The sequence below is a fragment of the Dactylosporangium siamense genome (assembly GCF_016862795.1).
In the GTDB taxonomy this organism is placed as follows: domain Bacteria; phylum Actinomycetota; class Actinomycetes; order Mycobacteriales; family Micromonosporaceae; genus Dactylosporangium; species Dactylosporangium siamense.
Map to the genome: position 1 here is coordinate 1 of NZ_BONQ01000125.1, position 203,400 is coordinate 203,400.

Consider the following 203,400-nt stretch of genomic DNA (forward strand, 5'->3'; position numbering starts at 1 on the left):
GTCGTCACGGTGTTCGACTGATGCGGCTCGCCAACGTCGCCGGCCGGCTCGTCAGCCAGGAGGGCGCGGACCTCGTCGACGTCGCGACCGCCAGCGACGGCCGCTTCGGCCCCGACCCGCACTCCGCCCTGGACCGCTGGGACGAGTTCACGGCCTGGTCCTTCTCGCGTCCGGCGGCCGGTGCGATGCTGCCCGCTCCGGTTGATGCCGGGCCGCCCGTGCCCCGGCCGTCGCAGGTATTCGGCATCGGGCTCAACTACGCCGACCACGCCGGCGAGTCCGGCATGGCGCTGCCGTCCCAGCCGATGGTGTTCCCGAAGTTCAGCTCCTGCATCACCGGGCCCGGCGCCGTTGCTCTGCCGTCGGACACCGTCGACTGGGAGGTCGAGCTGGTCGTCGTGATCGGCCGGACCGCCCGGCACGTGGACTCCGCCGACGCCTGGGCCCACGTCGCCGGCCTGACCGTCGGCCAGGACCTCAGCGACCGGGCCCTGCAGTTCGCCGGCGGCGCCTCATCGCAGTTCGGCCTGGGCAAGTCACTGCCCGGCTTCGGCCCGATCGGCCCCTGGCTGGTGACCCCCGACGAGCTGACCGACCCCTCCAACCTCGAGATCAGCTGCCAGCTCAACGGTGCGCGGATGCAGCACTCGCACACCAAGCACCTCATCTTCACCGTGCCGGCGCTCATCGCGTTCCTGTCCTCGCACCTGCCGCTGCACCCCGGTGACCTCATCTTCACCGGCACCCCCGCCGGCGTCGGACACGGCCGCGACCCGGCTGTCTACCTGCGCCCCGGCGACGAGCTCGTCAGCACGATCGAGGGCCTCGGCTCGCTGACCACCCGGATTGGAAGCGCTTCATGAGCACCGACTGTGTGCCCTGCGGGATGGAGTCCGCCGAGGACGCCGCGGTGGTCTTCCGCGACGACCTGTGGGCCTGCGAGGTGATCCCCGGCTTCGACGTCCCCGGCTGGTACGTCCTGCGCGTCCGCCGGCACGCCCTGCGCCTCGGCGGGCTGAGCGAGCAGGAACTGGCCACCTACGGCCGACGCGCCCGCGACGTCGTCGACGCGGTCAGCGAGGTGACCGGCGCGCCCGCCACCTACCTGCTCACCTTCGGCGAGGCGAACCCGCACTTCCACACGCTGATCGCCGCCCGCGGTGACGACGTGCCGCCGGAGCGCCGGCTCGGCGCCATCATGCAGCAGCGCACCGACCGGCTCGACCGCACCGCGGCGCTGGCACTCGTGCCGGCGGTGGCGCAGGCCTACACCCGGCTCGCGGCCCGTCCGGCGGCACCGGTCGGTGCCTGACCTCGCAGTACGTCTCAGGTGGATGGCGGCAGCGCCGCCATCCACTCGAGGCAGGCGAGCTCGCGCTCGGCGAGATGCTCGTTGACCGCGAGCTTGAGCTCGGCGGGGGAGCCGGTGCGGGCGGCGTCGATCAGCAGCCGGTGCGCGATCTCGCGGCGACGCCGCTCCTCCGGGCCGATCTGGTAGGTCTCGTAGACGACCCGGGTGTAGCGGTCGCAGGCGTGCCACAGCTGCTCCAGCAGCCGCAGGTCCCACTCGGTCAGCGCGGGCCGCAGCAACGTCAGGTGGAACCGCTTGTGGATCTCCCAGGACTCGTCGGCGTCGACGTCGGCCTGGGTGAACTCCTTGAGCAGCCGCTCGGCCTCGTCCAGGTCGGCGGGGGTGAGGTCCAGGCAGGCCCGGGCGGCGAGGTCGCACTCGATGAGCTTGCGGAGCCGGTAGATCGAGCGCAGCTCGTCGCGGTCGAGCGGGTTGACGAACGCGCTGCGCCCCGGGCGCAGGGTGATGAGCCCCTGGGTCTCGAGGCGGCGCAGCGCCTCACGCACCGGGATGTGGCTGACGCCCAGCTGCACGCTGAGGTCGGCGATCGAGAAGCTCGACCCGGCCTTGAGGGTGCCGTTGAGCACGCCGCGCCTGATCTCGGCGGTCACCCGGTCCACGGCGGAGTTCGGACCGGCCACGGACCGCAGTCCGGCCCTTGCTGACTTCTCGAGCGACGCCTCTGACACCACGAATATACGGTAACGCATCGCCCCCTGTTTCGGTGTGTGGCCCGCATCGCCCTGTCTGCCAGGGCTGTGGCGACGAGCGGCGATGTGAGAAGTTGGTGTCTTGCATCTATCATATATTCCTCATACCGTGAGGCCATGACCAGCATCCTCCACACCCCGGCGGTGCCCGTGACGGATCAGGCTGAGCCCGACGCACTGCAGCCCGACGCGCTGCAGCAGGTCCAGGACAGGGTGCTGTGGCTGTCGACGGCCATGGTCCACCACGCCAACCGGGTGCGGCCCAACCCGAGCGGCCTCAAGGTCGGCGGCCACCAGGCGTCCTGCGCCTCGATGGTGTCGATCATGACCTCGCTGTGGTTCGAGCAGCTACGGTCCGGGGACCGGGTGTCGGTCAAGCCGCACGCCTCGCCGGTGCTGCATGCCGTCAACTACCTGCTCGGCGAGCTGGACGAGTCGTACCTGCCGCGGTTGCGGGAGTTCGGCGGGCTCCAGTCGTACCCGAGCCGCGCCAAGGACCCGGACCCGGTCGATTACTCCACCGGATCGGTCGGCATCGGCGCGACCGCACCGATCTGGGGCGCGATCGCCCGCCGGTTCGTCGAGGCGAAGATCGGCGGCGCGGGCCGCGGCCGGCAGTACTCCCTCGTCGGCGACGCCGAACTGGACGAGGGCGCCGTCTGGGAGGCGGTCCTCGACGCGTCCGTCGCTGAGCTCGGCGAGGTCGTCTGGATCGTCGACCTCAACCGGCAGTCGCTGGACCGGGTGGTGCCCCACATCGCCGCCGGCCGGATCGAGCAGATGTTCGCCGCGGCCGGCTGGCAGGTCATCACGGTGAAGTTCGGCCGGCTCCTCGAGTCGCTGTTCGCCCGGCCCGGCGGCGAGCACCTGCGGGCCCGGATCCTCGCCATGCCCAACCCGGAGTACCAGCGCCTGCTGCGCTGCCGCCCCGACGAGCTGCGGCTGCGCCTACCCGGTGACGGCGACGGTGCCGGAGCGGTCGCCGAGCTCATCGCCGCCCTCGACGACGACACCCTCACCCGCGCCATCCGCAACCTCGGCGGGCACGACCTCGACACGCTGCGCGCCGCCTACGCACAGATCGACGACACGCGCCCGACCGTCATCATCGCGTACACCATCAAAGGCTATGGACTGCCCACACAGGGACATCCACAGAACCACTCCTCGCTGCTGACCGTCGAGCAGTTCGGGTCGCTCGCCGCCGGCCTGGGCATGGACGCCGACCGGCCCTGGGCGCGGTTCGCCGACGACTCCGGCCCGGGCCGGCTGTGCCGCGCGACGGCGGACCGGTTGCGGCGCGCACCCCAGGCGACCGTCGCACCGCCCGCGGTCCCGGCCGACATCGGCCGTACCCCGTCCGGCACCTCCACGACCCAGGCCGCGCTCGGCCGGGCGCTGCTCGACCTGACCAGAGAGGCGCCGGAGGCGGCCCGCCGGGTCGTCACCGTCAGCCCCGACGTCAGCTCCAGCACCAACCTCGCCGGCTGGCTCAACAAGATCGGCGTGTGGTCGCCGACGGAGCGGCACGACTGGTTCGCCGACGACGCCGAGACCACGATGCACTGGCGCGAGCGCCCGACGGGCCAGCACATGGAGCTCGGCATCGCGGAGGTCAACCTGGTCGGGCTCATCGGCGAGCTCGGCGCCACCTGGAGCCGCTGGGGCCAGCCGCTGTTCCCGATCGGCGTGCTCTACGACCCGTTCGTCGAGCGGGCGCTCGAGCCGTGGTCCTACGGCATCTACGCCGGCGGTCAGTCCATTCTGGTCGGCACGCCGTCCGGGGTGAGCCTCGCCGCCGAGGGCGGCGCCCACCAGTCGATCAAGACCCCGTCGATCGGCCTGGAGCAGCCCGGCTGCGTCAGTTTCGAGCCGGCGTTCGCGATCGAGGTCGAGTGGACCCTGTTCGACGCCATCTCGCGGCTCGGCCGTCCCGACGGCAGCTCGTCGTACCTGCGGCTGTCGACCCGCCCGGTCAACCAGGCCCTCGCCGCCGTCCCCACCGACCCGGCCGCCCGGGAGCGGCGCCGCCGGCAGGTGCTGGCGGGGGCGTACACGCTGCGCGCCGCCTCGGGTGACGTCCCGGCGGTCACGCTCGTCGGGATGGGCGCCATGATCACCGAGACGCTCGCCGCCGCGGACCGGCTCGCCGAGGCGGGCGTCGACGCCGAGGTGGTCTGCGTGACCAGCCCCGGCCGGCTGTTCGAGGCGGTCCAGGCGCGGCGCGGGCTGGCCGACGGGCCGTCGTGGATCCTGGACCAGGTCTTCCCCGCGCACCGGGCCGCGCCGATGGTGACGCTGCTCGACGGCCACCCGCACACCCTGGCGTTCCTCGCCACGATCAACCGGGTGCGGTCGCTGTCGCTCGGGGTGTCCCGGTTCGGGCAGGCCGGCGGGCTCGAGGACGTCTACCGCTACCACGGCATCGACGCCGACGCGGTCGTCCGCGCCGCACTTGACCTGGTGAGCTGACCCGGTCGCGGCCTCTGAAGCACAGACGCAGGTCAGTGGCGGTGCTGGTCGCGGAACCGGCCCGGGCTGACGCCGACCTCGCGGCGGAAGAAGCGGCAGAAGTACGCGGGGTCGGCGAACCCGACGGCGTGCGCGACCTGTGCCACGCTCAGCCCGGTGCCCGCGAGGAGCCGCCGCGCCTCCAGGGCCTGGGCGCGGCGGATCAGCCGGCCCGGTGGCTCGCCGGTGGAGGCCTTGACCGCCTCGGTCAGGTGGCTGGTGGAGACGCCGAGCCGGGCCGCGTACGCCCGCACGGTCGGCGCGATACCGGTTTCGAAGGTCAGCAGCCGGCCGAACCGCTCGGCAACACCCGCCTCCAGCGGGGAAGGCGCCGAACGGGCCGGATCTGCCGAGGACGCCGAGGACACCGAGGGCGCCAGGCGCGCCGGGGGCAACAGCCGCAGCATCCGCACGACCAGCACGTGCAGCAGCGCCGCCAGGACCGTGTCGAACCCGGCGGGCCGTTCCGTGTACTCGTGCGCCATGACCGCGAGCAGCGCCGCCAGCTCGGCCGCGTCGCCGGCCCGGGGCCGCGGCCCCGCCGACCCGGCGAGCGCCGCCAGGGCGCGCCGGTCCCCGGGATGCTGCAGCAGCGCGTCGTCGGTGAAGACGACCACCCACCCGTCCAGCCCGCGCACGTCCTGCCAGTGGTGCACCTGCCCGGGCGCGACGGCGAACAGCTGCGGCGGCCGCAGCCGGTGCGCGTGCAGATCGACGACGTGCGCGCCGCTGCCGCTGGTCACGTAGACGATTTCGTGGAAGCTGTGCCGGTGCGGGAACCCGGCCCGCGCCATCGGCCCGAACCAGTCGAACGAGCCGATCGCGAACGGCAGCGGCGCCGGGTCCGGCACGTCCAGCTCGTGCCTCGGCAGCACCGTCCCCACCCTTCTGTAAACAATCCTCAAAGTAACGCTGCCATGCACGACGGTCAATGCTCGCGCAGCCCCGTGAACACCTCGTCGAGGAACGCGGTCCGCGCGGCGGGCGGCCCCCACGAGTCCTCGACCCGGCACAGCATCAGCACCCGCGCCGCGACCCCGGCCCGGGCATAGGCGACGAGCTTGTGGTGGCCGTCCAGGATCACGCCGACCAGGAACCGCTCGGCGTGTTCGCAGCGCACGTAGCGGTCCTCGACCCACGCGCTGACCACCGCGGTGGGCCGCCGGCCGGCGGTGATCGCTTCGGCGTGCGCGGCCACGGTGCGGCCGTCGTGCCCGTCCAACGCCTGGCTCGGCAGGAGCACCGCATAGGTGGGACCGGCGCCGGGCACGACGGTGCGCAGCTGGAGGTGTTCGGTGCCGGGCCAGTCCAGCCCCTCGCCGTCTTCGTCGCCGTCGTCGGTGTCACCGGTGCGCAGGTCGTAGCGGCGCGAGCACCACGACTCCGCCGGGTCGGTGACGTGCTGCAGATCCAGGTCGGCCAGGACCACCAGGTAGTGCCCGGAGCGCAACCCCGTCAGCAGCGGCGCGACGGCGTCGAGCACGGCACCGTCCAGCGTCCCGACGTCGGCGAGGCGGTCCCGGACCCGCTGCGACAGCGCCGCCGCCGGCCGCGGCGGCCAGCCGATGAGCTGCAGGCTCGTCTCGCAGGTGCCGCAGTCGGAGCCGACGCCGTACAGCCGCTCGCCGGCGACCAGGACCGACTTGCTCCAGCGTGGCCAGGACGAGGCGGGCGGCGGCGGGTCGTAGTCGATGCCGATGACGCCCCGCCCGTCCAAGACGACGAGCCGGGCCCGGTCGCCACCGAGCAGCTCGACGTCCTCGACGCGGGGACGGGCCGCGACGCCGGGGTCCCAGGCCGCCCACACCCGCCGCACCGCGTCCGGCCAGGCATCCCGGTCCAGCGGCAGCACCGGGTCGTGGCCGGTCAGCCGGACCAGGGCGTGGTGCAGCCCGAACAGCAAGTCCGCCGGCGCGTCCACCACCCGCTCCCGCAGCGGCGGGACCGCCGCCGGGTCGGCGCGCAACTCCAGGGCGACGACGAGCGCATCGTGCGCCAGGCCGGACAGCCGCGGCAGCCGGTCCGCCACGAACGCGGCGAGGTCGTGCTCCGGCAACTGCGGCGTCGTCGATGTCACCGGCGCAGTCAAGCACGCGACCACGGGCGGAGTCGCGCGGTTTCACAGCGGCCCGCGAAACACCCAGTTCGCGAAACACCCAGTGCGCGAAACACCCAGTGCGCGAAACACCCAGTGCGCGAAACACCCAGCCCGCGAACGCGCGACCGGCGAAACGCGCGACCGCGGGCGGGCGGGGGAGAGCGGTTGCGCGGCGGCCGCCGGTACCGTGGAGATCATGACGGCACCGGTCGCGACCGTGTTGGTGGTGTTCGGCCGGGGCGTCACGACGATCGGCGAGCGGTTCGTGCTCACCTCGGCCAGCGCCGCGAGGGTCGACGCCGCAATCGATTACGTGCACACGCACCGGGAGGCGTTCGCCGCCGCGCCCGCGCCGCTGGTCGTGTTCACCGGCGGCTGGGCCGAGGCGTCGCGCGGGGAGCCGCGGCCGCCGGAAGGGTGCTGCGAGGGTGACCTGATGCTGGCCCGGGCGCGGGCGGCCGGGCTGGCGGCACACGCGGAGCTGAAGCTGGAGTGCCGCTCGCGGAGCACGCTGGAGAACCTGCTGCACACCGCCGGGGACGGGCTGCTCGCCGGGCACGCGTTCGAGCCGCGGCACCCGCTCGGGCTGGTCTCGCACGCGTGGCACCTGCCGCGGATCCGCTTCCTCGCCCGCAAGGTGCTGCGGCTGCGCGGCGCGGCGCTGCTCGACGTGCCCGCCGCCGGGGGCGAGTCGGCATCCCACCGGGAGCGGGTCGTGCACCTCGCGTCCCGGCTGTGGTTCCTCGGCGTCACCGATCCGGCCCGGCTGCTGCGCCGCGAGCGGGCGATGGTCGCGTCATTGCGACGGCGCGCGACTGGGTAACACCTCACGCAACCGTTTTCGAGTGAGGGGTCTCAATGCTGTTCCTGCTGCCGGTGTACGAACCGGGCCTCGGCCTCCTCACCACCGTCACCTCGTTGCGTGACGCCCAACCGGGCACCGGCGTCGTGGTGGTCGACGACGGCAGCGGCCCCGCGTCCGCGCAGGTCCTGCGCGACGCCGAGGATCTCGGCTGCACCGTGCTGCGGCACGGCACGAACCGCGGCAAGGGCGCCGCGCTGAAGACCGGGTTCCGGCATGCCGCCGCCGCGCACCCGGGCCACGCCGTCGTCTGCGCGGACCCCGACGGCCAGCACCGCGTCGCGGACATCCTCCGCGTCGCCGACCACGTCGCCGTCAGCGGCACGATGGTGCTTGGCGTGCGCCGGTTCGAGGGCCGGGTCCCGCTGCGCAGCCGGTTCGGCAACACCGTCACCCGGCTGCTGTTCCGCGCCGCGACCGGCCGCCCCGTCCAGGACACGCAGACCGGCCTGCGCGGCTATCCCGCGGAGCTGCTCGGCTGGCTGTGCGAGGTGCCCGGCGAACGCTTCGAATACGAGATGAACGTCCTGCTGCACGCCGCCCGCGCCGACCGGCCCATCGCCGAGACGGTCATCGCCACCACGTACATCGGCGACAACGGCACATCGCACTTCGGCTCGGTCGCCGACTCGGCCCGCGTCTACCGTCCGCTGCTGCGCTTCGCCCTGTCCCCGTCCACCCGGTCCCGCCGGTGACCAGCCAGGCAGTGCCCGGTGGCGGTCGGGAACATCACGGAGCCGGGGTGCGCGTAGCCGTCCGATTACACGATGAGGGATCATGAGCTGATGGAACCGACCGCTGGCCGCCGGGCCACCCGTGTGGCAACACCCCCGAACTCCGACGTGAGCGGGGGCGACACGGCCGTGCGATGGGTGCCGATCACGGAGCTCACCGAGCTCGCGCGGGCCCTGCTGGGCGAGCGGCCGAGCGGCCGCGACGTCGTCCCCGCCCAGGTCGCCGAGCGGATCAGCCGCCTCGCCGCGCAGTGGGCGGCGAACGGCTTCACCGCCGCCACCGTCCGTCCGTGGGTCGACCTGCCGCCGGCCGCCGCCAAGGCCCTCGCCGCGGCCGGCGCGACCCCGGAGGCCCTGGACCGGCACGTCGTCACCGTGGCCGGCACCACCACGACCCTGTGGCGCGCGGTCTCCTCCGGCGGGATGACCGGTGAGGAGGCCGCCGCCGCGTTCAAGCCGGCCACCACGCCGCCGGCGAGCGACGGACCGGACCGCGACGGGGACTCCAAAGGCACGCCGAGCCAGTCGCGCGGCGCGTCCCGTAACGCCTTCAGCGCGTCGGCGCCCGAGTCGCCGGGTGCCTACAAGGCCGCGGCCCGCCCCGCCACGGAGACGTTCAAGGCACCGCCGGAAGCCGAGCAGGAGAGCGAAAAGGAGGAGGCCGCCGCCACCCGGGCGAAGATCGCGCCGGCGGTGTTCTCGCACCCGGCCGCGGAGACCGTCGCGGACACCGACGACCGCCGGCGCCGCTCCGCCCCGCCGCAGACCCCGTTCAGCACGAGCTGACCGAGGTCCACGGCGAAGGCCGAGTCACGGCGAAGGCCGAGTCACGGCGAAGGCCGAGTCACGGCGAAGGCCGAGGTCAGCCGGTGTACGCGGCGAAGATCCGGCTGAACTCGTAGGGCTGCTGCGGGATGTTCGTGCACAGGTAGAGCGCCCCGGTGCAGGCGTTGCGGTCGCGGGTGGTCTCCCAGAACGACAGCATGCCGAGGTGGTTGGCCTGCGCGAACGCGACCATCTGGCGGGCGTCGGCCTGGTCGTAGGTGCCGCCGTCGTCGTTCTTGCCCAGCATCGGCGTCACCCCGACCATCCGCCACACCTGTGCGTCGGTCTTCGCCGGGTACAGGGTCTTGAGCTGCGCGAACGTCGACTGCGCGGCCTGCACGGCGAAGTTGCCGTAGTCGCCGCTGCTGCGCTGGTAGTCCATCGCCATGACGTTGACGAGGTCGAGGTTCACCCCGGCGTCGCGGGCCGAGCGGACCACCGCGACGCCGTCGGCGGTGAGGCCCTCGGGCAGGACCGGCAGCGTCAGGGAGATCTTCAGGTTCGGCCGGGCCGCCTGCAGCAGCGCGAGGGCCTGCGACCGGCGGGCCACCGTGGTCGGGTCGGCGACCGCCGCGCCCTCGATGTCCAGGTCGATGTAGTTGAGCTGGTACGCGTCGACGACGGCCTGGTACTCGGCCTTCACCAGGGCCGGGGTCGAGCAGGCCTGCGCCAGTTCGATGCCGCTCGCCCCGCCGAAGGAGATCTTGACGTCGCCGCCCCGGGCGCGGATCGCGTCGATCTGGTCCTTCGCCCAGGCGGCCCGCGGGTCGTACGCGTTGAACCACGACGCCTTGCACCCGGCGCTGTTGACGAACGCGAGGGTGAAGTTCTTCAGGTTGCCGGCGGTGGCCATGTCGACCAGCGACGGGGTCGGCCACGCGCCCATGTCCACGTACGGTGCGACGGGCAACGGGGTACCACCGCCGCCACCGCCGCCGGCCGTGGTGCTGACGCTGACCGAGTTGCTGGCCGCGGAGGTGTTGCCGGCCGCGTCGCGGGCCTTGACCGTGAACGTGTAGGCGGTCGACGCCGAGAGTCCGCCGACGGTGCCGGTCGTGCCGGTGACGGTGGTGGCGAGCGTGCCGCCGCGGTAGATGTCGTAGGCGGTGACGCCCACGTTGTCGGTGGCGGCGTTCCAGGCGAGGCTGACGCTGCTGGAGGTGGCACCGGTGCCGCGCAGGCTCGCCGGGGCGGTCGGCGCCTGGGTGTCGATCACCCCGGCGCAGCTCGCGCCGTTGAGCTTGCAGTTGGCGGGTTTGCCGGACCCGGAGACCAGGAAGCCGAAGCTGGTCGAGGCGCCCGGCGCGAGGGTGCCGTTGTACGTGCGGTTCGTCGCCGTGACGTGCGCGCCGGACTGGGCCATGAGCGCGTCCCAGTAGCTGCCGAGGGTCGTGCCGGACGGCAGGTCGAACTCGACCTTCCACGCCGTGACGGTCGACGCGGAACCGTTGGCGATCGTGTACTTCGCCTGGTAGCCGGAGCCCCAGTCGGAGTCGTAGGTGAGGGTCGCGGTCAGCGAGCCGGCCGCGGCGGCGGGGGTGGTGATCGCGGCCGTGCCGCCGGCGACCAGGAGTGTCGCGGCGGCGGCCAGGACCAGCCGGAGTCGTAGCGCCATCAATGCCTCCAGGACGAGGTATATTGAGGCACAACGATAAAGAAACTTAACTGAAAGTCAATGGGTGGGACAGGCGACACACGTCCGGGCGGACGGCCTGATCTCGAGGCGCTCCGCCGGGATCTGCCGGCCGCACCGCTCGCACCGGCCGAACGTGCCCGCCTCGACCCGCTCGAGGGCGGCGTCCAGCTCCGCGAGGCGCCGCCGGGCACCGTCCAGCAGCGCCGCGACCTGGGCACGCTCGAACGCGATCGTCGCGCCCTCCGGATCGTGCTCGTCGTCGGCGTTGGACGACCGGGACGCCTCGATGACACCGTCCAGGTCGCGGTGCAGGGCGGCGATCTGCCTCATGGCGTCCTCGCGGGCGAGCCGCAGCGCCTCATGCGGTTGACCGGGCATGTGCCCATCCTGCCCCGCGGGGCCCGTCCACGGGAGGACGATGGGGGCTGGGGTAGGCACACCCGATCGGCAAGGAGGCCCATCATGTTCACTTCGTCGGCGCACCTGGCCCTGCCCGCCGCGGCTGACCTGCCGGGCCTGCTCGCCGGGCAGCAGCAGCGCATCGAGTGGCAGTTCCAGCGGACCCTCGCCGCGGCGGGGGAGGACCGGCACGCCGCGTTCGGCGAGCTCGCCTGGCTGATCGCGGTGCACGAGAGCCTCGAGGAGGAGATCGTCCACCCGATCACCCGGCACCTGGAGCCGGCCGAGCACCTCGCCGAGCAGTTGCTGGACGAGGAACGCCGCATCAGCGACGCCTTGGAGGACGCCGCCCGGGTCGACGCCGCCGCCGGCCTCGGTGGCACCGACGGGCTGATCGTGCTGCACGGCATGCTCACCGCCCACATCCGGCGCGAGGCGCGCGAGGAGTTCCCCCGGCTGCGCGCCGCCGTCGCCGCCGGTGAGCTGCAGGACCTCGGCGACGTGGCCCGCGCCGCGCAGGCCCGGGTCACCGCCGAGAGCCCCGCGCGGCCAGGGGTGCCGGACGCCGCGCTGGTGATCCGCGATGTGCTGCGGCCGACGTCGCACGAGGTGAGTCTCTGACGAACCTCAGGTCTCGGTGGTGCGCAGGGCGCCGCGCTGCTGCTCGCGGATCCCGGCCAGCACGACCGCGAGCAGCGCCGCCGCGACCAGGCCGGCCGACGCCGCGGGCGGCCAGCCGACCGGCGTCCCGGCGGCCAGGACGAACGGCACCGCCGCGAGCGGCCACGGCCACGCGGCCCGCAGGCGGCGGGCGGTGCCGGCGATGACCGCGGCGGTGCCGAGCAGGAACAGGGCCGCGCCGGCCGGCAGCATCCACCGCCCGAGCGTCGAGACGCCACCATCCGGGTGCAGGATCAGTTGCTCGATGCCGACCGCGCCGGCGGCCAGGCCCAGTGTCAGGGGCAGGTGCGCGTAGACGTAGCCGTCGGCCGCGCCGCCCTCCTGGGTCTCGTCGGCGTCCACCAGTTCCTGCTTGCCGGCGGCGCCGCCGAGGTCGAAGTAGTTCCACCACAGCGCCGCGACCGCGACGAAACACACCCCCGCGACGAGCGCCGACGACGTCGTCCAGTGCGTGTCGTGGACGCCGAGGACGACCGAGGCGACCGACTCGCCGAGCACGAGGATCACGAACAGGCCGAAACGTTCCGGCAGGTGCTCGAGGTGCAGTGGCACGTTGTCGCCGAACCGGGTCGCGGCGACCGGGGCGAACGCCTCCAGGAGGATGCCGCACCCCCACAGCAGGAACTTCCAGTCGCCCGGCACCGCCAGCGCCGCCAGCCAGCACGCCGCGCCCGCCGCGGTGCCGATCAGGTAGATACCGATCGTGGCCCGGGCGTCCCGGACGTGACGGTACGCGCGGGCGTACAACGCGAACAGCACGACCCTGGTCGCCAGGTAGCACAGCGTGAACGCGGTCGCGGTGCCGCGGGTCGCCTCCGGGGCGCTTGCGGCCATGCCGAGCACGGCCGCGGTCGAGGCCAGCTTGCCCAGGCGGTACAGCACGTCGTTCGTGTCGAAACGGTTCGCGTAGAGGGTTGTCGTGACCCAGGACCACCAGGCGACCGTGAACAGCCCGGCGAACACGGCGACGCCCTCGGCCGTCAGGTCCTTCGTCAGGGTCGCCGCGAGCTCGGCGATGACCAGGACATAGGCGAGGTCGAAGAACAGCTCCAGCCGGGTCGCCGTGCGGTCGACGTCGGTCAGCAGCCGGGGCGGCCGGATCAGGGGTGCGGGGCGCTGCTCGGCGTCGGGCATCCACCGCGGTTACCCAACCGGGTCACCCGCCACGCCTCAGGGTCGGGGGCCGCCCAGGACCGCCGCGACGCCGGTCATCTCGAACACCTCGGCGACCTGGCCGCGGGCGCCCTGCACGCGCAGGGTCCGGCCGAGCCTGTCGGCGGTGTGCTTGCAGCCGACCAGGGCGCCGATGCAGCTGGAGTCGATGAAATCGACCGCGGACAGATCGATGACGACGCCCGTGACCGCCGGGCCGTCCAGCAGCGGCTCGACGTGCTCGACCAGCGATGACCGGGCCGACAGGTCGAGGTCGCCCGCGACGTCGAGGCGCACGGAGCCGTCCGGTCGCAGGTCGCCGGTGGTGTATGACGCCGTCATGCCGCCTCCTTCGCGACCGGGTCCCGATCTTGCCCGCGCCGATGGTACCGCCCGCCCTGGTCCCGCCACGGTTGGCCGTCGCGTGGTGTGGGTACAGTGTCGACCGGGGGCGACATGGCTGGACACGACCGATGCGCAGGGGCGCGGTGACTGATGACACGCGACCGCTTACGCTCGGTGTCCAGGGACTTCTCCGGTGACGGTCTCCGCCGCGTCCGGGACCTCGTCGACCAGGCCGCCCGGGTGGCCGGTGTCTCCGCCACCAATGCCCACAACCTCGTGATCGCCGTCAGTGAACTGGCCGCCAACGCCGTGCGCCACGGCGGCGGCAGCGGCCGGATCGTCATCGAGCAGACCGGCGACGGGGTCCGCATCGAGGTCAGCGACCACGGCCCCGGCCTGCCCGAGCACCTGTCGCAGGAGCTGCCGGCACCCGACGCGGTCAGCGGCCGCGGCCTGTGGATGGCCCGCAACCTGTGCCGCGACCTGCACATCTCCAGCACCGCCCGCGGGGTCACGGTCCGGCTGTTCATGCCCCGCGCGGAGTCGGCGGCCTGACCGGATCGTCGGTGTGCTCATCGAGGAACCGCAGGTAGTCCGCGAGCCGGCCGGCCGCGGTCAGCATCGCCCGCCCGCGCGCCGCGAGGCCCTGCCGCCAGTCCCGCAACGACGCGTCCAGCGGCGCCGGACCGGCCGTGGCGCGCACATGGCCGACGACCTCCGCGATGTGGCCCAGCAGGTAGCCGCCGCGCCTGAGCAGCTGCGCCAGCTGGGCGTCCCGCACGTCGTCGGTGGTGTACAGGCGGTGGTGGCTGGCCCGGTCGCGCCGCGGCGTGAGGATCCCGGCCCGCTCCCAGGTCCGCAGCGTCGCGGGCGTCACGCCGAGCCGGTGCGCGACATCACCGACGAGCAGCGGCCGGTCGGCCCGGACCGCGACCGCGACCGCGGGCAGCGGCGCCGGCGTCGCCAGGGTCGTCACGGCCACCTCGACGGCGTCGAGGGTCTCCCGGTCGCGCTGCAGCTGGGCATGGCTGCGGTCCACGGCGCGCAGCACGGTGTCCACGTCACCGGCGTTGGCGGCGCGCATGACGTCGCCGGCGGTCGCATACCCGTGCGCCGGGATCAACGCCACGTAGGCCCGCAACGCGTGGGCGTGCACGGCCGTGTAGGTGCGGTAGCCGCTCGGGGTGCGCCCGGCCGCGGGGATGCAACCGTCGCGTTCGTAGTTGCGGACCGCCTGCGCGGACAGGCCGTGCTCCCGGGCGAGGTCCACCGGCCGGTATCGCACCTGCGTTTGAGGGTTCATCGCCGCCTTCCGCGCTCGACCGCGGTCCGACATTCAACAGGTGATTCAACGATACGGTAGAGGTCATGACTCCCGCACCGGTCGCCGAGGTCCGCACCCTGATCGCCGCGTCGCCGGACCTGCTCGCCTTCGGCGAACCAACCCACGGCGAGCCCGCGTTTCCGCAGCTGCGCAACGCGTTGCTCCAGGCCCTGGTCGAAGACGGCTTCCGATCCGTGGCGATCGAGTCCGACCGGGTCGCCGCCCTCGACGTCGACGCCTACGTCCAAGGCGGCGACGGGACCCTCGACGCGGTGCTGGCCACCGGGTTCAGCCACGGCCTCGGGCAGCTGGACGCCAACCGCGACCTCGTCGCCTGGCTGCGCGGGCACAACGCCGGCCGCCCGCCCGGCGACCGGGTGGCGTTCCACGGCTTCGACGCGCCGCTGGAGATGACCACCGCGCCCAGCCCCGGGCCGTACCTGCGGCACCTGCACGACTACCTGACCGCGCGGCTCGGGCCGGACGGGTTCCGGCACGGCCGCACCGACCTCGGGGCACTGCTCGGCGACGACAGGCGCTGGAGCGACGTCGCCGCGCTCATGGACGCCACGAAGTCCGTCGGCGGCGGGGCGGCGGCCATGGCCCTCCGGGCCGTCGCCGACGACCTGGTCACCACGCTGTACGCCGAGGCGCCGCGCCTGGTCGCAACGTCCTCACCGCAGGCGTGGCGCCGGGCGGAGGTGCACGGCAGCACGGCGCTCGGGCTGCTGCGGTACCACGCCGTCGCAGCCGACCCGATCACCCCGCAGGAGCGCACGTCGCGGCTGCTCGGCATCCGCGACGCGCTGATGGCCCGCAACCTGCTCGACATCCGCACCGGCGAGCGGCACCGCGGCCCGACGCTGGTCTTCGCCCACAACCGGCACCTGCAACGCCACCCGAGCACCTGGCGGCTGGCGGGGATGGATCTGACCTGGTCCAGCGCCGGTGCCGTCGTCGCGACCCTGCTCGGCGAGCGGTACCTGTACATCGCCGGCAGCCTCGGCTCCAGCGCCGCCCTCGGCCTGGCGGCGCCCGACGCCGGCACCTTCGAACACGCCCTCGGCCCGGGCCTGACGGACGCCGCCGTGCTGACTGCCGAACCCGACCCGGGTGCGGTCCTCGTGGACGCCGTCACGCTGGCCGCGGTCACGCACGGGCGGCGCGAGCGGACCGACGTCACCGCCGAGCAGGGGTACTTCCCGCTCGACGCGGCGACCGTCGCCGGCTGCGATGCCGTGCTGCACGTCCCCACCGCCGCGCCGCAGGGACCCGACCCGGCGGCGCTCGCCGAACGGATCCTGGCGCTGCCCGGCACCGAACTGCTCCTCGCGACCGAGGAGTCGGGCGCGCCCGAGACGAGCTGGGGCGACCGGTTCTTCTACGTCGGCCCGGACCGGCGGCTGCCGTTCGCCACGATCGTCGGGCGGGACACCCCGGGCTGGGACGAGGCGTCGCGGCTGGACCGGCCCGGCGTCTTCCGCGTCAATGTCCACGCGGGACGCGAGGAGTTCCAGCGGCTGCTGGGGTACCCGCCCGCGGAGCTTGAGGAGCGGCGGCCGGCCGTCGACTTCGCCCGCCTCGACGTGATCCTGCCGCACCCGTCCTACGGCCGGCAGGGCTGGGTGTGCGTGCTCAACCCCGGTCCGCGTAGCGTCGCCGACCTCGATGGACTGATCGTGACGGCGCACCACCGGGCGGTGCTGCGTCGATCCGGTTGATCCCGTCGCGGCAGGGGTACCGGGGAGGCTCCGACCACCGACAGAGGAGTTCAGCGATGGCGCTCAACGACGACGACATCACCACCACCCCACCCGGCCCCGGCCCCGAAGGACCCGCCGACGGCGGTGCCGTGCCGGCCGCGCACGACGGCGGCGCCGACGGCGGCGCGATGACCGACGAGGGCACCGCCGACGGCGGCGCGAACATCGAGGCCGAGGACGGCGGTGCCGACGGCGGCGCGGACGGTGACCCCACGGAGGGCCCCAACGACGGCGGCGCGAACGCCCGGGCCACCGACGGCGGTGCGGACGGCGGCGCGAGCGAATGACCGCCGGCAGCGGCGGCGCGCGGACCGCGCTGCGCCGGTGCGTCCCGATCCCCGCCGACGACTTCGCCGAGCGGCACTGGGACCGCGCGCCGCTGCTGTCGCGCCGCGTCGACGACTACACCGACCTGCTCGACCTCGACGACGTCGACGAGCTGCTGAGCCGCCGCGGGCTGCGCACACCGTTCGTGCGGATGGCCCAGCGGGGCAAGGTGATCGCCGCGGCGCGGTACACCGGCGGCGGCGGGCCGGGCGCGGAGATCGGCGACCAGGTCCACGACGAGCGGGTCTTCGAACTGCTCAACGGCGGCGCGACACTGGTGCTGCAGGGACTGCACCGGCTCTGGCCGCCGCTGATCGACCTGGCCGGCGGGCTGGGCCGGGAGCTGGCCGTGCCGGTGCAGATCAACGCGTACCTGACCCCACCCGGAAACCAGGGGTTCGCCACGCACTACGACACCCACGCGGTCTTCGTGCTGCAGGTCGCCGGCACCAAACGGTGGCGGGTGCACCCGCCGGTGGTCATCGACCCGGTCGAGCGGCAGCCGTGGGGCGGCCGCGCCGACGAGGTCGCCGCCGTCGCCGCGGACCCGCCGGTGCTGGACGCCGTGCTCGGACCCGGCGACGCGCTGTACCTGCCGCGCGGCTGGCTGCACGCCGCCTCGGCGCTCGACGACTGGTCGCTGCACCTGACGCTGGGACTGCGCGCGCCGACCCGGCTCAGCGTCGTCGAGGCGCTGCTGGACCTCGCCGCCGACGAGCCAGCACTGCGGGCCGGGCTGCCGATGGGCACCGAGCTGGGCGACGACGGGTCGTCGATCGCCCCGGTGCTCGCCGACACCGTCAAGGCACTGCACTCGTGGCTCGACACGCTCTCACCGGACACCGTCGCCGCGCACTGGTCCCGCTCCACCGCGTCAGCCGCACGGCCGGCGCCGATGCGGCCCGTGGCGCAGGCGGCGGCCCTGGCGCGGCTGTCCGTGGACGACCGGGTCCGGTTGCGGCCGGGACTCCGGGCCCGGATCGTCACCACCGAGCGGGTCGCGATCGAGGTGCCGGACCGGACCGTCACGATGCCGGCGGTGTGCGCGGCGGCGGTGCGCGAGCTGCTCGACGGCCGGGTGCACCGGGTCGGCGACCTGCCTGGCCTGGACGACGCCGACCGCCTGGTGCTGGTCCGGCGCCTGATCAGCGAGACGATCCTGACCCTGGACGCATAAAGGGCCGGCGCCCAAGGGCGCCGGCCTTTCGCGATGCTTCAGCTCTTGAAGACGTCCTTGATCTTCTCGCCGGCCTGCTTGAGGCTGCCGGACGCCTGGTCGACCTTGCCCTCGGCCTCGAGCTGCTCGTCGTCGGTGGCCTTGCCGACGCCTTCCTTGACCTTGCCCTTGGCCTCTTCCGCCTGGTTGTCGATCTTGTCGCTCAGTCCCATCGCGAACCCACTTCCCTACGGCCGCCGGCCGCGGCCACGCTTTCGGGGTGCCCCGTGGCGACCCGGTGAAACTGGTTCGTTCGCCTCAGGCGTCCCGGTCCGCAACCGATCTGCACTGTGGGGAGTTCTGCGAGGCTCGGGGTGATCGGTGATGACGGGTTGGCTCGCGAACCGGGCGGTCCGCACGAAGGTGCTGCTCGTCGTGGCGATCCTCGGTGTCGTCGCCCTCGCCGGCAGCGGCGTCGCGACCATGCGCCTGCACGAGCTCAGGACCGAGGCCGAGGCGCTGTACGTCCGGGGACTCCTGCCGGTCGCCGAGCTCAGCGAGGTGCGCGACGACGTCGCCGCGGTGCGGGTCGCCGTGCTGCACCACGCACTCACCCGCGACGCCGCGCAGCAAGACGCGCACGAGCAGGAGGTCGTGGCCGCGTCCGCCAAGTTCGCCGCGAACCTGGCCGCGTACCGCGCGGCCAGCGGCGTGCCGGCCCTCGCCGACGAACTCGGCGCCGTGTTCGGCCGGTACCGCACCGCGGTCGACACCCAGCTGCTGCCCGCCAGCCGGACCGGGAACCTCGGCGAGGTCGAACGGATCAGCGACGACGTCACCGGCCCCCTCGCCACGCAGGCGGCGGACCTGGTGCGGCGCATCGGCGCGGCGGACCAGACGGCGGCGGAGCACCGCCGGGACCGGGTGCGTGCCGCGTACACCGACGCGCTGCGCTGGACGTGGAGCCTGCTGGGCGCCGGGCTCGCCCTGGCCGTGCTGTTCGCGCTGCTCGTCGCCGCCCAGCTGGTCCGGGCCGTGTCCCGGGTCGCGCACGTCGTGGCCGGGATCGCCGTCGGCGACCTGACCCGCGTCGCGGACGTGCCCGGCCGCGACGAGCTCGGCACGATGGCGACCGCGCTGAACACCGCGACCGGCCGGCTGCGCGACTCGATGCACGCCGTCGGCGCCAGCAGCACCGCACTCGCCGGCGCGGCGCAGGAGCTGTCCACGGTGAGCAACCAGATCGCCGCGAGCGCCGAGCAGGGCAGCGCCCAGGCCACCGTCGTGTCCCGGTCCGCGGAGGAGGTCTCCAGCAACGTGCAGACCGTCGCCGCCGGCACCGAGCAGATGGGCGCCGCCATCGCCGAGATCGCCCGCAGCGCCGCCGACGCCGCCCGCGTCGCCGGCGGTGGCGTCCTGACCGCCCAGTCGGCGTCGGAGACGATCCGCAAGCTCGGCCGGTCCAGCGGCGAGATCACCACCGTCCTGAAGGCCATCACCGCCATCGCCGAGCAGACCAACCTCCTCGCCCTCAACGCGACCATCGAGGCCGCCCGGGCCGGCGACGCGGGCAAGGGCTTCGCCGTCGTCGCCGGCGAGGTGAAGGACCTGGCGCAGGAGACCGCGAAGGCGACCGGCGACATCTCCGCCCGCATCGAGGCGATCCAGCAGGACGCGGCCGCGGCCGTCGCGGCGGTCACCGAGATCGCCGCCGTCATCGACGAGACCAACCAGTACGCCACCACCATCGCCGCCGCCGTCGAGGAGCAGAGCGCCACCACCAACGAGATGACCCGCAACGTCGCCGGGGCCGCGTCCGGCGCCAACGAGATCGCCAGCAACATCAGCGGCGTCGCGCAGTCCAGCCAGGTCACCAACGACGGCGTCGCACGGGCCCGCACCTCCGCCGACGACCTGGCCCGCATGTCGGCCGACCTGCAGCGGATCGTCTCCCACTTTCAACTGGTCTAGCGTTGCTGTCCGAACGGGGCCGCGCCGTTCGTCACCATGGTGAGATCCCGACCAGCGGAGGACGCGAAGCCATGAAGTACATGATGTTCGTCTGCACCGACACGTCGCCTGATACGGATGAAGCACCCGAACCGGACATCGACGCGTGGGTGGCGGAGAACGACCAGGCCGGGCGGCGGCTGACCGGCAACGAGCTGGCGCCGACGGCGTCGGCGACGACCGTCCGGGTCCGCAACGGTGAGCTGCTGGTCTCCGACGGCCCGTTCGCCGAGACCAAAGAGGTGATTGTCGGGTTCGACCTCCTCGAGTGCGCCGACCTGGACGAGGCGATCGAGGTCGCCCGGGCGCACCCGATGGCCAGATGGGGGCGCCTGGAGCTGCGCCCGTTCGCCGCACCGCAGTGACCGCGGCTGCCGTCGCGGCCGCGGCTGCCGCCGCGGAGGCGTACCCGAGGATCGTCGCGACCCTGATCCGGGTCACCGGCGACTGGAACCTGGCCGAGGACAGCGCCCAGGACGCCCTCGCCGCGGCGCTGGAGCGGTGGCCGCGCGACGGCGTGCCCGACAACCCGGGCGGGTGGCTGATGACGGTCGCCCGCAACCGGGCCGTCGACGTGCTGCGCCGGTCCCAGGTCGAACAGCGCAAGCTGCGCGACCTCGCGGTGCTGGCGTTGACCGCACCGGAGCCGGCGGCGCCCGGCGCGTTCGTCGACGACCGGCTGCGGCTGATCTTCACGTGCTGCCACCCGGCGCTGCCGCTCGAGGCGCGGGTCGCGTTGACGCTGCGGACCATCTGCGCGGTGCCGACCGCCGACATCGCCAGGGCGTTCCTTGTCACCGAGTCGGCGATGAGCCGCCGGCTCAGCAGGGCCAAGACGAAGATCGCGACGGCCGGGATCCCGTACCGGGTGCCGGCCGGCCGGGCGCTCACCGAACGCCTCCCCGGCGTCCTCGCGGTGCTGTACCTGCTGTTCACCCAGGGGTACAACGCCGACGGCGAGCCCGCGTTCGCGGACGAGGCGATCCGGCTCGTCCGCCTGGTCGAGCGGCTCCTGCCCGGCCAGCCGGAGGTGCCGGCACTGCTGGCGCTGTTCCTGTTCCAGCACTCCCGTCGCGACGCCCGCCGCGACGCCGCCGGCGACCTGCTCACCCTCGACCGGCAGGACCGGTCCCGCTGGGACCACGCCGCCATCGCCGAGGGCACCGCGATCCTGTCCCGGGTCGCGGCGGACGGCGTCTACGGGTTGCAGGCGCACATCGCGGCGTGCCACGCCACCGCCGCGTCGGCGCAGGACACCGACTGGCTCCGGATCGCCGGCTGCTACGACCGGCTCGCCGCCGCGCAGCCATCACCGGTGATCGCGTTGAACCGGGCCGTCGCGCACGGCTACGCGCACGGGCCGCGGGCGGGCCTGGCGCTGCTCGCCGCGGCCCGCGCCGACGGCGCCCTCGACGGCTACCCGCACGCCGTCGCCGTCGAGGCCGATCTGACCGCCCGGCTCGGTTGGCAGGACCGCGCCGCCGAACTGTTCCGGCAGGCCGCCGCGGCCGCGTTCAGCGACGAGGAGCGCCGCGCCCTGCTCGCCCGGGCGGAACTCAGTACCTGTACCGATGCCCCGCCACCCCACCCGGGGGCACGCTCAGCGACGTGAACACCGTCCTGCGCGCGGCGTGGCTGTTCGACGGCACCGCCGACACCCTGATGCCCGACCCCACCGTGATCCTCGACGGCGGCACGATCACCGCCGTCGGCACCGCGCTGCCCGTCCCCGCCGGCGCGACCGTCGTCGACCTGGGCGCCGCGACCCTGCTGCCCGGCCTGGTCGACACCCACGTCCACCTGGCGTTCGACGCGTCTGCCGACCCGGTCGGCAACCTCGCGGCCCGCGACGACGCCGAGGCCCTCACCGCGATGACCGCCGCCGCCCGGCACGCCGCCAGGGGCGGGGTGACCACGGTCCGGGACCTCGGCGACCGCGGCTACGGCTCCCTCCTGGTGCGTGCCGCCGCGGCCGCCGATCCGACGCTGCCGACCGTCGTGGCGGCCGGACCGCCGATCACGTCTCCCGGCGGGCACTGCCACTACCTCGGCGGCGCGTCCCACGGCGTCGACGGGGTCCGCGCCGCCGTCCGGGAACGCGCCGACCGCGGCGTCGACGTCATCAAGATCATGGCGAGCGGCGGGAACCTCACGCCGGGCAGCCTCCCGGAGGTGTCCCAGTTCGGCCCCGACGAGCTGCGCGCCGCCGTCACCGAGGCGCACCGCCTCGGCCTGCCGGTGACCGCGCACGCCCACGGCACCCAGGCCGTCGCCGACGCCCTCGCGGCCGGCGTGGACGGCCTCGAACACGTCTCGTTCATGTCCGCCGACGGCGTCGACCCGATCCCGGACGCGGTGCTCGCCGCCATCGTCGGGCAGCGGGTCGCGATCGGCATGACCGTGGGCTTCGTGCCGGTGCCCGGGTTCGCCCCACCGCCGGCGGTGCTGTCCAGGCTGCCGCTCATGATCGCGGGGCTGGGCCGCATGCATGCCGCCGGGGCGGTGATGACCGCGGGCACCGACGCCGGCATCGGGCCGGTCAAGCCCCACGACGTGCTGCGCTCCGCGGTCGCCCAGCTCGCCCAGATCGGCATGACCCCGGCGGCCGCGCTGCGGGCGGCGACGTCCGTGGCCGCGACCACCTGCGGGCTCGGGCGCCGCAAGGGGCGCCTCGTCCCCGGCTACGACGCCGACGTCCTCGCCGTCGACGGCGACCCGCTGCGGGATCCGGGCGCGCTGCACCGCATCCGCGCCGTCTACGTCCGCGGGGTCGCGCTCGACGGCGCCGCGCTCAGTCGCTGAGCAGGCCGTGCTCGCGGGCGTAGATCGCCGCCTGGGTGCGGTCCCGCAGGCCGAGCCGGCCCAGCACCCGCGACACGTGGTTCTTCACCGTGCCCTCGCTGACGAAGAGGACCCGGCCGATCTCACGGTTGGTCGCTCCCTTCGCGACCAACCGCAGGATCTCCACCTCCCGGGCGGTCAGCACCCCCTGGTCGGCCGGCGGCGCGGCGAGCCGGGCGGCCACCCCGGCGGCGAGGGGCGCCACCCCGGCGTGGGTGAGGCGGACCGCGGCGGCGAGGTCGGCCGCGCCGAGGTCCTTCAGCAGGTAACCGGTCGCACCGGCCCGTAGCGCCCGCGTCACGTAGTCGTCGTCGTCGAACGTCGTCAGCATCACCACCCGGCACCCGGGCAGCCGCCGGCACAGCTCCCGGGTCGCCTCGACGCCGTCCATGCCGGGCATGCGGACGTCCATCAGCACCACGTCCGGCGCGGACTCCAGGGCCTTCGCGACGGCCTCGGCGCCGTCCGCGGCGGTGCCGACGACCTCGATCCCCGGCTGGAGGCCCAGCAGCGACGCGATGCCGTCGCGGACCAGCTGCTGGTCGTCGACGACGAGGACCCGGACGGCCGTCATGCGGTCGGCACCGTGACGGTGAGGGTGACCCCGTGCTGCGCGGCCACCACCACGTCGCCGCCCACCGCGGCCACCCGCTCGCGCATCCCCCGCAGCCCGAACCCGTCGGCGGCGCCGGCGGCGAACCCGCGCCCGTCGTCGGCGACGACCAGCCGCGCCGCGGCGCCACCGAACGTGGCCCGCACCGTGACCCGGCGGGCACCGGCATGGCGGCGGGCGTTCGTCACGCCCTCCTGCGCCGCCCGGAACAGCGCCACCCGCGCCGCGACCGGCAGGCCGTGCTCGTCACCGGACACCTCCACGTCCACCGCGCAGACCCCGGCGCCACCGGCCGAGGCGAGCTCGGCGAGCGCGTCCGACAGCGAGAACGGCGCGGCGAGGGCCCGCACCGCGCCGCGCACGTCGACGAGCGCGCGGGCCGCGGACTCCCGGGCGTCGCGCACCGCCTGCTCCGCCGCGGCCGGGTCGAGGTCCCGGAACGCCGTCGCCTTCTCCAGCTGGATGCTGACCGCGGTCAGGTGGTGCCCGAGACTGTCGTGGATGTCCCGGGCCACCCTGCCCCGCTCCGCCGCCGCGGACAGCTCGGCGACCTCCGCGAGCGCCAGCCGCAGCCGGGCCCGCGAGTCCGACTCACCGACCGCGGCCGCCGCCATCGCGACCGCCAGCACCATGCCGACGCCCAGCATCAGCACATCTGATACACGTTCGCCGCTGCGGTACCAGTGAGCGTCGGCAACCGTCGCCCAACCGACCGGCAGCGCCACCCCGGCCACCGCGAGGGTGACCGCGACCCGCCTGCCGTAGGCGAAGTACGCGGTGAACGGCACCAGCAGGAACAGCAGGTTCGACAGCCCCGACCCGTCCAGCGCCGCGACCGCCACGAACAGCGCCGTCCGCACGGCCAGGAAGCACCACGGCGGCGCGGTGACCCGCCGCTCCACCGGCTCCAGCGCGGCGAGCACCCCGATCGCGGCGACGAGCCCGGCCGCCTGGGCCGGGCTCCCGCTCTGGCCGCGGGTCAGGTCGTGCAGGCCCGCGATGAGGACGGCGCCGTACATCACGCACGGCAGCCACGACACCGGACGCGGCGGACCCATGCCCACCAGGTTACGCAGCGACCGGCACCGCACGGCGGGCCGGCAGCACCGCCAGCGACAGCCACCCGATCGACACCGCCGCCACGACGTGCACGACGCTGGTGGCCGGGGTGTCCGGCAGCGGCGCGAGGAGCGCGAGCAGCGTCAGCGCCACGCCGTAACCGACCGCCGGCAGCTTCGGGAAGCCGCCGGAGCGCACCATCGACACGCTGAACAGGACCGTCCCGGCGACGAACACCAGTGCGCTGATCGACACCGCCGACCCGGTCGGCCCCGCCAGCAGCGAGTCCACAGTGGACTTGTCGAGATAGAACACGACCAGGTTCAGGGCGAACGCGACCCCGGTGAACAGGCCGAGGCCGATCAGGTTGACCGCGTAGGCGACCGCCCCGAACCGGCCGGCGGTGGCCCGGTGGTGCAGGTAGAGGGCGGTGACCGCCGGCGCCGAGAACGCGATCCCCAGCCCCAGGACGAAACTCGTCGCCGACGTCTCGCCGGTGAACGCCTCGACCGCTCCCGGCACCCCGATCGACAGCCCGAGCAGGACGCCGCTGACGGCGCCGAACCGTTGAAACCACGTGAGATCCATGCCAGGACCGTATTTTCGTGGCCGCCGCCGCGGCAGTGCCGCCCGGCCAGACCCCGGCGCCGGTCGTCATGTGCCGGTGGCGCGCCGCGACGCGGTGGATCGGTGAGGACCCACCGCGTCGTGGTGGTGGCGATCAGTGGCAGGAGCCGGTGCCGCTGTCGCTGTAGGACTGGCCGGCGACCGGCACGAACTGCCAGTCGTAGGTGTTGGCGTGCAGGGTGAACTTCAGGACGCCGTAGGCGGAGCTGTTGCGGGCTTCGCTGTTGGGCTGGATGGTGCCGAACGCGTAGTGGCTGGCGCCGCCCATGCCGGCGACCCAGGTGCGCAGGCCGCGGGCGGTGTCGAGGCCGCCGTTGGGGTTCATCGGGGCGAAGCGTTCGTAGACGTGGTTGTGGCCCCAGAGCACGACGTCGGCGTTGTAGTCGTAGAGCGCCTGGTAGAGCGGGCGGGTCGACGTCGACGGTGCGTGGTTGGAGCTGGAGGTGAACAGGGGGTGGTGCCAGTAGGCGAGCGTGCACGGTTTCGTGCTCGCCGCCAGGTCGGTGCGCAGCCACTGCTCCTGGGTGGAGCCGGCGGACATGCTGATGTTCGAGTTGAGCGAGACGATGTGCCAGTTGCCGAGGTCGAAGGAGTAGTACCCGCGACCCGACGGACCGGCGACGGAGCCGAAGTAGCTGTAGTACGCGGACGCGCCCGACGTGACGTAGTCGTGGTTGCCGGGGCTGGGCCGGGTGCGGGACTTGAACCGGCCCCAGGTCGGCTCGTAGTAGGAGTTGAACTCGCTGGCGGTGCCGCTGTCGTAGACGTTGTCGCCGAGCGTGTAGACGGTGCCGGGGATGTTGTCGATCAGTGCCGCGGTGGCGCTGTCGCCGGAGCCGGAGTTGGCGATGTCGCCCGCGCCGACGAAGACGGGGTCGCCCGACGGCGGGGTGGTGGTGCCGGTGGTGAGCACGAGCTGCGGTGCGTCGGCGCCGCTCTCCCGCGAGTCGTAGTAGGCGCCGTCGGTGTTGGTCGAGCTGCCGCCGATGCTGAACGTGCCGTTGCCGGTCACGAGTGCCTTGACGTCGATCTCGTACCAGCCGTCGCGGCTGACGGCGCCGAGGGTGCCCAGGGTGGCGCCGTCGATCGCGGGCTGGTTGGCCCACGTCGTGCCCGTCTCGGACCATGACGTGTTGCTCATGGCCTTGAACGTGCCGCCGTTGACGCTGCCGTCGTTGCCGCTGATGGCGCGCAGCCGCAGCTTGGCGGCGGTGACCGTGCCGCTGACGCCGGACACCGTGAACCGCAGGAACAGGCGGCGCACGGGTGAGTTGTCCACGACGATCTGCGTGGCGGTGCCGTAGTTGGTGGAGGTGGCGTCGCTCTGGACGTAGGTGTCGGCGACCGGCGTGAACGTTTGCGTGGCGGCCGCCGCCGGCGCGGCGGAGGCCACGACGACGGTGGCGGTGGCGGCGACCAGCACCGCGACCGTCGCCATCGTCACCGGGGGGCGGGTGAGACGGATGCCCATCCAGAAACCCTTCTCTGGGCGTGTGCAGAAGCGCAAGGAACATAGGGACGCCGTTGGACCGGGCCGGGACCGTGAGGTAAACATATAGCGAAATACTTCGATGTAAAGTGCTGTTCATGATCTGCACGCCGGACCGCATTGTGCGGTAGGTTGCCGGCCGAATTCGCACCGGCGGAGGATGGCGGACCGTCACTGCAGAAGGGAATGCGCCGGGTGTACCTGTCGACCGTGTCGAAGCCGATGGACGAGGCGCCCGCCGCGGGTCCGCGCCGCAGAAGGCTGGCCCTGGTCAGCGGCAACGTCGTCGCGCTGGGCACCGTCAGCCTCATCACCGACGTGTCCGCCGAGATGGTTACCGCGGTCCTGCCCCTGTATCTCGTGCTCGGCCTGCACGTCAGCCCGCTCGCGTACGGCGTCATCGACGGCGTCTACACCGGCGCGACCGCACTGCTGCGCCTCGTCGGCGGGTTCGTCGCCGACCGGATCCGCTCCCGCAAGCTGGTCGCCGGGCTCGGATACACGCTGTCCGCCGTCGCCAAACTCGGGCTGCTGCTGGCCGGTCGGTCGATGACCGCGATCGGCGCCGTCATCGCCGTCGACCGGCTCGGCAAGGGCGTGCGGACCGCGCCCCGCGACGCGCTCATCACCGCCTCGAGCCCACCGGAGGCACTCGGCCGGGCGTTCGGGGTGCACCGCACGATGGACGGCATCGGCGCGTTCCTCGGGCCGCTCGCCGCGCTCGCCGTCCTCGCCGCGGCGGGGGAGTCCTACGACGCCGTGTTCGTCACCAGCTTCTGCGTCGCCGCGCTCGCCGTGGTGGTGCTCGTCCTGTTCGTGCGCGAACGACCGGACGGCGGCACAACCGAAGCGCCGAAGGTCAGCGGCACAACCGAAGCGCCGAAGGTCGGCGGCAAGCCCCAAGCGCCGAAGGTCACCGTCGGTGAGGCGGCCGGGCTGCTGCGCGCCGCACCGGTCCGGCGGCTCGTCGCGGCCGCCTGCCTGCTCGGCCTCGCCACGATCGGCGACGGTTTCGTGTACCTCATGCTCCAGCGCCGCGAAGACCTGAGCCTCGTGTGGTTCCCGCTGCTGGCCGTCGGCACCAGCCTCGCGTACCTGCTGCTCGCCACGCCGATGGGCCTGCTCGCGGACCGGATCGGACGGCTGCCGGTGGTCCTCGGCGGCTATGCCGCGCTGGGCGTGACCTACGCGCTGCTGTTCGGCCCGGTCGGCGGCTGGCCGCTGCTCGTCGTCACGCTCGCGCTGCACGGGCTGTTCTACGCCGCCACGGACGGGGTGCTCGTCGCGCTGGCCGGGCCGGTGCTGCCGGTCCGGCTGCGCACGACCGGGATCGCGCTGATCCAGACGGGGCAGGCACTCGCGTACCTCGTCTCGTCCGTCCTCTTCGGACTCGCGTGGCAGGCGTGGGGCCCGCAGGCGGCCAGCCGGGTCGCGGCACTGGGAGTCGCGCTCGTCGTCGTGGCAACGCTGCTGCTGTTGAGGAAGAAGCGCTGATGGCCCTGTCGAATCGTGGTCGGCTGCTGGTGCTCGCCGCCGCCGTCGTCCTGCTCGCCGGCGTCGCCGCCGGATACACCGCGCTCGCCGCGGACCGCACCGCGCCGCCGCTGCCGGCGGCGGGCACGCCGGGCGAGGTGACCCTGACGCCGGGGCCGCGGCTGCTGACGATCACCGACCGGCACCTGGCATCCGTCTCCGCCGCCGACCCCGCCGGCCCGCGGATGGTGTCCACGGTGGAGTGCCTGCGGGTGTACGCCGCCGCCGGCACCGGGATCTGCCTGCGGCCCGCGACCGCGTGGAGCTACGAGGTCGCCGTGCTCGACGCGGACCTGCGACCCCACCAGGTCATCGCCGTCCCCGGCCTGCCCAACCGCGCGCGGGTGTCACCGTCGGGGCGGTTCGTCGCATGGACCGTGTTCGTGGGCGGCGACTCGTACACCAGCAGCGGCTTCTCCACCCGCACCGGCATCCTCGACACCCGCACGGGAACCACCGTGAACACCCTTGAGGAGTTCACGGTCATCCGCGACGGCGCGCCCTACCGCAACGTCGACGTCAACTTCTGGGGCGTCACCTTCGCCGCCGACGACAACCGGTTCTACGCGACGATGTCGACCGGTGGGCGCCGGTACCTGGTCCGCGGCGACCTCGCGGCCCGGACCGTGGAGACCCTGCGGGACAACGTCGAGTGCCCGTCGCTGTCGCCGGACGGCACCCGGATCGCGTTCAAGCAGGCGATCGACGCGGACCCGATGAAGGGGTGGCGGCTGTCGGTGCTCGACCTCGCCACCATGCGGGTGACCCAGACCGCGGAGCGGGCGAGCGTCGATGACCAGGCGGCCTGGCTGGACGGCGCGACCCTGGCGTACACGCTGCGGCAGGACGACGGCCGGCCCGACGTGTGGTCGGTCCCGGCGGACGGCTCGGGCGCGCCACGGCTGCTGATCCCGGGCGCGGAGTCTCCCGCGGCGCTCACGTCAGGCTGACACCCATGTCGTGAACTGGACCGACAGCGGCGCGGCCCGTTGTCGTCACGCACAGTGTGTCGGGTCAGCACATCGGGCTCGACCGGCAGGGAGAACGAGATGGTAGGCAGGAAACTTCTGGCCGCGGCCGGCGTGGCCGTCGTCATGGCGGCGACGCTGGTCTTCGCGGCGGCGGCACCGGCCTCGGCGGCCGTCGGCTACAACAAGCTGTTCCAGAACCAGTACAGCCGCAAGTGCCTCGAGATCAGCTACGGCTCGCTGGCGGACTTCGCGCCGGCCGGCCAGTACGACTGCTACGGCGGGCCGATCGAGCAGTGGAACTACAACACCAGCACCGGCATCATCCAGAACGTGAACAGCGGCAAGTGCCTGGAGGTCGCGTATTCCAGCACGGCGAACTTCGCGGCGGTCGGGCAGTACTGGTGCCACGGTGGCCGGAACCAGCAGTGGGACATGAACCCGACCTACGGCTTCATCGCCAACCGCAACAGCGGCAAGTGCCTCGAGATCCTCAACTACAGCACCGAGAACTTCGGCCGGGCCGTGCAGTACGACTGCTACGGCGGCGCCAACCAGAAGTGGTGGTGGTCCTGACCCCGGCCGGCACATCGGGACGGTGACCCGTCCGCCGGGCTTTCGACAGGCCGGCGGGCGGGCTGCCGCCCCGCTTCGCTACGGTCGCGGGGTGAGAATGCGCGCGGCCGTGGCAGCCCTGGTGCTCGTCGGCGTCACGGCGGTCGCCGCCCCCGCGCCCGCCCACGCCGAGACCGTCCGTGAGCAGCAGTGGTGGCTCGGCGCGCTGAGCGTCGCCAAGGCCCAGCAGGTCGCCAAGGGCGACGGCGTCGTCGTCGCGGTCATCGACACCGGCGTCGACAGCACCCAGCCCGACCTGTCCGGCGCCCTGCTCGCCGGCACCGGCACCAACGGCGTCACGAGCCAGAAGGGCTGGGACGACCCCGACGGCCACGGCACCCAGATGGCGTCGGTCCTCGCCGGCCGCGGCAGCGCCGTGCTCGGCATCGCCCCGAAGGCCAGGATCCTCCCGATCGCCATCCCGATCGGCAACCGCGAGCTCAAGAACCCCGAAGGCACCCTCGCCGAGCCGATCCGATATGCCGCCGACCACGGCGCGAAGATCATCAACCTGTCGTTCACCCTCACCGACGACGAGCTGAAGCAGCCGGAGATCGACGCCATCGCGTACGCGCGAGGCAAGGGCGCGCTCCTCGTCGCCGCCGGCGGCAACCGGCCCCAGGGCGATGACCACGTCCCGCTACCGGCCCGCTACCCGGGTGTCGTCACCGTCGCCGGCACCACCCGCGCCGGCGGGCTGTGGGACGGCTCCATCGCCGACCCGACGGTCGACATCGCCGCCCCCGCGCAGGACATCATCGGGGCCGCCCCGAAGGCCCGCTACCCCTCCGGTTTCGCGGTTGGCAGCGGCACGAGCGGCGCCGCCGCCATCGTCTCCGGGGCCCTCGCCCTGATCTGGTCGAAGTATCCGGCACTGGACGCGGCGAACGTCCTCAACCGCCTCTTCGCAACCGCCCGTGACAAGGGCACCGCGGGCCGCGACGACGCCTTCGGGCACGGGCTGATCGACCCGTACGCGGCGCTCACCGCGACGGTCCCGCCGGTAACGGCCGACCCGCTCGGCCCGATCGCCGCCGCCGGCGCGTCCCCGTCCACGTCCCCGCCGACGGCGGCGGCGCCACCACCGGGCAGCACGCCGGGCCTGAGCTCCCGGACCATCCGTGCCGCGGCCGTCGGCGGTGGCTCACTCCTGCTGGCACTGCTCCTGGTCTTCGGCGTCGCCCGCCCCCTGCTGAAGTCCTCCCGGCGCCGCCGCTGACGATCGGCCGTTGTCGGGGCAGGCGTTGCAGCCAGCCCCTTTCAGGGCAGGACGCGCAGCGCGAGGGTGCAGGTGTCGTCGTCCGGGCTGGCGAAGTGCAGCAGGCCGCGCAACCGGGTCAGCGGCTCCGGGCCGGGGTCGGCGGAGACGTCGGCGAGGGTCTGCTTCACCCGGCCCAGCATCACCTCGGTGCTCGCCGAGCGGCGCTCCACCAGCCCGTCGGTGTAGAACAGGACCAGGTCGTCGTCCCGCAGGCACGAGGCGAGGACCGGATAGGCGGCGTCGGCGGCGGCGCCGAGGAGCAGGCCGGTGGGCCGCTCCAGCTCGCTGACCGCGCCGGCCCGGGCCAGCAGCGGCGGCATGTGCCCGGCCCGCGCCCACGACAGCGTCCTCGCGCCCGGGTCGTAGACGCCGATCGCGGCGGTGCCGGTGATGCCCAGCTGCAGGCACAGCAGGTTCATGTGGGCGAGCAGCGTGCCCGGGTCGCGGATGCCGATGGACAGCCACGCCACCAGGGAGAACCGCAGGTGCGCCATGCCGTTCGCGGCATCCAGGCCGTGCCCGGCGACGTCGCCGACCGCGAGCGCGACCCGGCCGTCGGGCAGGGTCTGCGCGTGATACCAGTCCCCGCCGACCTGCACGGCGCGCTCCGCGGGCAGGTAACTGACCACCGCCTGCAGCCCGGCGAGGGGGAACGGCTCGTGCGGCACCGGCTGGATCAGGTTCTGCAGCTGCGCGGCGAGGCGGTGCTCGGCGAGCGCCGTCATCTCGCGGGTGCGCAGCTGGTCGCTGAGCCGCTCGATCGCCGTGCGGGTGTCCTCCCGGGCCGTGACGTCCTGCACGACGGCGTAGATCTTCAGCGGGCTGCCGTCGGCGTCGCGGGCGACGTCGGAGAGGATCCGCAGGTACTTCACCGTCCCGCCGGCCCGGAACCGCACGGTCACGTCGGACGCGGCGCCGCTGTCGAGGGTCTGCCAGGCGGTCTCGCTGACCCCCCGGTCGTCGGCGAGGAGCGCCGCGGCCTGCTCCGAGCGGGACATCGCACCGAGCGCCGGGTCCCGCTCGAAGATCCGGAACATCCCGGGTGACCACTCGCTGCGGCCGGTGACCAGGTCGTATTCCGCCCAGCCGAGACTGCCGAGCAGCTCGGTGCGCTCCAGCCGGCGGCGGGCCTCGTCGACGCGCTGCCACCACACCAGCAGCCCGCCGAGGACGGGGTGCACGCTGATCTCGAACAGGGAGTCGGCCACGACCCCGGCCCGCTGTTCGGCGTAGCGGAAGTCGGACAGCTCGGCGGCCACGCCGTCGGTGACGGCCCGCAGGTAGAGCTGCCAGAGCGGGCCGCCGACCAGGCTCGGATACAGCTCGCTGAACCGTTCGCCGATCCGGCCGGCGCCGCGGCCGTAGATGTCGTTGTCGCGGCCGCTCACCGCCGCGACGAGGAAGTCGGCGACGCGGCCGTCCTCGCCGGTCAGCGGCAGCAGCCAGGTGCACCCGGACGGCACCGCCGACAGCAACGCGCGGACCACCGCCGTGACGGTGTCACCGTCACTGTCCGCAGCGGCCGGCGCGGTCCCGCGCCGCGCACCGTCGTGTGCCATCTGTCGAAGCTTAGTGCCGAAGCGACCGCGCGGCCGCTTTCGACATTCACCCTGCTTTCCCGCCTTCCGCGGCCGGTGACGGCGTTACGGTGCTTGTGTCCCCGCGTTGTCCAGGACCGCTGAGGAATGCCACATGACGCAGCCCATCGGGTATCGCGACCTCGTCGCCGACCATCTGCGCCGCTCCGGCCGCCCGACCGGGGTCGCCGAGGTGATCCCCGGCGTCGGTGACCGGCTGGCCTACAACCCGTGCGTCGTGCGGCAGGGCGGCCGGACCCTGCTCGCGGTGCGGGTCGAGTCGCCGGACAGCTACTGGCGCGACCAGTCGTCGTGGGACCCGGAGATCCGCTTCTACGAGCGCACGCCCGGCGGCTGGCGTCCCGCGCCGGGCACACCGGTGTTCACCGCCGCCGAGGACCCGTTCGCGGCCTGGGTGCTGGGCCGCGACGGCTCGCCGGTGCTGGTGTTCGGGGTGGTGTCGCTGGACTTCCGGCAGGACCCGCCGATGGTCGTCACCCGCTTCCACGCCGCGCCCGACGTCGAGCGGCTCGACCCGGCCGGTGCGTTCCTCGAGGTGCCGCAGATGAAGGACATCCGGCTGCTGCAACGCCGCGACGGCCTCGCGGTCTGCGGCCGCCCGCAGGGTGGCACGGCCGGCCGCGGCCGGGTGAGCCTGATCATGGCCGAGGATTACACCGAGCTGTCGCCGGAGCTGATCGCGAAGGCCCACGTCTTCCACGACCAGGTCGCCGAGGACACCAAGCTCGGCGTCAACGAGCTCTACGACCTCGGCGACCGCATCGGCGTCCTCGGTCACGTCGCGGTCGGCGAGGAGGGCGGCCCGCAGGAATACGCGGGCGCCTGGTGGACCATCGACCCCGCCGCCAGCACGGCCACCGCGCCGCGGGTCATCGCGATGCGGTCGGACTTCCCGCCGGCCCCGCCGAAACGCCCGGACCTGACCGACGTCGTCTTCCCCGGCTCCCTCGAGGTCCTCGACGGTGGCCTCACCCGCGTCTACTGCGGCCTGAGCGACGCGACCATCGGCTCCATCGTCCTGCCCTCCCCCTTCTGACCGCTCTGCCGTCACCCCCTGCGGCGTCGGTACAGTCGTGCTGGCGCGAAGGAGGTGCTGGGACGGTGGTGTGGCGGAGCCGGGTGCACCTGCTGAGCACCCGCGTGTATGGACCCAAGCGGCGCTACGAGCCGCAATGGACCGGTGGCATCCGGCTCGCGATCGGCGCGCTACCGACGCCCGAGACCCTCGCCGCGCTCCCGGGCGCCGGCGTCACGCACATCGTCAACTGCCGGGCGACCCACCAGACCGTGCTGTCGCAGGACCTGACGGCCGAGCGGGCGCTGCTCGGCCCGGCCAACGTGGTGCACGCCCCGATGTGGGACGTCCACCTGCCGCAGCCGCCGCGGCGGTGGTCCCGGGCGGCCCTGTTCGCCGCCGGCGTCATCGACCGCGACCCGGGCGCCGGTGTCCTCGTGCACTGCCAGCACGGGCGGCACCGCTCCGCCATGGTCGCCTACGCGGTCCTGCGGCTGCTCGGTCACGCACCCGCCGACGCCGCGTCGCTCATCCGGGACCATCACCCCGGAGCGCGGCCGCTGCCCACCTACACCCGCAGCGTCGAGGACTGGATCGCCGCCGGCGCGCGCCCGCACGGCCCACTGCGCACCGGCTGAATCCCCGCTGCGGCGGCTACCGCTGAGCGCGGTTGCGCACCTCGATGACGGCGCCGGTGTCCGGGTCGACGCGGAAGCTGCGACCCGGTGGCAGCGGCCGGTCGAGGGCGCGGACCCGCAGGTGGGTGCCGTCCGGCGTGAGCTCCCGGGCGGTGGTGAGGGCGTAGTCGTCGGGGTCGGTGTCGTCGTCGCCGGCCTCACCGGCCCGCGAGGTCGTCACGCTGAAGACGATGAGCCCGGTGATGGCGTCGAAGACGATCCGGTGCGCCTCCAGCACGATCCGGTCGTAGCGGGGCAGCACCATGCCGGTCTGGAACACCAGCCCGGTGACGGCGGCCCAGCCCTGCTCCACGAACACGCGGAAGCTCACGGCACGGCAGTCGTCCGACTCGCCACGGGCGTAGACCGTGTGGTCCCAGACCCCGGTGCCACCGTCGCGGAACCCGACCGAGGCGTGCGCGCCGGCCCGCAGGTTCGCGGGGGCCGAGGGCACCCGGGGGAAGGGGTAGGGCGGCGGCTGGTGGTTGGACAGGTTCGCCACGGCGAGGACCTGGCAGCGCGGGACGCGCACGATGTGCTCGGCGATCACGTACACCTGGCACGCCGGTGTGACCGAATAGTCCAGGATGTTGTCGGCGCTGACGTCCGCGCTGGCGATGAGGTCCACGCCGCCAACGTAGGCAGTGACACACGCCGATCACACGCCCGCTGCCGGAAATCGGACTCCGCGGCGGGCGTGACAGGATGGACGGCACCAGCCGATGATCGAGAGGGAGCACCGTGGCCGCACGTGTCGTCAGTCCCACCGGGCGAGGGTTCCTGCTGCTGGACGCGCACCCGACCGGCTGCTTCCGGAGCGTCGCCGACATGGTGGCGCAGATCCCGCCCCCGGCCCGGCTGCCGGAGCACCGGCCGGTGGCGCTGGTGATCGGCTCCAGCGCCGGCTACGGCCTGGCCGCCACCCTGGCCGGCCTGCGGCGGCACGGCATCCACGGGGTCGGCGTCGCGTTCGAGCGGCCGCCGGGGCGGCGCACCGGGACCGCCGGCTGGTATCGCACGATCGCCACCGACGCGGTCGCCGCGGAGGCCGGCAGCGACTTCACGTTCGTCAACGCCGACGCGTTCGCCGACACCACCAAGGCCGAGGTGCTGGACCTGATCGAGAAGCGCTTCGGTCAGCTCGATTTCCTGGTGTACAGCGTCGCGGCGCCGCGCCGGACCGACCCGCGGACCGGCACCACGTACCAGTCGGTCATCAAGCCCATCGGCGCCGCGCACACGACCCGGACCCTGGAGTTCGACGGCGACGGCACCCCGATCCTGCGGGACGTGACCGCCCAGCCCGCCGACGAGGCGGAGGCGGCCGACACGGTGCAGGTGATGGGCGGCGAGGACTGGTCCCGCTGGGTCGCCGACCTGCAGGAGCGCAACCTGCTGCGGACCGGGTTCCGCACCGTCGCGCTGTCCTACATCGGGTCGAGCCTGACGTCGGCGATCTACCGCGACGGCACGATCGGCGCCGCGAAGGTGCACCTGGAGCGGACCGCCCGCGAGCTCGACGAGCGGCTCGCCGCCGTCGACGGCCGCGCGCTGACGTCGGTCAACGGCGCGGCCGTCACGCAGGCGTCGACCGCGATCCCGGGCATCGCGCTCTACGTGAGCCTGCTGCACGCCACGCTCGGCGACGCGCTGCAGTCGCCGGTCGAGCAGTCGGTGCGACTGTGGGACCAGCTGACCGGCGCGGTCCCGTTCGACCTCGACGAGCAGGGCCGGCTGCGGCTGGACCGGTGGGAGCTGGACCCGGCCGTGCAGGCCGCGGTGGCGGAGCGCTGGCGCGCGATCACCCCGGAGACGATCGCCGAGGTCGCCGACGTCGACTGGTTCCGCGCGCAGTTCCGCGGCCTGTACGGCTTCGACGTCCCCGGCGTCGACTACGCCGAACCGGTCGACCCGGACCTGGAGTGGCCCGCGCCGCGCTGAAGCGGCGCGTTCCGATCACCCCGAGCACGACCACGGCGGCCGCACCCGTCAGCACCGCGAACCTCGGCCGGCCCGCGGCGCGTTCCAGCACCGCGGGTCCTGGCCGCACCGCGCTACAGCACCGCGGGCCTTTGCCGGCCCGCGTCGCGGTAGAGCACGTAACCGCAGGCCAGGCCGAGGACGAGCTCCACCACCCCGCCGAGCACCAGGCCGCCGGCGGGGGTGCCGTCCAGCGCGACGGACAGCCCCCGGGCGAGGGCGTAGGCCAGGTAGAACACGGCACCGGACAGCGCCGCCGCGAACGCCAGCCGGGCGACGAACGCCCCCACGAGCAGCAGCACGCCGACCGCGAGGACCGCACCGCCGGCCGCCCGGGTCTCGCTGAGCAGGTTCGCGTCGGCGCCGATGCTGATGCCGTACTGGCGGTGGAACGCCACCGGCGCGAACAGGCTGGCCGCACCGACGGCGACGGCGACGAGCCCCGCCACGGACAGCAGGATCCGCCGGATCACCGCCAGGCTCCCGCGGCCGCCGCGGCGCGGCAGTAGTCGGCGAAGTCGCGCGGCTGGCGGCCGAGCGCGTCACGGACCCCGGTGCCCAGGTTGGAGTTGCGGCCGTCGAACACCTCAGCGCACAGGTCCGCGAACAGGTCGGCCTGCGGGTGCCCGGCCAGGGCGGCCCGGAGCTCCTCGACGGTGACCGGCACGTAGCTCACCGGCCGGCCGGACGCGGCCGCGAGCTCCTCGGCCGCCTCGGCGAAGGTCAGCAGGCGCGGGCCGGTGACGTCGTACAGGCGGCCGGCGTGCCGCTCGTCGAGCAGCGCCGCGACGGCGATGTCGGCGATGTCCTCGATGTCGACGAACGGCTCGGCGACGGTCCCGGCGGCGAGGACGACGGCGCCGTCGAGGACGCCCTGGCGTAGCTCGCCCTCGCCGAAGTTCTGCGCGAACCAGGCCGAGCGGATCAGGGTGTAGCCGAGCCCGGACTCCCGCACGATGTCCTCGCAGCTCTCGGCGTGGTGCTCGCCGCGGCCCGACAGCAGCACCAGCCGCTGGACGCCGGCCGCCGAGGCGGCCTTGGTGAACGCCTCGATGGCCGCGGGCGCCTCGGGCGCGGCGAGGTCGGAGTGGTAGGTGACGTAGGCGGCCCCGACGCCGTCCAGGACGGCCGGCCAGGTCTCCGGCCGTTCCCAGTCGAACGGCGGGTCGGTGCGGCGGGAGGCGCCGCGGACGGGGTGGCCGAGGTCGGTGAGGCGGCGAACGATCCGCCGGCCGGTCTTGCCGGTCGAGCCGGTGACGAGTGTGGTCATGTGGTCCAGCCTCACCGGTACCAGCGAGATTCTGAATCATCAGAGCACCTGAAGTCTTTGCAGATCGTCCAATATGGTGGACGATGATGTGGTGACGACGATCCTTCCGCCGGCCGCGGACCCGCTCGGTGAGGCACTGCACCTGCTGCGCCTCACCGGCACCCTCTACTGCCGCTCGGAGCTGACCGCGCCGTGGGCGATCGACGTGCCGGCCCTGGATGGGCTGATGGCGCTGCTGGTCGTGACGGCCGGCGAGGCCGTCCTGGAGGTCGCCGGCGAGCCGCCGCGGACGCTGCGCCCGCGCGGTCTCACGCTGATCCCGCACGGCACCCCGCACCGCGTCCACAGTGGACCGGGCCACCCGGGGGCCACGCCGCTGTTCGACATCCCCGTCGAGCGGGTCAGCGAGCGATACGAGCTGCTGCGCCACGGCGGCGGGGGCGCGCTGACCCGGGTCACCTACTGCGTGCTGCGCTGCGACCACGTCCCGGCCCGGCGGCTGGTCGCGCAGCTGCCACCGGTCCTGCACGTCGACGCGTGGGACGACGACGGCGGCTGGCTGCACAGCACCCTGCAGCTCATCGCCGGCGAGGCGACCGCGCTGCGGCCCGGCGGCGAGACGGTGCTGACCCGCCTCGCCGACGTGCTGGTCGTGCAGGCGATCCGGGGCTGGCTGGACACCGCGCCCGAGGCCCACCAGGGCTGGCTGGCGGCGCTGCGTGACGAGCATGTCGGCCGCGCCCTCACCGCGATGCACCGCGCACCGGAGGCGCCGTGGAGCGTGGAGTCCCTGGCCCGGGAGGCGGCGATGTCGCGCTCGGCGTTCTCGGCCCGGTTCACCGCGCTGCTCGGCGAGCCGGTGATGCAGTACGTGACGCAGTGGCGCATGCAGCTGGCGCACACCCACCTGCAGCAGTCGCCGGAGCCGCTGTCGCAGGTGGCGCACCGCTTCGGGTATGCCTCGGAGGCCGCGTTCTCCCGGGCGTTCAGCCGCACGTTCGGCGTCGCGCCCGGAGCGGTCCGCGCGGTCCGCGCCGGCCTGGTCGACTGAGACCCTTAGGTGTTTGCCTCCATACAAATGTAGGCTCGGGCCTCGGACTGGCGCCAGGGTGGAAACTCCCGCAGGATACGGCGTGCGGGAGACGTCGATGCTCGGGAGGCAGCCGGACGTGCAGGAGCAGCGGGTGCTCGGTGGTCGCTACCGGCTGGAAGACCAGCTCGGCAGCGGTGGGATGGCCGTGGTGTGGTCGGCGACGGACGAGGTGCTGGGGCGCCTGGTCGCGGTCAAGATGCTGGCCGGACAGCACGCCGCCAAGCCCGAGTCCCTGCGCCGCATCCGCGCCGAGGCCAGGACCGCCGCGACCCTTTCGCACCCGAACGTCGCCCAGGTGCACGACTACGGCGAGGCCGAGGAGGACGGTCGGACGGTCCCCTACGTGGTGATGGAGCTGGTCCGCGGGCAGAACCTCGAGCAGCGCATCGCCGCCGGGCCGGTCGAGCCGCGGGTCGCGTTCCGGATCTGTGCCGAGGTGGCCGCCGCCCTGACCGCCGCGCACGCCGCCGGCCTGGTCCACCGTGACATCAAACCCGCCAACGTGATCGTGACCGAGAGCGGCGCCAAGGTGGTCGACTTCGGCATCGCCGCGTCCGCCGCCCCGAGCGGCGACGGTGACCTGCCGTCGGAGGTGCTGGGCACCCCGTCCTACCTGGCGCCGGAGCGGCTCACCGACGACGCCGTCGCGCCGGCCTCGGACGTGTACGCGCTGGGCATGCTGCTGTACAAGCTGCTCACCCGTCAGCTGCCGTGGCAGGTCGACAACACGGTGCAGCTGCTCGTCGCGCACGTGTACACGGAGCCGCAGCCGCTGCCGCCGCTGCCCGGCGTGCCCGACGAGGTCATCGACCTGTGCCACCGCTGCCTGCGCAAGGACCCGGCGCTGCGGCCGGACGCGCCCGAGGTGGCGGCGGTCCTCGCCGCGGCGGCCGGCCTGCGGGTCGTCGCCGACGAGCGGGCGCACGCGGCGGCCGCCCCGGCCACGGACGGCGAGCCGTCGGCCGTGCTCATCCCGCCGCCGGGCATCCGTGCCACCGCCTCGACCGGCACCAGGCCGGCCCGCCGCCGGGCCGTGGTGGTGACGTCCGCCACCGTGGCCACCCTGGTCACCGCCGGCCTGGTCGCGGCCGCGTTCAGCACCGGTCCGCCCGCGCAGCAGCGCACCGCCACCGCCGCCGCGTCGTCGTCGCCGACCGGGACGGGTGCGCCGAGTGCCGCCGCGCCGTCCGCCACGACCGCGGTCGTTCCCTCCGCCGGCACCGGTCCGACCACGGCCGGTGGCGGGCCCGCTACCGGGGGCTCGACCGGCGGAGCCACCCGGCCCGCCCCGCAGCCGACCGGCGGCAACCCGGCGCCGACCACCGCGCCGCCGACGCCGTCCGACCCGCCCTCACCCCAGCAGCGGACCCTGTCGTCGATGGGCGGCAGCGTCCTGGCCACCTGCACCACCGGCGACCTGGCGCAGCTGCTCTCGTGGGAGCCGGCGGAGACGTATCAGGTCCAACGGGTCGACGCCGGGCCGGCCAACCCGGCGAGGATCCTGTTCAAGAGCGCCGAACACACCGTGCGGATGCAGGTTACCTGCAAGCTCGGCGTGCCGTCGGCGGTCGTCGGGACGATCTGAGCCCGCGGGCCGGTCGAACAAACCCGGTGTGGCCGCGTGGCAGGGTGTGGCTATCCTCGCCGGGGCGGCACGGAGCCGCCCAACGGGGAGGAACACATGAAGTCCAGCAGGAGTGTCCTGCTCACCCTGGTGCTGTCCGGCGCGCTCGCCGTCACCGGGGCCTGTGGCAGCAAGACCGACAGCGGCGCCGCCGCGCCGGCGGCCAACGGATCGACCAGCGCGGCGGCGTCACCGTCGGCCGACCCGCGCGCCGACCTGGCCACGGCGTTCGCCAAGTTCAACGGCGTGACCACGACCTATTCGGTGACCACCGACTCGGGCGTCGCGGCCAACGTCAAGATGACCGGCTCCAGCGACCCGGCGAAGAAGGCCAACAGCGGCTCGCTGACCATCAGCGCGCAGGGGCAGCAGATCACGACCGATGTCATCATCGTCGGCACCGACGTGTACCTGAAGATGAACCTGCCGATTCCGGGTGTCGACCCGAAGAAGTGGATGTACGTCGACGGCAGCAAGACGTCGCTGAGCAAGCTGGGCCTCGGCAACCCTGACGACCCGGCCAACGTCAAGGGCTTCGCCGACGCGATCGTGACGATCGAGCGGACCGGCGCCGGCACGTTCAAGGGCACGATCGACATGACCAAGCGCAACCTCCCGGCGTCCAGCGCGGCCCTGATCCAGCAGCTGGGCAACGCGGCGCAGTCGGTGCCCTTCGAGGCGACCGTCGGCGCGGACGGCTACGTCACCTCGCTGATCGTCAAGACGCCCGCGGCCGGCCAGATCCCGGCGACGACGGCGACGACGACGTTCAGTGACTTCGGCAAGCCGGTCACGATCAACAAGCCCGCCGCCGCCGAGGTGCAGCCGGCACCGCCGGCGCTGCTCGCCCAGTTCGCCTGATCCACGCGCAGGGGCCGCACCGCGACGGCGGTGGCGGCCCCTGTCTTCAGGCCACGAGCAGCCGGAGACCGAGGTCCGCCGCGTCGAGTTCGGCGAGATCGGCGTTGCGCTCGGCCCACACGCCGGAGGACAGGTCCGCGTGGAGCTTCCGCACCGCGCGCTGCTCGGCCTGCGGGCCGACCCTGGTCCACACCGACACCGCGCGGCGCACGTGTTCGTCCAGGTACGCCTCGGGGCGGCGCCAGTACGCCTCGAAGAAGCCGTCGGCGCAGTCCCACGGGACGGGCAGCGGCTCGGCCCGTCCGCCGATCGCCCGGGTCAGGTCGTCCAGTGCGGGTCCGCCGACCACCAGGCCGGCGAACTCGGGCAGGTAGTCGCGGTTGAGCCAGAACCGCTGGTGCGAGGCGGCGTCGTAGGTGAACACCACCACGCGGCGGGCCACCCGCCGCAGCTCCCGCAACCCGGCGATCGGGTCCGGCCAGTGGTGCACGGTGCTGACGGCCATCGCGGCGTCGAAGGACTGATCCTCGAACGGCAGGCTGTCCGCGGATGCGGCCACGCACGGCGCCGCACCGGCGGGGCGCAGCGCCCGCATGACCGCCGACGGTTCCACCGCGGTGACGTCCCGGTCGGGGGGTTCGTAGGAGCCGGTGCCGGCCCCGACGTTGAGCACCGTCCGAGCGTCGCCCAGCGCGGCCCAGATGCGCGCGGCGATCCGCGGCTCGGTGCGCCGCGTCGCCGGGTAGGCGGATCCGATGGTGTCGTACAGTCGCGCGCCGAACACCCGCAGTTGCTCCTCCGGTGTCGTCCTGATGCCCATCGCTCGTGCCTCCAGTTCCCTGTCGATGGCCGTCACCATGGCCGCGGCGCGATCGCGCTGGTCCACCAGCAGGCCGCGCAGGCGGCGCAGGTGCGCGACCGCGTCGGTGGTGGGGTCGTCGACCAGGTCCGCTATCTCGCGCAGCCCGAAGCCCAGCCGCCGGTAGGCGAGCACCTCCCGCAGCCGCTCCACGTCGTCCGCCGAGTACGCCCGGTATCCGGCCGGGGTCCGCGTGGACGGCTGCAGGAGGCCGATCTCGTCGTAGTGATGCAGGGTGCGGACGGTGACGCCGGCCAGCTCGGCCACATGTCCCACGGTCAGGTGCTCCTCCACGCCCCCGACTATGTGGCATGACGCCGCGTGAGGGACAAGTCCCGCGTCACCGGTTTGAACGCCGGTCAGAGGTGCAGGCGCAGCCGGACCGTGGTCCCGTCCGGGCCGCTGACCGAGGCGACGTGGTCGCAGACCCGCTCCACGATCGCCAGCCCCCGCCCGCGCACCGCGTCCGCCGGCGGCATCTGCCGCTGGAACGTCCGCGGCGGTCCCTGGTCGACGACGTCGCACACGATGTGCCCGGCGTCCGTCCACACCCGGACCCGGCCGCCGCCGGTGGTGTGCTGCACCGTGTTGGTCGCCAGCTCGTTGACCGCCAGCATCAGCATCTCGGTCCGGGCCTCCGACATGCCCAGCGCCAGCGCGTGCCGGCGCACGAACGCCCGGACCGCGCCCAGGTCCTCGGCCTCGCCGTAGGACAGCGTGTCGGAGGTGCCGGAAGTGTCTGCCTCGAACAGTGCCATCGAGCTCACCCCACCCCTCACGTCACCCGAGCGTGGTCCCGGCCACCATCATGGCACCCGGGACCGGCCGGGACGGGTCATGCATCACCCGCTCAGGGGCCCCCGGGGTCCGGGATGTCGCGATCGCCCCGCGCCGCCCCTATCGAGCACGCCCTCTGGTTTACTGCGACATCGTGGAACACGTGCTGGAACCCGACGACCGGACGCTGCACGGCTACTTCTCGCCCGACTACCCGCCGGTGCTGACCGTGCGGCCCGGCGACAGCGTGACCTTCCGGACCCTCGACTGCTGGTGGTCGGCCGGCCCCTACGCCGGTGAGCACCCGCCCGACCGGCCACGCGTGCCGCAGCACCGCCCGGGGTACGGCCACGCGCTGGTCGGCCCGATCGAGGTGCTCGGGGCGAAGGCCGGCCAGACGCTCGAGGTCCGCGTCGACGCGGTCGTCCCGGAGACCTGGGGGACCACGGTCGCGGGTGGCTGGCCGAGCGGCCCGAACCGGCGGTACCACCTGGAGACCGAGGGCGTCGTGCACGCCTGGACGCTCGACCCGGCCGCGATGACCGGCCGCAACCAGCACGGCCACGCGGTGCCGCTGCGCCCGTTCCTGGGCGTGATGGGCATGCCGCCGGCCGAACCCGGCGAGCACTCGACGATCCCGCCGCGCGTGCACGGCGGCAACATCGACTGCAAGGAACTGGTCGCCGGGACCACCCTGCTGCTGCCGATCCCCGTCGACGGCGCGCTGTTCTCCGCCGGCGACGGGCACGCGGCCCAGGGCGACGGTGAGGTCAGCGGCACCGCGATCGAGTGCCCGATGGACCGGGTGACGCTGACGTTCGGGGTGCGCGACGACTTCCCGGTGCCGGGGCCCGTCGTCCGCACCGCCGACGCCTGGCTGGCGCTGGGCCTCGGCGACACCCTCGACGACGCCACCTACGCCGCGCTGGAGTCGATGTTCGCCCTCCTGGCGCGCCTGCACGGGGTGACCCGGGCGGACGCCGTCGCGCTGTCCAGCGTCGCGGTCGACCTGCGGGTCACGCAGATCGTCAACCAGGTCGTCGGCGTCCACGCCGTCCTGCGCGACGACGCCGTCAGCTTCGCTTCGCGCGACCCGGGCTGAGACAGTGGCCACCCGCGGCGGCCATCCGCGGCGGGTGAGACGGGGCCGTGGTGGCGCGGTGAGCCTTGGAGTCGGCATGCCGGCTGTAGGGCTCGAGAGGAGACGCGCACATGGCACGCGCTGTAGGAATCGACCTCGGGACGACCAACTCCGTGATCGCCGCGTTCGAGGGTGGGCGGCCGACCGTCCTGCCCAACGCGGAGGGCAGTAGAACCACGCCGTCCGTGGTGGCGTACACCGACGGCGGCGAACGGCTCGTCGGGCAGCTCGCCCGCAGGCAGGCGGTGCTCAACCCCAAGGGCACGATCACCTCCGCGAAACGCTTCATCGGCCGCAGGTTCGACGAGGTCGGCGAGGAGACCCGCGGCGTCACCTACGACGTGGTCGCGGGGCCCGACGGCATGGTGCGCTTCGACGTGCGGGACAAGCTGCTGTCGCCGGAGGAGGTGTCCGCGCAGATCCTGCGCAAGCTCGCCGACGACGCGGCGAAGCACCTGGGGGAGAAGGTGACCGAGGCGGTCGTCACGGTCCCGGCGTACTTCAACGACGCGCAGCGCCAGGCGACCAAGGACGCGGGCAAGATCGCCGGCCTCGAGGTGCTGCGGATCATCAACGAGCCGACGGCGGCGGCCCTCGCCTACGGGCTGGACAAGAAGGGCCACGAGACGGTCCTCGTGTTCGACCTCGGCGGCGGCACGTTCGACGTGAGCATCCTCGACGTCGGCGACGGGGTGGTCGAGGTCCGGGCCACGTCCGGCGACACGCACCTCGGCGGCGACAACTTCGACCACCGGCTCGTGGAGCACATCGCCGGGCAGTTCCAGCAGGAGACCGGCATCGATGTGCGCACCGACCCGCAGGCGCTGCAGCGGCTCACGGAGGCCGCCGAACGCGCCAAGATCGAGCTGTCGTCGGTGACGCAGACGCAGGTGAACCTCCCGTTCATCACCGCCGACGCGACCGGGCCCAAGCACCTCACGACGACACTGACCCGCGCGACGTTCGAGGAGCTGACCCACGACCTGCTGGAGCGGACGATGGGTCCGGTCAAGCAGGCGATGCAGGACGCGAAGGTCACCGCCGGCGACCTCGACGAGGTGATCCTGGTCGGCGGGGCGACCCGCATGCCGGCCGTGCAGGCCCTCGTGCGCCGCCTCACCGGCGGCAAGGAACCGAACATGACCGTCAACCCCGACGAGGTCGTCGCGCTCGGCGCGGCCATCCAGGCCGGCGTGCTCAAGGGCGACGTGCAGGACGTCGTCCTGCTCGACGTGACGCCGCTGTCGCTGGGCGTGGAGACCCTCGGCGGGCTGATGACGAAGGTCATCGACCGCAACACGACGATCCCGACCCGCCGGGCCGAGGTGTTCTCCACCGCCGAGGACAACCAGCCCGCCGTCGACGTCGTCGCGCTGCAGGGCGAGCGGGAACGCGCCGCGGACAACCGGGTCCTGGGCCGCATGCGGCTGGAGAACATCCGCCCCGCCCCGCGCGGCACCCCGCAGGTCGAGGTGACCTTCGACGTCGACGCCAACGGCATCCTCAACGTGTCGGCGAAGGACAAGGACACCGGCGCGCAGCAGCAGATCACCATCACCGAGAGCGGCACCCTGGACACCGCCGAGGTCGAGCGGATGGTCCGCGAGGCGCAGGAGCACCGGGCCGAGGACCAGCAGATCCGCCAGCGGGTCGACGCCAGCAACGAGCTCGACGGCTCCGCGTATCAGCTGGAACGCGGCCTGCAGGAGCGCGGCGACGTGCCGGAGCACGAGCGGGCCCGGGCCACGATGCTCGTGGAGGAGGCCCGGCAGGCGGTGCGGGAGCAGGCGCCGACGCCGCGGCTGCGCCAGCTGACGGAGGACCTGCGGCAGGCGGCGCTGGCGCTCGGCAGCGGCGGCGGAAACCGGGAAGCCCCGCAGGACGCCGACGACGTCATCGACGCCGACTTCAACACGGGGTGACGCCGTGGCCGAGGTCAACGAGGACGTCGCGGAGCTCACCGAGCGCTGGCAGCGGGCCGCCGCCGACGTCGAGAACACCCGCAAGTGGGCCGAACGCCAGTCGGCGCGGCAGCGGCAGGAGGAGCGGCTCGCCGTGTCCGCCGCGTGGCTGCCGGTGCTGGACAACCTCGACCTGGCGCTCCAGCACGGCGACGCCGACCCGAGCACCATCCTGGAGGGCGTGGCAGGTGTGCGGGACCAGGCGCTGAGCATCCTCGCCCGGCTCGGCTTCGAGCCGGTCGGCGAGGTCGGCGAACCGTTCGACCCGGTGCGGCACGAGGCGGCCGAGGTCGTCCGCGACAGCGACGCGCCACCGGGCACGGTCGTGCGGGTGCTGCGTCCAGGGTTCGGCGACGGGGAGCGGCTGCTGCGGCCGGCGGTCGTCGCGGTGAGCGCGCCGGCCGATCTGGCGGTGCACCCGGAAGCGGGTCGGGACGGTGGCTGAGAACCGCGACCCGTACCAGGTGCTCGGCGTGGCCAGGGACGCGAAACCGGAGGAGATCCAGCGCGCGTACCGGACCCTGGCCCGCCGGCAGCACCCGGACATCAACAAGGAACCCGGCGCGGAGGAACGCTTCAAGGAGATCAACGAGGCCTACCACGTGCTGTCCGATCCCGAGCGCCGGGCCAAGTTTGACCGGGCGGCCCGGGTCAGGCAGGGCGCGGGCTTTCCGAGCGGAGGATTTCAGGGCGGAGGAGGATTTCAGGGCGGCGGGTTTCAGGGTGTCGACGTGGACCTGGAGGACCTGCTCGGCAGCATGTTCGGCGGCGGCGGCCGGCACGGTCCGGGTGGCGCCGGTCCGGTTCCCGGCGCCGACACCCAGGCCACGATCACGATCGGCGTCGAGGATGCGTTCCGGGGCGGCCGCCGGCAGGTCACCCTCCCGGGCCCGGACGGCAGCCCCCGCCACTACGACGTGAACGTGCCGGCCGGGGTCGTCGACGGGCAGCGGATCCGCCTCGCCGGGCAGGGCAACCCCGGTGTCGCCGGCGGCCCGTCCGGCGACCTGTACCTGGTCGTCCGCCTCGCGCCGCACCCGCGGTTCCGGGTCGAGGGCCGCGACGTCGTGCTCGACCTGCCGGTGGCGGCCTGGGAGGCGGCCCTCGGTGGGCCGGTGCCCCTCGACACGCCCGGCGGGCGGGTCCGCGTCGACGTGCCGCCGGGGACGTCGTCCGGGCGCCGGCTCCGGCTGCGCGGGCGGGGCCTGCCCAACCCGCGCGGCCGTCCCGGCGACCTGTACGCCGAGGTCAAGATCATGGTCCCGCCGAAGCTGACCGAGCCCGAGCGCCGGCTGTTCGAGGAGCTCGGCGAGGCGTCCCGGTTCAACCCGCGGGAGGCCTGAGCGCGGCGCTGTGGGCGGCGCCGCCGCCGATCGCGTACGTTGCTGCTGTGATTGGCACAGGTGGGTCCCCGCAGCGGTGGAGCACGCAGCGCTGGTTCGCGTCGGTCCTGATCGCGATGGTGGTCCTGGTCCTGGCCGGCGCGGCCGTCGGCGCGGCGATCCTGGCGCACACCGCGGCGGTGTCCAACCGGCTCAGCGACCGGATCTCCCCGGCCCGCACCGCCGTGGTGGAGCTGACCGCCGCCCTCGTCGACCAGGAGACCGGCGTGCGGGGTTACCTGCTCAGCGGCGACGAGCGGTTCCTGGAGCCCTACGCGCGGGGCGTCGCCGGCGAGCGGACGCTGCTGGGCCGCATGCGGCAGCTGCTCATCGGCGAGCAGGTCGCCCTCGCCGACCTGGACCGGGTCGAGGCGCAGGCCCGCGACTGGCGGACCACGGTGGCGGATCCGTCGATCGAGGCCCGCCGGCGCGGTGGTGACTCCTCGACCACGGTCGACGCCGTGCTGGCCGGCAAGACCGCGTTCGACGCCGTCCGCGACCGGATCGGCACCCTCGACGGGCACCTCGCCGGCGTCCGGGAGCAGGCCCGCAGGGACCTCGACGGGGCCCGCCGGCTGCGCGACAGCGTGTTCCTCGGCATGGTCGGGTTCCTGCTGCTGTTCATCACCGCCATCGCGGTGCTGCTGCGCCTGGTGGTGCTGGAGCCGCTCGACCGGCTGAGCACCGGGGTGCGCCGGGTCGCGGGCGGGGACTTCGACCACCGCCTCGCCGTGCGGGGCCCCGCCGACCTGGCCCGGCTGACCGGCGACGTGGAGACGATGCGGCAGCGGATCGTGGACGCGTTCATCGCCAGCGAGCAGGCCCGGGCGAAGCTGGAGCAGCAGCAGCTGGAGCTGCACCGCTCCAACGCCGACCTGGAGCAGTTCGCCTACGTCGCCTCGCACGACCTGCAGGAGCCGCTGCGCAAGGTCGCCTCGTTCTGCCAGATGCTGCAGCGCCGCTACAGCGACCAGCTCGACGACAAGGCCCGGCAGTACATCGCGTTCGCGGTCGACGGCGCCACCCGCATGCAGCGGCTCATCACCGACCTGCTGACGTTCTCGCGGATCGGCCGGGTGTACGACGACAGCCGCTCCGTCGATCTCGACGAGGTGGTCGGGCAGGCCGAGGCGAACCTCGGCGGCGCGATCACCGAGCGGCGGGCCCGCGTCGAACGCCCACCGCTGCCGACCGTGCCCGGCGACGTGACCCTGCTGACGATGCTGTGGCAGAACCTGATCAGCAACGCGATCAAGTTCCGCCACCCGGAGCGCGACCCGGTGGTGCGGGTCACGGTCGCCGAGGCGGGCGCCCGGTGGCAGTTCAGCGTCGAGGACAACGGCATCGGCATCGACCCCAGGTTCGCCGACAAGATCTTCGTCATCTTCCAGCGGCTGCACTCCCGCGAGACCTACTCCGGCACCGGGATCGGCCTGGCCGTCTGCAAGAAGGTGGTCGAGTTCCACGGCGGCGAGATCCGCCTCGACGACACCTACTCCGACGGCGCCCGGTTCATCTTCACCCTGCCCCGCGAGGTGACCACCCCTGAGCTCGCGACCGCTTCCGCGGACCTCGCTTCCGCGGACCTTGCTTCCGCGGGCGCTTCCGCGGACCTCGCGCCCGCGACCGCGGACGGGCAGCCGGCGCTCGGTTCGCGCTGACCGCCCGTCCGGTGGGCAGGTGGATCAGGGGACGCGGACCCCGGTCCCCAGGGTCCAGCGCTGGTTGGCGCCGCCGTTGCAGGTCCACAGTTCGAGGCCGGATCCGTTGGGATTCGTCGTGCCCGTGACGTCGAGACAGATCCCGGACTGGACGCCGGTGATCGTGCCGTTGGCGTTGACGTTCCACTGCTGGTTGGCGCCACCGTTGCAGTCGTAGAGCTCGACGTGCGTGCCGGCGGCCGTACCGTTGTCGTGCGCGTCGAAGCACTTGTTCAGGACCTTGAGGGTCCGGGCCGACGTGCTGTAGGTGATCCGCTGGTTCTCGCCGCCGTTGCAGTCCCACACCACGAGCTGCGTCGCGTTGACGGTCGTGCCGCCGGGCGAATCGGCGCAGCGGCTCGAGCTGGCGCTGATGAGCTGGCCACCGAGCTGGGTGCTGCCGGCCGCCGGCGTGACCTTGAACAGTGCCGACTCGTGGGTGCTCAGGCTGCGCGTGACCGAGTTGGACAGCGTCTCGGACGAGCGGCCCCACAGGTTGCGGACCGTGGCGGCGCCGGTGAAGCCGAGGTCGGCGAAGTTGGCGGTGATCGTGGCGGTGTTGTCGCCGAGGTTGAACATGGCGACCGTGTAGCTGCCGTCCGGGTTCTTCGTCGAACGCCAGACCTGCTGCTGGGTGGCCTGGGAGACCGGGGTGGCCGGCCGGCCGCCGTCCCGGTCGACCGCCAGGACCTCGTCGTTCTTCAGCATGTTGAGGTCACCGGCGTCGAACTTGGTCATGTCCACACCGAGCAGCAGCGGCGCCTTGGAGATCGCCCACAGGGTGAGCTGGCTCTGCCGCTCCTGCGGCGTGAGCCCGGTGGCCGTACCGTTGCCGACCTCGAGGGAATCGGGGTCGTTCCAGCCACCCGGACCGGCGTACGGTGCCCACTTCGGCAGGTCGACCCAGCGCGAACGGATCATCCCCCAGTGGGTCAGCGTCGAGCAGTAGCACTCGATGTCGCCGCTGATCCGCCAGCTGTTGGCCTGCTGCTTCCAGGTGTTGACGTTGTTGAAGTCCAGCGTGTTGGACAGGCCGTAGTGAATGGTCCGGCCGGTCTGCCGCAGCGCGGTCGCCCAGTGGACGACGTCGTCCTGGTCGCTGGTGTGCACGCCGTCGATCTTGATGTAGTCGACGCCGTACGAGGCGAAGAGGTTGGCCCACGAGTTCAGGAACGCCTGCGCCGCAGTGGGATTCTTGGCGTAGTCGATGAAGTACATGACGTTGCCGAAGCCGCCGTAGTTCGTCTCGTACCGGCTGGTGTCGGACACGATGTCGCGGGCGTGGAACGACGTGCCCTCGATCGGGGTGTTCTGGTTGTACGCCGCCACCGGGATGCCGGGGGTCACGTACATGCCGAACTTCTCGCCGAGGCCGTGGATGTAGTCACCGAGGGCCTTCATGCCACTCGGGAACTTCGTGGTGTCGACCGCCCACCGCCCGTACTGGTCCACGGTGGTCCCGGGGTTGCGGATGTAGTAGTCGTCCAGATTGACGTACTGGAATCCCTTCGCCACCAGGCCGGCGTCGGACATGCCCTTCGCCTGGGCCTTCACTTTGGCCTCGGTCGGGCTGCGCATCAGGAAGCTCCAACTGCTCCACCCGGCCGGCGGCGTCCGGGACGCGCCGTTGTCGGATGCCAGCGCCGGCGGCGGCGCCACGACGTTCGAGATGACCAGCGACGATGCCAACACCATCGTCGCGACGAGCGCTCGTCTGTACATAACTCTCCTCGAGAAGAACGATCAACGAACCGTCCTGGCGGACCTCGCGGTTGTTACATATTGAGCGACGATGTTGGATCGGGTGTCAATGCGTACGTTTATGAAACTCTGAAACAAACACGTTCTACAGCATTCGAACACTCACTGCCGTTCGGGCACATCGCGACGGGAGTTCAGGCGGCGAAGCGCGATGATTCCGGTGACGGTCGCCGACCGGCGGTGTGTCGCCAGCTGACGAAGGACGACAACCGCGACGGCGATCGATCCGACGTACAGGGCCAGGAGTGCGGGCGTCAGCAAGCCCCAGGCCGACGGCAGCGTGCCACAGGCGGCGGCGGTCACGGTGTTGACGGCGATGTAGAACCAGGCCAGGGCTCGCCCCAGTCGATACGCCCACAGGCGGTCCTCGCCCAGTCCCAGGCATGTCACGCCGGTCGCAACAACGACGAGGAGTGATGCCACCGCGTCGCCGACCCAAACCGCCGTGGCGGCGGTCTGGTTGTCCGCGCGGAGGAGCAGCCCATCGACCGGACCCAGGAGCGGCCCGACATACAGCCAGGTGAGCAGGTAGATGGGCCCGCGAAGCAGCACCGATGCGATCAGCCCGAGCAGCAGCCAGGCACCCGGCCGTCCATTTTTGAACACGTTCAACATTCTGCGCTGATCTTGCTCAGCTACGCAACCGTCCCTCGGCCACACTGGATGTGTTGCAAGGCACCATGATGAAGGTGTGGATGATGCGTAGGGCTCGGATCGCGGTATGAGCGCGTGCTTGGGGGTCGACGCGGAGCGGGATCAACGACGCCGGGCAGAATAGAGCGATGATCAGCTACTGGGACCCGCTGCCCACGGCCCGGCGGTTGGTCGAAGGGCTTGGCAGGCCTGCTGGGGAGGTGTTCGCCGGACGCTGGGAGCAACGGAACTGGCGCAACGTCCCAGGGCCGTTCTACGCCGGCGAAACCGACAGTCTGGCCATCGGGCGGCTGGATGCACCGGAGCACATCTGCTATGACGACGACCTCGGCGACGGGTTCGGTTTCGAGTTCATCTACCGCCAGCCGGTGAACGTTCGCCAGACCGAGGCTGTGGTCAACGGCTGCCGGCTCGAGCTGTACAGCGGTTACAACTGGGACGGAGACGACCGTTGGACTGCAGGGACGGTCCGCGAGTGGTGGCGGGACCGGGGTCGGGTCCGGGAATGGGCGCTTGCGATCGCTGCTGATTGGGGCGCGGACACCCATCCGCATTGGGGCTACAACGCCGGCTCCAGGTTCCTGGGCCACTACCACGACGCCGCCCGTGGCCATCGGGACTTCGCCGCGTACCTGGATGACGGCCTGGAGGCATACCTGCGCGGTTATCTGTTCTGGCTGGATCAGCGGCGCGAGCCCCGTGCCGGTGAAGCGCTTCCCCGCCTGTAGCTGGCCGTCTCGACATCGATGCCAACCCGACCCATCACCACGCATCCGTCATCGTTCCCATGATCGGGGTGGAGCGCGTATCAAGCTTCGCTGTGCAACCGCGACCGGGAATGCAGTACGACAGGCATGATCCCGGGACACGCATCGCGTTGCGAGCACAGGACGTCGCGTTCATGCACGATCAGTTCACCCACGCAGATACTCTTGCCATGTCCGCCGCCTGGCGACCACGATCCAGGCTGCCGATCGACTCCATCGGCGACGACCGCGTCGAAGTCCTCCGGTGACTCGGCGTACTTGCGCTCGAACGCGCCATCAAGTGCGTGCTCCAGCCCCCAGAAGGTGCGGTTGAGTCGATCCTCAAGGTCGTCTTCGGAGCACCAGTCGGCGTCGACGAGCCGCCGGGTCAAGGCGGCCAGATCCGACAGACCGAGGTAGTCGAAGGCTTCGGCGGCCTGCTGGACCTCCTCGGGAGAGCTGGTGTCCATGACCGCTGATACACCGCTGCCCATGATGCGCCCGTAAGGCTCGGCCATCGCACACAGATGCCGATCCCCGACGCCACTGCCAGGATGATCGGACATCGCGCGGTTCCAGACCAGGTCGGCCTTGGTGAGGACGTATATCACGGCAGCATTCTATGGCGGGCCAAGGAGGCAGCCTTCTCGCTCAGTTTCGGCACCCGGCGGCCGATGGGACACCCGGGATGTCTCGTGGCGAGGAGCGGAAGTTGACGGCTCGGGTGACGATCCGCACGCGGCTGATCGCGAGCCTGCTGGTCCTGATGCTGCTCTCGGTCGGCTCGCTGGTCACGCTGGTGGCGGTGCGCGCCTCCGACAGCCTCGACAAGGTGTCGCTCGACGACGCGCAGCACATCGCCGAGGCGGAGGCGGCGCGGGTCCAGCAGACGGTGTCCACCGCGGTCGGCACCGCCCGCGACCTCGCCCGGGTGCTGGGCAGCATGGCGCAGAAGGCACCGTCGCGGGAGGCCGGCGACCTGGTGCAGCGGGGCCTGCTCGACGCGCACCCGGAGTACCACGGCGTCTGGTCGGCCTGGGACCCGAACGCGTTCGACGGCAAGGACCGGGCGTTCGTCGGGGCGGCCAACTCCGACCAGGTCGGCCGGTACGGGCCGTGGTGGTACCGGAGCGAGGACGGCACGCTGACGCTCGAGGCGATCACGGACATGAGCCCTCCGGCGGACAACGAGTGGTACACGAAGCAGAAGCAGAGCGGCAAGGACGTGGTCACCGAGCCGTACCCGTTCGACGTGCAGGGCATCACGGTGCTGTTCACGTCGATCCAGGTGTCGATCATGATCAACGGTGCGTTCGCCGGCATCGCCGCGGTCGACCTGTCCCTCGCGCAGCTCGGCACCGGCGTCGCGGCGATCCGGCCGTACGGTCATGGCAGCGCGACCCTGGTCAGCACGGACGGCAACGTCGTCGCGGGCAGGACCCTCGACCAGCTCACGAAGCCGCTCAAGGGGCCGCTCGGCGAGCTGGCCGGCCGGGCCCGCGCCGGGGGGAAGACGGTCCGTTCGGTCACCGACGTCGACGGTGCCAGCCAGATCCTCGTCGCCGTGCCGATCGCGTTGACGGCGGACAGCGTCTGGTCGCTCGTCGTGGAGATCCCCCGGTCGGTCGTCATGGCGCCGGTGCGCTCGCTGCGCAACCAGGCGGTGCTGTTCACGCTCGTGGCGTTGCTGCTGAGCGGGATCGCGGCGTTCTTCGTGGCGCGGGCGGTGGTCGCGCCGATCACCCGGCTGCGCGACCGGATGGTCGACATCGCCGAGGGCGAGGGTGACCTGACCCAGCGCGTCGACGAGTCGCCGCACACGGAGGTCGGGCAGCTCGGCAACGCGTTCAACCGGTTCGTGCTGAAGGTCGCCGGCACCGTCCGCGGGATCGCCGACGCCGCCGACGACCTCACCCGGGCCAGCGGCGAGATCACCGACGTGTCGTCCCGGCTCGCCGGCTCGGCGCGCACGTCGGCCGAGCAGGCGGAGCACGTGTCGGCGTCGGCCGGGCAGGTGTCGCACAACGTGGAGACGGTCGCCGCCGGTGCCGACGAGATGGGGGCGTCGATCCGCGAGATCGCCCAGAGCGCGGCGGAGGCGGCCCGGGTCGCGACCGCGGCGGTCGAGGCCGCCGAGCGCACCGACCGGACGGTGACGAAGCTCGGCAACTCCAGCGCCGAGATCGGCGAGGTGCTGGCCACGATCACGTCGATCGCCGGCCAGACGAACCTGCTCGCCCTCAACGCGACGATCGAGGCGGCCCGCGCCGGTGCGTCCGGCAAAGGGTTCGCGGTCGTCGCGAGCGAGGTGAAGGAGCTCGCGTCGGAGACCGCCCGGGCGACCGACGACATCGCCGCCCGGATCGACGCGATCAAGACCGACTCGGCCGAGGCGGTCAGCGCCATCCGGCAGATCGCCGAGATCATCCACCAGGTCAGCGACTACTCGACGACGATCGCGAGCGCGGTCGAGGAGCAGACCGCGACCACGAACGAGATGAGCCGCTCCGTCAACGACGCGGCCACCGGGTCCCGGGACATCGCCCACGTCATCGACGGAGTCGCCGGAGCCGCCGCGACCGCCACGACCGACGCGCGCGCGGCGCAGGAGGCCGCCGACCGGCTGTCGGAGCTGTCGACGCGGCTGCGGACGCTCGTCGGCTCGTTCCGCTACTGACGCGGGGTCCCCGGTCGGCAGCCGCGGTGCACGACCGGCGGCAAGGGGTCAGGGCACGAGCACGACCTTGCGTCGAGCGCCTGCGACGCGGTCATCCCGGCCAACGGCAGCGGCACCGCGTCGACCGCCGCCACCCCGTCGGGCAGCGGCACGACCAGGTCGGCGGGGAGGGTGACGAACTGGGCGTACCCGCCACGCTGGGTCGATTTGTGCGAGGTGAACGCGACCACCGGCTGGCCCGTGGCCTCGACGGTCCCGGCGACGTCGTACGCGTCGATCACCACCATGAAACCAGCCTACCGACGCACCGGGCTGTCGAAGACGTCGCGGCGGCGTCCCGGGCATGGTCGGGCGTGCGGGCGCAGTGCGCCCGACACCCGACCACCGTGCGCACCGCGCCGCCGCCGGGACCGCTCCGGGCCGTTACTCGCTGAGCCCGGCCACGATCGGCGAGACGGTGCCGACGTTGATGCCCTTCGTTGAGCACGCCTGGGTCGCCAAAGGCACGAACACCGAGGCCGTCTCGTCCGGCGGGTACACGCGGAACCCGGCCACCTCCACCGCGTGGCACTGGGGTTCGAACGCGCCCGGCTGCCCCCGTTGCACCACCGCGTGGGCCGCGCCCTGCGGTGCCAGCACGACCCGGGCCGGTGTCACGTTCTGCTCTCGCTGGAGAGGGTCGTTGACCTGCTGCCCGGAGGGTCCGGTCAGCCACGAGACCCCCGGGTACCCGTACAGCGTGCAGGTGCGCGCCGAGACGTTCCGGAACACCAGCCAGTCGTACTGGCTCCCGGCGGCCCCGCCACCCGGGGCGCCCTGCGTGGTTACCCGCAGGTCCCCGGTGTGGCACGCCGCGGACCGCGGTTGCGAGCCGCTCGGCACGGCGGAGCCCGGCGGGGCGCTCGACCCCGTGACCACCGGCGCGGATGACGGCGTGACCGATGGCGCGGACGACGGTCCACCTGGCCCCTCGTTCGGGTCACAGCCCGCGGCGAGCAGCGGCAGTGGCATGAGCGCCAGAGCGGCGATACAGCGTTTCATCAGATTCTCCCTGCGTCGATGTGGATCGGACGCCTGCTATGACGGGAGAAACGCCTTGCGGTTGACGACTGTCGCGTTGCCGACCGCTATTCGTCGAGCCCGGCCACGATCGGGGAGACGGTGCCGACGTTGATGCCCTTCGTTGAGCACGCCTGGGTCGCCCACGGCACGAACACCGAGGCCGTCTCGTCCGGTGGGTACACGCGGAACCCAGCCACCTCCACCGCGTGGCACTGGGGTTCGAACGCGCCCGGCTGCCCCTGCCGCACCACCGCGTGGGCCGCGCCCTGCGGTGCCAGCACGACCCGGGCCGGTGTCACGTTCTGCTCTCGCTGGAGAGGGTCGTTGACCTGCTGCCCGGAGGGTCCGGTCAGCCACGAGACCCCCGGGTACCCGTACAGCGTGCAGGTGCGCGCCGAGACGTTCCGGAAGACCAGCCAGGAGTACACGCCCCCGGCGGTCCCGCCACCCGGGGCGCCCTGCGCGGTCACCCGCAGCTCCCCGGCATGGCAATGCGCGGACTGGACCGGCGGCGACCCGGCCGAGACCGGCGGCTCCAGCGAGGGCGAGGACGATGGCGAGGACGAGGACGAGGGCGAGGACGATGGTGATTCGGGCGACGACGGCTCGGAGACCGACGCCGAGGCGCCCGGCGGGAGGACGGGGCCGGGTCCGGTGGCGATGCGATACGCGACGCCGGTGGCACCGGTGAGTGCCACCGCCACAGCGGCGGCGACGGCGGTCACCCGCACCGTGCGCCGGCGGCGGGCCGTGCGGGCGATCCGCTCGTACGCGCCGGGGGCGGGGCCGATCGGCTCGACCCGGTGCCGGTCCAGCCAGCCCTCGAACTGGTCGTCGGGGTCAGTCATCGGTGCCATCCAGTTCCGCTCGGATCCGTGCCCTTGCGTGGAACAGGTCCGACTTCACCGTTCCCTCCGGGCGCCCGACGATCGACGAGACCTCCCGGACCGAGAAGCCGGCCAGGTAGTGCAGCAGCAGCGCGGTGCGCTGGTGCTCGGGCAGCAGTTGGAGCGTCGCGCGCAGGTCGTCGCCCCGCTCGGGCCGCCCGTCTGGGACGTCGCGCTGGTCGGCCGCGGCCAGGCTGAGCACGCGGCGCTCCCGCACCGAGCGCCGCCAGTGGTCGCGCAGCAGGTTCACCGCGACCTTGTACAGGTAGGCGTGCGGATCGTGCGAGTCGGACCAGCGCGACAGCAGCCGGGTGAACGCCTCGGCGGCGATGTCGTGCGCGGTCTCGTCGTCGTCGACCTGCCGACGGACCCAACCGGCGAGGCGGGCGTAGTTCGCCGCGAAGAAGTCGCGTCGCACGTCGTCGTGCATCGCCGCCCGGCCCGCCTCTCGCTGCGCCCCCGCCACCGTGACCGTCACGAATCTACGACGCCACGCCACCCACCGCGGTTGAGCCTATGTCCAAGATCTTCTATGCGGCAACCCGGCGACGCGGTCACAGGGGAGCAGGGTCAGGCGTGCACGGCGTCGTCGAGGTCGGGGCGGGTGGTGCCGACGTCGTGGAGCTTGCACAGCAGCTGGTCGGCGGTGAACGGCTTCTCCAGGAACGCGATGTCCTCGTCCAGGACGTGGGTCGTGCCGAGCAGGCCGTTGCTGTAGCCGGACATGTACAGCACCGGCAGGCCCGGCCGCCGCTCGTGCAGGCACTCGGCGAGCCGGCGGCCGGACATGCCGGGCATGATGACGTCGGTGAGCAGGACGTCGCACGGGCGCTGCTCGTCGGCGGTCAGGGCCTCCTCGCCGTTCGCGCACGCCATGACGTGATAGCCGGCGTTGCTGAGGATGCGGGTGACGACCCGGGCGAGCGCCGGTTCGTCCTCGACCACGAGGACGGTGCGGCCGTCGCCGCGCGGCGGTGTGTCGTGCCGCGGGGCGGTGCTGGGCGCGGCGCCGCTCGCGGTGACCAGCGGCAGGTACACCCGGAAGGTGGTGCCGACGCCGGCCTCGCTGTAGAGGGTGATGCTGCCACCGGCCTCGGCGAGGATGCCGTAGACGGTCGACAGGCCGAGGCCGGTGCCCTGGCCGCGCGGCTTGGTCGTGTAGAAGGGCTCGAAGACGTGCGCGGCGACGTCCGGGGACATGCCCTCGCCGGTGTCGCTGACCAGCAGGCGGGCGTAGCGGCCGGTGGCCGGCCGGGGCTGCGGGTCGATCTCGGCGCCGGTCAGCTCGGCGGTGTTGGCCTCGATCACCAGGGTGCCGCCGTCGGGCATCGCGTCGCGGGCGTTGAGCGCCAGGTTCAGCAGCACCTGCTGGACCTGGCCGGGGTCCGCGCGCACCGTCAGCGGCTGCGGCGACGGCACGGTGATGAGCGTGATGTGCTCGCCGATGGTGCGCTCCAGCATCGTCTGGACCTCGGCGACGGCGAGGTTGAGGTCGACGTCCTGCGGCTGGATGGTGTCGCCACGGGTGAACGTGAGCAGCTGCCGGGTCAGGTTGATCGCGCGGTCGGCGGCGGTGCGGACGTGGGCGAGGTCGGCCCGCACGGCGGCGTCGCCCTGGCTCTGCTGCGCGGCGAAGTCGGTGTAGTTGACGATGATGGCGAGGAGGTTGTTGAAGTCGTGCGCGACGCCGCCGGCGAGCTTGCCGAGGCTCTCCATCCGCTGCGCCTGATGGGTGCGTTCCTGCATGGCGCGCTGCCGCTCGGCGGCCTCCTTCGCCGCGGCGATGTCGCGGGCGACGACGGAGATGCCGATGAGGGTGCCGGCGCGGTCCTCGATCGGGGCGACGGTGAAGGCGACCTCGAGCGGTGAACCGTCCTTGTGCACCCGCTGCGCCTCGTAGGACAGGCTGCGCTCGCCGGCGCGGATGCGGGCCATCAGCTCTGCCTGCTCAGTGGTGCCCTCCCCGCTGGTGAGGACGTCCGCGTGCCGGCCGATCGCCTCGCCGGCCGGGTAGCCGAACAGCCGCTCGGCGCCGGCGTTCCAGGCGGTGATGACGCCGTCGGGGGTCGACCCGATGATGGCGTCGGCGGTGTGCTCGACGACGGCGGCGAGGGTGGCCCGGTGGTTCTCGGCGGCGGCGCGGGCGAGGCGTTCCCGCTCGCCGGCCGCGTCGATGCGGTCCTGGCGGCCGGGCTCCACATACATGGCACCCTTGTCGAGCAGGACGCCGTACCCGCGCCGCAGCGTCCAGTAGTAGATGCCGACGACGGCGGTGAACGCGTCCCAGAGCGCCGCCGACCAGGCCGAGGCCGACGACGTGCCGTGCCCGTGCAGGATGCTCCGGTAGGACAGCAGCGCGTGCATCCCGTGCCCGACGGCGCAGCTGAAGAAGATCAGCGCGGTGGCCACGGCGAGCTTGTTCGTCAGCAGCTGGCCGGCCCGCACCACCGGCACGACGATCGCGACCATGATCGCCGCGTAGGCAGTCATGATCACGATGTTGCCGAGCAGGTAGAGCTGGTCCGGCATGCTCGTCATATCGGACGGCACACCCAGCAGTTGAGTGCGTCGGGTTGCTGTCCGTGCGGGTGGGTCCTTCGACACAGACGCCGCCGGCCGTCCGGCGGATCGTCGGCGGTCAAGGAGGTGCACCCACATGTCGAATCACCATTCGGACCGCGCGGTGGTCCTCGGCGGCAGCGTCGCCGGGATGCTGGCGGCCGCCGCACTGGCACAGCGCTACGGCAGCGTCACCGTCGTCGAGCGCGACGTCCTGCCGCCCACCAGCCGAACGAGCGAGCACCGGCGCGGCGTGCCGCAGGAAAGGCACGTGCACGGCCTGCTGCCGCAGGGCCGGCAGATCGTGGAGGAGCTGCTGCCCGGGTTCACCGAGCGGGTCCTCACCGCCGGCGGGCACCAGGGCGACGTCCTCGGCGACACCCGCTGGTATCTCAACGGCCTGCCGCTGCGGCAGGCGCACACCGGGCTGGCCGCGCTGTCCGCGAGCCGGCCGCTCATCGAGGGCTCGATCCGGGACCTCGCCCTCGCCCTGCCCAACGTGACGCTCCTGGACGGCCACGACGTCGTCGGGGTGCGTGCCGACAGCGGGGTGACCGGCGCGCGGGTCACCAGCCTGCACGGCGGCGGCTCCCGGGTCCTGCCGGCGGGTCTCGTCGTCGACGCCACCGGCCGGGGCTCCCGCGCGCCGCATTGGCTCGCCGACCTCGGGCTGCCCGGGCCGGCGGAGGAGGCGGTGCGCATCGATCTCGCGTACACCTCCCGGCTCTTCGACGTGCCCGACGAGCTCTTCGACGGCGACATCGTCGTGGTCACGGCCCGCTTCCCGGGCCAGCACCGCAGTTCGGTGATGCAACGCCTGGAAGGGGGCCGCGCCCTCGTCACGCTCGCCGGCGTGCACGGCGAGCGGGCACCGGCGGACCTCGCGGGGTTCACCGCCTACGCCGAATCGTTGCCGGTGTCCGCGACGGCGGATGTGGTGCGGGCAGCGACGCCCGCCGGTGACGCCGTCTCGTTCCGCTACCCGACGTATGTGCGCCGGCGTTACGAGCAGCTGGCCACGGTCCCCGACGGCCTGCTGGTCCTGGGCGACGCCGCGTGCGCCTTCAACCCGGTGTACGGCCAGGGCATGTCGGTCGCCGCGATGTGCGCCGGCGCCCTGCGCACGTCGGTCGAGCCGGCCGCGTTCTTCGCCGCGCAGGCGGCGCTGCTGGACGCGCCGTGGACCCTCGCGGTCCGCGCCGACGTGGAGGGCCCGTCGGAGCCGGTGCGGCGGCTGCAGCTGGCCGCGGTGCACGACGCCGAGCTGGCCGAGGCGTTCATCCGGGTGACCGCGCTGGTCGACCCGCCGTCGGCGCTGTCCGCGCCGTGGATCGCGCAGCGCCTGTCGGCCCCGTCGCCGGCCGCGGCGTAGCCGTCGACGACGCCGGCCGCGGCGTGACGAACGGCGGTCAGCGGACGAAGACGCCGGCCCGCGCCGCCGCGGTGGCCGCCTCGGCGGCGGTGTCGGCGGCGGCCTCGTCGACCGGGTCCCCGCTGGCCAGCAGCCGGTAGTACAGCGGGGCCGACACCGCCCGGATCACCTCGTCCGGGTCGGTGCCCGCGGGGACCTCGCCACGCGCGGTGGCGAGGTCCACGCACGGCGCCCACTCGCGGATGCGGGTCCGGTAGAAGCCGTGCAGCGCCTCGGCGGTCCGCGGGTCCGAGGTGGCGGCCGCGATGACCGCCTTGAACAGCGCGCCCTGCCGGGGATCGCTCAGCGTGCGCTGCACCAGCCTGGCGTTGGCCCGCAGGTCCCCGGCGAGCGACCCGGTGTCGGCCCGCGGCAGTGACTGCTCCGCCATGTCCAGCAACAGGTCGGCGACCAGCCCGGCGACGGTGCCCCAGCGCCGGTACACGGTCGTCTTGCCCACCACCGCCCGCCTGGCCACGTCGGCGAGGTCCAGGCCGGCCAGGCCGTGCTCGGCGAGCGCGTCGCCGGCGGCCTGCAGCACCGCCCCGCGCACCCTCGCGGTGCGCCCCCCGGGCCGCGTGTTCCCCGTCATAACGGTGCTCCAGTTCCGTTTAGTCAACGCCGGTGCTAGCGTAGCGGAAGCACTAACGGAACCACAGAACCATTAAGGGGAGCGGTCATGGAATACAGGAGACTGGGCGCGTCCGGGCTCAAGGTCCCCGCGCTGAGCTTCGGCGCCGGGACGTTCGGCGGCAGCGGCCCGCTGTTCGGCGCCTGGGGCAGCACCGACGCCCGCGAGGCCCGCCGGCTCGTCGACATCTGCCTCGACGCCGGCGTCACGATGTTCGACACCGCCGACGTGTACTCCGGCGGCGCGTCCGAGGAGGTGCTCGGCGAGGCGATCAAGGGCCGCCGCGACCGGGTCCTGGTGTCCACCAAGACCAGCCTGCCGACCGGCGACGGCCCCGACGACGCCGGCTCGTCCCGGTCCCGGCTGATCCGCGCCACCGACGCCGCCCTGCGCCGCCTCGGCACCGACCACATCGACCTGTTCCAGCTGCACGCGTACGACGCCGGCACCCCCGTCGAGGAGGTCCTGTCGACGCTGGACGGCCTGGTTCGCGCCGGCAAGGTCCGCTACCTCGGGGTGTCCAACTTCGCCGGCTGGCAGATCATGAAGTCCCTGGCCGCCGCCGACCGGCACGGGCACCCGCGCTACGTCGCCCACCAGGTGTACTACTCCCTCGTCGGCCGCGACTACGAGTGGGACCTGCTCCCGCTCGCCCTCGACCAGGGCCTCGGCGCGGTCGTGTGGAGCCCGCTCGGCTGGGGCCGCCTCACCGGCCGGATCCGCCGCGGCACCCCGCCGCCCGCCGGCAGCCGCCTGCACGAGACCGCATCCTTCGGCCCGCCCGTCGACGACGAGCAGCTCTACACGGTCGTCGACGCGCTCGACGAGATCGCCGCCGAGACCGGCCGCGCGGTCCCGCAGATCGCCATCAACTGGCTGCTGCGGCGCCCGACCGTCGCCTCCGTCGTCATCGGCGCCCGCGACGAGGCCCAGCTGCGCCAGAACCTCGGCGCGGTCGGCTGGTCACTGACGCCGGAGCAGGTGGCCCGGCTCGACGCGGCCAGCGCCCGGACCGCGCCCTACCCGCACTTCCCGTACCAGCGCCAGGAGGGCTTCGCCCGGCTCAACCCGGCGCCGGTGTGACAGCGATCGGCGCCCGTTGGGTAACAGGCCTCCATGACGGTCTTCGGGTTGCACAACTCCCATGAGCAGATCCACCCGTCCGCGCTGCTGGCGGCGGTGCGGCGGGCCGAGGCGGCCGGGTTCACCGCGGCCATGTGCTCCGATCACTTCTCGCCGTGGAGCGAGCGGCAGGGCCAGTCGGCGTTCGCCTGGTCGTGGCTCGGGGCGGCGTTGCAGGCGACGCGGCTGCCGTTCGGGATCGTCAACGCGCCCGGGCAGCGGTACCACCCCGCGATCATCGCGCAGGCCATCGGGACCCTCGCCGCCATGTATCCGGGGCGGTTCTGGGCCGCCCTCGGCACCGGTGAGGCCAGCAACGAGCACATCACCGGCGGCGGCTGGCCCCGCAAGGAGCTGCGCAACGCCCGGCTCCGCGAGTGCGTCGACGTCATCCGGGCGCTCCTCGCGGGCGAGGAGGTCAGCCACGACGGCCTCGTCACCGTGGACCGGGCGCGGCTGTGGACCCGGCCGGAGGAGCCGGTGCGACTCGTCGGCGCCGCCATCAGCGTGGAGACCGCCGGCTGGGCCGGGCAGTGGGCCGACGGGCTGATCACCGTGAACCAGCCGGTCGAGCACCTCCGCCGGATGATCGACGCGTACCGCGAGGCCGGCGGCCGCGGTGACCTCTGCCTGCAGGTGCACCTCAGCTGGGCGCCGACCGAGGACGAGGCCCTCGCGGTCGCGCACGAACAGTGGCGCAGCAACGTCTTCGCGCCGCCGGTCTGCTGGGACCTGGAGACCGCCGAGCACTTCGACGTCGTGTCCCGGGACGTCACGCCGTCGCGGGTCGCCGAAACCGTCCACGTCAGCGCGGACCTGGGGCGGCACACCGAGATCCTGCGGCGGTACCTGGAGCTCGGCTTCGACCAGATCTACCTGCACCACGTCGGCCAACGCCAGGACGAGTTCATCGACGCCTTCGGCGCCAAGGTTCTGCCACAGCTGGCTTGATCTCCGGGAAATCCGAAGGACGGGCGGCGGGCGTCCGATAACCGGGTATGTGGTCCGTCGTGCGGCGGGTCTGGCGCCTCGTGTCTCGCGCCGGGGTCCTCGCCACGCTCGTCGCGGTCCTCGCCGCCACGGTGTCGGTCGGGGCCGGGGTGGTGCTGGACCGCGCCCAGCAGCGGGAGATGACCCAGGCCCTGGACCGGAAGGTCGGCGCGGTCGCCGCGGTCGTCGCCAACGAGACCGGCCGCTACGTCGACGCCCTACGCACCGTCGCCGCCTCGATCGGCGCGTTCGAGCCGCTCACTGCGGCGAAGTTCGAGCGGGCTGTCCAGCCGTTGCGGTCCATGGGATTCGCCGGCGCCACGTCGATCGTGTTCGCGGTGCCGGTCGGTGCCGGCGACATCGACCGGGTGCAGGCGCTGTGGCGGCAGCGGGGCGCGCCCGACCTGACGCTCACCCCGAAGAGCGCGGGCCCGGACCGGATCTTCACCATCTTCGCCGAGCCCTTCGACGGCACGACGCTCGGCGGCGAGGGCATCGACGTCAACCAGGTCCCCGCGCCGGCCCGGGCGCTGGAGGAGGCCCGGCGGACCGGTGACGTCACGGTCTCCGACACGTACCTGTTGATCCGGGACCGGAACCTGCCCGAGGACCAGCGGCAGAAATCGTTCATCCTGGGTGCTCCGGTGTACGGGGCACCGGGCCCGACCAGGGCATCGGACCCGGCCGGCGCCCGGCCGTTCCTCGGCTGGGTGCTGATGGGACTGCGGGGGCAGGACTTCATCGGCGCCGCGGTGCGGCGCAGCACCCAGAACACCGCCGACGTGACGCTGTCGGCCCGCGACGCCGACGGCACGGCCGGGGTCGTCGCGGCGGTGCGCGCGGACTCCGGGCGGCACCGCACCGACCACCGCACCGTCGACGTCCGGGTGGCGCAGGCGCAGTGGCGGTTGCGGGTCAGCGTCGTCGCCGCGGACCTGCCCGGCGGGGGACCGTTCCCGGCCGCGATGACCACCGCCGGGCTCGGGCTGGGCGGCCTGCTGGCCGTGCTGACGTTCGTCCTGGCGACCGGCCGGGCCCGCGCCGACCTCCGGGTCGCCGCCGCCACCGCCCGGCTGCGCCGCACCGAGGCCGAGGCGCGCGAGCACGCCGACCTGCTCAGCGCCGTGGTCGACAGCGTCAGCGACGGCGTCGCGGTGGTCGACGAGCAGGCCCGCTTCCTGCTGCAGAACCCGGCGGCAAAGGTGCTGCTCGGTGTCGAGGACAACCAGGCCGACTCGGCGACCTGGCAGGAGCACTACGGCATCTTCCACCCCGACGGCACCACCCCGTTCCCGAGTGCCGAGCTGCCGCTGAGCCGGGCCCTGGCCGGCGAGCCGAGCGACCAGGTGCCATTGGTGATCCGCAACGCTGGCCACCCCGACGGCATCGTCCTCACGGTGTCGGCGCGGCCGCTGCACGGCAGCGCCGGACGGCCCGGCGCGGTCGCGGTGTTCCACGACGTCACCGCCCGCGCCGCCGCGGACCGGGAGATCGCCGAGGCGAACACGGCGATGCGGGAGGAGCTGACACTGCGGGAGGCCGCCGAGGCCGAGCTGCGCACCGCGCGGGACGACCTCACCGCGGAGCGCGCCTACCTGCGGCAGGTCCTGGACGCGCTCGACGTCTCCGTCATCACCTGCGACGCCGCCGGGGTGCTCGTGCACACCAACCGGGCGGCGCGGACCGCGATCCCGGGCGTGGACGCCGACGCGGGCGTGCCGCTGGCGGTGGTCGAGAGCGGCCGGCGGCTGCGGCTGGCGCACCCGGACGGCACACCGTTCGCCGAATACGACCTGCCGCTGCTGGTGGCGCTGCGTGGCCAGCGCGTCGACGGGGTCGAGGGGCACGTGACCCAGGCCGACGGGCACCACCAGGTCGTGATGATGCACGCGAGGCCGTTGCGGGACCGGGGCGGGAGCATCATGGGTGCCGTCGCCTCGTCGTACACCATCACCGCCCTCAGGCAACGCGAGGCCGAGCTGACCGCGTTCGCCGGCATCGTCGCCCACGACCTGCGCAGCCCGCTGACGGCGATCGGCGGGTTCACCGAGTTCGTCCGCGACTCGCTCGCCGACGGCGGCCCCGGGCACGAGCACCACCAGGAGCGGGAGGTGCTGGACCGCACCCTCGCGACGACGGCGCGGATGCGGCGGCTCATCGACGACCTGCTCGGCTACGCCGCGGCCCGCGACGCCGTCCTGGACGCCCGCGACCTCGACCTGCGGGCCGTCGTCGACGACGTGGTCACCGAGCGGCTCGCCGCGCAGGCCGTCGACCCGACCAGCCCACCCGCGCAGATCTTCGTCGGCGCGATGCCGTCGGTGCACGCCGACCCCGCGCTGCTGCGCCAGCTGCTGGACAACCTGATCGGCAACGCGCTGAAGTACACGCCGCCGGGCCAGCCGGCCCGGGTCGACGTGTGCGCGACCCCGCACGGCGGCGACTGGGTCCGGGTCGACGTCGCCGACCGCGGCATCGGCATCCCCGAGGGCGAGCACGACGCGATCTTCACCGGCTTCCACCGGGCGCACCGCACCGCCGGCTACTCCGGCACCGGCCTGGGCCTGGCCATCTGCCAGCGGGTCGTGGAGCGGCACGGCGGCACGATCGCCGCCAACGACAACCCGGGCGGCGGCGCCAGGCTGTCGTTCACGCTGCCGACCGCGCAGTCGACCAGGTTCCACGCCCGCTCGCGGATCGCCTCCGATCAGCCCTTCGGCTGACCCCCTGTCGGCAGGGTGATGACGAAGCAGGCGCCGGGGTCGGCCGGCTCGTAGGTGAGGTCCCCGCCGTGCGCCCGGGCCAGCTCCCGCACGATCCACAGCCCGAGGCCGACTGAGTCGCCGCCGCTCCCGCCGTACCGGCTGAACAACGCGCCGACCGCCGCCGCCGGCACACCCGGGCCGTGGTCGCGGACCCGGATGGACAGCGTCGAGGCGTGGACCGAGGCACCCACGCAGATCGGGGCGGCACCGTGCCGCACCGCGTTGCCGATCAGATTGACCAGCATCTGCTCCAGGCGGTCCGGGTCCGCGGTGACGGTCAGGCCCGCCTCGACGTCGATGACGGCGTCGGCCTGCGGCGTGAGGCTGACGGCGTCCTGCGCCGCGGCGCGCACCGGCACCGGGCGCAGGTCCAGCCGGAGCGCGCCGTCCTCGACCCGCCCGACGTCGAGCAGCCCGCTGGCCAGCCGCGCGATCCGGGCGACCTGGCGCAGCGCGGCCGCGGTCAGCCTGGCCCGCTGCGCGGGCGGCAGGTCCGCGTCGTCGTCGAGCAGCTCCAGGGCGCCCTGCACGGCGGTCAGCGGGGACCGGACGTCGTGCGCCAGGGTCAGCATGAGCGACGCCCGCCACCGCTCGGCCGCGGCGACCTCGGCCCGCGCCTCCCGCCACTGCCGCACCCGCCCGGCGATCAGGACCGCGACCGCGGTCACGACGGGCACGAACACCACCGCGCTGCCGACCACCTCCGGCGGCTGGTGGGTGACGACCAGCGGCGCGACGTAGGCGGTGGCGGTCAGCGGCGCGAGCGCGTAGGCGATCCACGGCGGGTGGTGCAGCCCGACCCAGGCGAACAGCAGCACGAAGAACGGCCCGGTCCCCGCCGCGGTCCCGCCGAACGCCCACGTCGAGAACGCCAGCACCGCCAGCCCCGCGACCCCGAGCGCCACGGTGGCCCGCGGGTGCAGCCGCTGCCACGGCACCCACCACGCGGCCGCGGTGATGCAGAAGTCGGCGCCGGCAACCAGGAGGAGGTCCCGGGCGCGGCTGTTCGGCTGGGCGATCCCCAGCACGGCGAGGACCCCGGCGAGCAGGAAGAGGCCGGCTGCGGCCCGAGCCGCCCCGACGCTCCCGTCAAAACCGGTTCTTCGCCACATTACGGACCAAGTGTATGACCGCCGGCTGTGTGGTGCGGGACGACCGGACCGGGAGCTACCCGAACGCTGAACCCTGCTACCGGACCTGTTTCAGCGCGGTGAGGACCGTGTGCAACCGGTCGTCGAGCGGCCCGCTCAGCTCCAGGACCGGCGTGTCCTCCCAGGCGTCCAACGGGTCGTCGTACACCAGCTCCAGCATCGCGGCATTCGCTCGCGAACGAAGACCGGGCAACTCCGCTGCCGGCAGCACCTGCTCCGTCATGGGTGTGATCACCGTGATGACCAGCAGGTCCAGACTGGCGAACGCCGGCCGCAACACCGCACCGTCCGCCTCCTCGGCGGGGTCCGCACCGGCCGCCGCCATATATGCGAGGTAGTCCAACGGCGTCCGGTCGAAGATCACGTCGGGCCGGGACGGTGGCGAGCACAGGCTCCGCACCGAGCGGGCCAGCAGCGCCCGGTAATCCTCGAGTGCCGGCGGGAACTGAAACTCGTAACCCTCCTCTTCGAGCAGGTAGTACGGCTCGTCGGCGGCGACGTGGCCCGGCAGCTGCGCGCACAGTGCCTCAACCAGCGTTGTCTTCCCGGTTCCGTGTGTTCCGGAGATTCCGACCCGCATCCGCACTCCCACCACCCAGCCCGAGCAACCCGGGGGATCATAGCCGCGCGGTCATCGCCCCGAGTCGCGGCGATAGGGTCGCGGCATGGCCTTCGACAACGAGGACATGTCCGGTGCGCGGTTCCGCGCCGTCCGTCTCGCCGGCGCCCGGTTCCAGGACGTCGATCTCTCCGGCGTCGTGATGCGCGGCGTCGAGCTGGTCGACATCGACATCTCCGGTGAGGTCCGCAACCTGACGATCAACGGCGTCGACGTCGGGCCGCTGGTCGAGGCCGAGCTCGACCGCCGGTACCCCGACCGGGCCAGGATGCGTCCGACGGACCCGGCCGGTTTCCGCGAGGCGTGGGACATCCTGGAGCGGCTCTGGGACGGCACCGTCGAGCGCGCCCGCCGCCTGGATCCCGAGCTGCTGCACGAGTCCGTCGACGGGGAGTGGTCCTTCATCGAGACCCTGCGGCACCTCGCGTTCGCCACCGACGCGTGGATCCGCCGGGCGGTGCTCGGCGACCCGGCGCCGTGGGATCCGCTGTCCCTGCCGTGGGACGGGATGCCGGACACCCCGGGCGTGCCCCGCGACCGCACTGCGCGACCGTCGCTGGACGTGGTCCTCAAGCTGCGCCGGGACCGGATGACCACGGTCCGCACGCTCGTCGACGGCCTCACCGACGAGTGGCTCGCCGCGCACACCGAGCCGGTCGAGGGTCCGGGCTGGCCGCCGCCGCGCAGCTTCGCCGTGCGCGAGTGCCTGTCGGTCGTGCTCAACGAGGAGTGGGAGCACCGCCTGTATGCCGAGCGTGACCTGGCCGTGCTCTCAGTGGAACACTGAGATCCGGGTGCGGTGGTGCGCCGGGGTCTCGATCTCGTCGAGCACGGCGACCGCGAGGTCGGCATAGGTCAGCCCGGTCGACGGCGCGGTGTCGCCGCCGGTGCGGTACCGGCCGAGCCGCGGACCCGCCGGGTCGAGCCCCGCCGGCGGGGTGAGCATGAGCCAGTCGACCTCGGTGTGGGCGGCCCGGAGCCGGTCCAGGCCCGCGGTGTGCGCCAGGGCGAAGGGCCGTAGCCGCGCCGGGAACGCCGCCGGGTCGTCCAGCACCGGGCGGCCGCCGGCGCCGAGCAGGTTCGCGAAGAGCCCGATGAGCACCAGCCGGTGCACCCCGGCCCGCGGCAGGCCTTCCAGCAGCGCGTCGACGCCGTCGACGAAGAACCGTTCGTCGAGCCGCCCGAGGTCGGCCACGGCCTCGGGGCCCGACGCGGGGGTGACCGCGCTGACCACCGCCGCGTGCCCGCGCGGGATCGACGAGGTGGCGCCGGTGTCCCTGACGTCGCCCCGGACGACGGTCACCCCGTCGGCGGCGAGTCCCGGATGCCTCTCCGGATCGCGGACGACGGCGGTGACCTGATGACCGCGGTGCCGCGCCTCGGCGGTGATCGCCCGCCCGGCCCTGCCGCCCGCCCCGAAGATGACGATGCCGCCCATGTTCCCGCTCCTGCCGCTCGGCTGCCCGGCGGGGACGGTAGTTCAGGGGATGTCGGTATCTGCAAAGGTACCGGGGTGGACCTCGACCCGGAGATGTTCGACCCGGTGTGCCCGTCGGGCGCCCTGCCGTTCCAGATCGGTGACAAGTGGACGGCGATGGTCGTGCTGTGCCTGGAGCACGGTCCGCGGCGGTTCACCGAGCTGCGGGTCCCGTTGCGTGCCGTCACGCCGAAGGTCCTCACGTCCACGCTGCGCGCGATGGAGCGCGACGGGCTGGTGGTGCGCACCGCGTATCCGGCGCATCCACCGCACGTCGAATACGCGCTGACCGGGCTGGGACGCAGCCTGCTGACGCTCATCGCGGCGGTGCGGGCCTGGAGCGGTGCGCACCTTCCCGAGCTGCTCGCCGCCCGGCAGGCCCACGACGAGGCGGCTATGCCTCTTCCGGCGGTGGCGGCGGCACAGCCGGCGACAAGGGTTTCGGGAAGTGGGCCGACGGGTCGGGGCAGATGACGTAGGGCATCGGTCCGCCGGGGAACGCGGGCCACGCCGGTGCGGCGGCTCGCGGGACGAAGTAGCGGCTCGCGGGCGGCAGCGCCAGCAGCAGGACCACGGCACCGGAGAGCGTCAGCACCAGCAGCGCGACCGCGAATCCGGACAGGAAGAAGACCTCGGTGAAGAGGCCGGAGCTGTTGTAGAGGGCGTCCTGGAACCCCGACTCCTCCCACGACACGCCGTCGTCGACGATGACGTCCTCGTCTCCGCTGAACGCGAACGCCAGCGGCAGCAGCAGGAACCCGCCGCACGCCTGGGTCGCGGCCAGCAGCAGCTGTCCGCCACCGGCGACGAAGACGAAGATCCTCGCGATGTTGCTGCCCCGCAGCACCGGTCGGGCCGTCACCGCGAGCCACCCGGCCAGCAGCAGCGCCGGCACGCCGACGAACAGCGTGCCCACGACGTTGGACGTGCGCTCGTCGCTCACCTCGCCGGGGTCGGCGTCCGGCACCAGCGCGGCGGCCCGGTCGATCGCCCCGTCGAAGTGCACGGCGTGGGCGATGGCCACCCCGACGAAGCCGAGCAGCAGCGCGGCACCGGCGAGCTGGAGCCAGAAGGCCACGGTCACCTGCGCCGGGCGGGGAGGGCGGGCGGCATCGACGGTCACAGGTGGCGACGGTACGGGCGGCGGCGCACCGGCACATCTGCCCGTTCGGCCGGAACGGTTGTACGATCCTACGTAATTACGTAGCATCGTAGGGGTGGCGAGCATTGAGGAGCGCGTAGCGGCGCTCGAGGCGCGGGTCTTCGCCGAGGCGGCGGGGTCCGACCAGCCGGCGCCGGTGTTCTGGGCGCTCGACCGGCTGCGGGAGCTGGCGCCGAGCCCGGGCGCGGTGCTCTTCACCGGCGCTGTCGACCTGCCGGCCGGTGAGCACTACGAATGGCAGCTCGGCACGCCGGTCGAGCGGCTGCTCGACGAGGACTGGTCCGACCTCGGCGGGACCCTCGCCGCGCTCGGCCACCCGATGCGGCTGCGGCTGCTGCGGGAGATCCTCGGCGGCCGGCACGCGAGCACGGAGCTCGCCGACGTCGAAGGGCTGGGCACCAGCGGCCAGCTCTACCACCACCTGCGCCAGCTGACCGCCGCCGGTTGGCTGCGCACGGGCGCCCGCGGGCAGTACAGCGTGCCCCCGGAGCGGGTCGTGCCGCTCCTGGTGATCCTGGCGGCCGCCCGTCGTTGAACGGAAGGAGCCGAACGTGCGTCACCGCATCGTCGTGATCGTCGTGATCGCTCTGCTTGCCGGAGTCGTCGCCCTCCTGGCCGCACCGAGACCACCGCACCTGCGCGGACCTGGCACCGGCGACGCCGCGCTCGCCGCCGACCTCCGCGCGGCGGCCGGCGACCCCGACGGCTACCGTGGCCTCGCCGTCGCGCTCATCGGGCCCGGCAGCGTCCGCACCGCCGGGATCGGCGACCGGGGCGACGGCCGTCCGGTGACCGCCGGGACGCCGTTCGAGATCGGCTCGATCGGCAAGGCCTTCACCGGCATGCTGCTCGCCGACCTCGCGGCGGCACCCGGGCCCACCGTGGCACCCGACGATCGGGTCGGCGTCGACGGCCCGGCCGGCGACGTCACGCTCGCCGAGCTCGCCAGCCACCGCTCGGGCCTGCGCAGCGTCCCGGTCGTCTCGGCGGGTCAGGCGCTGCGGCTGTACCTCGCCACGGTGCGTGGGGCCGACCCGTACGCCGGGCAGGACCGCGGCTGGCTGCTGCGGACCGCCGGCACCGAGCGTCCCGGCGGCGGCCGTGGCACCGTGCACTACTCGAACTTCGGTGCGGCCCTGCTCGGCCAGGAGCTCGCCGGACGGGCCGGCGTCACCTACCCGGAGCTGCTGCGCGGCCGCCTGCTCGGCCCGCTCGGCATGGCGCACACCACGCTGCACCCCGACGGCGTCGCGCTGCCCGCCGGGCATGCCACGGGGTCGACGGCCGCCGGCCGGCAGGTGTCGCCGTGGCGCGGCGAGGGCTGGGCGCCCGCCGGCATCGGCATGTGGTCCACCGCGGCCGACCTGGCCCGCCTGGTGACCGCCGTGCACGCGGGCACCGCGCCCGGCGCCACCGCACTGGAGCCGCGGTTCGACGCGGGGCCGGGGCGGCGCGTCGGCTATGGCTGGTTCACCACCCGCTTCGACAACGCCACGCTGACCTGGCACAACGGCGGCACCGGCGGATTCCGTTCCTACCTGGCCGTGGACCGTGCCACCGGACGCGGCGTCGTCGTGCTGGGCAACACCGACCGCGACGTCGACGCGATCGGCCGGCGCCTGCTCGACGTCACCCCGGCCGGCTCGCAGCGCCCGCCGCACCCGCCCATGGCCGTCGTGCTCGCCGTGGGCCTCAGCTTCCTGGGCGCGGCCGGCCTGGTCATGACCGTGCGGCTGGCCGCCCGGGGCCGCACCGACCGGGTCCGCCTCGCGTCGTCGGCGGTCTGGTCGGTGGTGATGCTGGTGCTCGCGTTCCGCGCCGGTGACTGGCTCACGGTCCCCGGCGCGGTCTGGGCGCTCGGCGTGGCCGCGACCGCCGTCGCGCTCTGCCTGGCGGTCCCGCGCTGGCGCGGGCTGCCCCTGACCGCCGGCCGACGCTGGTGGCGCTGGACCGGCGCGGCCGTCTCCGCGGCGGCCGCGCTCGCCGTGGTGCTGCTGGTGACCTGACGGTGGTGGGGAGGGGCCCCGGCGGTGTTCCGCCGGGGCCCCGTTCGCAGGAGGGGCGTCAGCGGACCGTGACCGGGGTCGTGACGACCGTCGTGCCGGCGACCAGCGGGGAGTCCGCGGTCGTCGTCAGCTGGCCGTTGCCCCGGAAGATCCCCTTGACCGTGACGGTGTAGGACACGGTCCCGCCCGGCTGCGGGCCGCTGCTGGTGACCCGCAGGTCCGTGGTCGGGACGGTGCCCCGGGGCAGCGCCGCGCCGGCGGTGCCGTCGGCGTTCTCCGCGCCGATCAGGAACGGCTGCCCGAACGGGGCGCCGATCGCGCTGAAGTCGTAGGCGAACTGGATGTCCTGCACGCCGTTGACCCCCAGCCAGACCTGGAACCTGCGGAGGCTGTTGGTGCCGAACACGTAGACCCGCCACTCGACCACGATCCAGCTGGACACGCCGTCGGTCAGCACCGCCGAGAAGATGCCCGGCGCCCCGCCGCCGTCGAGATCGGACCAGAACGGTGCGATCAGGTTGTTCGGCCGGGCCGGATCCGGGATCTGCGTGAGGTCGCAGCAGTTGTTGTCCTCGGGCGTCCCGCCGCCGGCGACCAGGTAGCCGTTGGCGTCGACGCCAAGGCTGGTGTACGACGTGCCGTTGAACATGAACGGCGGGGTGTTGAGGTTGATGAGCTGCTCGTCGCCGATCTGGGTCGGCGCGACCCCGAACGCGTCGAGCGGCAGGTAGCCGAAGAGGGTGCCGGGATCGGGAGCCACCGAGGTCGGCGCGCCCGGGCGGACGCCGGTGAGGGCGACCCCCTTGCGCTCGGCCTTGAGCGGGTTGGCGACCGTGGCGCCGGTCGCGCCCGTGATCGGCAGGTTCACCGGTGGGAACGTGGCCAGGTCCACGGTGGTGTCGGTGAAGCTGGTGTTCTCTGCCGTCACCGTGCAGGTGCTCGTCTGCAGCACCGTGACGGTGGCCGGGGCGCAGGCCTGGGCGACCTTCAGCGCGCCCTGCTTCGGCACGAACGCGACCGGCAGGTGCAGCACCGGCAGCCCGGCGCGGAGCGGCACGAGCCGGACCTCACCGGTGTACTGCGCCTCCGCCGCGGTCGAGGCGATGACGACCGTGAACGTCGCCGTCGCGCCGGCGGCGACCGTGAGCGCGGGCGGCAGGACGGTGATGCTGCTGCCGGACGGCGCGGTCGTCTGCGCCGTGTACAGCTGGGTCTTGTCCGTCACGTTCTTCACGGTGCGCTGGACCTTGAGCAGGCCCGGCATGACCGGGGCGTTGATCGAGGGCAGGTTGAGCTGGCTGACGGTGGACGGGTCGTTGCCCAGCGCCGCCATCCGGGCCGCGGTCTCGTCGAACGTGAGGCCGGGGTTGGCCGCGACGTCCACGCGGATCCGCCCGGCGCCGCGGTCGAAGGGGCCGGCGGCGGCATCCGAGCCCGGCAGGGTCATCGCCGTGGTGGCCGTCGTCATCAGCGCCGACTTCAGCTGCGCCGGGGTCCAGTCCGGGTGCAGCGCCTTGAGCTGCGCGGCCGAGCCCGCGACGTGCGGCGCGGCCATCGAGGTGCCCTGGTTGAAGGCGAACATGTGCTCGCCGGGACCGTCGAGGACGACGTGCGAACCGGGGGTCATCCCGGCCAGGATCTGCGTGCCGGGCGCGGCGACGTCGGGCTTGAGGAACAGCCCGGCCGGCCCGCGCGAGGAGAACGACGCGACCTGATCGGCGGTGCCGTCGGCCTTCGCGCCCTCGGTGAACGTGGCCGTGACACCCGGGTGCGCGCCGAGATAGGCGAGCAGCGCGGTGCCGTCGGTCAGCTGGACGGTCGGCACGTAGTGGCTGCGCGGGGCGACCGAGCCACCGTGCAGGATCAGGCCCGCGGCGCCGGCGGCGAGCGCCTGGTAGCTGTTGCCGACGACCGGCGCGACGGCGGCGCACACCGCCACCTTGCCGGTGAGCGAACCCGCCGGCAGGGCGCCGGCACAGTCGACGACGGTCACCGGCGCGGGCGTGGCGACCCCGGCCGTGGCCGACGTGCCGCTGAAGGTCGCCGACGTGCCGTCCGTGGAGGTCAGGGTGATGACCGACCGGAACTCGCGCAGTTGCGTGGACGCCGCGACCGTGGTGACCCAGGGGGAGCGGTGCTCGACGGTGCCGGCACCGGGGCCGTCGTTGCCCGCCGACGCCGACACGAACACGCCGGCCGCGAACGCGTCGAGGAACGCGAGCTCGGCCGCGTCGGTGAACGGGTCCTGCCCGCCGCCGACCGAGAAGTTGATGACCTGGACGCCGTCGCGGACCGCTTGGCCGATCGCCTGGGCCGAGTCGCTCGTGAAGCACCCCTCGAAACCGCAGACCTTGTACGCCGAGATCCAGGCGCCGGGCGCTATCCCGGCGACCGGCCCGCGGTCGATGCCGAGCACGGACGCGGACGCGACGATGTCGCCGGCCGCGGTCGAGGCGGTGTGCGTCCCGTGCCCTTCCACGTCCCGGGCGTCGGTGACCGGCTCGGCCGGGTGGCCGGCGCGGTAGGCGTCCATGAAGACCTGGCCGCCGATGAGCTTGTGGTTGCAGGCGAAGACGTCGGTGGCCGGGGTCAGCGGGTTGTCACCGAAGTCGCAGGCGCGCGGGGTGCCGTCGGCCTTCGCCGGCGGGGCGCCGAGCGTGCCGGTGTCGGCGAACGACGGGTGCTCCGGCCAGACGCCGGTGTCCAGGACGCCGACGATCACGCCCTTGCCGGCGTTCGCCTTGCCGCCGTTGCGGGCGGCGAGCGCGTCCGCGCCGATGAACGCGCCGCTGGCGTCGGTCTGCGGCGCGCGGACCGTGTCGCGCTGGACCGCGGTCACGCCCGGCACGGCGAGGATCCGCTCGACGCGGTTGGCCGGGACGGTGAGGGCCACGCCGCCGTAGACGGTGCGCAGGCTGGCGCCGACCTTCACCTCCGGGACCCGGCTGCGGATCGCACCGAGCACCTGCTCCTCGAGCTGCTGGATCCGCCGCTCGTAGCGCCGCTCGGCGTCGCCGCCGGACAGCTTCCTGCCGGTCGCGCCCGGGCTGGTGGCGGGCAGCCCGGCGATCCCGCCGCGATACGTGGCGAGCGAGTCGTAGTCCAGCTTCACCACCACCTGGACGGGGGCGGCGTCGGAGCGGCCGAGCAGGGTGCGGTCGGTCTTCGCGAGCCGGCTCGTCGTGGCCTTCGTCGCCGTGACCTGGCCGGTGGTGGTGGGCTGCTGTGCTGCGAGCGTCAACGTCGTCCGCGCCGGTGCCTGCGCCGCTGCCGGCCCGGCCGCCGCGGCGATCAGCAATGGCGGCACGAGGACGGTCAATGCCGCCCGTGCCCAACTCGTTCGTTGCATCAGGGTTCCCCTCGTGACGGGTAAAGGTCACGGCGAGGACGGGCAGGGCCGGCACGAAGATACCGGCTGTCGGATAACGGTCAGCGCGGGCCGGTCTCGGCTCGGGCGAGGGTCAGCAGCTCGTCCACCGACCACTGGTCGTAGGCGTGGGTGCCGTACCTGACCGCGAGCAGGCGGCCGTCGCCGGCGATGAGGAAGTCGGCGGGCAGGCCGAGGCGACCGTTCGGCTGCTGGAGCGCGGGCGCCGGCTTCCCGCGCCGCAGGATGGCGGGCAGGTCGCGGGCGATCCCCTGGACGATGCGGACCCACACGCGCGGGTTGAGCAGGGCGCGCCGGCCGGCCTCGACGCCGTACCGGACGTACAGGCGCTTGCCGGGGTCGGCGATGACCGCGAACGGCAGGTCGGCGACGTGGGGCCGAAGCTCCTGCTCGGAGGAGTGGAAGACGACCACCTCGCGGATGCCCGCGGCGGCGATCTCGTCGTGCCGGCGGGTGATGGAGCGCAGGTGCAGGTTGCACACGGGGCAGCCGGCGAAGCGCCGGAACTGCAGATGGACGAGGCGCCCCGGGTCGGGCACGTCGACTGCCGCGCCGTCGACCGCGGTGAGCGCCGTGGCCGGGATCTCCTGACCGGCGACCAGGCGCCGTCCCATCTGCTGTGTGACCATGGTTCCCCCTCGTAGGCGTACGATGTACTCCTAAATCGTAGGCGTATGTCATACGCTGTCAAGGCCATGCCACGTCCCCGATCGCTGACCGACGACCAGATCGCCGCCGCCGCACTCGCTCTCACCGACCGCGCCGGGCTGGCCGCGCTGTCGATGCGGACCGTCGCCGCCGAGCTGGGCATGGGCACCATGTCGCTGTACCGCTACGTCACCGATCGCGAACAGCTCGAACGCCTCGTGGTCGAGTTCGTGCTCCGCGACGTCGACTTCGCCCCGCCCCGCGACGCGCCGTGGACCGACCAGGTGTCCGCGGTGACCAACGGCATCCGGGACGCCGTCAGTGCCCACCCGGCGGTGGTGCCCCTGTTCCTGACCCACCGCAGCACCAGCGCCGGCGTCATGCGCTGCGGCGACGTGCTGCTGCGGGTGCTGGCCGAGGCCGGTTTCCACGGCCCGGACCGGGTCTTCGCCTTCCGCACCCTGCTGGCCTACCTGATCGGCGCGCTCACCACCGAGCACCTCGGCCCGCTGTCCGGCCCGGGCACCGCCGCGCTGGCCCGGCTACCGGGCGACGACTTCCCGTTCCTGGCCGAGACCGCCCGCGTCGCCCGCTCCATCGGCCCCGACGAGGAGTTCCGCCGCGGGCTCACCATCGTCCTGGCCGGCCTCGGGGCTTCTCCGTGATCCGGTAAACCTTGTGCACCCCTGGCTACACGGGCTTACCGGATCATGGTGAGGTCACGTCAGTCGTCGGGGCCGAGCGCCTCGAGGGCGCCTGCGAGCGCGGCGCGGGAGGTGATGCCGAGCTTCGGGAAGAGCCGGTGCAGGTGCGCCCCGACGGTGCGGTGCGACAGGAACAGGCGCTCGCCGATCTGCTTGTTGGTCAGCCCGGTCGCCGCGAGCGTCGCGATCTGCCGCTCCTGCGGTGTCAGCGCCACGACGGCACCGGCGCGGGCGGTCACGACGCCGGCGGCGCGCAGTTCGTTGCGGGCCCGGTCCGCCCATGGCTTGGCGCCCAGCCGGTTCAGGCTTTCGAAGGCCTCCCGCAGCTGCAGCCGGGCCGCGGTGGTGTCGCGGGTGCGGCGCAGCCATTCGCCGTAGGCGAGCCGGATCCGGGCCTGTTCGAACGGCCACTGGTCGGCGTCGGGCAGGGCGAGTGCCGTGCTGTACAGCTGGTCCGCGTCGGTGTCCGGGGCGGCGAGTGCGGCGGCACCGGCGGTGAGCAGCGCGGTGCGGCTGGAAACCGAAGGGAGGCCGGCCTGGCGCGCCGCGGTGACGTGCATCCGTGCCTCGCCGACGTGTCCGATGTGGACGGCGGCGTCGACCACGTCCAGGACCAGCCACCGGCCGGGGATGCCGAGGCTCGGGCGGCCGGCCGGGTCGATCCGGGTGGTCTGCAGGTAGGCGTCCTCGTAGTCCCGGCGGCCGAGGGCCGCGAGGCCGCACGCCTGCCAGGCCAGGGCCTGGGTGAGGCCGACGCCGCGCGGGGTCGCCCAGCGGGTCACCTCGTCGGTCAGCACGCGGGCCTGGGACCCGTCGCCGCGGGACGCCGCGATGAGGGCGAGCCGGCACCGGATCTGGCCTTCGAGGAGGTGGTAGCCGTCGGCCCGGGCCATGTCCAGGGCCTCCGTGGCCAGCTGCTCGGCCTCGTCCCACTGGCCGTGCGCGATCGAGTCGACGCTGAGCATGAGCAGGCCGGTGATGACGACGGTGACGATGCCGCCGTCGCGCTCCCGGTCGATGACCTGCTGGCACAGGTGCCGGTAGGCGGCCAGCTCGTCGAGCTCGATGGCGGCGTACGCCAGCGGGATGAACTGCCACGGCGCCGGGTCGCTGGACAGGGCCTCGAAGGCGCTCGCCAGCCGGCTGCGGACGGGGGTCGCGGTCCCGGCCGGGTCGGCGTAGGCGTCGTAGCACAGCCGCAGCGCGGAGACGGCCCGCGGGTCGAACCGGGACAGCGCCCCGCGCAGCAGCTCCCACGGCTCCGGGCGTCCACTGTAGACGCAGACGAAGAGCAGGGCGTAGAGGACACCGTAGGCGTCCCAGCCCTCGTTGCCCGGGATGGCGTCGAGGTCGTCCAGGGCCTTGGCGAGGAGGTGGTGGGCGGTGTCGACGTCGCACTCGCCGTTGGTCAGCAGGTGCGCGGTGGCGGCGAAGACGAGCCCGGTGGCCGTGTCGGGGGTCTGCCCGGCGTCGTGCAGCAGCTGCGGCACCCGGTCGAGCTGACCGGTCACGTTGGCCAGGAAGGCGGCCTCGACGAGCCGGCGGGACCGCTGTCCCGGCCGGTCGCTGAGCTCGCTGGCGCGCACGAGCGCGCTGACCGCGCCGGCGGCCCCGATGCGCCGGCCGGAAGGGCCGCCCCAGGCGGACTGGGCCACGTCGTCCAGCGCGCGGGCGACCGTCTCGTCCGGGCCGGTCGCGGCGTCGGCGAGGTGGCGGGCGCGGCGTTCCGGGGCGGTGCCGCGGTGTCCGGCCGAGGACGCGGCGAGGGCCTCCGCGAGCGCCACGTGCGCCCGCCGGCGCTCGTCGGCGGACGCGAGCTGGACGATCGCGGCGCGGATCAGCGGGTGGCGGAAGACCATCCGGCCGCCGGCCTCGTCGACGGTGATGAGGCCGGCCCGCCGCGCGGGGGTCAGGTCCGGCAGGTCCGCCTGTGGCCGGGCGGCGGCCCGCACCGTCGACAGGTCCGCCTCACCGTCCAGCGCGGCCAGCAGGAGCAGGACGCGGGCCGGCTCCTGCAGTGCGGCCAGCCCGGCGGCGAACGCGGCCTCGAGGCGGGCGTTCAACGGCAGGAAGGCCGGCAGGGCGGCCTGCCCGGACCGCTGCCGGTCCGTCAACGATCCGGGCAGCTCCAGCAGCGCCAGGGGGTTGCCGGCGGCGTCGGCGAGCAGGCGCCGCCGCACGACGCCGGGCAGGTCGCGGTGGTTGGCGTCCAGCAGCGTGCCCGCTGCCGGCGGCGGCAGCGGGCCGACGGTGTGCTCCGGCAGCCGCATCTCGTCGAACAGGCAGGGCGTGCCGATGCGGCCGGCGCCGAGGAACCGCGCGTGGGTGCCGCCGGCGCGGCGGGCGAGGAAGCCCAGGACGGTCGCGCTGGCGGGGTCGATCCACTGCACGTCGTCGACCGCCAGGAGCAGCGGGTGGCCGGCGGCGATCTCGTTGACCAGCGCCAGCACGGCGGTGGCGAGCACGAGCGGGTCGGTGTCGCGGGCGCCGGCGCGGCCGAAGACGTGGGCGAGGGCGTCGCGCTGGTCGTCGGGGAGGCGGCCGGCGACGTCCCGGGAGGCGTACAGCATCTGGTGCAGCGCCGAGAACCGGATCCCGGCCTCGAAGGGGGCGCCGGTCGCCCGCAGCACCCGGGCCCCGGCGGTGAGCGCGCGGGCACAGGCGGCGTCGAGCAATGCGGTCTTGCCCGCGCCCGGGTCGCCGCGCAACAGCAGGCTCGGGCCGGGTGGGTCGGCGCCGGCGAGCAACGCGTCGATCGTCCGCAGCTCGGATGCCCGGCCGAGCAGATCGCCGCCGGGCGGCGCAGGAACCTTCACCGTGCTGCCCCCGTCACGTGTGGTGTGTCCCACGGTAGCCCGTGATGCGGTCATCTGACTCATGCCCGGAACCGCCGCCCGTCGCAGCATTCATGGGTAGCCACACGCGGATGAGGAGAGACCATGCGGGTACTGATGATCGCGCCACCCGGAGCCGGTAAAGGCACGCAGGGCGCCAGGATCGCCGCCCATTTCGGTGTGCCGCACCTCGCCACCGGCGACCTGCTGCGTCGCCACGTCGCGCGCGGCACGCCCCTGGGTCGCACGGTGCAGGCGTACCTGGACCGGGGCGGCCTGGTCCCGGACCGCCTGATGCAGGACCTGGTCCGCAAGGCGCTCGCCGACGCGACCACCGGAGGTGGCGGCTACGTCCTCGACGGCTACCCGCGCAACCCCGCCCAGGCATGGGCCGCATACCAGATCGCCACCTCGATCGGTGCCACCGCGCAGGTCGCGCTGCACCTGCGCACCGATGACGACGAGGTGGTCCGGCGGCTGCTGGCGCGGGCCGGGATCGAGCACCGCTCCGATGACACCGAGCCCGTCATCCGGCGGCGGCTGGCCCTGTACCACGAGGTCACGGAGCCGATACTGACGTGGTACGACCGCCGCGGCATCCTGCTGTCCATCGACGGAATGCCGGACGCGGACCGGGTCACCGCCGCCGTGATCCCGGCGCTGGAGGCCAGGCGGGCCTGTCACGTGGACAGGCCCGGCCCGGTCCCGGAGCTGCTGATCGCCGCCGGAGCGGTCAGCTGCGGTTGAGGCGCTGCACCACCCCCGTGCCGTCGAAGACGTTGGCGCCGAGATATCCGCTGCTGTACGCGGTGTCGGTGGCGTCGATGACGGGCGTGGCGCCGTTGTTGAAGTAGACCTTGATGCTGGCGCCGCTGGCGACGACCTTCAGGTGGTAGGTGCGGCCGGGCGTGATGGTGGTCGGGTAGCTGGCGATGTCGCGGCCGGGACGCCACAGCTTCACCACCCCGGACGCGTCGATGTTCGCGGTGTAGTGCGCGGTGGCGTCGGCGCTGGCGCGGAAGGTGAGCGCCGCCGCCGTGCCGTTGACGATCGTGACGTCTCCCTCGTAGGTGAAGTCGGCGGCGACGGTCCGGCTGAGGTAGAAGGTGTCGCCGGCGGCGTTGCCCCGCGCGCCCGGCCGGGCCGCCGTCCCCGTGGTCCAGGTGCCGTTGACGGGCTGCCACGGACCGGCCAGGTTGGTCGCGAAGCCGGGACCGTTGAGGGTGAGGTGCTGCACGGTGCCGGTGCCGTTGTAGACGTTGGCGCCCAGGTACCCGGCGGCGTAGGCGGTGTCGGTGGCGTCGATGACCGGCGTGGTGCCGTGGTCGAGGTACACCTTGATCGCGGCCCCGGCGGTCACGACCTTCAGGTGGTAGGTGCGGCCGGGCGTGATCGATGTCGGATACGTGGCGATGACCCGGCCGGGCCGCCACAGCTTCACCACCCCGGACGCGTCGATGTTCGCGGTGTAGTGCTGCGACGCGTCGGCGTTGGACCGGAAGGTCAGGGCGGCGGCGGTACCGGACGCGATTGTCACGTCGCCCTCGTACGTGAAGTCCGCAGCGGTCGTGGCGCTCAGGTAGAAGGCGTCACCGCCGGCCGTGCCGAGCTTGCCGGCCGCCGCGTCACCCCACGTCCCGCCGACGCTGCGCCACGGCCCGGCGAGGTTCGACTCCAATGTGGACTGACCCTGCCCCCAGGCGGAGGACAGCCGGTGGAACTCGGCGGAGACCAGCCGCACCGAGCCGCCGGTGGCGAAGAGCCGGATGCCCTGGCTGCCGGCCGCGGAGTTGAAGTTGACGTTGTCGGTGACGGAGAGCCGCCCGTCGTTGCCGAAGACCTCCAGCTGGCCTCGGTCGACCAGCAGGCGCAGCTTCACGCGGCCGTTCAGCGGTGCCAGCGGCGCGCCGTACAGCGTCTGCGCGGCCCGGTCGTAGACCACGGCCCGGTCGTAGCCGCCGTCGGCGCGTCGGTGCAGCTGGAACCCGAACTGGGTGGCGGTGGCCGTGCTGGTGTCGAACTCGGCGATGATCTCGTAGGTGTCGGCGGTGATCCCGGTGAACGGGTCGGTGGCCGGGTCGGCGGTGACGGTGCGGTTCGACCAGGTCGTCGTGTCCGCCCGCAGGCCGGCCAGCTCGGCGACCGGGTTGCGGGTGACGCGGAGCCCGGCGGGTGTGCTGACGAGCCGCAGCTGGGCCGGGAAGGACGCGTTGCCGGTCCAGGTGGCGCCGTGGTTGCCGGGCTGCCAGGCCATCTGCACGGTCCGGCCGTCGGGCATGTTGCTGAACGTCAGGCCCGCGTAGAACGAGCCGTCGAAGCTGTTGCGGCCCTGGTCCATGCGCTGCGGGGAGGACCAGTCGGGGCCGAACGTGCCGCCGTCGAACGTGCCGGTGACGTACTCGCCGGACGCGTCGGTCATGACCCACCGGACGTTGCCGCCGTCGCCGTCGACCGGCAGCGGGAAGAAGTCGGGGCACTCGAACAGCCAGCCGGCCGTGTAGCGGCTGCGGTAGGTCCAGTCGAGCAGGTTGGTGGACGTGTACACGTTCACGCCGTTACCGCCGCCGTCGGACCAGACGACCATGACCCACCGGCCGCGGGCGGCGTCCCACAGGACCTTCGGGTCGCGGCTGGTGCCGGTCGGGGTGACGACCTTGCGCCCGCGGTCGTAGTTCTGGAAGGTGCGGGCGCCGTCGGTGCTGTAGGCGATCGAGACGCCGTTGGTGCCGGTGAACACCACGATCGGGGCGTCGGTGCCGGTCCGCAGGCCCGAGGTGTTGGTCGTGTCGACGACCCCGGCGCCGGAGAACAGGTCGCCGGGGTGCGCGCCGGGCTCCAGCGCGACCGGCTTCTGCGTCCAGTGCACGAGGTCCGGGCTGGTGGCGTGGCCCCAGTGCATCGTGTCCCAGGCCAGGCCGTGCGGATTGTGCTGGTAGAACAGGTGGTAGAGGCCGTTGTAGTACAGCGGCGCGTTGACGTCGTTCATCCAGCCGGCGCGCGAGCTGAAGTGGAACTGGCCCCGGTAGGGCTCGTCGTAGGCGGCGGTGGCCGGATACGGGAACTGCGGGTAGTCGCTGGACGGGCTGGCGCCGGCGGGCGCCGCGGGCAGCAGGATGCCGGCGACGAGGACGAGCGTGAGCAGGATTCGGAGGCGCATGGTTGCGGTCCCTTCTGGCGGGAAGGTGCCTCGTGTGGAAACGTTTCCTGACGGGCTGTTCGACAGTGTGCGCCCGACGATGGAAGATGTCCATATATGAATGTCTATGTGCGTGCCACGATGAAGGACGTCGCGGCCCTCGCCGGGGTCGGCCTGGCCACGGTCTCCCGGGTCCTCAACGGCGTGCCGGTCGACCCGCACCTGACCGTCCGGGTCCTGGACGCCGCGCGGCAGCTGGGCTACCGCAAGGACACCGCGGCGACCAGCCTGCGCCGCGCGGACCGGCGGACCAACACGATCGGGCTCGTGCTGCAGGACGTGGCGAACCCGTTCTCCTCCGCCCTGCACCGGGCGGTCGAGGACGTCGGCGTCCAGCGGGGGCTGCTCGTGCTCGCCGGCAGCAGCGACGAGGAGCCCGAACGGGAGCGTGAACTGCTCGGCGTGCTGCGCACCCGGCGGGTCGACGGCCTCATCGTGGTGCCGACCGGCGCCCCCGACGACGAGCTGGAGTCCGCGCACCGGGACGGGACCCCGATCGTGTGCGTCGACCGCGCGTCGCCGGTCCCGGGCGTGGACACCGTGACCGCCGACAACCGCGGCGGCGTCGCCGGTGCCGTGCGGGCGCTGCACGCGCTCGGGCACCGGCGGATCGGGTTCGTGGCCGATCACAGCTCACTGTGGACGGCACGGGAGCGGCACGAGGGTTTCGCCGCCGCGATGGCGGAGCTGGGCTGCCGGACCAGGGCCGGTTGGGTGCGCCGCGACGTGCACACCGAGGACGCCGCCCGGGCGGCCGTGACCGGAATGTTCGGCACGGCGACCGCGCCGACCGCCCTCGTCACCGCACAGAACTGGCTGACGATCGGCGCCCGGCGCGCGCTGGTCGACCTCGGGCTGCACCACACCGTCGCGCACGTCGGCTTCGACGACTTCCCGCTGGCCGACATGCTCGACCCGCCGGTCTCCGTGATCGCGCAGGACCCGGCCGAGATGGGCCGGCGCGCGGCGCTGCTGCTGGTGTCCCGCCTCGACGGGGACGACGGCCCCGTCGAGGCGGTCACGCTGCGGACCCGCTACATCGCCCGGGGGTCGGGCGAGCTCCCGCCCCCGGCGACGGTCAGCCCGTCCTGACGCTGGGCTGGGGGACCGCGCCCGAGACGCTGGGCCGCGGTCGCATCGGCGCCTTGCCGTCCTCCGACACCCACAGCACGATCACGGTGTTGGAGATCGGGGCGGTGTCGTAGACGATCCAGCTGCCGGGCACCTGGTCCGCGGTGGCGGCGAGGGACTCCGCGCCGACCCGGTATTCCGCCGTTCTGCCTTGCGCGGCGAGCAGCGTGCGCACCTCCGCGACCCGCTTGCCGACGAGCTCGCCGGCCGCCGCCTTCTGCTCGGCCGACCCGCCGTCGACGAACTCGCCGGGCAGCGGCGTGCGGCCGAACGCGACGACCGCGTAGGACGTGAAGTGCAGCGGCACCTTGAACCCGACCGCGCACGACCCGTTGGCGGTGCACCGCCCGGGGTCCTCGATCGCCTCCAGCCCCGGGCCCCCGCCGGTGTCGCCGACCTCGGTGAACACCACCTTGCCGACGTCCTCGGGGTCGGCCGGCACCAGTTCGAGCTTGATGTCCAGCCCGTGCCTGGCCAGTTCGGCGCGGTACCGCTGGGGATCGGCGGCCGGGTCCTTGATCGTGACGATCAGGAAACCGCGGTCCTCGGTGAAGGTGAGCGCCGCGTTGGCCGGCGCGGGGCCGACCGGCGCCGAGGACGGCAGCAGCGAACCGGCCGCCAGCACCGCGGCGGCGAGCCCGGCCACGACCGGGACGCCCACGAGCAGGCGCCGCCGCCACGGCGCCGGCGGGCGGGTGTCCAGGATGTCGCGCAGCAGCTCGTCCCCGGCGGCGCGGGCGGCCGGTGGGACGTGCACGGTGGGGGACAGCAGCCGGATCAGGTGGTCCTGCTCCTCGTCGACGTCAGTCACGGTGGCTCCTGTCATGGCTGGTGAGGGAACGGCTGGTCAGGGACGGTGAGCGCAACGCCTCGGCGAACCGGCGGCGGGCGCGGTGCAGACGGATCCGGGCGGCGTTGACCGAGCAGCCGAGCGCGACGGCGAGGTCGTCGGCGGTCAGTCCCTCCCAGGCGACCAGGCGCAGCACCTCCTGGTCACCCTCGGGCAGCGCACGGAACGCGTGGGCGATCTCCGGCGGCACCGCCGGTTCGGCCGTCGTGGCCCCGGTCAGCTCCTGCCGCAGGCGCGCACCGAGGTCGGCGCGGCGCCGGTCGGCCCGCTGGTGGTTGGCCATGACGTTGCGGGCGACCCCGAAGAGCCAGGGCCTGGCCTGGCTGTCGGGGATCTCGTCGATGCGGCGCCAGGCGATCAGGAAGGTGTCGGCGACCACGTCGGCGGCCGACTCCGGTCGCTCGACGCGGCGCAGGGCATAGCCGAGCAGATCCTGATAGCAGGCCCGGTACAAGGTCTCGAAGCGGGCGGCGCTGGGGGCTCGTGCCAAGGGTGGCTCCCATCGTGCGGAGGCGACGTGTCGTCTCTACATGTCCGCACGACGCCGTTCATTTCACCCTGCGCCGGCCCCCGCTGTCAGGCGGGTCCGGTGGGCGCGTGCCGGCCGGCAGGGGTGCGGTGGCGGGGGTGCCAGCGGCGGGTGCGGGACGCGCGGACCAGGCCGGCGCCGAGGAGCAGCATCAGCAGACCGGCCTCGGCCGTGGCGGCGGTGGCGGCGCCGGTGACCGCCAGCGGCGGCGTCGTGGGCGTCGCCGGTGTCGCGGGAACGGCCGGGGCGACGGTGACGTCGAGGCGCATCGCCCGCACGTTGCCGTCCTTGTCGGCGCCCACCGCGGCGAGGGTGTGGTCGCCGATCGGGAGCGAGGGCGGCACGACGACGTCGACGGAGAACTCGCCCTTGTCGTCGGTGACCACCGTGCCGAGCGAGACCGGCGAGGAGTACACGATGAGCTCGACCGTCGAGTTCGGCGCGTAGCCGCTGCCCTTGAGCGTGATGGTCGCGCCGGGGGCCGTGGGCTTGTCGTCGCTCTGGGGCGTGTCGAGCTTCTCGTCCGTGACCGGCGGCGTGGCCGGGATCTCCGGCGCGGCCGCGGTCACGCTGCTCGACGGCGTGGACGCGGTCGAGTCACCGCTGGCCGAGTGGGCCACGACCGTGATCGTGTACGCCTGGTTCGCCTGCGCGCCCAGCACGCAGGTCATCTCACCGATCGCGTCGCAGGTCGCCGGGCCGGGTGAGGCGATGGCGGTGTAGCCGGTGATGGCCGCGCCGCCGGTGGGCGGGGCGACCCACGTGACGGTGATGGTCGCCGTCTTCGCCGTGGCGACGACCCCGCTCGGCGCGGCCGGTGCGGCGAGCGGCGTCACCAGCACCGGGCCGGCCTCGGCGCCCGGGCCCGTGGCCGTCACCGCGCGCACCTTGAGCTGATACGACCTGTCGTTGACCAGGCCGGCCACCGTCGCCTTCAGCGCGTCGGTGCCTTCGGTGCCGAGTCCGGTCCAGGCGCCGCCGTCGACCGCCACCTGGTAGCCGGTGATCGCGGTGCCGCCGGTGTCGGCGGGGGCCTGGAAGGTCAGCGCCGCGGCCTGGTTGCGGGGTGCGGCGGCGAGCCCGACCGGTGCGCCGGCGGTGCCGGCCAGGGTCAGGGTGACGGCCGCGCTGACCGCGCCGGCGCCGGCGACGTTGCGGGCCCGGACCGCGAACTGGTAGGTCGTGCCGTTGGTCAGCGCCGGACGGCCCGCGGTGCTGGCCGTGGTGACGGTGGCGGTCAGCGTCCCCGACCCGCCGGGTGACAGCGTCGCCCAGGTGGCGCCGCCGTCGGTGGAGTAGTCGTAGCCGGTGATCGGGCTGCCGCCGCTGCCGGGCGTGGAGAACTGCAGCGCCGCGCCGGTCTTGGCGGGTTTCGCGCTCAGCCCGGCGGGCGCGTCCGGGACCGTGAACGGGGTGACGGTCGCGGCCGTGCTCGGCGTGCCGGCGCCGGCCAGGTTGAGCAGGCGCAGGCGCAGGCTGACCGCGGTGCCGTTGACCAGCGCGGCGCCGCCGCCGGTCGACTGCGTGGTGATGACGGCGGTGAGGGTCCCGGTGCCGGTCGGGGTCGCGTCGGCCCACGTGGTGCCGCCGTCGGTGGAGTACCGCAGGCCGGTGACCGGGCTGCCGCCGTCGTCCGCGACCTGGTAGGTGACGGTGACTTTGCGGTCGCCCGGGGTCGTGGTGATCTGGGTCGGGGCGCCCGGCAGGTCCGCCGCCGGGATGAAGGTCACCGCGTCGCTGGCCGGGCCGGTCCCGAGCTCGTTGGTGGCGCGCAGCCGCAGCTGATAGGTCACGCCGTTGACCAGCCGGGCGGTGCCGCCGCCGCTGGACACGTTCGTGATCGTGGTCCGGAAGCTCTTGTCGGCGAGCTCGTCGACGTCGTCGGGATCCAGCGCGCGCCAGGTGACGCCGTTGTCGGTGGAGTAGTCGATCCCGGTGAGGTCCGGGCCGTTCTTGTTCACGCTGAAGGAGAAGGTCACCTGCCGGTTGCCCGGCACGGGCGTGACCGACACCGGCTTGGCCGGCGCGGACGCCGGGAGGCTGACCTCGGCCGGGGCGCTGGGCAGGCCGGCGCCCTGGGTGTTCACCGCGCGCACCCGCACCCGCAACGGACTGCCGTGCCAGAGCGGGAAGCCGCCGGCGCTGTCGGCGGAGATCACGCCGTGCAGCGTGCCGGTGCCGGTGGTCGTCAGGTCGCGCCAGGAGCTGCCGCCGTCGGTGGAGTACTGGTACTTGGTGATCGCGCTGTTGCCCGGCCCGGCCGCGGTGAAATCGGCGCCGATGGTGTCGCCGGCCGCCGCCACGGTGAGGTTGGCCGGCCGGGTGGGTGAGCCGGGCATCGGCAGCTGCACCGTGACCGGCTCGCTGTCGGGGCCGGTGCCGAGCGAGTTGGTCGCCCGGAGGCGGACCTGGTAGGTCTGCCCGTTCTGCAGCTGGGTGCTGCCGTCGCCGGTCGAGGCGGCGGCGACCGTCGCGGTCGTGGTCCAGTCCATCTTGTTGAACGCGAACGGTGACAGCGGCCGCCAGTCGGTGCCGTTGTTCGTCGAATACGCGTAGCCGGTGATCTCGTCGCCGTTGTCCGGCGCCTTCCAGTCCAGCGTGATCGCCTGGTCGCCCGGGTCGCCGTGCACGTCGTAGGGCTCGCCCGGCGCGGTCGGCGCGAGGCTGACCTCGCCGGCGCCGCTGGGCAGGCCCGGACCCTGGGCGTTGACCGCTCGGACGCGGACGCGGTACGGCTGCCCGGGGTGCAGCGGGCCGCCGTCGCCGCTGTCGATGCTCAGCGAGGCCAGCAACGGTCCCGCCCCGGTGGTCGTGGTGTCCTTCCAGCTCCAGCCGTCGTCGGTGGAGTACTGGTACTTGAGGATCGCGCTGGTGCCCTGGTTCGGCGCGGTGAAGCTGACCTCGATGGTCCCGCCGGCCACCGTCGCGGCGAGCGAGCCGGGCGCGGCGGGTGAGCCGGCGTTGGGCAGGCCCGCGGCGACGGTCTGGCTGTCCGGCCCGGTGCCGAGGACGTTGCGGGCCCGCACCCGGACCTGGTAGGTCACCCCGCTCGCCAGGGCCGTCGTGCCGTCGCCGGTGGACCGGTTGGTGATGGTGGCGGTGAGCTGCCAGTCGCCGGTGACGCCGGTCAGCGGCTGCCACTGCCCGGCGTTGTCGGTGGTGTACTCCCAGGCGGTGATCGGGCTGCCGTTGTCCGTCGGGGCCTTGAAGTTCAGCGTCAGCGACCCGCTGCCCGGCACGGTGCGCAGGTCGAACGGCTCGCCCGGCGCGGACGGTGGGAGGCTGACCTCGGCGGCGGCGCTGGGCAGGCCGGGGCCCTGGGTGTTCACGGCGCGGATGCGGACGCGGTACGTGTTGGCGCGGGCGAACGGGTAGCTGCTGTTGCTCTCCACGGTCAGCTCGGCGTGCAGCGGCCCGGCGCCGGTGGTCGGGGTGTCCTTCCAGGTGCCGCCGCCGTCGGTGGAGTACTGGTACTTGAGGATCGTGCTGGTGCCCTGGTCGGCTGCGGTGAAGTCGACCCCGAGGTTGTTGCCGGCCGGGGCGGCGGTGACGGAGCCGGGTGCCGCGGGCGAGCCGGCGGCGGGCAGGCCGGCCGTGACGGTGTCGCTGTCCTGGCCGGTGCCGATGGCGTTGCTGGCGCGCACGCGGATCTGGTACGTCCCGCCGGCCGCGAGCGGTGTCGAGCCGTCGCCCGTGCTCTGGTTGGTGATGACGGCGGAGCGCTGCATGTCGCCGGTGACGCCGGTGAGTGCCCGCCAGTGCGCGCCGTTGTCGGTGGTGTACTCGAAGCCGGTGATCGGGCTGCCGTTGTCGGGCACCCCGTCGAACGTGAGCGCGAAGCCGCCCTCCGCGCGGGGCACGGCGACGAGGCGGTAGGTCTGGCCGGGCGCGGTCGCCGGCAGCGTCACCTCCGCGGCGGCGCTGGGCAGGCCGGGCCCCTGGGTGTTCACGGCGCGCAGGCGGACCCGGTAGGGCTGGCCGGGATAGAGCCGGAATCCGGTCCCGCTCTCGTTCGACAGCTCGGTGTGCATCGAGCCGTTGGCGCTGGTGGTCGTCGCGTCGGCCCAGGAGCCGCCGTCGTCGGTGGAGTACTGGTACTTGACGATCTGGCTGGTGCCCTGGTTCGGCGCGGAGAAGTCCAGCTTGATCTTGTCGCCGGCGGCGGACGGCGCCCCGGTGACCGATCCGGGGGCCGCGGGCGAGCCGGCCGCGGGCAGGCTCGCGGAGACGGTCTGGCTGTCCTGCCCGGCGCCGAGCGCGTTGCGGGCCCGCACGCGGATCTGGTACGTCACGCCGCTGGCCAGGGCCGTCGAGCCGTCGCCGGTGGACCGGTTGGTGATGGTGGCCGTCTTCTGCCAGTCGCCGGTGACGCCGGTCAGCGGCTGCCACTGCCCGCCGTTGTCGGTGGTGTACTCCCAGGCGGTGATCGGGCTGCCGTTGTCCGCCGGATTCTTGAAGCTCAGCGTCATGGACCCGTTGCCGGGCACGGCCCGCAGGTCGAACGGCGCGCCGGGTTCGGTCGCTGCCAGGGTCACCTCGTCGGCGGCGCTGGGCAGGCCGGCGCCCTCGGTGTTCACGGCGCGGACCCGGATGCGGTACATGCGGCCGCGGGCGAACCCGAAGCTGCTGTTGCTCTCCACGGTCAGCTCGGCGTGCAGCGGTCCCGCCCCGGTCGTCGTGGTGTCCTTCCAGGTGCTGCCGCCGTCGGACGAGTACTGGTACTTGACGATCGCGCTGTTGCCCGGGCTCGGCGCGGTGAAGTCGACCCCGACGTTCGCGCCGGCCGCGGCGGCGGTGACGGAGCCGGGTGCCGCGGGCGCGCCCGGGTCGGGGATGGCGACCGTGAACGTGTCGGTGTGCTGCCCCTGCCCGGCGTTGCTCGACGCCCGGATGCGCAGCTGGTACTGCTGGCCGGCCTGGAGCGCGGTGCTGCCGTCGCCGGTGGACTGGTTGGTGACGGTCGCCGCGAGGGGGCCCATGCCCGTGACGGTGAGCGGTTGCCAGTGCAGCCCGTTGTCGGTGGAGTACTCCCAGCCGGTGATCGTGCTGCCGTAGTCCCGCGGGTAGGGGAAGCTCAGCTCGATGGCGCCGCCCTGCACGTCCGTGGTGATCGGCATGGGCGCGTCGGGCGCCTTCGGCGGGATCGTCGTGGCGTAGGCGTCGCTGGCCGGGCCCGGGCCCTCGGCGTTGACCGCCCGCACCTTGAGGTTGTACTGGATGTTGTAGCCCAGCGGGTTGGTGCCGTCGCCGGCGGACTCCTTGGAGATCGTCGCCTGCTTCGTCGTGGTGCCGGTCAGGCCGGTCAGCGGTTTCCAGGTGGTGCCGTCGTCGGTCGAGTAGTCGTAGCCGGTGATCGCGCTGCCGCCGTCGCCGGCCGCGTCGAAGGAGAGCATCAGCACGCCGTCGCCGGTCCCGGCGGTCAGCCCGGTCACCTTGTCGGGCGCGGCGGCCAGGAGCTCCGCCTGGGCGCTGGGGGTCGCCTCGACGCGCGGCGCGGCGTGCGCCGGCGTCGTCCAGATGATGGCGGGCGTGCCGGCGGTGAGCAGCAGCGCTCCCATGACGGAGAGCCGACGCGGAGAGCGCATGAAGGCACCACAATCCTACGTGGAGTATTGTCATGCGCACTATATGTAGTCAGCTCGCATGCAGTGCGGTATTCGGCCCGGAACGTGCGGTGGCCGGGACCCGCGGGTCAGCGTTCGCGCAGCCGGCCGCGGACCGCCTCGCCGCAGGGTGGCGGTTCGTTGACCGGCGGTGAGCGGATCGGTACATTGCTGCCGCGAGCCGCGGTGGGAGCCGAGCGGCCGGTGCGGCGGACAGGCCGCGTGACCGGCGTGCGCCAGTGCCCGATCCGCACCCCGCCATGGAGGCTCGATGTCCCGTCCCACCCGCCTGCTCGTCACAGCCGCGCTCCTACCGGTCGCCTGGGCGGCGCCCGCAGTCATGCTTCCGCCGGTCGCCTGGGCGGCGCAGGCGCCCGCCACGGTCGCCTGCGCCTACTCGTTCGTCGCCTGGCCCGGCGGCTTCGTCGCGGACCTCACGATCACCAACCACGGCCCGGCCGTCAACGGCTGGACGGCCCGGTGGACGATGCCCACCGCGACCGCCAACCTCGGTGTCTGGCAGGCGACGATGTCGCAGGCCGACCCGTTCACGTTGACGGCGACGAACCTGCCCTACAACGCGGTCATCGACACCGGTCGGTCGGTGCGGTTCGGCTGGACCGCGTCGGCGGCGAGCACGGAGGCGCCGGCGGACATCACGGTCAACGGTGTGCCGTGCTGAGGTGACGACCGGCGCTGCGCTCCTGGCCGTCCAGGGCGCCCGCCAGGCCGTGCCGGTCGCCGGTGCGTTCGGCGAGGGCGCGGGCGGCCGCGAACCGGCGCGCCGCCGCGTCCGGGCGGCCGGTGGCCAGGAGCACGTCGCCGAGGGTGTTGAGCGTCTCGACCTCGAGGCCGCACTCGCCGGTCGCGCGGCTGAGGGCAAGGGCGCGCCGCAGGTGCCCGAGCGCCCGGTGATGCCGGCCGGCGCGGTGCAGCGCCGCGCCGATCGTCCCGTGGGCGCTGCCCTCGCCGCCGCGGTCACCGGCCGCGACGCAGCTCGCCAGGGCCTGCCGGAGGTGGGCGAGGGCCTGGTCGTGCCGGCCGGTCAGGCTCTCCACGGCGCCGAGGTTGCCCAGCGCGTAGCCTTCGAGCCGCCGGTCGCCGAGCTCGGCGAAGAGGTTCGCGGCGCACCGGAGCTGCGTTTCGGCCTTCGCGTAGTCGTTGCCGCGGTGGTACGTGAAGCCGAGGTTGAGCAGTTGCGCGGCTTCGCCGTGCCGGTCGCCGGCGGCCTGGTACATGGCGAGGGCGTCGCGGAGCCGGGCCGCGGCCTCCTCGTGGTCGCCGAGCCGCTCGTGCACCAGCGCGAGCCGGGCGGTCGCGCGGGCCTCGCCGGCGGTGTCGCCGGTGGTGCGGTGCCCACGCAGCGACCGTCCGAAGTGGACCTCCGCCAGGTGGTGCTCACCGAGCAGCCAGTGGACCGCACCGAGGTTTGTGTGCGCGTCGGCGTCGTCGTGCGCCGCGGCGGCGGTGTGCACGGTGAGCGCGTCCCGGTAGTGCCCGCCGACCTCCAGGTAGCGCCACAGGACGCGGGACAGCTCGACGGCGGCACGGGTCCCGGAGAGGGCGACCAGCGCGGCGCGTTCCCGGTCCAGCCACCGCTGCGCCCGCTCCGGTGTGTCCACAGTAGACTCCCCGGTGACGCCCGGGAGGTCGTGCGGGAACAGGGTCGCGGCGGCCAGCGTCGCAGTGCGCACCAGGTGGGCGGTGAGCCGGTCGAGCGCGGCTGCCGAGACGTCGCCGGCGAGCTGCCCGGCGAGGTCGACGCTGTGCGCGTGCAGCAGGTCGTGCATGCCGTAACCGCCGGCGCCGGCCGGTTCGACGAGATGCGCGCGGGCCAGCTCGTCGAGCAGCGCCCGGCCGCCGGCCGGCGGCACCCCGGCGAGCGCGGCCGCCGCGGCCGAGTCGACGATCCGACCCGGATGCAGCCCGAGCAGCTGGAAGGCGCCCGCCCCGGCCGGGCTCAGCTGCCGCAACGACCAGGAGAACACCGACCGCAGCGCGGTGCGCGGGTCGCCGCCGGCGTCGAACGCGTCGAGGCCCGGCCGGTCGTGGAGCTCCGCGGCGAAGTGCGGGGTCGCGGCGACCCGCAACGCCAGTGGCAGTCCCGCGCAGCGCTCGGCGAGCCGCGACGCGGTGCCCGCGGGGACGCCCGGGCCGGCCAGCCGCCGCAGCAGGGCGAGCGAGTCGGCCCGGCCCAGGCGGCCGAGGTGGACGGGGTGCACGCCGTCGCGGGCGACCAGCCCGGCGAGCGCGTCCCGGCTGGTCACCACCACGACGCAGGTCCCGGTGCCGGGCAGCAGCGGGCGGACCTGCTCGGCGGTGGAGGCGTTGTCCAGCAGCACCAGCAGCCGCCGGCCGGCCACCGCCGTGCGGTAGCACGCGGCCCGCTCGGCGGTCGCGGCCGGGATCCCGGTGGCGGGGACGCCGAGACCGCGCAGGAACCCGGCGAGCGCGTCGCCGGCGTCGACGGGCTGCCGCGGGTCGTACCCGCGCAGGTCGACGTACAGCTGGCCGTCGGGGAACCGGGCGGCGACCCGGTGCGCCCAGTGCACCGCGAGCGCCGTCTTGCCCACGCCGGCGGTGCCGGCGATCAGCGCGGCCCGCGGCCCGGTGCCGACGAGGTTGCCGTCGAGGACGCCGTCGAGGTCGGCGAGTCGCGCCGTGCGGCCGGTGAACGCGGGCACGTCCGCCGGCAGCTGCCGCGGGACGGCGGAGGTAGGTGCCGGCGGCACCGGCGGTGCCTGGCGGCGGCCCTCCTCGACCCGGTCGCGGGCGGTGGCGAGGGCGCCCTGCTCGGCCGGTGCCGCGCCGAGCAGGCGGACCAGGACGTCGAGCCGGTCGGTCGGCGGCAGCACCCGCCCGGCGAGGTATCCGCCGATGATCCCGTGCGACCAGCCGGTGGCCGCGGCCAGCTCCCGGTAGGTCAGTTCGGCGCCGCCGCGCCGGCGGGCGTCGCGGCGGCGCAGCTCGCGCAGCAGCCGGGCCAGGTCCTCGGTCGTGCGCGCACCCGCGACCGCGCCCGGCGCCAGGAGGGCGTCGGGCGGGTCGGTGCGGGCGCGGCTGTCGATGCCGGCAGCGTAGGCCGGGGGAGCGGTGCGGTGCGCGGGGCTTCCCCGGCGGTCGGCCCGCGCCGCAGGTCACGGCGTCATACCACGGTGCACGGGGTGCCGTTGAGCGTGAAACTCTCCGGGGGCGTGAACGGGGTGGCGGTCCCGGAGAAGCCGGCCGTCAGCTGCCCGCCGGGGCTGATCGTGCCGCCCCACGCCGGCGGGCTGATCGTGCCGGTGTTGCCGGCGCGGGTGAGCGTCCCGCCGAAGGAGTTGGAGACCGACGCGGTCGCGGCGAGGTTGAACCGCACGGCCCAGCCGCTGACCGGCGCGGCGGTGGTGTTGGTGATGGTGACGGTGGCCAGGAAGCCGGGGCTGAACAGGATGATCTGGGCCTGGCAGGTCGGTGCGGCGGTGGCGGCGAGGGTGGTCACGGTGGCCGGCGCGGACCGGGCGGAGGTGTTGCCGCGGGCGTCGAAGGCGAGGACCGCGAATGTGTACGACGTGCCGGCCGACAGCCCGGTGACCCGCTGGAACCGGCTGAACGCGTCGACCGTGCGGATCGTGGTCCAGGCGCCGCCGACCAGCTGCTGCAGGTGATACCCGGTGACCTCGACGTTGTCGGTCGACTCGGCCCAGAGCAGGGACACCGCGGTGGTGGTGATGCTGCTGAACAGCATCGAGCCGGGCGCGGACGGCGCGACGGTGTCGGGACCGGTCAGGGTCGTGAACGTGACCGGCGCGGACGGCGGGCTCGCGGTGTACCCCGCCGCCACCAGGGAGATCCGCAGCGTGTAGCCGGTGCCCGGGTGCAGGCCCGTCAGGTGGAGCGCGCCGAAGGCGCCGCGGGCGAACGGCGACCAGGCGCCGCCGACGTTGCGCTCGATGACCGCCTCGTCGCTGCGGGCGTCGCCGTTCCACCACAGGTCGGCGGTGGTGTCCGCGACGTGCACGGCCTGCACGTTCGTCGGCGCGTCCAGGGTGCCGGTGGCTGCGGTGGCTGAGGCCGGCGCGAGTGCCAGCAAAGCGGCGGTGAGCGGCGCGAGAAATTGGAGCAGCGTGCGTTTCATGGTGAGCCCTTTCGATGCGGGGCACCCATGCTCACCGCGGCCGCCCACCGCCGTCGCGCGATCCTGGACAGCGTCGGACACCGTTAGACGGCGGGCCAGCCCGTGTACCCCTCCGCCAGGTACCGGCGGCCCGACTCCGACGCGACCAGCATGGCCAGCTCGCCCTCCTGCCGGCGCAGGTCGAACGCGTCGGCGCCGGGCGGGACGTGCAGCATCGTGGTCATCCAGTACGAGAAGTGCTGCGCCTTCCACACCCGGGTGAGCGCGCGGCGGGTGTAGCCGTCCAGGGCGTCGGGGTCGTCGTGGCGCACGGCGAGCTCGAGGACCTCGGCGAGGACCCGCACGTCGGCGAGGGCGAGGTTGAGGCCCTTGGCGCCGGTCGGCGGGACCGTGTGCGCGGCGTCGCCGGCCAGCAGCAGCCGACCGTGCCGCAGCGGCTCCTGCACGAAACTGCGGAACGGCAGCACCGTCTTGTCGAAGATGGGCCCCTCGTGCAGCCGGAACCCGTCGGTGCCGGCCAGCCGCGCCTGCAGCTCGCTCCAGATCCGGTCGTCGGACCAGTCGGCCGGATCGGTGGAGGGGTCGCACTGCAGGTACATCCGCTGCACGGCCTCGGTGCGCTGGCTGATCAGGGCGAACCCGCGGTCGGAGCGGGTGTAGATGAGCTCGGGCGCGCTCGCCGGCGCCCGGCACAGGATGCCGAACCAGGCGTACGGGTACTCCCGGTGGTGCCGCCGCCGCACCGCGTCGGGAACTTCGTGCCGGCAGATGCTCCTCGAGCCGTCGGCGCCGACCAGGTAGTCGCAGGAGATCTCGTGGACGGTGCCGCGGTCGTCGGCGTACCGGATGAACGGCGACCCGGTCACGTCGGCGACGGTGGTGCCGCGCACCCCGAACCGGACGTCGCCGCCGTCCCGGGCCCGGGCGTCGGCGAGGTCGGTGAAGACGTCCGTCTGCGGGTAGAGCCAGGTCGACGCGCCGGCGAGGCCCTGGAAGTCGATGCGGTGGCTCTCCCCGCCGAACCGCAGGTCGATCCCGCGGTGCTCGTGACCGTCGGTGAGGACCCGGCTGGACACGCCCGCGTCGACGAGCAGGCGGACGCTGTCGCGTTCCAGGATGCCGGCCCGGTGGGTGGTCTCGATCTCGTGGCGGGTGCGGTGGTCGACCGCGACGGTGTCGATGCCGGCCCGCGCCAGCAGGTGCGACAGCATGAGCCCGGCCGGCCCGGCGCCGACGATGCCGACCGTGGTGCGGGTGACCGTCATGGCACTCCTTCCGTGGGCGGAGCCGGTGCCCGTTGCCCGTGAGCGGCGGAGCTGATCACGGGGACTCGTCCAGGACGGGACCGGCGACCGCGAACGCGTGGTTGGCGGCGGGCACGCCGCAGTAGACGGCGGCGTGCAGGATCACCTCGCCGATCTCGTCGCGGGTCAGGCCGTTGCGGCGGGCGGCGCGCACGTGCATCGCGAACTCGTCCCAGTGCCCGTTGGCCATCAGTGCGGTCAGCGTGACCAGGCTGCGGGAGCGGCGGTCCAGCCCCGGCCGGGTCCAGATCTCGCCCCACGCGTAGCGGGTGATGAAGGACTGGAAGTCGGCGGTGAACCCGGTGGTGCCGGCGACGGCGCGGTCGACGTGCGCGTCGCCGAGCACCTCGCGCCGCACCGCCATCCCGTCGTCGAAGGCGTTCACGGAGTCCCCTCGAAGGTCAGGAACGTGGTCTGGCCCGGCCCTTGCAGCCGGATGTCGAAGCGGAGGTCGCCGGACGGCTCTGCAACAGCGACGAGCGTCGCGCGCTCGTCCGGGTCGAGCGACGCCAGGAACGGGTCGTCGCCGAGCCCCGGCCCGGGCACGTAGGCGCGGGTGAACAGCCGGTCCAGCAGGCCGCGGGCGAAGACGACGACGGCGAAGAACGGCACCGGCCCGCCCGGGACGAGCGTGGTGAAGCTGTAGTGGCCGCCGGGGTCGACGCCGGCCCGCCCCCAGCCGGTGAAGCGGGTGCCGTCGCGGCGGATCGAACCGTCCACAGTGGGCACCACCCCGTCCGGTCCGGCCTGGCGGATCTCCAGCAGCGCGTCGGGCACGGGCACCCCGGCGCCGTCGAACACGGTGCCGTGCAGGCGGATCGCCCCGGGACGCGCGGGCGGGACGAGCTCGTGATCGCGCCGGTACGGCAGCGCGTATCCGTAGAACGGGCCGATGGTCTGTCCGGGGGTCGTCACGAGGCGTCCAGCGGGGTGCGGTGCGGGCCGCTCAGCACGATGTCCCAGCGGTAGCCGAGCAGCCATTCGTGTTCGGACAGGTCATGGTCGTAGGCGGCGACCAGGCGCTCCCGGTCCCGGGGATCGGTGACCGACTGGTAGATCGGGTCGAGCCCGGACAGCGGGTCGCCCGGGAAGTACATCTGCGTGATCAGGCGCTGGGTGAACTGGGTGCCGAAGAGCGAGAAGTGGATGTGCGCCGGCCGCCACGCGTTGTGATGGTTGCGCCATGGGTACGGGCCGGGCCTGATCGTCACGAACCGGTAGCCGCCGTCGTCGTCGGTGAGGCAGCGCCCGACCCCGGTGAAGTTGGGGTCGACGGGCGACGGGTGCTGGTCGCGCTGGTGGAGGTAGCGGCCGCCGGCGTTGGCCTGCCAGACCTCCACCAGCTGCCGCCGCACCGGCCGGCCGTCGCCGTCGACGACCCGGCCCTGCACGACGATCCGCTCGCCGATCGGCACGCCGCCGTGCCGGATGGTCAGATCCGCTTCCAGGGGGTCGACGTCGCAGTGGCCGAACACCGGCGCGAACAGCTCGGCGCCCTCCGGGTCGACCCGGCGCGGCGCCCTGGTCGGGTGGCGCAGGGTCGAGCTGCGATACGGCGTGAAGGACAGTATCGGCTGCCGCGCGGGCGCCGGACCCGCGTGCAGGGCCTCGATCTCGGCGGAGATGTCCCGCTGCGATGGGTCGGCGGTCATGGATGCGACCGTACGGACCCTGACGGACGGCGGTCTACGCTTGACTTCCACTGAGCGGAAGGGGCTTCGGATGGCCGGTCGGGTGTCGACCCCGGGCGCGTCGGTGGTGTCGCGGGCGTTCGCCGTCCTCGGCGCGTTCGACGAGCGGCACCGCGCGCTCACGCTGTCCGACCTCGCCCGCCGCGCCGGCCTGCCCCTCACCACGACGCACCGCCTCGCCGCCGAGCTCGTCGCGGCCGGCGCCCTGGACCGGCGGGAGTCGGGGCACTACGTGGTCGGCCGGCGGATCTGGAGCACCGGGCTGCTCGCCCCGGTGCAGACCGGGCTGCGCGAGGTCGCCTCGCCGTTCCTGCACGACCTCTTCGCGGCGACCCTCGCCACCGTGCACCTCGCCGTCCGTGAGGGCACCCAGGTGCTCTACCTGGAGCGGTTGCGCGGCAACGAGTCGGTGCCGATCGTCAGCCGGGCCGGCGGCCGGCTGCCGCTGCACAGCACCGGCGTCGGCAAGGTCCTGCTCGCCCACGCGCCGGCTGAGGTGCGGGCCGAGGTCCTCGCGTCGCTGCACCGGGTCACGCCGTTCACGGTCGTCCGGCCGCCGGTGCTCGCCGCGCAGCTGGAGCGGATCCGGCGGGAGGGCTACGCGACCACCGTCGACGAGATGACCCTCGGCGCCAGCTCGGTCGCGGTGCCGGTGCTGCGCGGCGGCACCGAGGTCGTGGCCGCGCTCGGCATCGTGGTGGCGCGGCTGGGCCGGGACCGGCAACGCCTCGTCGCCGGCCTGCGGGTCGCGGCGCAGGGCATCGGCCGCACCCTCTGATCCACGACGGCCGCGGGCACCCGTCGCGCTCGTGTGGCGCCGGAACCGATTCGACGGTATGAGTGTCCGATGGACTGGACCGTCATCCCCCTGCTGGTCGCCATCTGCCTCGGTGCGCTCGTCGGCCTGGAGCGGGAGTTGGGTGCCCAGCCCGCCGGCCTGCGCACCCACATGCTCGTCGCGGCCGGCGCGGCCCTGTTCACCATCGCCGGCAAGGAGGTCGGCACCGACCCGACCCGCATCGCCGCCCAGGTCGTCACCGGCATCGGCTTCCTCGGCGCCGGCGCCATCTTCAAGGAAGGCGTCAACATCAGCGGCCTGACGACCGCGGCGTCGCTGTGGGTCACCGCCGCGATCGGCCTCGCCACCGGGCTGCGGCTGTTCTGGGCGGCCGGTGCGGTGACCGCCATCGCGCTCGGCGCGCTGTGGCTGTTCAAGGTGGCCGAGTCCAACTGGCTGCCCGACCGGCACCGCATCCAGATCACGCTGACCCTCGCCCCGGACTTCCCGCTCGACGTCGTGGAGCGGGAAGCCCTGGAGGCCCTGCCGAGCGGGCACGTGCTGCGCGTCGACTACGCCGGCCACGACCAGTCGATCGTGCTGACCGCCCGCGGCGACAACAACACCTCACTGCCGGCGATCGCCGAGTCCCTGCGCCTGCTCGACGGCGTGCGTGGCGTGGAGATAGCCCGTTGAGCGGCGCGGCCTTCGCGGCCGCGCCGATCGGGGCGTCAGCTCGCCGAGGGCGACGGCGACGCTGACGAGGACGGTGACGCGCCGGTGGTGCCGGGCACGTATGGCACGGCACTGCCCTTGACGTACTCCTCCCAGCTGACCGACCAGTCGGTCCAGCCGTTGGCCCACTTCACCTTCTCCTCGGTGCCCTTGATGATGACCGGGTCGCCGATGCGGGTCTGCTTGTACAGCCAGTCCGCGTTCGCGGCGGAGACGTTGGTGCAGCCGTGGGAGACGTTGCGCTTGCCCTGGTCGCGCTCGGACCACGGCGCCGAGTGGATGTACTCGCCGTCGTAGGTGAGCCGCTGCGGCCAGTACACCTTGGTCCGGTAGCCGCCGCTGGAGTCGGACGGGACGCCGAAGGTGGACGAGTCGAACCACTCCCACTCGTTCTTGACCATGATGACGAAGTTGCCGCTGGCCGAGGGGCTCGACGGCTTGCCGAGGCTGACCGGGATGGTGCGCAGCACCTGGCCGTCCTGGGTGACCGTCATCTGCTTGGTCGCGTTGTCGACCTCCATGACGAACTTCGGCCCGACGGTCGCGCTGAACGCGACGTCGCGCTCGCACCACCACTTGCCGTCCAGGTTCGTGCCACCGGTGCGGGCGTTCACCTGGAGTTTGGTGCCGGTCTGCCAGTACTCCTTCGGGCGGAAGTGCAGCTCGTTGCCCTTGAGCCAGTTGAAGGCGCCCTCCTGCGGCGGGTCGCTGATCACCTGGATCCGCTGCTGGACGGCGGCGCGCTGGGCCGGCGCGACGTCGACGCCGAAGGTGATGACGACCGGCATCCCGACGCCGACGACCTGCTTGTCGTTGATGATGCTGGTGACCTTCCCGAGCTTGCCGGGCTTGGCCATCGTGGTGAACGAGGTGGTCATCGTGGTCGGCTTGCCGTCGGTCGAGGTGGCGGTGACCGTCGCGGTGTACTTGGTCGCGTACTTCAGCTGACCGGCCGGCTGCCAGGCCTTGCCGTCCGGGGCGAGGGCGCCGGTGATCTCCGCACCGGCGGCGTCGGTGAGCTTGACCGCGACGCTGGCGGCGTTGGTGGCGGTGTAACCGATGTCCAGGGCCGTGGTCACGTTGGCCGCGCCGTCGGCGGGGCCACTGATCGCGAGCTGGACCGGCAGGGCCGGCGGTGGCGGGCTCGCCGTCGGCTTGCCCTGCGCCGCGCCGGGGTCCTTCGACGGTGACTTCGAGGTGCACGCCGCCAGCAGTGTCGCCGCGGCGGCCGCGGCCGCCGCGGACAGCACGCGGCGGCGGCCGAGGGTGCGTGGGGGAGATGGGTTTGTCATCAGGTGTTCGCCATCCGGGTGTCGGTGGTGGTCAGCAGATCAAGGGACACGCACTGCTTTTGACGCGGCGGGGGCCGCGAAGGTTGCCGGCGGCGGCATGCGAGCGCCGGCGGCGAGCCAGCTCACGGCGAGTGGCAGCGGCGGGACGGACAGCAACCTTCCGGTGCGCCCGGGCCGCGCGACTCGCGCGACAGGCCCCCACGGCACGATGCGCTCCCCCCACCACCCGGTCGTTCTCCGGGAAATCTACCCCGGCGGTCTCACTCGAGGGAGCCCGGGGACAGCGACGCGAGATGCGCGGGAATGCCGGTGTTTCACCGGTTTTCGGTCGACTGGCGCTTCCCGGCACCTTGGATATGCTGACGGCGATGCTGACCGCTCCGACCCGGCGCCTGCCCCGGGTTCTGATGCTGCTGCTGGCCTCCCTGCTCCTGGGGGTGGTCGGGATCGCCGACCCCGCGGCCGCCGAGCCCGGCGAGGACGGCGGCCAGAACCTCACCGTCCGCCAGGCACTGGACAAGGCCAACGCCGAGTACAACGACGCCAAGGGGCGGCTCGACAAGTCCGTCGCCGACCAGGCCGCGATCGGCGAGCAGCTCACCGCGACGCAGGCCCGCGTCGGCGAGCTCGAGGCGTCGGCCGGGACCGTGGCCAACGCCGCCTACCGCGGGCAGCGGGTCAGCCTGACCAACGTCATTCTCGGCAGCGACGATCCCGAGACCGTGATGCGCGGCATGACCACGGTGCAGTACATGCTGTCCCGCGACGACAAGGCCCTGCGTGAGCTGGCCGACACGCGCAGGAAGCTGGAGCAGCAGAAGACCGACATCGCCGCGGCGGTCGCCAACCAGCAGGCCCAGCTGAAGATCATGGAAGCGAACAAGAAGGCCGCCGAGGACGCGCTGAAGAAGGCGGGCGGCGGTGGGGCCACCACCGGCGCGCCGAGCGGCGGCAAGGTCACCACGAGCGCCGGGGGCCGTAACGCGGACGGTTCCTTCACGAAGGAAGGCTGCTCCCAGAACGACCCGACGACCAGCGGCTGCATCTCCCCGCGCATGCTCGCCGCCTACAACGCGGCGCGGGCGGCCGGCTACACGCACTACACGTCGTGCTTCCGCAGCGGCGGCGGGGGAGACCACCCGGCCGGCAAGGCCTGCGACTTCTCGGCCAACGCCAAGACCTTCGTCAACGCCAGGGCCACCGGCGCCGACCAGCAGTACGGCGACGCCCTGGCCGCCTGGTGCGTGGCCAACGCGAAGAACCTCGGCGTCAAGTACGTCATCTGGTACAAGCGGATCTGGCAGCCCAGCAGCGGCTGGAAGTCCTACGGTGGTGACGGCACCCCCGCCGGCGACCACTACAACCACGTGCATCTGTCGATGCAGTAGCGCGGCCCGGACCGTCTGCGGGCCGGGTCAACCGCGCCACCCGGTGGCTGCAACCGTTTTGCTCCCGGCCGGATGGATCAGATGTCGGCATGTCGGGCCGATGGCACGATCGGCGCTTCGGCTGGCGGAGCCGCCCGACGGTGCGACAGGAGGACTCCTGGTGCTGCGACCATCCCGGCTGCTGCGCACCGGTGCCGTGCTCGGACTCGCCACCATTCTGCTCGGCCTGACCGGCGTCAGCGTGGCGGGCTCGACCCGGACCCGGGCCTCGGCGAACGCCGCCGTCGCCGCGACCGCGCTGGCCGAGGCGTACGAGCTGGCCGACGACGCGGTGGCCCTCGAGGTGATCGCCGAGCAGCGGTACCGGCTGGCGGCCGGCGACGCGGCCCGCGAGACGGCCCGCGAACTGCACCGTGGCGCGGCCGGTGCGCTCGAGGTGGCGCTGCACGACGTCGAGCTGCGCGGCGCCCCCGCCGACCGGGACCTCGCGGCCAGGGTGCGCACGCTGCACGAGTCCTACCTGAACTCCAAGGACCGGCTGTTCAACGCCGTCGACCGTGGGGACCAGGCAGCCGCGGCCCGCATCGACGAGACCGAGGTCGACCCGGCCGCGGAGGAGATCGGCGGCCTGGTCCACAGCGCCTCGGCGGCCACCGCGGCCGAGGCGGCCGACGCGATGCGCGACCTGCACCGCGTCGAGGGCATCGTCTTCACCGCCACGGCCTCGACGTTCGCCGTCGGGCTCGCGTTGCTGGTCGCGTTCGCCGTGATCGCGGGTGGCTACCAGCGCCGGCTGCTGCGGCAGGCGGCCGAGCACGAGTACCACGCCTCGCACGACGCGCTGACCGGCCTGCCGAACCGCACGCTGTTCACCGAACGCACCGCGGAGGCCCTGCTTGCCGCCGAGCCGGACGGCCGTGGCCTCGCGGTGCTGCTCCTGGACCTGGACCGGTTCAAGGAGGTGAACGACACCCTCGGTCACCAGTACGGCGACGAGCTGTTGCGGCAGGTCGCCGCCCGGACCACCGCGGCGCTGCGGGGCGGCGACATGGTCGCGCGGCTGGCCGGGGACGAGTTCGCGGTGCTGCTGCCCGGCGCTTCCGCCGCCGACGCCGCCGGCCTGGCCGCGCGGTTGCAGGGCGAGCTGCACCGCAGCTTCGCGCTCGACGACGTGGCGGTCGACGTCGAGGTGAGCATCGGCATCGCGGTCGCGCCGGAGCACGCCGCGGACACCGACGCGCTGCTGCGCTGCGCCGACATCGCCATGTACACGGCGAAGGACAGCAAGACCGGCGCGACGCTGTACCGGCCGACCATGCACACCGAGGACGGCAACCGGCTCCTGCTGCTCGGCGACCTGCGCCGCGCCCTGGACGTCACGGACCAGCTCACCCTGCACTACCAGCCGAAGATCAGGCTCGACGACGGCCGGCCGTCCGGTGCCGAGGCGCTCGTGCGCTGGGCGCACCCGACGCGCGGGCCGATCCCACCGGCGGAGTTCATCCCGGTCGCGGAGACCACCGGCCTCATCACCCGGCTCACCCTGTACGTGCTGCGCCTCGCCGTCACGCAGGCCCGGACCTGGCTCGACGACGGGCTCGTCGTGCCGATCGCGGTCAACCTGTCGCCGCGCTGCCTGCTGGACCCCGAGCTGGTCGGCCACGTGACGCGGCTGCTGGAGGAGCACGATCTGCCCGCCGACCTGCTGCGCCTGGAGGTGACCGAGACGGCGGTCATGGCGAACCCGGCCCTCGCCACCGAGACGCTGGTCGCGCTGCACCGCCTGGGTGTGCGGCTGTCGATCGACGACTACGGCACCGGGTACTCGTCGATGGCGTACCTCAAGAGCCTGCCCGTCGACGAGCTGAAGGTCGACCGCACGTTCGTCATGCACATGGACGCCGACCCGGAGGACGCGGTCCTGGTCCGCGGCGCGATCGAGCTCGGCCACAACCTCGGCATGTCGGTCGTCGCCGAGGGCGTGGAGGGCGCCGCGCACGTCGCCGCGCTGCAGGAGCTCGGCTGTGACGTTGCGCAGGGCTACCACTACGCCCGGCCGATGCCCCCGGCGGACCTGACCGCGTGGCTGCGGACCAGCGCCGCCACGGCGCTGGTCCGCTAGTTCAAGGCCTGCGTCAGATCTTCGGCTGGGTGCGCTGGATCTTGCGGTGCTTCAGGCGCAGCTTGAACGGCATCGTGGCGCTCTCGATCTTCGTGGCCGTGGTCATCTTCGACACGCCGTCGGTGCGCTCCTCGAAGCGGATCGGCACCTCGATGATCGTCTGCCCGAGCTTGGTGGCCAGGAAGTGCATCTCGACCTGGAAGCTGTAGCCGTTGGACTGGACCCGGTCCAGGCCGATCGCCTGCAGCGCCTCCGCGCGCCAGATCTTGAACCCGGCGGTCAGGTCACGGATGCGCACCTGGAGCAGGGTGTGCACGTACAGGTTGGCCCAGCCGCTCAGCGCCCGCCGGTACAGCGGCCACTGCTCGTCGAGCTGTCCGCCGGGCACGTAGCGTGACCCGATGACCACACCGGCCCGGGTGGACAGCAGTGCGCCGAGCATGCCGGGCAGCGCCTCCGGCGGGTGGGACAGATCGGCGTCCATCTGCGCGACGAACTTGGCGCCGCCCTCGAGGGCCTTGCCGATGCCGTCCACGTAGGCCCGGCCGAGGCCCTCCTTGCCGGGCCGGTGCACCACCCGGATGCGTCCGGGGTGCTCGGTGGCCAGCTTCTCGGCCACCTCGCCGGTGCCGTCCGGCGAGTTGTCGTCGGCGATGAGGATGCTCAGCCCTGGCAGCGGCAGGGCGAACAGCCGCTCGACCAGCCGGGGCAGGTTGCCCGCCTCGTTGTAGGTCGGCACGACCACGGTCAGGGGCTCGTCACACCACGGCGACGGCAGCCGCACTGGCTCGATCATTACGGTGGACCATCCTCGGTTCGCCGGCGGGTTCAGAGGTAAAGGGTAGTCGGGCCGGGCCCGCCACCTGAGCACCGGGCCCCTCCCGGCCCCGTCGGCACCTCGGCGCTGGTCTATGGGCTGGCGGCGAGGAACAGGAACGCGGCGCAGATGGACAGGTGTACCGCGGCCTGCAGCAGCGTGGCGCGACCGGGCATGACGGTGAGGACGCCGACACCCGCGGTGAGGGTGAGCAACACGATCTGGGTGGCGCCGAGGCCGAGGATCAGCGGCCCGTTGAGCCAGATCGAGGCGACCGCGATCGCGGGGATGGTCAGCCCGATGCTCGCGATGGCGGAGCCGAGGGCGAGGTTGAGGCTGATCTGGACCCGGTCGCGGCGCGCGTTGCGGACGGCCGCGAGGGTCTCCGGCAGCAGGATCAGCACGGCGATCACGACACCGACGAAGGAATGGGGGAACCCGAAGCGGGCGACGCCGGCCTCGATCGAGCCGGACTCGACCTTCGCCAGCCCGACGACCGCCACGAGCGCGACGATGAGCAGGGCGAGGCTGGTGAGGGCCTGGCGCATGGAGGGAAGCTCGGCGTGGTCATCGGGTGGGCCGGCGACGGGCAGGAAGTAGTCCCGGTGCCGCACGTTCTGGACCACCACGAACAGCGCGTACAGCGTGAGCGACGCGACCGCGGCGAACGCCAGCTGCGGGCCGGTGAACTGCGGCGCCGGCGCGCTGGTGGTGAAGGTCGGCAGGACCATGCTGAGGGTGGCCAGGGTGATGACGGCGGCCAGGGCCGCGCCGGTGCCCTCGGCGTTGAACACCGCGACGTGGCTGCGCAGCGCGGTCACCAGCAGCGACAACCCCGCGATGCCGTTGCAGGTGATCATGACCGCGGCGAAGACGGTGTCCCGGGCGAGGGTCGCGGTGCCGGAGCCGCCGGAGACCATGAGGGTGATGATCAGGCCGACCTCGATCACGGTGACCGCCACCGCGAGGATGAGCGACCCGAACGGCTCCCCGACGCGGTGCGCGACGACCTCGGCGTGGTGGACGGCGGCGAGCACCGACCCGGCCAGCAGCGCCACCACGACGATCTCGACGGGGATCGGCATGTTGCGGCCCCACACCGCGGCGAGGACGCCGAGCGCGAGCGGCGGCAGGACGACGGCCGAACGGTTCAGCGATGCACCCACGGCGGGCATCTGACCGCCGTTGCCAGCATGAAACCTGCGTCCCATTGAATCCCGCGCCGCAGGTGGGATCATCGCGCGTCAGGGGGTATCTGTCAGCAGGGAGGCTCAATGGACGAACCGTCCGCCGGTGCGGGGACCACCGCGACCAGACCGGCGCCGCACAGCGGCTTCGACCGGTTCTTCGAAATCAGTGCACGCGGCTCGACGCTGAGCCGGGAGATCCGGGGCGGCCTCGCCACGTTCTTCACGATGGCCTACATCGTGGTGCTCAACCCGCTCATTCTCGGCAGCGGCGTCGACAGCACCGGCGGCAAGCTCGCGCTCGCCGCGGTCGCCTCCGCGACGGCCCTCGTCGCGGGCGTGATGACCATCCTGATGGGGGTCGTCGCCCGGTTCCCGCTCGCGCTCGCCGCCGGGCTCGGCGTCAACGCGCTCGTCGCGTTCGAGATCGCACCCCAGATGACCTGGGCCGACGCCATGGGCCTGGTGGTCATCGAGGGCGTGCTCATCGCGATCCTGGTGCTCACCGGCCTGCGCACGGCCGTGTTCCGGGCCGTGCCGACCCAGCTCAAGACCGCCATCGGCGTCGGTATCGGGCTGTTCCTGGCGCTCATCGGCTTCGTCGACGCCGGGTTCGTGCGCCGGGTGCCCGACGCGGCGAACACGACGGTCCCGGTCGGGCTCGGCATCGGTGGCAAGCTGATCAGCTGGCCGGCCCTCGCGTTCTGCGTCGGGCTGCTGCTCACCGTCGTCCTGGTGGTGCGCAAGGTGCGCGGTGCGATCCTCATCGGCATCCTCGCCTCCACCGTGCTCGCGATCGTCATCGAGGCGATCGCGAAGGCGGGCCCGTCGTTCGTTGACGGCAAGCCCAACCCCAAGGGCTGGAGCCTCAACGTCCCCGTCCTGCCGGACAAGGTCATCGACAAGCCCGACCTGTCGCTGCTGGGCCACTTCAACGTCCTGCACTCGTGGCAGACCGCCGGTTTCCTGATCGTGCTCATGTTCGTGTTCACCCTGCTCATCACCGACTTCTTCGACACGATGGGCACGATGGTCGCGGTGGCGCAGGAGGGCGACCTGCTCGACGCGGAGGGCATGCCGCCACGCACCCGCGAGATCCTGCTCGTCGACTCGATCGCCGCGGCCGCCGGCGGCGCCGCCAGCACGTCGAGCAACACCACCTACATCGAGAGCGCGTCAGGCGTCGCCGAGGGCGCCCGCACGGGCGTGGCGAGCCTGGTGACCGGCGCGCTGTTCCTGGTGGCGATGTTCTTCGCGCCGCTGGTGACGGTGGTGCCGTTCGAGGCGGCGTCGGTCGCCCTGGTGGTCGTCGGCTTCCTGATGATGACGGCCGTGCGCACCATCGACTGGTCCGACTACGAGATCGCGCTGCCCGCGTTCCTCGCGATCGTGATCATGCCGTTCACGTATTCGATCTCCAACGGCATCGGCGCCGGCATCGTCTCCTACGTGGTGATCAAGGTGGCCGCTGGCAAGCCCCGCGAGGTGCATCCGCTGCTGTACGGGGTCGCGGCGCTGTTCATCGTGTACTTCCTGCGCGGCCCCCTGGAGGCGCTGTCCTGACCCATTCGGCGACGAGGCTGACCACGGCCCGGTCCACGTGCTGGGCCGGCTCGTACTCCGCCGGCGTCGACGGCCCCTTGCCTGGGAAGAACAGGTGGTTGCCGGCGTCGTGGACGTGGAAGGTGACGTCGGGGCGGTGCGCCAGCCCCGACCGCCAGCGGGTGAGGTCGTCGGCGACCGTCACCTGGTAGTCGCGGGCGCCCTGGACGAGCAGCATCGGCACGTCCAGGGCGGCCGCGGCGGTGACCGGGTCGTGGTCGCGCAGGTCCAGCCAGAACGACGCGGGCAGGCCGAACGGCAGGTCGGCGGCGGGCGTGGCCGGGGTCAGCGGTCCGTCGACCAGCGCGGCCTGCCGGGTGATCGTCGCCACGGCCGCGTCGGACTCGGGGCCGGGCCGCAGGGCGGCGAGATACCGCACGACCCGCTCGGCCGAGCGCTGCATCGGCTGCGCCTCCGCGGCCAGCAGGACCAGGCCGGCGACGGTGGGATCGGCGGCCGCCACCCGAGGGGCCACCTTGCCGCCCAGGCTGTGCCCGAGGACGAACACCCGGCCGGGGTCGACGGCGGGCTGCCGGCGCAGGAGGTCCACGGCCGCGACCGCGTGCGGCACGTATTCGTCGAACACCGTGAAGCCCGGCGCCGACACGTGCGGGTGGGTGTGGGTGACCTTGTCGAACCGCAGGACCGCCACGCCCCTGCTGGCCAGGCCCCAGGCCAGGTCCTTGAGCGGCTTGTTGGCCCCGGTGGTGGCGTCGCGGTCGAACGGCCCGCCGCCGCTGAGCAGCACGACACCCGGATGCGTGCCCCGGCCACGTGGCAGGCTGACGGTCCCGGCCACGGTGAGCGGTCCGGTCCCCAGAGTGACGTCGTGCTCGGCGAACCGGCGTGGCTTCGCGTAGCTCGGCGGCGCCCAGGTCGCGGTCGCCGGGGCGAGCCGCAGGCCGTGCAGCCGGCCGTCCCCGTCGACGGACATCACGACGGTGAGCCCGCCGTGCTCGCAGATCACCGGCACGCTGGCGCGGACCAGCCCGGACCCCATCGGCTCGGTCGCCGGCGTGCCCACGGTGCGGACCGCGCCGCGCCGCTGGATCTCGACCAGCCATGCCATCCGGACGGTCTCGCCGGAGACCGCGGCCCGCAGCGGCGCCGCGAACCGGTCCTCCAGTGGGCCGAACTGTCCGGTCCGGATCAGCTCGACGACCTCCAGCGCAACCGTTCTCATACTTGCGAACGGTAGCAGATGTAGGATCGGTGCGATGGACCCGCTGGAACTGCTCGCGCACCCCGTCAGGCTGCGCGTCGTCCACGCGATGCGCGGTGGGCGGACGCTCACGACGTCGCAGCTGTGCGACCGGCTCCCGGACGTGTCGAAGGCCACCGTGTATCGCCACATCGACCTGCTGTGCGACGGCGGTGTCCTCGAGGTCGCCGTCGAGCGGCGGGTCCGCGGCGCCGTCGAGCGCCTCTACCGGCTGCGCCCGGACCGGGCCGTCATCGACGCCGGCACGCTGTCGTTGGACGACTACCGGCGCAGCTTCGGCATCGCCATGGCCGCGCTGCTCGCCGAGTTCGACGCCTACCTCGGCCGCGACCCCGACCCGGCCACCGACCTGGTGGGCTACCGGCAGCACGCCGTGTGGCTCAGCCGCGACGAGCTGCTGGAGCTGATCGGGGAGATGCGCCGGGCCATCCTGCCCAGACTGGCGAACCAGGCCACGCCGCAGCGGTCGCAGTACCTGCTGAGCCCGATCCTCTTTCCCATCGACGAGCCGCTGGACGCCGCCGACAACGACGGCTGACTAACCTGGGCCCGTGACCGTGGAGCTGATCCTGCTGGGGCGGGTGTCCTACCGGGGGCGGGAGATCGTCGGCCCCCGGCAGTGCGCCCTGCTCGCGCTGCTCGCCGGCGACCTGCGGACCGGCTGCGGCACCGGGCGGCTGGTCGACGGGCTGTGGCCGGACGAGCGGCCGGAGCACCCGGCGAAGGCGCTGCAGGTCATCGTGTCGAGGGCCCGCGCACAGGCGGGCGCCGACATCATCGTGCGCACCGCGGTCGGCTATCGATTGGCCGTGCCGGCGGCGCAGCTGGACACATCCGCCGCGCTGCTGCACGCCTCGGCGGCCGCCGAGCTGGACCGCGCGGGCGATCACGGTGGTGCGCTCGCGAGCGCCGAGGCCGGGCTGGCCCTGTGGGCGGCGGCCGAACCCGGCGATCCCGGCGACACCGACCCGCTGTCCGTGCTGCGCGCCGAGCGGGAGGAGACGCGGCAGTCGCTGCTGGCCGCCCGCGCCCTGGCGCTGTCCCGGCTCGGCCGGCACGCCGAGGCCGTCGGGCCCCTCATCGACCTGGCCGGGCAGCGTCCCCACGACGAGACGGTCCTGCTGGAGCTGCTGCGCGCCGAGGCGGCCACGGCCGGCCAGGCGGCCGCGCTCGACAGGTACGAGACCTACCGCGGGCGGCTGCGCGAGCAGCTCGGCACCGACCCCGGCCACGCCCTGCGGGAGGCACACCGGGAACTGCTGCGCGACGAGGCACCCGCGACCGTGCGGCGCGGCGTCCCGCACGACCCCAACCCGCTGCTGGGCCGCGACGACGACATCGCCGCGGTGACGGCGCTGCTCACCACGGCGCGGGTCACGTCCGTGGTCGGCACCGGCGGGCTCGGCAAGACCCGGCTCGCCTACGCGGTGAGCCGCCAGGCACCGCAGCCGGTCGTGCACCTGGTCGCGCTCGCCGGGGTCGCCGCCGACACCGACGTCGCCCAGGAGGTCGCGACGGCGCTCGGCGCCCTCAGCGACGGGCGCCCGGCGGAGGTCAGGATCGTCGACGCGCTCGGCACCGGGCCGGCGCTGCTGGTGCTGGACAACTGCGAGCACGTGCTGCGGGGCGTGGCCGACCTGGTCCAGGCGCTGGTGTCCGCGACCCGGGACCTGCGGGTGCTGACCACCAGCCGGGCGCCGCTCGGGCTGTCCTCGGAGTCGGTGTATCCGCTGCCCGAGCTGCGCCTGGACACCACCGTCGAACTGTTCCAGCAGCGGGCGCGGGCGGCCCGGCCGGGCGCCGACGTCCCCACGGCAGCGGTGCGGGAGGTGTGCGCCCACCTCGACGGCCTGCCTCTGGCGGTGGAACTGGCCGCGGCCCGGGTCCGGGTCATGTCGGTGGCCGAGATCGCCCACGGCCTGGACGACCGGTTCGCCCTGCTGCGCGGCGGGGCCCGGGACGCGCCGGCGCGGCACCACACGCTGCACGCCGTGATCGACTGGAGCTGGAACCTGCTGGAACCCTCCGGCCGGGCGGCGATGCGGGCCCTGTCGGTCTTCCCCGGCGGGTTCACCGCCGGCGCCGCCCGGCACGTCCTCGGCGACGGCGACGTCGTGTCGGCGCTCGCCCAGCTCGCCGACCAGTCGCTGCTGAAGGTCACCGACACCCCGTCCGGCACCCGGTTCCGGATGCTGGAGACCGTCCGCGAGTTCAGCACCGCACACCGGGAGCGGGCCGCCGAGACCGCGGCGGCCATCGACGGGCTGCTGGCGTGGGCCCGGGAGTTCGGCGTCACGCACGCCGGCGCGGTCTTCGGCACCGACTTCCTCCCGGCCGTCCTGCTGATCCGGGCCGACCGGGACAACCTCGTGCTGGCGCTGCGCCACGCGCTCGACCGCGAGGACGGCGCGTCGGTCGCCGCGACCGCGGCGATCCTGGCCGGGCTGTGGACCATCGAGTCGAACTTCGCGGGGATGACGGCCCTCGCCGAGCAGACCACCTGGATCCTGTCGCACGCCCGGCCGGCACCCGAACTGCTCGCGGCGACCCACACCGCGGTGCTGCTGTGCGCGTTGTGGGTGTACCTCATGCGGGGCCCCGTCCCGGTGCGGCTGCTCGTCACCCTGCGCCGGCTGCCGCCGGCCCCGCCGGGCACGCTGATGGGCGCCGCCGACACGGTCGCGCGGGCGCTGACCGCGGACCTGGACTCGCTGCGGGTGCTGTGCGACAGCGACGATCCGCTGCTGGCCGGCGTGGCCAACGGCGCCGCCAGCTACGTCTACGAGCGGCAGCAGGACATCGACGGCGGGCTGCGGGCCGCCAGGACGATGCTCACCGCGTTCCGCGGCCAGGCGACGCCGTGGATGCGGGCGGTGGCGCACTCCCGGGTCGGGGAGCTGTGCCTCTACGTCGGCCGCGGCGAGGAGGCCCGCGAACACCTGGCGGCGACCCTCGCGGTGCTGGACGACCTGCGGGAGCCCGGGGTGGCGTCGAGCGCCTCCCGGATGCGCGGCGCGATGGCCATGGCCCACCTGCAGCGCGGCGCACTCGACGAGGCGGAGGACTGGCTCGAACAGACGCTGGGCGAGGGCGGCACGGACACCGACACGCTCACGTTCGGGGCCGGGATCCGCGCGGAGATCCTGCTCGCCCGCGGCGACGTCGACGGCGGGCTGCGGCTGTGGCACAGGATCGCCGATCGGCTCCGCGACACCGCCGCCGGCGGTGACCTGCCGGGCTCGGCGGCGTGGGCACTGGAGGTGCAGGCCACGACGGTGCTGGCGCACGCCCAGCACGACCGGCTGGACCTGGTCCGGGACATCGCCGGTGACCTGCCGCGGCTGCTGTCGCGGGTGCTCACCGCGCCCGACGCCCGCACCGACGTGGGCGACGCGATCCGCGGCGCGCTGCTGCTCGCCCTCGCCGTGGTCGACCTCGACCCCCGGCACCGCACCGGCGACGCCCGGGTCGCGGCGGCGGCGCGGATGGTCGCGCTCGCCGAGTCGTTCCGGTTGAAACCGGAATTCCAGGCCCGGATGTCCGCCGTGTCCGCCCGGCACCTCGCTGCCTCCGGTGCCGGCTTCGGTTCCGCTGCCGCCTCCGCTTCGGTCTACGCTTCGGCCTACGCCGAGGCCGTGGCGTCCTGTGCCGGGCTGGACCGCGACGCGCTGTTCGGTGCCGCGTCGGCGGCCCTGGCAGCGCGTCGCAACCTGGCGGGGGGTCTTACGGCCGCGGAGGCCGGTTGAACGCCGTGCGGGCCCACAGGTAGCCGAGCAGCGCCAGCCCGGCGGACCAGGCGACGGCGACCAGGCCACGGTCGCCGACCGGGGTGTCCATCAGCAGTCCCCGCAGCGTGTCGATGATCGGGGTGAAGGGCTGGTTGTGGGCGAACCAGCGCACCGACCCCGACATCGTCTCCGGGGCGACGAACGCGCTGCTGATGAACGGCAGCATCTGCACCAGGAGCAGGAACCCGGTGGTCCCCTCCGCGGTCGGCGAGGCGAGCCCGATCGCGACGGCGAGCCAGGTCAGCGCGAGGACGAGCAGCAGCACGACCCCGATCGCGGCGACCCACCGCACCGGGTCGGTGGTGGGCCGGAACCCCATCAGCAGCGCCACCCCGACGACCAGCGTCAGGCTCGCCATCGTGCGGATCGTGGCGGCGAGCACGTGCCCGGAGAGCACCGAACCGCGGGTGATCGCCATGGTGCGGAACCGGTCGATGATCCCCTCGGTCATGTCCTTGTTGACGGCCAGGGCGGTGGTCGAGGAACCGTAGCCGACGGTCACCAGCAGGATGCCGGGGACGATGTAGTTGATGTAGTCGCCGCTGTTGGTCATGCCGGCGTTGATCGCGCCGCCGAACACGCCGACGAACAACAGCAGCAACAGCACCGGCACCAGCAGCGAGGTGACCATCGAGGCGGGGTACCGCAGCGTGTGCCGCAGGCTCCGGCGCAGCATCGTGGTGGAGTCGGTCACGGCGTGGGTCAGCGCGCTCATCGTGCGGTTTCCTTCTCGGTCGTCGGTTCGGTGGTGTCAGCGCCGGCCCGGGCGCCGGTCGGGTTGGCCTTCGGGTTGCCGGCCGGAGTTCCGGTCGGGCTGCCGGTCGGGGTTCCGGTCGGGGTTCCGGTCAGGGCGAAGAACACGTCGTCGAGGTCCGGTGTGTGCACCGACAGGTCGGCGACCTCGGCCTCGACGGCGTCGAGCCGGTCGAGCAGCGCCCGCATCGACCGGACGCCGCCGTCGCCGGGCACCCGCAGCGTGAGCGCCTCGTCGTCGCGCGACGACCCGTCGAAGACGCGGGCGGCCGCGTCGAGCCCGGCGGCGTCGGCGAACCGCACCCGGATGTGCCCGCCGGGGATCTGCCGTTTGAGCTCGTCCGCGGTGCCGGTGGCAACGACCTTGCCGTGGTCGATCACCGCGATCCGGTCGGCGAGCGCGTCGGCCTCCTCCAGGTACTGCGTGGTCAGGAACACCGTGACCCCGCCGGCGACGAGCCGCCGGATGATCTGCCACATGGTCCGCCGGCTGCGCGGGTCGAGCCCGGTCGTCGGCTCGTCGAGGAAGATCACGCTGGGGTCGCCGACGAGCGTCATGGCCAGGTCGAGCCGGCGCCGCATGCCGCCGGAGTAGGTCGCGGCGGTCTTCTTCGCCGCGTCGAGCAGGTCGAACCGCTCCAGCAGGTCCGCGGTCCGGCGCCGCCCCTCGGCCCGCCCGAGGTGCTGCAGGTCCGCCATGAGCTGGAGGTTCTCCTCGCCGGTGAGCAGGCCGTCGACGGCCGAGAACTGACCGGTGACGCCGATCGCGCCGCGCACCGCGGCGGCCTCCCGGTCCAGGTCGTGCCCGGCGACGGTCGCCTGCCCGCCGTCGGCGCGGATCAGGGTGGACAGGATCCGCACCGTGGTCGTCTTGCCGGACCCGTTCGGCCCGAGCAGGGCGAAGACCGTGGCGCGTGGGACGTCCAGGTCGATACCGTCGAGCACGACGTGGTCGCCGAACGACTTGCTCAACCCGGTTGCGGTGATTGCCGACGGGAACGGGGTGGTAGCCACGTCCCTCCCTTCCGAACTTCCGCTGTGGCGCCGTCCGCCACGACTGCACCGATCGTGCGGGGCCCCGCATTCACCGCGGTTTCACCGGGTTTCAGGTCAGTTCCGGCCGATGGGATTCCGGCCGATCGGATGACGCGAGCTTCATGGCGGAAAGACTCAGACGCGCGCGGTGCCGCGCCGATGATCAGGGAGCATGCTCCAACTCCCGAGGAGGCCCAGGACATGGCCGACGCAACCGGTGAACGACGCCGCTCCGGATTCCGGGACCTGTCCGTCGCCTGGAAACTGGGCAGCCTGGCCGGCGTGGTGTCCGTGCTGCTGCTCGCGATCGGGGTGTTCGGGCTGGTCCAGCTCGGCAACGCGCAGGAACGGCTCGATCTGCTGTACAACAAGAATCTGCGAACCGTGCAGATGGTGAACGATGTCGGCGGCGACTACAAGGACCTCCGGTTCTACATCCGCGAGCTGGCGCTGGCCCAGACGGCCGCGGAGAAGGACGCCGCCGAGCAGAAGCTGAACACGGCCGTCGACGGGCTGGACGAGAGCTGGCAGACGTTCACCGCGCGGGACGCGCAGAACGGCAAGGCCGACCGGGACGCGTTCAGCACCGCGTGGAAGTCCTACCAGACGCTGCTCGCCCAGCAGCTGGTCCCGCTCGCGAGGGCGAACAAGTACGACGAGTTCAACTCGGTGGCCAGGGGCCAGGGCGCGGCGATGGCCGGCGCCATCGACACCGCCCTCACCAACCTGGTCGAGCAGGAGAACACGGCGGCCGAGGCCACGCTCGCCGAGTCGAAGTCCACCTACGACTCCTCCCGGATCCTCTCCATCGGGCTGATCGCGGTGGCGCTGGTGCTCGCGTTCACGGTGGTGCAGATGATCAGTCGGTCGATCTCCAAGCCGCTCAACGAAACCGTCGCGGTGCTGTCCGCGATGGCCGAGGGCCGCCTGGACAAGCGGGTCACCGTGGCGAGCCGGGACGAGGTCGGCCGGATGGGCGCCGCACTCAACAGCGCGCTCGACCGGCTGGCCGAGACGGTGAGCACGGTCGTGGACTCCGCCACCCAGCTCAGCAACGCCTCCAGCCAGATCAGCGGCGCCTCGCAGAGCCTGTCGCAGGCCGCCACCGAGCAGGCCGCCAGCGTGCAGGAGACCACCGCCAGCATCGAGCAGATGACCGCCGGCATAGCCCAGAACAGCGAGAACGCCCGCACCACGGAGGGCATCGCGACGGGCGCCGCGACCGAGGCCCACGACGGCGGCGGCGCGGTCCAGAAGACCCTCGACGCGATGAAGCAGATCACCAGCAAGATCGGCATCATCGACGACATCGCCTTCCAGACGAACATGCTGGCGCTGAACGCGACGATCGAGGCCGCCCGGGCCGGCGAGCACGGCAAGGGCTTCGCCGTGGTGGCCACCGAGGTCGGTAAGCTCGCCGAACGCAGCCAGATCGCCGCGCAGGAGATCAGCGAGCTGGCGGCCGGCAGCGTGACGACCGCCGAACACGCCGGCACGCTCCTCGACAAGATCATTCCGAGCATCACCAGGACGTCGGACCTGGTCCAGGAGATCGCGGCGGCCAGCGGGGAGCAGTCCACCGGCGTCCACCAGATCAACATCGCCATGACCCAGATCGGCAAGGTCACGCAGCAGACGGCGTCGTCCAGCGAGGAGCTGGCCGCGACCGCCGAGGAGATGGCGGCGCAGACCCACCAGCTGCAGAACATGATGTCGTTCTTCACCACCGGCGCCACGGGCGGTCGCCGCCCCGCCGGGAACAGCCGCCCGCAGCGCGAGGTGTCCCAGTCCAAGGGCCAGTCGAAGGGCCTGAACTACAACACCGCCCAGTACAGCGGCAACGGCAGCAGCACGTACTCCCCGCGCGCCGCCGAGATGACCGTCCCGGACATCGACGAGAGCAAGTTCGACCGCTTCTGACCCGGCGTTCCGGGAGCCTGTGAAGCTTTGTACTCGCCGCCGGTGGAACGGGGCAGGAGACCGTGAATCACCTCTGCTGCTCCGTGTCTATCCAGCACGACACTTTGTCTTGATGAGCAGGTGTTCCCTCACGGCCCGCATCCCCTGACCCTGTCGCCTTGCGGCCCACGGCTAGCATCGGGCGCGTCTCGTCGATGGAGGTGCGCCAATGTCCAGAGCCCCGATCGGTCAGTACCCCCACATCCGACTATCCCACTATCTCGGCGCGAACCAGTCGATCGGCTCCGTGACCCACCACTACACCCTCACGCCGATCAGCATCCCCCGGCCCACCGAGGGCGAGGCGACCGGCGAGATCGTCTGCGCCGAGTGCGGCGGCGTGGAGTACTACCGAGTGCTCAACGAACGGTCCACGCTGGCCTGGCGCCGGCTGTGGCTGGTCCTGATGCTGGTCAGCTTCGCGATCATGGGTCTGAGCATCGCGTACATAGCGGTCAATGGCGACCAGCCGATCGACGGCGACGAAACCTTGATCAACCTGGTGCTCGTGGGGCTGTTCGGCGGTTTCATCGTCGGCCTGATCCTGTGGAACTTCTGGTGGTATGAGGACGGCGTGCGCGGACCGGGCCGGTTCTTCCGCCGCCCACACGGCCTCAAACTCCCAAAATGACCTCGCCGGCTCAGGACCCGCATTCGCCTCGCGGACGGCAAGCCGGGGGCCGGAGCTGGGCCGGGCCATGGCTCCCCGAGGAATACCGCCAACCGCTCATGTGGCATAAGAACCAGATGTCGTAACGAAAGGATCATTGCCACAAAATAGATCGCCTGCATTCCTCAGAAGCCCCACCGGTTCGGTCTGCGTCTCGCATGAACGGCGGGCGGGATCAGGAATACGGGGCGGGCGGGGTGCGGGTCAGACGAGGACCTGTTCGCGGCTGACGTTCTCGGCGACCAGCGGGCCGACGTCCAGGATCAGGGCCACCTCGCCGTTGCCGAGGATGGTCGAGCCGCTGATGCAACGGGCCTCGCTGAACAGGACGCCGAGCGGTTTGATGACCGTCTGGAACTGGCCGAGCAGGGTGTCCACGACCAGGCCCGCGCGCTGCCCGGACTGCTCGATGACGACCACGTTCTGCCGGCGCGGCGGCGTGCCCGCGATGTCGAAGATCGTGCGGAGGCGGATGAAGGGCAGGACCTCGCCGCGCAGATACATGCAGTCGCGCTCCGCGGCGTTCGGGGGTAGCTCCACGCACTCGGTGACCCGGTCGAGGGGGACGATGAACGCCGAGGGCCCGACGCCGACGAGGAAGCCGTCGATGATGGCGAGGGTCAGCGGCAGCCGGATCCGGAACGTGGTGCCCGCGCCCGCCGTCGTCAGCACCTCGATGGTGCCGCGCAGCTCGGCGATGTTGCGGCGGACCACGTCCATGCCGACGCCGCGGCCGGAGAGGTTGGAGACCGTCTCGACCGTGGAGAAGCCCGGCTCGAAGATCAGGTCGTACACCTCGTGGTCGCTCATGACGGTGCCGGGCTGGACCATGCCGCGCTCGACGGCCTTGCCGAGGATGCGGTCGCGGTTGAGGCCGCGGCCGTCGTCGGCGACCTCGATGACGATGGAACCGGCGTCGTGGAAGGCGTTGAGCCGCAGCTTGCCCCGGATGGGCTTGCCCTGCCGCTCGCGGTCGGCGCGGGGTTCGACGCCGTGGTCCAGCGCGTTGCGGACCAGGTGGAGCAGCGGGTCGCCGATCCGCTCGACGAGGGCCTTGTCCATCTCCGCCTCGCCGCCGGTGATGACCAGGTCGACGTCCTTGTCGAGGTCGACGCAGACGTCGCGGACCACCCGTTCGAACCGGCGCAGGGTCGTGCCGATCGGCACCATGCGCAGCGACAGGGCGCTGTGGCGCACCTCCTCGACGAGGCGCATGACCTCGCCCTGTGCCTCGTCGTAGCCCTCCTCGTCCGGGCGGTGGATGCCCACGCTGGACTGGGCGATGACCAGCTCGCCGACGAGGTCGATGAGCTTGTCGAGGCGGTTGGCGTACACCCGGATCGTCTGCGTCTCCTGCGAGCGGCTGTCGGCGGTCTTGCGCTGCTTGCCCAGCGCCGCGTCGACGACGGGCTTCGGCACCGTCTGGGTCTCGATCAGGATCTCGCCGAGCGGCGGCAGGGAGTCGCCGGTGCGGTTGCGTTCCTGCTGGATCTGCAGTGCCCGGGCGATCTCGAGGTCGGTGACCGCGCCGCTGCGGACGAGCAGGTCGCCGAGCCGGTCCTGGTCGGGCAGCCCCTCGATCACCTTGACGTAGTCGTCGGCCTGGCCGTCGGCGGGCACGATGCTGATCTGGCTGTCCTCGCGCACGAAGTCGAAGACGTCCTCGATGTCGGCCTTCGCGGCGCCGCTGACGAAGTCGATCACGAAGCCGAGGTAGCAGGTCTCCGGATCCATCTGCTCGGCGTCGGGCAGCGCGTCGGTGAGGGTCGTGACCCGTTCCAGCACGCCCATGGTGGCCAGGTACCGCAGGAACGACAGCGGGTCCATGCCGTTGCGCAGGCTGTCCGGGCCGAACCGCAGGGTCAGCCGCCATGTGCGCAGCGTGTCGACCTCCGGCTCGGCAAGCACCGGCGCGAGCGGGGAGGACAGCGTCAGGAAGGGCTGGAGCGCGGCGAGCAGCCGGTCGCCGTCGACGGTCTCGCTGGTCGTCGCGTCGAGGCGGCCGGCGGCGACCCCCTCGACCATGGACGAGACGTGGTCACCGCACGGCAGCAGCGCGCTGACCAGCTCGGCCGAGACGGCCAGCTCACCCTCGCGGACCGAGTCCAGCACCGTCTCGACCACGTGCGTGAACGCCACCAGGTGGTGCAGGCCGAACAGCCCGGCCGAGCCCTTGAGGGTGTGCATGGTGCGGAACAGGGCGTTGACCGAGTCCTGGGCGCTCGGCTCGTCCTCCAGGCCGAGCAGCCCCTCCTCGAAGTCCTGCAGCAGCTCCCGGGCCTCGGTGATGAACGTGTCGAGCGCGTCGGCGAGATCGTCGTCGGTCACCGCGGTGCTCCGTCCAGGTCGAGATGGGCCATGACGAAGACGTCGTGGACGGCCCGGCTCGGGTTGTGGAAGGTCAGCGTGATGCCCCGCTGCGCCGCCTCGCGCCGGGCGACCAGCAGGAGCTGCAGGCCGGCGGTGTCCAGCTCGGTCACGCCCGAGAGATCCACGTCAGCGGCCGTGCCCCGCTCCAGGAACGCCCGCAGCCGCGCCTGCTGCTCGGCGGCCACGGCGACGGTGAGCTCGCCGTCGATGATCAGCGCGTCCTTCACGGCATGATGAGTTTCGACACCGCGGCGAGCATCTGCGCCGGCTGGAACGGCTTGGTCACCCAGGCCTTGGCGCCCGCCGCCTGCGCCTGCCGCTTCTTGTCCTCCTGCGACTCGGTCGTGAGCATGATGATGGGCGTGAACTTGTACGACGGCAGCTTCTTGACCTCACCGACGAGCGTGATCCCGTCCATGTTCGGCATGTTCACGTCCGAGATGATCAGGTGGATCCGTTTGCCGTCGAGCTGCTTCAGCGCGTCCTGGCCGTCGGCGGCGGTCACCACCTCGTAGCCCGCGCCGCGCAGCGCGATGGAGACGACCTGCCGTACCGACGCCGAATCGTCGACGATCAAAATGGTCTTCGACATGAGTGCCCCTCCTAGAAGAACGTGATCTCTGATTCGGGAACGGCGGCCGCGGTCCTGGCGCCGGTGTGGTGCGCCTCCCGCTCCTGGTGCATCGTGTACGTGGCCTCGAGCTCGGCCAACAGGCTCCGCGCGTCGAGGTTTCCGGACGACGCGACGGCGGGCATCCGGCCGATGTTGTCCCGCAGGTGCTCCAGGACCTGGCCGATCCGGTCCTGGAACTGCAGGTTGACGATGGCCTCGGAGACTCCGGAGCGGATCCCGACGGCGGCCCGCTCCAGGCGGTCCGAGGACTCCCGGAGCCCCGCGAACACGGCGCCGAGGTCGTCGAGGACCTCGGTCACCTCGCTGTTGGCCCGGGCGACCGCGGCGCCCTCCCGCTCCGTGTCGCCCTCCGCCTTGGCGAGGGCGCCGGCGATCGCGCCGGCGATGCCCTCGACCCGGCCGGCCATCTTCTCGCTGGTCTGGAACGACCGCTCGGCCAGCTGCCGCACCTCGAGGGCCACGATGCCGAAGCCGGCACCGGCCTCGCCGGCCCGGGCCGCCTCGATCGAGGCGTTGAGCGCGAGGAGGTTGGTCTGCGCCGCGATCTGGGCGACCTCCGAGGTCATCTGCTTGAGGTCGTCGTTGAGCCCCAGCAGCGTCTCCAGGTCCCGCAGCGCCTCGCGCTTGGAGCTCAGGGCGTCGTCGAGGGTGCCCACGACGTTGCCCAGCCGCTGCCGGCCCCGGTCGAACGAACCGCCGCCCTGGCTGTCCTCCAGCACCGCGCTGGAGGAGGTGAGCACGGCGTCGAGGTTGTCGACGATCTGGCTGAACTCGGTGGTCACCGCGGCGACGGCGGTCTCCATCTGCACCCGCGACGACTCGATCTGGCTGGACCAGACCGGCGCGACCGCGGCGGCGAACTCGGTGATGCCGCGCTCGTGGTCGGCCGGACCGGTGTCCTCGCTCACGGGCCGGCGGTGTCGCCTGACACCCAATAGGTAGCCGGCGGCGAGGGCGACGGCAGCGATCAGGAACTCAACCATGGGTACGGATCACCTCAGCGATGGCGGTCAACGGCACTTCGCGGTCCACGGCGCCGAGCCGGACCGCCTCCTTGGGCATCCCGTGCACGACGCAGGTCGCCTCGTCCTGCGCGACGGTGAGCGCCCCGGCGGTGCGCATCTCCAGCAGGCCGCGGGCGCCGTCGTCGCCCATCCCGGTCATGATGACGCCGAGCGCGCGGCGCCCCGCGACCCGCGCGACCGAGCGGAACAGCACGTCGACGGAGGGCCGGTGCCGGTTGACCGGCGGCCCGTCGCTCACCTTGACCCGGAACCGGGCGCCATCGGTCAGCAGCTGCATGTGCCGGCCGCCGGGCGCGACGAGGGCCAGCCCGGCCTGGACGGCATCGCCGTCGGCGGCCTCCCGGACCTCGATCGTGGACAGCATGTCCATGCGCTCGGCGAACGCGGCGGTGAACTTCTCCGGCATGTGCTGGACGATGACGATGCCGGGGCTGTTGCGCGGCAGCGCGGTCAGCACCGTTTCGAGGGCCTGGGTGCCGCCGGTGGACGTGCCGATCGCGATGATCCGGTCGGTGCCGGCGGAGGCGGCCGCCACGGCCACCGGTGCGGGGCGGGCCACCGCCGGGGCCGCCGGCGCCGCCGTCCGGTTCAGCCGGGCGACCTTGCCGGCAGCGGCCGCCCGCACCGCCGCCACGATGTCGCCGCTGTCGTCCGTCATGAACTGTTTCAGCCCGGTGGTCGGCTTCGGTACGACGCCCGCCGCGCCCGCCGCGAACGCGTCCATGGTGGCCCGGGCGCCGCGCTGGCTCAGCGTCGAGCAGATGACCACGGGCGTCGGCCGGGTCGCCATGATCTTCTTCAGGAACGTGATGCCGTCCATCCGGGGCATCTCGATGTCCAGGATGACGACGTCGGGCCAGGTCTTGTTCATCAGCGCCATGGCGAAGATCGGGTCCGAGGCGGAGCCGAGCACCTCGATGCCGGGGCTCTCGGCGAGCCGCCGTCCCAGGACCTGCCGCACGACCGCCGAGTCGTCGACGATGACGACCTTGATGCCCGCCCCGGTGGTCATGCCGTCTGCCGCTCTTGGTGCTGCACCCAGACGTCGCCGGTGTTCAGGTCGAAGACCAGCTGCCGCGATCCCGTCCCGCCCAGGTGTTGCGCGGTGAGCTGGAACCCGTGCCGGTGCAGCAGCCGGGTGCCGATCGCGATGTTGTCCTGTGGCACCTGCGGCGCCGGGCCGGGGGAGCGGCCGGGGAACTGGTCGCCGCCGCCGAACATCTTCGCCTGGTACTCCGCCGGCCGGGTGCCGGTCCGGTCCAGCTCGTGCAGGAACAGCTGGACGGCCTCGTCGGCGTAGCGGCCGCTGAGGGCCGGCAGGTCCGCGGTCGGCGCGGTGCGGTGCGCCAGCAGGTAGTGGCACATCCCGCCGACCCGCAGCCGCGGGTGCCACAGGGTGATCGCGACGCAGGAGCCCAGCATGGTCCGGATCCGGGTGCCGGCGCCCGTGAAGTGGAAGTCGCCCGGGTTGAGGAACACGTCGGAGGGGCTAGCCAAGATCGGCTCCGGGGAGCTGGTAGATCGACGGCTGCACCTGCCGCAGCCGCGACGGGATCCCGTTGAGCGTCTCGGACAGGCTCACGATGAAGTAGCCGCCGGGGTGCAGCATGTCCTGCAGCCGCCCGACCACCTCCGCCTTCGTGGCGGTCTCGAAGTAGATCATCACGTTGCGGAGCATGATCACGTCGAACCGGCCGAGCCGGCTCTGGTCCTCGAGCAGGTTCGCGCCCAGGAACGTCGTCCTCGCCCGCAGCGCCCGGTCGATCGCCATCAGGCCCTCGTATTCGGCCCGGCCCTTGCGGCAGTACCGGCGCAGCAGCGGCGTCGGGATCTTCTCCGCCGCCGAGATCGGGTACAGGCCGGCCTCGGCCCCGGCCACCACCCGCGAGGAGATGTCGGTGCCGACGACCTCCCACGGCGCGTTCGGCAGCGCGTCGGCGAGCACCATCGCGGCGCTGTACGCCTCCTCGCCGCTGGAGCTCGCCGCGCTCCAGAGCCGAAACGGCCGGCTCGCCCGATGTGCCGGGGCGATGACCTGGCCGAGGAACTCGAAATGCCGGGGCTCGCGGAAGAAGAACGTCTCGTTGGTGGTGAGCAGGTCGATCGCCTGGCGGGTCTCGGCCGGATGCTGCGGCGAGCGGAGCACCTGCAGGTATTCCGTGTAGCTGCGCAGCCCGAGCTTGCGCAGCCGCTTGTCCAGCCGCCCCTGCACCAGGGTCTCCTTGCCCGGCGCCAGCCGGATGCCGGTGCGCTGGTGCAGGAACTGGCTGATGGCCTGGAACTCGGTCGTCGTGATCTCCGTGGGCCCGACCAGTGACGGCGTCATGAGTCTTCCGGGATCGCCGTCGCCAGATCGGCCATGTCGCTCAGCGACAGGACGTGGTCGATGTCGAGCACGATGATGAAGTCGTTGTCCCGCTTCGCCATCCCGCTGATGAAGTCGGCCCTGATGCCGGCGCCGAAGGACGGGGCCGGCTCGATGTCCTCCGCCGTGAAGGTCTCGACCTTGCTGACCGCGTCGACCAGGATGCCGATGTCCTGGCCGTTGCCGCGGGCATCCGCCGCGGCCGCGTCGCCGGACCCGGGCATGCCACGGATGTGCACGATGATGATGCTGGTGCGCCGGGCGATGCTGGTGGCGCCCTTGGCGAAGCGGATCGCCAGGTCGATGACCGGGACCGCCCGGCCGCGCAGGTTGATGACGCCACGGACGAAGTCGGGCGTCATGGGCACGACGGTGAGGTTGCGGTACTCCAGGATCTCGGTGATGTGGAAGATGTCCAGCGCGTAGGACTCGCCGTTCAACGTGAACGTCAGATACCGCGTCGCGTCGTCGGCGGTGCCCTCACCGCGTCCCCGGGCCGCTGCCTCAACGCTCACTGGATCTCCCCTTCCGGGCAACCGCGCGCCCACGGGCACGCCTGTCAGGAGACCCATCGGCGGCGCGGCGGCGCCCTGAAGGAGAACGTCGGACAGTTACCGGCCGGCGACCACCTTCGCGGCGACGAGCGTGCTGCTGGTCTGCGTCCCGGTGACGGTGACCTGCATGCCGGGGCGGACGGCGCCGAGGCCGCTCGCCGAGCCGTTGACGATGACGGCCGTGCTGGAGGTGAGGCTGAACTTGACGGTCTTGGGCCGGCTGTCACGGAACCGGTACGCCCGGGTCACGACCAGCGTTGAGTCGACGGTCCGCACCGAGGTGACGGTGCCGACCGCGGACACCGCTACCGCCGGCGACGGGTCGATGGACGCCGCCCAGGCGTTGCCCGGCGCCATGATCTGACCGCCGGCCACCGCGACGGCGATCAGGCCCGCGGCACGATGAAGTCGTCGCGACAAGTTGCCCCCCGTGGTTGAGCTGGAAGTTGTAGCGTGCCCGACCCCGGTTGCCGCCGGGGTGCGCCCGTGGTGCGGCCGGGTTTCAGCGCAGGCCCTCCATCGGCGGGCGCCCCGCGGTCGCGATGACGGTGGCGACGATCCGGCGCACCGTGGCCGGGTCCGGCGGGGCGTCGGCGTAGCGCAGGTGGGTCGCGCCGATGAGCATGGCGGCGAGGGTCTCGACGTCGGCGCCGGCCGCGACCCGACCCAGATCGCGCTCGGCGGCGAGGTACCCGGCGATCAGCTCGGCGGCCTCGGTGAGCACCGGCACCCCGGCCGGCAGGTCCCGGCGCAGCCGGGCGCGGAGCTCGTCGCGGGCGGCGATGAGACCGACCAGCGCCAGGGCCACCGAGGCGAACAGGGCGGTCAGCGCGCCGGTGAGGTTGTCCGCGACGGTGCCGGTGCCGGCGGCGTCGCGCAGGCCGGCGGTCCGTTCGTCGAGCCGGGCGATGCGGTCCAGCACGAACTCGGCGAGGAACGCGTCGAAGTCGGCGAAGTGCTTGTGCAGCACGCCCTTGGCGCAGCCGGCCTCGGTGGTCACCGCGCGGCTGGTCAGCGCGTTCGCCCCGTCCCGCAACAGGACCCGCTCGGCGGCGCCGAACAGCTGCTCGCGGACGTCGCGGATGGCGACCCCTGTGGGCATGGACGTCCTCCGTTGACGAGTGGGCGCTTGCCCACTAGCGTGGGCACATGCCCACTATAGAGCCGCACCAGGCCAGGCAGGTCGCGGAGTCGTTCGGTGTGGACGCCGGACGGTACGACCGGACCCGGCCCAGCTACCCCGTGCCGATGGTCGACCGGATCGTCGCCGCCAGCCCCGGGCCCGACGTGCTCGACGTCGGCGCCGGCACCGGCATCGCGGCCCGGCAGTTCGCGGCGGCCGGCTGCACGGTCCTCGGTGTCGAGCCGGACGCCCGCATGGCCGCCTTCGCCCGCCGGGGCGGTCTCGAGGTCGAGGTGTCGACGTTCGAGGCGTGGGACCCCCGAGGCAGGCGGTTCGACGCGGTCATCGCGGGCCAGGCATGGCACTGGGTGGATCCCGTGGCGGGTGCAGTCGCGGCGGCCGGGGTGCTGCGCCCCGGTGGCCGGGTGGCGCTGTTCTGGAACGCCTTCCAGGCCCAACCCGAGGCGGCGGCGGCGTTCGCGGCCGTCTACCGCCGCGTCCTGCCGGATTCGCTTGCCGCGGCCGGGTTCGGCGCGGCGTCGCCCGCGGCCGACCCGTACGGCGCATTGTGCGAGGCGGCCGCCGACGGACTGCGGGCGTCGGGGGCGTTCGGGGAGTCCGAGCGGTGGCGGTTCGACTGGCAGCGGTCCTACACCCGCGACGAGTGGCTCGACCAGCTGCCCACGTTCGGCGGCAACACCCAGCTCCCGCCGGCCGCGCTGCAACAGGTGCTGGCGGGTATGGGCGCGGCGGTCGACGCCCTCGGCGGCAGCTTCACCGCGCTCTACAGCACGGTCGTGGTCACCGCGGCGGTCCGGTCAGGATCGCCGACAGCCGGGTGAACCGGTCGGTGGTCACCGCGGCGGCTCGCTCAGGAACGCCGACAGCCGGGTGAACCGGTCGTCCCAGTCGGCGGCGAGTGCCGCGAGGTAGGACTGGGCGACCCGGATCGGCTCGGAGCGGTGCCGGTAGAGCACCCGCCGGCCGCCTCCGGCGTCGCTGGCGACCAGGCCGGCGTCGGCCAGCAGCGCGAGGTGCTTGGCCACTCCCTGACGGGTGATCGACAGCCGGCCGGACAGGTCCGTCGCGGTGCTCGGGCCGTGCGTCGCGAGCGAGGCGAGGATCGCGCGGCGGTTCGGATCGGCGAGGGCCGCGAACACGGCGACCGCCGCCTCCTCGGGATCAGGCGGCATCGGTCGGGTCCGGTGTCGGCATGGTCGGCTCCTGTAGCGGCTGCGTGGCGACCCACCGTACCGAACTATGTGAGGGCGACGGTCGCCACGCCGGAGCCGATCAGTGCGAACGCCCACACCCGGTCCACGTCGATCCGGGCGCGGACCCGCACGGCACGCACGTGCAGCAGCTCATACGCGACGAGCGCGACCACGCCGGCGGCCGCGACCATCGCGGCCGTGTGGACCGCCGTGGCCAGCAGCCCCGCCCAGGCCGGGACCCGATCGCCGACGTCCATTCCGCCGTGGTGGTGGGCGGCGGTGACCGGCACCGCGGCGATCACCGGCAGCAGGATCAGCCCGGCGCCGTGCGCGGACGACATCAGGAACGACCACGCGACCAGGTGCTGGCCGGTGGGGCGGAGCCGGGTCCAGCGGTGCCGCCCCCGGCCGAGGAGCTGCCAGAGGCCGATCGCGGTCAGCGCGACCCCGCCGACGGTCGCGACGAGGCGCGCCGTGGTCACCGACATCAGCGCCACGACCAGGGTCGCGATCACGAACACGGACGCGGCGTGCCCGAGCGCGATCGGGCCGAGGGTGGCGAAGATCGCGGTGCGGCGGCGCTCCCGGATGCCACCCGCCAGGGCGAGCAGCCAGCCCATGCCCGGGTTGAGGCCGTGGAAGGCGCCGAGGCCGGCCAGCACCAGAAACTGCCACGTGGCCATGACCATCTCCTTCGCAACCGCTCGGTTGCATCAGACGCTATCGCAACTAAGCGGTTGCGTCAAAGTGCGAGCTGGCACCGCCCGGGGTAGGTCGCGAAGACGGAACGCGGGGGCGGCCCGGACCAGCCGCCGTGGCCGTTCAGTCCGATCGACGCCGACGGATCGCCAGCATCGCCGCCGACCCCGCCCGCGGGCGCCGTGGCGGGTGTTAGACACGGGCGACACCCGCACCGACGAAGGGATCCGCCCATGCAGCACCTGGTCCGGGGACGGGCACTGGCCGTCCTCGCCCTGCTCGGCACGATCGGGCTGGTCGGGCTCGGCCCTTCCGCGGCGGGTGCCGACGACCCGCCGCCCATCGACGCGGGGTTCCCGACCGCCGCCACCACCGGGTATCCGCACGGCCTGCCCGGTGACACCCGCACGCCGGTGACGCTCACGCCGTACACCGGACCGTTCACGATCACCGTCCCCGGCACGGTGATCGAGAACAAGCACATCACCGACCGGCTGAACATCCGCGCCGCGAACGTGACCATCCGCAACAGCCTCATCCAGGTCACCAACGCGCAGGCCATCAACATCACCAACAACCCCGCCTACTGGGGGCTGAAGGTCATCGACACGGAGATCGACGGCACCCGCACGGACAACTCGACCGGCGGCATCTCGCTGATCGGCGACGGTGGGTACCGGCTGATCCGCGTCGACGCGCACTCCTCCGGCGACATCGCCCGGGCCAACTGGGGTGGCGTCGCGATCGTCGACTCATGGTTGCACGACCCGTACTGCATCCAGGAGAGCTGCCACAACGACGTCATCCAGACCACCGAGGCCAACTGCGTGCTCGGCGCCAGCAGCATCGACGGTCTCGTCGCCGGCACCACCGACAAGGTCGAGGGCAGCTTCTGCATCAAGATCCTCGGCAACCGGCTGGAGAACCCGTTCACGCAGACGTCGCTGATGCTGTTCAAGGCCGACCAGGGCGACATCCATGACGTCCTGGTCGCCGGGAACCTGCTCAACGGCGGTGGCTACGGCCTCTACTGGTACGACCACAACGTCGGCACGTACCACAGCACCCACGGCACCGTGCTGGACAACACATGGCTGCGCGCCCCGAACGGCGGGTTCCACGTCAAGGGCGGCTACAACAACACCCACGCGTTCCGGGCCGCGCTGCTGCCGACCTGGTCCGGCAACCGCTGGGCGGACACCCTGGCGCGCATCCCGCGCTGACCTCCGGCCTCGACCGCCGCCGGGGAGCCGCCTACGGCTCGAGCCAGCGGCGGTCGAGGTCCGGGTCGGCGAACGCGACCCGGCCGGGGCGGCGCTTCGCCCGGTACATGGCCTCGTCCGCCGCCTTCACGAGGTGCTCGGGATCGACGGCGACGTCGGCGCCCTCCGCGAGCGCCACGCCGATGCTGGTGGAGACGGTCACGGTCGCCGTGGACAGCTCCATCGGCTCCTCGACCGCGTGCAGGATCCGGCGCAGCACCGACATGACCCGCTCCACCGCGCCGAACTGCTCCAGCACCACCACGAACTCGTCGCCGCCGAGCCGGGCCACGAAGTCGGTGCTGCGCACCGTGCCGGCCAGCCGCCCGGCGATGCGGATCAGCAGCTCGTCGCCGACGGCGTGGCCGTGCCGGTCGTTGACCGGTTTGAACCCGTTGAGGTCCAGGAACAGCACCGCCATCGGGCCGCCGCCGCGACGGACCCGTTCGCCGGCGTCGCGGATGCGGCCGACCAGCCGCCGCCGGTTCGGCAGGCCCGTCAGCACGTCGTGGGCCGCCTCGTGCTCCTGCCGGCGCTGCTCGGTGACGTCGCGGTTGACGAACACGTAGCCGGCGGGCGTGCCGTCGGTGGCGGCGTGCAGGGCGGAGACGGACGACAGCACCGTCAGCTGCGCCGCGTCGGAGCGCCGCTCGCGCAGCTCACCCTCCCAGCGGCCGGCCGCGGCCACGTCCTGCAGCATCTGCGCCGCGCCGACCTCGACGCCCTCGGTGACGCACGCGGTCGCGAGCAGGGCGAGCAGGTCGCAGCCGACCGCGTCGCCGGAGGAGTACCCGTACAGGCGCTCGGCGCCGGAGTTCCAGCTCACGATGACGCCGTCGGCGTCGCAGGAGACGATCGCGTCGGAGATCGCGTCCAGCAGGTCGCCCTGCCGGCGGGCGTCCTCGAGGAGCTCGAGGGTCGCGGCGAACGCGTGGCTGTGCTCGATCACGCCACCCGCGACGGTGGCCGCCGCCTCGACGAACGCGCCGTCGGCGAGCGGGACCGGGCCGCCGGCCGGCTGCAGCACCCCGAGCGCGCCGATGACCGCGCCGCGGGCGAGCAGCGGCACGACCCGGGCCTCGCCCTGGGTCGCGTGGCCGGACCCGTCCAACGCGGTGACCACGTCGTCCAGCAGCGCGCCGGCCAGGGCCGGGTCGGCGCCGCACGGGACGGTCCGCACCACCGGCACGGCACCGGCCGGCCCGGCGAGCGCGCCCGCGACACAGCAGTCGGTGAGCTCCGCCCCGATGGCGGAGACCAGCCGCTCCAACAGGTGACCGTCGTCAGGCGGCGCGTCCAACAGGAGCACGCAGACGTCTGCCACCGCACGCAGACGGGACACGTGGTCTTATCGGCCGCGAAACCGGCGACTGAAGCGTTGTGCGCAAGCACATCAGCACCCGACGAGGACCAAGCGAAGCGGCTGGGATCAACCTTTCCGCTGCCCTGCCCGTATGCTCGCCCTCCTACGACGCATAGGAGGGCGAGCGTCGCACGTCCGGGCGCTACCGCCGCGTAGGCCGGTATCGCAGGGCGGCCACCCCCGACCCGAACTCATGGCGCTCCACGAGCTCGAGCTCGACGCGCTCGCGCAGACCGGCGAGCAGCGTCGGCCCGTGTCCGGCAAGGACCGGCTGCACAACGAACACGTACTCGTCGATCAGTCCCAGATCCGCCAACGCCAGAGGGAGCGTCACGCCACCCACCCACAGGCCCTCGCCCGGCTCCTGCTTGAGCCGCTGAACCGCTTGCCCCAAGTCGCCGCGCACCAGCTCGGCATTCCAATCGACCCCGCTCAGCGTGCTCGACACCACGTGCTTCTTCGCCCGGTCGATGGCCTCGGCGAACGGAATCTGCCACGCAACCATCCAGTCAGGCCACGTGCCCGTGGCCGGCCGCCGCCACGCCGACTCCATCATCTCGTAGGTCACCCGGCCGAAGAGCAGGGCATCGGCTCGTTCCATCTCCGCGGTCCAGAAGCGCATCGACTCCTCGTCCGGGGCGAGCCCTGCCTCGTGATGGCAGCAGCCGTCAAGTGTGACGTTGATCGAGTATCGAAGTGGTCTCATCTCGTTGCTCTCCCTTGATGCGCGCAGCGCGTTTTCACCGGACCATACTCAGACGACCGTCGGCGCCATTTCTCATCGGCGCCCGATTCCACCTGCTCAGCACCCGTCCTCAAGGCCGAGGCCGTAGCACGCGAAGACCAGGCCGGGCGCGTGATGGATGAGGAGGCACGGTGCGGGGATTCGGTGACCTGGAGGCTGCGGTCGTGGAGCACCTCGTCGACTTTCCCCGACAATGTCACCACCAGTCCCCGGCCGAGGGGACGCACGGCGGGTCCCCTCAGCCGTCCTGCGGCTCGGCTCCGCCGCTTTCCGGTGGTGCGGCTTCGCCGCCTTCCGGTGGTGCGGCTTCGCCGCTTTCCGGTGGTGCGGCTTCGCCGCCTTCCGGTGGTGTGGCGGCGCGCGGCACGCCGGCCACCAGCAGCGCCGGCCCGGCGAGCAGCACCGCCGTCATCAGCGCCGGTTCGAGGTCCAGGCTCGCACCGGCGGCACTGTCGGTCGCCGTGCTCACCATGATCGCGGGTTGCGTGGTCCCACAGATCGTGTCCGCGAGGGCCGCCGCGCTCAGCCAGCTCCCGGTCAGGTCCGACTGCGTGACGGCGGCCCCGACCGCGACCAGCGCCGCGCCCGCCACGACCAGCCCGCGGCGGTCGGCCCGCCGGCCGGCGAGCACGAGCGCGGCGATGCCGGCGGCGGCGGCGAGCAGCCCGGGCCACGTCCCGCGCAGGGCCGGGACGAGCCGGTCGAGGTCGATTCCGGTCCAGCGGTCCGCGACGATCCCGACTCCCAGCACCACGGCCCCGGCCACGGTCGCCACGGCCCGGCCGCGCCGGTGGACCCTCGGCAGCCGGTGCACGGCGCCGGCGAGCAGGACGACCGCGCCGAGCCGGACGCCGGCCGAGACCTGTTCCCACCGCACCGCCCGGCGTGCCGCATCGAGCAGCGCGGTCAGCGCCGCGGTGTCCGGCGGGCCATAGCCGAACCAGCCGGCGTCCGCGGGCCGGTCGGCGATCGCGGCGAGCTGGACCACCGGGACGGCGGCGAACAGGACACAGCCGGCGGCCAGGAGCCACCGCAGGCGCCTCGGCGCGGACCTGGCGCCCGCGGCGGCCTGCCACGCCAGCACCACGAACGCCACCGCGGCGCACCGAAGCGACACCTCGGTCGCCGACACCGTCGCGGCCGCGACCGCCAGCGCACCGGTCACCCCGAACGCCAGCCACACCTTCGACAGCCGCACCGCAGGATCGTGGCACACGGATCGGCTTCCCGTGGCCCGGCGGATCAGCCGGTGGGGTTGCCGAACCAGCGGGCGAGGTGGCCGTCCAGGTCCTGCTGATCGTCGCCGATCCAGGCGACGTGGCCGTCGGGGCGGAGCAGGACGCACGGGACGTCCAGCGCCGCGGTGGGATCCGCGAGGTGGTCGACCCGGTCGGACCAGCCGCCGACGGTCAGCCGGCCGGTGCGGTCCAGCAGCAGGCCGCGGCCGCGGTGCAGCAGACCGTAGAGGCGGCCCTGTTGCACGTCGACGTCGGGCAGGCGGCGGCCGAGCAGGTCGGGGCCCTCGCCGAGGTCGTACCGGACGTCGATCGCGGTGATCTTCTCGATCAGGTAGCGGTTCACCTCGTCGAAGTCCATCAGCTCGGTGAGCAGCCGGCGCACGGCCTGCGGACCCGGTTCGGCGGACGACAGCTCCATCTGGGCGCGGGTGTTGTCCAGCACGTCCGCGGCGACCGGATGACGCTCGGCCTGGTAGGTGTCCAGCAGCGTCTCCGGCGCCCAGCCGCGGACCTGCGCGGCCAGCTTCCAGCCGAGGTTGAACGCGTCCTGGACGCCCAGGTTGAGGCCCTGCCCGCCGGTGGGTGGATGGATGTGCGCCGCGTCGCCGGCCAGCAGCACCCGCCCGACCCGGTACCGTTCGGCCAGCCGGGTGGCATCCCCGAAGCGGGACAGCCAGCGCGGGGAGTGCACGCCGAAGTCGGTGCCGGCGACGGTGCGCAGCTGGGACTTGAAGTCCTCGAGGGTGGGCGGTGCCGAGCGGTCGCTGACGCCCGCGGCGGGCACGACGACGCTGTAGTTCCCGGCGCCCGAGGGCCGGAGCCAGAATCGTTGCTGGCGGACCTCGGCCACCTTGGCGGCGATCTCCTCCGGGGGCACGCCGACGGCCATCTCGCCCATCAGCGTCTCGGTCCGTGCCGGCTCGCCGGGAAAGCCGACGCCGAGGAGTTTGCGCACCGTGCTGCGCGCTCCGTCACAGCCGACGAGGTACCGCGACCGCAGCCGCTGCCCACCGGCCAGCTCGACGGTCACGCCGTCGTCGTCCTGCTCGAGTCCGGTGACCGCGCGCCCGCGCCGGACCTGCGCGCCGAGCTCGATCGCGTGGGCCTCGAGCAACTGCTCGATGACCGGCTGGGGGATGCCCAGCAGGTAGGCGTACGCGGAGTCCAGGCCCTTGGGCGCGGGTTTGGGGATGGCGGCGAAGAAGCCGGCGGCCGGACGCTGCCGTCCGTGCGGGAGGATGCGATCCAGCAGCCCGCGCATCGCCATCAGCTCGAGACTGCGGATGTGCAGGCCGACGATGCGGACGAACGACGTGGGCTCGGTCTCCTGCTCCAGGACGAGCACCCGCACATCGTGCAGCCGCAGCTCGGCGGCCAGCATCGCGCCGGTCGGCCCGCAACCGGCGATGATCACGTCGAACATGAGGGGCGCGCGGTCGGCGCCGGGAACCTGAGAAACGTCCATTGGTGTTGCCCTTCGGGAGTGCCGTGTTGGCGGGGCGCTCCCGGCGACAATCAGTCGCCCGACCGTGACGGCAAGGGGGAGCACCCACACATCGCTGCAACGTTCATGGGTCTCACCTCCTCGGCCGGTGTCTCGGTCGCGTGCAGGCTACAAGCCCGCGCCTCGTCCCGTCCAATCTTTCCCCGCACTGAACTACATCGGTGTACTTATCGATCATGTCTTCCGGCTGGTCGTGGCGCTGTCGTAGCGTCGGGAGGTGAGCGCGGCGGCGATGCAGACACCCGACGGCAGGTGGCGGGTCGAGGTCGGCGGCGTCGGGTCCATCGCGTGGTACACGTTGGTCGGCCCCGGCGTGTCGCGGGCCGTGCCGAGCGTCGACAAGCTCGCCGACGTGCTGCTCGAGGTGGGCGTCGACCTCAGTGACTTCATCGAGGCGTCGCCGGAAGCGGCCTGAGCGCAGCCGGTACCCTCGCCGCATGTCCGCCTATGGTCCAGCCCTGTTCGTGTCCAGGAAGGACGGCGCCGAGGTGCCGGAGGACGAGCAGGAGACGATCCTGCGCCTCGCCCGGACCGCTGCCGGCACGGTGCGCCTGAAGGACGAGGAGGGCGCGCCGGCCGAGCCACGCGTCTACGACTACGACGAGTACGAGCCGCGTGCCGTCGGCATCCTGCTGTACTCCGGCTACGCCTACGGGCAGCTGCCGGAGGAGATCCAGCAGGAGCGGGACGTGACGTGGGAGGACGAGATCGGCCGGGTCGCCGAGGCGGTCGAGCGCGCCGCTCCCGGCGTGTACACGTTCGTCGGCTACGGCGTGGAGGACTGACGCGAAACGGCTTTGACCGCGTCGCGGTGGGTGCGGGACGCTCGTCGATGTGCAACGAGTCCTGATCCCGCGTGACCTCATCGCCCTGCCCGCCGCCGGCACGCCCGTCGCGGCGGTGGCGTCGCTCGCCACCGTCACGGCGAACATCGCCCACTACGGGTTCGCGTTGTCGGCCCGGGCGTACAGCGTCCTCGCCGAGACCGGTGAGGACGAGCTGCGGGACTGGTGGGCCGGGGTCGAGCCGGTCCTCGCCGCGCTGACCGGCGACGACAAGCGGATGGCGGATTTCGTCGTCTACAAGAACTTCCCGGCCGAGGTGCTCGCCATGGACGAGGCCGGGTACTGGCTCCGCCAGATCCTCATGTACTGGGGCCTGCCCAACGACCTGGTCACCGAGGACGTGGCGGAGCGGTCGCCGCTGGCGGACCTGCCGGCGCCGCGGGTCCTGCACCCGGCCGACGACGGCGCGCCGGCCCGCATCCTCGACGGGCTCGTCGCGTTGCCGGCCCGCTGGACCGACCCGCAGTTCGCCGACGTTGCCGCGCTCGTCGCCGCGCCCGTCGACCTCGCCGCGGTGTCCTTTGTGGAGAATCGCATCCGGCTCGCCGTGCTGCTGCTCGGGACGGGCGTCGCGGCACGGGTGGCGACCGCGACCGACGTGCTCCGGCTGGCGGTCTCGCTGTCCGGCGGTGACCCCGGCCTGCGCACGCCGCAGCGGCTGCGGCGCTTCACCCGGGCCGAGCGGCGCTACCTGCTCGGCCTGCTCGAGAGCGCCACCCACCTGCTCGAGGACGCCGCCCGCCGCCGGGAGCAGTTCAAGCGGCTGCTGTTCGCCCTGCACCCCGGCGACTACCGGGCCACCTTCCCGCGGGTCGTGGCGGCGTACGACGTGCTGTACACCGGCGCCCCGGTGCGCGGCTTCGCCGCCGACGTGGAGCGGCTGCTGGCCGAGCGGGACCCGGCCGTGTTCGACCGTCTCGCGGAGCGTCCCGGCGAGTACGCCCGGCGGCTGCACCACCTGCTGCTCACCTTTCGCACCGCGCCCGGCCTGGAATCGGTCGCCGGTCGGCTCACCACGTTGCAGCTGCTGAAGCTGCAGCGGCACCTGGAGACCACCAACGCCCGGCGGTGGCGGATGTTCCCGCCGCGCGGCGACTGGTCGAAGGCGCAGATCGTCGACGCCGAGCCGCACCGCCGGCTGGGACTCGGCCCGCGCGACGCGGTGCTCTCGGTCATCGGCGACGAGCTCACCCGGCGCCTCGCCGGCGTCGGCCCGGTCGCCCTCGACCCGGCCGCGGCGCGGGTGAAGCTGCCGACGAACGACGCCGAGCTGGCGCCGTACGGCCGCGGCACCGTGTTTCCGATCCCGGACCGGATCCGGTTCGTGCGGACCGCGTCGTACTGGGCGAGCGGACCCGTCGGGCACAACGTCTGGTATGACAACAGCTGGAACTTCTTCGACGCGGACTGGACGCCGCTCGGCGAGTGCTGCTGGGACCGGCCGGGCCTCGGCGGCGGCTCGGTGTTCTCCGGCGACCCGACGAACTCCAAGGACCTGCAGGGGCGTGCCTGCCAGCTCATCGACCTGCACCTCGACGAGCTCGCCGGGGCCGGCGTCCGCTACGCGGTGTGGAGCCTGCTGTGCTACTCCCGCCGCACCTTCGCCGACGCCGACGACGTGCACGCGGCCCTGCAGTGGGGCGAGGAGCCGCAGGAGGGCAAGCTGTTCGAGCCCAGCCGCACCCAGCTGTCGTTCCCGGTGCGGGGCAACCACCTGACCAAGTTCGTCGCCCACCTGGACCTGGCCCGCCGCGAGCTGGTGTACCTCGACGCGAACCTCCGCTCGCGGGTGCAGTCCGCGTCCAACAACGGCGCGTTGCTCGCGGAGACCATGCCGGCCTACGTGGAGTACCTGGACAGCCTGCCCAGCGTGCACGACCTGTTCCGGCACGCACCGGCCGCCGCGGACGGCCTGCCGGTGCGCTACGACGACGCGGACGCGGCCGTCACCGGGCCCGCCTACGTGTTCCGTCCGTCCAATCAGGACAGTAATTTCGCCCCCGTGGAACTGGGTCCGGTGCTAGCATCGACGGGCGAGGCCATGGAGGTCCTTCCTTCTCCTTAAGAATCGCTACGGCGATTTTTGCCACCTAGGGTCACCGCTTTCCTCGCGATAACCCTTTGCCCACCAGACGGACGGTTTTCTAGGCTCCGGGGCATGGGACGCACCGTCGTCGTCGGCGACATCCACGGCTGCTTCGACGAGCTGATCGAGCTCGTCGACGCCGTGCGCCTGCGCCCCGACGACCTGCTCGTCAGCGTCGGCGACCTCGTCGACCGGGGTCCGAATCCCGGCGAGGTCATCCGGTTCTTCCGGCAGCGGCCGAACTCCGTCGTGGTCATGGGCAACCACGAGCGCAAACACGTCCGCGGCGTCCATTCCTACGCCCAGGAGATCACCCGGCTGCAGCTCGGCGACGGCTACGCCGCCGCGGTCGAGTGGATGGCGACCTTGCCGTACTTCTTCGAGAACGACGACCTGCGGGTCGTGCACGCCGCGATGCTGTCCGGGGTGCCCCTGGCGGCGCAGCGGGAGGAGATCCTCTGCGGCTCCACCAGCGGCGAACGGGCGCTCGCCGGGCTGTTCCCCGACGGGCACTGGCACGAGCACTACACCGACGCGAAGCCGGTCGTGTTCGGCCATCACGTGACCGGCCGGGAGCCGCTGCTGCGCGACGGCCGGGTGTTCGGCCTGGACACCGGCGCCTGCCACGGCTGGAACCTGACGGCGCTGAGCGTCCCGGACCGCACCGTCCACTCGGTGCCGGCGCACGCCGACCACTGGTCGACGACCCGGCGGGTGTGGCAGCTGCCGGTCCTGCGGTCCCGGCCCTGGCGGGACTGGACATGGCCGGAGATCGACGCCGCCGTGGCGCGGTTCTCCGCGGCGCCGGACGCCGGTGACTGGCTCCGCGCGGTCGCGGCGTGGGCGGGCGACCTGCGCGCGGCGCTGCCGGCCGTCGTCGCCGCGGCCCGGGACCTGGCCGGCCGGCTCACCGCCGAGCAGCTGCGGGCGCACCCCGCCGGGCAGGTGCTGTTTCAGGCCCGCGCCGGGCGGCTCGACGAGACCGCCCTCGCCCGGCGGTGCTCGACCCCGCGCCGGACGGCGGACCTGGCCGCGGCACTCGGACTGGAGCTGCCGGACCTGCCCGCCTGAGCGGCTACCCCATGTGGTGCAACAGCCAGTGCACCTCGGTCCACACCTCGGCGGGGTCGTCGTGGTGCGGCCCGTAGACCTCCCACCGCGGACCGGCCGGGGTGCGGTCGTGCGCGGCGCACCAGTCGGCGACGGCCTGATGCGCCGCGCCGAGTCCCGCGTACGACCCGCGGTGCACCGTCGTGGCGACCGGCCCGGCCGGTAGCGCGGACGCGGTCACCCGGCCGGTGAGCGGGCCCGGCCGGTCCAGGGCCACGCCGACCTCGACGTTCGGCACGTCGTCGAGGTACAGCATCACGTTGCGGCACCCGCGGTCGATGCCGGCCGCGCGCAGGCAGCCCCACACCTCGTCGAGCAGGCCCGGCCACACGGCCGGGAACTCCCGCCACGTCGTCGTCGCGGCGACCACCACCGTCGGCCGGGCCGCGGCCTCGCTCACCGTCACCTGGTGCGACATGAAACTCCTTCGATCCGTGAGGGGCCGAACGGTCAAGTCGGACGCCCATAAGGTCTATTTCCGGCACATCCGGCATATCGGAAACGTGGCCATGGTGTCCTCGGGTGAGGAGGCGTCGACGGCGACGCCGGACACGGGGGACATCATGGGACGCACCAGGACGCGCAACAGCATCGTGACACTGATCGCGGTCTGCGGGATCGCGGCACTCACACCCGCCACACCCGCGGCCGCCGCGCCGGCACCCTTCGGCTCGGCCACCAAGATCGTGCTGGACCGCTCGGGCGGCTTCGCCGGCAAGCAGGACTCGTTCGTCGTGGACCGCACGACCGTCGGCGGCCAGCGGGCGCTGCGACTGGCCGGCAACTACCGGTTCAAGTGGCTGCGCAACTCGTACCAGCCGCGGAACCCCTGCTGCGACCGCTACGCGTACCGCGTCACCGTGTCCTACCGCGGCGGCTTCCGCAAGACCGTCAGGACCGTTCAGGGCACCGACGCGCCCAAGATCCTGTGGGACGTCATCGGCGAGTCGGAGCGGTACGGCGTCCGCCCGTTCTCACCGGCACCCGCGGCCTGACCGGCAGGCCCGTCACCGAGGTACCTGAGGACGATCGGCGCGCAGGGCCCGGGGGCGGTACGGTGCCTCGGCAGGCGGACGACGCTCAGGTCCCGCGGGGAGCGGTCGATGAGCAGTCCGGACGAGCACGCAGAGGACGGGCCGCACATGACCGGAACCGGACGGCCGCGACCGGCGGCGCGTCTGCGTGAGGCCGTGTTCGGCCCGTCGCACGCCGACGTGATCGCCCAGGTCGGGATCGTCCTGATCGCCTGGGGCTGGTTCGCGCTCAACGTGCGCGGCCCGATCGGGCCGGCCGCGCTCGGCTGGGTGCCCAACCTGTGCTCCGCGGCGCTGGCCGGTGCCGCGCTCTGGACGGTCGGCGCCGACGCCCGGGTCAACCGGGCCGCCGCCCGGTTCTGGCGGCTCATGGGCGCCGGCACGCTGCTGGTCGGCGTCGGCTCGGTGGTGCGGGGCATCCAGGCGATCGACGACCCGGGCGGACGCATCGGCGCGGTGGACGGCGCGGTCTTCCTCGTCGCGGTGCTGCTGGAGGGCTGGGCCCTGCTGCGGCTGCCGCTGGGCCTGGACAGCCGGCCGCGCCGGGTGACGTTCCTGCTCGACGCCTGCACGGTGGTGGCGGCCGGCGGGCTGTTCCTGTGGCAGTTCTGGCTGCGCCCGTCCCTCGAGCAGGACGGCGGCAACCGCGCCGCGTTCTTCACCGGCCTGATCACCCTGGTCGTGTCGCTGCTGGCGCTGTTCGCCATCGTCAAGGTCGCGCTCACCGGCGGGTCCACCGTCGACCGGGCCGCGCTGCGGTGGTTCGGCCTCGCGATCATCGTCGGTGCGCTCGCGTCCGCGCCGGAGGCGCTCCTGCCGCCCGGCGCGCCCAGCCCGAGCCAGCTGGCCGTGCCGCTCAGCTGCCTCTTCGCGGTGTTCGCCGCCCGCTGCGAGCGGCGCGACCGGCCCGCTCCGGACGCCGCCGTCGTGCACGGCCGCCGCCGCTCGTTCAGTGTCCTGCCCTACGTCGCGGTCGGCGCCGGCAACCTGCTGCTGCTGTTCGTCATGACCTCCAACAACGCCGGCGAGCGGCTCGGCGTCGCCGTCGGCGTGGTGATCCTCGCCGTGCTCGTCGTCGTCCGGCAGATGCTCACGTTTCAGGAGAACACCCGGCTGGTCGCCCGGCTCGACGCCGGCATGGTCGAGCTCGGCGACCGGGAGCGGCGGTTCCGGTCGCTGGTGCAGAACGCCTCGGACCTCATCACCGTCACCGACGCCGAGGGCATCCTCACCTACGTCAGCCCCGGCGCGACCCGGCTGCTCGGGCTCCCGGCGGAGCAGTGGCCGGGCCGGGCCGCCGCCGACATGATCTACGTCGACGACGCGGGGGAGGTCTTCGCCGCGTATGAACGGGTGATCAGCGAACCGGGCGTGCCGGTGGTGTTCCAGGCCCGGCTGGCGCACGTCGACGGCAGCTGGCGGTGGGCCGAGATCACCATGGCGAACCTCCTGCACGACCCCGGCGTGGCCGGCATCGTCTGCAACTCCCGCGACGTCACCGACGCCCGCGACTTCCAGCAGCGCCTCAGCCATCAGGCCAGCCACGACGCGCTCACCGACCTCGCCAACCGCAGCCTCTTCGGCGAGCGGGTCTCCGAGGCGCTCGCCGCCGGCCCGCCGGAGCGGCTGCGGGTGCTGCTCATCGACCTCAACGAGTTCAAGACCGTCAACGACACCCTCGGTCACGCCGTCGGCGACGCGCTGCTGGTCGCCGCGGCGGACCGGCTGCGCGGCGCGGTGCGGCGCGGCGACATCGTCGCCCGGCTCGGCGGCGACGAGTTCGCGGTCCTGCTGGAGCACGCCGACGACGCCGCCGCGCTCGCGGTCATCGCCCGGATCGCGGGCGCGTTCGAGGAGCCGGTCGACGTCGACGGGCACCGGCTGCGGCTGGCCGCGAGCATCGGGGTGGCGCTCGGCACCGTCGCCGCGACCCCGCAGGAGCTGCTGCGCCGCGCGGACGTCGCGATGTACGCGGCGAAGGCCGACCGCGACGGCCCCCGCATCCGCCACGTCGACTACGCGGCGCCGCTGGACGTGCCGGTCCGCGCTCGCGCCACCCTGGAACGGGACCTGCGCACCGGCATCGACGAGGGGCAGTTCCGCGTCGTGTACCAGCCGATCGTCGCCCTGGACGGCGTGCGCCTCGACGCCGGTGGCGTGCCGGCGATGGTCGAGGCCCTCGTGCGCTGGGAGCACCCCGGCCGCGGCCCGGTCCCGCCGGCCGACTTCATCCCCGTCGCCGAGTCGACCGGCCTCATCGTGCCGCTCGGCCGGTGGATCCTGGAGCAGACCTGCCGGCAGGCCGTGACCTGGCACCACGCGCACGGCGCCGCCGCGCCGCGGATGAGCGTCAACGTGTCGGCCCGGCAGCTGCAGGAGGCCGACTTCGCCGCCGACGTCGACCGCGTCCTCACCGCCACCGGCCTCGCCCCGCAGCGGCTCACCGTCGAGATCACCGAGACGGCGACGCTGCACCCGAGCTGCGTGCAGTCGGTGCACGCGCTGCGGGCGCTCGGCGTGCGCATCTCCCTCGACGACTTCGGCACCGGGCACTCCAGCCTCAGCACCCTGCAGACCTGCCCCGTCGACGAGATCAAGCTCGACCGCGCGTTCACCGGCACGTGCACCGCGCCGGATGACCGTACCGTCGCCGCCGCGGTGATCCAGATGGCCCGGGCGTTGCGCATCGCGGCCGTCGCGGAGGGCATCGAGACCGAGGCCCAGGCGCAGCGGCTGCGCGAGCTCGGCTACCCGCACGGGCAGGGCTACCACTTCGCCCGGCCGCAGCCTCCGGAGCGGATCGACGCCCTGCTTGCGACCGGCCACCTGGTGCGCGCCGAGTAGCTATGAGCCGGCCAGGTCGTGGCGGAAGGCGTAGGCGACGGCCTGGGCCCGGTCGCGGGCGCCGACCTTCACGAACAGGTGGTTGATGTGGCTCTTCACCGTCGCCTCGCTGACCGTCAGGTGAGCGGCGATCTCGGTGTTGGACAGGCCGCGCGCCATCAGCGACAGCACCTCGGCCTCCCGCGGCGTGAGACCGTCCGGGAAGTCCGGCCGCGGCGCCGGCGCATCCGCGATGGCGTTGACGAGGTGCCGCTGCACGGCCGGGTCGATGACCGCGTGGTCGTCGAGGACCTGCCGCAACGCCGCATGGATCTGCTCGCCGCTGGCGTCCTTGGTCAGGTAGCCGCGGGCGCCGGCCCGGAACGCGTCCAGCACCGATCTGTCGTCGGAGTACGTGGTCAGCACCACCACCTTGACCTCGGGCGCCTCGGTGCGCAGGCGGCGGGTGGCCTCGACCCCGTCGCACCGCGGCATGCGCAGGTCCATGAGCACGACGTCCGGCCGCACGGCGTGCACCAGCGCGACCGCCTCGGCGCCGTCGGCGGCCGCGCCCACCACCTCGACACCCTTCATCAGCGCGAGCACCATGCTCAGCCCTTCGCGGACCACCCGCTGGTCGTCGGCGATGACCACGCGGATCATGCCGGCACCGCCAGCTCGACCCGGAACCCCTGGTCGGTCGCGCCCGCGGTGAGCGTGCCGCCGAGCAGCTCGGCCCGTTCCCGCATCCCGGTCAGCCCGTAACCGTCGGTCTCGCCGGGAATCACCGGCCGCCGCGCGGCGAAGTCCTCGACGACCAGGCGGGTGGCCGTCGATTCGTAGGCGAGGCGCAGCGAGACACGCGTCGGCGACGCGTGCTTGATCACGTTGGTCAGCGCCTCCTGTGCCACCCGGTAGAGCGCCAGCCGTGCCTCCGACCCCAGCGGGTGCGGCTCCCCGGTCGTCGTGAAGTCGCACGGCACGGCCTGGTCGCGGGTGAACTGCTCGGCCAGCGCGGCCAGCCGGTCCGGGCCGGGCAGGTCGTCGTCGCGCAGCATGCCGATGGCCCGCCGGGCCTCCTCCAGGCCGGCCCGGGCGAGGTGGTGGGCGCGGTCGACGGTGACCGGCAGGCGCGGGTCGGTCGGATCCTCGGCGATCAGCATGCGAGCGCCCTCCAGCTGCAGCGACAGCCCCGACAGTGAGTGGGCGAGGACATCATGCATCTCCCGGGCCAGCCGCTGCCGCTCGGCCAGCACGGCCGCCTCGGCCAGCGCCGCCTGGCCGGCCTGCAGCTCGGCGAGCAGGCGCTTGGTCTCGCGCTGCGCCTCGGCCAGCCGGAACGCCAGATACAGCGAACCGAACAGGACGGCGAACCCGGCGAGCACGGCGAGGAAGCCGAAGTCCTGCCCGGCGATCGATGCCACCGCCTCGAGCAGCACGAATGCCGTGATCAACACCGGGACGGCCACCCGCACGGACATCAGGCCGGTCGCCGCGCACAGCACCGCGACCAGCACCGCCACCGAACCCGGGCCGCCCGGCTGCACCGCCACCAGCGTCACCGAGCTGACCAGCATCGCCCCGACGAAGACCACGTGCGGCGGCCGGATCGGCGGTGTGGTGGTCGCGTTGCGGCCGAACACCCCGACCACGAACCCGACGGTGGCCAGCACGACGACCAGCCGTCTGCCGGTCGGCCCGAATCCGGGCCCGGTGGTGGCGGCGGCCCACACGAACCACGCCAGCATCAGTGGCGTCAGCAACTGCATCCACCGGATGACCCGCAGACGGGTCAGCGCGGGCTCCTCGGTCTGCACCTCTAGAACGTAGAACGATCTCGCTCCGACGGCATCGGCGCCCGGTTGGAGCCGCGTCTGCACCCCCGGGTGGAGACGCGACTTCGATCCGCGCGCCGATGCCGCACCCCGGCCCCGAAACGCAGGCTGGGCGGCATGAAGAACGACCATCTGCACGCCGTTGTCAAGCTGCTGGCCGCGTTCCTGGTGATCAGCGTGTCCACCGTCGTCGCCGTGGTGGTGATGCGCCACGACCCCGCGCTCGTCACCACGGCCGTCTGGGTCCGCACGCCGCTGGTCGCGGCCAGCGCGGCGGTGCTCCTGCTGCTCGCCCGCCGCGCCGCCGCCGGCCACCGCGGCTCGTTCCGCCGGCTCCGTGTCATCTCGATGGTGGTGCTGGCCGCGATCGTCGCCGTCGTCGCCTGGCCGGGTGCGTTCCCGGTCTGGCTACGCGTCGAGCAGGCCGTGTGCGGTGTCGTCATGCTCAGTGTCGTGGTCCGCACGAACCTCCGGGCGGCCCGGTCGTCCGGGTCTTAGTTCAAGTCCCGTATTGACGCGATTGCCCTGCTGGAATAGCCTGCGGTGGATCTGTTAAGCAACTTCACAGATCGATCGCCCTGCCGTCCCCAACCCGGTCGGCAGGAAGGTTCCCGCCCGCCACGGGACCCCGCCCACAGCACCCGATGCGGTCCATGGCGGGTACTTTCGCCCAGGAGGGACCCGAATTGCGCAATTTCAAGACCCTCGCAGCCGCCGTCGTCGCCGCCACGGCCATCGCGGCCGGCGTGGTCGTCACGGCCGGCCAGACCACCGCCGAAGCCGCGGTGGTCTGGGCCGAGGAGTTCAACGGCGCCGCCAGACAGGGTGTCGACACCGCCCGGTGGAACTTCGACACCGGCGGTGGTGGCTTCGGCAACCAGGAACTGCAGTACTACAACAGCGGCACCAGCAACGTGTACCAGGACGGCCAGGGCAACCTGGTGATCGAGGCGCGCCGGGAAAGTGGCGGCCGGAGCTGCTGGTACGGCACGTGCCAGTGGACGTCCGGCCGGATCCAGACCGCCGGGAAGTTCACCCAGCAGTACGGGCACATCGAGGCCCGGGCGCAGGTGCCGAAGGGCACCGGGCTCTGGCCGGCGTTCTGGATGCTCGGCGGCGGCAACTGGCCCACCGACGGCGAGATCGACATCCTGGAGAACGTCGGACGCGACCCGAACACGATCTACGGCACGCTGCACGGCCCCGGCTACTCCGGCGGCAACGCGGTCGGCGGCACCCGCAACCTGGGCCAGCCCGTCGGCGACGCGTTCCACGTGTTCGCAGTCGACTGGTCGCCGAACCTGATCATCTGGACGGTCGACGGTTCGGAGTACTTCCGGGCCACGCCGGCCAGCCTCCGCGGCAACCGGTGGGTCTACGACCACCCGTTCTTCATCATCCTCAACCTGGCCGTCGGCGGGAACTTCCCCGGCAGCCCCAGCGGCAGCACCCCGTCGGTCAACCGGTTCCTGATCGACTACGTCCGCGTCAGCACGTCGGGCACGACACCGCCGACCGGAGGGACGAACGCCCTGCGCGGCACCGGCAGCGGCCGCTGCATCGACATCCCCGGCGCCAACGCGGCGGACGGGGCCCGGCTCCAGATCTGGGACTGCAACGGCTCCGGCGCGCAGCAGTGGACGGTCGGCTCGGACGGCACCATCCGCGCGCTCGGCAAGTGCATGGACGCCGCCTCGGCCGGCACCGCCAACGGCACGGCGGTCCAGCTGTGGACCTGCAACGGCACCAACGCGCAACGCTTCACCGTCTCCGCCGCCGGCGACATCGTCAACGTCGGCGCCAACAAGTGCGTCGACGTGGTCGGCCGCGGCACCGCCAACGGCTCGCAACTGCAACTGTGGGACTGCGGCGGCGGGTCCAACCAGAAGTGGACCCGGGTCTGACGAGCTCGCGGGCCTTGCGTCGCCAATGACGCAGGGCCCGCGTACCCTGTCCGGGATGGTGCAACTCGTCGATCTCACGTCGGGGACACCGCAGCCGCGGCCCATCGACGTGCACTGGATCTCCGGTTCGATCTCGGCCAAGCACAACACTGATCCGGACATCCAGGTGCACGAGTACGATCCGCACACGTTCATCCTGCGGCAGAACAAGGCCGTCCACTTCGAGGCGCCGTTCGTGTTCCTGCTGTTCGGCAACGACCGCGCGATGCTGCTGGACACCGGGGCCACCGAGTCCCCACAGTATTTCCCGCTGCGCGCCACGGTGGACGACCTGATCGAGCGGTGGCTGGCCGAGCACCCCCGGGACGGGTACCAGCTGCTGGTGCTGCACACGCACAGCCACGGTGACCACGTCGCGGGCGACGGCCAGTTCGCCGGCCGGCCGGACACCACAGTGGTGCCGGCCACCCGTGACGGCGCGTGGGCGTTCTTCGGCTTCGACGTCGACCCGCACCGCGTGGCGCGGGTCGACCTCGGCGGCCGGGCGCTGGAATGCCTGGCCACCCCCGGGCACAACAAGGCGGCGGTGACGTACTACGACCCGCACACCGGGATCCTGTTCACCGGCGACACGGTGTACCCCGGGCGCCTCTACGTGGAGGACCTCCCGGCGTTCCGGGCCAGCATCGAGCGGATCATCGACTTCGCCGGCAGCCGCCCGGTCACCCACGTCCTGGGCTGCCACATCGAGATGACCAACCAGCCGGGCGTCGACTATCCGATGGGCACCACGTTCCAGCCGGACGAGCCGCCGCTGCAGCTGACCGTCGAGCAGCTCCGCGAGGTCGGCACCGCGCTCACCACGATCGACGGCCCGGGCCACCACCGGTTCGCGGACTTCATCATCTGGACGTCGTGACGAGCGACGGCCACCGGTCCACGGCCCACGCCGGCCAGCTGGGCCAGTCCGGCGGCGGGGCGGGGACCGTGCCGCCGCGCAGCTCGGCGGCGTCGGGCACCTGGAACTGCCGGCGCCACTGGGCGATGTCGGCGCCGGTCATCGGAAACGTCGTGTGCGGTGCGGTGGCCTGGCGGTGGGCGATCCGGGCCCGCTGGACGTCCTCGTCGACCGGCAGGTAGACCACCTGGCAGGAGGCCCCGACCGAGGTCGCGAGCCAGCGCAGCGCCGAGCGTTCGTCGCGGCCCCAGAGCCCGAAGTCGAGCACGACGGGGGTCCCCAGCCGCAGCGTCCGCAGGGCCGTCGAGATGAGCAGCCCTTCCAGGAGGTCACGCTTGCGACCGGCGGTCGACTCGCCGAAGAGCGGGATCATCCACTCGTCCGGCGTCAGCCGCAGCGCGGGGTGTGTCGTGGCGAGCTCTCGGGCCCGGGTGGTCTTCCCGGCGCCGGGAAGCCCGACCATCAGGAAAAGATGTGCCATTTGGGGTCGCTCCCATGATCCGGCAGGGACGAGCCGGCGAGGGACTGCCGGCAGGACACTGAGCCGGCGGTGCGGGCACGTTACCGCCGCACCGCCGCTAAGCGGCGCGGATGTTCATGGTGGCGGAGCAACCCATGCCGTCACGATAGCCGAACTCGGTCTGGTTGACTGGGGCGTCCTGACCGTCGCACGAGGGAGCCCGATCTTGCCCGCACCAACTCCACGAGCCGCGCGCAGCACGCGGAAGGTGACACCGACGCTGGACGTGGAGACCGAGCTGTGGGGGCGGGGGCACCTGACGGTCGCCGGGATGGACGAGGTCGGCCGGGGTGCGTGGGCCGGGCCGATCGCCGTCGGGATCGCGGTCCTCGCGCAGGACGCCCCACCGGTGCCGGACGGGCTCGCCGACTCGAAGTTCCTGTCCGAGGCGCAGCGGGAGCGGATGGTGCCCGTCGTGCGGGACTGGGTGGGGCACTGGGCGATCGGTGAGGCGACCGTGGAGGAGATCGACCGGCTCGGCGTCACCGCGGCGCTGCGGACCGCGGGCTGGCGGGCCCTCGCGGCGCTGCCGGAGCACCCGGACGTGATCATCCTGGACGGCGCCCACGACTACCTCAGCGACCCGATGGAGGAGACGCTGTTCTGCCCGGAGCGCAGCATCCCGCCGGTCCGCACCGAGGTCAAGGGCGATGCGCGGTGCGCCGTCGTCGCCGCGGCGTCGATCCTGGCGAAGTCGCACCGGGACCTGCACATGGCCGCGCTCGCCGGGCAGTTCCCGCAGTACGGCTGGGAGCGCAACGCCGGCTACGGTGGCGCCGCCGAGCACCTCGACGGGGTCGCCGCGCACGGGCTGAGCGTGCACCACCGCCGGTCGTGGCGGGTCGACGCGGCGTTGACGGCCGGGACGGCGGGATGACGACCGCGGCTGCTCGCCGGGACGGCGGGATGACGACCGCGGCGGCGATGCGGGCGGAGGCGAAGGCGCTCCTGGGCCTGGCGCCCGCGGTGGGGCTGCCGTTCGCCGATGACGCGCACCGCCGCCGGATCGAGTACCGGCCGCGACCCCGGCCCGGGGTGAGCCTCGGCAACCTGGACCCCGACGGCCGCAAGGCCGCGCACCGGCTCCTGGCCACCGCGCTGCGCCCGCACGCGTTCGCGCAGGCGACCGTGATCCTCGCCCTGGAGGAGGTGCTCGACCGCGAGGAGGGGTACCGGCGCGGCCGGCACAGCGACGACTACAGCGTCGTCGTGTTCGGCAGCCCGGCGGCGGGGGAGCGGTGGGGATGGCGGTTCGAGGGCCACCACCTGTCGGTGTCGATGACCCTCGACGGCGACGCGGTCTCCCCGACGCCGGTGTTCCTCGGCGCCAACCCGCTCGCCACCTGGTATCGCGGCCGGCCGGTGGTGCGCCCGCTCGCGCCGGAGGAGGACCTCGGCTGGGCGGTCCTCGACGCGGTCCCGAGACAGCTGCTGTCGCGGGTCGTGCTGGACCCGGCGGCGCCGCCGGACATCCACAGTGGACCGACGGCGGTGGTCCCGCCGATCCGGCCCGGGATCGCGGCGGTGGAGCTGCCCGACCCGGCCCGGCGCCTCCTGGACGACCTCCTCGCGGTGTATCTCGACCGGCTGCCGGCCGACATCGCCCCCGCCGTGGACCGCGACGCCCTGTCGTTCGCGTGGGAGGGCGCCACCGAGCGCACCGGCCGGCACTACTACCGGGTGCAGGGCCCCGACCTGCTCGTCGAGTACGACAACACCGCCGCCGACCTGAACCACGCCCACACCGTGCTGCGCCGCCCCGATTCCGACTTCGGCGGCGACGTCCTGGCCGCCCACCGCGCCGGGCGGCCCCATCAGTAGACGAACGGCCAGACCGCCGCGTCCCAGTCGAGCCGGTCAGGTTCCGCAGAAGGTCTGGTATCCGCCGAACTGCTCCGGTGCCGGGGCGGTGTAGCTTTCCAGGCCGGGGCGCCGGGTGTAGGGGTCGTCGAGCACCTCGACCAGCTGTGTGAGCGGTCCCAGGTCGCCACCGGTCGCGGCGGCCAGGGCCTCCTCGACGAGGTGGTTGCGCGGGATGTAGACGGGGTTGACGGTGTCCATCGCGTCGGCGTCCGGGTCGAGCGCCAGCCAGCGTGCGACCCAGGCGCTGCCGAGGGCGCCGGGCAGCAGCTCGCGGATCGGCCCGTCGTCGCCGCGGGCCGCCGTGGCCAGGGCGCGGTAGGTCGAGGTGTGGTCGGCCCGGCCGGTCTGCTGCAGCGTGAGCAGCTCCTCGACCAGTGCCGGGTGAAGCTGGCGCAGGCCGAGTTTCGCGCGCATGCCGTCCGACCAGGCTTCGTCGTACCGACGCCGAAACGACTGCAGAGACACTGTTGCGAGCTCGACGGCCCGATCCTGGTCGCCGTCGATCAGCGGCAGCAGCGTCTCGGCGAGCCGGGCCAGGTTCCACTCCGCGACCAGGGGCTGGTTGCCGTAGGCATACCGCCCGCCGTGGTCGATGGAGCTGAAGACGGTGGCCGGGTCGTAGGCGTCCATGAAGGCGCACGGCCCGTAGTCGATGGTCTCGCCCGAGATGGTCATGTTGTCGGTGTTCATGACCCCGTGCACGAACCCGGCCAGCATCCACTGCGCGATGAGCCGGGCCTGGGCGCCGGCGACCGCCTCGAACAACGCCAGATACGGCCGCTCGGCACCGGCGGCCTCGGGGTGGTGCCGGGCGATCGCGTGGTCGGCGAGCCGCCGCAGCAGACCTTCGTCGCCGGTGACGGTGGCGTACTGGAAGCTGCCGACCCGCAGGTGGCTGCTTGCGACCCGGGCGAGCACCGCGCCGGGCAGCAGCCGCTCGCGGCGCACCGGCCGGCCGGTCGCCACGACGGCCAGGGCGCGGGTCGTCGGGATGCGCAGCGCGTGCATGGCCCGGCTGACGACGTATTCGCGCAGCATCGGCCCGACCGCGGCCCGACCGTCCCCGCCGCGCGCGAACGGGGTGCGCCCGGAACCCTTCAGGTGCAGGTCACGGACCCTTCGCTCGGGGTCGACGAGCTCGCCGAGCAGCAGCGCCCGCCCGTCGCCGAGCCGCGGGACGAACCCGCCGAACTGGTGCCCGGCGTAGGCCTGCGCCACCGGGGCGGCGCCCTCGGGGACGTTGCCGCCGACGAGCAGCCGCAACCCGTCGGGCCCGCGCAGCCACGCCGGGTCGAGCCCCAGCTCGACCGCCAGATCTTCGTCGAGGGCGAGCAGCCGCGGCTCGTCGACGTCCTCGGCCTTCCAGGGCACCGCCATCTCGGCGAGGTCCCGGGCGAAGCGGCTGTCGAGGGTCACGATGCTCACCCGGTCGAGAGTACGTTCTCCGCGGGCCCGGCCGTCTTCCGTGAGGGCTCGGGTGCCTTTTCACGAGAGTTCGGGCGCCGTTCCGTGCGGGCTCCGGTGCTTTCCGTGCGGGCTCGGGCGCTTTCCGTGCGGCTTGATCGCGGTTATGCGGGTTCGCGCACGCCGCCCGGGTCGCCGCCGTCGCCGTCGCCCGGCATCGGCTCCGGCAGCGCCTCCGGCAGTTCGTCCGGGGTGTCGGGCAGCAGCTCACCAGGGTCGTCCGGCACGGGCTCGCGCGGGTCGATCGGCGGGTACTCGTCTGGGTCAAGATCCGGGTTCGCCATCCCGCCAGTATCAACCCGCCGGCGCCGTCCCGCCCGTTGCGGCGACTTTCAGCGTCGCCCCGCCCGTTGCGTCCGTCTTCGGCGCCGCGCGGTGCGGCGGTCTTCAGCGCCCGCTTCGTTGCGGCGGTCTTCGGCGTCGCCGGTTGTCGCGGCTTCAGTGCCGTGGCAGGAGCAGGCTGAGTGCCGCGATGGCCGCGCCGAGCCCGGCGCCGATGAGGAACACCACGTCGTAGCCGCCGGCGGTGGCGAGCACCGCCAGCCCGATCGACCCGCCGACCTGGTTCGCGGTGCTGGCCAGGCCGCCGACGGTCCCCGCCTCGCCGGCAGGGGCACCGGCGGTTGCGGCGGCCATGAGGGTGGGGAAGGCCAGCCCGATGCCGGCCGCGACGAGCAGCGTCGGCCCGAGCACGCCGGTGACGTAGTCGCTGCCGGCGCCGGCCTGTGCGAGCCAGCCGAAGCCGGCCACGAGGCAGGCACAGCCCGCCAGGATCAGGGTCCTGGCCCCGGCCCGGGGCAGCAGCCCGGCGGCCAGCCGCGCGACCGCCACGAACGTCACCGCCGCCGGGGTCTGCCCGAGCCCGGCGTCCAGCGCGCCGAACCCGAGGACATCCTGCAGGAGCAGCGACGTGAAGTACCACATCCCGATGGCGACCCCACCGAACAGCAGGAGCATCGCGTTGCCGGCGGCCACGCCCCGGATCGCGAACAGCCGCAGCGGGATCATCGGCCGGCTCGCCACCCGCGCCTCGACCACGACGAACGCGGCGAGCAGGACGACGCCCGCCGCGATCGGCCCGGCCACCCGTCCGGACGTCCAGCTGTGCCCGTCGCTCTGCATCACCCCGTAGACCAGTGCGGTCAGCCCGGCGGTGCCGGTCACCGCGCCGGCGAGGTCGAGCGCCTCCCGCCGCCCGGTCCGGGTGCGCGTGAGTGCCGTCATGGCGGCCGCGATCAGGACCGCGCCGATCGGCACGTTGATCAGGAACACCCACTGCCACGACAGGCCGGTGGTGAGGGCGCCGCCCACGACCGCGCCGACCACCCCACCGGCGCCGCCCGCGGCGGACCAGGCGCCGAACGCCCTGGCCCGCGCGTGCGGGTCGGTGAAGGAACTGTTGAGCACCACCAGGGTCGCCGGGGCGAGCATCGCGGCGCCGAGGCCCTGCGCGACCCGGGCCACCACCAGGACCTCCGGCGTCGTCGCCAGCCCGGCCGCCAGGCTCGCGGCGCTGAACAGTGCCAGGCCGGCGACGAGCATCCGGCGGTGGCCGAACAGGTCGGCGGCGCGACCGCCGGGCAGCATGAACCCGGCGAAGGCGAGCAGGTAGCCGTTCACCACCCAGGCCAGCCCGGTGGGCGTGAAGCCGAGGTCCCGCTGGATCGAGGGCAGCGCGACGTTCACGATGGACACGTCCAGGATCACCATGAACTGGCAGGCGCTCACCAGCGCCAGCACCAGCCAGGCGGGGGCGCCGCGCGTCGTGGTCCTCGTCATGCCCGCCACGATCACGATGCCCCCCGATGTCGTAGAATTAGTTACGCGCATAATGTTATGCGCGTAACTAACTTGTCAAGGAGTGTCCGTGGACTTCGCTCAGGCCGACGCCCTCAACCAGGCCATCCGTCTGCTGAGCCTGCGCCACCGGGCCCGGGCCGCCGCGCTGCTGACCCCGCTCGGGCTGCACCCCGGGCAGGAGACCCTGCTGCTCGAGCTCGCCCGGACCGGGCCGATGATCCAGGCGCAGCTCAGCGAGGCACTCGGCTGCGAGCCGCCCAGCGTCACCCTCATGACCCGCAAGCTGGAGGCGTCCGGCCATATCCGGCGCGAAGCCGCCCCGGCCGACAAGCGCGCCAGCGTCGTCGCGCTCACCGACCGGGGCCGGGCCCTCGTCGAGGAGATCAAGCAGCTGTGGTGCGACCTGGCCGAGGAGACCGTGCGCGGCCTGCCCGCCGCGACCGTCGAGCAGATCCCCGGCATCCTGAACACCATGACCGGCAACGTGGACGGCCGGCGTCGCCGATAATCGATGGCCCGACCGGTCCGGCCGGTGCGATGATCGAGATCTGGGTCGCTAGCTCAATTGGGAGAGCATTCGACTGAGTAGCGCATCCGCTCTCCGCCTGTGCGGGTATGGCTGCGCTTCCTTCTCCTTGTTGGATCGAAGGGTTCGGGGTTCGAGTCCCCGGCGGCCCACAGTGACGTTGGATCGGAGGGCCGCGTGCTCGAGAAGCTGATCATCCGCAGGACGCTCCGCGTGCCGGCAAGCACCGGCGCGGCCGGCGACGGCTCGGCCGTGGCCCGCCAGCTGGACGCGGCGCTGCTCGATGCCGGGTTCTCGGCGTCGCGGGCGCTGCTGGAGCACGTCGGCGCGCTGGCCCATGGACCGGCGATGGACCTCGCCGCCACGGTGGTGTCGGCGGTGCGCGAGCTGGTCGGCGACCACGTGCAGCACAACGCGTACTTCATCGGATTCCCCGACGACGTGCCGGACACCGTCGAGTTCTGGACGTCTCGGCTGCGGGCCGCCGTGCTCGCCGGCGGTGGCACGGCAAGCGACGCGCAGCTGCGCGCCGCGGTCCTCTCCGGCGGCGTGAACCTGCTCGACCTGCCGGGCTACGGCACCTACCAGCACACCTACGCCGAGCTTCTCGCCGCGCACGACGAGCTGATCGCCTCGGCCGGTGACCGGCTGACCCTGCTGCAGCTCGGCGACACCGCCGAGGTGGAGGCCGGCCGGCTCTACCTGGCCCTGGCCGGCAGCACGACGCCGCACGGTGAGGCGGACCTCGCGCTCCTCAGCGAGCTCGCCCTCACCTGCATCGACGACGCGCAACCGGAGCGGATCCCGGTCCGGGAGAACCGTGCCGTGCTCAACGGCGTCCGGCTCGTCCTCGGCCGGCCGCTGGTCGCCGTGGACACCACGACCGACGTGCTGCGCCTCGCCTGCCACGTCTCCGGCGGGGACGTGTCGCTCGCGACGCCCACCCGGTTCCGGTCCTTCGGGCGCCCGGAGCGGCGGATCCTGCTCGCCGCGCTGGACGGGATCGTCGGCGCGAGCCAGGACAAGCTCGGCGACGTCGCGCCCTACGCGGAGCGGTGGAAGCGGCTCGGGGAGCGGCTGCACCCGCACGAGCACGACCAGTGGCCGCACGCCCAGGCGGTGTTCGCGGTCGCCCGTGGTGAGCGGCGGGTCCGCAACCTCGCCGGCCGTGCGGAGGCGGCGATCGGCGCCGGAGCCGTCGGCACGGCCGCGTCGGTGCTGTCGGCCGCGCCGGGTCTGCTGCTGCGGTCCGCGGACCGGCTGCTGCGGCTGGCGTCGCCCTCGGAGCGGGCCGGCGTGGTCGAAGCGGTCACCGGCGCGCTCGGCTCGGCGTCCGGCCGGGTGCTCTGCTCGCTGCGTGAGCACGTCGGCAACCGGTTGACGCCCGCGTCCGCGCGGCTGTACGCGAACCGTTCGCGGCGCGCCTGGGTGGGGGCGGACGAGCGGCCGCCGCTGCCGGCCGAGCTGATCGCCGAGCTGTCGGCGCGGCTCGACGCGGAGATCGGCGCCCGGCTGCCGGACCCGCAGCGGCCGCTGCTGGTGGACCCGGACGTGCTCGACGTCGCCCTGCCGCTGTCGGGCAAGGCGGCCGAAGGCGGCTTCGCGGTCCTGCCGAGGGGCTCGCGGGCACCGGTCTCCGGTGAGCTGCTGCGCTTCTTCACGTACTGGCGCGAGACCAGCCGCCGCACCGACTTCGACCTGTCGGTGCTGCTGCTCGACGGCAAGTTCCGCACCGCCGGTCAGGTGTCGTGGACGAACTACCACCACGACGGCATCGTGCACTCGGGCGACATCACCAGCGCACCGAACGGAGCGACCGAGTTCATCGACGTGCCCCTGACGATCGACGTGCCCTACGTGGTGCCGCAGGTCTACATCTACGCGGGCGAGTCGTTCGACGAGGTCGCCGAGTCGATGTTCGGCTACCAGACCCGCACCCGGGACCAGCGGGGCGCGCCGTTCGACGCCCGGACCGTCCGGGCCCGTTCCGACGTGCGCGGCCAGGGCCGGATCGCGCTGCCGATGCTGTTCGCCAAGGGCGAGCGCGGCTGGCAGGCGGTGTGGTTGCACCTCTACCTGCAGGGCCGGCCGAACTTCAACCGGGTGGAGGAGAACACGTTCGGCACCGCCGACCGGGTCCGCGCGGTGATGGAGCGGCGCTACCTCACCGTCTCGTATCTGGTCGACCTGCTCCGCACCCGCACCGAGGTGCGCACCTGGGACGGTGAGCTGCCGGACGAGCCGGTCACCTTCATCGGCATCGAGGCGCCCGAAGGCCTGCCGGCCGGGTCGGACGTCTTCCCACTGGGTCGGCTCAGCGAGCTGATCCCCGCGTAACCTGGCATCACCGGTGACGGCCGAGGCCATGCCGGCGCTTCCTCCTATTCCGTTCGAATCGGGAGCCCCCGCGCAAGCGGGGGATCTGGTGAATCAGCGCCGGCGCTTCCCTCGGCCGTCCCCGGGCAGGCCCACACCGTGACACGCGTCCATCTCCGCGTCCGGTTGCCTCTCGCCGATGTCGCACATGCGGCTGACAGGCGAATCGGCCGTCGGGCAACCTTTGCTGCCCAACGGTTGCGTGTGAGGTGTCGTGAGCGGCGATGTGTTCGTCGGTGTGCTCGGCCCGACGGTCGTGCGGCGCCACGGCCGGGACGTCGTCGCCGGTGGGCCGGCGCCGCGGACGGTGCTGTGCCGGCTGATCGTGGCCGGCGGCCGGTTCGTGGCGCTCGACGCGCTGGTCGACGGACTCTGGCCGCACGAGCCGCCGCCGAGCGCGCGGATCACCGTCCAGGGGTACCTGTCCGTGCTGCGCCGCGCCCTCGAACCGGACCGGCCACCGCGGGCGCCGGGTCGGCTGCTCGTCCGCGACGGCACCGGGTACGCGCTTCGGCTGACCCCCGCCACGCTGGACACCGACCGGTTCGGCGCCGCGCTGCACCAGGGCCGGGACCTGCTCGCGGCCGGCGACCCCCGCTCCGCCCTCGCCCGCCTCGACGAGGCGCTCGCCCTGTGGCGCGGACCCGCGTACGCCGACTGCGCCGACCGCCCGTTCGTGATCGCCGAGGCACACCGGCTGCGGGAGCTGCGGACCGCCGCCGTGGAGCACCGCCTCGCCGCCCTGGTCGAGCTCGGCGCGCACGAGACGGCGGCCGCGCAGCTGCGGGCGTTCCTCGCCGAGCATCCCCTCCGCGAACGCGCCTGGGCGCTGCTGGCGCGGGCGCTGTACCTGACCGGCCGGCAGGGCGACGCACTCGAGGTGCTCCGCGACGCCCGGCGCCGGCTGATGGACGACCTCGGCGTCGAGCCCGGGGCGGACCTGGCCGGGCTCCAGCACGAGATCCTGGCCCACACCGTCGACGCCGCGCCCGCCGGCAACCTCCCGCACCCCGTCTCGGACCTGGTCGGGCGGGTCACCGAACGGCAGGCGGTGACCGACCTGCTGCGCCGGCACCGCCTCGTCACGCTCACCGGCGCGGGCGGGATGGGCAAGACCCGGCTCGCCCTGGCGGTCGCCGCCGACCGTTCGGACCCTGACGGTCCCTGGCTGGTCGAGCTGGCCGGGCTGCACGAGCCCGCGGTGCTCGCCGAGCGGGTCTGCGCCGCGCTGCGGATCGCCGGCCCCGGCAGCACCGGCACCCTCGTCGCCGCGCTGCGCACCCGGGAGCTGCTGATCGTCCTGGACAACTGCGAGCACCTGGTGGGCGCCGCCGGCGTCCTCGTGTCGGCGCTGCTGCGCGCCTGCCCGCAGGTGCGGGTGCTGGCGACCAGCCGCGAGTCGCTCCGGGTCGACGGCGAGCACCTGTTCGACGTGCCGCCGCTGTCGGCCGGCGAGGCGGTCGAACTGTTCACCGCGCGGGCCGCCGCGGTGCTGAGCGGTCGCCGGCCCGGCCCGGCCGAGCGGCACCCGATCGCCCGGCTCTGCGCGGCCCTGGACCACATGCCCCTCGCGATCGAGTTCGCCGCCGCGCAGAGCCGGGTGCTGTCGCCGCGGCAGATCCTCGCCCGCCTCGACGACCGGTTCGCCGTCCTGGCCGGGCCGCGGACCGCGAGCCGGCACGCCACCATGCTCGGGCTGATGGACGCGTGGTACGAGCTGCTGACCACCGCCGAGCAGGAGCTGCTGTCGGCCCTCGCCGTGTTCGAAGGCGGGTTCGGGCTGACCGGGGCCACCGCCGTCGCCGGCCGCGCGGACACCCTCGCGGTCCTGACCGCCCTGGTGGAGAAGTCCCTGGTGCAGGCCGACGACCGGCGGTTCATGCTGCTGGAGACCATCCGCCGGTATGCGGTGCGCCGCACGTCCCCGGCCCGCCGGCACGCGCTCGGCGTCCGGCACACCACGTGGGTGCTGCACCTGGCCGACGCCGCCGGCGAGCAGCTGCGCGGCCCCGCAGGCGCCGCCTGGATGCGGCGCCTGCACCTGGAGAGCGACAACGTGCGGGCGGCGCTGCGGCGGGCGGCCACGGCCGGGGACACCGCCGCCGTGCTGCGCATCGCCGGTGGCCTGCACTGGTACTGGTACCGGCAGGGCCGCGTCACCGAAGGGCTGCGCTGCCTGGAACCGGCGCTGCGGCAGGCGGACCCGAGCGTCCACGACCCCGCCAGGATCGCCCGCGCCGCCGTCGGACTCGCGCTGCTGCGGTACCTCGGCGGCGCCCACGACCAGGTCGCCGAAGCCCTCGCGGTGGCCGCCCGGCACGGCGCCGCGACCGACGACCTGGCGGTGCGGGCACAGGTCCTGGCGACCGTCGCGTATTTCCAGGCCGGCGCCGGGGACGTCGATGCCGCGACCGCCAACGCCACCGAGGCCCTGGCGCTGGCCCGGACCGCCGGCCACCGCGCCACGGCGGCCGAGGCGCTCATGTGCCTGGGCGAGGCCGAGCGCCGCTCCGGTCGCCTGGAACGGGCCACCGCCACGTTCACCGCCGCCCTGCGCGAGGCCGACGGGTGCGGTCACGGCTGGGCGGCGGTGTCGGTGCTGTGGCTGATGAGCAAGGTCGAACTCGCCGCGGACCGGCCCGACCGGGCGGCGGCGCTGATCCGGCGGATGCTCGAGGAGGCGCACCGCGGCGCCGACACGACCGGCTGGCTGGTGGCCGTGGCGATGTCCGCGCACCTGCTGGCGCTCGCCGGCCGGACCGCCGCCGCGGCTGACCTGCTCGGCACGGTCCGTGCTCTCGGCGACCGCGTCGGCTACCAGGCCGAGGCGATGGACGCCGAGCTGGCGGGCTACCTCGCGACGCTTCAGCCCTGCGGAGTGTCCCCGGGCAGCTGAACCCCGGTGAGGTCGGCGCACTGGGCGAGCACGGCATCCAACAGCGTCGGCTCCAGCACCGCTGGCCGCCATGCTCGTTCGCTGAAGTAGCGGCCGGTGACCAGCACCTCGGGGTCCTCGCCGACGGCGAGGCGCACCTGGGCGTTCGCGGCGTCCTCGGGGCTCGTCGGCGCGCCGTCGCCGCCCATGGCGGTGCGCACCCAGCCCGGGTCGAGCGCGTTGCTCAACGTCGACGGCCACCTGCGGGCAAGGGCGACGGCGAGCATCAGGTCCAGCAGCTTCGACGTCGAATACACCGCGAACCCGTTCCAGGGCCGCCGGTCGTACTGCAGGTCGGCGAGGTCGACGGCTCCGTCCGCGGCCATCGCCGACGACACGAACACCAGCCGCTCCGGCTGCGGCAGCAGCGCCGTCAACAGGTACGGCGCGAGCACGTTGACCTGGAACATCGACTCGAGGCCGTCGCCGGTCAGCTCCCGTTCCGAGCTGTCCAGCCGGGCGATCCCGGCGTTGTGCACGATCGCGTCGAAGCGACCGTACGCCCGCAGTGAACCCGCGAGGGCCGTCGTCTCGGCGAGGGAGCGCAGGTCGCCCACCGCGATCCCGGCCGCGCCGGGCAGCGCCACCTTCGCGGCCGTGGCCCGGTCCTCGTTGCGGGCGTGCACCACCACCCGGTGCCCGCCGGCGATGAGCTGGGCCGCGGTGCGCCGGCCGATGCCGTCGACGGATCCGGTGACAAGAACGTTGCGCATGGTTTTCCCTTCGTCGTGTGCCGTCCCACGATGATCGCGACCATTGGGAAACCATTGGGAACCGGTTGGGACGGTACCGGCGCCGTGTTGCCGGCTGCCGTCGCCGCGATGTCATGCGTGCATCGTGCCGGGGTGCGCACCGCCCTCGAGTGGATCTTCCGCATGATCGAAGGACAGTGCTGGCTGTCCGCGCGGCCGGTGCGCGACTTCGATCACCGTCATGGTGCGAGAACGGGCCGTCATGATGCGGGGACAGGCATGACGGATTCTCCGGCGTCGTGGCTGTCGGCGGGGGACGTGGCGACGGTGATCGCCAGGTCGACGCGGCCCTGTCGGACCAGCAGCATCGCCAGGTCGTGGCGGCGGGTCACGCGATACGGCCAGAGCGCCTCGACGGCCTCGTCGAGGCGGCCGGCGCCGGCGAGCAGTTCGGCGAGCAGCGCGACGCCATGCGCGGCGCTGCCCTCGGGGTGGGCGTGGACCTCGTCGATCGCCTGGTCGGTGCGGCCGTCCGCGACGAGCAACCGGGTGCGGGACTGCAGCAGCTCGAACCACATCCCGCACTGGCTCGCGGCGATCTCGTCGATGGCCGCGAGCGCCTCCTCCGGGCGCCCGAGCCGCAGCAGCAGGGTGCCGAGCGTGTCGGCGAGCCACCGCTCGTTGCCCGGCGGCGGCTTCCTGGTCATCGTGCGCAACAGCGCGACCGCCTCCTCGGTGCGGCCGTGCCGGTCCAGCAGCGCGGCCAGCGCCGGCTTGGCGTTGCGCCGTCCGCCATCGACGAACGGGCGCAGCGCTTCGATGGCGCTCTCGACGTGGCCCTCCCGCTCCCGCAGCTCGGCCAGGCGCTCCGCCGCGTATCGGCCGTCGCCCGTGGCGGCGAGCTCACGCAGCAGCTCGCCCCGGCCGTGCCGGCCCAGCAGCTCGGCCAAGGGCCGGAACGTGCCATGCCCCAGGTTGCCACGCAGCACCGAGTAGGCCTGGTCGAAGCGGCCCTGCCGATCCAGGACCGTGGCGAGGCACGTCAGGACGAACCCGCGGTCCGGAGCGTCCTCAAGCGCCGCGGTCAGCACCGCGGCGACCTCGTCGTCGCGGCCGTGGCCGTCGGTGAGCCGGACGAGCATCCCCGAAAGCACCGGGTGCGGGCGCAGCAGCGCCACCACCTCGTCGATGAGGCCCTGCCCGGCCAGGAGCGTGACCAGCAGCTCCAGCGCCGGCCGGTCGCCGGCCTCGGCGAACGGGCGGACCAGCGCGACCGCCTCGCCGGCCCGGTCGTGCCCGGCGAGGACGCCGGCTAAGGCCTCCACCGCCACCCACCAGCCGGTCCCGGCGACGGGGCGGAGCAGCTCCACCGCCCCGTCCACGTCGCCGGCCGCTACCCGCAGGTCCGCCAGGGCGCGGAGGCAATGCCAGTCACCCGCCGCCGCCTGGTGCCGCACCGCGTCCAGGTGCCCGCGCTCCACCAGCAGCGTCACGAGCGCCGGCAGCAGCCAGCCGTCCCGCTGGTGGAAGCGCCGGTCGAGCTCGGCCACCAACGTCAGGTCCCCCATGGCAGCCATCATGCCGGAGGGGTACGACAGAAACGGCGCACCGAGGTCACGCCCCGGTAGGACGCTCCAACCGGACCACGACCCACTTCGACGTGGGCGTGCCGCTCACCGCCGCCTGCGAGTCCAGCGGGACGAGGGGGTTGGTCTCCGGGTAGTACGCGGCGACGCAGCCCTTCGGGGTGTTGTATTCGACGAGCCGGAATCGCGGCGCCCGGCGGACCCGGCCGTCGGTCCACTCGGAGACCAGGTCCACGATGTCACCGTCGGCGAAGCCGAGCTCGGTGAGGTCCTCCGCGCTGATGAACACGACCCTGCGCCCCGAGCGGATGCCACGGTACCGGTCGTCGAGCCCGTAGATGGTGGTGTTGAACTGGTCGTGGCTGCGGATCGTCTGCAGGACGAGACGGCCCGGCGGCACGGTCAGCACCTCCAGGGGGCTGACCGTGAACACCGCCTTGCCCTCGGGGGTCGGGAACGTGCGCGAGTCCCGCGGCCCGTGCGGCATCGTGAAGCCGCCGTCGGCCCGGATCCGCTCGACGTAGCCGGCGCAGCCGGGGACGACCCGGCCGATCCGGTCACGGATGCGGTCGTAGTCGACGGGGAAGTCCCGCCACGGGATGCCGTGCCGGTCGCCGAGGGTGGCGGCGGCGATGCCGCAGACGATGTCGACCTCGGAGCGCAGCAGCGGGCCGGCCGGGGCCGAACGACCCCGGGAGGCGTGCACCTCCGACATGGAGTCCTCGACGGTGACCCGCTGGACCCGGCCGCCGGTCAGGTCCTGTTCGGTGCGGCCGAGGGTGGGCAGGATCAGTGCGGTGCGGCCGGCGGCGACGTGGCTGCGGTTGAGCTTCGTGGAGATCTGCACGGTCAGCGTGGCGCCGCGCATCGCCTCGGTGGTGACGTCGGTGTCGGACATGGCGGCGACGAAGTTGCCGCCGAGCGCGATGAACACCTTCGCCCGCCGGTCCCGGAACGCCCGCACCGCGTCCGCGGCGTCGAACCCGTGCTCGCGCGGCGGTGCGAAGCCGAACTCGGCGCCGAGCGCGTCGAGGAAGAACGCCGGCGGCTTCTCCCAGATGCCCATGGTCCGGTCGCCCTGCACGTTGGAGTGGCCGCGGACCGGGCACAGGCCGGCGCCCGGCTTGCCGATCATGCCCTGGGCGAGGGCGACGTTGACGAACTCCTTGATCGTGGCGACGGCGTTGTGGTGCTGGGTGATGCCCATCGCCCAGCAGTGCACGATCCGTTTCGAGGACGCCAGCATCGCCGCCGCCGTCTCGATCTGCGACCAGGCCAGACCGGTCGCGGCGAGCACCGCGTCGCGGTCGACGGCACGCACATGGCGCTGCCATTCCTCGAAGCCGGTGGTGTACCCCTCGATGAAGGCCCGATCGAGCACCGTCCCGGGTGCCGCGTCCTCGGCGCCCAGCAGCAGCTGGCCGATCGCCTGCCAGAGCGCCAGGTCGCCGTTGGAGCGGATCTGCAGCAGCTCGTCGGCGAGGTCGGTGCCGCGGCCGGCGAGCCCGCGCGCCTTCTGCGGGTTGTCGAAGCGCATCAGCCCCGCCTCCCGCAGCGGGTTGATCGCCAGGATCCGAGCGCCGTTGCGTTTGGCGGTCTCCAGCGCGGTGAGCATCCGCGGGTGGTTGGTGCCGGGGTTCTGCCCGGACACCACGATCAGGTCCGCCTCGTGCAGGTCCTGCAGCGACACCGAGCCCTTGCCGACGCCGATGGTGCGGGCCAGCCCCGCCGACGTCGACTCGTGGCACATGTTGGAGCAGTCCGGCAGGTTGTTGGTGCCGTACGCCCTGGCCAGCAGCTGATACAGGAACGCCGCCTCGTTGCTGGCCCGCCCGGAGGTGTAGAAGACCGCCTCGTCCGGGCCGGCGAGGCCGTTGAGGTGGGTGCCGATGAGCGCGAACGCGTCGTCCCAGGAGATCGGCTCGTAGTGCTCGGCGCCGTCGCGGCGGACCATCGGGTGGGTGAGCCGCCCCTGCCGCTCCAGCCAGTGGTCGGTGCGCCCGGCCAGGTCGGTGAGGGAGTGGGCGGCGAAGAACTCCGGCTCGACCGTCTCCCGGGTCCCTTCCCAGGAGACGGCCTTGGCGCCGTTCTCGCAGAACTCGGCGGTGTGCCGGTGTCCCTTCGGGTCGGGCCAGGCGCAGCTCATGCAGTCGACGCCGTCGACCTGGTTGAGCGCCCGCAGGTTCCGGGTGGCCTTGACGACCCCCATCTGCCGCACCGCGTTGCCCACGCTCAGCCGCACCGCCTGCAGCCCGGCGGCGTGGTCGGCGGGCGGCCCGACCCGCAGTCTGGCCTCGTCGTCGTCGACAGGTGGATCGGCCGTTGCCATGCGGTGCTCCAGCGATAAGCGGTCGGGGGTCCTCGAAAAGACTGTAGTCCCTCTTCCTCAGCCCGGTCCGGCGGCGAAGATCCGGGCGTAGATCGCGTCGATGACGTCGTTCTTCGCCAGGCTGTAGTCTCCCGGGCGCTCCACGGTGTCGCGGGCGAGGCGGCGCTTGGTGCTCGCGTACAGCTCCAGGTCCTCGGGGTGGCTGCGCAGCCAGTCCCGGAACAGGCGGTGCCGGACGAGCTCCGGCGCACCGACCGGCCAGACGTGCAGGTGGATGTCGTCCTCGGCGTTGACCAGCATCCGGTGCCCGTGCCACCAGGGCTCCCGCAGGACGAGCCGGTGGCCGGCGCGGACCAGGTCGGGCACGTACAGCGTCTCGTCGGCGGTGTCCTCGACGGTGAGGTCGACGTCGATGATGGGCTTCGCCGGCAGCCCCGGCACGGACGTGGACCCGACGTGCTCGACGGCGACGACCCGATCGCCGAGCGTCTCGACCAGCGCCGCGTGGATCGCGTCGTAGCGGCGCGGCCAGCCGGGGTCGTAGTCCTCCAGGACGATGCTCCGCCACCGCGTCGGCGGCTGCCCGACCAGCCCGGCCTCCAGCTGCTCAGGCGTGCCGTGGAACCGCTCAGTGATCTCCGGTGGATACCCGGCCATCGAAACCTCCCCGAATTTGGCAAGTCGTCCAGGGTACGACACCTGTCGGCCCGCCGACAGAAGATGTTCGCAACCGACCCGGCCAGTCAGACGTGTCGATGGTGCCGCTCGACAGGGGGCGGCAGTCAGGGGAGGAAGGACAGTGTGTCCACGACGATGACCCGCAGTGATGCAGTGCCTCGTGTCGATGTGCAACGCGACTTCGACGAGTTCTACGCTGCGGCGTTCCCGATGCTGCGATCGCAGCTCTTCGCGTATCTCGGCGACCGCGCCGAGGCGCAGGACGTCGTCCAGGAGGCGTTCTGCCGGGCGTTCGGCAAATGGAAGACGATCAGCACGTACGAGGACCCGACGGCCTGGGTCAGGCGGGTCGCGTGGAACGTGGCGACGAGCCGCTTCCGCCGCCGCCGGACCGCGCTCAACTTCCTGCGCAACCAGCGCGAGGAGCACGCCGAGGGACCCTCCCCGGACCGGATCGCCCTGGTGGCGGCGCTGGCGAAGATCCCGGCGCAGCTGCGCAAGGCAGTGGTCCTGCACTACATCGGCGAGCTGTCGGTCGCCGAGATCGCGGCGCAGGAAGACGTCGCGGAAGGCACGGTCAAGAGCTGGCTGAGCCGGGGCCGTGCGGCCCTGGGCGAGCAGCTGGCGGAGCGCAAGGGAGGTAGGAGCAATGGCTGAGTTCGACGACCTGATCAGCGGGGCCCTGGACGATTTCCGCGACACCGAGGCCGGCACTGCGGGGTTCACGCCCGGCGCGGCGACGGTGCGGGCCACGGTCAAGCGGCGCCGCACGGTGCGGCTCACCACGATGAGCGTGCTGGGGGCGTTGCTGATCGCCGCGCCCATCGCGGCCTTCGCCGCCGACCCGCACGGCAACAACCCGCCGCCCACCCCGGGTGAGTCGGTGACCACGGCCCCCGTGCCGGTTTCGCCGAGCACGTCCGCGGCGCCGTCGACCTCGCCGTCCGTCCCGGTGTCCGCCCCGCCGGACGGCAGGCTGACGGCGGCGGCGATCGGCGCGGTCAAGGTCACCATCCCGGCGTACTTCTACGACGAGTGCGCGACCAAGCAGGTCAAACTGCCGGCCAAGGACCAGCTGGAGAAGGAGCCCTGGATCGAGAAGGTGGTGTACACCGACCTCGACGGCGACCAGGCCCTCGAGACGGCCGCCCTGGTGTACTGCCGTGCCGGTGAGACGCCGTGGACGCAGGTCGTCGGCTTCGACCGGGACGCGGACGGCAACATCGTCGTCCTCGGCGCCGTCGTCGCGCACAGCCCCTACTTCGTCGTCGCCGACATCAGGGCCCGCACCGGCGGCGGCATCGTCGCCGACGTCCAGGACATCTTTCCCTGCTGTGGCGTGGACCCCGACGACGTGCGGCACCAGCAGCGCGAGTACGGCTGGGACGGCACGAAGGTCCGCCAGCTGGCCGGACCGCTGTGGTTCGGCGATCCGGGCCGGGTGACGGACCTGAAGCTCACGGTCACCGACGTGGTCCTCGGCCCGGTCGTGGACGGCAAGCGCACCGGCACGGCGAAGTTCACGGTGAAGAACAACGGCTCCAAGCCGTCCGGCCGCTTCGCCGTCAGCCTGAACTGCCTGTGGGCCTGCGGCGCCGGGCCCGCTCCCTTCGGCGACTGGGTGTTCGGCACCTACGAAGCGCCGCACGCCCCGATCGCGGCCGGCCAGCAGGTCACCGAGACGATCACCGTCACCGTGGCCGCCGACTTCACCGGGGGCACGGCCAGGGCGTCGCTGCACGTGATGGGGCTCAACGACACGAAGTCCATCGACGACCCGAATCCGGACGACAACACCGCCACGATGCGGATCCGCACGAGCTGAGCACGGACCGGCCGCCCGGGTGGACCCACCCGGGCGGCCGGCGTTCGTGTTTGTCAGACGGCGGTGCAGGTCAGCGGCGCGGGGACGCCGTTGGTGGTGGTCCAGGAGCCGAGGAACCCGAACGACGTGCTCGCGCCGGCCCCCACACTCCCGTTGTAGTTCACGTTGCGGGCGGTGACGGCCGCACCCGAGCTGGTCACGGTCGCGCTCCAGGCATTGTTGACCGTCTGGCCGTTGGTGTACGTCCAGCCGACCGTCCAACCGGAGATGGCCGCGCTCCCGGCCGTCACCTTGACCTCGGCCTGGAAGCCGCCCGGCCACTGGCCGACGATCGCGTAGGCGGCGGTGCAGGCCTTCGAGCCGCCCGGCGACGAGGACGGGCTGCGCGACGCCGACGGGGAGACCGAGGGGCTGCGCGACGGCGACACCGACACCGACGGCGAGGACGGCGCCGGGCTGGTCGTCTGGCCACTGTAGATGGACGCCTCGCGGGACGTGGCCTTCAGGCCGTTGGCGCCGTTGACGATCCGGTCGCCGAAGGTGGTCAGCTGCGCCGGGTTGAAGTTCGTCGTCATGTCCAGGATCGGGTCGCTGTTGCCGCTCCAGGACCAGGCGATCCAGCCGAGCCCACGGGCCTGCGCCTCGGACAGGATCGTCTCGTGGTCGACCTCGCCGGTGTTGAACTTCCAGCCGAACTCGCCGACGACGAGGGGCCAGCCCTTGTTCTTGAAGGCGTCGAAGTAGGCCACGATGGTCGAGGCGTTGGCGTACACGGCGTACATGTGGATCGACAGCACCGTGTTGTGCTTGGTGTCGGCGTCCAGGACGGTCTGGCCGGTGTCACGCATGACGTTCTGCCAGTCCTGGCCCCAGTTCGGGGCGTCGACCATGATGAGGTGCTCGAAGCCGTTGGTGCGCAGCTTCGCGATTGCGGCGGCGGTCGCGGCGGTCCACTGGGCCGGGTTGGTGTTGCCGATCGGCTCGTTGCCGATGTTGATGACGACGTAGTTCTCCTGGCCGACCAGGTTGGCCTTCTGGCTGATCCAGTAGTTGGCGGCCTCGTCCAGGGACGCGGCCGCGCCCTCCTCGCCGTAGCCGGTGGTGTCGTGCACCTCGAGGACGCAGATGAGCTTGTTCTGCTTGCACAGGGTGATGACGGCGGGGACGTCGTTGGACGGGCCCCAGCGCTTGCCGGTGCCGAGCACGACCCGGATCGTGTTGGCCCCGGCGGCCTTGATGGCGGCGAACGAGGAGGTCTGCCCCGTGTACCACACGTGTGGATGGTTGACGCCGCGCATGATCAGGTTCTGGCCGTTCGCCTCCACGATGTTGCGGCCGCTGATGTGCAGGCCGACGGCGGCGGACGCGGGCTGCATGAACAACACCACCGACGCGGTGACGGCGAGCATCACGGCGCCGAGAACAGCGAGTTTTCTCCTCATGGCCTACCTCGAGACGTCGGGAAGTGCGGGGCCCGTGACCCGGGACCGGCGCGGCGGACACTAGGTTCGGCCGCTGAACACTGTCAATGCGCCGGTATACCCGGCCGTCGCTGTTTCGCCGGGGTTTTCGCTGGTACGGACGTCGGCCGCGACGTGGTCCGGACCGTGAACGTTTCACGCCTTGTCCCGGGACCACGCGTTGCGGCGGCCCGGTAGATTGATCGCCAGAATGAGTGCGCGTGGTGCCTACCGGTTGACGATGCTGACGATCATCGTCGGGTGCGTGATCGTGTCCTACGTCGTGCTCGCCCGGCGGGCCGACGGGCACCCGCAGCGCCCGGGTCCGCGGCCGGCCTTCCAGCTGCCGTTCACCTGCGGCGAGTCGTGGCGGCTGACGACGTACGCCGGCCACGATGACTACGACATCGACTTCTTCTTCAACGGCGGCCCGAGCGGTGGCCGCGCGGTCCTCGCCTCCGCCGCTGGCACCGTGGCGTGGGCCGGCTGGCAGGCCACCCTGGAGAACGGCGCCGCGGCCGCGCCCGGCACCGTCGGCACCCGCGGCGGGCTGGGCTACGGCGTGATCATCGACCACGGCGGCGGCTGGTTCACCTCGTACGGTCACCTGCAGGCCCCGCCCGAGGTCAAGCAGGACCAGGTGGTGCCGCGGGGCAAGCTGCTCGGGCACGTCGGCAGGACCGGCTCGACCCAGGTCGAACACCTGCACTACGAGCAGCACGACGACACCCGGGACACCCGGCACACCCGCGGCAACGCCGACAAGGTGGAGTCCGTCTTCGACGGCGTCCCGTCCGGGATCACCAGCGACGGCAGCGCCGGCACCGGCCCGATCCGCACCGCCGGCCCGGTGTCGCCGTCCCACGACCTGACCAGCCGCAACTGCCCGTAGGCCGTTTTTGTCGTACCCGACCGGCATGATGGCGCCATGGAGATCGGGGACGTGTGGCGGGTCGTCGAGCAGGCGCGGGCCGGGTTGCCGCCCACCGCGCCGGCCGAAGAGGTCGCGGCGGCGATGGTGAAGCTGCTGAGCACGTGGGAGCCCGCCGACATCGTCGCGTTCGAGCAGCCGTTGTGGGACCTGCTGATGGTGTCCTACCGGGCCGACCTGTGGGCCGCCGCGTATGTCATCAACTGCGGCGCGTCCGACGACGGGTTCGACTACTTCCGCGGCTGGCTGGTCGCCCAGGGCCGCGACACGTTCGAGTTGGCCCTGGCCGACCCCGAGAGCCTCGCCGGGCACCCCGCCGTCATCGCCGCCGTCGCCGATGAGAACGGCCTGGAGTGCGAGGACGTCCTGGCCGTGGCCTCATACGCATACGAGCAGGTCACCGGCACGGACGAGCTGCCTGACGCGGGCTTCGTCATCGAATACCCCGGCCTCGATCCGGACTGGGACTTCGACTTCGACGACGCGGCGGAGATGCGGCGGCGGCTTCCCCGGCTCGCCGCCCTGTACGAGCACGGCGAGGGGTAGGCGGGCCACCGTTTGGTCTCGGTGGCTGGAGGCGATCGTGCTCAGTCCGGAGCGGACACGGGCGACGACCTGGTGGCCGGTCTCGCCGTCGGCGACCCGCGCGGAGGGATCCCGCTCGACTGTCCAGGCGCGCAGCACCTCCGCCGTCGAGTCCCGGGTGGTGGGACCGGTGGCGCCTTCCGCGCTGCCGATGCCGCACCTCCAGGTGCGCGGCCAACGTGATCGAAGGAGCGCTGCGGCTGTCCGGGGCCGCAGCGCTTCTTCGATCAGGCGGGCACGATCGTTGGGCTTGGCGTGCGGATTTGATGTGGGGGACGTGGGCCGCGTCGGCGCCGAGGGTCAGACGCCGGGCGGCGGTGGGGGTGGCGGGTCGACCGCGATGCCGATCTGGGCCCGGGTCGAGAAGTTGCCGGCGGCGTCGAAGGCGCGGATCGTGACGATGTACGTGCCGTAGCCCGTGTAGGGCACGTAGGCGGTGGTGTTGCCGACCAGGCTGATGACGGCGCCGTTGAGGGCCACCTCGTAGCCGGCGACGAACTGGTCGTCGGTGGCGGCGGTCCAGCCGACCGTCCAGGAGCCGTCGACCGGGCCGCGCAGGGTCAGGCCGGACGGCGGGCCGGGTGGCGTGGTGTCCGGTGGGGTGCCGAGGCCGACGACCGCGAAGGGGGAGCGGTTGCCGGCGGCGTCGACGGCCCGCACCCCGAACGACATGACCATCGGCGGTGGTGTCGGCATGCTGTAGCTCAACGTGGTGACGGTGGCCAGCGGGGCGCTGCCGGTGTTGCTGTAGATCTCGTAGGCGGTGACGGCGCGGTCGTCGGTGGACGCGTTCCAGCTGAGGGTGTAGCTGGTGGCCTGGGCGGTGCCGCGCAGCGAGGTGGGGGTGGTCGGCGGGCGGACGTCACGGGTGGTCGGCAGGCCGTCGCACGGCGCGGCGTTGAGCAGGCACCGCTGTGGCGTGCCGGACCCGGCGGCGACCCAGCCGAAGCTCGTCGAGGCGCCCGGCGCGAGGCTCGCGTTCCACGAGGCGCCGAGCGCGACGTAGTGGGTGCCGGAGTGGGTGATGGTGGCGTTCCAGAAGTGGGCGATGGTCGTGCCGGCCGGCAGGTCGAACTCGACCCGCCAGTTCGGCAGGGCCGCGGCGCCGCCGTTGGTGACGGTGTAGTGGCCCGAGTTGCCGGACGGCCAGGTGCTGTCCTGAGTGAACACGGCGGTCGGGGCGGTCGCGGCACTGGCGGGCACCGGGTTGAGCGTGATCGCGAGGACAGCGGCCGCCGCGACCGCGGCCGTCCCCGACATAAATCGACTCATGTCGATAGAGACTACGGGGTCGGCGCAAGGGTGAACCGTCGAAAGCATACCGCACCCATCGGCGTCGATCACTCGGGTGAACAGCCCTGTTGACCTGGGGTTTCTTCGTCGTACGGTGGTCGCTCCCGACGCTGGAGGTATGTGTTGCTCGATCCCGGCATGGTGACGTGGGCGCGCGTGGTGCTGCTGCAGGACCGGCCGCGACGGTACGAGCTGGTGCAGGCGTACCGCATCATGACGACAGTACGACCGGACGTGTACCGGCCCCGGCTCGCCCGGGCGCTGGGTGACCTGGTGGACGGCTTCACCCCGGCGGCCCCGGCGGACGCCGTCGAGGGCCTGCTCGACGAGGCGGCGACGGCCCTGCTGACCTGGGCCCGCGACCTGATCGGCGCGAGGACCGACGTGTTCACGGAGGTGGTGACGCGGCAGCGCAGGCGCCGCGTGGTGGACGACGGCCCCGGGTGGGATCTGCTCGCCGTGGCCGTGGCCCTGGAGGCGGCGGGCCGGGCCGACGCCGCCCTCGCCGCCGTCGAGGAGCTCATCGCCGTCGAGCGGGCGCGCCGCGTGGTGCCGCGCGGCCGGCTGGGGATCGCCCTGCTGCACTGCGCCGGCCTGCTGGAGCGCCGCGAGCGCTCCCGCGCCGCCGCGCCCCTCAGGGCCGAGGGGCAGCGGCTGCTCGCCGCGCCGGGGCAGCCACGCAGCAACGCGATCGCGGCGAAGCTCACCGGTGCACCGCCATCGGCCGGCAAGGCGAAGCGCACTCAGGGGCAGGTGCGGCCCGTGCAGGTCCGCTGACGGGCGAGCGCCGCCGACAGCGGGCCCGTCGCGGGGTCGTTGTCGGCGGAACCGTCGCGTAGGAGGTTCGTCAGCTGCCACGGGTCGCGGGCGAGGTCGTAGTACTCGCGGTCGGTCACGGCGCCCGTGTCGTCGTAGATCTCGGTGTACCGGTAGCGGTCCGGCACGTAGGTCGACGCCCAGGGCGGGATGCCGGCGCCGTTGGCCGGGTCGCGCCAGTACTCCGTGAGCAGCGCGGAGCGGTCGCCGGGCGCGAGGAGGTTCCGGCCGTCGACCTGGTAGCTCGGGGTCAGCCCGGCGGCGGCGAGCACGGTCGGGGTGATGTCCAGGTTCGCCGCCAGCCGCGGGTCACTGCCTTTCCCGACGTGCCCCGGCCAGGAGATCAACAGCGGCACGCGCTCGGCCTGCAGGTAGGGCATGAACTTCTCCTGCAGGCCGTGCTCGCCCCAGAACTTGCCGTTGTCCGACATCAGGATCACCAGGGTGTTGTCGAGCTCGCCGCGGGCCTCCAGCTGCCGGCGGATGGACTCGACCGCGTCGTCGACGGAGCGCAGCGTGCGCAGCTGGCCCTGCCGTTCCTCGGCGCCCTGCTCCTGGGTGCGGTTGAAGCGGCGCACGTATGCGGGCTTGTCACTGCGGTCGGCTTCCCTGGTCGCCGGGTTGCCCTCCCACGGGTAGCTGAGGTTCGCGTACCGCGGCTCCGGCACCTGCGGCGCGTGCGGGGCGGTGAAGCCGGCGTAGATGAACCACGGCTTGGCGTCGTCGCGTTCGTAGCGGTCGAGGTAGCGGTTGACCTGGCCGCCGATGAACGTGGTGGAGTAGGCCGCCTTGGTCGCCTGCCCGTCCACGACGAAGTCCGCGTCGACGTAGCCGCCGCCGGTCAGCGCCCACTGGTCGAAGTAGGGCGGGCGCTGGGTGATGTCCCACGTGTTGAAGAGCTTGCCGACGGCGGCGGTGCGGTAGCCGGCGGTGTGCAGCTCGTGCTGCAGCGAGCGGGTGTGGTCGAACCGGCCGACGGCGGCCTGCTGCGTGACGCGGTGGTTGTGCGCGTAGCGGCCGGACAGGATCGACGCCCGGCTCGGGCAGCAGCTCGGCGTGCTCACCATCGCGTTGGGGTAGGTGGTGCCGTGGTCGCGCAGCCAGGCCAGGGCGCGCGGCATCGCGAACGTCTGCCCGGTCCGGGCGTCGTCCATGAGCAGCAGCAGGACGTTCGGCCGCGCGGGCGCCGCGACCGCCGGCACGGGTGCCACGAGGGTGGCCGCCATCAAGATCGTCGCCAGCAACGCCCGCATCGACACTCCAGGTATTGGCTCAAACACGTTGAGCTACATACCGTAGTACGGGTTACGGGACCGCCGGGGAGATCTCCCCGTGGTACATCCCCAGGAAGGGGGCGATGAACGCGGCGACCTGACTGATCGCGAACCAGCCCACGGCAAGGGCCACGACCGCGAACAGCGCGAGCATCGGCGCTGACCAGCCGGCCGACACCACTCGCCCGACCGCTGCCGACTCGGACCTGAACCCGCTGGTGAACGCCGCCACGATGAGCAGCAGCAGGACCATCCCGCCGAACGCCCCGGTCAGCACCGGCCCGATGTACTGCGCCGTCCACGCGAAGGCGTTGTGCAGCCACGCCAGGTCGAACGGCGGATCCATGGAGGGCAGCCGCGCGCCGCGCCACCATCCCGGCCCGTAGGTCGCCAAGGGGTAGAAGACCGCGGCCGCCACCGCCGAGTGGGCCAGGGCCTGCCAGCCTTCGGCCTCGCGCCGAGGATCGGGGACCGACATCGCCACCTCCGGGGCAGGATCACCGTCGGAACCGACAGGGTAACCCGCTGTGCCGGTCGCTGGAGGCCGCCGGGTGCGTGGTTTCGCTGCAGGTGCACGATCCGGCCCGGCCTATAGTCGGGCGGTGACCCTCGACGACCAGCTGCGCGCGGCCGTTGCCAGCGGCGACGCAGCCGGTGTCGCCGCCGCCCTGGCCGCCGGCGCCGACCCCGACGCACTGGTCGACCGGGAGCGGTGGGGTGTCCTGCTCGAGTCCGCGCGGGCCGGCCGCGCGGACCTCGTCACGCTGCTGCTCGAGGCGGGCGCCACGGTCGGCGGCGTCGGACGGTACGGCGCCACACCGCTACGTGTCGCGGCCGGCGCCGGGCACGCCGGCGTGGTGCGGCTGCTGGTTGCGGCGGGCGCGTCCGCCGCCGAGCCCGACCGCCGGCAGAGCGTCCTCGGGCACGTCATCTCCGAGGTCGCCTTCCAGCCGGCGCGGGCGCTGCTGGACACGCTCGACGTGCTGCTGGAGCTGGGCGCCAACACCGGACCGCGCGAGGACCCGCCGGTGGTCGCGGCCGTGCGGGCGTCCGCGCCGCCGGCCGTCCTCCGGATCCTGTTCGACCGCGGCGCCGACCCGGACCAGCGGCGCGCGGACGGCACCCCGGCCCTCGTGCTGGCCGCCCGGCTCGGCGATCACGCCGCCGTGGACCTGCTCGTCCGGGCCGGCGCGGACGTCGACGCCACCGACCCGCGCGGCCGTTCCGCCCTCATGCACGCGGTGGAACGCAACCACCGCGCCGCCGCCGCGGTGCTGCTGCTCGCCGGTGCCGACCGGAGCCTGGCCGCCCCGGACGGGACGACCGCGCTGCGGCTGGCGCAGGCGTGGCACTGGCAGAACATCCAGTTCGCGCTCGGCGAGCGGTCGGTCGGCAGCCACGACGTGCCGGTCGCCCGGACCCTGCTGCGCCTGCACCCGGGCGAGCTGCGGCTGGAGGCCGACCCGGTCCAGTTCGAGCTCCTGGCCTCGGTCGTCGAGGCGGTCGTCGACGGGCTCGGCGACGACTGGGAACTGCGCAGCGGCCACACCGGGGCGGCGGCCCTGGCGTTCGCGGCCCGGCTGCGCAGCGACCAGGTGCCCGTCCCGCGTGCCTCGTGGCACACGGTGACCGCGTCCCGGGACGAGGTGGCCGTCGCGTGGTCGGCCCTGAACGAGTCGGCCAACGGCGACACGCGGCTGCGAGCCGCCGGTGTCAGCGTCTGGGACGTGCGGGACCTTGCCGAGGACTTCTTCGGCCAGATCCCGCACTGATGCCGGCCACGGCGTCGGCGCGCGCGGCGCACGCTGCCGGTCGCCGGAAATCCGTCGCCGCCGGGCGATGAGTCCGGTCCTCTGTCGCGGTCAGTACCGGTGACAGCGACTTTGGGGGACCTTTCGTGAGCGGTACACAACGCACAACCGTCGAACAACGCTGGGTGCTGGGGCTGACCTCGATCGGCTCGGTGGTGGTGGCGCTGGACGTCCTGGTGGTCGCGGCGGCGCTGACCACCATCCGGCACGACCTCGGCGCGACGGTGGAACAACTGGAATGGACGATGAACGCCTACAGCCTCAGCTTCGCGATGCTGATGCTGACCGCGGCGGCGCTCGGCGACCGGTGGGGGCGGCGACGCACGTTCGCGGCCGGGCTGGCGCTGTTCGGCGTCGCGTCGGTCGGCTGCGCGCTGGCGACGTCGACGGCGGCGCTGATCGCCGCGCGGGCCGTCCAGGGCATCGGTGCGGCGGTCGTGATGCCCCTCGCGATGGGGCTGCTCGGCGCCGCGTTCCCGCCCGAGCGCCGCGGCTGGGCGATCGGGGTTTTCAGCGGCCTGACCGGGCTGGCCGTGCTGAGCGGCCCGGTGATCGGCGGCGCCGTCACCGAGGGGCTCGCCTGGCAGTGGATCTTCTGGATCAACGTGCCGGTCGCCGCGGCGGCGGTTCCGCTGGTCCTGCGGCGGATCCCGGAGAGCACCGGACCGCGGCGGCGGCTCGACCCGGGTGGCGCGGTGCTGAGCACCCTGGCCGTGCTCGGCATCGTCTGGGGCGTCGTCCGTGGCGCGGAGGCGGGCTGGGGCAGCGTCGAGGTGGTCGGCTCGTTGGCGCTGGGCGGCCTGCTCCTGCTGGCGTTCCTGATCTGGCAGGTCCGGGCGCCGGAGCCGATGGTGCCGCCGGTGCACTTCCGGTCCCGGTCGTTCTCGGCCGGCAACGCCGCCGGGTTCCTGCTCACCGCGGCGCTCTTCGGCGCCGTGTTCTTCCTCGCCCAGTTCATGCAGGTCGTGTTCGGCTCCGGCCCGCTGCTCGCCGGGCTGCGGCTGCTGCCGTGGACGGCGACCCTGTTCCTGGTGGCGCCGATCGCCGGCCGGCTCGTGGACCGCGTCGGTGAACGGCCCCTGGTCGTGACCGGGCTGACGCTGCAGGCGGCCGGCATGTTCTGGATCAGCCGGGTCGACGCCGGCGCGGTCCACTACGCCGACCTGGTCGCGCCGCTCATCGTGGCCGGATGCGGCGTGTCGATGGCGATGCCGGCGACGCAGAGCGCCAGCATCGGCGCGCTGCCGCCGGGCGCGGTCGGCATCGCCTCCGGGATCTACAGCATGATGCGGCAGCTCGGCGGGGTGGTCGGGGTGGCGCTGCTGGCCGCGGTGTTCGCCGCCGCGGGCGGCTACGGCTCGTTCGCCGGCGGGTTCAGCCGGGCCCTCGCGGTCTGCGGCGTACTGTCGCTGCTGGGTGCGCTCGCGGGACTCGGCATCGGCGCCCGGCGCCGGACCGGACCGGGCGTCGCCCAGCGGGATCTGGTCCGGGAGCGGGGATGAACCTGGAGGACGAGTTCGCGCTGCACCGGGGCGAGCTGGTGGCGCACTGCTACCGGATGCTCGGCTCGCTGCACGACGCGGAGGACGCGGTGCAGGACACCTACCTGCGGGCGTGGCGCGGCTTCGCCGCCTTCGAGCGGCGCTCGTCGGTCCGGACCTGGCTCTACCGGATCGCGACCCGGGTCTGCCTCAACGCCCTGCAGCACAGCAGCCGCCGGCTGGTGCCGTCGGCGTTGGGCGCGCCCGGCAACGACCCGGACGACGTGCGCCCGCACGACCTGGAGACGCACTGGCTGGAGCCGCTGCCCGACCTGCTGATGAACGCCGACCCGGCCACGGTCGTCGGGACCCGGCAGAGCCTGCGGCTGGCGATGGTCGCGGCGCTGCAACACCTGCCGCCACGGCAGCGCGCCACGCTGATCCTGCGCGATGTGCTCGCCTGGCCGGCGGCCGAGGTGGCCGGCCTGCTCGACACCAGCACCGCGGCCGTCAACAGCTCGCTGCAGCGGGCGCGCGCCGAACTGGCCCGGCTCGCGCCCACCGAGGACGAGCTCAGCGAACCGGACGAGCCCGAGCGGCGGGCGCTGCTGGACCGCTACGCCCGGGCCTTCGAGACCGCGGACCTCGCCACCCTGGAGGGCCTGCTGACCCAGGACACCCGCTGGGAGATGCCACCGATCCCGACCTGGTTCGCGGGCCGCGACGCCGTGCTGCGGCTGCTGCGGTCGAGGATGCTGCCGGGGGAGGGGCACCGGCTCGTGGTGGAGACGGCCGCGAACGGGCAGCCCGCGTTCGCCTGGTACGTCCGGGGCCGCGACCGGGCCTTCCACGCCCACTCGATCCAGGTGCTGACCCTGACCAAGGCCGGGATCGCCGCGGTGCTGGACGTCCACCGGCCCGATCTGTTCGCCGCCTTCGGCCTCCCGATCGACCGGGGTGAGGCAACGATGTGAGCCGGCCAGGTCGTCATTGACGACAGAGGAGGCAGCATGCGTCGGCTTGCAGTTCCAGGGGTGATCGTGTCGGCGGCCGTGCTCGTCGGGCTGGCGGCGTGCGCGGCCAAGGGCCCGGACCAGCAGGCCGGCGGGCCGCAGACGCCGTCGCCGGTCCCGATCACGGCGAATCCCAGCGCCCTGCCGGTCGGCGACACCGTCCCGACCGGCATCGTGATCGGCGGCAAGGAGATGGTGCTGTACTTCTGGGGCGGATCACCCGACGAACCGCACCTGGACCACGCGTGGCGGGACCGGCGCACCGGCGCGGTCGAGGTCGACCAGCCCTGTGCCGGCGGCTACGGGTTCTTCGCCGACACCATGGTGACCGAACCGGTCCGGTGGCTCGACGTGCACCAGTGCGTCACGCCCGACGGCACGCTGATCGAGTTCGGCGCCGTGTTCGCCGAGCCCGGCCGCGTCACCGTCCAGGCCGCCGGCAGGACCGTCGAGGCGAAGTACGCCCGGTGGAGCGCCAACCCGTCGGTCACGATGTTCTGGGAGCAGCGGCAGGGCAAGCCGCTGCCGCACAACATCCCCAACGGTGAGGGCCGCACGACGCCGCTGCCGCCGGAGCAGTACCCGCTCGTCACCGCCTACGACGGCAAGGGCGCCACGATCGGCACGATCCGGATCCGCCCGTACGCGTCGGAGCAGAAGGGCGGCTGAGCGCTCAGCGGAAGATCGGGTCCCACTCCTGCCGGCGGGCGATGCTCACGCCCGGCGCCCGGTAGTACGGGTCGGCGTCGATGATCTCCGCGAACTCCGCCGCGCTCACGTCGAAGACCAGCAGCGCGCCGGACTCGTCGGAGTACGGCCCGGCGAGGACCACCTTGCCCGCGGCGTGGAGGGCCTGCAGCCGCTCACGGTGTGCCGGGCGCAGCGCGAGCCGGTCGGGACTGCCGTCGAAGGCGAGCTCAAGAAGGAACACCCGGCCATGGTAGGCCGACGGGCGGGTGTTCAGCGCACGATCACGTGGTTGGCCATGTCGACGACCGGGCGGTAGCCGAGGGCGGCGTAGATCTTGTTCGAGGTCGGGTTGGCCTGGTCGGTGAACAGGCACACCCGGTTGCCGCCGGCCAGGGCGCGGCGGGATACCTCGGCGACGGCGTTGCTGGCCCAGCCGCGTCCCCGCTCCTCCGGCGGCGTGTACACCGGGGCGACCCGGGCCACGCCGTAGAGCGGTGGCGTCACGCCCGTGAGGCACACCGGACTGCCGGTCCCGTCGAGCCAGAACCAGTACTGCTGCTCACCGATGCGGCGCAGCAGCTCCGCGCGGTCGGGCATGACGTGCACGCCGGCGCCCCGGGCCCGGCCGGCCTGCTCGTCGGCGTCGCCGAGGAACGCGTCGACCCACGGGCCGACCAGGTCGATGTCGTCCTCGGTCACGACCCTGAGGTGCCCCGGCGCGGGCCTGGGCGGGATGAGCTCGCCGAGCTCGTGCAGCCGGGTGTGGATGAGGACCTCGGCCCGGCCGCCGCCGAGGCGGGCCAGCTCCGCGGCGCACCGCTCGGCGGCCGGCAGCGCCCCGTGGACCGCGAGGGTCTCCTCGCCGCGGCCGTGCAGGGCGCGGGCCACCTCGACGGCGGCGTCGCCGGGCATCGGCAGCAGGAACAGCGGATGCGGCGGGTCCGGCGCGGTGCGCATCCCCGCCCCGACGACGGCACCGGCCGCGTCCCGCACGATCAGCCACCAGAAGTGCCGGGGCGGGCCGCCGTCCGGCCAGGTCCGGGGCCGGTGCGCGTTGGCGGTCACGACCGTGTTCAGGACCGGGTCGGCGGCCAGATGGTCACCGGCCGCGGCGAGGAACGCCGCCGTGTCGGTCGTGAACTCCAGCACGCTCATGCCGCCACCGTATCGACCGTTGTGCCGCCCCGGCTCGGAATTTCGATGGCACCATGTCCGGATGATGTTGCTGGTACCGGCCGATCCACTGCGCCCCCGCCGTCCCGACGAGCACTTCGCCGCGGAGGCCGACGCCGCCCGCGCGGCGGGGCTGGACGTGGCGGTCGTCGACCACGACGCGCTGAGCACCGCGGACGGTGCGGCCAGCGGCGTCGCCCGGGTGCCGCAGGACGCCGGCGCCGCCGTCTACCGCGGCTGGATGCTGCGCGCCGGGCAGTACACCGCGTTCGCCGGGGCGCTCGCCGGTCGTGGGGTCGGGTTGCGCACCTCCGCCGCCCAGTACCGGCAGGCGCACGAGCTGCCGGGCTGGTACGCGGCCCTGTCGGACGTCACGCCGCCGACGCGGTGGACGACCGGCGGCGACCGGGACGCGTTCGAACGGGCCGCGACGGCGCTCGGGCCCGGCCCGGCGGTCCTGCGCGACTACACGAAATCGATGAAGCACTACTGGCACGAGGCCGTGTACATCCCCGACCTCGCCGACCTGGACGCCGCGTGGGCGGTGGCGGCGCGGTTCCGGGAGCTGCGCGACGACGAGTTCACCGGCGGGTTCGTGCTGCGCCGGTTCGAGGAGTTCGGCCCGGCCGAGGTCCGCACCTGGTGGGTCGGCGGGATGTGCCGCCTCGTCGGGCCGCACCCGGACACCCCGCACGACGCACCGCCCGCCGGGCTGGACCTGTCCGCCGTCGAGCCGCTGGTGGCCGCGCTGCGCCTGCCGTTCGTCACGGTGGACCTGGCCCTGCGCGCCGACGGGGTGTGGCGGGTGATCGAGCTCGGCGACGGCCAGGTCAGCGACCGCCCCGGCACCGTCGACCCGGAGGCCTTCGTGGCTGCCGTGCGGTAGCTGGCGGATGCGCGACTCACCGGCCGCCCGGCGCGCCGGGCGCGGCGATGATGTGTCGATGGGCAGGACGCGCGAGGGCGTCGTGACGGCGGTCGTGGTCGTCGCCGCCGCGTGCCCGCTGACCTGCATCGTCGCCGGTCTCGTCGACGGTCTCGGGCCGTGGGTCCTCGCGGTCGTGGCGGTGCTCCTCGCCGGCGTCGGCTGGCTGAGGTGGCGCGAGGTCCGGGCCACCCGGGCGGAGCGGCAGGCGACGGACGCCGTGCACGAGCTGTATTCCGACGCGCTGGACCGGGCCGAACGCGGCGACCTGACCGGCGCCGCCGAACGGTTCGAGGAGGCGCTGGGCGCCGCCGGCGGCGAGGACTACACGGCCGAGCTGCTGCAGGGTCTCGCCGCCGTGCACCTCGCTCAGGGTGCCCTGGGGAGGGCGGTCGCGGTGTGGCTGACGGCGCACCGGACGCTGAACGACGAACAGGGCGCCGACGCGCTGCCGACCCTGGCCGCGGCGAACGGCCTCGCGGCGGCGCTGCTGACGCACGGCGAGCGGGAGGCGGCCGGCGAACGCTACCGCGACACCCTCGCGCGCTGCGGGCGGCTCCTCGACGACGCGCACCCGGAGTCCGTGGCGGCGCGCAACGGCGTCGCGCGGGTCACCGGGGAGCACGCCGAGGCGGCCGACCTGTACGAGCGGCTCTTCGGCCCGGCGCACCCGGACACCCGCATCGCCCGGCGGCAGGCGGCCCCCGAAGACCCGGCGACCGCCCGGCTCGCCGCCGGTGACCTGGCCGGCGCGCGGGCCCTCTCCGCGGCGGCCGTCGACGCACCGGCCGGCCTGAACGACTACGCGATGGTGCTGCGGGAGCAGCGGGACCTGATGGCGGCCTACCGCGCCTACGAGCGGGCGGCCGAGTTGAGCGACCCGCTGGACCCGGAGCATCTGGCCGCCCGCGACGGGATCGCGCGGGTGATGCTGCTGCAGGGCGACGAGGCGAACGCCGCGATCGAGCTCACCGCGGTGCTCGAGGCGTGCGTCGCCCGGCTCGGTGAGCAGCACCCCGACACGGTGGCGGCGCGGCGCAACCTCGAACGGCTCAGCGCAGCGCCTTCCTGAACCAGTGGCCGGCGTACGGGCTGTCGTTGAACCGCGGGACCTCGTGGAAGCCGTGGCGGGCGTAGAGGGCGCGGGCCTCGACCAGGTCGGTGCGGACATCGAGGCGCAGCGAGGTGACGCCGTCGGCGCGGGCCTGCCGCTCGACGACGTCCAGCAGCCTCGCGCCGAGGCCCTGCCGGCGGACGGCGCCCGACACGAAGACCCGGGTCAGCTCGCCGACGCGGACGCCGTCCTCGGTGACGTAGCGCAGGCCGATGCAGCCGGCGACGTGGTCCTCGCGGGTCGCGACCCAGAACCAGCCGGTCGGTGGCCGCAGGTCCTCGTCGGGTTCCTCGGTGAGGATGTCGTCGACCTCCGCCCCGGTCATCGGACGGTCGTAGTATCGCCCGCCGATGTCGTGGTAGTAGTCGCGCAACGCCTGGCGGGCCAGGGGCTCCTCCGGCTTCACGACGGCGACGACGAGGCCGGTGCCGGGATGTGCTGTCACCGGGCAATCATCGGCTGACCCGGTCGCGATTCGCCACCGGATTGCGGATCGGCACAGGTGCGCCATCGTGGCATGATGCGCGAGTGGTCTGAGGAGTCGAAGGGCCCCATGAACTCTGGACTGGCGGCTGAGCTCTGCTACGTCGACGCGGTGCGGCCGCGCCCGGCGGACGTGCTGTCCGGGATCCGGCGGTTCTGGCCGTCGGCCGAGCTCGTCGACGGCACGGGCCGCGGCGGCGGGCTGATGGTCGCCTTCCCGGAGCTCACCACCCTCACCGGCGACGGGGTGGACATCCGTCTGCTGGTGTCGGTCGGGCGGCCGCTGCCGCGGCCGGGTGACGCCCGCGGCCGGCGGGATCTCACCCAGACCTGGGAATGGCCGGACGCCGCGGCGACGATGGCGGCGGTGCGGCACACCGTGACGGTCACCGAGGTCTTCGGTACGTCGTTCGCCCCCGCCAACCGCGTGCGGGCGTTCACCGCGGCCGTGCGTGGTCTCGCCGAGGTCCCGGCACCGGCCGCGATCTGGTGGCCGGCGAGCGGCGTCGCGACCCCACCCGCGGCGCTGGCCGTGCGTCCCCTGGCCGGGCTGGTCAACGTGCGGCTGTTCAACGTCGCCGGCAGCCCCGGCCGGCTGCTGATGGACACCCTGGGGCTGGGCCCGCTCGGCCTGCCCGACCTCGAGTGCGTCTTCAGCGGGCTGCCCGAGGAGCATCTGGCCGCCTACCTGACCGCGCTGGCCGAGGACCTGGTCGGCGGCCGGACGATCCGGAGCGGCAGCGTGGTGCAGGGGCTGCTGCGGGACGGGCGGTGGCGGGTCACGGCCGCGACGGCCTCGGTCGACCCCGAACGGCCGGTGCTGTCGATCACGCCGGGCGCTGGAGGGCGGCGCTGAGGTCGCGGAGGAACGCGAGGGCGTCGCGGCCGTTGAGGACGCGGTGGTCGTAGGCGAGGCCGAGCTGCACCACGGTCCGCTGGGCCACCGCGCCGCCCGGGCCGAGGAACAGCTCCGTCTGGCGGCCCGCGAGGGACACGGCGCACGACGTGCCGGGCAGGACCACGGGGACGGCGTGGGTGACGTCGTCGTCGGTGTGCAGGGCGAGGAGGATGTTCGCCCCGGTGAGGTCGCCGGCCCGGAACGTGCCGCGCAGCGCGGTCATCCGGTGGGCCATCAGCCGGGTGGCGAGGTCGTGGACCAGGGTGGCCTGCACGGCGCGCAGGACCGGCACGTGCAGACCCTTGCCGACGTCGATGGTGACGCCGACGTCGGCGGTCCCGGGCACGTGCACGACGCCGGGGGCGACGAGGCGGGCGAAGCACAGCGGGTGCGTGGCCAGGAGGCCGCCGATCGCGGCGATGAGCAGCTCGGGCACGCCGACGAGGCGGCGGTGCTCGCGGGTCAGCGCCCTGGCGTGCTCGACCGCCGCGTCGAGCGGGACCTTCACGGCGACGAACGCGGCCGGCACGGTGCGGTGCGACTCGGCGACGACGACGCCGACGGCCCGCTGCGCCGCGGTGAGCTCGACCCGCCGCCCGCCACCCGAAACGTCCGGCTCCGGACCGGCCACGTCCGGCACCTCCGGACCTGCCACGTGCGGCCCCAGGGCGGCGACGTGCGGCCCCAGGGCGGCGACGTGCGGCCCCAGGGCGGCGACGTGCGGCTCCGGGGTGGTGACGTCCGGGCCCAGCGCGGCGAGGTCGGCGACCCGGACGACCTTGCGCCCGAGCGCGCGCACGGCGGCGACGGGGATGCCCCGCTCCGCCATCGCCCGCAACGCCGGCTCCGTGATGACCGGCCCGCCGCCCGCGCCGGGATCCGGGGCCAGGAACCGGTCCCGGTCCGCCGCCGACGCGAACAGCCGCCCGATCGCCGCGCCCACCGCGCACTCCGCCCCGACGGCGACGAGGTGGTGCAGCACGCCGTCGCCCGGGCTCGGCAGGTCCTCCGCCGCCTTCGACGTCTCCACCGTCGCGACCGGCTCACCCGCGCCGACCACCGTGCCCGCCGGGACGAGCCACTCGACCAGGGTGTACGCGGTGTCGTTGGCGTTGAGTTTCGGCACCAGGATCTCGGTCATCGATGTGCCTCCAGCACGGCCCGCACGATGGTCTCCGCCTGCACGAGCACCTCGCGTTCCAGATGGGCGGCGGTCGGGATGACGCCGTCGGCGGCCTGGCAGAGCCGGACGGGACCGGACGACGTGCCCCACAGCGCCCGCTGCAGCCGGTAGGCGACCTCGGTCCCCCAGGCCGCGCCCGGCGGTCCGTCCTCGACCACGACCACCCGGCTCGTCGACGTTGCCGCCTCCAGCAGAGGGTCGAGGTCGAGCGGGTGGAGCCGGGCCGGGACGAGCAGGCGGCCGCTCAGTTCGTACCGCAGCAGCAACGAGCGCATCGCGACGGTGGCGCGTCCGGTCAGCCCGCCGGGGGCGACGATCAGGTAGTCGTCGGCGGGGATGTCGTCGTCGACGCGGACGTGCGCGGTAAAGCCGTGGTGCGTGACGCGGAACAGGTCGTCGGGGCGCAGCGGCGCGGCGTAGAGGGTCTTGTCCTCGAAGAGCAGCGACGGCCGGCCGCTGCCGAGCAGCTCCCGTAGCAGCGCGACCGGGTCGTGCAGCGGGCTCAGCTCGTACACGTCGAGGCCGGGCACGCCGATGAAGTGCTTCTGCGGGCTCTGGCTGTGGGTCGGGCCGTAGCCGCGGTTGCCGCCGGTCGGGCAGCGCACCACGACCGGCATCGGCACGGGGTGGCCGTACATCGTGGTGGACTTGGCGGCGAAGTTGACGATCTGGTCGAAGGCGAGCGCGACGAAGTCGGCGAACATCATCTCGACGATCGCCTTGTCGCCGGCGAGGGCGAGCCCGTTGGCGACGCCGACGATGCCGGCCTCGCTGATCGGGGTGGTGATGACCTGCCGCGGGAAGCGGGTGGACAGCCCGCGGGTGATGCCGAAGGCGCCGCCGTAGGGGTCGGCGATGTCCTCGCCGAGCAGGTACAGCGCCGGGTCCTCGGCCAGGAGCGTGCCGAGGGCGGCGTTCAGCGCGTCGCCGACCCGCCGGTGCGCCGTCATCGCCGCTCCCGCACGGGTGCCCGCCCGGTCACGTCGCGCACCACCGCGGCGATCCGGTCGCGCTGCTCGGCGTCGAGGTCCGTGAAGCGCGGCCCGAGCGTCGCGGCGTACCGGGTGTGCCAGTCGGCCGCCCGCAGCTGGTCGACCTCCACGGTGGAGCGTGGGTCGTCGCCCTTGCTGTGCGGGCCGAGGCGCCGGGTCGCGAACTCCACGACGAGGGGGCCGCCGCCGTCGCGGACCCGGGTGAGGGGCTTGTCCAGCAGGTCCCGCATGTCCGTCACGTCGTCGGCGGGCACGTACAGGTACGCGGCGCCGAACGCGTCGGCGCGCGCGGCGATCGTGCCGGCCAGCTGCGCCGCGGTCGGGGTGGACTGCGCGATGCCGTTGTGCTCCACGGCGACGAGCAGCGGCAGCCGCCACAGCGCCGCCATGTTCAGGGCCTCGTACACCGCGCCCTCGCCCCACGTGCCGTCGCCGATGTGGACGCAGGCGAGGCGGCCGGGCTCGTGGTGGGCGAGGTGCAGGGCGGTGCCCGCGGCGACGGGGAGGCTCTCGCCCTGCACGCCGGTGGACAGGTACCTGCCCCGCTTGAGGTGCTGGCTGCCGCCGACCCCGCCGCAGACCGCGCCCTCCCGGCCCATGATCTCGGCGAGCAGGCCGGCCGGGTCGCCGAACCGGGCGAGGTAGTGCCCGTGGCCGCGATGGTTGCTGAACACGAAGTCGTCGGGGTGCAGCAGCGGGCGCAGCGCGACCGGGACCGGCTCCTGGCCGAGGCAGGTGTGGGTGGTGCCGGACAGCAGCCCTTGGGCGAACAGGTCGAGCAGCGCGGTCTCGAAGTGCCGGATGAGCAGCAGCAGCCGCAGGTCGTCGTCGTTCACGCGGACCGCCGGGCGAGCAGCACGGCCAGGGCGCGCTGCCGCGCCGGGTCGACGGCCTCGAGATACCGTGCGAACGCGCCCGGCTGCAGGCCGCCGGCGAACGCTCCCGCCGCCTCCCGTCCGGTCGCGGCGATCGACGCGTGGTGCCGGTCGTCCGTCAGCAGGCGCCGCAGCGCGGCCAGCCACGGGCCGAGGTCCTGCGGCGGCAGCTCCGGCTCCGGGTACGGCGCGTCCGGCCGCTGCGGCAGGTACCGGCTGATCGGTGTGACCGGCAGCAGGTACGGCACGCCGAGCTTCGCCTCGCCGAGCCCGCCGACGTCGGCGGCGAGGACGGGCACGCCGTGCAGCATCGCCTCGACCGCGGTGTAGCCGAACGTCTCGTCCCACAGTGACGGCATGAGCAGCACCCGGCTGCGGGCGTACACGGCGGCGAGGTCGTCGGCGGGCGGCACGATCGTGATGTTCGGCCGGCGGGCCAGCGCCGCCCGGTCGTCGGCGGTGGTGCCCCATGTGGGCACGGCCAGGAACGGCACGTCCGGGCAGGCGTCGGCGAGCCCGAGCAGGATCGGCAGTCCCTTGTATCCGCACGGGTTCACCATCGTGACCGCGCCGCCGGTGCTCGCCGGCCACGGCCCGGTGCCGTAGACCGGCGGGTGGATGAGCGTCGCGTCGAGGCCGCCGTGGACCCGGACGTAGTCGCGGGCGGCGCGGCTGACGGCGACCACCCCGGCGGCGCGGCGCAGGAGGCGCAGCCCCGACGCCTGAGGGTAGAACGCGCGCGGGCCGAACGGCAGCTGTTGCAGCGTGTGCACCAGGTACACGACCCGGTCGGGGGTGGCGCGCAGCGCGGTGCCGAGCATCAGCAGGCCCGGATCGTCGGACGGGACCAGGGTCCGGTCGGGCGCCTCGGCGGCGGCGACGGCGAGGACGTGCGCGGCGAGCCGGGCCGGCGCGGTGACGGCGTGGACGGTCACCCCGCGGTGCGTGTAGACGACGGCGTCGCCGGCCCGCCGGGCGTCGGTGACGCCGCGCCCGGCCAGCTCGGCGAGGAGGTCCTCGACGGTGAGCCGGTGTTCGGTGGCGTGCAGCGGCGTCACCGCGACGCAGCGGTGCCCGCGGGCGGCGAGCTCCTCCAGGAGGATCCGGTTGGACCGGTTGGCGCCGCCGTGGCTGGGCAGATACCGCATGTTCTGCGCCAGCAGAACCGTCAGGCCGGCCATCTACTCCGCCTGGGCCAGTAGCGCCGCGATCTCGTCGTCGGACATGCCGTCCAGCTCGGCCATGACCGCCGCCAGGTCGTCGGGCGCGAGCCCGTCGAGCTGTGCCTGGGTGATCGCCCGGGCCGCCGCCGCGACGGTCAGGTCCGTCTCGAACAGCGTGTCGACGGGCACCTCGACGCCCATCGTCTCCTGGACCCGGGCCAGGAACGCGACCAGGGTCAGGGACTGGCCGCCGAGGACGAAGAAGTCGTCGTCGACCGACGTGGCGGGCAGCCCGAGGTCCGCCCAGATGCGCAGGACCGCGGCCTCGGTGGTGTCGGGGGTGGGCGCTGTCATGGTCGGTCTCCTGCCGTTCAGCGCGCGCTGCGGGGACGCATGTCGGTCCACGCGGCGTCGATGTGGTCGAGGCACTCCTGCCGGTCGCCGGCGGTGCCGTCGGGGTGCCAGCCGGCGGGCGGGTCCTCCCCGGCCGGCCAGATCGAGTACTGGTCCTCGTCGTTGCGGACCACCTGGTACAGCTGCTCACTCATCGTTGTGACTCCTTCGCCTGCTTCTGTGCCCGCACCCGCGCGCCGATCAGGTCGTCGGGGACGGCGTCCGGGACGCGGTCGTCGAACCCGGCCAGGCTCGGCAGCCGCAGCGACACGAGGACCTGCACCGCCATCACCGCCGCCAGGACGACGAACAGCAGCGCCGTCCCGCGGCCGGGGCCGGTGCCAACGACGGCGCCGAGCGTGCCCGCCAGGGCCCCGCCGGGCGCCATCAGCGGCTCCAGCAGGCGGCTGCCGAGCGGGCCGACGACCGCGTAGCCGATGGGGATGGTGGAGAACGCGATGACCGTGTTCACCGCGAACACCCGGCCGTGGAACCGTTGCGGCACCTTCACCTGGACGATCGTGGTGTAGACGCCGTTGGTGAGGGTCAGGCCGAACGACATGCCCAGCGCGCCCACGGCGACGAGCAGCTCGCTGGTCCGCAGCCCCGGCAGCGCGCTGAACACCGCCAGCAGCAGCACGACCAGCAGCATGCCGCGGACCCGCTGCCGGCGCGGGCCGCCCCAGAAGCTCATCAGCAGGCCGCCGAGGATCGCGCCGAGACCGCCGGCCATGCTGACCCGGGCCACCGCGTCGAGGTCGGCGAAGGACAGCACCAGCGGCGACAGCAGCAGGAACAGCGGCGTCATGAACAGGTTGAGCACGGCGAAGAAGATGAGCACCGGCCGCAGGCCGCCCTCGCCGAGGGAGTAGCGCCAGCCGCCGACGACCTCCTGCCAGAACGTCTCGCGGCGGGCCCACGCGAGGGTCCGCGGGAACCGGACGGCCACCACGACGGCGATCGCGCACACGTAGCTGGCGACGTCCAGCAGCAGCACCCCACGCAGCCCGACGGTCGCCATCAGCCCGGCGGCGGCGAGGGGCACGAGGAACTGGCCGGCGCCGAAGCTCAGCTGGACGATGCCGTTGGCGTGGCCGAGGTACCGCTTGGGCACGAGCTGCGGCACCGCGGAGGCGAACGCGAGCCGCTGGAACGTCAACGCGACCGACAGGGTCACCAGCAGCACGTAGATGTGCCCGACGCGCAGGCTGCCGGTGAGGGCGAGCGCGAGCAGGACCGCCTGGCTGGCGCCGGCGGCGACGTCACCGACGAGCATGACGGTGCGGCGGTCGTACCGGTCGACGACGGCACCCGCGATCGGCGCGACCAGCATCCCGGGGACCAGGCCGAGGACCGCGAACACCGCGAACCGGACCAGGGAACCGGTCTGCAGGTAGATCCACAGTGGAATGGCGAACTCGGTGAGGGCGGAGCCGACGATCGACACCAGCTGCCCGGTGGCGACGGAGAGGAACCGGCCCAGGCTCGGCTCAGGCCCCGTGGCGACCTCGGCGGTCTGCGATGTGGAGCGCCCGGCGACGGCCCAGCCGCCGTCGGGGTCGCGCAGCGGTTCGTCGGTGCCGTGGACCGCCGTCACCACGCCGGCGAGCTCGGTCGCGCGGTACTTGAGGAAGAAGTGCCCGGCCTCGTCGAGCACGACGAGCGCGGTGGTGCCGGTCAGGAAGTGCCACTCCCGGTAGCGTTCGGCGTAGAACTCGGTCTGCGTGTCCTGGCTGCCGATGACGGACACGACCGGCGCCCGCAGCGGCGTGATCCGCCCGGCGGCGACGTCGGCGAACAGGCCGGTGAAGTACTCCTCGGCGAGCCTGGTGTGCTCGCGCATGTTGCGGATGATGGTGTCGGCCTCGGCCCGGTCGAACTCGGCCATGTCGACGCCCATCGAGCGCAGCCAGTTCTCGTAGACGCGGTTGCCGAGCAGCGCCTCCCGCCCGGCGATCCGCGACAGCAGGCCGGTGACCCGGCCGGTGGGGCGGGCGAACGGGAACACGGCACCGATGTAGACGGCGTCGACGGTGCGCCCGGCCGCTTCGAGCCGCCGGGCCAGCTCGACCGCGAGCGACGAGCCGACACCGCAGTGCCCGTAGACGATCAGGGGACCCTCGACCCGTTCGAGGACCTCGGCGGTGCAGCGGGCCGCGAGCTCGTCGAAGGGCAGCGCGTCCTCCTTCAGCCCGATGTCCTGCCCGGGGATCGCGACCGCGTGCAGCGACCAGCCGGCCGGCAGCGCGTCCGCCAGCGGCTGGTAGACCACGGCGCTGCCACCGCCGTAGGGCACGCAGACCAGCGACGCGACGCGCTGCGCCGCCGGCACCGGGCGGGTCAGCTCGTTGAGCAGGCGCCGCGGGCCGCGCGCGCCGGCCGGGGTGTCCAGCAGCGCCGCGAGGGCCCGCACGGTGCTGTGCTGGAACACGTCGAGGACCGACACGCCGCCGGCGGTCGCGGTGCGCAGCCGGGCGACGACCTGGGTGGCGATCAGCGAGTGCCCGCCCAGGTCGAAGAAGTCGTCGTCGATGCCGAGCGTCTCGACGGTGAGCAGGTCCCGCCACACGCCGGCGATGAGCCGCTCGGTCGGGGTGCGCGGCTCGACCAGTTCGGTCGCGGCGTCGCGGCGGATCACCGGCGCCGGCAGCGCCCGCCGGTCGAGCTTGCCGTTGGGGGTCAGCGGCAGCTCCGGCAGCACGACGATCCCGGACGGGACCATGTAGTCGGGCAGCCGGGTGCGCAGCGCCGCCCGCACCGGCGCGTCGTCGAGGTCCGGGCCGGCGGCGAGGTACGCCACGAGCCGCTTGTCGCCGGGGCTGTCCTCGCGCACGATGACCGCGGCGTCGCGGACCCCCGGCTGGTCGCGCAGGGCGACCTCGATCTCGCCGAGCTCGATGCGCAGCCCGCGCAGCTTCACCTGGGTGTCGATGCGGCCGAGGAAGTCGATCGTGCCGTCGGGCCGGCGCAGCGCCAGGTCGCCGGTCGCGTACATCCGGGTGCCGGGCGGCCCGAACGGGTCGGGCCGGAACCGTTCGGCGGTCAGCGCCGGCCGCCGCAGGTAGCCCGTCGCGAGGCCGGTGCCGGCGATGAACAGCTGGCCCGGCACGCCGGCGGGGACGGGGCGCAGCTTCGCGTCGAGCACGTAGAGGGCGATGTTCTGGATCGGCGCGCCGATCGGCACCCGGGCCAGCCCGGCGAGGGCGTCGCCGTCGCAGTGCCAGGCGGACACGTCGATCGCGGCCTCGGTCGGCCCGTAGAGGTTGTGCAGGGCGGCCGGGAGCGTGGCGAGGCAGCGGCGGGCCAGGTCGACCGGCAGCTCCTCGCCGCTGCACACGATCCGCCGCAGCGACGTGCATCCGGACACGCCGTCGGCGCCGAGGAACACGGCCAGCATCGACGGCACGAAGTGCAGCGTGGTGACGCGCTCGGCGCGGATCAGGTCACGCAGGTGTTCGGCGTCGCGGTGGCCGCCGGGCGCGGCGAGGACGAGCCGGGCGCCGGTCAGCAGCGGCCAGAAGAACTCCCACACCGACACGTCGAAGCTCGCCGGGGTCTTCTGCAGGACCACGTCGTCGTCCTGGAGGCGGTACGCGCGTTGCATCCAGTCGAGCCGGTTGACGATCCCCCGGTGGGTGTTCGGCACGCCCTTCGGCCGGCCCGTCGATCCGGAGGTGTAGATGACGTAGGCGACGTCGTCGGGCGTGAGGTCGTCCGGTGGCGGGTCGCAGGGCGGCAGGGGGTCGTCGAGGACGACCACCGTCGCGTCGCTCGGCGGCAGCGACCCGGCGAGGCGGGCCTGGGTCAGCACCACCGGCGCGGCGGCGTCGGCGAGCATGAAGGCGAGGCGTTCCGGTGGATACTCCGGGTCCAGCGGCACGTAGGCGGCGCCGGCCCGCAGGACGGCCAGGAGCGCGACGACCAGGTCGTGGGACCGCTCCGCGCACACGGCGACGAGGTCGCCCCGGGTGACGCCGAGCCGGCGCAGGTGCCCGGCCAGGGCCGCGGACCGCGCGTCGAGGTCGGCGTAGGTGAGGTCCCGCCCGTCGAAGGTGACGGCGACGGCGCCGGGCCGCTCGGCGGCGGTGCGGGCGATCAGTGCCGGCAGGGTCGCGCCGTCCGGCAGGCCGACCCGCCGCGGCGGGCGCACCAGGTCCTCGCGCTCGCCGGGCGCCAGGAGGTCCACGTCGGACAGTCGCAGGTCCGGGTCGGCGGCCACGGCCCGCAGGAAGGCCGACAGGTGCCGGGCCAGCCGCTGGGCGGTGCCTTCGGTGAACAGGTCGGTGTTGTAGACGAACGTCGCCCACAGCTCGTCCGGGGTCTCCCTGACGTACAGCTCCACCTCGAACCGGGTCGCGGTGACCGGCGCCGGCCAGTGCCCGACGGTCAGCCCGGCGAACGCGCGGCCGGTGGTCTCGGCGTAGTTCTGCATCGCGAACAGCGCCTGGAACAGCGGTGGGCGGCGCACGTCCCGCGGCACGTCCAGGTCCTGCACCAGCTGCTCGAACGGCAGCTCCTGGTGCGTATACGCGGCCAGGCAGGTCTCCCGGGTGCGGGCGAGCAGCTCGGTGAACGTCGGGTCGCCGTCCAGCCGCGCCCGCAGCGTCAGCGTGTTGACGAACATGCCGACCAGGCGCTCCAGCTCCGGGTGGGCCCGCCCGGCGACGGGGGAGCCGACGGCGAAGCCGGTCTGGCCGCCGGCCCGGCCGAGGACGGCGTGGAACGCGGCGAGCAGCGTCATCGACAGCGTCGCCCCGTGCGCGAGGCTCAGCGCCTTCAGGTCGTCGCGCAGCCCACCGCCGAGCGCGACGGTGTGTTCGGCGCCGTTGAACGTCTGGCGGGCCGGCCGCGGGTGGTCGGTCGGCAGCTCCAGGGCCTCCACCCCGGCGAGGGCGTCCCGCCAGTACCGCAGGTCCGCGTCCTTCGCCGGTCCGGCCATCCGGTCGCGCTGCCAGGCGGCGTAGTCGCGGTAGCGCACCGGCGGGTCCGGCAGCGGCGTCCCGGAGTACCGGGCGGCGAGCTCGTCGGCGAGCACGTCCATCGACCAGCCGTCGGTGACGATGTGGTGGACGGCGACGACGAGCAGGTGGTCGTCGGCGGCGAGGCGGATCAGCACCGGCCGGATGAGCGGGCCGGCGGCGAGGTCGAACGGCTCGGCGACGTGCGCCGCCACGAGACGCCGGGCCTCGCGTTGCGGATCCTCGCCGCCGGCGGTCAGGACCGCGACGTCGACCGTCGCGGGTGGGTCGATGTGCAGCACCGGCCGGCCGTCGCCGGGGTCGGTGAACCGGCTGCGCAGCGGCTCGTGCCGGGCGACGACCCCGGTGAACGCGGCGGCCAGGGCGGCCGGGTCGAGCTCGCCGTGCAGGCGCAGCACGACGGGGATGCTCGCGGCGCCGGTGCCGGGCGCGAACTGCTCCAGGAACCACAGCCGCTCCTGCGCGAACGACAGCGGCGCCGGCCGGTCGTCGGGCAGCGCCGGGACGACCGGCCCGGTGGGGGCCTGCTGGCGCAGCCGGCGTTCCAGCAGGGCCAGCTTGGCGGCGGACAGTCCCTCGCGGGCAGTGGTCACGGGGTCGGCTCCTCGTCCAGCGCGAGCAACGCTTCGGCGTCCTCGTCGGTCAGCGCGGCCAGGTCGGCGATCATCAGCGCCTCCACGGCCCCGGCGAGCCCGCCGAGGTCCGGGTGGCTGAACATGGTCCGCAGCGGGACCTCGGTGCCGGTCGCGGCGCGCAGCCGGCCGGCGACCTTCATGGCGAGCAGCGAGTGACCGCCGACGGCGAAGAAGTCGTCGTGGGCGCCGACCCGGTCCAGGCCGAGGACCTCGCACCAGACGCCGGCGACGAGCTCCTCGGCGGCGGTGCGGGGCGGCACGTATCCACCCGTCGGTGCGTCGGCGACGGCGGGCCGGTCGGTGCGGGCCGGCACGGCGAGCAGCCGGGCCCGGTCGGCGCCGTCGCCGGACGCGTCCACGGTGGACAGTGGCGCGTCGGGTGCGGCGAGGACCGCGCCGAGCAGCGCCGCGAACCGGCCGGCCAGCCCGTCGACGGTGGCGCGGTCGAACAGGTCGGTGCGGTAGCCGTACACGAGCCGCAGCCCGCCGCCGGTGCGCCACACGTCGAGGCTCAGCTCGAACTTCGCCTGCCGCACGCCCGGGTCGAAGAAGTCGGCGGTCACCCCGGGCAGCACCTCGGTGCCGGCGGTGTCCTCGGTGTGCATGGTGAACATGGTCTGGAACAGCGGGGTCCGGTTCAGCAGCCGCGGCACGTCGAGTGAGGCGAGGAGCCGGTCGAACGGGACGTCCTGGTGCGCGTACCCGGCCAGCGCGGTGTCCCGGGTCCGCGCGAGGAGCTGCCGGAACGTGGGGTCGCCGGACAGGTCGCCGCGCAGGGCGAGGGTGTTGACGAAGTAGCCGGCGACGCCGGCGACCTCGACGCGGGGGCGGTGCTCCACGGGGGTGCCGACGCAGACGTCGTCCTGGCCGGTGAGCCTGGCGAGGAGCACCTGGTAGGCGCTGAGCAGCAGCATGAACGGCGTGGACCTGGCGTCGGCCGCGAGCCGCCGCACCGCGCCCACGACCGGCTCCGGCAGGTCGTGGGCGAGGAAGTCGCCGGCGAACCCGGACAGCTCCGGTCGCGGCCGGTCGGTCGGCAGGTCCAGCACCGGCACCCCGGTGAGCTGGCCGCGCCAGTAGCCGAGCGAGTCGTCGTCGAGGACGCGGGTGCGCTGCCAGGCGGCGAAGTCGGCGTACCGCACCGGCAGCTCCGGCAGGGTCTGCTGCCCGTACGCCGCCCGCAGGTCCTCCACGAGGATGCCCATCGACCGGCCGTCGCCGGCGATGTGGTGCACGACCAGGGACAGCACGTGATCGTTTTCGGCGATCCGCACCAGTCCGGCGCGCAGCAACGCCCCGGCGGTCAGGTCGAACGGCGTGTTGCTCCACCCCATGACGATCCGCTCGGCGTCGCCGTCGCCGTCGCCGTCCACAGTGGTCAGTTCGATGCCGCCGGGCGGCAGGAGCTCCTGCATCGGCTCGTCCTCGCCGGCCGTGTAGCGGGTCCGCAGCGACCCGTGCCGTTCGACGACCTTGGTCAGGGCCGCGCGGAGTGCCGGTTCGGAGACGGGCCCGCGCAGCCGGTACGCGACGCTGATGTTGTAGGAGGCGTCGGCCGGGTCCAGCTGGTGCAGGAACCACAGCCGTTGCTGGCCGAACGACAGCGGCGCCGGCCCGTCGGCGCGGCGGGCCACGGGCTCGTCGTCGCCGCTGCGCAGCCGGTCCACGGCGGCGGCGAGCCCGGCCACGGTCGGCTGCAGGAACAGCGCCCGGACCGGCACGTCCCGGCCGGTGGCCGCGCACAGCCGGGCGACGACGCCGACCGCGAGCAGCGAGTGCCCGCCGAGGGCGAAGAAGTCGTCGTCGGCGCCGACCCGGTCCAGTCCCAGGACCCCGGCCCACACCTGGGCGACGAGGTCCTCGGTCGGGGTGCGGGGCGCGACGTAACCGCCGCCGGCGGCGTCCGGCGCCGGCAGCGCGGCCCGGTCGACCTTGCCGTTGACCGTCAGCGGGATCCGTTCGACCGGGATGAGGTGCGTCGGCACGAGGAACGGTGGCAGCCGCTCGGCGAGGGCCCGGCGCAGGTCGTCGGCGCGCAGCCCGTCGCCGGCGGCGTAGCCGGCGAGGACCAGGTGCCCGGCGGCGTCCGGGCGGGCGACGACCGCCGCCTGCCGCACCCCGGGCAGCGCCGTAAGAGCGGCCTCGACCTCGCCCGGCTCGATCCGGAAGCCGCGGATCTTCACCTGGTCGTCGAGCCGGCCGAGGAACTCGAGCTGCCCGTCGGTGCGCCACCGGACGAGGTCGCCGGTGCGGTACAGCCGGTCACCGGGCGGGCCGAACGGGTCGGGGCGGAACCGGTCCGCGGTCAGCGCCGGGCGGCCCAGGTAGCCGCGGGCCAGCCCGGCCCCGGCGATGCACAGCTCACCGGGCCCGCCGGCGGGGACCAGGCGCAGGTCACGGTCGACGACGTAGAGGCGGGTGTCGGAGATCGGGGTGCCGATCGGTGGCCGCCGCCCGCCGTCGTCGGCGTGCAGCTCGGCGGTGGTGGCGATGACGGTCGCCTCGGTCGGTCCGTAGGTGTTGAGCACGGTGACCCGGTCGCCGACGTGCCCGAACCAGGCGGCCAGGGCGTCGGCGCGGACCTGGTCGGCGCCGAGGATCAGCAGCCGCAGCGCCGCCGGCCAGCGGACCTCCCCGACGATGCCGGCGAGCTCGTGCCAGTACGGCGTCGGCAGGTCCAGCACGGTGATGCCGGGCTCGCGGGCGAGGAGCTCGGGCAGGTCCTCGCCGGGCTCCGGCAGCACCAGCCGCGCCCCTGCGGTCAGCGCCGGCCACACCTCCTCGACGTGCGTGTCGAAGCTGATCGACGCGAACTGCACGACCTGGTCGTCGACGCTCAGCGCGTACCGCTGCCGCATCCACGCGACCCGTGCGGCGAACGCGGCCCAGGTCACCCCGACACCCTTGGGTGTGCCGGTCGAGCCGGAGGTGTAGATGACGTAGGCGAGGTGGCCGGGTCCGGCGGCGTCCGGGCCCGGGGTGCCGGCGCCCTCGGGCAGGGTGTCCGGGGTGACGAGGACGGTCGCGCCGCAGTCGCGCAGCAGCAGCTCCCGGCGGGCCTGCGGGTAGCGCGGGTCGATGGGCACGTACGCGCCGCCGGCCCGCAGGACCGCGAGCAGGGTCACGACGAGTTCGACGCCCCGGTCGAGGGCGACGGCGACGGTCCGGTCGGGTCCGACGCCGAGGCCGCGCAGCGCGGCGGCGCGGCGGGTCGCGCGGCGGTCGAGGTCGGCGTAGGTCAGCCGGTCCGGGCCGCAGACGACGGCGAGGGCCTCCGGGGTCCGGCGCGCCCAGGCCGCGACCAGCCCGGCCACGTCGTCGTCGGGTTCGGCGCGGACCGGCCCGCGGCCCAGGTCCAGCAGCTCGGCCCGCTCCTGCGGGGTCGACAGGTCCAGGTCGGACAGCCGGCGGCCCGGGTCGGCGGCGACGGCCTCCAGCAGCAGCCCGAGGCGGGTGATCAGGCGGTCGGCCGTGGCCGCGTCGAACAGGTCGGTGCGGTAGTTCAGCGACAGCTGCAGCCCGTCCGGCTCCCGCCAGGCGTCCAGCATCAGGTCGAACTTCGCCTGCACGAACCCGTCGTCGATCAGCTCGGCGGTGACGCCGGGCAGCACGTCGAGGCCGGCGCCGTCCTCGGTGTGCAGGATCAGCATGGTCTGGAACAGCGCGGTGCGGCTCGGGTCCCGGGGCAGGTCCAGGGCCGCGGTGAGGCGTTCGAACGGGATGTCCGGGTGGGCGTAGGCGGCCAGGGCGGTGTCGCGGACGCGGGCGAGCAGCTCGCGGAACGTCGGGTCGCCGGACACGTCGGTGCGCAGCACGAGCGTGTTGACGAACATCCCGACGAGGTCGCGCAGTTCGGGCCGGGCCCGGTCGGAGATCGACGAGCCGACGCTGACCTCGTCCTGACCGGTGTGCCGGGCCAGGACGGCCTGATACGCGGCGAGCAGCAGCATGAACGGGGTGCAGCGCTCGGCGTGGGCGACGCGGTCCACGGCGTCGGCGAGCCCGGCGTCGAGGCGGTGCCGCACGAACGCGCCGCGCGAGGTCTGCGCCGGCGGCCGGGGCCGGTCGGTGGCCAGCTCCAGGGTGCTGACGCCGTCGAGCTGGCCGGCCCAGTACGCGAGCGCGGCGTCGTCGTCGGGCCTGGCCCGTTGCCAGGCGGCGAAGTCCGCGTACTGCACCGGCAGCGGCGGCAGCGCGGTTCCCGCGTAGGCGGCGTGCAGCTCCTCGACGAGGATGCCCAGGGACCGGCCGTCGCCGGCGATGTGGTGCAGCACCAGGCACAGCACGTGATCGTTCTCGTTCTCGTTCTCGTTCTCGTTCTCGCTCTCGCTCTCGCTCTCGGCGAGGCGCACCAGCCCGGCGCGCAGCGGCGACCCGGCGGTCAGGTCGAAGGGCGCGTTTGTCCAGGCCGCGACGGCCTGCCGGGCGTCGCCGTCGGTCACCTGGAGGTGGACGCCGCCCGGGGGATCGACGACCTGGACCAGGTCCTCGTCGCGTTCCAGGAACCGGGTCCGCAGCACCTCGTGCCGGTCGACGACCACGCCGAGCGCCGCGTCCAGGCGGTCGACGTCGAGGGGCCCGCGCAGCCGGTACGTGAGGTTCATGTTGTAGGCGGCGTCGGTCGGGTCGAGCCGGTGCAGGAACCACAGCCGCTGCTGCCCGGCCGACAGCGGCGCGTCGCCGTCCGGGCGCCGGACGATCGGCCCGGTGCTGCGGGCGCCGGCCCCGGTGAGACCGTCGATCGCGGCGGCCAGCTCGGCGACCGTCGGGTGCGCGAGCACCGAACGCACCGACACCTCCAGGCCGGACACCTCCGACAGCCGCGCCGCGACGGTCATCGCCGGCAGCGAATGCCCGCCCAGGGTGAAGAAGTCGTCGTCGACGCCGATCCCGTCGCGGCCGAGCACCTCCGACCAGACGTCGGCGACGAGCCGTTCGGTCGCCGACCGCGGTGCGGCGCCCGCGCCCGCGGCAACCGGGTCCGGGGCGGGCAGCGCGGCCCGGTCGAGCTTGCCGTTCGGGGTCAGCGGCAGGTGGTCGACGACGATGACGTGCCGCGGTGTCACGGCCGCCGGGAGCACCGCGGCGAGCCGTTGCCGCCAGTCCTGCGGGGCGGTGCCGTCGCGGGTCACCAGGTAGCCGGCGAGCCAGCGCTCCGCGGCCGGGTCGCCGTGCACCGCGGCCGCCGCCTGGGTCACGCCGGGCAGCTCCGCCAGCCGCGCCTCGACGTCGCCGAGCTCGAGCCGGTGGCCGTTGAGCTTCACCTGGTCGTCGCCGCGGCCGAGGAACTCGAGCTGCCCGTCCGGGCGCCACCGGGCCAGGTCGCCCGTGCGGTACAGCCTGGCCCCCGGCGGGCCCCACGGGTCGGGCCGGAACCGGTCGGCGGTGAGCCCGGGCCGGTCGAGGTAGCCGCGGGCCACGCCGCCACCGCCGACGCACAGCTCACCGGCGGCACCGACCGGCACCGGCCGGCCGAGGTCGTCGCACAGGTGCACCCGCGTGTTGGCGATCGGCCCGCCGATGAGGACCTCGCGCGGGTCGGCGGGCACCTCCCAGGCGGTCGACCAGATGGTCGTCTCCGTCGGCCCGTACACGTTGACGAGCCGGCCCACGACGGCCCGCAGCTGCCGGGCGAGTGGCACCGGCAGCGCCTCGCCGCCGACGAGCGCGGTCACGCCGGGCCCGTCGAACCCGGCGGCCAGCAGCAGCCGCCACCGGGACGGCGTGGTCTGGACGTGCGTCACGCTGGCGTCGCGGGCGAGGGCGGTGAGCCCGGCGCCGTCGCGCAGCAGCGCCTCGCCGGCCACGACGACCCGGCCGCCGGCGACGAGCGGCAGGAACAGCTCCAGGCCGGCGATGTCGAAGGCCAGGGACGTGACGGCGAGCCACCGGTCCCCGGGTCCGGCCTCGAGGCGGTCCCGCATGTCGAGGACGAAGTTGGCGAGGGCGCCGTGCTCGACCGCGACGCCCTTGGGCCGGCCGGTCGAGCCGGAGGTGTAGAGCACGTAGGCGACGTCGCCGGCGGTGACCGTGGTCGTTCGGGGTTCGGATGCGGTACCGGTGACGTCGTCGAGGAGGACCACGGTCGCGTCGTGCGGCGGCAGGTCCGCCAGCAGTGCCTGTTGCGTCAGCACGATCGGCGCGGCGCAGTCGGCGAGGACGAGCGCCTGCCGGGCCGGCGGGTAGTCGGGGTCGATCGGCACGTAGGCGCCGCCGGCCCGCCACACGCCCAGCACCGCCGCCGGCAGGTCCGCCGAGCGGTCCACGCGGACGGCGACGAGCGTGCCCCGTGCGCAACCGGCGGCCTGGAGCGCCGCGGCGATCGCGTCGGCGCGGGCGGACAGGTCCGCGGCGGTGAGCGTCACCGCGCCGGCGACGACCGCGGGGCCGCCGGGCGCCGTCGTGACCCGCCGGGCCACCAGGTCCGGGACGGTCCCGCCGGTGGGTGCCGCGGTGTCGTTCCAGCGGCCGGTGAGCGCGATGTCCTCGCCGGACGGTCCGATGCCCGGCAGCGGACGGTCGAGGTCGCCGGCGAGGGCCGCGGCGACGGCGCGGAAGTCGGCGGCGAGCCGCTCGGCGGCGCCGGGCTCCAGCACGCCGACCGGGTGCCGGAACGTCAGCTCCGCGCCGCCGCCGGGTAGCGGGGTCGCCTCGACGGTCAGGTCCAGCCCCGGCGCGCCGACCTCGTGGTGCCACGTCCGTGCGGTGAGTCCCGGCCAGCCGTCGCTGTCGGCGCGGTGCCGGTGCAGGTGCAGCGCGACCTGGAACAGCGGGTGCACGCCGGGCCGCCGGGCCGGATTGACCGCCGCGACGACCTCCTCGAACGGCACCTCCCGGCTGAACGCCTCGACGACGGCGTGCCGGGCCCGCCGGACCACCTCGCCGAAGGTCGCCGCGCCGCGCAGGTCGGTCCGGACCGCGACCGGGTTGAGGAAGCACCCGACGACCGGCTCCAGCTCCACCCGCGCCCGGCCGGAGGACACGGTGCCGACGCACAGGTCGTGGCGGCCGGTGTACCGCATGAGCACCACGTCGAGCAGCGCCATGAGCACGACGAACGGGGTGGCGGACGGGTCGGGCCGCAACCGGTCCAGGGTCCCGGGCGGCAGGGTCGTGCGCACGCTGCGGGTGGCGCCGTCCGGGTCGGCGGGCCGTATCGCGAACGGCAGCTCCAGGTCGGCCGGTGGTGGGGTGAACCGTTCGAGCCAGTGCCCGAGCCGGTCCGTGGCGGCGGGAGCGTCCGCGAGCCAGGTCGCGTAGTCCGCGTACTGCAGCGCCGGGCCGGGGGTCAGCCGACCGGCGTAGGCGGCGGCGAGGTCGCGTTCGACGATCGCGACGGACTGCTCGTCGAAGGCGATGTGGTGCCCGGCGAACAGCAGCACGTGCCGGTCCTCGGCCAGGCGCAGCACGGTGGCCCGGAACAGCGGGCCGTGGCTCAGGTCGAACCGTTCGGCGGCGGCGGCCGCGGCGTACTCGGCGGCCTGCTTTTCGGGGCCGCCTTCGGTGGCTGTTTCGGGGTCGCCGGTGGCTGTTTCGGGGTCGCCGGTGGCCGTTTCGGGGTCGCCGGTGGCCGTGAGGTCGATCAGGTCGACCGGGGCCGGGCCGGAGTCCAGGACGAGCTGCCGCGGCCGGCCGTCCTCGACGATGTACACGGTCCGCATGGCCTCGTGGCGGCGGACCACCGCGGCGAACGCGGCCTCAAGGGCGTCGATGCGCAGCGGGCCGTCGAGGCGCAGGCCGAACGTCGCGTTCGGGACGGCGGCGCGGGCCGGGTCGAACTGGTCGGCGAGCCAGATCCGGCGCTGAGCGGGGGTGCACGGGAACGTCCGGCCGTCGCGCGGCTGCGCGGTGATCGGGGTGACCTCGCGGTATTTGGCGGCCAGCAACTTCGTGAGCGCGGCGCGGCGGCGTGGGTCGATAACCGGCGAGACCATGGCAGACGTTTCCCCCGAAACATTGATCTGCGTGCAGCATGCAGCGCCGCTTCGGCGCGTCGCTGGGGTGCGCGGACGGCCATGGGAGCGCTTCCATTCCGCGAGCACGCTACTGACGTCGATAGCCAAGCGTCAAGAGATCCGGAAACACCCGCGTCATAAATCGGACCTACGCCCGAAATTGACGAATCTTTGATCATCAATGGTTACGGTACGTGATTCTCCGTCGTATGGGCATTGATCGCGCTCGGTCGGTGCGGCCATACTGCGCCGATGGGGGAGTTCCTGCTCGTGACGCACGGCACCGCCGGCGACGTCCTGCCGTTCGTCCGCATCGGCGCCGCCCTCGCCGCCCGCGGGCACGCCGTGACACTCATCAGCCACGCGCCCTACGCCGACCGGGCCCGCGCCGCCGGGCTGGGCTTCGCCGCCGTCGACACCGTCGCGCGGTACGAGGCCGGCCAGCGCCGCACGCCCGACCTCCTCGCCGCCCGCCGGCCGCACGAACTGCGCGACTACTACGAGCGGGAAGGCCTGTTCGCGCAGCTGCGACGCGAGGTCGACCTCATCGCGGAGCGGCACCGGCCCGGCCGCACCGTCCTGGTCGGGCGGCACACGTCGGCGCTGTCCGTGCTCGTCGCCGCCGACCTGCTCGCCGCGCCCGCCGCCTGGGTCGCGGTCGCGCCGGTCCAGCTGCTCGTCGCGCCGGTCGCCGCCGCGCACGTCCGGGCCGGCCTCGCCCCCGGCATCGACGCCGTCCGGGCCGGCCTCGGCCTGCCGCCGGTGGGGGACTGGGGCGGCTGGCTGCGCTCCGCCCGTGCCGTGCTCGGCCTGTGGCCCGCGTGGTTCGACGCGTCCGGCCCGCGCGCGGCCGCCGGCGTGACCCTGACCGGCTTCGTCACGGGCGACCCGGCGTCGCCGGAGCCGTGGCCCGTCGCCGGCCGCCCGCTGCTGGTCACCGGCGGCACCGGCCAGCTGCTGCACCCGCGCTTCTACCCGGTCGCCCTGGACGCCGTCGCGGCCACCGGTCGCCCCGCGCTGGTCGTCGCGCCCGACCGGGCCCTGCTGCCGGCCCGGCTGCCGTCCGATGTGGACTGGCACCCACGGCTGCCGTTCCCGGCTGTGCTGCCGCAGGTCGCCGCGATCCTGCACCACGGTGGTATCGGCACCGCGGTGCGGGCCATGCGCGCCGGCACGCCGCAGGTCATCATGGCCTACGGCGCCGACCGTCCCGACAACGCCGCGCGGCTGGCCGCCCGTGGAGCCGCCCGCTGGGCCCCGGAGCCGGAGTGGGCGCCGCACGCGGTCGCGGCGCACCTGGAGGCCGCCGCGGCCGACACCGGCTACGGCGCGCGGGTGGCCGGGTTGCTCGACGAGCCCGAGGACGCCGCCCCGGACCGCGCCGCCGCAACCCTCGAGGAGCTGCTGTCGGCGGGCCCCCGCCGGCTCACCCCGGAGCAGCGCCGCGTCCTTGCCCTGCGTCTCGCGGCCCGGCGGTGACCCGGACCCGTAATGTCACTGGGCATGAAGCTGCGTGAGGACGAGGTGCCGGTGCCGGCACCCGGTGGTGCGATCCGATCCGTGGTGCTGCGCCCCCTCGGGGACGACCCGTTGCCGGGCGTGCTGCTGTACACCGACATCTTCCAGCTGACCGAGTCGACCCTGCGCACCGCCCGGCGGCTCGCCTCCGCCGGGTTCGTCGTCTGCGTCCCGGAGATCTACCCGCACGGCGACCTCGCCGGCGTCGCGCTGGAGTTCGACGACGACGGCAAGCGGGCCGGCCTCGCCGGTGCCGCGGCCACCACCACCGCCCAGTTCGACGCCGACCGGGTCGCGGTGCTGGACTACCTGGAGCGGCGCGCCGACACCACCACCCTGTTCGCGACCGGCTTCTGCATCGGCGGACACCTGGCGTTTCGGGCCGCCCTCGACCCGCGGGTCGCGGCCACCGTGTGCTTCTACCCGACCGGCCTGCACAACGGCGCCCTGGGCGCCGACGCCGACGCGGGCTCCCTCGCGCTCGCCGCCTCGATCGGCGGCCGGCTCATGATCGTGTTCGGTGCGCAGGACCCGCACGTCCCCGCCGCCGCCCGCGTCGAGATCCTGTCCGCCCTGTACACCGCCGGCCTGGAGGACCTCGAGCTGCACGTGTACGCCGGCGGCGAGCACGCCTTCATGCGCGACGTCGGTGCCCGGCACGACCCGGTGCTCACCGACCTGGCGCTGACGGAGGCGGTGTCCTTCTTCACGGCGCGCTGAAGTTTTTCGTCGCGCGGGTAAACCCGGCGGGCCGCCGGTGTGCACCTATCCGGCGAGGAGGCGCAGATGCCGGGTGACACATCGGGGGACCCTTCGGATGATCAGGCGCAGTTCAGCGAGTTCTACGCGGCGCGGCGTGACGTGGTCCGTCGCACCGCCTACCTGCTGTGCGGCGACTGGCACTGGGCCGACGACCTGACCCAACTGGCGGCCCAGCCGGCGAACCTCACCCCGATCGCGGTCAACCCGACGCCGCCGGGCACCGGGCTGTGGGTCTCCGGATTCGTCCAGCAGGGCAGGTACACCGGGGTCGCCGTCAGCCGCGACAACGGCCGGACCTGGTCCACGCACGTGTTCGGCAAGGACGAGGCCGACTACCCGACCGGAGTCAACAACCAGCAGGTCGGCATCGTCACCCTGGACGGCACCACCGTGTACGCCGTCGTCACCGCCGTCCAGAACGACGGCAAGAACCGGCTGCTCGTCTACCGCAGCGCCGACGGCGGCCTCACCTGGCAGCGCGGCGACCGTGGGCACGAGCCGCCGTGGCTGCAACACGGCGAGCGCGCGTTCGTCACCGCCGACGGCACCCTCGTCGTGCAGACCGTGATCGAAAACCCGGCCGAGTGGTACGCCGGCACCTCCGGCGCCTTCACGAAACCGGCGCCGACGACCGGCCTGGAGCACATCGACCAGATGGGGCAGCCGGTCCAGCTCGCCGCGCCCGGCGTCTACACCGCCTTCGACCGCACGGCGGTCTACACCTCACCGGACGGCCTGCACTGGACCCGGCGCCAGGTGGGTCCCTCCTGAACGGCACCCGCGCGGCACCCGGGAAGGACCCGGGGCCGCGCAACCTGAGGGGACACGGCGGGGAGAAGGCCCGGCCCCGTCCCCCTTGGCGGTACCCATGCGTCGGCGTCTCACGATTCTCGGGCTGGCGGTCGCGAGCAGCGCCGGGCTGGCCCTGCTCGGACCGGCGGCGACCGCCGCTCCCGCGGCACTGCCCGGCACCGTCTCCTCGGGCAAGGTGAAGCTCACCGTCCGCGCCGCGCCGACGGCCGCCTCGGCCGCCGTCGGCTCGCTGCGCAACGGGGCGAAGCTCGCCCTCGTGTGCTCGGTGGCCGGCCCTAAGACCAAGGGCAAGGTCCGCACCACGGACCGGTGGGACCGGCTCAGCAGCGGCGCCTACGTGTCCGACGCGTACGTGAGCCGCCGCAAGGCCCCGCCGTCCTGTCCCGCGCCGGTGATCACGCCTACGCCGGTCTTGACGGTGTCACCCACGCCCACGCCGGTGATCGTGCCGCCGACCGGCGCCGTGGCGGTCGGGACCTGGGTCGCCCCGGTGCCGGGCAAGGGCACCAGCGGCTTCCGCACCGTCTCCCGCCCCACCCACGACGGCATCGACATCATGGCCGCCCGCGAGACCCCGATCCTCGCCACCGCCGCCGGCACCGTCATCACCGTCGTGTGCAACACCTCTGGCCCGTCCTGCGACGTCGACGGCTCACCCAGCGTCAAGGGCTGCGGCTGGTACGTCGAGATCCACCACGCCGGCGACATCACCACCCGCTACTGCCACATGGTCCGCCGCCCCGACGTCACGGTCGGCCAGCAGGTGACGGCGGGCCAGACCATCGGCTTCGTCGGCACGTCCGGCAACTCGTCCGGCCCGCACCTGCACTTCGAGGTCCACTTCGGCCGCCCCGCCACCCGCCTGAACGCGATCGACCCGGTCCCCTTCATGCGCACCGCCGGCGCTCCCGTCGCCTGACCCCGTTGGTTGCGGTTCGCGGCTCTGGTCGTCATGCCCTTCAAATATTCAGCTTCAGTTGCGGGGACTTGATGGCACCGCCCGGCCTTCGGCCGTGCGACAGGGTGGCGTGGTCACCGTCCGTGCCGTC

General features: G+C 73.5%; 178 protein-coding genes, 1 tRNA gene and 1 pseudogene. 86 read left to right on the plus strand and 94 right to left on the minus strand.

The window, feature by feature from the left end; genetic code table 11:
• Together Dsi01nite_RS38750 and Dsi01nite_RS38755 are read left to right on the plus strand one after the other, a co-directional pair.
• Window positions 1-863, plus strand: an 863-nt coding sequence (locus Dsi01nite_RS38750) for a fumarylacetoacetate hydrolase family protein (RefSeq protein ID WP_239136489.1), incomplete at its 5' end; no start/stop codon positions are given.
• Window positions 860-1,312, plus strand: coding sequence for an HIT family protein (locus Dsi01nite_RS38755; protein ID WP_203851367.1), 453 nt, complete (start codon window positions 860-862; stop codon window positions 1,310-1,312). The genes Dsi01nite_RS38750 and Dsi01nite_RS38755, both read left to right, overlap by 4 nt.
• 14 nt (window positions 1,313-1,326) lie before the next feature.
• Here the strand turns inward: Dsi01nite_RS38755 and Dsi01nite_RS38760 are convergent, their stop codons facing one another.
• Window positions 1,327-2,043 carry a GntR family transcriptional regulator gene (locus Dsi01nite_RS38760; RefSeq protein ID WP_203851368.1) on the minus strand — a complete coding sequence of 239 codons (717 nt, stop codon included), beginning with the start codon at window positions 2,041-2,043 and terminating at the stop codon, window positions 1,327-1,329.
• 135 nt (window positions 2,044-2,178) lie between these two features.
• Here Dsi01nite_RS38760 and Dsi01nite_RS38765 point away from each other — a divergent pair, with 135 nt between their 5' ends.
• Window positions 2,179-4,533: a thiamine pyrophosphate-binding protein gene (locus Dsi01nite_RS38765; protein WP_203851369.1), complete on the plus strand. Its 2,355-nt coding sequence runs from the start codon at window positions 2,179-2,181 to the stop codon at window positions 4,531-4,533.
• A gap of 32 nt (window positions 4,534-4,565) precedes the next feature.
• On the opposite strand, the gene Dsi01nite_RS38770 is transcribed toward Dsi01nite_RS38765, so the two are convergent.
• Window positions 4,566-5,447, minus strand: a complete 882-nt coding sequence (locus Dsi01nite_RS38770) for an AraC family transcriptional regulator (RefSeq protein ID WP_239136490.1) — start codon at window positions 5,445-5,447, stop codon at window positions 4,566-4,568.
• 53 nt (window positions 5,448-5,500) lie between these two features.
• Complete coding sequence (locus Dsi01nite_RS38775; protein ID WP_203851370.1) at window positions 5,501-6,649, minus strand: hypothetical protein; 1,149 nt, start codon at window positions 6,647-6,649, stop codon at window positions 5,501-5,503.
• A gap of 217 nt (window positions 6,650-6,866) precedes the next feature.
• Between Dsi01nite_RS38775 and Dsi01nite_RS38780 the strand changes: the two genes are divergently transcribed.
• The 3 genes from Dsi01nite_RS38780 (at window position 6,867) to Dsi01nite_RS38790 (ending at window position 9,052) form a co-directional block, all read left to right on the plus strand.
• Window positions 6,867-7,493 carry an ElyC/SanA/YdcF family protein gene (locus tag Dsi01nite_RS38780; RefSeq protein WP_203851371.1) on the plus strand — a complete coding sequence of 209 codons (627 nt, stop codon included), beginning with the start codon at window positions 6,867-6,869 and terminating at the stop codon, window positions 7,491-7,493.
• Window positions 7,494-7,528: 35 nt separating this feature from the next.
• Complete coding sequence (locus Dsi01nite_RS38785) at window positions 7,529-8,227, plus strand: glycosyltransferase family 2 protein (RefSeq protein ID WP_203851372.1); 699 nt, start codon at window positions 7,529-7,531, stop codon at window positions 8,225-8,227.
• A 90-nt stretch (window positions 8,228-8,317) separates the two neighbouring features.
• Entirely contained in the window at window positions 8,318-9,052 is a 735-nt protein-coding gene (locus Dsi01nite_RS38790; RefSeq protein WP_203851373.1) for a hypothetical protein, read from the plus strand.
• A 76-nt stretch (window positions 9,053-9,128) separates the two neighbouring features.
• Here Dsi01nite_RS38790 and Dsi01nite_RS38795 read toward each other — a convergent pair whose 3' ends face one another.
• Together Dsi01nite_RS38795 and Dsi01nite_RS38800 are read right to left on the minus strand one after the other, a co-directional pair.
• Complete coding sequence (locus Dsi01nite_RS38795) at window positions 9,129-10,706, minus strand: cellulose binding domain-containing protein (protein ID WP_203851374.1); 1,578 nt, start codon at window positions 10,704-10,706, stop codon at window positions 9,129-9,131.
• 57 nt (window positions 10,707-10,763) lie between these two features.
• Entirely contained in the window at window positions 10,764-11,105 is a 342-nt protein-coding gene (locus tag Dsi01nite_RS38800; RefSeq protein WP_203851375.1) for a TraR/DksA family transcriptional regulator, read from the minus strand.
• An 84-nt stretch (window positions 11,106-11,189) separates the two neighbouring features.
• Here Dsi01nite_RS38800 and Dsi01nite_RS38805 point away from each other — a divergent pair, with 84 nt between their 5' ends.
• On the plus strand, window positions 11,190-11,747 hold the full coding sequence (locus Dsi01nite_RS38805; protein ID WP_203851376.1) for a hemerythrin domain-containing protein: 558 nt from the start codon (window positions 11,190-11,192) through the stop codon (window positions 11,745-11,747).
• Between the two features lie 6 nt (window positions 11,748-11,753).
• Here Dsi01nite_RS38805 and Dsi01nite_RS38810 read toward each other — a convergent pair whose 3' ends face one another.
• Window positions 11,754-12,941, minus strand: a complete 1,188-nt coding sequence (locus Dsi01nite_RS38810; protein WP_203851377.1) for a low temperature requirement protein A — start codon at window positions 12,939-12,941, stop codon at window positions 11,754-11,756.
• 36 nt (window positions 12,942-12,977) lie between these two features.
• Window positions 12,978-13,301, minus strand: coding sequence for an STAS domain-containing protein (locus Dsi01nite_RS38815; RefSeq protein ID WP_203851378.1), 324 nt, complete (start codon window positions 13,299-13,301; stop codon window positions 12,978-12,980).
• 153 nt (window positions 13,302-13,454) lie between these two features.
• Here Dsi01nite_RS38815 and Dsi01nite_RS38820 point away from each other — a divergent pair, with 153 nt between their 5' ends.
• Complete coding sequence (locus Dsi01nite_RS38820) at window positions 13,455-13,859, plus strand: ATP-binding protein (protein WP_203851379.1); 405 nt, start codon at window positions 13,455-13,457, stop codon at window positions 13,857-13,859.
• On the opposite strand, the gene Dsi01nite_RS38825 is transcribed toward Dsi01nite_RS38820, so the two are convergent.
• Entirely contained in the window at window positions 13,831-14,607 is a 777-nt protein-coding gene (locus Dsi01nite_RS38825; RefSeq protein WP_203851380.1) for a MerR family DNA-binding transcriptional regulator, read from the minus strand. The two genes, Dsi01nite_RS38820 and Dsi01nite_RS38825, sit on opposite strands and share 29 nt — an antisense overlap.
• A 65-nt stretch (window positions 14,608-14,672) precedes the next feature.
• Between Dsi01nite_RS38825 and Dsi01nite_RS38830 the strand changes: the two genes are divergently transcribed.
• From Dsi01nite_RS38830 to Dsi01nite_RS38840, 3 genes are read left to right on the plus strand one after another with little or no spacing between them, the layout of a single operon-like run.
• A complete protein-coding gene (locus Dsi01nite_RS38830; protein WP_203851381.1) occupies window positions 14,673-16,349 on the plus strand; it encodes a DUF6194 family protein in 1,677 nt (558 codons plus the stop codon).
• Between the two features lie 56 nt (window positions 16,350-16,405).
• The gene (locus tag Dsi01nite_RS38835) at window positions 16,406-16,678 is read left to right on the plus strand and encodes a BatC protein (RefSeq protein ID WP_203851382.1); all 273 of its coding nucleotides are present in this window, start codon (window positions 16,406-16,408) and stop codon (window positions 16,676-16,678) included.
• Window positions 16,675-17,895, plus strand: a complete 1,221-nt coding sequence (locus tag Dsi01nite_RS38840; RefSeq protein ID WP_203851383.1) for a cupin domain-containing protein — start codon at window positions 16,675-16,677, stop codon at window positions 17,893-17,895. The genes Dsi01nite_RS38835 and Dsi01nite_RS38840 overlap by 4 nt, the downstream gene beginning before the upstream one ends.
• A gap of 38 nt (window positions 17,896-17,933) precedes the next feature.
• Here the strand turns inward: Dsi01nite_RS38840 and Dsi01nite_RS38845 are convergent, their stop codons facing one another.
• Window positions 17,934-18,107: a CsbD family protein gene (locus Dsi01nite_RS38845; protein ID WP_203851384.1), complete on the minus strand. Its 174-nt coding sequence runs from the start codon at window positions 18,105-18,107 to the stop codon at window positions 17,934-17,936.
• Window positions 18,108-18,258: 151 nt separating this feature from the next.
• Between Dsi01nite_RS38845 and Dsi01nite_RS38850 the strand changes: the two genes are divergently transcribed.
• The 4 genes from Dsi01nite_RS38850 (at window position 18,259) to Dsi01nite_RS38865 (ending at window position 22,686) form a co-directional block, all read left to right on the plus strand.
• Window positions 18,259-19,845, plus strand: coding sequence for a methyl-accepting chemotaxis protein (locus tag Dsi01nite_RS38850; protein WP_203851385.1), 1,587 nt, complete (start codon window positions 18,259-18,261; stop codon window positions 19,843-19,845).
• A gap of 71 nt (window positions 19,846-19,916) precedes the next feature.
• On the plus strand, window positions 19,917-20,249 hold the full coding sequence (locus Dsi01nite_RS38855) for a YciI family protein (protein WP_203851386.1): 333 nt from the start codon (window positions 19,917-19,919) through the stop codon (window positions 20,247-20,249).
• Window positions 20,246-21,496 (plus strand): RNA polymerase sigma factor, encoded by a 1,251-nt coding sequence (locus Dsi01nite_RS38860; RefSeq protein ID WP_308442124.1) that lies wholly within the window; start codon window positions 20,246-20,248, stop codon window positions 21,494-21,496. The genes Dsi01nite_RS38855 and Dsi01nite_RS38860 overlap by 4 nt, the downstream gene beginning before the upstream one ends.
• Window positions 21,493-22,686, plus strand: coding sequence for a metal-dependent hydrolase family protein (locus Dsi01nite_RS38865; RefSeq protein WP_239136491.1), 1,194 nt, complete (start codon window positions 21,493-21,495; stop codon window positions 22,684-22,686). The genes Dsi01nite_RS38860 and Dsi01nite_RS38865 overlap by 4 nt, the downstream gene beginning before the upstream one ends.
• Here the strand turns inward: Dsi01nite_RS38865 and Dsi01nite_RS38870 are convergent.
• The 4 genes from Dsi01nite_RS38870 to Dsi01nite_RS38885 form a co-directional block, all read right to left on the minus strand.
• Entirely contained in the window at window positions 22,676-23,299 is a 624-nt protein-coding gene (locus Dsi01nite_RS38870) for a response regulator transcription factor (protein ID WP_203851388.1), read from the minus strand. The genes Dsi01nite_RS38865 and Dsi01nite_RS38870 overlap by 11 nt on opposite strands.
• Window positions 23,296-24,396 carry a sensor histidine kinase gene (locus Dsi01nite_RS38875; protein ID WP_203851389.1) on the minus strand — a complete coding sequence of 367 codons (1,101 nt, stop codon included), beginning with the start codon at window positions 24,394-24,396 and terminating at the stop codon, window positions 23,296-23,298. The genes Dsi01nite_RS38870 and Dsi01nite_RS38875 overlap by 4 nt, the downstream gene beginning before the upstream one ends.
• 10 nt (window positions 24,397-24,406) lie before the next feature.
• Window positions 24,407-24,985 carry a hypothetical protein gene (locus tag Dsi01nite_RS38880; RefSeq protein ID WP_203851390.1) on the minus strand — a complete coding sequence of 193 codons (579 nt, stop codon included), beginning with the start codon at window positions 24,983-24,985 and terminating at the stop codon, window positions 24,407-24,409.
• Window positions 24,986-25,118: 133 nt separating this feature from the next.
• Entirely contained in the window at window positions 25,119-26,495 is a 1,377-nt protein-coding gene (locus Dsi01nite_RS38885) for a CBM96 family carbohydrate-binding protein (RefSeq protein WP_203851391.1), read from the minus strand.
• 213 nt (window positions 26,496-26,708) lie between these two features.
• Here Dsi01nite_RS38885 and Dsi01nite_RS38890 point away from each other — a divergent pair, with 213 nt between their 5' ends.
• From Dsi01nite_RS38890 to Dsi01nite_RS38905, 4 genes are all read left to right on the plus strand, one after another.
• Complete coding sequence (locus Dsi01nite_RS38890; protein WP_239136492.1) at window positions 26,709-28,007, plus strand: MFS transporter; 1,299 nt, start codon at window positions 26,709-26,711, stop codon at window positions 28,005-28,007.
• On the plus strand, window positions 28,007-28,996 hold the full coding sequence (locus tag Dsi01nite_RS38895) for a TolB-like translocation protein (protein WP_203851393.1): 990 nt from the start codon (window positions 28,007-28,009) through the stop codon (window positions 28,994-28,996). The genes Dsi01nite_RS38890 and Dsi01nite_RS38895 overlap by 1 nt, the downstream gene beginning before the upstream one ends.
• A gap of 99 nt (window positions 28,997-29,095) precedes the next feature.
• Complete coding sequence (locus tag Dsi01nite_RS38900) at window positions 29,096-29,590, plus strand: RICIN domain-containing protein (protein WP_203851394.1); 495 nt, start codon at window positions 29,096-29,098, stop codon at window positions 29,588-29,590.
• A gap of 97 nt (window positions 29,591-29,687) precedes the next feature.
• Window positions 29,688-30,848: a S8 family serine peptidase gene (locus tag Dsi01nite_RS38905; RefSeq protein ID WP_239136508.1), complete on the plus strand. Its 1,161-nt coding sequence runs from the start codon at window positions 29,688-29,690 to the stop codon at window positions 30,846-30,848.
• A gap of 41 nt (window positions 30,849-30,889) precedes the next feature.
• On the opposite strand, the gene Dsi01nite_RS38910 is transcribed toward Dsi01nite_RS38905, so the two are convergent.
• Window positions 30,890-32,449: a PP2C family protein-serine/threonine phosphatase gene (locus Dsi01nite_RS38910; RefSeq protein ID WP_203851396.1), complete on the minus strand. Its 1,560-nt coding sequence runs from the start codon at window positions 32,447-32,449 to the stop codon at window positions 30,890-30,892.
• Window positions 32,450-32,582: 133 nt separating this feature from the next.
• On the opposite strand from Dsi01nite_RS38910, the gene Dsi01nite_RS38915 reads away from it, so the two are divergent.
• A complete protein-coding gene (locus tag Dsi01nite_RS38915; protein ID WP_203851397.1) occupies window positions 32,583-33,524 on the plus strand; it encodes a DUF1861 family protein in 942 nt (313 codons plus the stop codon).
• Window positions 33,525-33,589: 65 nt separating this feature from the next.
• Complete coding sequence (locus tag Dsi01nite_RS38920) at window positions 33,590-34,141, plus strand: protein-tyrosine phosphatase family protein (RefSeq protein ID WP_203851398.1); 552 nt, start codon at window positions 33,590-33,592, stop codon at window positions 34,139-34,141.
• Window positions 34,142-34,157: 16 nt separating this feature from the next.
• Here Dsi01nite_RS38920 and Dsi01nite_RS38925 read toward each other — a convergent pair whose 3' ends face one another.
• Entirely contained in the window at window positions 34,158-34,808 is a 651-nt protein-coding gene (locus Dsi01nite_RS38925; protein ID WP_203851399.1) for a hypothetical protein, read from the minus strand.
• Window positions 34,809-34,921: 113 nt separating this feature from the next.
• Here Dsi01nite_RS38925 and Dsi01nite_RS38930 point away from each other — a divergent pair, with 113 nt between their 5' ends.
• The gene (locus Dsi01nite_RS38930) at window positions 34,922-36,121 is read left to right on the plus strand and encodes a trans-2-enoyl-CoA reductase family protein (RefSeq protein WP_203851400.1); all 1,200 of its coding nucleotides are present in this window, start codon (window positions 34,922-34,924) and stop codon (window positions 36,119-36,121) included.
• A gap of 113 nt (window positions 36,122-36,234) precedes the next feature.
• Here Dsi01nite_RS38930 and Dsi01nite_RS38935 read toward each other — a convergent pair whose 3' ends face one another.
• Complete coding sequence (locus Dsi01nite_RS38935; protein ID WP_203851401.1) at window positions 36,235-36,633, minus strand: DUF4345 family protein; 399 nt, start codon at window positions 36,631-36,633, stop codon at window positions 36,235-36,237.
• Entirely contained in the window at window positions 36,630-37,430 is an 801-nt protein-coding gene (locus Dsi01nite_RS38940; RefSeq protein WP_203851402.1) for an SDR family oxidoreductase, read from the minus strand. The genes Dsi01nite_RS38935 and Dsi01nite_RS38940 overlap by 4 nt, the downstream gene beginning before the upstream one ends.
• Window positions 37,431-37,521: 91 nt before the next feature.
• On the opposite strand from Dsi01nite_RS38940, the gene Dsi01nite_RS38945 reads away from it, so the two are divergent.
• From Dsi01nite_RS38945 to Dsi01nite_RS38955, 3 genes are all read left to right on the plus strand, one after another.
• Window positions 37,522-38,481, plus strand: coding sequence for an AraC family transcriptional regulator (locus Dsi01nite_RS38945; protein WP_203851403.1), 960 nt, complete (start codon window positions 37,522-37,524; stop codon window positions 38,479-38,481).
• A gap of 97 nt (window positions 38,482-38,578) precedes the next feature.
• Complete coding sequence (locus Dsi01nite_RS38950) at window positions 38,579-40,108, plus strand: serine/threonine-protein kinase (RefSeq protein ID WP_203851404.1); 1,530 nt, start codon at window positions 38,579-38,581, stop codon at window positions 40,106-40,108.
• A gap of 96 nt (window positions 40,109-40,204) precedes the next feature.
• Entirely contained in the window at window positions 40,205-41,008 is an 804-nt protein-coding gene (locus tag Dsi01nite_RS38955) for a hypothetical protein (protein WP_203851405.1), read from the plus strand.
• A gap of 46 nt (window positions 41,009-41,054) precedes the next feature.
• Here Dsi01nite_RS38955 and Dsi01nite_RS38960 read toward each other — a convergent pair whose 3' ends face one another.
• Window positions 41,055-42,161, minus strand: coding sequence for a MerR family transcriptional regulator (locus Dsi01nite_RS38960; protein WP_203851406.1), 1,107 nt, complete (start codon window positions 42,159-42,161; stop codon window positions 41,055-41,057).
• 65 nt (window positions 42,162-42,226) lie between these two features.
• Complete coding sequence (locus Dsi01nite_RS38965; protein WP_203851407.1) at window positions 42,227-42,625, minus strand: ATP-binding protein; 399 nt, start codon at window positions 42,623-42,625, stop codon at window positions 42,227-42,229.
• A 173-nt stretch (window positions 42,626-42,798) separates the two neighbouring features.
• Between Dsi01nite_RS38965 and Dsi01nite_RS38970 the strand changes: the two genes are divergently transcribed.
• The 5 genes from Dsi01nite_RS38970 (at window position 42,799) to Dsi01nite_RS38990 (ending at window position 48,789) form a co-directional block, all read left to right on the plus strand.
• Window positions 42,799-43,746, plus strand: coding sequence for an acetamidase/formamidase family protein (locus Dsi01nite_RS38970; protein ID WP_203851408.1), 948 nt, complete (start codon window positions 42,799-42,801; stop codon window positions 43,744-43,746).
• Window positions 43,747-43,856: 110 nt separating this feature from the next.
• Window positions 43,857-45,707, plus strand: coding sequence for a molecular chaperone DnaK (gene dnaK / locus Dsi01nite_RS38975; RefSeq protein WP_203851409.1), 1,851 nt, complete (start codon window positions 43,857-43,859; stop codon window positions 45,705-45,707).
• Between the two features lie 4 nt (window positions 45,708-45,711).
• Window positions 45,712-46,191 (plus strand): nucleotide exchange factor GrpE, encoded by a 480-nt coding sequence (locus Dsi01nite_RS38980; protein WP_203851410.1) that lies wholly within the window; start codon window positions 45,712-45,714, stop codon window positions 46,189-46,191.
• The gene (locus Dsi01nite_RS38985; RefSeq protein ID WP_203851411.1) at window positions 46,184-47,089 is read left to right on the plus strand and encodes a DnaJ C-terminal domain-containing protein; all 906 of its coding nucleotides are present in this window, start codon (window positions 46,184-46,186) and stop codon (window positions 47,087-47,089) included. The genes Dsi01nite_RS38980 and Dsi01nite_RS38985 overlap by 8 nt, the downstream gene beginning before the upstream one ends.
• A gap of 47 nt (window positions 47,090-47,136) precedes the next feature.
• Entirely contained in the window at window positions 47,137-48,789 is a 1,653-nt protein-coding gene (locus Dsi01nite_RS38990; protein ID WP_203851412.1) for a sensor histidine kinase, read from the plus strand.
• A 24-nt stretch (window positions 48,790-48,813) separates the two neighbouring features.
• Here Dsi01nite_RS38990 and Dsi01nite_RS38995 read toward each other — a convergent pair whose 3' ends face one another.
• Both Dsi01nite_RS38995 and Dsi01nite_RS39000 read right to left on the minus strand, forming a co-directional pair.
• Window positions 48,814-50,550 carry a glycoside hydrolase family 27 protein gene (locus Dsi01nite_RS38995; RefSeq protein WP_203851413.1) on the minus strand — a complete coding sequence of 579 codons (1,737 nt, stop codon included), beginning with the start codon at window positions 50,548-50,550 and terminating at the stop codon, window positions 48,814-48,816.
• A gap of 141 nt (window positions 50,551-50,691) precedes the next feature.
• Window positions 50,692-51,204 carry a hypothetical protein gene (locus Dsi01nite_RS39000; RefSeq protein ID WP_203851414.1) on the minus strand — a complete coding sequence of 171 codons (513 nt, stop codon included), beginning with the start codon at window positions 51,202-51,204 and terminating at the stop codon, window positions 50,692-50,694.
• A 167-nt stretch (window positions 51,205-51,371) separates the two neighbouring features.
• Here Dsi01nite_RS39000 and Dsi01nite_RS39005 point away from each other — a divergent pair, with 167 nt between their 5' ends.
• Complete coding sequence (locus Dsi01nite_RS39005; RefSeq protein WP_203851415.1) at window positions 51,372-51,971, plus strand: hypothetical protein; 600 nt, start codon at window positions 51,372-51,374, stop codon at window positions 51,969-51,971.
• Window positions 51,972-52,051: 80 nt separating this feature from the next.
• On the opposite strand, the gene Dsi01nite_RS39010 is transcribed toward Dsi01nite_RS39005, so the two are convergent.
• A complete protein-coding gene (locus tag Dsi01nite_RS39010; protein ID WP_203851416.1) occupies window positions 52,052-52,600 on the minus strand; it encodes a hypothetical protein in 549 nt (182 codons plus the stop codon).
• 101 nt (window positions 52,601-52,701) lie between these two features.
• Here Dsi01nite_RS39010 and Dsi01nite_RS39015 point away from each other — a divergent pair, with 101 nt between their 5' ends.
• The gene (locus Dsi01nite_RS39015; protein ID WP_203851417.1) at window positions 52,702-54,666 is read left to right on the plus strand and encodes a methyl-accepting chemotaxis protein; all 1,965 of its coding nucleotides are present in this window, start codon (window positions 52,702-52,704) and stop codon (window positions 54,664-54,666) included.
• Here Dsi01nite_RS39015 and Dsi01nite_RS39020 read toward each other — a convergent pair.
• From Dsi01nite_RS39020 to Dsi01nite_RS39040, 5 genes are all read right to left on the minus strand, one after another.
• A complete protein-coding gene (locus tag Dsi01nite_RS39020; RefSeq protein WP_203851418.1) occupies window positions 54,660-54,953 on the minus strand; it encodes a hypothetical protein in 294 nt (97 codons plus the stop codon). The genes Dsi01nite_RS39015 and Dsi01nite_RS39020 overlap by 7 nt on opposite strands.
• 136 nt (window positions 54,954-55,089) lie before the next feature.
• A complete protein-coding gene (locus Dsi01nite_RS39025) occupies window positions 55,090-55,707 on the minus strand; it encodes a DUF4232 domain-containing protein (RefSeq protein WP_203851419.1) in 618 nt (205 codons plus the stop codon).
• Window positions 55,708-55,793: 86 nt separating this feature from the next.
• The gene (locus Dsi01nite_RS39030) at window positions 55,794-56,576 is read right to left on the minus strand and encodes a DUF4232 domain-containing protein (RefSeq protein WP_203851420.1); all 783 of its coding nucleotides are present in this window, start codon (window positions 56,574-56,576) and stop codon (window positions 55,794-55,796) included.
• Window positions 56,569-57,093: an RNA polymerase sigma factor gene (locus Dsi01nite_RS39035; protein ID WP_203851421.1), complete on the minus strand. Its 525-nt coding sequence runs from the start codon at window positions 57,091-57,093 to the stop codon at window positions 56,569-56,571. Before Dsi01nite_RS39035 ends, Dsi01nite_RS39030 begins: the two co-directional genes overlap by 8 nt.
• Window positions 57,094-57,185: 92 nt before the next feature.
• Window positions 57,186-59,153: an ATP-binding protein gene (locus tag Dsi01nite_RS39040; RefSeq protein WP_239136493.1), complete on the minus strand. Its 1,968-nt coding sequence runs from the start codon at window positions 59,151-59,153 to the stop codon at window positions 57,186-57,188.
• 118 nt (window positions 59,154-59,271) lie between these two features.
• On the opposite strand from Dsi01nite_RS39040, the gene Dsi01nite_RS39045 reads away from it, so the two are divergent.
• Window positions 59,272-60,546, plus strand: coding sequence for an NAD(P)/FAD-dependent oxidoreductase (locus tag Dsi01nite_RS39045; protein WP_203851422.1), 1,275 nt, complete (start codon window positions 59,272-59,274; stop codon window positions 60,544-60,546).
• A 37-nt stretch (window positions 60,547-60,583) separates the two neighbouring features.
• Here Dsi01nite_RS39045 and Dsi01nite_RS39050 read toward each other — a convergent pair whose 3' ends face one another.
• Window positions 60,584-61,177, minus strand: a complete 594-nt coding sequence (locus tag Dsi01nite_RS39050; RefSeq protein ID WP_203851423.1) for a TetR/AcrR family transcriptional regulator — start codon at window positions 61,175-61,177, stop codon at window positions 60,584-60,586.
• Window positions 61,178-61,264: 87 nt separating this feature from the next.
• On the opposite strand from Dsi01nite_RS39050, the gene Dsi01nite_RS39055 reads away from it, so the two are divergent.
• From Dsi01nite_RS39055 to Dsi01nite_RS39065, 3 genes are read left to right on the plus strand one after another with little or no spacing between them, the layout of a single operon-like run.
• Window positions 61,265-62,299, plus strand: coding sequence for an aldo/keto reductase (locus Dsi01nite_RS39055; RefSeq protein WP_203851424.1), 1,035 nt, complete (start codon window positions 61,265-61,267; stop codon window positions 62,297-62,299).
• 33 nt (window positions 62,300-62,332) lie between these two features.
• Window positions 62,333-63,289, plus strand: a complete 957-nt coding sequence (locus Dsi01nite_RS39060; RefSeq protein ID WP_203851425.1) for a TIGR03885 family FMN-dependent LLM class oxidoreductase — start codon at window positions 62,333-62,335, stop codon at window positions 63,287-63,289.
• A 47-nt stretch (window positions 63,290-63,336) separates the two neighbouring features.
• Entirely contained in the window at window positions 63,337-66,051 is a 2,715-nt protein-coding gene (locus Dsi01nite_RS39065; RefSeq protein WP_203851426.1) for an ATP-binding protein, read from the plus strand.
• Here Dsi01nite_RS39065 and Dsi01nite_RS39070 read toward each other — a convergent pair.
• Both Dsi01nite_RS39070 and Dsi01nite_RS39075 read right to left on the minus strand, forming a co-directional pair.
• Entirely contained in the window at window positions 66,036-67,205 is a 1,170-nt protein-coding gene (locus tag Dsi01nite_RS39070; protein ID WP_203851427.1) for a sensor histidine kinase, read from the minus strand. The two genes, Dsi01nite_RS39065 and Dsi01nite_RS39070, sit on opposite strands and share 16 nt — an antisense overlap.
• A gap of 76 nt (window positions 67,206-67,281) precedes the next feature.
• The gene (locus Dsi01nite_RS39075; protein WP_203851428.1) at window positions 67,282-67,824 is read right to left on the minus strand and encodes an AAA family ATPase; all 543 of its coding nucleotides are present in this window, start codon (window positions 67,822-67,824) and stop codon (window positions 67,282-67,284) included.
• A gap of 85 nt (window positions 67,825-67,909) precedes the next feature.
• Between Dsi01nite_RS39075 and Dsi01nite_RS39080 the strand changes: the two genes are divergently transcribed.
• Entirely contained in the window at window positions 67,910-68,650 is a 741-nt protein-coding gene (locus Dsi01nite_RS39080) for a DinB family protein (RefSeq protein ID WP_203851429.1), read from the plus strand.
• Here Dsi01nite_RS39080 and Dsi01nite_RS39085 read toward each other — a convergent pair.
• Complete coding sequence (locus Dsi01nite_RS39085) at window positions 68,636-69,301, minus strand: NAD(P)-dependent oxidoreductase (RefSeq protein WP_203851430.1); 666 nt, start codon at window positions 69,299-69,301, stop codon at window positions 68,636-68,638. The two genes, Dsi01nite_RS39080 and Dsi01nite_RS39085, sit on opposite strands and share 15 nt — an antisense overlap.
• Window positions 69,302-69,376: 75 nt before the next feature.
• Here Dsi01nite_RS39085 and Dsi01nite_RS39090 point away from each other — a divergent pair, with 75 nt between their 5' ends.
• The gene (locus Dsi01nite_RS39090; protein WP_239136494.1) at window positions 69,377-69,814 is read left to right on the plus strand and encodes a winged helix-turn-helix transcriptional regulator; all 438 of its coding nucleotides are present in this window, start codon (window positions 69,377-69,379) and stop codon (window positions 69,812-69,814) included.
• Here Dsi01nite_RS39090 and Dsi01nite_RS39095 read toward each other — a convergent pair.
• On the minus strand, window positions 69,735-70,463 hold the full coding sequence (locus Dsi01nite_RS39095) for a hypothetical protein (RefSeq protein WP_203851431.1): 729 nt from the start codon (window positions 70,461-70,463) through the stop codon (window positions 69,735-69,737). The two genes, Dsi01nite_RS39090 and Dsi01nite_RS39095, sit on opposite strands and share 80 nt — an antisense overlap.
• A gap of 94 nt (window positions 70,464-70,557) precedes the next feature.
• Here Dsi01nite_RS39095 and Dsi01nite_RS39100 point away from each other — a divergent pair, with 94 nt between their 5' ends.
• Window positions 70,558-71,037, plus strand: coding sequence for an ArsR/SmtB family transcription factor (locus tag Dsi01nite_RS39100; protein WP_203851432.1), 480 nt, complete (start codon window positions 70,558-70,560; stop codon window positions 71,035-71,037).
• 16 nt (window positions 71,038-71,053) lie between these two features.
• Window positions 71,054-72,508 (plus strand): serine hydrolase domain-containing protein, encoded by a 1,455-nt coding sequence (locus Dsi01nite_RS39105; RefSeq protein ID WP_203851433.1) that lies wholly within the window; start codon window positions 71,054-71,056, stop codon window positions 72,506-72,508.
• A 58-nt stretch (window positions 72,509-72,566) separates the two neighbouring features.
• Here the strand turns inward: Dsi01nite_RS39105 and Dsi01nite_RS39110 are convergent, their stop codons facing one another.
• Window positions 72,567-75,857: a S8 family serine peptidase gene (locus tag Dsi01nite_RS39110; protein WP_203851434.1), complete on the minus strand. Its 3,291-nt coding sequence runs from the start codon at window positions 75,855-75,857 to the stop codon at window positions 72,567-72,569.
• A gap of 80 nt (window positions 75,858-75,937) precedes the next feature.
• The gene (locus tag Dsi01nite_RS39115; RefSeq protein WP_239136495.1) at window positions 75,938-76,525 is read right to left on the minus strand and encodes a peroxiredoxin-like family protein; all 588 of its coding nucleotides are present in this window, start codon (window positions 76,523-76,525) and stop codon (window positions 75,938-75,940) included.
• A 66-nt stretch (window positions 76,526-76,591) separates the two neighbouring features.
• On the opposite strand from Dsi01nite_RS39115, the gene Dsi01nite_RS39120 reads away from it, so the two are divergent.
• Window positions 76,592-77,209: a TetR/AcrR family transcriptional regulator gene (locus Dsi01nite_RS39120; protein WP_203851435.1), complete on the plus strand. Its 618-nt coding sequence runs from the start codon at window positions 76,592-76,594 to the stop codon at window positions 77,207-77,209.
• A gap of 59 nt (window positions 77,210-77,268) precedes the next feature.
• Here the strand turns inward: Dsi01nite_RS39120 and Dsi01nite_RS39125 are convergent, their stop codons facing one another.
• A complete protein-coding gene (locus tag Dsi01nite_RS39125; RefSeq protein ID WP_203851436.1) occupies window positions 77,269-80,064 on the minus strand; it encodes an AAA family ATPase in 2,796 nt (931 codons plus the stop codon).
• A gap of 123 nt (window positions 80,065-80,187) precedes the next feature.
• On the opposite strand from Dsi01nite_RS39125, the gene Dsi01nite_RS39130 reads away from it, so the two are divergent.
• Window positions 80,188-80,829, plus strand: coding sequence for an adenylate kinase (locus tag Dsi01nite_RS39130; RefSeq protein WP_203851437.1), 642 nt, complete (start codon window positions 80,188-80,190; stop codon window positions 80,827-80,829).
• Here Dsi01nite_RS39130 and Dsi01nite_RS39135 read toward each other — a convergent pair.
• Window positions 80,816-83,239 (minus strand): GH32 C-terminal domain-containing protein, encoded by a 2,424-nt coding sequence (locus tag Dsi01nite_RS39135; RefSeq protein WP_203851438.1) that lies wholly within the window; start codon window positions 83,237-83,239, stop codon window positions 80,816-80,818. The genes Dsi01nite_RS39130 and Dsi01nite_RS39135 overlap by 14 nt on opposite strands.
• 96 nt (window positions 83,240-83,335) lie before the next feature.
• Between Dsi01nite_RS39135 and Dsi01nite_RS39140 the strand changes: the two genes are divergently transcribed.
• Entirely contained in the window at window positions 83,336-84,370 is a 1,035-nt protein-coding gene (locus tag Dsi01nite_RS39140; RefSeq protein ID WP_203851439.1) for a LacI family DNA-binding transcriptional regulator, read from the plus strand.
• Here Dsi01nite_RS39140 and Dsi01nite_RS39145 read toward each other — a convergent pair.
• The 3 genes from Dsi01nite_RS39145 to Dsi01nite_RS39155 form a co-directional block, all read right to left on the minus strand.
• Entirely contained in the window at window positions 84,357-85,220 is an 864-nt protein-coding gene (locus Dsi01nite_RS39145; protein ID WP_203851440.1) for a hypothetical protein, read from the minus strand. The genes Dsi01nite_RS39140 and Dsi01nite_RS39145 overlap by 14 nt on opposite strands.
• Window positions 85,213-85,749 (minus strand): RNA polymerase sigma factor, encoded by a 537-nt coding sequence (locus Dsi01nite_RS39150; RefSeq protein WP_203851441.1) that lies wholly within the window; start codon window positions 85,747-85,749, stop codon window positions 85,213-85,215. Before Dsi01nite_RS39150 ends, Dsi01nite_RS39145 begins: the two co-directional genes overlap by 8 nt.
• A gap of 86 nt (window positions 85,750-85,835) precedes the next feature.
• Entirely contained in the window at window positions 85,836-91,373 is a 5,538-nt protein-coding gene (locus Dsi01nite_RS39155) for a fibronectin type III domain-containing protein (protein ID WP_203851442.1), read from the minus strand.
• Window positions 91,374-91,662: 289 nt separating this feature from the next.
• On the opposite strand from Dsi01nite_RS39155, the gene Dsi01nite_RS39160 reads away from it, so the two are divergent.
• Window positions 91,663-92,073, plus strand: coding sequence for a cellulose binding domain-containing protein (locus Dsi01nite_RS39160; protein ID WP_203851443.1), 411 nt, complete (start codon window positions 91,663-91,665; stop codon window positions 92,071-92,073).
• On the opposite strand, the gene Dsi01nite_RS39165 is transcribed toward Dsi01nite_RS39160, so the two are convergent.
• The 6 genes from Dsi01nite_RS39165 to pcaH form a co-directional block, all read right to left on the minus strand.
• Window positions 92,054-94,246: an ATP-binding protein gene (locus Dsi01nite_RS39165; RefSeq protein ID WP_203851444.1), complete on the minus strand. Its 2,193-nt coding sequence runs from the start codon at window positions 94,244-94,246 to the stop codon at window positions 92,054-92,056. The two genes, Dsi01nite_RS39160 and Dsi01nite_RS39165, sit on opposite strands and share 20 nt — an antisense overlap.
• Window positions 94,247-94,536: 290 nt before the next feature.
• Window positions 94,537-95,508, minus strand: coding sequence for a cellulose binding domain-containing protein (locus Dsi01nite_RS39170; protein ID WP_203851445.1), 972 nt, complete (start codon window positions 95,506-95,508; stop codon window positions 94,537-94,539).
• Window positions 95,509-95,591: 83 nt separating this feature from the next.
• Complete coding sequence (locus tag Dsi01nite_RS39175; protein WP_203851446.1) at window positions 95,592-96,773, minus strand: 4-hydroxybenzoate 3-monooxygenase; 1,182 nt, start codon at window positions 96,771-96,773, stop codon at window positions 95,592-95,594.
• Between the two features lie 55 nt (window positions 96,774-96,828).
• Window positions 96,829-97,197, minus strand: coding sequence for a 4-carboxymuconolactone decarboxylase (gene pcaC, locus Dsi01nite_RS57720; RefSeq protein WP_239136496.1), 369 nt, complete (start codon window positions 97,195-97,197; stop codon window positions 96,829-96,831).
• A complete protein-coding gene (pcaG, locus tag Dsi01nite_RS57725) occupies window positions 97,194-97,727 on the minus strand; it encodes a protocatechuate 3,4-dioxygenase subunit alpha (RefSeq protein WP_239136497.1) in 534 nt (177 codons plus the stop codon). Before pcaG ends, pcaC begins: the two co-directional genes overlap by 4 nt.
• Window positions 97,724-98,464 (minus strand): protocatechuate 3,4-dioxygenase subunit beta, encoded by a 741-nt coding sequence (gene pcaH / locus Dsi01nite_RS39185; RefSeq protein ID WP_203851447.1) that lies wholly within the window; start codon window positions 98,462-98,464, stop codon window positions 97,724-97,726. The genes pcaG and pcaH overlap by 4 nt, the downstream gene beginning before the upstream one ends.
• Window positions 98,465-98,534: 70 nt before the next feature.
• Between pcaH and Dsi01nite_RS39190 the strand changes: the two genes are divergently transcribed.
• Both Dsi01nite_RS39190 and Dsi01nite_RS39195 read left to right on the plus strand, forming a co-directional pair.
• On the plus strand, window positions 98,535-99,281 hold the full coding sequence (locus tag Dsi01nite_RS39190) for an IclR family transcriptional regulator (protein WP_203851448.1): 747 nt from the start codon (window positions 98,535-98,537) through the stop codon (window positions 99,279-99,281).
• A 69-nt stretch (window positions 99,282-99,350) separates the two neighbouring features.
• Entirely contained in the window at window positions 99,351-99,977 is a 627-nt protein-coding gene (locus Dsi01nite_RS39195) for an MgtC/SapB family protein (RefSeq protein WP_203851449.1), read from the plus strand.
• A gap of 35 nt (window positions 99,978-100,012) precedes the next feature.
• On the opposite strand, the gene Dsi01nite_RS39200 is transcribed toward Dsi01nite_RS39195, so the two are convergent.
• Window positions 100,013-101,308, minus strand: a complete 1,296-nt coding sequence (locus Dsi01nite_RS39200; protein ID WP_203851450.1) for a L,D-transpeptidase — start codon at window positions 101,306-101,308, stop codon at window positions 100,013-100,015.
• A gap of 368 nt (window positions 101,309-101,676) precedes the next feature.
• On the opposite strand from Dsi01nite_RS39200, the gene Dsi01nite_RS39205 reads away from it, so the two are divergent.
• The gene (locus Dsi01nite_RS39205; protein WP_203851451.1) at window positions 101,677-102,696 is read left to right on the plus strand and encodes a coiled-coil domain-containing protein; all 1,020 of its coding nucleotides are present in this window, start codon (window positions 101,677-101,679) and stop codon (window positions 102,694-102,696) included.
• 160 nt (window positions 102,697-102,856) lie between these two features.
• Window positions 102,857-104,818: a putative bifunctional diguanylate cyclase/phosphodiesterase gene (locus Dsi01nite_RS39210; protein ID WP_203851452.1), complete on the plus strand. Its 1,962-nt coding sequence runs from the start codon at window positions 102,857-102,859 to the stop codon at window positions 104,816-104,818.
• 13 nt (window positions 104,819-104,831) lie between these two features.
• On the opposite strand, the gene Dsi01nite_RS39215 is transcribed toward Dsi01nite_RS39210, so the two are convergent.
• Together Dsi01nite_RS39215 and Dsi01nite_RS39220 are read right to left on the minus strand one after the other, a co-directional pair.
• A complete protein-coding gene (locus tag Dsi01nite_RS39215; protein WP_203851453.1) occupies window positions 104,832-105,614 on the minus strand; it encodes a polyprenol monophosphomannose synthase in 783 nt (260 codons plus the stop codon).
• 113 nt (window positions 105,615-105,727) lie between these two features.
• Window positions 105,728-106,810 carry a calcium:cation antiporter gene (locus Dsi01nite_RS39220; RefSeq protein WP_203851454.1) on the minus strand — a complete coding sequence of 361 codons (1,083 nt, stop codon included), beginning with the start codon at window positions 106,808-106,810 and terminating at the stop codon, window positions 105,728-105,730.
• A gap of 99 nt (window positions 106,811-106,909) precedes the next feature.
• Here Dsi01nite_RS39220 and Dsi01nite_RS39225 point away from each other — a divergent pair, with 99 nt between their 5' ends.
• Window positions 106,910-108,385, plus strand: a complete 1,476-nt coding sequence (locus tag Dsi01nite_RS39225; protein WP_203851455.1) for an NCS2 family permease — start codon at window positions 106,910-106,912, stop codon at window positions 108,383-108,385.
• Here the strand turns inward: Dsi01nite_RS39225 and Dsi01nite_RS39230 are convergent.
• On the minus strand, window positions 108,342-109,607 hold the full coding sequence (locus Dsi01nite_RS39230) for an alpha/beta hydrolase (RefSeq protein ID WP_203851456.1): 1,266 nt from the start codon (window positions 109,605-109,607) through the stop codon (window positions 108,342-108,344). The two genes, Dsi01nite_RS39225 and Dsi01nite_RS39230, sit on opposite strands and share 44 nt — an antisense overlap.
• A 34-nt stretch (window positions 109,608-109,641) precedes the next feature.
• Between Dsi01nite_RS39230 and Dsi01nite_RS39235 the strand changes: the two genes are divergently transcribed.
• Entirely contained in the window at window positions 109,642-110,184 is a 543-nt protein-coding gene (locus Dsi01nite_RS39235; protein WP_203851457.1) for a helix-turn-helix domain-containing protein, read from the plus strand.
• A gap of 13 nt (window positions 110,185-110,197) precedes the next feature.
• Window positions 110,198-113,392, plus strand: coding sequence for an ATP-binding protein (locus Dsi01nite_RS39240; protein ID WP_203851458.1), 3,195 nt, complete (start codon window positions 110,198-110,200; stop codon window positions 113,390-113,392).
• Here the strand turns inward: Dsi01nite_RS39240 and Dsi01nite_RS39245 are convergent.
• Together Dsi01nite_RS39245 and Dsi01nite_RS39250 are read right to left on the minus strand one after the other, a co-directional pair.
• Entirely contained in the window at window positions 113,370-114,149 is a 780-nt protein-coding gene (locus tag Dsi01nite_RS39245) for an ABC transporter permease (RefSeq protein WP_239136498.1), read from the minus strand. The two genes, Dsi01nite_RS39240 and Dsi01nite_RS39245, sit on opposite strands and share 23 nt — an antisense overlap.
• Window positions 114,146-115,201, minus strand: a complete 1,056-nt coding sequence (locus tag Dsi01nite_RS39250) for an ATP-binding cassette domain-containing protein (RefSeq protein WP_203851459.1) — start codon at window positions 115,199-115,201, stop codon at window positions 114,146-114,148. The genes Dsi01nite_RS39245 and Dsi01nite_RS39250 overlap by 4 nt, the downstream gene beginning before the upstream one ends.
• Before the next feature lie 222 nt (window positions 115,202-115,423).
• Here Dsi01nite_RS39250 and Dsi01nite_RS39255 point away from each other — a divergent pair, with 222 nt between their 5' ends.
• Together Dsi01nite_RS39255 and Dsi01nite_RS39260 are read left to right on the plus strand one after the other, a co-directional pair.
• On the plus strand, window positions 115,424-117,142 hold the full coding sequence (locus tag Dsi01nite_RS39255; RefSeq protein ID WP_203851460.1) for a methyl-accepting chemotaxis protein: 1,719 nt from the start codon (window positions 115,424-115,426) through the stop codon (window positions 117,140-117,142).
• Between the two features lie 208 nt (window positions 117,143-117,350).
• Entirely contained in the window at window positions 117,351-117,812 is a 462-nt protein-coding gene (locus tag Dsi01nite_RS39260) for a hypothetical protein (protein WP_203851461.1), read from the plus strand.
• Between the two features lie 243 nt (window positions 117,813-118,055).
• Here Dsi01nite_RS39260 and Dsi01nite_RS39265 read toward each other — a convergent pair whose 3' ends face one another.
• The 10 genes from Dsi01nite_RS39265 to Dsi01nite_RS39310 all read right to left on the minus strand — a co-directional run bounded on the left by Dsi01nite_RS39265 (window position 118,056) and on the right by Dsi01nite_RS39310 (window position 125,901).
• On the minus strand, window positions 118,056-120,179 hold the full coding sequence (locus Dsi01nite_RS39265; protein WP_203851462.1) for a chemotaxis protein CheA: 2,124 nt from the start codon (window positions 120,177-120,179) through the stop codon (window positions 118,056-118,058).
• The gene (locus Dsi01nite_RS39270; RefSeq protein ID WP_203851463.1) at window positions 120,176-120,448 is read right to left on the minus strand and encodes an STAS domain-containing protein; all 273 of its coding nucleotides are present in this window, start codon (window positions 120,446-120,448) and stop codon (window positions 120,176-120,178) included. Before Dsi01nite_RS39270 ends, Dsi01nite_RS39265 begins: the two co-directional genes overlap by 4 nt.
• A complete protein-coding gene (locus Dsi01nite_RS39275; protein WP_203851464.1) occupies window positions 120,445-120,813 on the minus strand; it encodes a response regulator in 369 nt (122 codons plus the stop codon). Before Dsi01nite_RS39275 ends, Dsi01nite_RS39270 begins: the two co-directional genes overlap by 4 nt.
• 11 nt (window positions 120,814-120,824) lie before the next feature.
• On the minus strand, window positions 120,825-121,838 hold the full coding sequence (locus Dsi01nite_RS39280) for a methyl-accepting chemotaxis protein (protein ID WP_203851465.1): 1,014 nt from the start codon (window positions 121,836-121,838) through the stop codon (window positions 120,825-120,827).
• Entirely contained in the window at window positions 121,831-122,892 is a 1,062-nt protein-coding gene (locus tag Dsi01nite_RS39285; RefSeq protein WP_203851466.1) for a protein-glutamate methylesterase/protein-glutamine glutaminase, read from the minus strand. The genes Dsi01nite_RS39280 and Dsi01nite_RS39285 overlap by 8 nt, the downstream gene beginning before the upstream one ends.
• Complete coding sequence (locus Dsi01nite_RS39290) at window positions 122,889-123,377, minus strand: chemotaxis protein CheD (RefSeq protein ID WP_203851467.1); 489 nt, start codon at window positions 123,375-123,377, stop codon at window positions 122,889-122,891. The genes Dsi01nite_RS39285 and Dsi01nite_RS39290 overlap by 4 nt, the downstream gene beginning before the upstream one ends.
• Window positions 123,370-124,206 (minus strand): CheR family methyltransferase, encoded by an 837-nt coding sequence (locus Dsi01nite_RS39295; protein ID WP_203851468.1) that lies wholly within the window; start codon window positions 124,204-124,206, stop codon window positions 123,370-123,372. The genes Dsi01nite_RS39290 and Dsi01nite_RS39295 overlap by 8 nt, the downstream gene beginning before the upstream one ends.
• Window positions 124,203-124,760, minus strand: a complete 558-nt coding sequence (locus Dsi01nite_RS39300) for a chemotaxis protein CheW (protein ID WP_239136499.1) — start codon at window positions 124,758-124,760, stop codon at window positions 124,203-124,205. Before Dsi01nite_RS39300 ends, Dsi01nite_RS39295 begins: the two co-directional genes overlap by 4 nt.
• 96 nt (window positions 124,761-124,856) lie before the next feature.
• Entirely contained in the window at window positions 124,857-125,219 is a 363-nt protein-coding gene (locus Dsi01nite_RS39305) for a hypothetical protein (RefSeq protein ID WP_203851470.1), read from the minus strand.
• 82 nt (window positions 125,220-125,301) lie between these two features.
• Complete coding sequence (locus tag Dsi01nite_RS39310) at window positions 125,302-125,901, minus strand: TetR/AcrR family transcriptional regulator (RefSeq protein ID WP_203851471.1); 600 nt, start codon at window positions 125,899-125,901, stop codon at window positions 125,302-125,304.
• Window positions 125,902-125,948: 47 nt separating this feature from the next.
• Between Dsi01nite_RS39310 and Dsi01nite_RS39315 the strand changes: the two genes are divergently transcribed.
• Complete coding sequence (locus Dsi01nite_RS39315) at window positions 125,949-126,764, plus strand: class I SAM-dependent methyltransferase (RefSeq protein WP_203851472.1); 816 nt, start codon at window positions 125,949-125,951, stop codon at window positions 126,762-126,764.
• Between the two features lie 12 nt (window positions 126,765-126,776).
• Here Dsi01nite_RS39315 and Dsi01nite_RS39320 read toward each other — a convergent pair whose 3' ends face one another.
• Both Dsi01nite_RS39320 and Dsi01nite_RS39325 read right to left on the minus strand, forming a co-directional pair.
• On the minus strand, window positions 126,777-127,115 hold the full coding sequence (locus tag Dsi01nite_RS39320) for an ArsR/SmtB family transcription factor (protein WP_203851473.1): 339 nt from the start codon (window positions 127,113-127,115) through the stop codon (window positions 126,777-126,779).
• A gap of 65 nt (window positions 127,116-127,180) precedes the next feature.
• Window positions 127,181-127,819 (minus strand): hypothetical protein, encoded by a 639-nt coding sequence (locus Dsi01nite_RS39325; protein WP_239136500.1) that lies wholly within the window; start codon window positions 127,817-127,819, stop codon window positions 127,181-127,183.
• 249 nt (window positions 127,820-128,068) lie between these two features.
• Here Dsi01nite_RS39325 and Dsi01nite_RS39330 point away from each other — a divergent pair, with 249 nt between their 5' ends.
• Complete coding sequence (locus Dsi01nite_RS39330) at window positions 128,069-129,058, plus strand: hypothetical protein (RefSeq protein ID WP_203851475.1); 990 nt, start codon at window positions 128,069-128,071, stop codon at window positions 129,056-129,058.
• A 31-nt stretch (window positions 129,059-129,089) separates the two neighbouring features.
• Here the strand turns inward: Dsi01nite_RS39330 and Dsi01nite_RS39335 are convergent, their stop codons facing one another.
• The 4 genes from Dsi01nite_RS39335 to rox form a co-directional block, all read right to left on the minus strand.
• Window positions 129,090-130,406: a sensor domain-containing diguanylate cyclase gene (locus Dsi01nite_RS39335; protein ID WP_203851476.1), complete on the minus strand. Its 1,317-nt coding sequence runs from the start codon at window positions 130,404-130,406 to the stop codon at window positions 129,090-129,092.
• 196 nt (window positions 130,407-130,602) lie between these two features.
• Window positions 130,603-131,166, minus strand: coding sequence for a dihydrofolate reductase family protein (locus Dsi01nite_RS39340; protein ID WP_203851477.1), 564 nt, complete (start codon window positions 131,164-131,166; stop codon window positions 130,603-130,605).
• 277 nt (window positions 131,167-131,443) lie between these two features.
• On the minus strand, window positions 131,444-132,403 hold the full coding sequence (locus Dsi01nite_RS39345; RefSeq protein WP_203851478.1) for a hypothetical protein: 960 nt from the start codon (window positions 132,401-132,403) through the stop codon (window positions 131,444-131,446).
• A 44-nt stretch (window positions 132,404-132,447) separates the two neighbouring features.
• Window positions 132,448-133,866, minus strand: coding sequence for a rifampin monooxygenase (gene rox, locus Dsi01nite_RS39350; RefSeq protein WP_203851537.1), 1,419 nt, complete (start codon window positions 133,864-133,866; stop codon window positions 132,448-132,450).
• Between the two features lie 298 nt (window positions 133,867-134,164).
• Here rox and Dsi01nite_RS39355 point away from each other — a divergent pair, with 298 nt between their 5' ends.
• From Dsi01nite_RS39355 to Dsi01nite_RS39370, 4 genes are all read left to right on the plus strand, one after another.
• Window positions 134,165-134,362: a hypothetical protein gene (locus tag Dsi01nite_RS39355; protein WP_203851479.1), complete on the plus strand. Its 198-nt coding sequence runs from the start codon at window positions 134,165-134,167 to the stop codon at window positions 134,360-134,362.
• A gap of 22 nt (window positions 134,363-134,384) precedes the next feature.
• Complete coding sequence (locus tag Dsi01nite_RS39360) at window positions 134,385-134,732, plus strand: hypothetical protein (protein WP_203851480.1); 348 nt, start codon at window positions 134,385-134,387, stop codon at window positions 134,730-134,732.
• A 49-nt stretch (window positions 134,733-134,781) separates the two neighbouring features.
• Window positions 134,782-136,857 (plus strand): hypothetical protein, encoded by a 2,076-nt coding sequence (locus Dsi01nite_RS39365; protein ID WP_203851481.1) that lies wholly within the window; start codon window positions 134,782-134,784, stop codon window positions 136,855-136,857.
• Between the two features lie 93 nt (window positions 136,858-136,950).
• Window positions 136,951-137,949 carry a metallophosphoesterase family protein gene (locus Dsi01nite_RS39370; RefSeq protein WP_203851482.1) on the plus strand — a complete coding sequence of 333 codons (999 nt, stop codon included), beginning with the start codon at window positions 136,951-136,953 and terminating at the stop codon, window positions 137,947-137,949.
• A gap of 4 nt (window positions 137,950-137,953) precedes the next feature.
• Here the strand turns inward: Dsi01nite_RS39370 and Dsi01nite_RS39375 are convergent, their stop codons facing one another.
• Entirely contained in the window at window positions 137,954-138,406 is a 453-nt protein-coding gene (locus Dsi01nite_RS39375; protein WP_203851483.1) for a GyrI-like domain-containing protein, read from the minus strand.
• A gap of 145 nt (window positions 138,407-138,551) precedes the next feature.
• Here Dsi01nite_RS39375 and Dsi01nite_RS39380 point away from each other — a divergent pair, with 145 nt between their 5' ends.
• Both Dsi01nite_RS39380 and Dsi01nite_RS39385 read left to right on the plus strand, forming a co-directional pair.
• Window positions 138,552-138,983 carry a hypothetical protein gene (locus Dsi01nite_RS39380; protein ID WP_203851484.1) on the plus strand — a complete coding sequence of 144 codons (432 nt, stop codon included), beginning with the start codon at window positions 138,552-138,554 and terminating at the stop codon, window positions 138,981-138,983.
• 108 nt (window positions 138,984-139,091) lie between these two features.
• Window positions 139,092-141,866 carry a putative bifunctional diguanylate cyclase/phosphodiesterase gene (locus tag Dsi01nite_RS39385; RefSeq protein WP_203851485.1) on the plus strand — a complete coding sequence of 925 codons (2,775 nt, stop codon included), beginning with the start codon at window positions 139,092-139,094 and terminating at the stop codon, window positions 141,864-141,866.
• On the opposite strand, the gene Dsi01nite_RS39390 is transcribed toward Dsi01nite_RS39385, so the two are convergent.
• The gene (locus Dsi01nite_RS39390) at window positions 141,867-142,508 is read right to left on the minus strand and encodes a response regulator (RefSeq protein WP_203851486.1); all 642 of its coding nucleotides are present in this window, start codon (window positions 142,506-142,508) and stop codon (window positions 141,867-141,869) included.
• Window positions 142,505-143,662 (minus strand): sensor histidine kinase, encoded by a 1,158-nt coding sequence (locus Dsi01nite_RS39395; RefSeq protein ID WP_203851487.1) that lies wholly within the window; start codon window positions 143,660-143,662, stop codon window positions 142,505-142,507. The genes Dsi01nite_RS39390 and Dsi01nite_RS39395 overlap by 4 nt, the downstream gene beginning before the upstream one ends.
• A gap of 135 nt (window positions 143,663-143,797) precedes the next feature.
• On the opposite strand from Dsi01nite_RS39395, the gene Dsi01nite_RS39400 reads away from it, so the two are divergent.
• The 3 genes from Dsi01nite_RS39400 to Dsi01nite_RS39410 all read left to right on the plus strand — a co-directional run bounded on the left by Dsi01nite_RS39400 (window position 143,798) and on the right by Dsi01nite_RS39410 (window position 146,503).
• Entirely contained in the window at window positions 143,798-144,178 is a 381-nt protein-coding gene (locus Dsi01nite_RS39400) for a hypothetical protein (RefSeq protein ID WP_203851488.1), read from the plus strand.
• 188 nt (window positions 144,179-144,366) lie between these two features.
• Window positions 144,367-145,584, plus strand: a complete 1,218-nt coding sequence (locus tag Dsi01nite_RS39405; RefSeq protein ID WP_239136501.1) for a glycoside hydrolase family 16 protein — start codon at window positions 144,367-144,369, stop codon at window positions 145,582-145,584.
• Window positions 145,585-145,639: 55 nt separating this feature from the next.
• Window positions 145,640-146,503: an MBL fold metallo-hydrolase gene (locus Dsi01nite_RS39410; RefSeq protein WP_203851490.1), complete on the plus strand. Its 864-nt coding sequence runs from the start codon at window positions 145,640-145,642 to the stop codon at window positions 146,501-146,503.
• On the opposite strand, the gene Dsi01nite_RS39415 is transcribed toward Dsi01nite_RS39410, so the two are convergent.
• Complete coding sequence (locus tag Dsi01nite_RS39415) at window positions 146,487-147,023, minus strand: P-loop nucleotide/nucleoside kinase family protein (RefSeq protein ID WP_239136502.1); 537 nt, start codon at window positions 147,021-147,023, stop codon at window positions 146,487-146,489. The genes Dsi01nite_RS39410 and Dsi01nite_RS39415 overlap by 17 nt on opposite strands.
• 247 nt (window positions 147,024-147,270) lie before the next feature.
• On the opposite strand from Dsi01nite_RS39415, the gene rnhB reads away from it, so the two are divergent.
• Together rnhB and Dsi01nite_RS39425 are read left to right on the plus strand one after the other, a co-directional pair.
• A complete protein-coding gene (gene rnhB, locus Dsi01nite_RS39420) occupies window positions 147,271-147,939 on the plus strand; it encodes a ribonuclease HII (protein WP_203851491.1) in 669 nt (222 codons plus the stop codon).
• A 47-nt stretch (window positions 147,940-147,986) separates the two neighbouring features.
• Window positions 147,987-148,883 carry a DUF3500 domain-containing protein gene (locus Dsi01nite_RS39425; RefSeq protein ID WP_373318928.1) on the plus strand — a complete coding sequence of 299 codons (897 nt, stop codon included), beginning with the start codon at window positions 147,987-147,989 and terminating at the stop codon, window positions 148,881-148,883.
• A 36-nt stretch (window positions 148,884-148,919) separates the two neighbouring features.
• Here the strand turns inward: Dsi01nite_RS39425 and Dsi01nite_RS39430 are convergent, their stop codons facing one another.
• The 3 genes from Dsi01nite_RS39430 to Dsi01nite_RS39440 form a co-directional block, all read right to left on the minus strand.
• Window positions 148,920-150,350: a protein adenylyltransferase SelO gene (locus Dsi01nite_RS39430; RefSeq protein WP_239136504.1), complete on the minus strand. Its 1,431-nt coding sequence runs from the start codon at window positions 150,348-150,350 to the stop codon at window positions 148,920-148,922.
• 143 nt (window positions 150,351-150,493) lie between these two features.
• The gene (locus Dsi01nite_RS39435; RefSeq protein ID WP_203851492.1) at window positions 150,494-150,673 is read right to left on the minus strand and encodes a hypothetical protein; all 180 of its coding nucleotides are present in this window, start codon (window positions 150,671-150,673) and stop codon (window positions 150,494-150,496) included.
• Window positions 150,674-150,827: 154 nt separating this feature from the next.
• The gene (locus tag Dsi01nite_RS39440; RefSeq protein ID WP_203851493.1) at window positions 150,828-152,168 is read right to left on the minus strand and encodes an MFS transporter; all 1,341 of its coding nucleotides are present in this window, start codon (window positions 152,166-152,168) and stop codon (window positions 150,828-150,830) included.
• A gap of 88 nt (window positions 152,169-152,256) precedes the next feature.
• Here Dsi01nite_RS39440 and Dsi01nite_RS39445 point away from each other — a divergent pair, with 88 nt between their 5' ends.
• The 4 genes from Dsi01nite_RS39445 to Dsi01nite_RS39460 all read left to right on the plus strand — a co-directional run bounded on the left by Dsi01nite_RS39445 (window position 152,257) and on the right by Dsi01nite_RS39460 (window position 157,987).
• Complete coding sequence (locus Dsi01nite_RS39445; RefSeq protein WP_203851494.1) at window positions 152,257-152,697, plus strand: MarR family winged helix-turn-helix transcriptional regulator; 441 nt, start codon at window positions 152,257-152,259, stop codon at window positions 152,695-152,697.
• Window positions 152,698-152,739: 42 nt separating this feature from the next.
• Window positions 152,740-152,867, plus strand: a tRNA-OTHER gene (locus Dsi01nite_RS39450).
• Between the two features lie 25 nt (window positions 152,868-152,892).
• Entirely contained in the window at window positions 152,893-155,052 is a 2,160-nt protein-coding gene (locus tag Dsi01nite_RS39455; RefSeq protein ID WP_203851495.1) for a TerD family protein, read from the plus strand.
• A gap of 253 nt (window positions 155,053-155,305) precedes the next feature.
• On the plus strand, window positions 155,306-157,987 hold the full coding sequence (locus Dsi01nite_RS39460; protein WP_203851496.1) for an ATP-binding protein: 2,682 nt from the start codon (window positions 155,306-155,308) through the stop codon (window positions 157,985-157,987).
• Here Dsi01nite_RS39460 and Dsi01nite_RS39465 read toward each other — a convergent pair.
• From Dsi01nite_RS39465 to Dsi01nite_RS39480, 4 genes are all read right to left on the minus strand, one after another.
• Window positions 157,957-158,739 carry an SDR family NAD(P)-dependent oxidoreductase gene (locus Dsi01nite_RS39465; RefSeq protein WP_203851497.1) on the minus strand — a complete coding sequence of 261 codons (783 nt, stop codon included), beginning with the start codon at window positions 158,737-158,739 and terminating at the stop codon, window positions 157,957-157,959. The genes Dsi01nite_RS39460 and Dsi01nite_RS39465 overlap by 31 nt on opposite strands.
• A gap of 239 nt (window positions 158,740-158,978) precedes the next feature.
• The gene (locus tag Dsi01nite_RS39470) at window positions 158,979-160,286 is read right to left on the minus strand and encodes a hypothetical protein (RefSeq protein WP_203851498.1); all 1,308 of its coding nucleotides are present in this window, start codon (window positions 160,284-160,286) and stop codon (window positions 158,979-158,981) included.
• A gap of 46 nt (window positions 160,287-160,332) precedes the next feature.
• The gene (locus Dsi01nite_RS39475) at window positions 160,333-162,633 is read right to left on the minus strand and encodes an FdhF/YdeP family oxidoreductase (protein ID WP_203851499.1); all 2,301 of its coding nucleotides are present in this window, start codon (window positions 162,631-162,633) and stop codon (window positions 160,333-160,335) included.
• 57 nt (window positions 162,634-162,690) lie between these two features.
• The gene (locus tag Dsi01nite_RS39480) at window positions 162,691-163,290 is read right to left on the minus strand and encodes a GrpB family protein (RefSeq protein WP_203851500.1); all 600 of its coding nucleotides are present in this window, start codon (window positions 163,288-163,290) and stop codon (window positions 162,691-162,693) included.
• Window positions 163,291-163,446: 156 nt separating this feature from the next.
• Between Dsi01nite_RS39480 and Dsi01nite_RS39485 the strand changes: the two genes are divergently transcribed.
• Both Dsi01nite_RS39485 and Dsi01nite_RS39490 read left to right on the plus strand, forming a co-directional pair.
• A complete protein-coding gene (locus Dsi01nite_RS39485; RefSeq protein WP_203851541.1) occupies window positions 163,447-163,968 on the plus strand; it encodes a SigE family RNA polymerase sigma factor in 522 nt (173 codons plus the stop codon).
• Window positions 163,961-165,136: a hypothetical protein gene (locus tag Dsi01nite_RS39490; protein ID WP_203851501.1), complete on the plus strand. Its 1,176-nt coding sequence runs from the start codon at window positions 163,961-163,963 to the stop codon at window positions 165,134-165,136. Before Dsi01nite_RS39485 ends, Dsi01nite_RS39490 begins: the two co-directional genes overlap by 8 nt.
• Before the next feature lie 53 nt (window positions 165,137-165,189).
• On the opposite strand, the gene Dsi01nite_RS39495 is transcribed toward Dsi01nite_RS39490, so the two are convergent.
• The gene (locus Dsi01nite_RS39495) at window positions 165,190-166,578 is read right to left on the minus strand and encodes a cellulase family glycosylhydrolase (RefSeq protein ID WP_203851502.1); all 1,389 of its coding nucleotides are present in this window, start codon (window positions 166,576-166,578) and stop codon (window positions 165,190-165,192) included.
• A 229-nt stretch (window positions 166,579-166,807) separates the two neighbouring features.
• Here Dsi01nite_RS39495 and Dsi01nite_RS39500 point away from each other — a divergent pair, with 229 nt between their 5' ends.
• On the plus strand, window positions 166,808-167,488 hold the full coding sequence (locus Dsi01nite_RS39500) for a peptidoglycan DD-metalloendopeptidase family protein (RefSeq protein WP_239136505.1): 681 nt from the start codon (window positions 166,808-166,810) through the stop codon (window positions 167,486-167,488).
• 36 nt (window positions 167,489-167,524) lie between these two features.
• Window positions 167,525-168,073 (plus strand): DUF4240 domain-containing protein, encoded by a 549-nt coding sequence (locus tag Dsi01nite_RS39505; RefSeq protein WP_203851503.1) that lies wholly within the window; start codon window positions 167,525-167,527, stop codon window positions 168,071-168,073.
• 15 nt (window positions 168,074-168,088) lie between these two features.
• Here Dsi01nite_RS39505 and Dsi01nite_RS58985 read toward each other — a convergent pair.
• Window positions 168,089-168,343: pseudogene (locus Dsi01nite_RS58985) on the minus strand (hypothetical protein); the annotation flags it as partial.
• Window positions 168,344-168,412: 69 nt separating this feature from the next.
• The gene (locus Dsi01nite_RS39515; protein ID WP_203851504.1) at window positions 168,413-169,384 is read right to left on the minus strand and encodes a cellulose binding domain-containing protein; all 972 of its coding nucleotides are present in this window, start codon (window positions 169,382-169,384) and stop codon (window positions 168,413-168,415) included.
• A gap of 159 nt (window positions 169,385-169,543) precedes the next feature.
• On the opposite strand from Dsi01nite_RS39515, the gene Dsi01nite_RS39520 reads away from it, so the two are divergent.
• Window positions 169,544-170,182 carry a hypothetical protein gene (locus Dsi01nite_RS39520; protein ID WP_203851505.1) on the plus strand — a complete coding sequence of 213 codons (639 nt, stop codon included), beginning with the start codon at window positions 169,544-169,546 and terminating at the stop codon, window positions 170,180-170,182.
• Here the strand turns inward: Dsi01nite_RS39520 and Dsi01nite_RS39525 are convergent.
• Window positions 170,149-171,474: a sulfatase family protein gene (locus Dsi01nite_RS39525; RefSeq protein WP_203851506.1), complete on the minus strand. Its 1,326-nt coding sequence runs from the start codon at window positions 171,472-171,474 to the stop codon at window positions 170,149-170,151. The genes Dsi01nite_RS39520 and Dsi01nite_RS39525 overlap by 34 nt on opposite strands.
• Before the next feature lie 52 nt (window positions 171,475-171,526).
• Window positions 171,527-171,973: a hypothetical protein gene (locus tag Dsi01nite_RS39530; RefSeq protein ID WP_203851507.1), complete on the minus strand. Its 447-nt coding sequence runs from the start codon at window positions 171,971-171,973 to the stop codon at window positions 171,527-171,529.
• A 124-nt stretch (window positions 171,974-172,097) separates the two neighbouring features.
• Here Dsi01nite_RS39530 and Dsi01nite_RS39535 point away from each other — a divergent pair, with 124 nt between their 5' ends.
• The 4 genes from Dsi01nite_RS39535 to Dsi01nite_RS39550 all read left to right on the plus strand — a co-directional run bounded on the left by Dsi01nite_RS39535 (window position 172,098) and on the right by Dsi01nite_RS39550 (window position 176,469).
• Window positions 172,098-173,267 (plus strand): ankyrin repeat domain-containing protein, encoded by a 1,170-nt coding sequence (locus Dsi01nite_RS39535; RefSeq protein WP_203851508.1) that lies wholly within the window; start codon window positions 172,098-172,100, stop codon window positions 173,265-173,267.
• A gap of 125 nt (window positions 173,268-173,392) precedes the next feature.
• A complete protein-coding gene (locus tag Dsi01nite_RS39540; RefSeq protein ID WP_203851509.1) occupies window positions 173,393-174,808 on the plus strand; it encodes an MFS transporter in 1,416 nt (471 codons plus the stop codon).
• Entirely contained in the window at window positions 174,805-175,761 is a 957-nt protein-coding gene (locus tag Dsi01nite_RS39545; RefSeq protein WP_203851510.1) for a sigma-70 family RNA polymerase sigma factor, read from the plus strand. Before Dsi01nite_RS39540 ends, Dsi01nite_RS39545 begins: the two co-directional genes overlap by 4 nt.
• Before the next feature lie 36 nt (window positions 175,762-175,797).
• Window positions 175,798-176,469, plus strand: coding sequence for a hypothetical protein (locus Dsi01nite_RS39550; RefSeq protein WP_203851511.1), 672 nt, complete (start codon window positions 175,798-175,800; stop codon window positions 176,467-176,469).
• 4 nt (window positions 176,470-176,473) lie between these two features.
• Here Dsi01nite_RS39550 and Dsi01nite_RS39555 read toward each other — a convergent pair whose 3' ends face one another.
• Entirely contained in the window at window positions 176,474-176,731 is a 258-nt protein-coding gene (locus Dsi01nite_RS39555; RefSeq protein ID WP_203851512.1) for a YciI family protein, read from the minus strand.
• Window positions 176,732-176,760: 29 nt separating this feature from the next.
• Complete coding sequence (locus Dsi01nite_RS39560) at window positions 176,761-177,645, minus strand: GNAT family N-acetyltransferase (RefSeq protein ID WP_203851513.1); 885 nt, start codon at window positions 177,643-177,645, stop codon at window positions 176,761-176,763.
• A gap of 61 nt (window positions 177,646-177,706) precedes the next feature.
• Here Dsi01nite_RS39560 and Dsi01nite_RS39565 point away from each other — a divergent pair, with 61 nt between their 5' ends.
• Complete coding sequence (locus Dsi01nite_RS39565; protein ID WP_203851514.1) at window positions 177,707-178,549, plus strand: ATP-grasp domain-containing protein; 843 nt, start codon at window positions 177,707-177,709, stop codon at window positions 178,547-178,549.
• 58 nt (window positions 178,550-178,607) lie between these two features.
• The gene (locus tag Dsi01nite_RS39570; protein WP_203851515.1) at window positions 178,608-179,660 is read left to right on the plus strand and encodes a tetratricopeptide repeat-containing protein; all 1,053 of its coding nucleotides are present in this window, start codon (window positions 178,608-178,610) and stop codon (window positions 179,658-179,660) included.
• Here Dsi01nite_RS39570 and Dsi01nite_RS39575 read toward each other — a convergent pair.
• The gene (locus tag Dsi01nite_RS39575; protein WP_239136506.1) at window positions 179,641-180,147 is read right to left on the minus strand and encodes a GNAT family N-acetyltransferase; all 507 of its coding nucleotides are present in this window, start codon (window positions 180,145-180,147) and stop codon (window positions 179,641-179,643) included. The two genes, Dsi01nite_RS39570 and Dsi01nite_RS39575, sit on opposite strands and share 20 nt — an antisense overlap.
• 108 nt (window positions 180,148-180,255) lie before the next feature.
• Between Dsi01nite_RS39575 and Dsi01nite_RS39580 the strand changes: the two genes are divergently transcribed.
• Window positions 180,256-181,041 (plus strand): DUF4261 domain-containing protein, encoded by a 786-nt coding sequence (locus Dsi01nite_RS39580; RefSeq protein WP_203851517.1) that lies wholly within the window; start codon window positions 180,256-180,258, stop codon window positions 181,039-181,041.
• Here Dsi01nite_RS39580 and Dsi01nite_RS39585 read toward each other — a convergent pair.
• From Dsi01nite_RS39585 to Dsi01nite_RS39620, 8 genes are read right to left on the minus strand one after another with little or no spacing between them, the layout of a single operon-like run.
• Window positions 181,013-182,224 carry a 2-oxo acid dehydrogenase subunit E2 gene (locus Dsi01nite_RS39585; protein WP_203851518.1) on the minus strand — a complete coding sequence of 404 codons (1,212 nt, stop codon included), beginning with the start codon at window positions 182,222-182,224 and terminating at the stop codon, window positions 181,013-181,015. The two genes, Dsi01nite_RS39580 and Dsi01nite_RS39585, sit on opposite strands and share 29 nt — an antisense overlap.
• Window positions 182,221-183,216, minus strand: coding sequence for an alpha-ketoacid dehydrogenase subunit beta (locus Dsi01nite_RS39590; RefSeq protein WP_203851519.1), 996 nt, complete (start codon window positions 183,214-183,216; stop codon window positions 182,221-182,223). Before Dsi01nite_RS39590 ends, Dsi01nite_RS39585 begins: the two co-directional genes overlap by 4 nt.
• On the minus strand, window positions 183,213-184,094 hold the full coding sequence (locus Dsi01nite_RS39595) for a thiamine pyrophosphate-dependent dehydrogenase E1 component subunit alpha (RefSeq protein ID WP_203851520.1): 882 nt from the start codon (window positions 184,092-184,094) through the stop codon (window positions 183,213-183,215). The genes Dsi01nite_RS39590 and Dsi01nite_RS39595 overlap by 4 nt, the downstream gene beginning before the upstream one ends.
• On the minus strand, window positions 184,091-185,314 hold the full coding sequence (locus Dsi01nite_RS39600; RefSeq protein WP_203851521.1) for a glycosyltransferase family 4 protein: 1,224 nt from the start codon (window positions 185,312-185,314) through the stop codon (window positions 184,091-184,093). Before Dsi01nite_RS39600 ends, Dsi01nite_RS39595 begins: the two co-directional genes overlap by 4 nt.
• Entirely contained in the window at window positions 185,315-185,650 is a 336-nt protein-coding gene (locus Dsi01nite_RS39605; protein ID WP_203851522.1) for a phosphopantetheine-binding protein, read from the minus strand. It abuts the gene before it with no gap.
• A gap of 17 nt (window positions 185,651-185,667) precedes the next feature.
• Window positions 185,668-185,844, minus strand: a complete 177-nt coding sequence (locus Dsi01nite_RS39610) for an MbtH family protein (protein WP_203851523.1) — start codon at window positions 185,842-185,844, stop codon at window positions 185,668-185,670.
• Window positions 185,841-191,261 (minus strand): non-ribosomal peptide synthetase/MFS transporter, encoded by a 5,421-nt coding sequence (locus Dsi01nite_RS39615; protein ID WP_203851524.1) that lies wholly within the window; start codon window positions 191,259-191,261, stop codon window positions 185,841-185,843. Before Dsi01nite_RS39615 ends, Dsi01nite_RS39610 begins: the two co-directional genes overlap by 4 nt.
• Window positions 191,258-199,237, minus strand: a complete 7,980-nt coding sequence (locus Dsi01nite_RS39620) for a non-ribosomal peptide synthetase (RefSeq protein ID WP_203851525.1) — start codon at window positions 199,235-199,237, stop codon at window positions 191,258-191,260. Before Dsi01nite_RS39620 ends, Dsi01nite_RS39615 begins: the two co-directional genes overlap by 4 nt.
• A gap of 273 nt (window positions 199,238-199,510) precedes the next feature.
• Between Dsi01nite_RS39620 and Dsi01nite_RS39625 the strand changes: the two genes are divergently transcribed.
• The 4 genes from Dsi01nite_RS39625 to Dsi01nite_RS39640 all read left to right on the plus strand — a co-directional run bounded on the left by Dsi01nite_RS39625 (window position 199,511) and on the right by Dsi01nite_RS39640 (window position 203,270).
• A complete protein-coding gene (locus tag Dsi01nite_RS39625; RefSeq protein WP_203851526.1) occupies window positions 199,511-200,737 on the plus strand; it encodes a glycosyltransferase in 1,227 nt (408 codons plus the stop codon).
• A gap of 24 nt (window positions 200,738-200,761) precedes the next feature.
• Window positions 200,762-201,496, plus strand: coding sequence for a dienelactone hydrolase family protein (locus Dsi01nite_RS39630; RefSeq protein ID WP_203851527.1), 735 nt, complete (start codon window positions 200,762-200,764; stop codon window positions 201,494-201,496).
• A gap of 66 nt (window positions 201,497-201,562) precedes the next feature.
• Complete coding sequence (locus tag Dsi01nite_RS59215; RefSeq protein ID WP_239136507.1) at window positions 201,563-202,309, plus strand: sialidase family protein; 747 nt, start codon at window positions 201,563-201,565, stop codon at window positions 202,307-202,309.
• Between the two features lie 97 nt (window positions 202,310-202,406).
• A complete protein-coding gene (locus tag Dsi01nite_RS39640) occupies window positions 202,407-203,270 on the plus strand; it encodes a peptidoglycan DD-metalloendopeptidase family protein (RefSeq protein ID WP_203851528.1) in 864 nt (287 codons plus the stop codon).
• The last annotated feature ends 130 nt before the right edge of the window (window positions 203,271-203,400 follow it).

Excerpts from the sequence above, each read along its gene's own strand:
- Dsi01nite_RS38755 (WP_203851367.1), top strand. The coding sequence starts at position 860 with ATGAGCACCGACTGTGTGCCCTGCGGGATGGAGTCCGCCGAGGACGCC.
- Dsi01nite_RS38765 (WP_203851369.1), top strand. The coding sequence starts at position 2,179 with ATGACCAGCATCCTCCACACCCCGGCGGTGCCCGTGACGGATCAGGCT.
- Dsi01nite_RS38780 (WP_203851371.1), top strand. The coding sequence starts at position 6,867 with ATGACGGCACCGGTCGCGACCGTGTTGGTGGTGTTCGGCCGGGGCGTC.
- Dsi01nite_RS38785 (WP_203851372.1), top strand. The coding sequence starts at position 7,529 with ATGCTGTTCCTGCTGCCGGTGTACGAACCGGGCCTCGGCCTCCTCACC.
- Dsi01nite_RS38790 (WP_203851373.1), top strand. The coding sequence starts at position 8,318 with ATGGAACCGACCGCTGGCCGCCGGGCCACCCGTGTGGCAACACCCCCG.
- Dsi01nite_RS38795 (WP_203851374.1), bottom strand. The coding sequence starts at position 10,706 with ATGGCGCTACGACTCCGGCTGGTCCTGGCCGCCGCCGCGACACTCCTG.
- Dsi01nite_RS38800 (WP_203851375.1), bottom strand. The coding sequence starts at position 11,105 with ATGCCCGGTCAACCGCATGAGGCGCTGCGGCTCGCCCGCGAGGACGCC.
- Dsi01nite_RS38805 (WP_203851376.1), top strand. The coding sequence starts at position 11,190 with ATGTTCACTTCGTCGGCGCACCTGGCCCTGCCCGCCGCGGCTGACCTG.
- Dsi01nite_RS38810 (WP_203851377.1), bottom strand. The coding sequence starts at position 12,941 with ATGCCCGACGCCGAGCAGCGCCCCGCACCCCTGATCCGGCCGCCCCGG.
- Dsi01nite_RS38815 (WP_203851378.1), bottom strand. The coding sequence starts at position 13,301 with ATGACGGCGTCATACACCACCGGCGACCTGCGACCGGACGGCTCCGTG.
- Dsi01nite_RS38820 (WP_203851379.1), top strand. The coding sequence starts at position 13,455 with ATGACACGCGACCGCTTACGCTCGGTGTCCAGGGACTTCTCCGGTGAC.
- Dsi01nite_RS38825 (WP_203851380.1), bottom strand. The coding sequence starts at position 14,607 with ATGAACCCTCAAACGCAGGTGCGATACCGGCCGGTGGACCTCGCCCGG.
- Dsi01nite_RS38830 (WP_203851381.1), top strand. The coding sequence starts at position 14,673 with ATGACTCCCGCACCGGTCGCCGAGGTCCGCACCCTGATCGCCGCGTCG.
- Dsi01nite_RS38835 (WP_203851382.1), top strand. The coding sequence starts at position 16,406 with ATGGCGCTCAACGACGACGACATCACCACCACCCCACCCGGCCCCGGC.
- Dsi01nite_RS38840 (WP_203851383.1), top strand. The coding sequence starts at position 16,675 with ATGACCGCCGGCAGCGGCGGCGCGCGGACCGCGCTGCGCCGGTGCGTC.
- Dsi01nite_RS38845 (WP_203851384.1), bottom strand. The coding sequence starts at position 18,107 with ATGGGACTGAGCGACAAGATCGACAACCAGGCGGAAGAGGCCAAGGGC.
- Dsi01nite_RS38850 (WP_203851385.1), top strand. The coding sequence starts at position 18,259 with ATGACGGGTTGGCTCGCGAACCGGGCGGTCCGCACGAAGGTGCTGCTC.
- Dsi01nite_RS38855 (WP_203851386.1), top strand. The coding sequence starts at position 19,917 with ATGAAGTACATGATGTTCGTCTGCACCGACACGTCGCCTGATACGGAT.
- Dsi01nite_RS38870 (WP_203851388.1), bottom strand. The coding sequence starts at position 23,299 with ATGACGGCCGTCCGGGTCCTCGTCGTCGACGACCAGCAGCTGGTCCGC.
- Dsi01nite_RS38875 (WP_203851389.1), bottom strand. The coding sequence starts at position 24,396 with ATGGGTCCGCCGCGTCCGGTGTCGTGGCTGCCGTGCGTGATGTACGGC.
- Dsi01nite_RS38880 (WP_203851390.1), bottom strand. The coding sequence starts at position 24,985 with ATGGATCTCACGTGGTTTCAACGGTTCGGCGCCGTCAGCGGCGTCCTG.
- Dsi01nite_RS38885 (WP_203851391.1), bottom strand. The coding sequence starts at position 26,495 with ATGGGCATCCGTCTCACCCGCCCCCCGGTGACGATGGCGACGGTCGCG.
- Dsi01nite_RS38895 (WP_203851393.1), top strand. The coding sequence starts at position 28,007 with ATGGCCCTGTCGAATCGTGGTCGGCTGCTGGTGCTCGCCGCCGCCGTC.
- Dsi01nite_RS38900 (WP_203851394.1), top strand. The coding sequence starts at position 29,096 with ATGGTAGGCAGGAAACTTCTGGCCGCGGCCGGCGTGGCCGTCGTCATG.
- Dsi01nite_RS38905 (WP_239136508.1), top strand. The coding sequence starts at position 29,688 with ATGCGCGCGGCCGTGGCAGCCCTGGTGCTCGTCGGCGTCACGGCGGTC.
- Dsi01nite_RS38910 (WP_203851396.1), bottom strand. The coding sequence starts at position 32,449 with ATGGCACACGACGGTGCGCGGCGCGGGACCGCGCCGGCCGCTGCGGAC.
- Dsi01nite_RS38915 (WP_203851397.1), top strand. The coding sequence starts at position 32,583 with ATGACGCAGCCCATCGGGTATCGCGACCTCGTCGCCGACCATCTGCGC.
- Dsi01nite_RS38940 (WP_203851402.1), bottom strand. The coding sequence starts at position 37,430 with ATGACCACACTCGTCACCGGCTCGACCGGCAAGACCGGCCGGCGGATC.
- Dsi01nite_RS38950 (WP_203851404.1), top strand. The coding sequence starts at position 38,579 with ATGCTCGGGAGGCAGCCGGACGTGCAGGAGCAGCGGGTGCTCGGTGGT.
- Dsi01nite_RS38955 (WP_203851405.1), top strand. The coding sequence starts at position 40,205 with ATGAAGTCCAGCAGGAGTGTCCTGCTCACCCTGGTGCTGTCCGGCGCG.
- Dsi01nite_RS38965 (WP_203851407.1), bottom strand. The coding sequence starts at position 42,625 with ATGGCACTGTTCGAGGCAGACACTTCCGGCACCTCCGACACGCTGTCC.
- dnaK (WP_203851409.1), top strand. The coding sequence starts at position 43,857 with ATGGCACGCGCTGTAGGAATCGACCTCGGGACGACCAACTCCGTGATC.
- Dsi01nite_RS38995 (WP_203851413.1), bottom strand. The coding sequence starts at position 50,550 with ATGTACAGACGAGCGCTCGTCGCGACGATGGTGTTGGCATCGTCGCTG.
- Dsi01nite_RS39000 (WP_203851414.1), bottom strand. The coding sequence starts at position 51,204 with ATGTTGAACGTGTTCAAAAATGGACGGCCGGGTGCCTGGCTGCTGCTC.
- Dsi01nite_RS39005 (WP_203851415.1), top strand. The coding sequence starts at position 51,372 with ATGATCAGCTACTGGGACCCGCTGCCCACGGCCCGGCGGTTGGTCGAA.
- Dsi01nite_RS39020 (WP_203851418.1), bottom strand. The coding sequence starts at position 54,953 with ATGGTGGTGATCGACGCGTACGACGTCGCCGGGACCGTCGAGGCCACG.
- Dsi01nite_RS39025 (WP_203851419.1), bottom strand. The coding sequence starts at position 55,707 with ATGAAACGCTGTATCGCCGCTCTGGCGCTCATGCCACTGCCGCTGCTC.
- Dsi01nite_RS39030 (WP_203851420.1), bottom strand. The coding sequence starts at position 56,576 with ATGACTGACCCCGACGACCAGTTCGAGGGCTGGCTGGACCGGCACCGG.
- Dsi01nite_RS39040 (WP_239136493.1), bottom strand. The coding sequence starts at position 59,153 with ATGACGAGCATGCCGGACCAGCTCTACCTGCTCGGCAACATCGTGATC.
- Dsi01nite_RS39045 (WP_203851422.1), top strand. The coding sequence starts at position 59,272 with ATGTCGAATCACCATTCGGACCGCGCGGTGGTCCTCGGCGGCAGCGTC.
- Dsi01nite_RS39050 (WP_203851423.1), bottom strand. The coding sequence starts at position 61,177 with ATGACGGGGAACACGCGGCCCGGGGGGCGCACCGCGAGGGTGCGCGGG.
- Dsi01nite_RS39055 (WP_203851424.1), top strand. The coding sequence starts at position 61,265 with ATGGAATACAGGAGACTGGGCGCGTCCGGGCTCAAGGTCCCCGCGCTG.
- Dsi01nite_RS39060 (WP_203851425.1), top strand. The coding sequence starts at position 62,333 with ATGACGGTCTTCGGGTTGCACAACTCCCATGAGCAGATCCACCCGTCC.
- Dsi01nite_RS39065 (WP_203851426.1), top strand. The coding sequence starts at position 63,337 with ATGTGGTCCGTCGTGCGGCGGGTCTGGCGCCTCGTGTCTCGCGCCGGG.
- Dsi01nite_RS39070 (WP_203851427.1), bottom strand. The coding sequence starts at position 67,205 with ATGTGGCGAAGAACCGGTTTTGACGGGAGCGTCGGGGCGGCTCGGGCC.
- Dsi01nite_RS39075 (WP_203851428.1), bottom strand. The coding sequence starts at position 67,824 with ATGCGGGTCGGAATCTCCGGAACACACGGAACCGGGAAGACAACGCTG.
- Dsi01nite_RS39080 (WP_203851429.1), top strand. The coding sequence starts at position 67,910 with ATGGCCTTCGACAACGAGGACATGTCCGGTGCGCGGTTCCGCGCCGTC.
- Dsi01nite_RS39085 (WP_203851430.1), bottom strand. The coding sequence starts at position 69,301 with ATGGGCGGCATCGTCATCTTCGGGGCGGGCGGCAGGGCCGGGCGGGCG.
- Dsi01nite_RS39110 (WP_203851434.1), bottom strand. The coding sequence starts at position 75,857 with ATGCAACGAACGAGTTGGGCACGGGCGGCATTGACCGTCCTCGTGCCG.
- Dsi01nite_RS39115 (WP_239136495.1), bottom strand. The coding sequence starts at position 76,525 with ATGGTCACACAGCAGATGGGACGGCGCCTGGTCGCCGGTCAGGAGATC.
- Dsi01nite_RS39120 (WP_203851435.1), top strand. The coding sequence starts at position 76,592 with ATGCCACGTCCCCGATCGCTGACCGACGACCAGATCGCCGCCGCCGCA.
- Dsi01nite_RS39130 (WP_203851437.1), top strand. The coding sequence starts at position 80,188 with ATGCGGGTACTGATGATCGCGCCACCCGGAGCCGGTAAAGGCACGCAG.
- Dsi01nite_RS39135 (WP_203851438.1), bottom strand. The coding sequence starts at position 83,239 with ATGCGCCTCCGAATCCTGCTCACGCTCGTCCTCGTCGCCGGCATCCTG.
- Dsi01nite_RS39140 (WP_203851439.1), top strand. The coding sequence starts at position 83,336 with ATGAATGTCTATGTGCGTGCCACGATGAAGGACGTCGCGGCCCTCGCC.
- Dsi01nite_RS39155 (WP_203851442.1), bottom strand. The coding sequence starts at position 91,373 with ATGCGCTCTCCGCGTCGGCTCTCCGTCATGGGAGCGCTGCTGCTCACC.
- Dsi01nite_RS39160 (WP_203851443.1), top strand. The coding sequence starts at position 91,663 with ATGTCCCGTCCCACCCGCCTGCTCGTCACAGCCGCGCTCCTACCGGTC.
- Dsi01nite_RS39170 (WP_203851445.1), bottom strand. The coding sequence starts at position 95,508 with ATGAAACGCACGCTGCTCCAATTTCTCGCGCCGCTCACCGCCGCTTTG.
- Dsi01nite_RS39175 (WP_203851446.1), bottom strand. The coding sequence starts at position 96,773 with ATGACGGTCACCCGCACCACGGTCGGCATCGTCGGCGCCGGGCCGGCC.
- pcaH (WP_203851447.1), bottom strand. The coding sequence starts at position 98,464 with ATGACCGCCGACCCATCGCAGCGGGACATCTCCGCCGAGATCGAGGCC.
- Dsi01nite_RS39190 (WP_203851448.1), top strand. The coding sequence starts at position 98,535 with ATGGCCGGTCGGGTGTCGACCCCGGGCGCGTCGGTGGTGTCGCGGGCG.
- Dsi01nite_RS39195 (WP_203851449.1), top strand. The coding sequence starts at position 99,351 with ATGGACTGGACCGTCATCCCCCTGCTGGTCGCCATCTGCCTCGGTGCG.
- Dsi01nite_RS39200 (WP_203851450.1), bottom strand. The coding sequence starts at position 101,308 with ATGACAAACCCATCTCCCCCACGCACCCTCGGCCGCCGCCGCGTGCTG.
- Dsi01nite_RS39205 (WP_203851451.1), top strand. The coding sequence starts at position 101,677 with ATGCTGACCGCTCCGACCCGGCGCCTGCCCCGGGTTCTGATGCTGCTG.
- Dsi01nite_RS39215 (WP_203851453.1), bottom strand. The coding sequence starts at position 105,614 with ATGATCGAGCCAGTGCGGCTGCCGTCGCCGTGGTGTGACGAGCCCCTG.
- Dsi01nite_RS39220 (WP_203851454.1), bottom strand. The coding sequence starts at position 106,810 with ATGCCCGCCGTGGGTGCATCGCTGAACCGTTCGGCCGTCGTCCTGCCG.
- Dsi01nite_RS39225 (WP_203851455.1), top strand. The coding sequence starts at position 106,910 with ATGGACGAACCGTCCGCCGGTGCGGGGACCACCGCGACCAGACCGGCG.
- Dsi01nite_RS39230 (WP_203851456.1), bottom strand. The coding sequence starts at position 109,607 with ATGAGAACGGTTGCGCTGGAGGTCGTCGAGCTGATCCGGACCGGACAG.
- Dsi01nite_RS39235 (WP_203851457.1), top strand. The coding sequence starts at position 109,642 with ATGGACCCGCTGGAACTGCTCGCGCACCCCGTCAGGCTGCGCGTCGTC.
- Dsi01nite_RS39245 (WP_239136498.1), bottom strand. The coding sequence starts at position 114,149 with ATGAGCGCGCTGACCCACGCCGTGACCGACTCCACCACGATGCTGCGC.
- Dsi01nite_RS39255 (WP_203851460.1), top strand. The coding sequence starts at position 115,424 with ATGGCCGACGCAACCGGTGAACGACGCCGCTCCGGATTCCGGGACCTG.
- Dsi01nite_RS39260 (WP_203851461.1), top strand. The coding sequence starts at position 117,351 with ATGTCCAGAGCCCCGATCGGTCAGTACCCCCACATCCGACTATCCCAC.
- Dsi01nite_RS39275 (WP_203851464.1), bottom strand. The coding sequence starts at position 120,813 with ATGTCGAAGACCATTTTGATCGTCGACGATTCGGCGTCGGTACGGCAG.
- Dsi01nite_RS39280 (WP_203851465.1), bottom strand. The coding sequence starts at position 121,838 with ATGGTTGAGTTCCTGATCGCTGCCGTCGCCCTCGCCGCCGGCTACCTA.
- Dsi01nite_RS39285 (WP_203851466.1), bottom strand. The coding sequence starts at position 122,892 with ATGACCACCGGGGCGGGCATCAAGGTCGTCATCGTCGACGACTCGGCG.
- Dsi01nite_RS39295 (WP_203851468.1), bottom strand. The coding sequence starts at position 124,206 with ATGACGCCGTCACTGGTCGGGCCCACGGAGATCACGACGACCGAGTTC.
- Dsi01nite_RS39310 (WP_203851471.1), bottom strand. The coding sequence starts at position 125,901 with ATGCCCACAGGGGTCGCCATCCGCGACGTCCGCGAGCAGCTGTTCGGC.
- Dsi01nite_RS39315 (WP_203851472.1), top strand. The coding sequence starts at position 125,949 with ATGCCCACTATAGAGCCGCACCAGGCCAGGCAGGTCGCGGAGTCGTTC.
- Dsi01nite_RS39320 (WP_203851473.1), bottom strand. The coding sequence starts at position 127,115 with ATGCCGCCTGATCCCGAGGAGGCGGCGGTCGCCGTGTTCGCGGCCCTC.
- Dsi01nite_RS39325 (WP_239136500.1), bottom strand. The coding sequence starts at position 127,819 with ATGGCCACGTGGCAGTTTCTGGTGCTGGCCGGCCTCGGCGCCTTCCAC.
- Dsi01nite_RS39330 (WP_203851475.1), top strand. The coding sequence starts at position 128,069 with ATGCAGCACCTGGTCCGGGGACGGGCACTGGCCGTCCTCGCCCTGCTC.
- Dsi01nite_RS39340 (WP_203851477.1), bottom strand. The coding sequence starts at position 131,166 with ATGAGACCACTTCGATACTCGATCAACGTCACACTTGACGGCTGCTGC.
- rox (WP_203851537.1), bottom strand. The coding sequence starts at position 133,866 with ATGTTCGACGTGATCATCGCCGGTTGCGGGCCGACCGGCGCGATGCTG.
- Dsi01nite_RS39360 (WP_203851480.1), top strand. The coding sequence starts at position 134,385 with ATGTCCGCCTATGGTCCAGCCCTGTTCGTGTCCAGGAAGGACGGCGCC.
- Dsi01nite_RS39370 (WP_203851482.1), top strand. The coding sequence starts at position 136,951 with ATGGGACGCACCGTCGTCGTCGGCGACATCCACGGCTGCTTCGACGAG.
- Dsi01nite_RS39375 (WP_203851483.1), bottom strand. The coding sequence starts at position 138,406 with ATGTCGCACCAGGTGACGGTGAGCGAGGCCGCGGCCCGGCCGACGGTG.
- Dsi01nite_RS39380 (WP_203851484.1), top strand. The coding sequence starts at position 138,552 with ATGGGACGCACCAGGACGCGCAACAGCATCGTGACACTGATCGCGGTC.
- Dsi01nite_RS39385 (WP_203851485.1), top strand. The coding sequence starts at position 139,092 with ATGAGCAGTCCGGACGAGCACGCAGAGGACGGGCCGCACATGACCGGA.
- Dsi01nite_RS39390 (WP_203851486.1), bottom strand. The coding sequence starts at position 142,508 with ATGATCCGCGTGGTCATCGCCGACGACCAGCGGGTGGTCCGCGAAGGG.
- Dsi01nite_RS39400 (WP_203851488.1), top strand. The coding sequence starts at position 143,798 with ATGAAGAACGACCATCTGCACGCCGTTGTCAAGCTGCTGGCCGCGTTC.
- Dsi01nite_RS39410 (WP_203851490.1), top strand. The coding sequence starts at position 145,640 with ATGGTGCAACTCGTCGATCTCACGTCGGGGACACCGCAGCCGCGGCCC.
- Dsi01nite_RS39415 (WP_239136502.1), bottom strand. The coding sequence starts at position 147,023 with ATGGCACATCTTTTCCTGATGGTCGGGCTTCCCGGCGCCGGGAAGACC.
- Dsi01nite_RS39425 (WP_373318928.1), top strand. The coding sequence starts at position 147,987 with ATGCGGGCGGAGGCGAAGGCGCTCCTGGGCCTGGCGCCCGCGGTGGGG.
- Dsi01nite_RS39435 (WP_203851492.1), bottom strand. The coding sequence starts at position 150,673 with ATGGCGAACCCGGATCTTGACCCAGACGAGTACCCGCCGATCGACCCG.
- Dsi01nite_RS39440 (WP_203851493.1), bottom strand. The coding sequence starts at position 152,168 with ATGACGAGGACCACGACGCGCGGCGCCCCCGCCTGGCTGGTGCTGGCG.
- Dsi01nite_RS39465 (WP_203851497.1), bottom strand. The coding sequence starts at position 158,739 with ATGCGCAACGTTCTTGTCACCGGATCCGTCGACGGCATCGGCCGGCGC.
- Dsi01nite_RS39470 (WP_203851498.1), bottom strand. The coding sequence starts at position 160,286 with ATGGGGGACCTGACGTTGGTGGCCGAGCTCGACCGGCGCTTCCACCAG.
- Dsi01nite_RS39475 (WP_203851499.1), bottom strand. The coding sequence starts at position 162,633 with ATGGCAACGGCCGATCCACCTGTCGACGACGACGAGGCCAGACTGCGG.
- Dsi01nite_RS39480 (WP_203851500.1), bottom strand. The coding sequence starts at position 163,290 with ATGGCCGGGTATCCACCGGAGATCACTGAGCGGTTCCACGGCACGCCT.
- Dsi01nite_RS39485 (WP_203851541.1), top strand. The coding sequence starts at position 163,447 with ATGACCCGCAGTGATGCAGTGCCTCGTGTCGATGTGCAACGCGACTTC.
- Dsi01nite_RS39490 (WP_203851501.1), top strand. The coding sequence starts at position 163,961 with ATGGCTGAGTTCGACGACCTGATCAGCGGGGCCCTGGACGATTTCCGC.
- Dsi01nite_RS39495 (WP_203851502.1), bottom strand. The coding sequence starts at position 166,578 with ATGAGGAGAAAACTCGCTGTTCTCGGCGCCGTGATGCTCGCCGTCACC.
- Dsi01nite_RS39500 (WP_239136505.1), top strand. The coding sequence starts at position 166,808 with ATGAGTGCGCGTGGTGCCTACCGGTTGACGATGCTGACGATCATCGTC.
- Dsi01nite_RS39505 (WP_203851503.1), top strand. The coding sequence starts at position 167,525 with ATGGAGATCGGGGACGTGTGGCGGGTCGTCGAGCAGGCGCGGGCCGGG.
- Dsi01nite_RS39515 (WP_203851504.1), bottom strand. The coding sequence starts at position 169,384 with ATGAGTCGATTTATGTCGGGGACGGCCGCGGTCGCGGCGGCCGCTGTC.
- Dsi01nite_RS39520 (WP_203851505.1), top strand. The coding sequence starts at position 169,544 with ATGGTGACGTGGGCGCGCGTGGTGCTGCTGCAGGACCGGCCGCGACGG.
- Dsi01nite_RS39525 (WP_203851506.1), bottom strand. The coding sequence starts at position 171,474 with ATGCGGGCGTTGCTGGCGACGATCTTGATGGCGGCCACCCTCGTGGCA.
- Dsi01nite_RS39530 (WP_203851507.1), bottom strand. The coding sequence starts at position 171,973 with ATGTCGGTCCCCGATCCTCGGCGCGAGGCCGAAGGCTGGCAGGCCCTG.
- Dsi01nite_RS39545 (WP_203851510.1), top strand. The coding sequence starts at position 174,805 with ATGAACCTGGAGGACGAGTTCGCGCTGCACCGGGGCGAGCTGGTGGCG.
- Dsi01nite_RS39550 (WP_203851511.1), top strand. The coding sequence starts at position 175,798 with ATGCGTCGGCTTGCAGTTCCAGGGGTGATCGTGTCGGCGGCCGTGCTC.
- Dsi01nite_RS39560 (WP_203851513.1), bottom strand. The coding sequence starts at position 177,645 with ATGAGCGTGCTGGAGTTCACGACCGACACGGCGGCGTTCCTCGCCGCG.
- Dsi01nite_RS39565 (WP_203851514.1), top strand. The coding sequence starts at position 177,707 with ATGATGTTGCTGGTACCGGCCGATCCACTGCGCCCCCGCCGTCCCGAC.
- Dsi01nite_RS39570 (WP_203851515.1), top strand. The coding sequence starts at position 178,608 with ATGGGCAGGACGCGCGAGGGCGTCGTGACGGCGGTCGTGGTCGTCGCC.
- Dsi01nite_RS39580 (WP_203851517.1), top strand. The coding sequence starts at position 180,256 with ATGAACTCTGGACTGGCGGCTGAGCTCTGCTACGTCGACGCGGTGCGG.
- Dsi01nite_RS39585 (WP_203851518.1), bottom strand. The coding sequence starts at position 182,224 with ATGACCGAGATCCTGGTGCCGAAACTCAACGCCAACGACACCGCGTAC.
- Dsi01nite_RS39590 (WP_203851519.1), bottom strand. The coding sequence starts at position 183,216 with ATGACGGCGCACCGGCGGGTCGGCGACGCGCTGAACGCCGCCCTCGGC.
- Dsi01nite_RS39600 (WP_203851521.1), bottom strand. The coding sequence starts at position 185,314 with ATGGCCGGCCTGACGGTTCTGCTGGCGCAGAACATGCGGTATCTGCCC.
- Dsi01nite_RS39605 (WP_203851522.1), bottom strand. The coding sequence starts at position 185,650 with ATGACAGCGCCCACCCCCGACACCACCGAGGCCGCGGTCCTGCGCATC.
- Dsi01nite_RS39610 (WP_203851523.1), bottom strand. The coding sequence starts at position 185,844 with ATGAGTGAGCAGCTGTACCAGGTGGTCCGCAACGACGAGGACCAGTAC.
- Dsi01nite_RS39620 (WP_203851525.1), bottom strand. The coding sequence starts at position 199,237 with ATGGTCTCGCCGGTTATCGACCCACGCCGCCGCGCCGCGCTCACGAAG.
- Dsi01nite_RS39625 (WP_203851526.1), top strand. The coding sequence starts at position 199,511 with ATGGGGGAGTTCCTGCTCGTGACGCACGGCACCGCCGGCGACGTCCTG.
- Dsi01nite_RS39630 (WP_203851527.1), top strand. The coding sequence starts at position 200,762 with ATGAAGCTGCGTGAGGACGAGGTGCCGGTGCCGGCACCCGGTGGTGCG.
- Dsi01nite_RS59215 (WP_239136507.1), top strand. The coding sequence starts at position 201,563 with ATGCCGGGTGACACATCGGGGGACCCTTCGGATGATCAGGCGCAGTTC.
- Dsi01nite_RS39640 (WP_203851528.1), top strand. The coding sequence starts at position 202,407 with ATGCGTCGGCGTCTCACGATTCTCGGGCTGGCGGTCGCGAGCAGCGCC.